The organism is Saccharicrinis aurantiacus (genome assembly GCF_947489045.1).
GTDB classification, from domain to species: Bacteria; Bacteroidota; Bacteroidia; order Bacteroidales; family Marinilabiliaceae; genus Saccharicrinis; species Saccharicrinis aurantiacus.
This window is the reverse complement of the sequence record NZ_CANLCN010000001.1, coordinates 1-230,686: the sequence shown is the minus strand read 5'-3', so window position 1 is coordinate 230,686 and position 230,686 is coordinate 1. Positions and strand designations below refer to the sequence as shown.

Here is a 230,686-nt window from a genome sequence, read left to right as displayed (position 1 = left end):
AATTCGTTAAAGCTAATGGTGGTATCGTTGGCACTAGATAGGGTGTTTGGTCCTGTTTTATGGTTTATGCTCCACGATATACTATCAGGTCTGTCAAATGTAGTTAAGTCAACAAAACGAAGTTTTTGTCCCATCTCAAGAGCTACGGTATTAAAACTAGCAGTATCATCAATGGTATACAATTCGCCTTCAAGCACCTCTGCAACAAGCTCCTCTCCGGTAGGATTTCCTTCGGCATCTTCTAAAATTCGATACACTTCAAGAGCTGGTTTTATTCCACCATACACATCTACAACAAATGTTGTATCAATAACCCAAGCATCAATTGCACTATCGTAATATGAGGCTAATGTATCTCCCGGAACAAATACTTTATCAATGGTTTCACCTGTTGTTGTAAACGAAACTGAATCAGGAAAAGTATTATATAAACGCACATTTCTAATTCCTGCCTCGCCAAAATACACATGTATTTTAGGATCTTCGCTTACGTTACCAGCATTAGGAATTACAAATTTAGAGTAATCCTCTTCCTCTTTTCCGAAGCCAGTTGTCATAAACTGAGCACTATCACTAATAGTCCAAGTGTGACTAAGCACTCCTTGCGATAAATCGGCAAATGAGATCCAGTGGCCTTGATCAATTGTATAAATACCCTCGCTTATTCGAACACTGTTAGACTCACTAATCAACCACGAAGCGTCACTAAGGTACATTGGGGCTTCATACTCATCTTTACAGCCAAACAATATGCTGATAAAGAGTAAAGAAATGATATATATTTTATTCTTCATATCGTATAATATTAAGCAATTATAATGCTTGGTTATTTTGTATTTCACTTAATGGAATAGGCAAATAAGCCTTACTATCATTGTAGAACTGAGCTGCATTTACAAACTCTTGAGGTAATGGCACTGCAGTATCATCAGATGTATCGAATACTGATCCCTTTTTAATAAGACACTCTTTACGAGACTTGGCTGTTGCTGCAGGATTATTCGTAGTTGGCGAATCAATCTCTTCAGGGAAAAAGTAGGTTACTACGTGATAATTTTCCTTAGTAAGATCTTGAAAGCGCTTTTTGGTTGAGTAATTAAGCTCAGGAACCTCTTCCCACCTTCTCATATCAATTGCTCTAATACTTTGCCCTTCTGCCGAAAGCTCTAAAGGACGCTCCTTAAACATAAGGTGATACATTAACGAAATTTTATCGTAAGCAACATTATCAAAAGTGTGTGTTGTTTCAGAATAATCAGGGTTATCAGCAGCAGTTCCTAATAAAAGCAACCCCCATCGATCTCTAATTGCATTAATTAATTTTAGTGCCTCAGTTACATTATTATTACCTAATAACTCACACTCAGCTTTCATTAAATACACATCCGAAAGACGGTTCATTACCACATTACAAGGCGATTTCCAGTTTACTCCCATTATTGTATTTTCACTATCAGTAACATCATGATTGGTATATTTTTTCCAAAAACATGGTGTTAGATTCTTAAATACATTTTGCTTAACCGGATTTAAATCCAAATAGTACGGTGTTTCAAAATCAGTGGCTAATACGGTAAGTGCACTAGCACGCAATGACGATTCGCGGTAAACCGGAGCTACAGCAACAGGCTCAATAGTTGAGTAGTCTTTCTCGTATTTATTTCGAGGATCTAAAATATTTATTGAATCCACAGTATACTCATAAGCCAACCATGCAGCAGGCACACAATCCGTAGTACCACCAACTGTTCCCCATGGTGCAAAACCACGAGCCCATCTATTATGCATACTTTCCTCATCCCATTGATTGGCTTCTGGTAAAATCTCAGAAGAATAGGCAATCTCAAAAATAGACTCAGAATTAAACTCACCAGCATCGGTAAACATTTTAGACATATCTGTTTCTAATGCATAACCATACTCGTTAATCACCCTATCAAAATATACACTTGCAGAATCGTATTCTTGCTCGTAAAGAAAAGAAGTACCTAATATGGTAGCTGCTGTTCCTTTGGTAACTCTTCCACTTTCTGAAATTTCTGAAGGCAAAGGCAAGTTATCGTATGCAAACATTAAATCTTTTCTGAAAAATTCTATTACATCTGCAGACTTTGATAATGGGGTATCAAAATCGGTGATTCTTACAGGAACAGTATCTCTAATAATAATATCCCCATTATTAAATAATGAATGTGCATAAAAGTGGAACAAACCTCTAAAGAACTTTGCTTCTCCCATTTGCTTATTCCAACGTGCTAAAATCGTTTCATCAGTTGTTGACTCCTCGAATTTCATTTTATTTAAACCCTCAATAACTTGGTTGGCTCGAAAGATACCTTGGTAGTATGCTGCCCACTTCTTATCTAGGTCGTTTGAAATATTCAAAAAGGTTTGATTATAATTTACATCAGATACAACGATGTTTCCAGAACGGCGTCCTGGCCAGGCTAAGTCAGATCTTAACGATTCTGCCCTAGCGCTCACTACCCAGTGATTACGCATGGTTGAATAAAGAGAATTTATAGCACTCTCACTTTCATCTAGATTCGTAAAGAAATCATCCTTATTAATCCCGTTAGGATTGTCTTGATTGAGCAGACTATCTACACACGAGCTTGTAACAAACACTCCTAGTAGTAGCGCTATTAATGATAAATATGTATATCGTTTCATTGTAATAACTTTTAATTGATTAGAAGTCAAGTTTTAACCCTATTAAATAAAGTGCACTAACTGGATAATTTCCTCTATCGATTCCTCTATTATTAAGATTACTACTACCTATTTCAGGATCATAGCCCTCGTAATTTGTAAATGTAAGTGGGTTTTGCGCTGTAATATAAACTCGCATATTACTCATCCCTAAATTATTGGTAATATGATTTGAGAAATTATACCCTAAACTCACCATTTTAAGTCGAAGATAAGATGCATCCTCTACCCAAAGATCAGTTGAACCTGCGTAGTTTGGATGTGCTTTAGATTGATCAACATACAGTGGAATATCTGAATCGGTATTATTCGGAGTCCACATGTAAGTTAAGTCTTTATGACGCCCCCAGGTAAAAGCAGTTGCTTTACTACCATTAATAATTTCGGCACCAACACTAGCATACCATTGCATTGACAAGTCAAATCCTTTATATTCTACTTTAATATTTAAGCCCGTTTCGAAATCAGGAAATGCAGAACCTGAATAAGCTTTATCTTTATCATCGATAACACCATCGCCGTTCATATCTTTATAGATTAGATCACCTAAGCGTGCTGTAGGAACTAATTTTTGATATTCGGCCAATTGCGCATCTGATTTAACAACTCCATCGGTTTGATATAAGAAGAATGCTCCAGCCTCATAGCCTTCGGCAATTGTAGTTGCTACTGCAGCAGCATCTCCACTAATAACCTGACCGGTAGTATAAATGATATCAGTTTCACCATACATATCAGTAATTTCATTCTTGTTCTGAGTAAACGTTCCACTTAAATCCCAATTAAAACCACCTGTTTTAAAACGGTAACGTGCAGCTAACTCATAACCCATATTCTGCATATTACCAACATTTACTGTGTAGGTTCCTTTAGTACCAACACCTGCTGAACTTGGCAAACGAACTGGGAAAAGCATATCGTTCTTTTGAGTATTATAAAAATCAGCATTAAAAGTTATTTTATTAGATAGGAATCCCATATCAATACCAATATTTTGCTGAATAGAAGTTTCCCATTGTACATCAGGATTACCATATGAATCTTGGATTACTCCAATATTATGAACATCTGATGCTCCTTGTTGAAAAACTTGATCGTAACCAAAAACCATTAAGTTATTATATAAGTAGTCTCCAATTTTATCATTACCCGTTTGTCCGTAACTGGCTCTTAATTTTAATGAGTTTATCGAATTTTTCATGCTACTCCAAAAGTTCTCATCTGAAATATTCCAACCAGCAGAGAACGAAGGGAAAGTTCCCCAACGGTTATCTTCACCAAAACGAGAAGAACCATCTCTACGTACTAAAGCACTTAACATGTACTTACTTTTAAAATCGTATTGCACACGTGCCAAAGTTCCAACTGTAACCGTTTTTCTATAACCTTGAGACTCTAATGTTGGGAAAATTGTTGCTCCATTAATAACTTCTACATTATTATTGTATACACCCTGCTTCTGTCCAAGTATTTTACCAGAATTATACTCTTCATAAGAAACGTTGACTAAACCGGTTATTTTATGATGCTTATTTATTTTTGTAGTATAATTTAATCCGGCTTCAAAATTATAATTATCAGCTCTAGTTGATTCAAAGCCACTTAAACTTTTAGTTGGATCCTGCTCACGTCCTTGGTCAAAGTTAAGGTCTAATGCATATTGTGGAGAAAATAAACTTCTGTTCGTATTCACTACACTCACACCTCCCTGAGTTCTTATCTTAAGACCTTTTAAAATCTCATAATTCAAAAGGACATTTGCATTAATACGGTCTGTATTTGTATTATCCTTTTTATTCATCGCAGTTAATACTGCATTCATATTATTCTGATCAGTACCTGAACCTGCTTCAGCAACATCTGTATCTGGCGTAACTTGTGGCTGATAAGGCTTATACTTCAGTATAGTATTTAAGAAGTTAGTACCTGGCTTTTGCTTATCTTCTAGAATAACAGCAATACTACCATTTATCGATAATTTATTATTCTTTGAACGATAAACAGTATTTGCTCTGGTATTAAAGCGTTTAAAGTTTGAGTTTAAAAACACCCCTTCTTCTTCGTAATATCCTGCTACTAAACTGTAAGACATTTGTTTGGTACCTCCCGATATCGTTAATCCATAATTCTGAGTAAAGGAATTATCGTTTAAGAACATATCATCTAAGTTACTTTCATTACCCAGCCAATGTGGATTTTGATTGGTGATAAGGTTATTAGCACCACTCTGTTCGTCTACATAGTTAATTCTATTTAGCTCAAAATATAACTGCTCGGTAGAATTCATAACGGGAGTACCCGACATGATATTTCTAATACCATATGACCCGGTAACGGAAATCTTGGCTGTACCCTCGGTACCACCCTTTGTGGTAACTAAGATAACCCCACTTGCTCCACGTGTACCGTATACAGCACATGAGGCGGCATCCTTAAGGATATCTAAACTTTCTATTTCATTCATACTCAAACGAGGATCAGAGGGTTGAGGTATACCATCAACAACCCAAAGAGGATCGTTACCTCCGGTAATAGATGAAAGTCCACGAATCAAGATACTAGACCCTTCTCCTGGCTCACCAGATAATGCATTAACTGTAACCCCAGCAACCTGCCCTTGAAGTGCAGATCCTAAATCAGGTGTTACAAAATTATCTATCTGATCACTTTTTACTTGGGTTACTGCTCCGGTTACTTCTTTTCTTTTCTGAACACCATAACCAATGGCCACAACTTCATCAATATCAAAACTCTCAGGCGACATTAGCACATCTATCTTTGCCTTGTCAACTGTTTTTTCTTGAATTTGCATACCTATAAAGCTAAATACAAGTACATCTCCTTTTTTGGCTGCTAAATTGTAGACACCATCCATATTAGTAATGGTTCCATTTGTTGTTCCTTTTACAACAACACTTACCCCTGGGATAGGTAAATTATCTTCTGAACTTACGATAACACCCGTTACCTTTAAGTTACCATTTTGTGCACTCACGCTTAAAAACAAAGTGCAAAATAGCATAAGAAGGAGACTCTTATGCCGATTTTTAATCATCATTAATTTCATCATCATAGAATATTAATTGGATTTTTGCTTAGAGATTCATCATGACAGAATCACATCGTTATAATTTCCGTAACAAATCTCTAATTTTTGTTAATTATACTGGTGTGCCCTAATAATCTTATTGTTCTTCAAGGTAATTTAGCAAACACAACTTACCCCAAAAACAACACAAAACACTGCAGGGCAGCTAATTAAACACAAACCACCCACACTACTCAAAAAACAACTCAAAACATGCTTTTGCAACTATTAACGTAGCCCTGATTGAATAAGTTATGCTTTTACAACACATTCTTTAAGCAGATTCGCTCAAATAGGAGCAAAAAAAAGCTGAAACCATAGTAATAGTTTCAGCTTTTGTAATCAATAATCTTAATTCTTATTCTTTAATTCTCTTTAGCGCCTCGCTGGCATATTTACCTGGGGTCACATCATATTTCTCTTTAAATAATTTTGTAAAGTGCGATCTACTTTTAAAACCAGTCATCATAAAGACTTCATTTACGGAGTAGGTTCCTTGAGCAAAAAACTCAGCAGCTTTCTTGATACGATACATGCGTATCAACTCAAAAGGTGTTTGGTTTGTAACGGCTTTTACCTTTTGATAGAAATGCGTACGATTTAAGTATAATTTACGAGCAATGTCATTAAAATCAACATTCTGGTTATCTAAATTCTCTTCCATTATATTATACAGCTTTTCTAGAAAAACCGTATCGTTTATATTGTCTGTTTCTTTATTTAGCTTTAATGGTATTTCTACCTTAAACCTTTCACGTAAAGCTGCTCTATTGGTAAGTAAAGCCTCAATACTTGTAAGTAGGTGCTGTGCATTAAAGGGTTTTTGTATATAAGCATCGGCACCTTCTTGTATTCCTTTTATTTGATCATCAATAGTAGTACAAGCCGTAAGTAAAATTACCGGAATATGACTAGTTTTGATATCACCCTTAATATTTTTACACAATTCTAATCCGTTTAATTCAGGCATGAGCACATCACTCAATACTAAATCGGGCCATTCTTCGTGCATTGCATCAATACACTCTTGACCATTCTTGAATGTTTTAACCTCAAAAAAATCGGACAAAATACCGGATACATAACTTCTCATCTCTGTATTATCTTCAGCAAAGAATATCCTTGAATTTTTAAGGTCATCAGAAACAGATAAACCTTTTAAATCTTCAACACTACTTGATATTTCATTTGCTTTTACCTCTAATTTCTCCTCTTGCTCAAGCAGCTGCTTTTCTTCGCTAATTGAAGCTGTATCTGTTTGTTTTAAAATTGGTAATTGCACAGTAATAGTAGTACCAACATGCACTTCACTCTCAGCTGTAATATTGCCATAGTGCATTTCTACAAGTCTTTTTGAGAATGCCAAACCTATTCCCGAGCCACCAATATATGCTCCATGCTTAATTTTTGATTGATAAAACCGCTCAAAGATGTGAGGCAAATCACTTTCGTCAATTCCTCTACCAGTATCTTTTACCTTAATAAACAACTCATTATTTTCAAAACCATAATCAACTGTAATTGTATCTTCTGCTGTTGTGTATTTAAATGCGTTACTTAATAAGTTGTTTATTATTTTTTCAAGCTTATCACGATCTGCCCACACAAACAATCCACTCTGGTTATTATTAATTACGAGGTTTTTATTATCGCGCTCAGCCAAAAAGTTAAAGTCCGTAGTTATGTCGTCGATAAACATATCCACACTAAATTGAGTGTGGTGCATTTCAAGTAAATCAGCATCTGATCGTTGAAAGTCGTGAACCTGATCAATTAATTGAGATATCTTGCGTGACTGACGCTGCACTCTATTTAGGTTTTCAAAAATATCAGGGTATGACTTATACTTTTCTGACAACAAATTAATTGGTCCGGAAATTAAGGTTAATGGTGTTTTAATTTCGTGAGAGATATTAGAAAAGAATCGAAGCTTGGCAGAGTTAACCTCTGATGCATTCTTCTTTTCAATTTGCTCAAGCTCTACACTATGCTTTAAAAATGAAACGCGCTGAACATACCTTAGTATTATCAGCAATATAATTACAAGTCCAATCATATATAAAAACATGGCTGTTCCGGTTTTCCAAAACGGTGGTAATATCTCAATTTCGAGATCACGAGGCTCTGTCCATTTATTAAACGAATTGGATGCAACAATTCTTAAGGTATAGGTACCTGCTGGCAAACCATTACTATATATATTACGCTGATCGGAGGACACTTCAATCCACTCATCATTTATAGGTAATATTTTATACTTTACGTAATGTGTTTTGGGGTTTGAGAAATGGAGTGATCTAACTTCAATTGAGAAAACATTCTCATCATGTTGAAGTGTAATTTTATTCAGATTATTGATTCGTTCACTTAACAAAACCCTACCATTTATAGTATCGCCAGGCATAACACTTTTATTAAACAACTTTAAATCGCCAAGCTCTACATTTGGTAATGGCTCTTGATAGGCCAACTCTTTAGGATTAAAACATACGAATCCTTGAAGTCCTCCAAAAACAAGCGTACCATTAGCCATATTAAACCCAGGGTACCAGAAATCTTCAAACGGCAAGCCTTCCTCTGCTCCGTAAACTCTAAATCGTTTATCTTTTGTATTAAATTTATTTAAGCCAATATTAGTGGACACCCACAAATTATGCTCATTATCTGCTAAAACATTTTTGACAACATTATTTGACAATCCTGATTTTTCAGTGAATGGAAGAAATTTAGGATCGTCAGTACTATTGAGTACCTTACATATACCGCCGCCTTCGGTTCCAATCCAGAATTCATCATTCTCTAAACGAATAAAAGAAGTAACCGAATTACTCGATAGTGAATTTGGTTTCTTAACATCTCGCTTATATATATCCAGCCTAACATCCTGAAGCGTTCGCGCACCCTTGGTATTTATGCGATATATACCTTCTGTTTTAGTACCTGCCCAAATTAAATGGTTCTTTTTATCCGAATATAACCTATGAACCTCTGGTGCACCTCTATCTTTAAAGAATAAGTGTTTATCTAATCGCTCTAAAGATTTAACGGTATTACTTTGGTTTAATCGAATACGTATAATTCCACTTGTTCCACCTATCCAAATATTACTATCTGCATCCTCAACTATAGAACGCATTGAAAAATCACGGGCAAAAGTTGAATTATCAGCAGCTATTTGTAACCAAGGTTTATCTGGTCTTATTCTTCCAATTTCATTAGAACCTCTAAAAGCTAACCAAACATTTCCGCGCGAATCTTTATAAGCTGCCTTAACTATACTTGCCTTTTCTGCATTAATATTAAATGGTAACTTCTCAAACTTCTTTTTTAAGATATTATATATATACAGGCCTTTCGTTCTTGATACAACCAAAAATCTTTCATCATCGTAAATGCTCAGAAATGTAAACTCATCATCAAGAGGTATTCTTTTATCTTTTCTGTTTTTTGTAAAAGTAAAGAATGGATTTGTGATAGATTCAAACTCAAACATACCTTTATTAAAAGTACCCACCCAACAACCTTTATTTTTTGTTATTCCGAAACAACTAACCTTTAGTCGCTCAACATAACTATCAATAGGCGCATGTATTGTTATTTTACTTTCATCTATTGAGTTTACATTAGGTACTTGAATAATACCTCCTTTTTTGGAAGAGCCTAGCCAAAGACTATTGTTATTATCAATGGCAGAAACATTAAATTGATAATCGGTTAAAACCTTTTCTTTAAACTCAAATTGAGGACCCTTAGGTGAATGTTTATAATTAATAACACCCACACCTCGAGATAAAGTAACTATTATGCTAGATGAATCAATTTTACTAAGTGAGTATGCGATACGAGCAACCTGATTCTTAAATATCTTAATAAATTCTTTAGTTTTAGTATTAAATAAGATAATTCCTCGGCTACTGGCGAAAAGATAATTTGATTGACCAAGGAAAATAGCATCGTAAAAATCAATATCACCATTTCCGGTTGCAATACTTCGAGGTGCATTGTAACTCGCAATAAAATTATAGTTATCATCAAATACCCATATTCCACTATTTTCTGTAGCAACTACAAATGTTTTATCATCTATATTCTCAACTATCTTACGAACCATTGGTCTGTTATATACACTCGCCAAATCGTTAGGAATATCGAGTATATTAAATTGTTGCATTTGGTAGTCGTAGATTGAGATACCTTCATCAGTACCAACCCACACATTGCCTTTTGAATCTTCTAAAAGGGTACGTATTCTATTACTCTTAAATAAATCTTTATCGATAGTATTCCGGTACGATTCGAAAGCATAACCATCATACTTATTTAAACCATCGAATGTTGCTACCCAAATATACCCTCTTGAATCTTCTAATATTGAAGTTACCCCATTATGAGCTAAACCATTATTAATAGTATATTTATTTGAGTAATTAAGTATGCGTTCCTCTGCAGTTATTGAAACTAAGAATCCTAAAATTAAAAGGCTTGTAATAAATATCTTTTGCAACATACTTTAGTTTATATTTTACGGTATTTAGCGATATGGGTAAGAGGAATTACAAACATAGATATTTTTTTTACGATTCTAAAAAAGAATAACCCCGATACATTCGATGAATATATCGGGGTTATGTAATTATTTCAACAGGATTATTCCTATAAATCGAGCACTAATTTCTCTAATTCATCGCCGCCCGTAAGCATCAATTCAGGGTTCTCTAACATCTTTTTAAGAGTTACTAAAAAGCCTACTGAATCTTTACCATCAATTATCCTATGGTCGTAAGATAAAGCAGTATACATAATTGGTCTAATCTCAACCTTTCCGTTAACAGCCATTGGGCGCTCAACAATATTATGCATACCCAAAATAGCTGATTGAGGAGGGTTAATAAGAGGAGTTGACAACATAGAACCAAATACACCTCCATTAGTTACCGTAAATGAACCGCCTGTCATTTCATCTAAGCTTATTTTTCCAGCTCTTGCTTTTACAGCCAACTGCTTTAGTGTGTCTTCAATTTGAGCTAAGCTCATAGATTCTGTATTTCTAATAACAGGAACCATTAAGCCTTTAGGCGTTTGAACTGCCACAGAAACATCTACGTAATTTGGGGTAACTATTTCATCACCATCAATCATTGAGTTTACCATTGGATGTTTTGCCATCGCTAATGCAGATGCCTTTATAAAAAAGCTCATAAAACCGAGTTTAACACCGTGCTTTTCAACAAACAAGCTTTGATACTTTTTACGCAGTGCCATAATATTAGTCATGTCCACTTCATTGAAAGTAGTAAGCATTGCAGTTTCTTGCTTTACAGCAACCAAACGCTGAGCTAACTTCTTGCGTAAAGAGCTCATTTTATTTCTATCCAATGCTCTTTCTTTTGGTTCATTTTCTAAACCTGAAGAAACAACACTATTGACATTATTCTTTACTGCTTCTAACTCTTTTTTAGAAATTCGGTGCAGACCTTTAACAACATCTTCAACAGTCCAACCCTCTTCTTCCATTATATTTTGAGCAACCGGACTCACCTTAACTTTTGATAACTCATCAGGCACAGAAGCCTTTTCTTTAGCATCAGGTTTCGACTCTTCTGTTGTTTTTACTTTTTCTTCTGCTTTCGGAGTAACAGGCTCGGCCCCTTCCTCAGGAACAATTGATGTATCAATTGTACATGCTATAGCACCTACTTCAACTAAAACTTCGGGCTCTAATAAAATTTTTATTTTACCGGCTTGTTCAGCAGCAATAGTAAGGGTTGCCTTATCTGATTCTATTTCTGCTAATTCTTGATCTTTTGTTACTAAATCACCATCACGAACTAACCATGAAGCTATTTCTACTTCTGTTATTGACTCTCCTGGCGATGGTACTTTTATTTCAATAATCATAACTTGCAATTTTATTCCAGTACACTTAAGTACACGTTCGTTATTGTGTATTTATTAAATTGAAAAACGAGATTTTTGTGGGAAATACATATGCTGTTTCAGTGCTTCTTGTCTGTCTTTACCTTCTGCACATTGTAATCCACAATACTTATTCTTCAACTCACAATTACATGGTCTGAATATTTTATCCACAATCTCTTTCTGTCCTATTACATGCAATCCATTCAGTCCGGTTGCAGGGCTTCCGCTTGCTAATCGAGCTACAGGAATCATTTTTATTGCCTTAAACATAGCCCGCATATATTTCCACGCACCCATATTTTCAGGCTCCTCTTGAACCCACAAGTTGACTAAGGCATTTTTATATTTAGCAACAATCTCATCTAATCGCTCCTTTGGAAACGGATGTAACTGTTCTATTCTTATCAAAGCAATATCCTTTGCATCAAGTTCTTCTTTACGTGCTAAAAGATCGTAATACACTTTTCCACTACAAAACACCAATCGCTTTACTGAATCAACATCTACATTATCATCATCAATAACCTCCTGGAAGTTACCTGATAAATCTTGAAGAGTAGAAGTACATTTCGGATGACGCAATAAACTTTTAGGGGTAAAAACAATCAGCGGCAACCTAATTTCTCTCTTCATCTGTCTTCTAAGAATGTGAAAGAAATTTGCTGGAGTTGTACAGTTCGCAACCTGCATATTATTATTAGCAGCTAATGATAAAAACCGCTCAATACGAGCACTGGAATGTTCGGGCCCTTGCCCTTCAAAACCATGTGGCAACAGAAGGACTAAACCATTCATTAAACCCCATTTTTCTTCTGCTGAAGATATATATTGATCGATAATTACCTGAGCAACATTATAAAAATCTCCGAACTGAGCTTCCCAAATAGTTAATCCTTTTGGAGTTGCTAATGAATATCCATATTCATAACCCATCACTCCATATTCAGATAGAAGTGAGTTATATACTTTTACCTGAGCTTGATTTTCGGAAATATGATTTAACGGGAAATACTGTTCATCGGTATCTTCAATAGTTAATCCTGCATGGCGATGGGCAAAGGTTCCTCTGATACAATCCTGGCCACTAAGGCGAATTGGATGCCCATCCTCAGCCAAAGAAGCATAGGCTAACAATTCGCCCATAGCCCAATCAAGCTTATCGTTAGCCACCATTTTTTTTCTATCCTCCATTATCTTATTTACCTTTCTAAAAAAAGGCAAATCACTAGGAAGAGCAGTCAATTTATCAGTCAATTGTTTCGCATTCTCTTCACTTATACCTGAGTCTATTGACTTAACAAAATCTTCTTTTCGCGAATATCTATAATCAACCCAATCATCATGTAAAAAGCGTTGGATGGCAACCTTATCGATTAATTTAGATGCAGCCAATTCCTTTTCAAGATATTCATTAAAGTTGTTCTGCAGCCCTTGTACTTCAGTATTCGTATATACTCCCTCTTCTATCAACTTTTTGCCATACACATCTCTTGGGTTTGGATGTTTGGCAATGGCCGAATATAAAGTAGGCTGCGTAAATCTAGGCTCATCACCTTCATTATGACCATATTTACGATAACTTAATACATCAATAAATACATCAGCATTAAACTTTTGTCTAAACTCAACAGCCAATTCCATGGCATAAACCATAGCCTCGGCATCGTCGCCATTAACATGAAAAACAGGGCTTCGTGTTACTTTGGCAACATCGGTACAATAAGTACTCGAGCGTGCATCTAAATAATTAGTTGTGAAACCTACCTGATTATTAATTACAACATGAATTGTTCCCCCGGTTTTATAACCTGGCAACTGACTCATTTGAACCACCTCATAAACAACACCCTGACCTGCAATTGCAGCATCACCATGTATTATTACAGGAATAGCTTTATTATAATTGTTATCGTATTTATGTTCAATCTTAGCTCTTGTAATTCCTTCAATTATTGGACCTACAGTTTCTAAGTGAGATGGATTTGGTGCTAGGTTAACTCTCAACTTTTTACCATTAGAGGCTGAAATATCATTTTGATATCCTAAGTGGTATTTTACATCTCCTAAAGAAATCCCTTCTTCATATTCATCCGCAACAAACTCCTTAAAAATGTTCTGATAAGGTTTATCTAAAATATTGGCAAGTACATTTAATCTTCCCCTATGAGCCATTCCTATAAATAGCTCTTCAACATCAAGTTCGGCACCTTTATTAATGATAGCTTGCAATGCCGGAATCATCCCCTCACAACCCTCGAGAGAAAAGCGTTTTTGACCAACAAATTTCTTATGTATAAAATTTTCGAAACCAGATGCAACATTCAACTGGTCGTATATATATTTCTTCTTCTCAACAGAAAAATTAGGCGTATTCTTTACTGCCTCCATCTTTTGTTGAAGCCACCTTACTACTTCTGGATGCCTTATATATAAATATTCAACTGCAACCGAACTACAATAAGTACGTTTACAATGACTTATTATATCCTTAAGTTTGGCTTTTCCTAAACCAAGTTCTTTCCCTGCTTCAAATGCAGTATCTAAATCCTTTGTTTCTAGTCCGAAAGTCTCCAAATCTAAGGTTGGAAAATACTGACGACGATTACGCACTGGATTTGTTTTGGTAAATAAGTGTCCCCGCTGACGATAGCCATGAATTAAGTTGAGAACATTAAACTCTTTACCAACAACCCCATGTGTTGGCGCTTCGTAATTTTTACGCGCAAACTCGTAACCTTTAAAAAACTGTTGAAAACTTGGATCCACGGATTCCGGATCTGCCAAGTAATTCTGATATAGCTGTTCTATCGAATCAATATCGCTATTACCAATAAATGAAAATTCTCCCATAGAAGTACAATAATTATTTTGCGCTGTAGATCATTACTAATATTTAATTGCAATATATGTAATTTCTATCCTGTTAAGATATCGTTAACTTACAAAAAATCATTTTTTGCCCAATATTTATTCATTCTAAAAAAAGTAAATAAAATATAAGAGTGCCCTTAAGCATTCTTATTTTATTTTTGCATCGCACCTTAAAGAAACATTTTATAAAATGGATACTTTTTTAAAAGAACTAGCTACATATTATTACAATACATACCAAACCAAAATAACTGACTTTTGTTTTGTTTTTCCAGGTAGAAGAGCTTGCCTTTTTTTTAAAGAGCATCTAAAGAAGATGGTTTCAGAACCAATATGGGCTCCCAAAACACTAACAATTAATGAGTTTATACAGGATTTTAGCACAATACCCGTAGCTGATAAACTCACGTTGGTTTTTGAACTATATCAGGTTTACGAAGATATTTACAAAACAGGTGTGTCTTTCGACGATTTTCTTCCGTGGGGTGAAATTATACTTAACGACTTTGATGATATAGATAAGTATAGAGCCGATGCAAAACAAGTATATACCAACCTATTGGCCATTAAGGAAATTGAAGATGATTATAGCTTTCTATCAGAGGATCAAATCAAAGTAATAAAAAGTTTCTGGGCTAGTTTTAATCCCAATAAGCTGTCTGAACATCAAACCGATTTTGTGAAAATTTGGGAAAAGTTAGATGATGTTTATGAGGAGTTTAACAAACGTCTGCGTTTAAAAAATATTTGTTATGAGGGGCAAATTTATAAAACCATTGCCAACAACATTGATAATAAAGAACCCCTTAATATCAAACATCCTAAAATTATTTTTGTGGCATTCAACGCACTAAATAGATGCGAAGAAAAACTGTTTCATCACCTAAGAATTACTGATAAGGCGGATTTTATTTGGGATTATACACCATGGCTTTTAAACGCTAATCAGATAAAAAAATCAATGCACGAAACACCAACTAGAGCGGAAGCCGTGCATTTTATGGAAGATAATTTAATTAACTTTCCAGCTCCCAGCAATTGGAAGTTTCCAGAAAATAAAACACTCCCTAACATCGAAATTACCTCAGTAGCTTCGAGCACAACGCAAACTCAGGTAATTAATCAATTCCTTAAAAATATTGATTCCGATTCTTTCGACTCCAAAAATAACATTAAAGCCACTGAAACAGCAGTTATTTTAACAGATGAGAATATGCTTTTGCCGGTTCTTCATGGTATTCCCAAAGAGGAAAAATCAATCAATATAACAATGGGGTATCCGATGAAAAACACCCCTGCATATGGTTTAATTGAGTTAATATTTGAATTACAAAAGAACTGCAGAAAAACAAAGCAAGGCAAAACCTGGTTCTATTTTAGAAATGTACTTCCAATACTCACCCACCAATATTTAGAACCATTAGATAGCAAAACACATCAGAAACTAGCAAAAGATATTGTATCAAAAAACAAAACATATATTGAAGCAAGTGAGTTGCAATGCACCCATCTGTTAACTTCGATTTTTAAATACATAGATAGTTCCGAAAATTTATCCGAATATTTAAACCATATCCTTTTCACGGTTTATCAATCTTTCAAAACCTTAACTGCTGTAGATACCAGCATTGAGAAAGAATTTATTTACCAATCCTATTTATTGGTCAATCACATAAGTGATTTATTAAAAAACCTTTCTATTTCAATTAAAAACGATACTTGGATTAAACTATACAAGAGGTCTGCAGAAATGCAAAGCATCCCATTTAGCGGAGAGCCTCTTAAAGGTCTGCAAGTAATGGGTATCCTAGAAACCAGAGCACTCGATTTTGAGAACCTAGTTGTACTCAATATGAATGAGGGTGTATTTCCACAAACTGGTGCTACAAACTCACTTATTCCATATGTATTACGAAATGCCTTTAACTTACCTACCATTGAACATCAAGATGCCATATTTGCTTACTACTTTTACAGGTTAATACATAGAGCAAAAAATGTAAGGCTTCTTTATAATTCAGCTGCGCAAGGAATGCAATCTGGTGAAATGAGTCGTTTCCTATTTCAATTAAAATATGAATATCCTAGAGATAAGCTGAAATTTTCTACAGTATCTGAGGACTTAAACATTAGCAATACGCCAACATTTTTTGTAGAAAAAGATGAAAAGGTTATGAATACCTTAAGTGCTTATTTATTACCAAATACCAAAAAACTATCGCCAAGTGCCTTAAGTACGTACTTTGAATGTCCAATGCGATTTTACTACAAGTATGTTACAAAGGCACATGAACCTGATGAAGTTACTGAAGATATTGACCCTAGAATATTTGGAACACTATTTCACGAAGCCATCGAAAAGCTTTATCTCAACCTACTTAATCAAGAAATTAAATCAGAACACATTGATTTAATACTAAAAGATAAAAAGAAGATTGACGCCATTTTACATGAGTCGTTTGAGGAGTATTTCACCCACACAATTGATAATTCCGATTTTAAAGACATCCAAGGTCAGAATGTGCTCATCTTTGACATTATTAAAAAGTACATTATTCAATTTCTTAAAGCAGAAAAAGAAAATGCACCATTTACAATACTTGGATTAGAAAAAGTAGTAAATGCCGAATTTAAAATCAACAGCTCTACTATTGTAAACCTAGGTGGAACTATTGATAGATTAGACGGTAAGGATGGTTCAATAAGAGTTATCGATTATAAAACTGGTGCAGGCGACGATAAGTTCTCAAACATTGAAGATTTATTTAAACAAGAGAAGCATAAAAAACTAAAGGCCATATTTCAGACCTTATTATATAGTTCTATACTGCAAGAGAACGAAAAGTCACCACAAACATATATACCTGGTGTTGTTTGGGTTAAAAAGATATTTACTAGCAATGATTATTCATTAAAAAAAGGACCTGCTAGAGGTAAAGCAGAAACACTTACTCTTAATATGGTACAAGATGAATTTAAGGATACATTATATACACACCTTGAAGATTTATTTAACGCCAATGTAGCATTTCAGCAAACCACACACATTGATAATTGCAAAAACTGCAGTTATGCAAACATATGTGGTAAATAATTATTGAAGCAAGTCTGGTCTGCGTTCTTTTGTGCGTTGATAGGCTTGCTCCTCTTTCCAAGCTTCAATTTTCTTCTCATCACCTGAAAGTAAAATATCTGGGACTTTCCATCCATTATATTCAGCCGGACGAGTATAAACCGGAGGTGCTAATAAACCATCCTGAAAAGAATCTGTTAATGCCGAAGTTTCATCAGAAATTACACCCGGAATCAAACGAATCACAGAATCAACAATAACTGCGGCAGCTAACTCGCCCCCTGTTAAAACAAAATCTCCGATAGAAATTTCTTTGGTAATATAATGGTCACGTATGCGTTGATCCACACCTTTATAATGTCCACATAAAATCATTAAATTACCTTTTAAGGATAATCTATTTGCGATCCCCTGATTCAAAGTTTCACCATCAGGAGTTACATAAATAATTTCATCATATTCTCTTTCAGCTTTCAGCTTCTCAATTAAATCAGCAATAGGTTGAATGGTCATAACCATCCCAGCACCACCACTAAATGCATAATCATCAACCTTTTTATGCTTATTTTTAGTATAGTCTCTTATATCATGACATTGTATATCAATCAACCCTTTTTCTCGCCCACGCTTAACAATTGATTCTGTTAATGGTCCAACAAACATTTCGGGGAATAGGGTTAAAATATCAATTCTCATACTTCTAAAATTTATTCGCAAATATAATTTATCAGAATCACAATTAAGAGCCATTACAATTTTATTTAAGGTTATTGAATTTTTATCGCTCCATAGCAACTATTATAAGCATAAAAAATTTGCGCTTTTAAGGATATATAATATATTCGTACTGAATTATTAATGCCAATTAAACTCTATCATAGATAGAGCTTTTAACGCTAACGAACTTATACGCTGATGGAAGCTAATGATCTAAGCAAATCTGGAAACGAAGAACAAGATTTGAATTCAGTTGAAAACACTGAAAATAAGACACCTGAGAATGTATCTTCTGATACTAATTCTGAAACTTCAGTTGAAGAAACGAGTAAGCCTATCGAGTCTGTAGAAGAAACTACAGAAGAGACTGCAAAGGTTGAAGAAGAAAAACCAGAACTTGATAAAGTTGATTTATCAGTTTTATCAAGAGAAAAATTGGTAGATCGTTTAAGATATATCACACGCAATTTTGAAGTACTTCAGATTAAAGATGAAGTTGAAGATATAAAATCTATCTTTTATAAAATATATCATGCAGAATTAGCCGTTCTAAAAGAAAAATTTCTTGAATCAGGCGAACCTGAAGAAAACTTTGCTCCACCTATTGATCATTTCGAATCAGAGGCAAAGGCATTGATAAAAGATTTCAAGGCTAAGAAATCAGAAGTTGCTCATAAAATAGAAGCTGAAAAAGAAGCCAATTTAGTAGCTAAATACGAAATTATTGAGGCGATTAAAAACCTTCTTAACAGACAAGAATCGTTGAACGAGACCTTCCATGATTTTAGAGAGTTACAACAGCAATTTCATAAAATAGGCCAGATACCACAAGCTAAAGTTAGAGATGTTTGGGATACGTACAACTTACATGTTGAAAACTTCTACGACTATGTAAAAATCAATAAAGAACTAAGAGATTTAGATCTGAAAAAGAACCTTGTTCTAAAAACAGAACTCTGCGAAAAGGCAGAACTTTTAATTGATGAAACAGCCGTTGTTAATAGTTTTAAAACCTTACAAAAATACCACGACAGATGGCGTGAAATAGGTCCGGTACCTAAAGAACTTAAGGATGAGCTTTGGGAGCGTTTTAAAGCCGCAACCACTAAAATAAATCAAAAACATCAAGAATATTTTGAAGGTTTAAAGGTACAACTTGCCGCTAACCTTGAAGCTAAAACTAAACTCTGCGAGGAAGTTGAAGAAATTGTTGCTGGCAAAATAGAATCGCCAAAACAGTGGGAAGAAAAAAGCAAGCAATTAATTGCCATTCAACAAAAATGGAAAACGATTGGTTTTGCTCCTAAAAAAGATAATAATACAATTTACGAACGCTTTAGAGGAGTTTGTGACAAATTCTTTGAAAACAAAAGAACATTTTTCAAAGATTATAAAAATGAGCAATCAGACAACTACAATAAAAAGGTTGAACTTTGCGAACTTGCAGAGCAATTAAAAGACAGTACTGAGTGGCGTAAAACGAGTGAAGCTCTGATAAAAATCCAGAAAGATTGGAAACAAATTGGACCGGTACCTCGCAGACAATCAGATGCAATTTGGCACAGATTTAGAGCTGCTTGCGATTTCTTTTTTGACAACAAAAGTAAAAACGCAAATAAAGCAGATGCATCTCAAGTTGCTAACCTAGACAAAAAGGTTGCTTTAATTGCTGAGGTAAAAGCTTTCGTAAACAAAGAAGATAACGAAGAAACGTTTAAGGCTCTTCAGGCTTTTCAAAAACAATTTTCAGAGATTGGTCACGTTCCTTACAAGGAAAAAGACAATGTTAACCAAGAATTTAGAAATGAAATAAACAAGCATTTCGATTCGCTCAACATGGATGAGTATCATAAGAATGTTCAGAAATTCAGAAATAGAATTGAGAACCTTAAGAACTCTGGCAACTCTGATGATAAAGTATACCAAGAGCGTCATAAGCTTCAGCTTAAATTAAAACAACTTGAAGCCGATATAACCACATGGGAAAACAACATTGGTTTCTTCTCAAAAAGTAAAAATGCTGATTCTATGCTAAAAGATTTCCAACGTAAAATAGAAAATGGAAAACGTAGTATTGAATTACTCAAAGAGAAAATTAAAATGCTAAATAGAATTGACTAGTACTTAGTTAATTTAAAATACTAAAGCTACCTTATGAACTAAGAGGTAGCTTTTTTGTTTTTTAGCTATTCAAATAGTATTTTTGCCAACACATTTAAAACATCAACATGTTCTTTTTCGGAGTTCTGACTTCACATATAACATACATTATCTTAGTTGCGGTATATATCTGCGGCTATGGAAGTATGGTGTTAAATTCCGATGAAGGCAATGCTCTAAGCTTAACTGACATCGAAATTAATGTTGACGCTCATTCTTTTGAAGACTCAAAAGCTTACACTTCTCAAAGCTTTAATTGTACTCAAAATAAAATCGTTGAAAACAAACTGCTAATTAAGGCAAAAAACACTCTTTTTAATAAGAAACAAATCCCTTTAATTTCTTTTACCTGTAGTTTTTTTCAAGTACAACATGCTGAAGAAATTACCTCTCGCCCTCCCCCATTTTTGGTTTAATAAATTGCAATATCGGCCTATAATCACAGTGAATTAAGCCGACTATTTATTTAACTGAAAGCATTATTAATGATAGGGATACTTGGATTAAATCATAAAACAGCATCAATTGACGTAAGAGATAAATTCTCCATCGCACCAGACAAAATAATTCCTACTGCGGAATATTTGATGCAACATTCTGAAATTACAGGAATTGTAATTATTGCAACATGTAATCGTACTGAGATATACTATTCAAGACATACGGATTGTACTTCGCGTTCGCGAGCTCATATGCTAAAGAAAGTGCATGAAGTACTTGACATATCTGAGGACTATAGCGATTACTTTTATCATTACTCCAAAGCCGATGCAATCAAGCATCTATTTACAGTAATTTCGGGTGTTGACTCGATGGTTATTGGTGAAAACCAGATTGTAAACCAAATAAAAAATGCCTACCTAACTGCGACAGAGGCTAACCTGACAGATGCCGTTTTAATGCGTATGTTTCAAAAGGCCTTTGAGTGCAGCAAAAGGGTTCGTAGCGAAACCGAAATTCAAAAAGGGGCAACCTCTATTGGTTACGTTGCCAATGATCTTTGTGAGAAAGAAGCCACTGATTTTAAAAACAGTAAAGTACTGATAATCGGAGCTGGCGAAACAGGTGTTCTCTCATTGCAAAATTTAAAACACAGAGGTGTAAAACATATTTCGATCACAAACAGAACAAATGAGAAAGCTCTAGAAGTTGCTAACAACCTTGAAGCCAACCCTATTTTGTTTGCTAATTTTCACGAGCACTTATCATCAGTCGATATTATTATCACAGCAACAAATGCTGGTAAATATCTAATTTCAAAAGAAGATGTTGAAAAAGCATTGCATGATCGTGACAATAAAAAGCAATGGTATATCGATTTATCGGTTCCTAGAAACATAGATAAAAACATCAACTCCTTAGGTGCAGTAAAACTTTTCAGTGTAGATGACTTACAAAAGATTGTTGATTCACACAGCGAAAAACGTGCATTGAGTGTAGATGGCGCTACAATTATTATTGATGAATTGGTTAGTGATTCAATAGCATGGTTAAATAGTCGTTCATTACGTCCAGTAATTAATTCTATCACCAATAACCTTCAAGAACTGAGTGCTAAAGAATTAAACGAATACAAAAATAACTTAACGCCAGAGTTAGCTAAGGAAATAGAAAAATACACCAACCTACTTACCCAAAAATGCATCAGGAGCTTTATAAGGAATTTAAAAGACGTTACTAAAAACGGAGAATCCACAAAGTCTTTGGATTCCATAGAGCAACTTTTTAAGTTTGATTCTTAATCAGATAAAATGACAGACAATAAAATAATTATAGGTACTCGTGGTAGTCAACTAGCACTTTACCAAGCCCACAAAGTGCAAGATATACTTAACGAGGCATTTCCTAATTTCAGCACCGAAGTAATAATCATCAAAACCAAAGGTGATAAGATACTTGATGTAGCCTTATCGAAAATTGGAGATAAAGGTTTATTTACAAAAGAACTTGAAGTTGAATTACTCAATGGAGGTATTGATTTAGCAGTGCATAGCCTCAAAGATTTGCCTACACAATTACCAAGCGAATTTAAGGTAGCTGCAGTATTAGAACGTGCCAATTTTAGAGATGCATTCGTAAGTAAAAATGGTCTTAAAATTAGCGAACTAACTGCCGAACATACAGTGGCAACATCAAGCTTGAGACGCATAGCTAACCTCAGAAGAGTAAACAAGGAGGTTAAAATTGTTGACATCAGAGGAAATGTAAATACTCGCTTACAAAAAATGGAAGGTGGCCTGTGCGATGGTATGATTATGGCTACTGCAGGTCTTCAAAGATTAGAATTAGACCAACATATTACTGAGATTTTAGATCCAACAGAATTTATTCCTGCTGTTGCTCAAGGTGCAATTGCCATTGAAACAGCTAGCAGCAATACACAAGTAAACGATCTATTAAAACAAATAAATCATGCTAAAACCGAGATAGAAGTTGATGCCGAACGTGCATTTATGAGAACTCTTGAAGGTGGGTGCCAGGTTCCTGTAGGAGCATATAGTTCAGTAAAGGGAGACCAAATTACCTTAACAGGTTTTGTTGCTTCTTTAGATGGCAAAAGTTACCTAAAAGAGAGTGCAACAGCATCTATTGAAAATTCAAAAGAGCTTGGAGAAAACCTTGCCAATAAATTGGTTGATTTGGGTGCAACAACTATTCTTAATCAAATAAGAGAAAACTTATAATGATTAAAGAAAGATTATTAGAAGGTAAAACCATTATTTCAACCAGGCCTGCAAATAGAAGCAAGGATTTGATTGAACTCATAGAAAATGAAGGTGGCACTCTGATTCAACTTCCATTAATTGAACTTAGTGCAGCACAAAATAACAGTATTGATTCTGCGCTAAATAATTTTGAGTCATTTTCGCACATTGCCTTTACTAGTGTTTTTGGGTTTAATTTCTTTCTTGATTGTTTTAAGAAACTTGACAACTACAAATCACTTCTAAATAAAATTAAAATTACTTCCATAGGATACCGTACATCCGAGGAAATAAAAAAAGCAGGCTTTAATATCGCTTTTGATGCTAATGCTAAAACCGGTTATGATTTTGCAGTAAGGTTCAACAAGTATATTAATGGGGAATCTATTAAAGTGCTATGGCCAACGGGCAACCTTTCTCCCAACCAGATTTTAGAAAATACCGATCCTAATATTGAGTTGACTCGAATAAATATTTACCATAACACAATGCCATCGAGCATTGATAATTCTATAATTAATAGGATTGAGAAAGATGAATATGATTTAATCATCACAGCAAGCCCCTCGGCAGTTAACAACCTAAACAAGGTAACAAAAGCCAACAACTTAAAATTAGTATGCATTGGCAAAACAACCACAGAGGCAGCTATAAATAAGGGGTATCAACCTTTGGCAATGGCAGACACACCAACAAACAAAGGTTTGTGTGATGCCATATTAAACTATTACAAAAACAATTCAACCATTAAAATATAACAACTATGTCGTTTCCCACAACTCGATTACGCCGCTTACGGAGCACTGAGGTAACTCGCAATATGATACGCGAAACTAAGTTAACTCGCGACGATTTAATTATGCCTTTATTTGTACGCTACGGACAAAATGTGAAAAATCCGATAAGTAGTATGCCTGGCAACTATCAATTATCTGTTGATTTATTGGTTGAAGAATGTAAACGACTATATAATAAAGGGGTTCAATCAATCTTATTATTTGGTATTCCTGAACATAAAGACGAGCATGGTTTGGTTGCTTGCCAAGAAAATGGTATAGTACAACAAGCTGCACGTGCTATTAAAAAAGCAGTGCCCCAGTTATTTATTGTTGCTGATGTTTGTAACTGCGAGTATACCACACACGGACATTGCGGTACTATTATCGATGGTGATGTTGATAACGACTCTACATTAATCACACTTTCTAAACAATCCGTTTCTTTAGCTGAATCAGGTGTTGATATGATTGCACCTAGCGACATGATGGACGGAAGAGTAGCCGCTATTAGAGCCGCTCTAGATGAAAATAGCTTTAAAAACATGCCAATTATGGCATACTCCGCCAAATACGCTTCAGCTTTTTATGGACCATTTAGAGATGCTGCAGAAAGTGCTCCTCAATTCGGAAATAGGGCAACCTACCAAATGGACCCTGCCAATTCAAACGAAGCTATCCGTGAAGTAGAGCTTGATATTTTTGAAGGGGCCGATATTGTGATGGTAAAACCAGCCTTGAGTTACCTAGATATAATAAGACGCGTAAAAGACGAATTTAACATACCAATTGCTGCCTACAACGTAAGTGGCGAATTCTCAATGATCAAAGCAGCTGCAGAAAAAGGTTGGATTGATGAAGAACGCATCACGCTTGAAGTTTTAACTTCGATTAAAAGAGCAGGCTCTGATGTTATTATTTCATACCACACTCAAGATGTAGTGGACAAATTATAGGTTTAATCACAAGATTTTAAATGAGAGCAAATGATTAAACATTATTCTCATCTAAAAATTTAAAAATCGCAAAAAATGAATACTCAAAATAGCAAAGCGGCTTTTGCCGAAGCAATAAAACATATCCCAGGAGGAGTAAATTCTCCAGTACGTGCTTTTAATTCTGTTGGAGGAAACCCATTATTTATAAAAAGTGCGTCAGGCTCTAAGATAACTGACATTGACGATAACGAATATATTGATTACGTAGGTTCTTGGGGACCTATGATTCTAGGACACACACATCCTGCTGTGGTAGAAGCCTTAAACCAAACGGTATTAAACGGCACTAGCTTTGGGGCCCCTACCCTTATGGAAACCGAAATGGCCAATTTAATTTGCGAAATGGTTCCCTCTATTGAAAGCGTTCGTATGGTAAACTCAGGTACTGAAGCAACAATGAGTGCTTTACGCTTGGCGCGAGGCTACACAAAACGCGATCTAGTAATTAAATTTGAAGGCTGTTACCATGGTCATGGCGATAGTTTTTTAATTAAAGCAGGTTCGGGTGCCTTAACGCTAGGTACTCCAAATTCACCTGGTGTAACTAAAGGAACTGCAAGCGATACTTTAATGGCTAGTTACAATGATTTGGATTCTGTTTTAGATCTATTCACAAAGTATCCAAACCAAATTGCGGCACTAATCTTAGAACCCGTAACAGGTAATATGGGGGTTATCCGCCCAAGCGATGAATTTATTAAGGGTATACGCAAAGCATGTACTGACAACGGTACTGTTTTAATTTTTGATGAAGTAATGACTGGTTTTAGAGTCGCCAAAGGTGGCGCTCAAGAACTTTTTGGTATCACTCCTGATTTAACAACCTTAGGAAAAATTATAGGTGGTGGTTTACCCGTTGGAGCTTACGGTGGTAAAAAAGAAATAATGGACTGCTTAGCTCCCAATGGCCCAGTTTACCAAGCCGGTACCTTATCCGGAAATCCAATGGCTATGGCAGCTGGTTTAACAACGCTACGCATCCTAAACGAAACGCCTGATTTTTATGCTAAGCTAGAGGAAAAAGCTAATTTTTATGTACAAGGCTTACAAAGTAATCTTGATAAATTAGGCTTCCCTGCTGTAATAAATCAAGTTGGTGCAATGTTCACACTTTTCTTTACAAAAGAAAAAGAAGTTAAAAACTTTAGTGATGTGATGACTTGTGATACAAAACTGTATGCAAAATATTTTAAATTGGGATTAGAAGCAGGTATTTATGCTGCCCCATCGCAATTTGAAGCAGGATTTGTATCTATAGCCCATAGCGAGGCCGATTTACAAAAAACAATTGAAGCTAGCTTCGATGCACTAAAACAATTACAATAAAACATTTGAAGCTTACATAGGTTAACCTATAACGGTAGGCTTATACATACTAAATGAAAGGCGGAAATATTTATAACCACCTTTCTAAAATTGAAGAAAATTTAAATAGATGAGTAACTCTATATTATTACAAACATTAGCTGGAGAAAAAACTGAACGTCCGCCATTTTGGTTTATGCGACAAGCAGGACGTGTGCTTCCTTCATACATGAAACTAAAGGAAAAACATAGTTTCTGGGAAATGATGCAAAAGCCTGAGCTTGGAGCTGATGTTACTTTACTTCCTATAAATGATTTGGGTGTTGATGCAGCTATTTTATTTTCGGATATTTTAGTTATACCCTATGCCATGGGAATGGGATTGGAATTTACAGATAGAGGGCCCGAGTTTGATGTGCCTTTATCTGAAAGAGCTAACCCACTTGAGGTTTTAAATCCCCAACCCGACAAGCTACAATACATTTACGAGGTAATTAAACAGATTATGGCAAAAAAGCCTGCACATATTCCATTAATCGGATTTTGTGGAGCGCCATTAACTGTTCTATCTTATATGCTCGAAGGGATCGGAAGAAGTAAAGATTTTCCGGTTACTACTACATACCTATACCAAAATAAGGGAATGGTTAAAAAAATAGTTGAAGCTATTACTGAGCTTTCAATTATTTATGCCAAAGAGCAAGTTAAAAATGGCATTAAGGTATTTCAGCTATTCGAAACGCACGGAGGTCTAATTCCTTGGGATCTATACCAAGAATTATTTATTCCTGCTGTTAAAAAAATTGCTCAAGCTGTACGCGAAACAGGTACGCCATTTATTTATTTCCCAAAAGGAATTGGTGCGGGTATTCAGGATATTACCCCTGACATGTGTGACTTTTTAAGTATTGATTGGCAAACTCCAATGGAAACCGCTCGTAAGTGGGTTGATTCGTCTATTGGCTTACAAGGAAATATTGATCCTCGCTTACTTTATGCCGATCAAAAAACAATTCAAAACAAACTGAATCAATACATAGACTTTGGTAGTAAAAATCACGACTGGATAATCAATCTTGGTCATGGATTTTTACCGGATATCCCATACGAAAATGCCAAGTTTTTAGCCGATTGGATTAAAGTTGCCGATTGGAAACGATAAATACTAATTATACTCAATGTTAAAGTCATTAAAAACACGATGGGGAATCAACTCTAATTTTCAGTTAGTAGTTATTCTCTTTGTATTTTCCGCAGCTGGTTCAGCCTCGCTATATGTGCGAACTTTTATTTTCAATCTTTTAGGAATTGAAACTGAATTATCGCTTTGGATCAAGATTCCGCTGTTTATTATAAACTACCAAATACTATTAATTGTTATAGGTACATTATGCGGTCAGTTCAGATTTTTCTATAATTTTCAAAAGAAAAGCTTCTCTCGCTTTAAGCGAAAAAAGAAAGAGTTGAACCAATCAGAAAAAGATACAAATCATCAAACGGTTTAATATAGGTATTGATTAATATTTCATACTTATTTAATAACACTTTGACACAACACTAAAGAAGATGAAGGTTAGTAACGAACTATTAGAAAAATATAATGTGCAGGTACCTCGTTATACGAGTTACCCACCTGCAAATCATTTCAACGATACTTTTTCAGGTGATGATTACACCTCATTAATTACAGCTTCAAATCTGAGCGATCCGAATCACATTGGATTCTATATTCACATTCCGTTTTGTAAACAAATCTGTTTTTATTGTGGCTGTAACTTCATTGTAATGGTAAACGACGATGCTGTTAAAAAGTATATTGATGCCGTTAAAGAAGAGATCAGACTAACCATTAAAGACATTGATAAAAGCAGAAAAGTTACTCAAATTCATTATGGTGGAGGAACGCCAAATGCAATTAACTCGGTTTTCTTAAAAGAATTGAATCAATTATTATTTGATAATTTTGAATTCATTGATAACCCAGAGATTGCTATAGAATGTAACCCGGCACTATTAACATGGGAATATATGGACCAGCTATTTGATGCTGGTTTTAATCGTTTTAGCTTCGGAATTCAGGATTTTGATCCTGACATTCTTCGAAACGTAAACCGTTTACCATCTGCACTTCCTGTTGATGAATTGATTCAATACGTGAAAAAGCACGATCCAAAAATGTCGGTTAACCTCGACTTTATATATGGATTACCTCAGCAAGATGCCGAAAGCTTTGGTGAAACTATAAAAAAGGCAATTGCCATGCGTCCCGATAGAATTGTAACATTCTCATATGCGCATGTACCTTGGATGAAAACGCACCAACGTATTCTTGAGAAAAAGGGATTACCAAATGCTGAAGAAAAAATGGAAATGTTTTTAACCGCCTATAAATTAATGAAAGATGGTGGTTACATTCCAATTGGCCTTGATCATTATGCTCTTCCTGAAGATGAGTTGGCCGTTGCCTTAAACGATCATAAACTACATCGTAATTTTCAAGGATATTGTACCAAACGTACTACCGGACAAGTTTATGGTTTTGGAGTATCAAGTATTGGTCAATTAACCGAAGGTTATGCACAAAACACAAAAGATCAATTTAAATATATAAGCCAAATTAACAAAGGAATTCTTCCCGTTGAAAAAGGCTACAAGGTAAAAGCTCACGAGATTATAATACGTGAAGTAATTAATGAATTGATGTGTAATAAATATATCAATTGGGATAAACTTGGCGAATCATTAAATATATCAGCTGATAAAATAAAACAAACGGTTGGTTATAATGCAGAAGTATTAGAAAGCTTCAAAGCGGATGATTTATTAAACTACGATGAAAACGAAATTCATATTACTGAATTAGGTACCGTTTTTATACGAAACATTGTAGCTGCATTTGATCCAGCCTTGAAACAAAGCGAAAAACAATATTCAAAATCATTATAAGCCCAGCATATGAATACCCGTAAAGATATTGTAATTATTGGATCAGGATTAACTGGCTTAACGTTGGCTTATTATCTTACCAAAGCTGGTAAGTCAGTTTTAGTGATTGATAAAAACAAGCATATTGGTGGTGTAATTCAAACCATTAAAAAGGATGGTTTTACTTTTGAAATCGGTCCTAATACGGGTACTTTAAGCAATGCTGAAACAGTTCAATTATTTGAGGATTTAAAAAATGACGTAACGCTTGAAATTGCAAATCCTCAAGCAAATAACCGTTGGATTTGGAAAGACAACAAATGGAATTCGCTTCCATCAAACCCGATAGCTTTTTTTAAAACCCCTTTATTTTCAAGAAAAGATAAACTTGGTATTTTAAGCGAACCATTCAAACCCAAAGGAACTAACCCAAATGAAACATTAGCGGATATGGTTAGGCGACGCTTGGGTAGTAGCTTTTTAAACTATGCCGTGAATCCATTTATATCCGGAATTTATGCAGGTAATCCAGAAACCTTAATTCCAAAATATGCATTGCCAAAGTTGTATAACTTAGAACAAAAGTATGGCAGTTTTATAAAAGGTGGCTTCAAAAAGAAGAAGGAACCTAAAACCGACCTTCAAAAAAAGGCTACGGGTAAAGTTTTTTCGGCAGAGGGTGGCTTATCTAATTTGGTGAAAGCCCTAGTTAAAGCAATTGGTGAAGAGAACATCATTAGTGAAGCTAATGTTAATATTGATTATCAGAAGCCTGAGTATGTCAGCACAATTGTAACACCAAACGGTTCTCAAACAATTTCGTCTCAAAGAGTTATTAGTACAATTGGTGGCTATGCTTTAAGTAAGGTTTTCTCTTTTATTTCTGATAAAAATCTGAAACCAATAAACGACACAAAATACGCTCAGGTATGCCAAGTAATTGTCGGCTATAAAAAATGGCAAGGAATTCCTTTAAATGCTTTTGGAGGATTAAACCCAACCATAGAAAAACGTGATGCTTTAGGTATTTTATTTACGGGTTCGCTTTTTAAAGGCAGAAAATCAGAAGAAGGTGCACTTCTTTCAGTATTCATGGGAGGTGTTAGGCGTCCTGATATTTTTGAAATGACTGATGATGAGTTGACATCTATTGTTAAGAAAGAAATTAGGGAAACTCTAAAATCCAGTGAAAACCCAGATTTAATACATATAAATAGGTACAAACACGCTATTCCACAATACGAAATAACTTCAAAACATCGTTTCGAAACAATTAAAGAATTAGAAAAGCTATATCCGGGATTAATAATTGCCGGTAATATCAGAGATGGTATAGGTATGGCAGATCGTATTAAACAAGCCAAAGACATTGCTATCCAAATTATTGAAAACTCTTAGTTAATATGAGAAAAGCATTATTATTAGTAAATGTTGGTACGCCAGATAGACCAGACAAACCTTCAGTAAAACGTTTTTTAAAGCCCTTTTTAAACGATAAATACGTAATTGATATTCCTTGGTTAGCTCGTAAATTATTGGTTAACGGAATAATAATCCCTTTCAGACTAAATAATTCTACAGAATTATACAAACGATTATGGACTAGTAAAGGTTCTCCACTTTTATACCATCAAAATAGCTTACGCGATAAACTTAATCACCATTTAAAGGGTGAGTATACAGTATACTCTGCAATGCGTTATGGTAATCCAAGTGTTGAAAAGGCTTTACTTGAAATTAAAAAAAATAAGCATACTGAAATTAAGGTACTTCCCATGTATCCGCAATATGCAACATCAACAACATTATCAACAATAAAAAATATTGAAAGCCTATCTAAAAAGCTAAAAATTGAAGCTAATATATCTTTTGTCGATGAATTTTATAATCATCCTAAATTTATTGAGGCTTTCACAACTAATATTTTAGCAAAGCAACCGGATAGTTATGACCATGTAATATTTAGCTATCATGGCCTACCTATTCGCCAAGTTGAAAAATTACACCCGCAACACAGCGGAGTTCAATGCATATGCGAGAAACAGATGCCTGATTATGGCAGTAAATGCTATAAAGCTACATGTTACCAAACTACACGTTTATTAGCCGCTGCTTCTAACATCGATTCAAAAAATTACTCAGTATCATTTCAATCGCGTTTATCAAAAAACTGGTTAACTCCATTTACTGATGAATTACTGATGAAGCTACTTGCGGATGGAAAAAAGAAGATTCTTGTAGTTGCTCCAGCATTTGTAACCGATTGTTTAGAAACCATAGTTGAAATATCGTATGAATACGAACAAGATTTCCTAAAGGCTGGTGGCGAAAAACTCACGCTAGTAGAAAGTCTTAACGATTCAGATCATTGGGTAAAAGCCATTACCAATATTATTAACTAAGAATAAAAGTTTCGTTAACAAACTTTTAAACTAATATCCCCACAAACACTATATTTTTTATACCTTTGCGCTTTGATTTTTTTGGTTTAATATAAAATAAAAAGTACATGCCGAATACTAGGTATATATTTGTTACAGGAGGTGTTGCCTCATCATTGGGAAAAGGAATTATTTCAGCTTCATTGGCAAAATTATTGCAGTCGAGAGGTTATAAAGTAACTATTCAAAAACTTGACCCATATTTGAATATTGACCCAGGTACCTTAAACCCCTACGAGCACGGAGAATGTTATGTAACTGAAGATGGTGCTGAGACTGATCTAGATCTAGGTCACTATGAGCGTTTCTTAAATACTCCTACATCGCAAGCAAATAATGTTACTACAGGTAGAATATATCAAAATGTAATTAATAAAGAACGAAAAGGTGACTTCTTAGGAAAAACCGTTCAAATTATACCACATATCACCGACGAAATTAAACGTAACATCAAATTATTAGGCACAAAGCACAAGTTTGATGTTGTAATAACTGAGATTGGTGGTACTGTAGGTGATATAGAATCACTTCCATATGTTGAGGCTGTGCGTCAGTTAAAATGGGAATTAGGAAATAGAGCAATGGTTATACACTTAACATTGGTTCCTTTCTTAAATGCTTCTGGCGAATTAAAAACGAAACCTACTCAACACTCTGTAAAAACATTATTAGAAGCTGGAGTTCAGCCTGATGTATTAGTTTTACGAACGGAGAAAGAATTAGGTAGCGATATCAGACGTAAAGTTGCATTATTCTGTAATGTAAACCCACGTGCTGTAATTCAATCAATTGATGTTTCAACCATATACGAGGTACCTGTAAAAATGCAGGAAGAAGGTTTAGATGAAATTGTTCTTGAGAAATTGGACTTACCAATTAGCAAGAAGCCTGATTTAAAACTTTGGAAAAACTACCTTGACAAGATGAAAAATGCCACCGAAATAATTAACGTTGGTATTGTTGGTAAATATGTTGAGTTAGCTGATGCTTATAAGTCAATTATTGAAGCATTAATTCACGCGAGCACCTATAACGATAGAAAAGCTAAAATTCATTTAATACACTCTGAAGAAATAACTAACGAAAATGCTGCTAGCAAGCTTGAAGCTATGGATGCTGTTTTAGTAGCTCCAGGGTTTGGAAGCAGAGGTATTGAAGGAAAGTTATCTGCGGTTAAATATGCACGTGAGAACAATAAGATTTTCTTAGGTATTTGCTTAGGTATGCAATGTGCAGTTATTGAATTTGCACGTAATGTTGCCAACCTTAACAAGGCAAATTCTACCGAGATGGATCACTCAACACAATTTCCGGTTATTGATTTAATGGAAGATCAGAAAAATGTATCTGATATGGGTGGTACAATGCGTTTAGGAGCCTATGCTTGTAAGCTTAAAGATGATACCAATGCCTATAAAGCATACGAAGGGAATGAAACTTCAGAGCGTCATCGCCATCGTTACGAATTCAATAATGATTATATAGAGCAATTCGAATCAAATGGTATGATTGCATCAGGAACTAACCCGGATACTGATTTAGTGGAAATTGTAGAAATTCCAGAACTAGATTGGTTCACCGGTGTACAGTTTCATCCAGAATACAGCAGTACCGTATTAAAGCCACATCCAATTTTTATGGCATTTATCGAGGCTGCAATCAAACAACAAAAGAAATAAGCTAATTCTTAATAAAATTTCACTAAGAAATGGATAAAAATTCCGTTACAGGACTAGTACTTATAACCTTAATACTCGGAGTATTTTGGTGGATGAATAAGCCTAGTGAAGAAGAACTTGCCAAACAGCGAGAACTTAACAGACAAAATCAAATTGCCGCTTTACAAGAAAAAGAAGCTGCAAAAGACGCATTGCCAATTGCTGATAAAATTACAGAATCAATTGCTGACACAACGAGTGATGAAGAATTAAAAGCGAAATTTGGTTCTTTTTCAAATGCGATAAAAGGAGAAACTGAGTTTTCTACTTTAGAAAATAATTTGGTTAAAATTACTTTCTCTAATAAAGGTGGTAAAGTTTATTCTGTTGAATTAAAAGATTTTAAAACCTATGATGAAAAACCATTAATTTTATTTGATGGTGAAAACAATACATTTGGTTTTAACTTTTACCACAACAATAAACCATTCAACACAAATAACTTATTTTTTAATAAGTTAAACTCAAATTCTAAAACATCTATTGCTTACGCCTTGCAAACAGCAGATGATCAAGAATTGACCTTTACATATTCATTGCCTGAGGATTCATATATGATTGATATGACCATGTCTCAGAAGAATATGGATGGTATTATTCAAACCAATAGAGGTAGTTTAGACTTTGATTGGAAAGTTGATGTTTTCGCTCAAGAAAAGGGTAGAAAAAATGAACTTCAAAACTCAGGTATTTTCTTTAAATATGATCAAGATGATCTTGATAAAATACAAGGAAAATCAGGAGAAGAAGAAATTCGTACACCTTTAAAGTGGGTAGCCTACAAAGATCAGTTTTTTGCTTCTGTATTTATTGCAAAAGATAAGTTTACAAGTGGGTCTGTTGCTGCAGTGGTAAATGATATAGAAGGATCTCAAGTTATTTCTACTAACAAATCATCATTAGTAATACCTTATGAAGGTGGCATTGAAAGTTCTCAAGATTTTCAGTTTTATTATGGTCCAAACCATTATTTAACGCTTAGAAAGTACAAGGACATTGAGCTACACAAAATTATTGATCTTGGTTGGGGTATCTTTGGATGGATCAACCGTTTTGTTGTTATCCCTGTATTTAATTGGCTAGAAGGCTCAATTGCAAGTTATGGATTAATCATCTTAATTTTAACTTTATTAATTAAGGTAGCCCTATTCCCTCTTACATATAAATCTTATATGTCATCAGCTAAGATGAGAGTTTTAAAACCTCAAATAGATGCCATTAACGAGAAAATACCTGCTGATAAAGCTATGGAGCGTCAACAAGCCACAATGGGACTATATCGTAAAGCTGGTGTTAGTCCACTTGGCGGATGTTTACCAATGTTATTACAAATGCCTATTTTGTTTGCCATGTTCCGCTTCTTCCCTGCTTCAATTGAATTAAGAGGAGAAAGCTTTTTATGGGCAACCGACTTATCTACTTACGATTCTATTTTTGAGTGGACAACAAACATCCCATTAATTAGTAGCTTCTATGGTAACCATATTAGTTTGTTTACATTATTAATGGCAGTAACTAATATTGTTTACACTAAGATGAATCAAGAGATGACAGCATCTACAAGTCAGATGCCTGGAATGAAAAGCATGATGTATATGATGCCTATTATGTTCTTATTCATCTTTAATAACTACGCTGCTGGTTTAAGTTATTACTATTTCATCTCAACGTTAATTACTATACTTCAAACCGTATTAATTAGACGTTTTGTTGATGAAGAAGCTATTTTAGCAAAACTAAATGCGAATCAAAAGAAACCTCAGAAAAAGAAATCGGGTTTTCAAGCCAGACTAGAAGAGATGGCTAAGCAACAACAAAAAGCTAAAGCTGCTCAAAAGAAAAAGTAATATTATTTACTCTATACAAAAAAAGGAAGACTATTGGTCTTCCTTTTTTTTGTTTAATATATACTCGTTTACAAAATCTTCAATATTCGGAATAAATTCTACAAATGGATCTGTCCATCTATCCACTAAGTGCTTAGGTGGAACCACCACATTTAATGATAACGGAACTACTTTAACAATAGCCTTTTTTCCTAGCATTACCGGTTCTCCATCTATATGTCCCTTTATCTCATCATCACTTTCAATTTCAATATGCTTGGCTTTAGTTATCTCCTCAAAATCGTTTTGCTCCATTGTTTTACCAAACAAGGTTAACAATATAGCTCCTGCAATTATTTTAGGAAAACGATTTATAACACATACATCAACTAAGCCATCATCAATTTTAGCATTAGGGGCAATATAAACGTTATTTCCATATTGCGATGAATTAGCAAAGCTTATTAGAAATACATCTTTAAAGCTCTTTTCGTTATCTATAGTAACTTTAAAAAAGTTGGTTTTGTACTTTGCAAATTCAGCAGAAACTAGCTGTGCATAACTCAATGGCCCCCGTAACTTTCGTCCTTCAAAACTATGACTTATATGAGCATCAAAACCAACACCTGCAACATTTACTGAGCAAAACTGATTCACTTTTAGGGTATCTATCTTCCGAAGATTTATATAATTTAAAGCCTGAACCGCCTTTTGTGCACGTAAAGGTATTTGGAGGTAACGAGCTAAACCATTACCTGAACCGGCCGGAATAATAGCTAAGGCGGTATCTGTCCCTACTAAACGAGATGCAACCTCGTTTACAGTTCCATCTCCTCCAACGGCAACAACTACATCATAATCATCAACAGCTCCGGCAGCAAGTTCTCTGGCATGCCCTTTGTATTGAGTGTAGGCCACATCTGCTTGTACCTTATTTTTGTCTAATTCTGATTCAATTAATTTCTCAATTGTACGCTGCTTCCCAATTCCTGAAACAGGATTTATAAGAAATAGTAACCTATTCACCATATAACACGTAAGTTTTGTATCATTGTCGGTAACAAATGTAGTGAGAAATTTAACACTGATGATTTTTCAATAATAGATTTATATTAAATACTTTAAATATTAGAGAATGCAAGCATTACTTGATTTAGACAGTCAATTATTATTATTCTTAAATTACTTCCACACGGATTTTTGGGACAATTTTATGTGGATTATATCTAGCACAACTGTTTGGATACCTTTATACGTAATGATATTATATACCATTATAAAAAACCAAAAATATCAAAGTTGGATTTCTGTTATTGCCATAATCATTTTAATTGTGCTGTGTGATAGAGTATCCTCTGGATTTTTAAAACCAACAATAGCTCGCTTCCGCCCAACTCATGACCCGTTATTACAAGATTTTGTAAAAATCGTAAATGGATACAGAGGCGGTACTTATGGCTTTGTATCTTCACATGCAGCTAACACAATGGGAATAGCAGTTTTTACATCCTTGGTATTCAGAAACAAAGTTTTCTCAGCATTTATATTTATTTGGGCTTTAATAATATCGTATTCACGTATATATTTAGGTGTTCATTTCCCAGGCGATGTATTAGGAGGTTTACTATTAGGAAGCATTATCGCATTAATTGTATACAGAATATACATTACCTTAACGCCTCGATTCATAAGACTTACTTTTTTCAATGGTAAAGGTTTAAAACGTGGGGTAGCTGAACAGTTTCAATGTAAAGATATTTTGCAGATTGTATTTGCGGGTATCATTAGTTTCGCAATAATTTTACTTTCCTCTAAAGTTTTAATCTAACCTAGAAATTACTTAAATGTTAAATCTGTTTTAATTGCGATTTGTTTTTCTTAAATTGATAAGGACTTCAAATTTTAAAATCAGATGGCTTATGAGTACTACAACAATCACTTTTAACCAGTTAAGAAAGCTAAAAGACAGTCTACCTATTGGCAGCATGCGAACTATCGCTAATGATTTGGAATTAAACGTAGAAACAGTGCGGAACTATTTTGGAGGGTATAATTATCGCCAAGGCAGAAGTGTAGGGTTTCACATTGAACCCGGACCTGATGGTGGTATTGTTGAACTAGACGACACAACAATTTTACAACTTGCCAAAGATATTTTAGAGGGTAAGAAAAAAGTTTATGAGTACAACTAAGAACCAATAAAAAAAGGGCTGAAATTCAGCCCTTTTTTAGTATAAATAAATTTAATATTATTCTTGATACATTTTTTCTCGCTTCGCCTTTAAAGCTTCATCCGAAATATAATCATCGTAATCCATTTGCTTATCGATAATTCCATTAGGAGTTAACTCGATAATACGATTAGATACTGTTTGAATAAACTCGTGGTCATGACTAGAAAATAAAACAATGCCTTTAAACTGCGTTAATTTCTCATTAAATGCCTGAATCGATTCTAAGTCTAAGTGGTTAGTTGGAGTATCTAAAATCATTGTATTAGCATTCCTAAGCATCATACGAGATATCATACAACGCATTTTCTCTCCCCCTGATAAAACACTACTCTTTTTGAAGATTTCTTCTCCTGAAAATAACATTTTACCTAAATAACCTCTTAAGAACATTTCTGTGGTATCGCTAGAAAATTGAGCTAACCAATCTGTAAGATTTAAATCGTTATTAAAAAACTCTGAGTTATCTACTGGTAAATATGCTGTAGTAATTGTTTGTCCCCAACGATACTCACCTGTCTCTGGTTTTTCATGATCATTAATGATCTCAAAAAAGGCAGTCATCGCTCTAGGATCTTTTGATAAGAAAACGATTTTATCATCTTTCTCAACATTAAAAGATACATCTTTAAATAAAGTTTTCCCCTCAACGGTTTTACTTAAATTACGGACCTCTAATATTGTATTACCTGGATCTCTTTCTGGAGTAAAAATCAATGCTGGATACTTACGTGTAGAAGGTTCAATATCATCTACATTAAGTTTCTCAAGCATCTTTTTACGACTAGTTGTTTGCTTACTCTTAGCAACATTCGCGCTAAAACGAGAAATAAACTCTTGGAGTTCTTTCTTCTTTTCTTCTGCTTTTTTGTTCTGTTGTTGTTGCTGACGCAATGCTAATTGACTTGACTCATACCAGAAACTGTAGTTACCTGAGAACAATTTAACTTTACCAAAATCAATATCTACAGTATGCGTACAAATGGCATCTAAGAAGTGACGGTCATGGGATACTACCAATACAGTGTTTTCGAAATTAGAAAGGTAGTTCTCTAACCATTGTACCGATTCTAAATCTAAATCATTAGTTGGCTCATCCAACAACAAGTTTTCTGGCTTACCAAATAAGGCACGCGCCAAAAGAACCTTTACTTTTACTTTACCAGGTAAAGTTTCCATTTGCGAATAATGTAGGTCTTCTTTAATACCTAAACCGCTCAATAAGTTGGCTGCATCACTTTCTGCATTCCAACCATCCATTTCTGCAAATTTCTCTTCTAATTCAGAAGCTTTTATACCATCTGCATCCGAAAAATCTTCTTTGGCATACAATGCATTTTTCTCATGCATTACATCCCACAAAGGTTGATGGCCCATTAATACCGTATCTAAAACGGTTTGCTCATCAAACTCATGGTGGTCTTGCTTCAGTACCGATAAGCGCTCACTTGGTCCGTACACTACTGTTCCTCCTGTTGAATCAAGAGTACCACTTAGAATACGTAATAAAGTTGACTTACCAGCACCATTAGCCCCAATAATACCATAACAGTTACCCTGAAGAAATTTTAGGTTAACATCCTGGAAAAGTATTCTTTTACCAAACTGAATTCTTAAATTCGATACTGTAATCATTTGTATATGTTTTGCTTTATATCTAAAAAGGAGCGCAAAATTAATTATTTAAATTCACCAAACCTTACATTACCTCTTCTTATTTGTTAACTAATGTTTAATAATGATGATTTTTTAATGTTTATTGAAAATATCCCTAATTATTAACAGGCTTAATGGCAAATAAATATTTACTTAACTATGTTTGCCAAACAAATTTTATTCTTAGCAATATGAAATTACAGAAATTTAAAGATGTAGTATTAAATTATAAAGTTGTGTTTTTTGACGCCTATGGTGTGCTTAAAAAACATAACGGTGCAATTGAAGGTGTTAAGGAAATGTTGGATTTTCTTTTAGAAGAGAACATTCAGTTTTACATTATTACAAACGATGCCTCACGCTCTCCTGAATTACTAACTGAAGCATATCACAAAGAAGGTATTGATACAATTAAAGCTGAGAATATAGTTTCTTCTGCTATGATGGCTGAATCGTTCTTAAAAGAAAACATTAGCCCAGGGAAGAAAGTAGCATACTTAGGTAGAAAAAGCTCAGAATTCTATATGAAAAATGCTGAGTTAATTCCTGTAAAAATAGAGGAAGACTCTGAATATAATTATGCCGAGTTAGGAGCTATCATGTTATTTGATGATAGTGGATATGATTTTAAACAAGGTATTAATTGTACCTTAAATGCTATTAGATCAACTAACATTCCTGTTATTGTGGCTAACCCCGATTTAATTTATCCGGTTAACGATAAAGATACTGCTATTGCAATTGGTAGTTTGGCAAACATGTTTGAAGCTGTTTCTGATCGCAAGTTTTTTAAATTTGGAAAACCCTATGAAAGCATCTTTCAATTTGGCTTTAATATGGTTAACGCAAAGCAAAAGATTGAAAAACGAGATATTGTAATGGTTGGGGATACTTTAGATACTGATATTATTGGAGCCAATAATTTTGGCATTGATACTGTACTTGTTCTATCGGGTAGTACCCTAGCCAATCAAGCAGAAAAGTTGATTAAAGATAAAAATATACATCCGAATTATATTTGCAACTCGGTATTAGACTAAAAAATTAAGCTCAGGTTTATAGCCTGAGCTTTTTATTGATCTTATTCTTTCTTTTTAAATCTAGCCTTAGCTAAAAGGTAACCTGCAAAAAATGGAATTCCAAACATTACGCCCGCTAATACAAGCACCAAAATGATTAATACCCACGATACTGATCGAATCATTTTACCAACATTTTCTGTGGTCTCCTTTATAAGATTAGCACCGGTAGCATTCATATCCTCAACAAGGATAGCTCTTTGTTCATGAATAAACTTTTGAAGAGAATCACGCTCTTGAGAAAGTTGCATTATCGACGTTTCCATACCATTATTCATCTGATAAATAAGAGGTGTTAATTCCTCGCGCATACGCTCTGCAACTATACCTAACATTTCAGGTGATTCTTGTGCAATAATTGCCAACCTATTTATTGTTGCAGATAAAGAATCTGCTTTCTCAAGATATTTCTCGCTTAAGCTGTCATTCTCCCATTTTAGGGTAAATAAATCTTTTTGCCAATTTAGCTGATTGCCTATTTGTGTATTATATCCGCTTAAGCGATCGGTAAAATCATTCATCACTTCAGCAGCAGAACCTACTGTTTCAACATAGCTGGTATCTGGAATTTCAAGATACTCTGCTAAACTAGGCATGATATTCTCTCTAGGAAAAAACATTTCGTGCACCGCATGTTCTTTCGCATATTGATTTACAAAAGACTCTAGATCTTTAAATTCTTTGCCATAAAGCGATTTTGCAACTGAGCTAATTTCCTTACTCAGTTCTGCAGAAACCTCACTCGCCAAATGTGTATTTGTATGAAAAATAGTATCACCATAACTACTATTAAAATAATCTTCCATTTGTAAACAAAGCAACCAAGTATCAACCAACGAAACTTGTGGTACCGTTTGATAGGCTGCACTTGCTGCTGCCCCTGTTGCACTCATCTTCCATTTTAAAGCACGTCCTTTTATTTCAACATCTTCTGATACTTGATAGATAGAATCGGCAGCCAATATTACTTTCCCAGAAAAGTCATGATAAAAAGATCGGACAGCCATACGAGTATTAAGTTCTCTTTTTGGCAGGGGAACAACATCTGATTCAATAGCAATATTTAATAAAGAACACGAGGATACTGAGAATAGAATGATTAGGGATAAAATAAGTTTTAAATGATGCATCGTTTTTATGTTATTTAGTTTAGTATAGAAATTTACAAAATTCCGGTAACAATAACAGTGCCGTTATGATAACAAAGTAAATTTACTCAATGTTTTGTATATCTTTGCAGCAAATAAATATATAGAGTACGATGGTAGAAGTAGGTAATTATAATGTTTTAAAGGTTGTAAAGGATTTAGATTTTGGGTTATACCTTGATGGAGGGGAAGAACTAGGCGAAATTTTACTTCCAAGAAGATATGTACCTATTAATTGTACAGTAGATGAAGAATTAGAGGTTTTTCTATACTTAGATTCTGAAGATAGGTTAATTGCTACTACTGAAATGCCACATGCGATTGTTGGAGAATTTGCCTATTTAAAAGCCATCTCTGTTGGTAAAGTTGGTGCCTTTTTAGACTGGGGCTTGCCTAAAGATTTATTAGTACCATTTAGAGAGCAAAAATTAGATATTGAGGAAGGGAAATACTATCCTGTTTATATTTATTTAGATGATGAAAGTGGCCGTATTGCAGCGTCGTCTAAAGTTGAAAAGTATTTAAATAATTTACCGCCTGAATATGAAGAAGGCCAAGAGGTAGATATCATGATATTTCAGGAAACAGACCTTGGTTATAAAGCTATTATTAATGGTACACACTCAGGTATGCTTTATCATAATGAAGTATTTAGAGATATACACAAAGGCGAAAAGGTAAAAGCCTATATTAAAAAAGTTAGAGAAGACGACAAAATTGACTTAAGCCTTGAGAAACCAGGCTATCAAAAAGTTGATGGAATTTCTCAGGATATTTTAAACAAACTAAAATCAGAAGATGGTTTTATGCTTGTAACAGATAAAAGTCCTGCCGATGAGATTTCAAGAATGTTTGGTATCAGCAAAAAGAGTTTTAAGAAAGCGATTGGAGCACTTTACAAACAACGAATTATTACAATTGAAGATGGAGGAATAAGGTTAGTAAAATAAGCTATATTTTATTTATAAAATACATTATGCCAAGGTTTAACAATCTTGGCATTTTTTATTCAAAATAGAAGGTAAGCTGAAAAATATTTGAAGTAAGTTTATCAATTGCTTGTGTATATGGTAAGTCTACCATATCGCCTGTACCCTCATGGTTTAATACATCAAACATACCGATTGATATCTTGAACTCAGTAGTTAGTTTAAAGTAATTTAAGTACGAATCGATACCAAACCCTATTTCGTAATATAAATCCATTTTATTAAGAGCCAAACCGTCCTGCTTACTTTTTGCCAAATCGTATCGTGGATTTATACCTGCTACTAAATATGGCTTGTAGTTTTTTATACGTGATGAGCTATACTTAATCAAAATAGGCATCTCAATAAAGGTAGATTTAATTTGAAGATCGTCTTCTTTCTCTACCTTATTTTCATCTATATAAGAAAGGTTCCTCTGTCCAAAGCTTATACCTGGAAGAACCCTTAGGTTAAAATTCTGATTTAATCGTAAACTACTTACAATACCCAGATTTATACCCGGAGTTAAACTTTCAACTGAGGCATATAGCGGATTATTGCCATTTTCGGGAGTTGAAGCACCAGAATGATGAATGGTAAAATCCATAGTATTCACACCTATTAAAAAACCAAAGTGCAGTCTTTTTTGATCGAATGTGACAAGGTTTGGCACAACCTTTTTCTTTGATGATTGGGCATATGTACCTAAACCCAAAGACACTAAAAAGAATACTATAATTAAATGCTTCAATTCAAATATTTTTTATCAATCAATACTAAATATAAAACTCTGAATATTATGTTTTATTGTACTTTCTTCTCAGAAAAATAAATAGTAGCCACTCCAAAAGTTTGTTTCCATACTTTTAACGATGTAAAACCACTAGCTTCAAGTTCTTTTACGAAAGCTTGTCCTTCAGGAAATGCTGCAACAGATTCTGGCAAATATTCGTACGCTGCTTTATCTTTAGAAAACAAGCCGCCCCACCATGGTAATATTTTACTAGAATAGAATTGATAGATTTGCTTAAAAGGAAATGAGGATGGATTAGAAAACTCAAGTACCACAAACTTAGCTCCTGGCTTTAAAACTCTGCAGATTTCAGTTAAGCCTTTATTTAAATTCTCGAAGTTACGAACACCAAAGGCAACTGTAGCAGCATCAAACTGATTATCACTTAAAGGTAAATTTTCAGAATCGCCATGCACCAAGGATATGGTATCTGTAAGGTTCAGCTTTTCAATTTTCTCCTGACCTACCTTTAGCATTTCTGCAGATAAATCTAAACCTACAATTTTACTTGGTTTTAGTTTCATTGCGGCAATAGCTAAATCTCCGGTACCTGTAGCAATATCAAGCAATACAGGAGAAGGAATATTTTTTAACAGGCCAATAGCTCTCCTCCTCCATATTTTATCAATACCAAATGATAATAAATGATTTAGAAAATCGTATTTAGGAGCAATGTTATCAAACATTGATTCTATTTGCTTTTTCTTTCCCTCTTCAGACGTTTTATATGGAGTTACCGACATTGTAGCATTTTAATAATTTACAGGGGCAAAAATACAATAGAATTTTACAATTGCGAATAAAATACTACACATATCAGTACGAATAGGATTAATTGAATTTAGATTGTTTCATCGTTCAAACAGATTTTGCTTCTGCTTCATAAAATACATTAGACTTTTCATTAATTATCAATATCCCTTACAGGACAAACGGAATACACTTGATTATAATTTCATTCTGGGTACGAAAACCTTAAACGGAAATTAGTACCACAGACTTGATTTACATGAGGTACTAATTTGAAGGGTAATAACAATAAATTATTGTGGATTATTTTCGGTTACATAACCTGAAATATGATACATTGTTGCACCATCTATAATGCTACCATCATCATTAACATCCATTAATGAATAACAGTTTAAATCAAATTCCATCCTTTTTTTACTTACTAGAGTAGCCGTTCCTGATTTTGCCACATAAGTAATAAACTCTTCACTATCGGTATCTGCATTTAGTATCAATACCCCAGCTGCAACAGCTCTAAAGTTCAGTTCTTCTTCAAGCCCGACTTCTAAAACTTCACCGGCCTTATAATTCTTAACTTCAAAAGCAATTGTAATTGTAGGTGATACACCCGCTACCATGGCTTCTTCGTGAGTAACATCTTGACTAATTCCACACAGTAAGCTCTCGCCTTCTTCGTAAACCTCGCCATTCAATTTAATCATATACTCATTGTTATTACCTAATAAATCATCTACTGCTTTTTCTTTATCACAAGATGAAAACGACAATAAAACTGTTAAAATTGCTAATAATTGGATTGATAAATTTTTCATGATTTCTATTATTTAGGATTAATATTTATTTCGTTTGCTTTACCATATGCTGCATCATATCGTATATTGAACGTAACTCCTCTTCGCTCATTGAACGTGCTTCCTCATCACTATTAATTACAAGTGTCCGCCATTTAGAATAGCTCATCTTAGCCATTTCTTGCATTTTTTTAATATCGCTATTAAGCTCATCCTGATCTTCGTCATTCATCTCGTCTAGCAAAGCATCAGTTTGGTAAGGTGTTTGCGATTCTTGTATTGGATAATTCGGGAGTACGAAATGCGATTCGGGAACAGATATATCAAATTCAGCAACATTGGCAACTGTACTAGTTGTAATGCCCATTATTTTCATTTCAAGTTTTAAAGGAATGCCTTTGTATAGCCATTGTTTACCTCCGGCAAACTCCCATATATCGCAGGAATAAGCAAGTACTTGTCCTTTACCTACCTTCTTGCCTCCCATATTAATAAACATTTGCTCTCCTATATCACTCGCATTGCTCTCCGGGTTTTGGCTTGCTATCATGCCCATTGCCATATCCGTATTCGAATAGATAACCTGATTTTCAAAATCCACTGCATAACTTTGGCCATTCTCATACTTATTGACACTTTGCTTTTTCAATGTTTCTTCATTCGTTTTTCCAAACATTTTAATAACAGTCGTCTCAGTGTATTCGGCTGTCTTAATTTCCGTTCTGCCCCAATCTTTGAAATATAAACTTTCTGTGCCTTTGGTTCTTATACTGGTACCCATAACACTTCCATTTCCTGTTGTTGAGTATAAAACCTTACCCGATTTTATTGTGTACCGCTTAACCTGACTTTCTGTTAAAGTGCACATCAAAAAAAGTACAAATGCTAGTATTAACTTATTGTAAGTTTTCATTGTAGTTTGTTTTTTTTGAGGGTTTGATATTCTTAAAAATCACTAATTAATTGCCTGCAATTCGTACAAGGCATTGTAGCCCCAGTCACCCGATTTATAAACAATAATTTTTGCATATACTCCAGGTTTATCGGTTATCATCCACAACTTTCTTATTTCATCAAACTCGCCAATTACCTCCAATACAGTGCAATCAAACTCTCCTGCAGGAGTAGTTATAATTTCACTACCTGCGATTCTAAAGGAGTATTCTTTTTCTGGAAACAAAAGGTGGTCATAAGACATGTTAGGCGGCAGTTGAGTATCCTTTGGTAAGTTATAGGCATCATATCCATGGAAAATAAAGTCAACACTTAAACTAGGCTCTTCTAAATTTGTTATCACTTTAGATTTTAGAGTTTTATTATCTGTAATTATTCCATCACTATCTATTTTTAAATAATGATAAACTAACTCATTCACCTTACTTAGATACTGTAATAACTCGAAAGTATTGTTCCAAGGGAGCTTCTCTTCATCATCATAATATTTAAACTCTTCGTCCTCATCAAAAAAATCATCTATTGTAAAATCAAGATGTTCTATAGTTGTATGATGTCCCTCCTTAACTGGCTCTAAATTTGGCAACTCTACCTTAGTAAAATATAAAATCGCTTCATCTTTTTCGTAAACTAAATCCTCTGTAGTTAAGTCGATAATAGTTGCCGACCCATTAAAATCATTATCCAAAGAACTGCTACGCAGGAGTAACTCGTTTTTGTTTTTTTCCCACTCTCCAACCGTATAAGTTTCTTCATTAAGTGACCGCGAAGCCACTAGCTTTCCATCTTCTACAAAGCCATAAATAGCACTTAAATCACTGTATATCCTTTCGCCAACTTCTACTTTTGACAACTGCCAGTACCCATTAATAGTGGATTGTTGAGCTAGCAATGCTATACTACAAAATAGTATGCAAATTATGGAGGTTACAGATTTCATAATCGTATATTTTAGAGTTATTATTTCACGTTTAGGGTATGCGTAAGCCAAGTGATTGTTCCAGACTATTGATAAGTTCTGTTTTTAGCTCCTCACTAACTGGTATAGTAGCTCCACCTTTTAATTGAATATCGGTATGTTTCTTTCGGGATATACTTTGTATAAAAGCCTGATTTACTAGGTACAGATTATGTGGTTTTATAAAACCTTTCACCCGTAACTTTTCACTTACGGTTTGTATATCAACTGATACATTTATAAAACCGTAATCTTGCACACAGAAAGCAGTATTAGAACCTTTACTTTTACAGTATAAAATATCAGCAATGGTTACATAATGATAAAAATCCTTACCTGATATTAAAGCCTTATTTATTGAACCGAGCATAACAAATGGTTTTTGTTATTACAAAGTAACGAAGGTAAAAGCTGAGTTTGTAAGTAAATTTGAATACGGTAAACGTACTATTGAATGCGGTATAATTTTATCCGAAATGACATCAATACCATAAATAAGGAATTTGAGACTATATTAAAATGACCCTATTCTTTTAAGAAAATAAATTATCTAGTTCACAAAGCACCATCTGTTTTCTTCTTTTAGAAACCGGAATTTCAGTGTTATCGCTCATAATAATGAAACCTCCATCTGTTTTATCAATTTTAGAAATTGCATTAATATTTACTAAAAAAGACTGGTGCGGTCTGATAAAGCCATGTTCCGAAAGTAAAGCTTCGTATTCCTTAATACTTTTTGATACCACTATCGGTTTCTGGTCATTGATATAGAAGGTTGTATAGCTATTATCACTTTTACAATAATTGAGATCTTGAATCTTGCAAATAAATAGAGTTTCTGCTGTTCGAAGCACAATTTTATCAGGAACTTGAGAACTTTTAAACTGCTTTTCGAAATGGTTAGTCTGCTCTTGGAGTTCCTCTGATTTTGAGCGAACGATTACTTCATTTATGGCATTACAGAATTCAAACTCATTTACTGGTTTTAGAATATAATCAATCGCACTAAACTTAATAGCTTTAATAGCGTACTGATTATAAGCAGTAATAAAAATAATTTTAAAAACATAAGGTTTACATGCTTGTAATACCTGAAAACAATTGCCATCAGCGAGTTCAATATCCATTAAAACTAAATCAGGTTTGCACGTTTTCAATAATTCAATGGATGAGGCAACATCTGCTGCCTCCCCAACAATTTCCATTTGCGGGAAATTATTTATAATGAGATTTCTATTTGTCTCTCTTAATGGTTTCTCATCTTCAATTATTACTACTCTCATATGCTACTCAATAATAGGGATATTTATAGTTATGGTAGTTCCAGAACCTCTAGTACTTTTAATTTGTATACTAGCCTTTTTACCTAATGCCTTATTTAATAGTTGTATTCTTTTATTAAAAATAGACATAGCCATTGATTTATGATTATTACTTTTTACGGAATTCTCATCAAAACCAGTTCCATTATCAATAATATTTACCTCTAAAGTCTCTGTTTTATCAGTAAACCTAATAGTTAACTTTCCCCTTACCTGTAGATTTCGTAAACCATGCTTTATCGCATTTTCTACAAATGGTTGAACCAACATAGGTGGTATCTTAATAAATTCTGTTTCAAGATCTGTATCATAGTCAATACTATAATCGAAACTATTATTAAGTCGCATTTGCTCAAGCTTAATATAATTATGCAATGCAGTAATTTCTTCATCAAGCATTATTGTTTCGGCCTCTGAATGTTGAAGTATCGCCCTTGTTAACCCCGCAAAGTTATTTAAATAACCAGCTGCCTTTTTAGTATCATTATTGATCATATAATTTTGAATACTTCCCAAGGCATTAAACAAAAAGTGTGGATTCATCTGCGACCGCAGTAATTGTTGCCTCAACGTTTCCTGTTTTTGATGGTTCTCTCTTCTATATCGGAAGTAAATTAACACACCAAGTAATAGAGTTAGCAATAGGGAAACTGAAAGCGCTATAAATAAAATACTGCGCTGTGTTTTTATTTGATTTTCAGCCGACAATAATTCTATTTGTTGCTCCTTTTTCTCCGTTTGGTATTTCGTTTCTAATTCCTCAATATTCTGTTTATTTTGCTCCTCTAAAATTTTAGTTTCATAATTTCTGAGCGAATCATTCCAGGTATAAGCCTTTGCGTAATCTTTTAGGGCATAATTAATCTCATACAAAAGTGCAAAACAATCTTGCTTAAGGACAGGGTATAAATAGATATGTTCGTTATTTATATTTTCTCTAGCTAAACTAAGGGCTTCCTCATATCGGCTCAGGGATATTAGCTGCTCTATTTTCACATTATTAATTGCCATTACAAAATAAGGAACATCACCTAAATAACTTTCCGATTCCGAGGCTAAATCCAATGCTTTGCTAGGTTTTTCAAGAGTTTGATATATTAAAGCACTATTCAATAATGATATCCCAATACCCTGATTATAAGCAACAGGCTTACTCACTTGAACTATCGTATCGTAATAAGCCAAGGCCTTTTTATATTCCTTTTTCGCTTCTGCAATTTGGCCCATATTATTGTAAACCATAACTAAATCACTTACAGAAGCGCATGACTCAACATTCCTTAATTGGTAAGCTTTGGTTATGTACATTTCCCATTTATCGATATTATCAATTCGTTGAAATATCTCTCCTACCATTACATAATCATAACAAATACCTTCTATTTTATTTACGCTTTCTTTATAGGATAAGGCTTCAAGCGCATATTGAATGGCTTTTTCGTTTTCTCCTGCAGAATTCAAATTCCCACTTAAATTCATTTTTATTATAGATATCATATCCAGCAAATTATCTCGCTCTGCAGCTGATAAAGCCTGATTATAATACGCCGTTGACTTATTACAATCACCTTCAACCCAATAAATACTACCTAAATAATTCGCTGTTTTTGATATTATAGTATCATCGGGTATGGAACTGGCTATTTTTAAGGCTATTTTGAGGTGATAAATTGCTGTATCAACAAGGTTATTATCATCTAAATAAACACCATAATCGTAATGAGCTTTTGCCATCGATAGTTCTAAACCATCCGACTCTATAATCCTACTTTGAAAAGATAGATAGGCTGAATCAGGTGTATTTTCTTTGGCCAATAGGTTTATAAATCCTATTGAAAAGATTAAAGATAGAATAAGGTGTTTTTGCATACTTTGTTCTGATGTAAAGCTTTCGCTATACCAAAGGTAGTAAAATAATAATTTTCAATATGTTATATCAGAACAATTAATAAAGAATTAGAATTACTTACCGACATTTTAAAGTTAAATACAATAATATGAAACCTCACTTCTCTTGGTATAGGATAGTCCCACTAACAATGTGCAAATAAAAAACGTCACAAGAATAAACTTGCGACGTTAACTAATATATTATCTTAATTCAGTAATGTTATTCCAAGGTAGAAAGTAACTAAACTAGTTCTCTTCATTATTCATCCAATCTTTAAAGGAATTTGAATATTCTGATTTTATATCATCAATGAAACCAAACGATTCATCATCAATTCTTACCTCACCTTTAGTTACATGACCAAGCACTGAAAACTTTGTTTCGGTTTCAAGCATAAAATCAACAAAATCATCTTGTAAACTTGGTGCTACAGAAACCACTACCCTACCTTGAGATTCTCCAAATAGGAATGAATCTTTTCTGATTTCAGCATCGCTTGTAATATCAAATCCAAAGCCAAGTGGCACTGCCGATTCTAAAAGATTAAAAAATAATCCACCTGCTGAAACATCATGAACCGAACGAACTAACCTTTTACGAATTACTTGTTTCACAATTTCGTGTAATTCTAATTCTTCTTCCATATTAAAATATGGTGCAGCATGACTTTTTTGCTTATGATAGTAAGTTAAATATTCTGAGGCATTAATATCATCTTTAGATTCCCCGATTAAACATATCACATCACCTTTATGCTTAAATGGTAAAACTGAATGATGATCTTTTGACTCAACTAAACCAAGCATTCCAACTATTGGTGATGGTGTAATTGCGGTTATTCTGCCTTCAACAGATTTTTGATTGTAGAAACTTACATTTCCACTTACAATAGGTGTATTAAACTTCTCACATGCGTCTGATAACCCTTCTACTGATTTTGTAAATTGCCAAAATACTTCAGGATCATATGGATTTCCAAAATTTAAACAATCAGTTACAGCTAATGGAACACCTCCTCCACAAATAATATTACGTGCAGCTTCTGCTACTGCAATCTGCGCTCCCACAAAAGGGTCTGCCTCAAGATAATTAGAATTACTATCGATTGAGATAGCTAATGTTTTATTAATTTCTTCAATATGAACAAAAGCTGCATCTGAAGGAAAACTATTATTAAAGGATTCATGCTGCAATGATGGATCAAATAAATCCATCAAACTTTCTTTTGATGATAAATTAATATTCTTCAGCATCACTGCAATAACTTTTTGATAATCTTCTGGCTCAGGAATATCCTCAATATTAAGAGCTTTTATAATATTAGATTCTGGCTCTTTTACCTCTCGTTCATAAATCGGTGATTTGCCTCCCAAACCAACATAGCTAGTTGGAATATCTGCAACAACATCATTATTATTTAAACAAATAAGGTTTTCACCTTTAACAACCTCTCCTACTACAGCAAATGACAACTGTTTTGGAGACAATAACCCTTGAATATGTGCCAGATTATCTTTATCGATACAAACTAAAATTCGTCCCCATGTTTCTGAAAACAGGACATCTCTGCATCCCATATTTTCGTTACGAGTTGGAACTTTATCACAATTTATAGTAATACCGACATTACCACGAGAAGCCATTTCTGTTGCTGCTCCGGCAATACCCGCAGCACCTATGGTTTGAATCCCAATTACTTTACCTTCTTCTTTTAGTTCTTTAATCGCATTAATCAGGTTTCCTTCTACTGTTGAATCGAGCATTTGTTCAATTCCAAATGAGTCTTGCTCTGTATTAGAAATATAATCTGCTGAAAAAGTGTCGCCATCAATACCTTCATTTCCGGTTAATGCACCTACTATTAAAATAAGGTTACCCAAGCCGCTTGCAGTACCCGAAATTAACTCATCCTTTTTTGCAATTCCAATTGCCATATTATTAACAATGGGACTTGAGTTAAATGCTTTATTAAAAACAACCTCGCCTCCAACGACTGGCAAACGCATTGTTTTCTCAAATTCACTAATTCCACCTATAACTTCATTAAATAACCAACGCGCAGTATCTCTGTTTGACTCTCCAAAACGCAATGAATCGAGCAATGCAACAGGTTTTGCTCCCATGGCAAACACGTCTCGTGTTACAACACGCATACCCGTTAAAGCTCCCAATCGAGGTTGAAAAGAACAGGGGTGGTTATGGGATTCCATTTTAAAAACACAAGCATATCCGTCACCAATATCAATAGCTCCAGCTTTTTCATCACCAGCCTTAACAACAACCTTATCCCCCGATGTAGGCATCATTTGTAGCCATTTCATTGAGTTTTTATAGGATGCATGCTCACTCCACAAACGGGAAAACATCTCTAATTCGAGAGAATTGGGTTCTCTTTTTAAGATTTCAAATATAAGATCTTGTTCAGTGGCTGTTAGGTTAATTTCGCTTGCTATATTTTCCTGTCCCATGGTATTGAATATTAAGTAACGATAGATTGCTCAATCGCCAAATAGAAATCACTCCCATAAAGTAAATAAAAATTTACGAAGAATACGTAGTCAACTTTACTTATCTGATTGTAAATTTGTAACAGAATTAATTACACAATAAAATTTAGTAAATGAACAAAATAGCACTTATAACTGGCGCAACTTCGGGCATTGGCATGGCAACTGCTAAGGTATTAGCTAAACTAAAGTATAATCTGATAATAACCGGACGCAGAAAGGAAAGATTAGATCAATTCTCCAACTTGCTACAAAGTGAATTTGGTATCCATACAAAAGCTCTTGCCTTTGATATTAGAAATGAAGAAGAAACTACAGCAGCATTAAATACACTAGGCGAAAAATGGAGCAAAATAGATATTCTAATCAATAATGCTGGCTTAGCATCGGGTACCGAAACTGTTGATCAGGCAGATTGGACTAAGTGGAAACAAATGATTGATACCAATATAACTGGACTATTATTTCTATCTAAAGAAATTATTAAAGGAATGGTGAGTCGTAAACAAGGTCATATTGTAAATATATCATCCATTGCAGGAATACAAACCTATCCTGGAGGCAGCGTTTATAGTGCGACTAAGCATGCTGTAAATGCAATTACTAAAGGAATGAGAATTGATTTACTACCACATAATATAAAAGTTTCATCAGTATCTCCTGGTATGGTTGATACCGAATTTTCATTAGTTAGATTTGGTGGCAATCAAGAAAAAGCAAACAATGTTTACAATGGAGTTGATGCACTTTTAGCTGAAGATATTGCAGATGCGATAGAATATATAGTAACTCGTCCGGCCCATGTAAATATCAACGACATGCTAATAATGCCAACGCAGCAAGCCGATGCAACAAATATATATCGTAAATAAAACATCGTTATAATACAAAATATTAGGTACAGCATATTATTTGTTAGTGCCTAATATTTAATCACTAACAAGATTAAACTTTAGTTTTGGATCATTAATCTACAAAATACTACTCTTCAAATAAAACTTCAATAATTATGTAACTATCAAAGCAATAATTCGTCTTATGACAATTAAATAGGCAAAAATACATTTTAATAACCCACTTATTCTGATAAAACATGTTTGGTTACATCAACTATAAAATAGATACTGAAAGTAAAATATTATATATTGTTTATAAAGGAACAATTACCATTGATAACATTGTACAATCTATTGAAGAAATAATAAGCCATCCTAACTACTCAGTAGATTATGATACATTAGTTGATATGCAGACTTGTCACCTGAATATCAATTTAAAAGAACTTAATCGCATCTCAAATTTTCTTGATATAGATCCTAAACTAAATGCAAATCGTAATTCAATTTATTTAACCAACAAACCCAACGAAGTTGTTATAACTACGCTATATAGCAAACTCATTAAAAACTCAAAAGTAACTCCACATATCATTTCTACAATTGAGGCTGCTCAATCACACTTATCAAGCCACATTGAAATTGATCAACTTAAAAGTAATTTAGATTCCCTACGATAAATTATTGATGAATAATTACCACTCATCCCAATAAAACAACAACTCAGTAAAGCTATTTTTCTTGTTACGTTTTGTTAAGCCAATTTTGAATTGTTCTTAAACACTAAACGTAATGAAAACAACAATTATTATTATCTACCTTTTTAGCTTTTATTTTGTAATATCGTCTCAAACAAAAGTAATTGGAACTGTAGTTGATAAAAAAGGTAAGCCTTTAACTGGAGTAAACATATATTTCAAAGACACTTATGATGGATCAGCAAGTGATTTGGAAGGTAATTTTCACATTGAAACCAATTCTGAAAATACAATAATAATAGCCCGTTTTTTAGGTTATACTAAATTTGAACAAGAAATTGAACCTGATAAAATAAGCAAATTACTTATTGTACTCAAGGAGAATATAAATAGTATTGATGCAGTAACCATTACTGCAGGGAATTTTGCCGCTGGCGATGAGAGCAAAGCTTCTGTTCTTAAACCATTAGATATTTATACTACTGCAGGTGCTGTTGGAAATGCTATTGGTGCCCTAACCACATTACCAGGAACTCAACCAGCAAACGATGATGGAAGATTGTTAGTAAGAGGAGGCGAAGCATACGAAACCCGCACTGTAATTGATGGTTTGTTAGCAGGTAGTCCCTATTTTACAAAAGTACCCGATGTTCCTACCCGAGGTCGATTTTCACCCTCTTTATTTTCAGGTACAATGTTTAATACTGGCGGGTATAGTGCAGAATATGGACAAGCACTATCCTCTATTTTATCTTTAAAAAGTAATGATTTAGCAACAAAGGATATGTTATCACTCTCACTAATGAGTATAGGTGGTGGTGCTGAATATACGAACGCTTGGGATAACAACTCATTATCGATTATATTAAACTATATTAACATGGCGCCATATTATGGTTTAATTGATACAAAACAGGATTGGGAGAAACCTGTAGAATCAGGGAATAGTGCATTGGTGTACAGACACAAAACAAAAAACAATGGCATACTAAAAGCATACTTATCAAGCGATGCAAGTAAGTTAAAATACAATAGCTATTCTGGTGTTGATGATATTTGGTATACCACTCAGGTTAAAAACCTAAATCATTATGGAAATATAACTTACAAACAAGCTATTGGTGAAAAAACATGTATCAAAACTGGAATATCTGCAACAAGTGATAATCCTGATATTATTTATGATACTCAGTATATTAAAACCCATGATGTAAATATAGAAACACGGCTGACTTTGGTTCATGATTTATCACAATCCGTCAATTTACGTTATGGAGTTAGCCATACTTATACAAACTATAAACAAAGCTATCAGGCAAATATAAATGCCCCAACCTTCTTGCCTAAATATACCGATCATTTGAGTGCAGCTTTCATTGAAAGTGAAATTAAATTTAATAAAAACATTGCCTTAAGAACCGGTTTGAGATATGAGTATGCTTCAGTTCTAAATAAAAGCAACTTTGCGCCACGTATAGCTATGGCATTCAACACTGGAGACAAAAGTCAGGTATCTGTATCTTATGGACATTTTTATCAAAATCCGGAAGATGATGTTTTAAAATTTGCTAAACAATTAAACTATGAAAACGCACATCATTATATTCTTGGGTATCAAAAAGGAAGTGTAAAATCTCGGTTATTCCGATTAGAAAGTTATTACAAACAGTACAATAATTTAGTCAGTTATCGTGGTGAGGACTATTATTTAGGAACAAACTACAACAATAGCGGATATGGCCATGCGCACGGTATTGATCTGTTTTGGCGTGATACAAAAACAGTAAAGCAATTAGATTATTGGATATCTTATTCTTTCATTAATTCGGAGAGACAATACAAAAGCTTTAAGACTGCGGTTCAGCCCGACTTTATTTCAAACCATGTTCTTTCAATAGTTGGTAAATATTATATTCCTGCAATTAATTGTCAGTTTGGTGCCACATATTGGTTGGCATCTGACCGTAATTGGTATGAGTATACAAAGCAAAACTACACAACACACAAAGGAGCCTCTACCAATGAGCTAAATTTAAACATCAGCTATTTAACCCATTTATTCAACTATTCAACCATCATACATTTTGAAGTTTCAAATATATTGGGCGCAAACAGCAACTTTGGATATCGTCGGGGTCCTATTAATGATTCAGATAATAACCCAGTGTATATTCCAATAACTAATGACATTAAGCAATTCGCATTTCTAGGTATTTTCATCACCCTTCAATAAACAAATAATTATTTTAGTAACATAAATTTAATAATCATGAAAAACACAGTATTTTCACTCAGCATTTTTTTATTTAGCATCTTATTCACAAACCAAATAACTGCTAATTCATATGAAGATGCAATGACCGCAAATATTAATAAAATGTATATGTCCCAAACTCCTGAAGATCTTTTATCAATTTCCGGTTACTTTTATCGAGTAGCAGAGACAGAAAAAGACAAATGGATTCCGCTATATTACGCTTCTTACAGTTTAGTTAGAATAACATATTTAATTAAAGATGCTGATGTTATTGATACTTACTTAGATGAAGCTCAAACTTACGTTGATAAATTACTAAAATCTAATCCAGAGGAATCCGAAATACATATTCTACAAGCTATTATATATTCTATGCGTATTACGAGTATGGCACGAGGTATGAAATATTCTGGATTATCGAATGCCTCCATAGATAGGGCCGAAAAATTAAATCCTAATAACCCAAGGGCATACTACTGCAGAGGTAATAATATATTGCATACACCTACAGCTTTTGGTGGCGGCAAAAAAAATGCGCTCCCATTGTATCAGAAAGCTGAGAAGCTATACGCTACATGGAGATCTCCTGAAAAGTTCTGGCCTGACTGGGACATCAAACACAACAAAAAAATGATACAAAAATGTATTTCAAAAAATTAATCTCATGGCCGAAATAAAATTAGAAAAACGCTTTTCACTCAAAGGGCTCTTGAAAATTAGCTTGATGTCAATACTAATTGGCACCTCTATAATGTTTATTTTATCAGGCTCCTTAAATATTGCATTGCGAGAAATACTAATAAATGTTGCTTACTCCTTAATGATAGGAGTTGGTTTATTTGCTAATGGATATATTTTCAACTCAATTGAAAACCATTGGTTATCGTGGACCAAACATCCTGTCAGATCACTAATTATTGCATTCTCTATCACAACCATTTATTCGAGCATAATAATTTGGGGAGTTAACTATTTATGGTTCATCGTAATTATGAAACTTTCTTTGAGTGCTTTTAAGGCCTTTGTAATTAATATTATTATATCAGAATACTTCGTACTCTATGTCATTACACTATTCATGTTTGCCCGTGCATTTTTCAACGAGTGGAGAACACTAATAATTAGCGAGCAGCAATTAAAGCAGCATGCACTTGAGCTACAATATAAGGTTTTGAGCAATCAGGTTAATCCGCATTTTTTATTCAATAGCCTCAATACCTTAAGCTCATTAATTAATATCGATACAGAAAGAGCCCAATCGTACGTTAATAAATTATCTTCATTTTATAGAGATTTACTATCCTATAGAGGAAAAGATATAATCTCGCTAAAGGATGAAATATTATTTGTAAATCAATACATAGCGCTACAAAAAGAACGATTCGGAAATAATATCGAGGTTAAGATAAATATTGATAATTCGGAATTATACCAAGTAATACCTATGACCATTCAAATGTTAGTTGAGAATGCCATAAAACACAACCAAATCAGTAAGGATAACCCGTTAACAATAAACATACAAACAATAGATAAGCACATAAAAATCACAAATAATATTAAGCCGTACAACAAACCTATTGATGGAGAAAAATTAGGTTTAAGTAATCTAAAGGAACGCTATAAATATTTAAGCAACTCTCCGTTTGAGCTTATAAAAACTGAGGAGCAATTTATAGTAAATGTTCCCCTATTAACTTTTGATTAGAATTATAAAAAATGAATATACTCATTATAGAAGACGAACCATTAGCAGCAGAGCATTTATGCAAAATGCTTGATAAAGTTAATCCTGACACTAAGATACTAGCCATCTTGGATTCTGTAGAATCTTCAATTAAATGGTTTAACCAAAATGAACATCCCCCTTTAGTATTTATGGATATTCATTTAGGTGATGGTATTTCTTTTGAAATTTTCAGTTCTGTTAAAATAGAGTCCTTCATCATTTTTACAACTGCATACGATAAATATGCATTACAAGCTTTTAGTGTAAATAGTATCGATTATTTATTAAAACCATTAAGCATCGATAAACTTAATGAAGCAATCTTAAAGTTCAGAAACTACCACAAACTAGAAAATCCCACGCCATCACAATTAAATATAGACTCACTAATTAATGCAATACAAAACAAACAAGAGAGTTATAAAGAGAGGTTTGTTGTAAAAGTTGGTACCCGAATAAAAATGGTTACCACAAGTGAAGTTACCTGTTTTTATAGTTTTGAGAAAGGTACGTATATCCTCACCCAAAATAAATCTAATTATCTAATTGATTACACATTAGATAAACTATCAGCGCTCCTTAACCCCAAAGAATTTTACCGTATTAACCGGAAGCAAATTATTAGAATATCGGCAATCTCAGAAGTGCAAACCCTTGGACCTTCAAGGATAAAAGTAAAATTAAAAGGCTGTATTGATGATGAGTATATAGTTTCACGCGAAAGAATAAAAGGGTTTAAAATATGGCTAGAAGGTTAACTAATAAATATTTGGACTCTTAATTAACTAATTGAAAATTGAATTGAAAGGTTAAACCCATTATTGAATAATTTCTTTATTTTTGGGCTTTCAGAAAAACCCACACAATGGGTGCAATTTACTTAGTCAATCTAAAAATATGAGTATTCAAATAGTAGAGGTAAGCTCAAAAAAACAAATTAAGCAATTTGTAGAATTTCCATATCAACTATATAAAAACAACAAATTTTGGCTTCCAGCTCTAAAAGGCGATGAGTATAGCGCTCTTGATGTTGAGAAAAACCCAGCTTTCGATTTCTGTGAGGCCAAATTTTGGATTGCCATGAAAGGCTCTGAAGTTGTGGGCCGAATTGGTGCAATTGTTAATGATCTTTGGATTGAAAAGATTGGAGAAAAGATCGGACGTATCACTCGTATTGAAGCCATTGACGATGCCGAAGTCTTTAAATTATTAATTCAAACTGCTGAAGATTATTTAAAATCTAAAGGCATGGTTGGAGTTATGGGACCTTTAGGATTCTCTAACCTTGACCACTCTGGTATACTAATAGAAGGACAAGACCACATGCCTGTTATGGCATCTGATTACCACTTTGCTTATTATAAAAAGCATATTGAAGATAATGGCTACACCAAAGAGCGTGACTGGTTAGAGTTTAGGATTACTTTCCCTGATGCTTTGCCAGAAAAATCGGTTAAAGTGGCCAATATGATTAAAAAACGATATGGACTTACTCCGGTTAACTTTACCTCAAAAAAAGAACTTGAGCCATATAAAGAAAAAATATTCAAGGTTTTTAACGATGCATTTTCTGGTTTATTCGGGACCTTCAGGTTACCTGATAGAATGGTAAAATATTATATCGATAAATTCTTCCCTGCTTTAAACCCAAGATATGTTAAAGTAATATTGGACAAAGAAAATGAGCTAGCAGGTTTCATTATCGCGCTTCCATCTTTATCAAAAGCATTACAAAAAGCAAAAGGGAAACTATTACCATTTGGATGGTACCACTTGAAAAAAGCTATTGACAATCCATCTGAAATGGATCTTATGTTGACTGGAGTTCGTCCTGAATTTCAGAAATTAGGACTTGCTGCGTTACTTACCAATGAGCTATGGAATACCGCAAATAATGATGGTGTTAAATTTGTTGAAACAACAGGCATGTTAGAAGACAACAATGTAGCCATACAAATGTGGAAATCATTTGACCACATTCAGCATAAGCGTAAGAGGTGTTTTAAAAAGATGTTTTAATCAAAATCACATATAAAAAGAGCTTTTCTACAACTAGAAAAGCTCTTTTTATATCTATATCACATTAACTATTTAACTCGATAACTGTAATCTCAGGAGACATACCTATACGTGCTGGCATGCCCAAATAACCCAAACCACGATTTACATACAAATATTGATCTTTGTTTTTGTATAAACCATCCCAATGCTTGAACTTGTATTTTGCGGGAGACCACTTAAAACCCTTCCAATTAATACCAAACTGCATTCCATGGGTATGACCTGCTAAGGTTAAATCATAAGCGGTTTGCCCAACAACCTCAGCTTCCCAATGATCAGGGTCATGAGAAAGTAAGATTTTAAAATCGAAATGCTCAGTCCCTTTTTTAGCTTGTTGTAAATCTCCGTATTGCGGAAATGGTGCTTGTCCCCAGTTCTCAACTCCAGTGATAGCAATTTCCTGATCTCCGATACTTAGAGCTACAGATTCATCTTTCAACAATCTAAATCCAAACTTCTTATGGGCATCCAATATACCTTGAAAATTTTCTTGTTTAGCTGCTTCTGATGGCCAATTGCTGTAATCACCATAATCGTGATTTCCTAATACAGAAAACTTACCGGATTTGGCTTTTAATTGTTGAAACATACTTTCCCAACCATGGGTTTCTTCTGCAAAATTATTTACCAAATCGCCCGTAAAAAATATCACGTCGGCATTCTCTTTATTAATTATATCTACAATACCTTCTAGCTTGTGGTAATTTGAAGCAAAACTACCCAAGTGAATATCTGAAATATGAATGATCTTAAAACCACTGAAATTGTTAGGCAAATTGGGGTACTTAATTTTCTGGTGCTGGGTAAAAAAAGAAAACCTCCCTTTTACCATACCGAATAGTACAGATATAAAAGGTGCAGTGGCAAATATAATCCCCACCTGACTCACGAATTTCTTTCTACTAATTCGTGGATATCGAATGGTGGTTTGTTCCAACGAGGCCTTCTTTACTTTATAATGTGAGAATGCCCAATCTATTAACATAAATAGACCATAATAAAGCAAATAAAAGAATTTGGGCATGTATAAAAGAAGAAAGGCTCCATTTATTACCATAAAATAATGGTAAAAATCAGGCGACGATATTTCTCTAATTTGTATCGTTAGATAAAAGTAAGCAATCCCGAAAACCAAAGGGACAATCCCAAAGAACAGACGGGCTAAGTTTTTAGTTATAGAAGTTTGTTTAACTTCTTTTTTAAAGATTAAAAAACTCAATAAATCAACACAAACAAGTATGATGAGGATGGCTAAAAACGCAACAATTTTAAATTTCATACACCAATAATTGAATTATTTCTTAGAAGTTATTTAATGTTGTTTGGAAATTTCGAGAGTGACATATTGGTTTTCAGTGACAAAGCTTAATTTTTCTTGCATAGCCGTAGCTACGGAATAAAAATTAGCTGAAGGCAATGAAATCAAGATGTTACACGCAGTTTTTCAGTACGACTTTAAACAACTTCTTAACCTTAAACGCAATTATCAGTCCATAGTTGTATAAAAAAGCTTAAAATAAGATGATTACGTCATTCCTCCCTTAATCATTATCCAATATATCGTCTCTTTTACATTCCGTTAACGAAAACATAAATCACACACATTCATTATTTATATTTAATATAAATAATGAAAAGTTTATTTTTCCAACAACTGAGCACTATCCTTACTAATAAAAGCTTTGAAAGCAATTAATAGTTTACAATTCCCTTCCTACAAAATCATTACATTTTGGAAATTGTGCATTTTCGTGTATTTTCGTGTTCGTTAACGGAAATAAAAGAACTGAAAATATGTCAACATTCATAAATCCCAATTTTGTATTACAGTCAAAAGTAGCACAAGAGATTTACCATAAGTACGCAAGTAATAAACCAATTATAGACTATCACTGTCACCTTGATGCGAAAGTAATTGCAGACAATTACAATTACGACAACCTAGGTGATATGTGGTTAGGAGGCGATCATTATAAATGGAGAGCCATGCGTATTAACGGCATTGACGAAAAATACTGTACCGGAAATGTTTCTGATAAAGAAAAATTCATGAAATGGGCCGAGACAGTTCCCTATACTGCAGCAAACCCTCTATACCATTGGACACATTTAGAATTGGCTCGTTATTTCGATAGTTACGAGTTACTTTCTCCCGCTAATGCGGATAAAATATATAACTCAACAAAAGAAATGTTGAGTACACCTGAGTTTAGTGCACAAAGCCTCATCAAAAAAATGAATGTTGAGATGATTGGCACCACTGACGATCCTGCTGATAGCTTGGAACACCATATCAGATTAAAAGAAGAAGGTTTCGAAACTAAGGTACTACCATCGTTTAGAGCTGATAAAGTGTTTAACATCGATAAGGTAAGTGTTTTTAAAGCTTATTTAGAAAAGCTTGGCGAAAGTGCAAATATCAACATCAACTCGTTCGACACTTTAGTAGAAGCTTTGGATAAGAGACATCAATTCTTCCACGATTTAGGCTGTAGAATTTCGGATAGCGGACCTGATCGCTTTTTCTTTGCTGCCTATAATATGGATGAAGTAAAAAGCATCTTCGATAAAGCTATTGATGGCAAAACCATTACTACAGAAGAGAAAGAAAAATATATGACAGCTGTAATGGCAGCCTTAAGTCATATGAACCATAAACGTGGTTGGACGCAACAGTTCCATGTTGGAGCCATTAGAAATAACAACACACGTATGTTTAACCATTTGGGTGCTGATACTGGTTTTGATTCCATCGGCGATTCTCAACCGAGTTTAAAAGCTTCTCAATTTTTAAACTATCTAGATAGTACCGATCAATTGGCAAAAACCATTCTGTACAATTTAAATCCAGCAGATAATGAGATGTTCCTAACAATGTGTGGCAATTTTGCCGATGGAACAACTGCTGGCAAAGTATCTTATGGTGCTGCTTGGTGGTTTTTAGATCAGAAAACAGGAATGGAACGCCACCTAGAAGATTTATCTGCTTTAAGTTTACTAAGCCGATTTATAGGAATGGTAACCGATTCAAGAAGCTTTTTATCCTATCCTCGCCACGAGTATTTCAGAAGAATTGCTTGTAATTACATTGGCGATCAGGTTGAAAAAGGCTTAATACCAAACGACGAAAATATTCTTCAACTATTGGTTGAAGGTTTATCATATAATAATGCAAAAGCATTTTTAGGATTCTAATTTAATCACAGTAAAATTTTTAAGGGCATATCAATTATGGCAAAAAAAGTAGTCACTTTCGGGGAAATTATGTTACGCTTTGTAACTCCACAGTACCAACGTTTTTCACAAGCAACTTCGTATAACGCATCATATGGCGGTGGCGAGGCCAACGTTGCTGTTTCATTAGCTAATTATGGCGTTGATGTATCATTTGTTACTCGTTTACCAGAAAACGAAATTGCAGATGCATGTATTATGGAATTACGCAAGCATAATGTAGACACAAAAAAAATAGTTAAAGGTGGTGATAGAATAGGTACCTATTACCTTGAAACAGGTTCTGTAGCCAGAGCTAGTAAAGTTGTGTATGACAGAGCATACTCGGCTTTTTCTGAAATTAAACCAGGTATGGTAAATTGGGAAGAAGTATTAGAAGGTGCGGATGCATTTCACTGGACAGGTATTACTCCTGCCGTTTCTCAAGGTGCTGCCGATGCCTGTTTAGAGGCTATTAAAGTAGCCAACAAATTAGGGGTTACGGTTACTACCGATCTTAACTACCGCAAAAACCTTTGGAAATACGGAAAAACAGGTGCTGAAATAATGCCTGAGTTAGTAGCAGGTTGCGATATTGTTTTAGGTAACGAAGAAGATGCAGCTATGATGCTCGACATTCACCCTGATGGTGTTGATGTTACTGGAGGACACGTTGAGGCAGAAGCATACAGAGGTGTATCTCAAAAAATTATGGCAAAATTCCCAAGAGTTAAAAAGGTAATTACAACTTTAAGAGGATCGATAAACGCAAACCATAACTCATGGTCTGGTGTATTATACGATGGAAAAACATTATACGAAGCTCCAACATATCAAATCACGCATATCGTAGACAGAGTTGGTGGTGGCGACTCATTTATGGGTGGTTTGATATACGGACTTTTAGCCTACGAAGGAGACGATCAAAAAGCTTTAAACTTTGCTACTGCAGCATCTTGTTTAAAGCATACAATCCATGGTGACTACAACTTAGCAAGCATTGCTGAAGTTGAAAAACTAATGGGTGGTGATGCTTCGGGTAGAGTATCAAGATAAAAATATTTATATCAATTTTGACAAAGTTTAAAAGGTGTCTTTTTAATGCGCTGAACGATATTGGTTAACGAACCAGTATTTTGAAGTATGCTTGCTGTTCAAACGTATTAAAGAGCATCTTTTAACAGAGACAAAAATGATATAAACAATACTCTTTTGTGAAAATTACGCACCACATCATAGAGAGGCTCGTGATGACGCAATATTACATTCGCAAAAGAAAATAAAGTATCAAATAGTAAAAATCAAATCGGTTTTCACCGATACAGAAAAAATAAAATGGCAAAATATTCACGTATAGAAGTATTTAATGCAATGAAGGAAACAGGAGTTGTTCCTGTTTTTTATCACGAAGATATTGAGGTTTGTAAAGCGGTATTAAAATCGTGTTACGATGGCGGCATTCGTGTTTTCGAGTTTGTAAATAGAGGCGACTTTGCTCATCAGTTATTTGATGAATTAAACAAATACGCTTTGGCCGAACTACCTGGAATGATTTTAGGAGCAGGTTCGTTAGTAGAGGAAGCAACAACAGCTTTATATATGCAATTGGGTGCCAACTTTATTGTATCGCCACTATTGAACGAAAACATGGCTAAAATCTGTAACCGCCGCAAGGTAATGTGGTCACCTGGCTGCGGAACTATTTCTGAAATTAACAAAGCACAAGAATTAGGTGCTGAGGTGGTAAAGGTATTCCCTGCTTCAGAAGTGGGTGGTCCTTCATTTGTAAAAGCGGTAAAAGCACCAATGCCTTGGACAGATATTATGCCAACAGGCGGTGTAGATACAAGTAAAGAAAACTTAAAAATGTGGTTTGATGCCGGTGTTACTTGCGTTGGAATGGGATCTAAATTATTCCCTAAAGAAGTAATGGCACAAGGCGATTGGGCTAAAATGACTGAAATGGTAAAAGACTTAATGACAAATATTGAGTCGGTTAAAAAATAGTAATATGCTTCAACTGAATTTAAAAGATAAAGTTGCTGTTATAACTGGGGGTGGTGGAGTTTTGTGCTCCACCATTGCACGTAACATGGCAGCTGAGGGAATAGTAACAGCAATATTAGACCTTAACTTAGAGGCTGCCGAAAAGGTGGCTCAAGAGATTACTGCTGAATATGGGGTTAAATCCATTGGCTTATCGGCTAATGTGTTAGATAAGGCCTCTTTAGAAACGGCAAAAACTGCTATTAACAAGGAATTGGGTAGCATTGATTATTTGGTAAATGGTGCAGGTGGTAATGCTGCTTCAGCAACTACAAAGGCCGAAGAAATTACCGAAAACGAAATGGATAGCCTAGAGGATACTTTCTACGGTTTAGAAATGGATGGTTTTGATAAGGTTTTTGCCCTTAACTTCCAAGGTACTTTATTGCCTTCAATGGTATTTTCTAAGGATATGTTAGGCAAAAAGGATGGTTCTATCATTAACGTTTCTTCAATGAACGCTTTCCGTCCCCTAACTAAAATACCAGCCTACTCGGCTGCAAAATCAGCTATTAACAACTTTACACAATGGTTGGCTGTGCACATGGCTAAAACTGGTATTAGAGTAAATGCCATTGCTCCCGGATTTTTATTAACCAATCAGAATCGTTTTTTATTGGTAGATGAAAAGACTGGTGAAGCTACACCACGCGGACAAAAAATTATTAATGGTACGCCAATGGAACGTTACGGTGAGCCAGAAGAATTGAGCGGAACTGTGATGTATTTATTATCGGACTGGGCCAAATTTGTTACCGGAGTTGTTATTCCGATTGACGGCGGCTTTAGTGCTTATAGTGGTGTGTAAAACACTCTGAAATTTTGTTTTGAGTTCCTGAATTAACAAATGCCCTTGTTATTGGAAAACAAATACATTCTAAAAAAACTAAAATGGCTATAGAACAAACATGGCGATGGTACGGACCTAGCGACCGTATTACGCTTAACGATATTAAACAAACCGGAGCTACCGGTATTGTTACGGCCTTACACCACATCCCAAATGGTGAAATATGGACCGTGGAAGAAATTACCAAACGTAAAACAATGATTGAGGAAGCAGGCCTTTCTTGGTCGGTTGTGGAAAGCGTTCCGGTACACGAAGACATTAAAAAGCAAAGCGGTAATTGGAAAACCTATACCGAAAACTACAAAACATCCATTGCCAACCTTGGCAAATGCGGTATAGAAACCATTTGTTACAACTTTATGCCTGTTTTAGATTGGTCGAGAACCAATTTAAACTTTGAGTTTAACGATGGCTCACTTGCTTTAATATACCAACAAAAGGTATTTGCTGCCTTTGATATGTTTGTATTAAAACGTAAAGGCGCAGAAAACGACTACTCTGAAAAAATTAAAACAGAAGCAGAAGCTTACTTCAACAGTTTAGATGCTGATGGGATAGAAACCTTAACCAATACCGTTATTAAGGGCCTTCCGGGTGCTGAAGAAAGCTATACTCTAGAGCAATTTCAAGCAGTACTAGATGAATATGCTGGTATAGACGATGAAAAGTTAAGAGACCACCTACAGGAATTCTTAAGAGCTATTATCCCTGTTGCTATTGAAGCAGGCGTTCGTATGGCAATTCACCCTGATGATCCACCATGGGGATTACTTGGTTTACCTAGAGTAGTAAGTACTTTGGAGGATGCCAAAGCAATAATTGCAACAGTTGATTCCATTTCTAATGGGGTTACACTATGCACAGGATCGTGGGGTGCTGGGCACTTTAACGACTTGGCAATTATGGCCGAAGAACTTGCGCCACGCATTAACTTTGCTCACCTAAGAAATGTGCAGCGCGATACGGATTATAACTTCCGCGAGGATTACCTTTTTGAAGGTGATGTGGATATTTACTCGGTACTAAAATCGATTATTACCGAAGAAGAGAAACGCAAAGCGCAAGGAAGAACAGATATTTCAATACCAGTGCGTCCCGATCATGGAAACCAAATGCTTGGTGATATTGGTCAGGATAACAACCCTGGTTATTCATTATATGGTAGAATGAAAGGCTTAGCCGAAATTAGAGGCTTAGAATTAGGCATACGCCGAAGTTTGAATATATAAACATAAATAGTATAACGTATAAAGACATAAGTATCAAGATTACTAGGCGTTTAAGCATTAAATGCAAATTGGACTTATATATTATTATGCACTGATAAGGTAATTCGCATAGATTTCTCTAGATCTTCAAAGATGTAATTTTGATCAACTAGTTAAATCTTATGTCTTTATACTTTTGACTTTATACTAACTAATTCCAAATAATCTAATAAACAATGAAACTATCTACCTATACAAAATTAACACTACTTGTTTTTACCATCCTCCTTGCAGGATGTAAGCAAAAAAAAGATACTACCACCTTAAAACTAGCCCACGGACTCGATCCATCGCACCCAGTGCATAAAGCCATGGTTTATATGGCCGAGGAACTTGAAAAGGAATCGGTTGGTAAAATGAGTATTGAAATTTACCCTAGCGGTCAGTTAGGTGGCGAACAGCAATGTGTGGAGTTACTTCAAATTGGTAGTTTAGCCATTACCAAAGTATCGGCAGCTGTGCTTGAGAGCTTTACGCCCAACTACCAAGTATTGGGTTTACCGTATGTATTCCGATCAAGAGAACATCATTTTAATGTGATGGATGGCCCTATTGGGGAGGAATTCCTAAACTCAACAGAACAATTTAATCTTAAGGGCTTATGTTTTTACGATGCCGGATTTAGAAGCTACTATTCTGTTAACAAACCCATCAACACTAAAGATGATTTAAAGGGCTTAAAAATACGCGTAATGAAAAGCCAAACTGCCATGAATATGGTGAAAGCCATGGGTGGATCCCCTACTCCAATTTCGTGGGGCGAGTTATACACAGCCTTACAAAGTGGCGTGGTAGATGGTGCAGAAAACAATCCACCAAGTTTACATACATCTCGCCACTACGAGGTATGTAAATACTACACCCTAAATGAACACACCTGCGTACCCGATGTGATTATTATAAGCACTGTTGTTTGGAACAAGTTGAGTGAACAGGAACAAAAATGGTTAAAGGCTGCGGCCGAAAAATCAGTGAGCAAAGAGCGTGAGTTATGGCACCAAGCCGAAGAACATGCCTTAGAAATTGTGAAAGATGCCGGCATGGAGATTATTATACCAGATAAAGAACCGTTTATGAAAATGGTAGAGCCAATATACGAGGCTTATAAATCTCAGCCTGAGATATACGACCTTATTCAACGCATTAGAAACACTAAATAGCCTTGTTATGATCTTAAAAAAACGAATAGACAAAATATTAGAATACGTACTCGTTTCCTTAATGGGTGTATTAATTCTAGATGTACTTTGGCAGGTTTTTAGTCGTTACATCTTTGCATCGCCAAGCTCATTTACCGATGAGCTCGCAGGCTTTTTATTAATGTGGGTAGGTATACTCGGAGCTGCTTATGTAGTAGGCCAGCGCCAGCACTTGGCCATTGATTTGCTATTGCAAAAAGTAAAGCCATCAACGCAAGTTAAAATGTCAATCTTCATCAATATCTGCGTTGTATTTTTTGCCATAACCGTAATGGTTATTGGAGGTACATGGTTGTGCTATACACGATTTCTTTTTAATGTAAATTCCGCAGCACTCCACATACCCTTAGGATATGTATACCTACTGATGCCAATAAGCGGATTACTAACCATTTACTACTCTATTTATTACATTATTAACCCTTCAGAATCTCTATCGTAATGGATTATACAGGAATTTTAGTATTAATATTTTCATTCTTATTTCTGCTAGTAATTGGTGTACCCATTGCTTTTAGTATAGGAATATCGGGTATACTTACCATGTTAGTGAGTATCGACTCTTTACCTGCATTTACAACTTTTGCACAACGTATGGCCACTGGCTTAGATAGCTTTGCTCTATTAGCCATTCCGTTTTTTATATTGGCTGGTAACATTATGAACCGAGGTGGTATTGCCATACGGCTAATTAACCTAGCCAAATTATTAGTGGGGCGATGGCCCGCTGGATTGGCCTTTGTGAATGTTTTTGCCAATATGTTATTTGGTGCCATTTCCGGATCGGCAGCGGCATCGGCTTCAGCCATTGGTTCAATTATGGGACCCGAAATGAAAAAAGACGGTTATGATGAGAATTTTAGTGCTGCCGTTAATATTGCATCGGCCACAACAGGACTTTCTATTCCGCCAAGTAACATCTTAATCGTATATTCTTTAGCTAGCGGTGGGGTTTCCATTACCGCCTTATTCTTAGCAGGATATTTACCTGGTTTGTTAACAGGACTATCGATTATGCTCACTTCAATGGCCTTGATTATCTACTATAAAAAAGGCTTTTCCGCATCGGCTATAGCTATAACTAAAGTAATACTCGGTTTAACCGCTATTGGATCTGCCATTTATGGTCTTTCCGTAATTAAAGGAAGTTCGCCTATTACGCATCAAGTAATTTGTGGTATTTTATTGGCTAGCCTATTGTTCTTTATCGTTCGATTTATAGTCAGAAGACCTGCTTCGGTAAAGCGAGGACTTAATGTTTTATGGCAAGCCGTACCTAGTTTGTTTTTACTGATAGTAGTTATAGGTGGTATTGTTGGCGGTTTCTTTACAGCAACAGAAGCATCAGCCATAGCTGTTTTATATGCATTTATTTTATCACTTGCGTATCGCGAAATAAAAGTAAGCGACTTACCCTCTATCCTATTACATTCGGTTAAAACCACGGCTATTGTTTTATTATTAATAGCTACATGTATCGGACTTTCGTGGATTATGGCCTATGAAAACATTCCGCAAAATGTAAGCGATGGATTATTAGGGATCAGCGATAACCCAATTATCATTTTACTCATCATCAATCTAATATTATTAGTGGTAGGAGTGTTTATGGATATGACGCCTGCTGTACTCATCTTTACGCCAATATTTTTGCCTATTGTAACAAGTATGGGTGTTGATGCTACGCATTTTGGTATTATTATGGTACTTAATCTTAGTGTTGGCTTATGTACGCCTCCGGTGGGATCGGTACTATTTATTGGCTGTAGTGTGGCCAATGTAAAAATTGATAAGGTAATTAAACCACTACTGCCTATGTTTTTAGCCATGGTAGTAGTACTATTGATGGTTACGTACATACCTAAAATAAGCTTATTGCTACCCGAAGTGTTTGGATTTTAATTGATACAAAAGATAATAGACAGAAGTATAAAGATTGTAAGCTAAGAATCTAATAGATTACAGTTTTATACTTTTGTCTTTATAACTAACAAAACAAAAAAGCCACTTATATTTGCAAACCGCATGAGCAAAGTAAGAATTAAAGACATAGCCAAAGAAGCCGGTGTATCCATCGGAACGGTTGATAGAGTGCTGCACAAAAGAGGTGAAGTAAAGGAAGCTACTAAAAAAAAGGTGCTAAAAATTGCCGAAAAGCTGAATTACAAACCCAATATTGCTGCACGTGTTTTAAAATCATCGACCTCATATAAAATTGCTATTATGCTGCCCAAAGCCTTGGGTAACAATCAATATTGGAGTAAGCACCCCATTGGTTTTAACAATAGCTTAGAGTCTATTTATCCCTTTACGGTTGATATGCAATTCTTTTTATACGAAATGCACAACGAGGATGATTTTAATAGGAATGCGGCACTAATTTTAAGCTGGCAGCCCAATGGTGTTATCCTTGCTCCTATTCTGAAAAAGGAATCGCAAACCTTGTGTATGCAGTTTGATTCGCTTAAAATACCCTATGCCTTTATCGATTCGTTTATTGATGATACCAATAGTATTTCGTTTGTAGGTGAGGATGCCTACAAGGGAGGCAGAGTTGCAGCCAGCGTAGTTGATTTAGGCATTGAAAAGGAGGCGGATATTTTGTTGGTTAACATTGCTCGTAACGTTCAGAATGTAGGGCATCTAAATAGTCGCCAAAAAGGCTTTCTGAGTTATTTTGAGGATGAGAATACCAATACCGGACAAAAGATAAACGTAGAAATACCCAGCGATGCCATTGACGATATAAAAAATGTATTGGACCCGATATTTGCCACGCACACAAACATTAAGGGTATTGTGGTAACCAGTTCGCGTACCTACGCAGTGGCCCAGTACCTAAAAGAAAGTAAGCGATCGGAATTGTTTTTGGTGGGTTACGAAGTGTTTGATAATAATATTAAGTACTTAAAGGATGGTGTGATTAATTACCTTATTGGTCAACGCCCCATTGAGCAAGCCGAAAAAACCTTTAAGAAGCTTTTTGATTTCTTGGCCTTTAATACCGCGCCTGATAAAAAAGATTATCAGCCAATTTCTATTTATAATGTGGAGAATGTGAGTTATTTGTAAGCATTGTTTCGCTGCTTACAATCTATTTTGTAATATTATTAATACCAAAAGAACAGTTTACTACATGGTAATTCCCGTGTTCTTTTGGCATATTTTACTATATAAAACTTCAAAAAATAAACCTACGTTTTTTTATACATTAAGCGGCATTTAAAACCACAATGACTATAGTATAATTTGGGCATCAATATAGGTTCCGATAGCAAACTCTTTGCTTTGGTTTATTGGTTTGGCCAATACTTGTAGGGTATTGCTTTCTTGCTCCACCGATTTATCGATATAGCTTATGGTAGCCTTAAATGTTTCATCATCGTTTAATGAATAAAGTACTTCTTGGCCTGTTTCTAACAAACCACTGTACTGTGCAAAAACATTCAGTCGAACTATATTTTTACGCACATTAATAATATCAAACATATCGTTTTCGGAAGTAATCATTTTACCTGGTACAATATCAATATGATCGACATAACCACTTATTGGAGCCAGTATTTTTATTGTTGAATTTATGTTGCTAGCTGTGATGTTAGCCGGATTAATTCCCAACATCTCTAGCTTGGCAGAAAGTCCCGCTTTTTGCGCTTTTACTGTATTGAAATTTGATTTTGTTAGCTGATAGGTCTTTTCTGATATGGCCTTCTCTTTATGCAAAGTTTCTTGACGCATATACTCAGTTTTTAGATATTCAAACTCACTCGATAAACTCAAGTATTCCATTTGCATATCTATATAATCAGGATGCTTTAATGTACTTAAAAGTGTTCCTTTTTCTACCCATTGCCCCATGTTCACGTTAATGGTTTCAACAAAGCCTCCCACTGTAGCGGTTACTGTAGCAGTATGTTGTGGCAGTATATCTATAATTCCAGTACAATGGATGGGCTTAAGTTCTGAAATAACAGGTATTGGTTCTTCTCTTGGGCTTTCTTTCTTGATTATTTCAGTTGTGTTATTATTTACTTGTGTTTCGATTTGCGTGTTATTACATCCTACCCATAAAACTGCAAGAAGTAATGTGATTATATTAATTGTCTTCATTGTTATCTTTTTTAATGATCAATTCTATTATTTATAGCATTTAATTTAACAGAAATACTATTGTACTCTCAATATCTTTAAGTTGGTTTACAGCGCTTAAATACTCAAACTTCACTGCTATGGCCTGTTCAATAGCTTGTATAAACTCAATGTAAGCTATTTCACCATTTTGATACAGTAAATTGGCATTGCGTTGCATCTCATTGGCATTGGGCAATGCCGAATCGTTATAAAACTTCACATTAATAAGTAAATTATTATACTGATTCATCAAATTCTGAAGCTGTGTGTTTAACTCATCTTTTTGCAATTGATATTCAATCTCAGCTTGCTCGTAAGATAGTTTTGCCACTTTAGTTTTTTGCCTAGCGGGTCTAAACCACAAAGGAATGGCTATTCCACCTTGTATGCCCTCGAAGCCTTTTACACCATCAATTTGTTGGTTAAAATAACCTAGATATAACTCCGGTAAAAAGCCACTTCGCTGCATTCTGATGTTTTGCTTTGCCAATGCGGTTTCTTGTTTTTGAAGACGCAAATTTGTGCTATTTTCCACATTAGTTGTATCGAATAAACGTTGATTAACCTGATCGTTCTCGATATCTGCAACTTGAGGTAAATAAGCCTCACCCCCATTTAATAAGAAGTTAAACTGATTGGCCAAGTTCTCGGCCTCATACTTTTCTCTATCCAATTGAACTTTAGCCGCATTCGCACTATTCTTTAGCGTCATCGACTCCAACAAATTGGTTTCTCCGGTTTGTTGTCGGAGTGCTGCAATCTTTGCAAGTTCAGTATAGCCATCATTTATTTGTTCCATCAACATGGCCCTACTATTCTGGTGTTGCCACGAAAAGTAAATGTGCGACACCTGAAGTCTTAATTCTTTCATGCGTAACTCCTGATTTACCTTTTGCTGATCGACCTGTATACCTGCATATTTGACATTCGAGGCCATCTGAAAAAGGTTTCCGAAGTCTTGTTTTACCTCGACAGCGTAATCTTTATACGTTGAATTAATTTGACCATACTGCGACTCAATTTCTGTTAAACCCAAGTTAAACTCTGCCTTTTTATTATGTATGGCTTGTTGTACTTGTAATGCCCCACTTTTAATATTCAGGTTATTGTTTTCGGCAATAGTAAAAGCTTCGGTTAAGGAAATGTTCTGCTGTGCCAATGATTCTGCGCTGCATAAAAACACAAATCCAATTATTAAAATAGTGGCAATAGAACTTTTAGGCATCTTCACTTTACTTCCATTTTCGCTATAACTATATAATATTGGGATAATTGCCATGGTTAAAATAGCTGCTACAATTAATCCGCCAATCACAACAGTTGCCAACGGACGTTGCACTTCGGCTCCTGCCTGAGATGATATGGCCATGGGTATAAATCCTAATGATGCCACCAAAGTGGTTAAACTTACAGGACGTACAACTATTTTTACCGCTTTGCGGATACGTTCATCCACATCGGTAATACCGTTTGATTTTAATAAATTAAGCTGGTTGATTAGTACAATTCCATTAAGCACTGCCACACCAAATAAAGCGATAAAACCAATACCTGCTGAAATACTAAAAGGCATGCCTCGCAGCCATAATCCGGCTATACCGCCAATAATAGATAAAGGGATAGTACCATAAATAATGAATGCTTGTTTTAACGATCCGAAAGTGAAAAACAAAAGAATAAATATTAAACCCAAGGCAATGGGTAAAACAATTAACAATCGTTGTGATGCCGTTTGTAGGTTTTCGAATTCTCCACCGTAGGTGATATTGTATCCTGGAGGCAATTTAAGAGAGGCCGTTAAAGTAGACTCTATTTCTGAAACCAAGCTTTTTACATCTCTATTTCTAACATTAATACCAATGGTAATACGTCTACGAGTATCGTCTCTGGATATCTGCATTGGCCCTTCTTTATAGTTAATATGCACCAATTCTGACAAAGGAACACGTGTGCCCATTGGCGTATCAATAAACAGTCGCTTTATATTGTCGATGTTATCACGATATTGCTCTTCTAAGCGCACAACAAGGTCGAAACGACGCTCGCCTTCAAAAATAACGCCTGCCATTTCCCCTGCAAAAGCAGTTCTGATCACCGTATTTATATCCTTGGCATTTAAACCATAACGAGCCAACTTGGTACGATTAAAGGTAAATGTAGCCTGAGGCAATCCTTCTATTTGCTCCACACGAATATCGGCAGCCCCTTGTATGTCTTTAATCAAATGCTCTACCTTATTGGCATTATCGAATAATACATCCAAATCTTCGCCAAATATTTTAATAACAACATCAGATTTAGCCCCTGTAATCAACTCATTAAATCGCAGCTGAATAGGCTGTGTAAAATCAAATTCGGCACCCGATATCGATTCTACTTCCTTTTTCATCAAACCAATCAGCTCTTCTCTATCTTTGGTAGTTGTCCATTCGTTTCTATCCTTCATTACAATCATCACATCCGCCTCTTCAATTGCCATTGGATCGGTAGGGACTTCAGCCGTTCCAATCTTAGACACTACACTCTTCACTTCAGGGAACTTATCCAATAACTTTTTCTCTGCTGCTGTGGCTAGTTTTATGCTTTGGTTTAACGAACTTCCGGGAGGGAGAACCATTTGCATGGCTAAATCGCCTTCCTCTAAATTAGGAATAAAAACCGCTCCCAACTGACCAAATAATAGCAAGCTTGATAGAAACAAGCCTATGGAAACACCCAATACTAAAAGCTTATTCTTAAGAGAATAATTTACCAAAGGGTTAAAAAATGAAGTGATTGCAGCTACTATTTTATCAGAAAAATTAGTTTCGTGTACATTATCCTTTTTAAGGATGAGAGAGGCCATAACGGGCACGTATGTTAACGATAATATAAGCGCTCCAATTAAGGCAAATGCAATGGTGATGGCCATTGGTTTAAACATTTTACCTTCAATACCAGTGAGGGATAAAATAGGGAAATACACAATCAGAATAATAGCAATTCCAAAGGCTGCCGATTTACCAACACTACCTGCCGATTTTGCTATAATAGTATCAAACTCTCGCTGGTTCAGTTTTTTGCCCATTGTTTTGCTGTGCAGATAAAATAGAATCCCTTCAATAATGATGATTGTTCCATCTACAATTAATCCAAAATCAATAGCGCCAAGTGACATGATAGAAGCTGTTACGCCAAACATATTCATCAGCGAAAAGGCAAATAATAAGGATAATGGAATAACTGAGGCTGTTAGTATACCCGCTCTTAGGTTACCCAGTAATAATACCAAGACTATTAATACAATTATGGCGGCTTCGGTTAAATTAGTGGCAATGGTTTTTATAACTCTACCCACTAAATCTGATCTATCTAAGTAGGGTTTTATAACCACTCCCTCGGGTAAGGAATTGTTTACTTTTTCGATACGTTGTTTTACGTTATCGATAACCTTATTGGCATTGGCTCCTTTTAACATTAGGGTGATCCCTCCCACTGTTTCTCCATTACCATCCTTTGTCATTGCTCCATAACGCACTGGGCTTCCGAAGTTAACTTTGGCTACATCGCGCATTAAAATCGGAATATTATTAGGGGTACTTACCACAATACCTTCAATATCTTCAAGGCTTCTTAACAAACCTTCTGCTCTAATGTAGGAAGCACGATCCCCCTTTTCGACATAACCACTACCTGTGTTTTGGTTGTTATTTTCGAGAGCCGTTATAATATCCTCAATGGTAATATTAAATTGGTTTAATCGCGATGGATCTATGGCCACCTGATACTGTTTTAAATAGCCTCCAAAACCGCTTATTTCAACAATTCCTTTAATACCCGATAATTGTCGTTTCACTATCCAATCGTGAATAGTACGTAATTCTGTGATAGTATATTGGTCTTTAAATTCTTCCTCTACCTCAAGTGTATACTGATAGATTTCGCCCAAGCCTGTTGTGATTGGCATTAGCTCGGGTGTTCCATATTCGGCAGGTATCTCGTCCGAAGCTGTTATAAGCATTTCGCTAACCAACTGACGGGCATCCAAAAGAGGAAAAGTCTCATCAAAAACGATGGTTACCACCGATAATCCATAACGAGATATGGATCTAATATTATCAACTCCCTGAATGTTGGCCATGGCCATTTCCACCGGAAAAGTAATAAATTGCTCTACCTCTTCGGGAGCTAATGATGGTGAAACGGTTACTACTTGTACTTGGTTATTGGTGATATCTGGTACTGCATCAATCGAAAGATTTTTCATGGCAAATATACCCCATATGCAAAGAGCCATAGTAAAAAGCAGCACAATAAATTTATTCTCAATGGAGAATGCTATTATTCTGTTGATCATTATAAGATTGTTTAGTGCGCAAAGCGCAATATGTATGATACGATAGGCACCTTTATGGTAAAAAAGGTGTTACTAGAAGTAATTTCAACGCAACAAGACATAACCCGACTTATTAATACTATAATAAGCGATATATGCTAAATGTTGAAATTGTATAAGTTATGATTGAAAGTATGGGGAGCCTCGGAAATGATTACTCGTTTTTAAATACTTACCGACCTTAGTAAAAGATCTACAATATTTATAAGTATCACCTACCGGTAAGGTATTGATTTCTTCTAAAACAAACTGGCAGTTTATAAAAGGTAAGATGTTAGTGCATACAGCCACATTGCTATATTCATCTTGCTGATGTTTTGTAATGTTTTCGATGGTTTCATCACCACCTGCAAAAGCAAAAACATCCTTCAGAAATTCTAAAATACCCTCTTCGTGTGCTGGCTTCTCATGAAAATGGCCTTCGTGATCATTATGACCCACAAAATTGTGCATCATTATAATTAGTACAGCTGCTATGAGTCCGATTTTTTGTATTGCCTTCACAATCGCAAAAATAGATTTTTTCTTAAATATATCCTATGTAATTAATGTTTATGGGCTTGTTAATGGAGCATCAATCAGTTTCGAGTAAGTAATTAAAACTTCTTATAAGAGCGAACGAACATATTTACAGAACGGTAAATTGCCAATTAATTATTCATTTGCATTAGTAACCTTTATCCATAGAAGCCTTGTTCCTGCAAGTTCCTCTTCAATAGGTTGAAGTATTAGGGTATCACCTGAGAAAGAATATTTCCGCAATACAGTCTCGCTCCACATGTGTGGGTTTGAATGTGAGATTCTTTTATGTGCTATTATTTTCTTTTCCGTATCGATTGTATAATTAGCAAAATAGCTATAGGAAGTTGCGCGATGTTTAAGGGCCTCAATGGATAGAGAGTCAATAATAATTGGAAATTTTAGATCCGTTTTTTCATAAGCTTTCGGCACCAAATGTACCGACATGTGATTGGCATTGTCGTAAAGTATGCTTCCTTTCAGGCCATCAGGGAAACCAATTTCAGCATTTTTAAATTCGCTCCATTCTTTGGTTTGAGGGTTATAAAATTGCATTTGATATAAGGACCATAACCCAGCGAATTGGTTTATATTTTCGCTATTTGACTTGTTATTACAACTGAAAAATAAGCTTGTTAAGATGATGAGGATTAAAGGCTGTATTGTTTTCATAAGTATATAATTTGTGGGTTTAAAATTAAAGAGTGACAGTTAGTATATGAGGCTTAATTTAACAGTATTATGTGTTGTTTTTTCTAAAATTTCAGTTTTATTTTAATTTTCATCATTCGTGTTATGGTGCTGAAAACTACTTTATGGTATTTGCTAGGCATTACAGACTGTTCATATCCTATTTATTATAGCTAGTTTTTTCTTTTCTACACTTTCCCCAAGCTATTACTTTTACTCCATTTGAATATTGAATTTTATTAGGCTCGCTTTTAATTAGTTTGTCAAATCTTGCATAGTTAAATTCTAAATTTTTTACTTCAATTTCTTTAATTGGCCATTCTAAATGATGAATCTCAAATTCGTTAATTGATTTTTCTGTGTCTTGGAAAAGAACATATCTTTCAGTGAGCCATTTGTCCAATTCCGTTTTCTCCGTAATTTTCTTTCCAACCGTGAACTGAACATTTAGTTGGTCTTTAAATTCCGAATTGTTGGATTTGTATTGATTTTCACCTCGTTCTATTTTTGAGAATCTATATGGAAGTTCTGATATTCCTTTTGCAACTTTGCAAGACAATTTTTTTCCACCTTCAATACTCAAAAAGTAAACACCCGTTTTATTATTTGATTTCACATATGTTCTAATATTTACTTCATCAAAATCTGAAATTGGTGCAAAAGAAGGTAGATTTTTCGGCCTTATCTTTTCCATTGTAAAAGCTACAACAGAAACCCAAGGTTTTCCGCCCAAAAGGTCAATTTCAAGTTCTTTTGGAACAAACTTTTTCAATTCAGATAACTCCACTTGCCAATGAAGAAATATTACGTTATTCCATTCTTGATAAAATTTCCATTTTTCAGTCGGCATTTTCCAAGGCCTGTGTTCAGTCGTATTTAATATTTCTCGGATTGTCATTTTCTCAAATTGGCTAAGGCTCTATCAAAGGATGTAGGCTGATTTTGAAAAGCAAAACAACCAAAATCCAACAGTGCCGAACTTTTCTTTAGGGTATGAATTTATTCTTTTAACTAGCCGAAACAAATGTTTCGGTGATTTTATTAAACGAGTTAAACTCCCAAAACTACACTCAGGCCTATGAACTTTGTTTATTGGTGTGTGTGTGTGTGTGTGTGTGTGGCATAACTTATTCAATTTGAACTAGTAGTCGAAGCCACAGCCGATGCAACCACAGCACCAATTATTGCTGCTTGCATTTCTTTAATAACTTTATCAACTCCTTGTGCAATTAAATCAGATTTCAATATTTCACCCAACTTTCTTTTGCAAACCTTAATCTCTTTTTTATCCCTGCAAATTATTTTATACATTTTACAAGCTTCTATTAATCCAAGAATTATCGAATTTTCAGCATTCATTACTGCTTCATTAAAAATAATATTACGAAGCTCACTAATTACATTATCCCTAACTGTTGGGTTGGTCAACTGAGTATTGTAATACTTGATTCCTAAAAACCGTTTATGATTAATCCTTATAATTCCTTTTTTTTCAAGTCCCAAAAATATATCCTTTTGATACTTTCTCGATTTTATTGAAAATATGTTTAACCATGATTTAATTTTCCGGATTCTTCTAGATTTTGCAATTTGTTCTATAACTATTAGATGGCTTGTTGATAAATCAACATCGACAGATTTAACAATTATTCTCCCACTTTCTATGTCTAAATTTTTCGAATTCGATAAGTCTAGAAAAATTGCCCCCAAGAATCCGACATTCTTTATCTGCTCTGACACAATAAATCGGCATTTCTCTGGATGCTGAATCAGTATTAGAAATCTTTCTGCTGTATTTTCTATCATAGCTATCTTTGGTTATGCCACTAACGGTGATTGTATGTATAGTAGCCGATTTTCACCAGCGTCATTGTCCACCGCTAACTTAGCCGAAGCTGTTGTTTTCGCAGCTAACTTAATATTTTTTTGCTAGTCGAAACAAGAGTTTCGGCGGTGTTCCAAAGCGAACCAAGCCCCCGAACCCAGTCTGATTCGGCTATTATATATACAAAGTGTTACCTTTTGTTGTTATTTTTTCAATAAAGTTATTCTATTCAACAGTCTCATTAACCTTATTTCCCAAGTCCACAAATATATTGTACATTCAAATTATCTTTAAATGATAATGGTACTGGATTCTAAATTCAAAAATAAATTGCACTACGCTTTGCTAAAAAGGTTTTCAATAATTCAACAAACTGCGCTCACCTAATATTTAAGACCTTACTGAATTGTAATAAAAATCTTAACCTCATTACGAGAAAGGATATTAAATATATCAATACACTTACGACAAAACCAGTTATAATAAAATATTCCCAATATGAAATAAAGTTCACAGATAGAGCTATGCAGGCAATAAGTGGAGCTATAACATATATTGTTCTTAATCGATTGTTTTCGTTAACACTTATTTTCAAGTAATTTTCATATTTAAAGCATGAACACTTAATTTCTCCACTACTAAGACTTAATCCTCTAGTTCCACCAGAACAATCTTTAAACCTTAGAACGTTCTCACTGTCAACCTTTGCTACTAGCCCCTTCTTAATGAAGTCACCTTTTAATTTCTCCATAAAATTCTGGTGACTTAGCTTGTTACGATTATTGAGTACTATATTAATTTTCATTGTTATAATAAATATTGAACTTCAGCTTTAATATAACCTTATGGCTCTTAATGATTATTAAACCTTACCATTTGCGATATTTCCTTAATAATTATACAAGTAAAGTTGTCTATGTGATATGATAAATCCTTCTTAATTGACTACTTGCCCAATAAAAGGTAACTTGAATATATCGTCACCCTATGCATATATTATCATAGAGTATATCTGTATACTCACCTTAAATGGCAATATATACGCAAGTGGGATTACACAATTTGGCTATGAAAATAGCAAAACTTTAATTATGTACATCTACATATGTTAATTTAGAACTAAAATAAATAGGCCTTTATCACATATTAGGGTCTCCTAAAGCTGAAAAGGTAAGGTATGGGGCTGCAAAGTTGGGGTATGGTAGCAAAAAGCGACTCTTTGTCAGTAAAAGGCGAGGTATGATCATAAAAAGGCAAGGTATGGTGGTGCAAAGTTTAGGTATGGTGGTAAAAAGTGACTCTTTGTCAGAAAAAGCTTTGTAGAAATAAAATATTATGCTTAGCTTCATACTACAATTAAAAAACTAAGTCCCAAACCCTTAAAATGATCTTCTACAGCAAAAAATTTCCTTAAAAGCATACAGCTTACTATCTATTTTTAACAAGTCTACCCATATTTCTATGTGTAGATAAATCTATTAATTAATTTATGACAGAATCAAATGAAAAAGAGCTTGAGAAAGCTCGCAGACTTATACAAGGGGTAAAAAACAACCCTTCGGTAGCCACCCGCATTGCTCCCGTTTATGGCGAAACAGATATTGATGCCGGTATTTCTTTGCTTGAGTTAACAACAGAATCGTTTGCAAAGCAAAAGAAGGAACAGCACGAAAGTGAAGCCAAAAGCCAAGAGCTTGATAATGCATTGGACGAAATTGATACCTTTCACAAGCGCTTGCGCAAAATGGGTCGATATATGAGCGAAGCCAACTCGCCCGAATCGAAGGCTTGCAACTTTAGGGGTGAAATACCTACTAATTTTGCCGAGTGGAAACCCTATGTAGCTCAAACTTTTAATGGTTTAAAAGCCAATACTGACTTATTAACTAAAGTGAGTGCCTTTGGTACTTCGGCAGAAGAGATTGATACTTATATTGATAAGTTAAATGAGGTTGATACCATGCAGATAGACAGCAACCGTGAGAGCGCAGAGGCACAAATGGCTACTGTAAACAAAGGGGAGTTAATGAGAGACCTTAAAAAGCATGCCTCCAAATTAAGGGCTTGCTTGGATATATTTTACGAGGGTAACGAGAAGCAGGAATTGGAGAAGTTGGGCATTACAGTTAAATAGAAACTTTTTAATAATCTTTTTTTTACTGATAGTAAGTTTAAGAGCTTGCCGCAAGGGCAAGCTCTTTTTATAGGTAAAGATCTTTCACACTTCAGCCTTCTATCATCATCTCACAGGCTATACAAAACCCGCTTTTAAAATATTACCAATACATAAATCAAGCTAAAATTAAAGCTATCTCGATCGAATTTCTCGGCGCATAAATAATGTGTAAGCAATGGCAAAAAATAGCAATGTGCCCGAAATTAGAGCAAACACTTGTGGCCAAACCAACAAAAGACTCTGACCTAAGGGCAAAGGATTTGGGATGGCTCCGATAGTTTGTTCTGTTGTTAAGGGGCCCAAACTGCGCACAGAAGGTTGCAATAAAGTGGTGGTAACATCGTTGAATAATTGCCCGGGATTAAAGCGCATTAAGTTTTGTACAAAACGTTCGAAATTTACCATCTGATATTCGCTAATAAATCGCGCAGGAGCAATACCTTGAGCAATAATATTTACTATCATACCATAAAACACCGTAAAGAATAACCATACCGATATTCCGGCCAATGCAGATGTTGCCGACTGGCGAAATTTTACCGAAAACAGTATGGATAAATTGAGCCAAAAACCTACATATATGATATTTATAATGGAGTAGACAAAAATTCTTAATAACTCATCCGCAGTTGGCGGAATTCCGATAAAAATAAGTCCAAAACCAAGTACTAATAAACTCAGGCCAATAAATAAGGCGCTAAGAATAGATAAAGAGGCTATAAACTTGGCATTTAAAATATAATCTCTATAAATGGGCTGCGCCAATAGTCGACTCAAGGTACCTTTATTTTGTTCTGTATTTATACTGTCAAAACCCATGCTAATGCCTAACAATGGCCCTAAAAAACTCACAAAAACCAAAAACGAAGGCACGGTTCCATTCGAATGTGTATATAGTTTTAGAAAGAAGAAATTATCATCACCCCTTCCTCCTTTTATAGCTGCCGAAAAGTCGCTTAAAGCAGCGTATAACGAGCCCAAACAGGTTAGTAAAACTAGTGCCACTAAAATGATAAACTTCCAACTTTTAACGGTGTCGGATATTTCTTTACTTACAATAACCCCAAACGGATTAATTTGCTTATTACTTATACTAAACATCATTTAATCCTCCTTCAAAATAACGGTTATAAATAGCATCGAGTCCATACTCCTTTTTGCTTAGGAAATTGAGATTGTAATTGGCCTGTATAATAGTTTTAGCAATGGACGAAGAAATATCTGAAGAACATTCTATCTGAAAGCGTTTATCAGTAAACGATACGTTTTGAATGCCACTGAGTGGTTCCAATAGCTTTGTAATATTTTTTAAATCTACAGACCCCTTATTGGGTGCATCTATCTCAAGTTCTATAAGGTACATACCATGCGTAAATAGTTTTTGCGATAACTCGTTTATATTTCCTTCGGCCAATAGTTTACCTTTTACAAAAATACCAACACGGTCGCATACCTGCTGCACCTGATGCAGGTTATGAGACGAGAACAATACGGTAATATTTTGCTCAACGCTGAGTTTTTTTATTAAACTAAGTAACTCCTGAACGCCTTTGGGGTCGATGCCTGTAGTTGGCTCATCTAAAATAATTACTTGCGGATCTTTAATCAGTACATCTGCTAAACCTAAACGCTGCCGCATTCCTTTTGAATACTTGCTTGTTTTTTTTGTTTTCTGTTTACCTAATCCAACCCTATCGAGTAATTCGCTGGCTTTTTGTTTAGCCGAGTCGTAATTAAAACCATTGAGCCGAGCTGTATATATCAGATTCTCTAAACCCGATAAGTCATCATAAAACCCGATATCTTCAGGCAAATAGCCCACTTTCTTTTTTACAGCAATGGGTTTTGATGTAGAATTTATTCCGCATACGTTAACACTTCCTGCACTGGGCTCTGTTAAGCCCATTAACATCAGAATGGTTGTTGACTTACCTGCTCCATTGGGGCCTAATAATCCAAATATTTCTCCTTCATTAATGGATAGATCGAGCGTATTTACCGCTGTGAAGTCGCCATATTTTTTTGAAATCCCATTTAATTGAATAACTGGATTACTCATGCTTATCTCCTCCCAAATTTGGTCATTAAAAATGCGATGCCACCAACTGATATCAATATAATTAATACGCCTAACCAACCCATTAACAGGGGTGTTTTCACCATAATTCTGAAAGATAAGTTTTGATTTGTTTCAGATGTTTTTGCAGTAACTTTCGTAACGTAGTCGCCAGGAATGGCCTTTTTATCGGCCTTAATGGTTGCATAAATACGTGCTGTTTTTCCTGGTTCAAGATGTTCTATTTTTTTTGTATCGAAGGATACTTCCCAATTTTTAGGCTTCGAAGCCGATAGATCTATATTCTCAAGCTTTGTTGAGCCTGTGTTTTTTACCACTAACTCAATCTTTTTTTCATCGCCTGCGGTTACTTTTGCGCTTAATAAACCCGTTGGAGTTGAGAAAGACATTTCGTAAGTTCCTGTAATAACAACCTCTAATTCCATATCTGCCGAAGTAGAACCTGAAACGGCTTTTACAGGTATTTTATAAGTTCCGGCCTTTACATTATACGGCGCCTTTATGGTATAATTAATATTTTTAGTGCCGTTGGCATCAATCTCGGTTGATGTAGCTTGTTTATAGTTTGGTTTTATAATTACATTCCAACCTTTGGGTGGTGAAGCCATTAAAGCATATTGCTGTTTATTGGCCGTTTTATTTTTTAGCACTGCATTAAAGGCAAAATCAGACTTTGATGTGCCTTCCATGTTTTTTTGATCACACGATAGTTCTGTTTCGTTAGAGCCAGCAGTGGTCACATTAATAATTAGAGGCAGCGAAGCCATACTACCCAGTTTTGCATAAAAAGTATAGTATCCTTTTTTCACATGGTAAGGGACTTCTATTTTAAGTTTTAGCGTTTCTTTCTTGCTCTCTAAAACAGCCACTTTATTAACATTCATCCCACTGGCCGTTAGTGTATAATTCCACGAACGGGGAATATTCACTATGCTAACGCTTTCGTTTATGGTGTATGGATTATTATTGATTATATCCATAGAATAATTCACTGTACTTCCGGGCGATACAGATACTTTGGTGTAGGGCGTATAAATTTCGGTTTTACCATCAGCAGCAAAAAGGTTATGCTGAACATTAATAAGCAGAATGGATACGATTAAAATTTTACAGTAAGAATACAGACTTTTCATGAGTTCTTTCTTAAATAGTTAGTATTAAAATGATACATTAAAAGTGGCTCCATGCTCAATATTGAACACAGGTTTATATAGAGGTTGCTTAAAGTTGTAAGGAAATTTCTGAAGAGATATATCGCTTATCAGCGCAACTTAATCTATCGCAGGTAACATTCTACTATGCAAATAAAACTGAACTAAAAGCAATAAATATTCGTCGTCGTATTTCAATACAACTCTAAACAACTCCAAAAAAAAGCATACACAGCATTAGCCAATGTATGCTTCAAATAAATTATTTAGGATGCAAATTGGTACTTTGTGTTTAATATCTCATCAATGACATCAGCATGCTCATTTTTGAAATGCTCGCGTACCCACGTAATAAATTTTTCTTGGTCATCATTATTCAACCAAGAGATAGATTTAATCAATTCCTTTCTAAAAAGGTATCTGTCTTCATGAACTCCATCTAATACTGTCATACATAAATCTAACATAGAACGATACTTTAATAAAGATTCAACAAAATATAATCTATTATGAATGTTTTTAGTGATAGCAAATTTATAATCTGAAATAAATAGAATGGGTTAAAGAGCGGTTAAACTCCGTTAACAAAAAGTTAAAACATATTACGATATTTAGAAAATAGGATTACTACTATGTTTAATAAAACCAACTTAATTAGCATGAATAGCCACATTTAATTATACCATTATGTAGCAATTCATCTATTGTTTTCATAACAAGATATTTTAAAGAATTAGAAAATAAGGGCAGTAAAACTGCCCCATAATAAACTACTTAATTTCAATTTGTTTTGCTGGCTTTGGCTTAATCTCTTCACGCTTTGGAAGCCTTAGGTGTAGAATGCCATTTTCGTAATTAGCTGCAATTTTATCAATTTCTATAACATTCTCAGAAACTGTAAAAGAGCGTTGAAAAGACTGATAACTGAATTCACGACGGGTAATATTATCGTCGGTTTCTTCCTTCTCGTTATTCTTTTCAGATGAAATGGTTAAACGACCATTTTCGTAGTTCACCTTAAAGTCGTCTTTAGTTAATCCAGGGGCAGCAACTTCAATTAAAAAATCATTCTTATTTTCTTTAACATTTACCGCAGGTAGCGTAGTAGCAGTGCTCGAATAGTTATTTCTATTCCAATCTATCAATTCGCCATCAAAAAATCTATCGAAGAATGAAGGTACTGATGGAATCCAGTTGTTTGATAATTTAGCAAGTGTCATAGCTTTATCCTCCAAAATTTAAGTTCAACAAATTTAATTATTTACACCTAAGCTATCTCAAACCAAATGCCATTTCATGGAAGGATAATTTACCCTTTTTTATTTTTTATTGATTTCCAAACAATTAGTTTTTTTGTGGATAAATAATGAAAATACTCACAAGTCAACATGACAGCTTTACTGCAATCAACTCTGTCATAATAACCACCTTAGGTGTCATTTTTTCAGAAAATAATCGTACCAAATTACATACTCTAACAGCTTTAACATACTACTACCATCTGACTGAATAAAGCAAGATGTATATCACTTATGCCTTCTGGCTATATACCTCCTGACTAAAACACTATCCCATCAACTCCAAAAAAGTACCCAATACCGGATTTGGGTTATTCTCGTTCCATATAATTTTTAGCGAAGTACGCTGTGGTATTTTATCCAACTCAATTACCTTAATGGCCATATCATAGCCTTGCACTAAGGAAGTGGGCACAATAGACACCCCCAACTTATTTTCTACCAAGCGAAATATAGAACTGGCATTTACCGTAGAGTGCGAAATAATGGGTGTAAACCCACTGTCGTCGAATATTTGCATTACTGTTTCGTAATACGATTCGCTGTACTGCGAGTCGAACAGAATAAAATGCTCGTCCTTAAATTGCGAAAGCCCCGTAAAAGTATCCTGATTGATGGGATGCGATTTAGGCAATACCACCGCAAAGGTTTCTTCCTTGGTTTCCTTTACGCCAATGTGCTTGGGCAACCAACTCTGTCGCACAAAACCAACATCAATGCCATTGTTCAGTATGGCTTCAACTTGGGTACCATTGTCCATTTCCTTAAGGGTAATTAGCACCTTATTATTTACTTCTTGAAACTTTAATAACAAATCCGGAATCTCGCGCTGCATGGCCGAACCCACATAACCAATGGTAAGCTTTCCGGCCATGCCATCATTCAGTAATTTGGTGTGCTCAATCACCTCATCAAGCATTTTAAAATGTTTCTCTAGGGCAGATGCAAAATAAGTACCTGCTGGCGTTAACTCCACCTTTCTATTGTGACGTTCAAATAGCTTCACGCCCATATCATCTTCCAATTGCTTAATCTGTCTGCTTAAACCAGGCTGCGATATGTACAATTTCTCTGCCGCCTTGCGAAAATGCAATTCCTGAGCAACAGATAAGAAATATTTGAAGTGACGGTACTCTATTTGATAACTCATAGTTATTAATTGGTGATTAATATAGTCTTGTTGGGCATCAAAATTAGAGATAATTTTGCAATATATCTAGTTGAGTTGATTAGATATTAGATGAGTGACAATAGGCTTGTGGCTAGAATCATAAGCTTAACTCAAACCCTACCATCTATTTAATTATAGAATAATACAAAAAATAAATACGATGTTTAAATACGGAATAGATTCCCTTACCACCGAAAAAGTAATGGCCTTAGCCACTGGCGAACTTAAAGGCGCAGTTACTGACAAAGCCATAGAAAAAGTAAACGCCTGTAGAGCCAAAGTAGAAATTATGGCCAACTCAGACCAAGCTGTTTATGGTATCAATACTGGTTTTGGCCCCTTATGCGATGTGCAAATTACAGCCGAAGAAACCAGTCAATTACAAGAGAACTTACTGATTTCGCATGCTGTAGGTGTGGGTAATCCCATCGATAAAAAGCTATCTAAAATCATGATGATTTGTAAGGTACACGCTTTATGTCAGGGTTTCTCGGGCATCCGTTTAGAGGTAGTGGAACGCATCATCTATTTTATAGAAAATAATATACTACCTGTTGTTCCTGAGCAAGGTTCAGTAGGTGCATCGGGCGATTTAGCACCACTTTCGCACTTGTTTTTGCCACTTTTAGGCGAAGGCGAATTTTGGGTTAAGGATGAAATTATACCTGCTGCTGAAGTTTTAAAACAACACAATTTAGAGCCTATTACACTGCAAGCCAAAGAAGGTTTGGCCCTAATTAATGGTACCCAATTTATATTGGCGCACACCATTATGGGCATCGAAAAAATGGCCTACCTATTGGAGCTTGCCGATGTGGCTGGTGCATTTACCTTAGAAGGTTACAAAGGCAGTGAATCGCCATTTATGGAGGAACTGCATACCATCCGTCCTTTCAAAGGAAGCTTAGAGGTGGCTCGCCATATGCGCCGTTTATTCGAGAAATCACAGAACATTGCCTCGCACAAAGATTGTGAACGCGTGCAAGACCCCTACTCTATGCGCTGTATTCCACAAGTACACGGAGCCTCGCGTAACGCCTGGTATCACCTTAAGGAATTGGCCGAGGTAGAGATGAACTCGGTAACCGATAACCCAATTGTATTGAGCGAAACAGTAGCCATTTCGGGCGGTAATTTCCACGGACAGCCTTTGGCAATGGCCTTGGATTACGCTTCTATTGCTGCTGCCGAGTTGGGTAATATTTCCGACAGAAGATGTTTCTTAATTATAGAAGGTAAATATGGTTTACCACGTTTATTAACCGAAAAGGGCGGCTTAAACTCTGGTTTTATGATTCCGCAATACACAACGGCCGCATTGGTTACCGAGAACAAATCATTATGTTTCCCGCCTTCGGCTGATAGTGTTCCAACCTCGTTGGGTCAGGAAGATCATGTTTCTATGGGAAGTATTTCTGGTAGAAAGTTTAATCAAATTCTAGGTAACTTAGATAAGATATTGGCCATTGAATTAATGTATGGTGCGCAAGCAGTAGAGTTCAGAAGACCCAATACTTTCTCTGATATTATTGAAGAGGCTTACGCATTAATCCGCAGCAAGGTGGATAAATTAATGGACGACCGCATTTTAAAGGACGACATTAACAACATGATTGAATTGGTAAAAACAAAATCGTTTAGGGTAAATTAATTATGGATTTTAAACAACAGATATTACAAGGAATCCCTTCTCAACTTCCTGAAAAAAGGGAATATCCTAAAGGTGCCAACCGCGCTCCAAAAAGAAAAGATATATTATCGGCCAACGAGAAAAAGTTGGCCATCAGAAATGCCTTGCGCTATTTCCCTGCCGAATGGCACGCTGAATTGGCACAAGAATTTGCCACCGAATTAATGGAATACGGTCGTATTTATATGTATCGCTTTAAGCCTGAATATAAAATGCATGCCCGGGCCATATCGGAGTATCCGGCACAAACGGAACAAGCAGCAGCCATTATGTTGATGATTCAAAACAACTTGGATCCGGCAGTGGCACAACATCCCGAGGAGTTGATTACCTACGGAGGTAACGGTGCTGTTTTTCAAAACTGGGCGCAATACTTGCTTACCATGCAGTATTTGGCCAACATGACCAATGCACAAACCTTACACATGTACTCGGGTCACCCAATGGGATTGTTCCCCTCATCGGCCGATGCTCCACGTGTAATTGTGAGTAATGGTATGATGATTCCGAATCATTCTAAACCCGATGATTGGGAAAAATACAATGCCCTTGGCGTTACCCAATACGGACAAATGACAGCGGGATCATATATGTACATTGGCCCACAAGGTATTGTACACGGTACTACCATCACGCTAATGAATGCCTTCCGTAAAATTCTGAAAGCAAACGAAACACCACAAGGTAAAGTGTTTGTTACTGCAGGTTTGGGTGGTATGAGTGGTGCGCAACCCAAAGCAGGTAACATCACCGGATGTATTTCTGTGGCTGCCGAGGTAAACGAAAAAGCAGCGCGCAAAAGACACGAGCAAGGTTGGGTTGATGAGCTAATTGAAACCATGGATGCCTTGGTGGAAAGAGTAAAACAAGCCCAAGAAAATGGCGAAACCGTTTCTATTGCATTTATTGGTAATGTGGTGGATATTTGGGAGCAGTTCTATAACAAAGGTATTTTCATCCATGTGGGTTCCGATCAAACATCGTTACATATTCCATGGACAGGCGGTTACTACCCTGCAGGAGTTTCTTACGAAGAGGCCAACTCCATGATTAAAGAAAATCCTGCTTTGTTTAAAGAGAAGGTTCAGGAATCACTGCGCAGACATGTGGCAGCTATTAACCAACACACAGCCAAGGGTACTTACTTTTTCGATTATGGGAATGCCTTCCTACTTGAATCATCAAGAGCTGGCGCCGATGTAATGGCCGAAAACAATATCGATTTCCGCTATCCATCATATGTGCAAGATATTTTAGGCCCAATGTGTTTCGATTATGGCTTTGGTCCTTTCCGCTGGGTTTGTGCCAGTGGTAAAGCCGAAGACTTGGCCAAAACAGATGCCATTGCAGCGCAGGTTTTAGAAGAAATTATGAAGCAATCTCCACCAGAAATTGCATTGCAGATGCAGGATAATATTACTTGGATTCAGCAAGCTGGTGCCAATAAAATGGTGGTAGGTTCGCAGGCCCGAATTTTATATGCCGATGCCGAAGGACGTGCAAAAATAGCTTGTGCCTTTAATGAAGCCATTGAAAAAGGTATTATTGGTCCTGTGGTATTGGGTCGCGACCACCACGATGTAAGTGGAACTGATTCGCCATATCGCGAGACTTCGAATATATACGATGGTAGTAAATTTACTGCCGACATGGCCATACATAACGTAATTGGCGATAGCTTTAGAGGCGCCACATGGGTTTCTATCCACAACGGTGGCGGCGTAGGCTGGGGCGAAGTAATGAATGGCGGTTTTGGCCTCCTACTTGATGGCAGCGAACAGGCACAAGAGAAAGTGAAGCGCATGTTGTTTTTTGATGTAAACAACGGTATTGCCCGCCGAAGTTGGGCCCGCAATAAGGAAGCCATGTTTGCCATAAAACGCGAAATGGAACGTTCGGAAACACTGCGCGTAACGCTTCCTAATATAGTTGATGATAACTTACTTGAAACCTTATTTTAATGGAAAAGCTATTTATCAATATTAAAGAGTTGGTACAAGTTCGTTCAGAGGCACCGCAGTTTGTTGCGGGTGCCCAAATGAACGAACTTCCGATTATTGCAAATGCCTTTTTATGGATTAAGGATGGTCTTATAAAAGAGTACGGCAGCATGGATGCTTGTCCTGCGCTAACTGATATGGAAACCATTGATGCCACCGGAAGATTAGTACTTCCGGCTTGGTGCGACTCGCATACGCATATTGTATATGCCGGCAACCGCGAAGGTGAGTTTGTGGATAAAATAAAAGGTTTGTCCTACGAGGATATTGCCCAAAAAGGTGGTGGTATTCTGAACTCAACCAAAGTATTGGCCAACACATCAGAAGATGAGCTATACGAACAAAGCAAAGAACGCTTGCTTGGTGTTATGCACGAAGGTACTGGTGCCATCGAAATTAAATCGGGCTATGGATTAACGGTAGATTCGGAGTTAAAAATGCTTCGTGTTATTCAACGCTTAAAAGCGGAGTTTAATCTCCCTATAAAAGCTACATTTTTAGGAGCACACACCATTCCAGAAGCCTACAAAAACAATAAGGAAGGCTACCTTTTGTTATTAACAGATGTACTTTTACCTGAGATAAAAAAAGAAAACCTTGCTGACTACATTGATGTGTTTTGCGAAAAAGGTTATTTCTCAGTTGAGGATACAGAACGATTGATGCAAGCAGGAGCCGCTTTGAGCATAAAAGCAAAAATCCATGTGAATCAGTTTAACGCCATTGGTGGTGTAGCAGCAGGTGTAAAAAACAATGCCTTGTCGCTCGATCATTTAGAGCTAATCAACGACGAGGATATTACAGCCATTAAGGATTCTAAAACCATGCCTGTGGCTTTGCCCGGATGTTCTTTCTTTTTAAATATCCCTTACACACCAGCTCGTAAAATGATTGATGCAGATTTACCAATAGCTTTGGCTAGCGATTACAATCCGGGTTCAGCGCCATCGGGTAATATGAATTTTGCTGTGGCAGCGGCTTGCATTAAAATGAAGATGACGCCGGAAGAAGCCATCAACGCAGCAACCATAAACGGAGCGTACGCCATGGGCGTAGAAGCTGAGGTGGGTTCAATCACTGTAGGTAAAAAAGCCAATTTATTACTGACTGATAAGGTAAATTCGTACCACAGTTTACCATATAACTTTGGCAGCAATTTAATTGATAAGGTTTTTATTAGCGGTGAAGAGTTTTGTAAATAAATAGAGACAAAAGGTGCTTAACACAGAGTCACAAAGGCGCAGAGTAAAAATCATAAAAAATCTGTGTCTTAGTGCCTCTGTGTTCATCATTCTGTATTGCGATGAAAGAAGCGATCTAAAGGCGAGCTTTGAAACACTGCTAGCTTCTGACTTCAGTCTACTGACTAATAACTAAAAAGAAATGACAACAAAAAACCACATACCAGCATCCAAAGAGCTTTGGCAAGGACGAGCGACTAGCGTTGATAACGAATATTGGTATCAAATTATTGATTGTTTGCAACCAACGGATTCTCTTAGTAACTACAATTATGCTATTGTGGGTTATGCCTGCCACGAGGGTGTAAAAAGAAACCAAGGACGTTTAGGAGCAGCCGAAGGTCCTGATGCCATCCGTAATAAATTGGCAAAAGTTCCCGTTCATTTCAGTGATATTAAAATTGCAGATGCTGGTAATATTCCTTGTGTTGATAATAACATGGAAGCTTGTCAGGATGCCTATGCAAAGGTGATTACCCAAGCCTTGAAGGCTCAATGTTTTCCCGTTGGTATTGGCGGCGGACACGATATTGCCTATGCTACATTTAAAGGTATCTGGAATAGCTTTGAGGCGGACAACAAACCAAAAATTGGCATTATAAACTTTGATGCGCACTTCGATTTTAGAGTAAAGATAGAAGTCGGAAACTCGGGAACACCCTTTTATCAGATTATAGAAGAACATCCGAAAAATGTAGAATATTTAGCCATAGGCATACAGCAACAAGGCAACACTCGCGCATTGTTTAACTATGCCGAAAGCAAAAAACTAAGCTTTATCCCTTGGGAAAACTGCGAAGAATATGGTGATGGATTTGAGAAAATCAAGGCAGAATTAAATCAATTTGCAAGTAAGGTAGATCATCTTTATATCACCATCGATTTAGATGCTTTCTCATCGGCGTTTGCACCCGGAGTGAGTGCGCCATCTGCTTTGGGCATTACGCCAAAGTTTGCCTTAAAAGTGCTCACTGAGTTATTAAGCAGCCAAAAGGTAATCGCCTTGGATATCGCGGAGTTAAATCCATCCTTAGACCAAGATAATGTGACTGCAGGATTGGCCGCACGTATGATTGATTATGTGGTAAACCAATAACTATTTTTTTTGGGCGTGCCCCTAAAGGGTCGGGCTTTTCGTTTCAACTCCTCGCTGCCTTCCGCAGCTGTGGGGTTTCCACTTCAATCCCTCACGCAGCCGGGTACTTACCAAGTGATGCTTATTTGGTTCCAATAGTTAATTTAATCCTCAGTTTACCTGAAGCTTTATCCAAGCTAACATTTCCTCTAAAGCAATGGGCGATATGGTTTGCTCAATAATTCCATATTCAGCAATAGCGCCAGTTTCACATTCCTGAAACAGATGATTCAAGCCATCCAATTCTTTAACGATCATTTTAGTGTTTCCTGATTGCGTGGCAGCTTTTTCAATTAAACTTAGGTTCTCTTCTGCAGGAACTTGTAAATCTTTACTGCCATTAATGGCCAATAATGGGCATCTAATCTGACTTAAGTAATCCATCGGATCCAAACGAATAAACTCTACCATCCAAGTACTTGTTAATTGATTTACCATACCCATTTTTTGTTGCGGCGTTAAAACAGCATCATACTTAAGCGTATAATAATTCATCAAACTATCTTTAAGTTTATGATTACTTAATTCCTCGTTTAAAATAATCTGATGAGCTCCTGATGCCATTTCCTGATTTTGTTTTATCACGGTAGTATCCATTCCCATTTGTGCTGAAATTTTCTCCGCTTGCAACAACAATAACTGATCTCCGCGTAAGGCTGTGCCCGCCATTAAAACAGCATAATTCACATCGTTATTTTGCGCTGCAATAATGGAAGCGATAATACCTCCTTCACTATGCCCTATTAGTCCTAACTTATCTTTATTTATTTCTGGTCGCGACTTTAAGTATTCAATGGCACTTTCTACATCCTTAGCAAAATCATAAGTACTCGATCCAACAAAGTTACCCTCTGACTCTGCCGTTCCTCTATCGTCAAAACGAAGCACGGCAATACCATTTTTAGTAAGATAGTCTGATAAAACTAAAAAGGGTTTATGCCCAAATAAGGCTTCATCTCTATTTTGAGGTCCACTCCCTGAAATAAGCACTACTGCAGGAAAGTGACCCGTTTTAGCTGGCATAGTTAAAGTCCCGGCCAATTGAATGTTATCCTTTGAATTTCTAAAGGTAATATCCTCGCTATAGTATGTATAAGGTTTGCTAGGTTCTTGTGGACGAAGGACAGCCTTGGTTTCAGTACTCTTTTGTGTCAACTCCAAGGGCAAAGAAAATGTCCCTTGTTTAAAAGTACCTTCAAAAATACCTTCAGCATTTAAGTGTGCGTTATAATGGATACCTAAGTTCTGTACTTTTATATTCAACTCTGAATCAGTATATGTAATTGTACTTACAGGAATTCCCATAGCGCCCTGAGCTGGGCTATCCAATGTTGCGGCGTAAGCAGCATCAGTTTGTGAAATATTAAATACCAAAGGTAAATCTACACCTTGTATCTTCAAGGTTCCATGCCAACTCCCAACAATTTCCTGAGCATTAAGGGCAGTGCATAAAGATAAGATAGTGATTAGCGTAAATAGGTTTTTCATGCTTGTATTTCTAGGGATTAGAACTCATATTACAATTTGTCATACCAAAAATACCATTTAATTCAAGTTGACCTTCTAATAAAACCTTTTAATTAAGATAAAGGGAGTTCGGGGAAAAAGAAAACCCACATAATCTAAACGAGTTATGTGGGTGAGTATAATATTTCAATATCTATTTAAAAATAAATCAACGCTGATTTAATTATTATTCATAATTCGGTCAGACTCCTTCTGGAATCTTTCTAATAGATCCTTTGAAAATGAATTGATTATTTTTGATTCATTGGCATCAACTCCATCAGAAGACTCTGCAATTACTTTCATTCCTTCAATAAACTCTACATAAATCGGAGATGGTCCGTAACCATGACAAAAGTTAATTACCTTATTGTACAGCTCATCTATTGATGTTTCTTTACTTTCCTCATATTCAAACGACCATATTATTTCAGTACCAGAAGGGTGATTCTCGAATAATTTCTTCAAAGCATCCTTTTCTTCACTTTGAATTACCCCGTCTGCCTTTGCTACTGCATATAAAAGTTCACCCAACACATCGTACAATCTTTCTTCGTTCTTCATAATAATAGGTTAATTTGTCAATAATGGTTATTTCTAATTATGTTATTTTGGAGCCATGAAAATATAAAAATTAATGTCTTTTATAACCAATTACTGATTTTAAAATTAAAAACTCTATATCAAAGTAATAATTAGGGTCTATTTAGAGGTAATTATATTCTTTAAATAAAGCTGCTTGCCCTATTCTATTGTTTTCAGAATCATAAACATTCCAAAGCATAACATCTTTAATTTCAAACCTTCTTCCAGTTTTTGAAATTCTAATACCTGAGTAATCCTTCGAATATCCTTTTTCGGCAACTTCAGCCAGAAACTTTTCTCTTTTACTTCGCTCGTCACTTTCTGCAGAATATCTCGAATGCAGGTTAGTCATTTCTTCCCAAGTCATCTCAAAAAGGTTGAGAGCCGTTTGATTTGCATAGTTAAATATAGGATCATCAGTTGCATTATGAGCTAAAAACACATAATCAGAATTAAAAGCTTGCTTTGCCTGTTCTTCCAAATTTAAAGAAAAATCAACAATCTCAATATCCGCGAGTTTCTTCAAGCTACTTGTAATATGACTAACATACTCTTTCAGATAACTATTCTCACTATTGGGCAAATGGGTCTTCTTCATGGCTCAATTAAATTAAACTGATAGCCTCTTTAACACTCATCTTTACTTTGATGTTTTTAGAGCTTGCGACCTGATTACAAACCGTGATAATTCCATTAGCAAGTACATCGGCACCATTAAAAATCTCTGCACTCATACAATCCACGGTACAAGCTAAAATTCCAGCCTCACTTAGTAAATCTAGACTTTTTACACCTGCATTATTTTTCCCAATTCCGGCATCGTTAAAAAACACGGCTCTAACACCACGCTTTTTTGCGTAATCGCCAGCACTCAAACCACCGTGCGATCCGCACACAACAATATCGCCTGAATTATTCTCGTTTAAAAAAGTAATACTATCTGTTACGGTAACATCAACGCCTGCAATTTGTGTTTGCGTTTGTTTTTTTAACTCGCCCTTGCTACTGCCCTCCTCTTTATTATCAATATGAGATATTGAATCTTCACTAACCTGAACAGAAGAGGTTTGAATTATATTATCACTTATTTTAGCTACAGCCGCTTTTACCGAATCACCAATTTGAATCCCTGCTGCTTCTGCTTGTGGGCTAATGTGACTAACAACGCCACTCTCCCAAGTATCTTGAGCAATACCAATTTCAGCACTAAAATTATCCACAGCACAAGCTAGAACATGCTCAGATTCATAGTGCTGAAGACCTCTTATTCCAGCCTGGTTTTTCCCTACACCTGCGCTATTAAGAAAAACAGCCTTTACACCACATTTATTTATATGAGCGGCAAGGTCTCTATTTCCACCACAGTGAGATCCACAAACAAGAATTGGATAGCTATTACCGACTTGCAAATCGCCTAAACTATCCAAAAGCACTATACCCTTAGGTAAATCCATATTATTAAGTTAAATGTAACTATACAGTATAAAGTATTAAGACATAAGTATAAAGATTTCTAATCATTTAATATTATGTAAAGTTATGGTTAATTAATTATTTTACAATGATAACGCAATTCGTATAGATTTCTATAGATATTAAGAAATTTACATTTACTTAAATTATTAGGTCTTATATCTTTATACTTTTGTCTTACTACTAAATAGTTACGATTAAATATTACGATTACTATGAAACTACCAATTCAGCTCGAGCAATAGCGGAACCTTTTTCGTAAGCTTTTATATTTCCCTCAACAAACTTAGCCGGAACACTTTCCTTAACAATTTGAATCATTTCATCATGAGAGTAACCTCTAAACTCGGCATAATAGCCAAGCATGAAAATATTCATCATTTTGTTGATATTAAACTCTGAACTTTTATTCTCTTCAGGATCAATAATAAATGTTTTATTTTCTGATCGCTTGATGATATCTGTTTTCGATTCAGGTAAATCTTTTTGTAATCGGGTATTTACGCTACTCGAAGTTAATTCGTAGGTACTAGAAAAAACTACGCCTTCTTTTTTAAGACAATGTAAATGACGCAGTGTTTCTGTTTGTTCAAATGAAATCACATAATCCACATCGCCTGCTTTGATAAAAGGCGAAAGTACGGGTTTGGTTGAATAACGAAAATGACTTTCAACTCCGCCACCGCGCTGACCAAGACCAATTACGTCAGAAGTTTTTAACTCGTACCCAAGTTTCATATAAAACTTACCCAGAAGATTACTAAAAAGGAGTATCCCTTGTCCTCCTACACCCGCTATTATTATATTTTTTCCTGTGTCTTGCATTATTATGATTTTATGGCTTCAAACTTACATGTGGTAGAACACAATCCGCAACCTGTGCAAATATCTTGGTTAATAACAATATCAACCGATCCATCGTTTGTTTTACTCTCAATGGCTAAACATCCGATACCTACACATTTTCTACACTTCGTACACTTATCCTGATCGATATAACTAGGAGTTGCTTTAGGTAGTTTGAATTTGGTAACACACGGCTTTTTAACAATTACAACTGAATTTGTTTTTGCATTTACCGCTTTAAGTATTGATTCTTCAAGATTATCAAATTCGTAGGCATCTACACTAACAATATCGCTAACCCCAATAGCTTCGCATACTTTGGCAATATCTAACTTGTTTTCTGGCTTGTAATTAAAACCAAACTCACTAGAAGCCACATGCTGTCCTCCTGTCATGGCAAGACAACTATTATCAACAATAATCACTGTTGATTGACCATTATTGAATATCAAATTCATTAAGCCATTAATACCGGTAGCCCAAAAACCTCCATCGCCAATCATAGCTACAAAGTTTTCATCTTGTCCTTTGGCCTTATTATAACCGTGTGCCAATGCAATACTTGAACCCATACATTTTTGTAAAGAATAGGATTCCATATGCGGGAAGCAACCAATAAGACCGCAGGTAACATCTGCAGCTGCTTTTATTTTATGTTTCTTTAATATGCGCGATACAAAAAGGTGAGAACAACCGGCACAGCTTACTGGCAACCTAAAAGGAACATCTTTCATTGGAGTTCTTTTAACAGCGCCAGGAACCAATTTTTCCTCAATGATATCAGGAGTAAAACGCATCATATCTGGAAATCTTGGAAATAATTCTTTCCCTATTACAGATACTCCTAAATCCTTAATATTCTTTTCTATAATATCATGTCCATCTTCAATCACATAGAGTTTATCTACGTGTTCAGCCAGCTCTCTGATTTGTTTTTCGGGCAAGGGCATAACCAAGCCTAGTTTTAAAACTGAAGCCTCTGGTAATACCTCTTTCACATAATAATAGGGAGTACCTGCTGTGATAATTCCAATCTTTGTACCATTCAACTCCAGCTTATTAATAGAAAAATTGTTGCTATCGTCAGCTAAACGCTTCATGTGTGCTGTAAAATTATTAAAGCATTTGGTCAATTTAGGATGCTCAGAACCTTTTGCCTTAGTCATAATGGTTGTCATTATAACTTTACTGAAACTTACTGGATATTTTTCTCTATGTCTAACCTGGAAATTGTATTCCTCATCAATAACAACTCTACTGGTAGTTTTACATGTTACTGATGTTATTTTAAGAATAACGGGTGTGCTATATTCTTCACTAATCTCAAAAGCCTTAACCATAAGATCCTTGGCTTCCTGACTATCACTTGGCTCTAATACAGGGATATTAAACATGTTTCCGTAATGACGACAATCGTTATAATCATCACCAGCAATACGACCAACATCATCGCCAACTACCAATACCAGTCCGCCATTGATTTGACTTCCGGCAGCTCCACCTAAAGCATCAGCTGCCACATGTAAACCTACGGTTTTCATTATAGCCATGCTGCGGTAACCTGCAAATGAGGCGCCAATAGCTACTTCTAAAGCTACCTTCTCATTAGTAGACCATTCACAATAAATATCTGGATATTTAAGATTAGTATAATCCATTACTTCTGTGGATGGTGTTCCGGGAAATCCGGAAGCAATTTTGACACCTGCCTCGAAGGCTCCTCTGGCAACCGCTTCATTACCATTCATCATTTTCATAGCGGCAAACTCATTTCCTGTCTTCATAAAAGTGACCTCTCTCCCTGTTGCTTGTTTTTTCTCTGATTTAGTAATGCGGCAAAAATAGATTATTTATGATTAGCTCCAAAATTGAGTGATGTTTTATTTAAAAAAAACAGGATTTTTATCATATTCGAAGGTGATAAAGGAGGAGTTACTTCTTTGGCTGATACGCATGTTAACACCATCAAGATCGCTTTAAAATAAATATCTATAATAATTGATTGAGTCTAAAGCATCATCCTATAAATGAATCAAAAGAGATAGTAATTAAAGCCTGTAAGCTTCTCTCTTAATTTCAAGCTAGCACATCAAATATGATGTAACTATTAATAGAATTAGATAATGAATTCTTGTGTATTTTATCGTAAATTAGAGGAACTACAAACCAATCATATCATTATGAGATTATACTTGTATTAGACTAACCTACAGCACTAATTTTAAGCAATGCCCAGAATGAATTTAAAACTATAAAAGATGAACTACTATTTTAACACTGTATTGAGTAAAGTTAGCTTTGATGAAGCCATTGAAAAAGTAACTGCAGAACTTAAAAAAGAGGGTTTTGGCGTTTTAACTGAAATTGATATTCAGAAAACTTTTAAAGCAAAATTAGATATCGATTTTAAAAAGTATAGAATACTTGGAGCCTGTAATCCACAATTTGCACATAAAGCGATTGAGGTCGAAGATAAAATTGGGGCCTTTTTACCTTGCAATATTATTGTACAACAAGATGTAGAAAATGCTGTGGAGGTTTCTGCCGTAAACCCTATTGCCATGATGAGCAGAGTGGATAATAAAGAATTGACTGGTTTAGCTATAGAAATTGAGGCGAAACTTAAGCGAGTGATTAAAAATTTAGGTTAACAACCTAATATAATATTTGCTTGTCACTAGAAATGATTCAAAGTACAAAGTCAATATATTGACTTTGTACTTTGAATCATTTTTTTATTCTCTCACTCTCTTATATCTAATTTGAGGTACTTTACCCAAAAATACTTTTGTTGAAACATACTCAAAATTTAAAGGCGCTTTTAAATCACCAAATAAAGAAGAGCCTCCACCTAACAACACGGGTATAGTAGTAATAATTAAATCATCAATTAAATCCTCCTTTAAGAAGCCCTGAATAGTGCTTCCACCATCAATATACAAATGATGATACCCTTTTGCATGCACTTGCTGCAATACCTCTGTTAAGGAACCTTTCATAAAAAAAGCCTTTCCCTTATGTGATTCGGGAATTTCGGTAAGTTGTGTACTCAATACAAATACCGGTTTAGTATATGGCCATTCACAATCAAAACCGAGTACTGTTTCAAAGGTTGTTCGCCCCATGATGAGTGCATCTACTTCATCCATAAATGGCAAATACCCCATATCTTCCTGATCAGGATTTGGGATGCTATGCAACCAATCTAAACCTCCGTTTTTATCAGCAATATAACCATCAAGGCTAGTGGCAATAAATACTTTATTTCTTTTTTCCATAACATAAGCTTTTATACAAATATATTAAGAATATAAGAATTTCAGTTTCTATTTTAGAGTTCAAATATGTAGCCGATAGAAAATGAAAAAAAGCTGGTATTTTCATATTCGTAAATAGGATCTAATGAACGAGGCACATTATAAGTATAGGCAAGCTCAAAATCGAAGTTATTTATGTTAAGCATAATAGGGAAAGTTAGTTCTGTATTCATCCAACCAAACTCTGAATTATAGGTGAGTTCATCAGAATCAGTAATATACACCACGTCTTCTGAATCGTAAAAAAAGGATACTTCGGGCACAAACTTAAGGTTGTTAAATGAACCAAAATCTACTATGGTTATAGAGATATAGGCATCCCAATTAAAGGTGGCCTTTGATGCGCTACCAAATAAATAGTTCAAGCTTGCTCGCGTGCCAAACCAATTAAATCTTGCAGTGATACCAGTTTGTAGGTTATTACTGTAAGTAGAAGAAAAATCAAATCCATCATTAATACCAAAATAACGGCTATAGGAAACATTATACCTGAACCATTTCTGCTTCTTTAATGCTTTACCATACCCTAACATTAGGGCATTGTTATAATTAGCTTCTCCGTTAGTACTAAACCAAGTTCCTGAACTTGTACCTAGACCTGCAAAAAATCCCTTAGAGTTAAAATAAGAGATTTGCCCGGCTAAAAAATATTGCGGATCACCAATTTCGCGGCCAGCATAAAAGGTTTTATTACTATAGCTAGTATTTACATATAAAAAGTGATAGGCCTTATCAAGTTTTAAATCCATATTGATTACCTCATCCTCATCGTAGTACATCACTTCATTCAGTACCGAGTCAACATAAGTTTCTTGAGACGGCAGGGTTGATAAACTGCAAAAGCAAAACAGCACTAGCAATAGGCTTTTCATAGAATATATTTAAGAGTAAAAAAAAGTACAGGCGCGGACCTGTACTTCTATGAACTATGGGGAGTGTATAAGGATTATCCGTTTTTACGGTTTCCTTTTTTTCTTGAACGTTCTTTAGCTTGTTTTTTAACCGCTTCTTTTTGTTCATCCGTTAATGTTTCCTTTACTGCTTGGCGATTTTCTTTTACAACTTGTGCATTGGCTTGTCTAAGCTGTTGTTGCTCTTCAGTTAAAGATGCTCTTAATGCTGCTTGCTTTTCTTTTTTACCTAATTCTTTATCTTGCATAATAGCTAACTGCTCCTCTGATAAAGTAGCCTTGAATGCTTCATGATTGGCCTCTTTCTCTGATTTTGATGAAGCAATTAACTCTTTTTGCTCATCGCTTAAGGATTCTTTAAAGTCTTTGCGTTCTTCTTTTTTATGTGCTTTAATAGCCTCTTTTTGTTCGTCGCTTAAAGTAGCTTGTAAAGCCTCACGATTTGCCTCCATACTTTCTTTGTTGGCCTTTCGCATGGTTTGCTGTTCTTCACTTAACGACTCAGCAAAAGCTTTCATTTTTTCATGCTTAGTCATTTCTTTATTTTCTAAAATAGCCAACTGATCTTCTGTTAACGTAGCTTTAAAGGCTTCTCTATTCGTTTTGCTCTCTTCTTTATTCGAAGAAACCATTTCTTTTTGTTCGTCAGTTAAAATTGGAGCTTTAACTTCTTCTTGTGCATTTGCAACAAATGCAGCTGAAAATAACATAACTGCAACACCGAGTACTTTAAGATAATTTTTCATGTAATATTCTTTTAATGATTTAAATTATGAGCGTTTACATGAATACCGCAATAAGGTACTTATACCCTACTTTTTTTTGAAACAAATATTTAAAATACAGAGCGAAAAAAACACTAACCCTTACTTATCAATCACTTACTTCCATTATGAGATAAAAGATTAAAAGTCACTAGTATGATTAGTATAGCAGTTGATGTTAGAAAACGAAACAATATAACATGACAAACCCAACACAAATAATATAGTTAATTATAAGTGTTGGGTTTAAATATTTATAGATGTAATATTACTTCATCTTATTATCAGTACAACTATAAACTGTTTCAACTATTGTTACTTCATTATTAAAATCCTCTAAGTCATCAGGTCCGCTGTAGGTTTTTAATACCTCCCCTTCTAGATTCATCAAAGATACGGAGAAAACCATATCACATAAAGCACCTACATATATTGAGTAATAGACTGTATCTTCCTGATACAAGGCTTTATTAATCCTCATCATACAGATAGAATTCTCATCACATGGAACCTGTAATTCTTTGAACCATTCTTGATCTTGCAAAATAATAGAATTCTCTTTCGACGCATCTTTCTGACATGAGAATATTGACACTACTGCAAATAAGATAATTATTGTTTTTTTCATCGCTTATAGTATTTAGGATAATTAAATATACCATATAGATGCTTACAATTATATAAAGTTGCGTCCACCCCTAAATATGTATCAGTTAACTATATATTTTTACTATAAATAACAGGCATCTTGCCAATCCATTTATTCCATATTGAATTATTTATTATTAGTGATGCCATAAAATGGGCAACATTTATACGGCTTACTTTACCGGCATCAAATATAGCACTACGTATAGGTGAAGGGTACAGCTCGTATCCTGTAACCTTATCATCATTTATTAGGTTATCTGGCCGAACGGCTACCCAATTCACATATGGGTTATTTTGCCCTATTTCTACTCTTAAATAATCTGCGGCTTGTTCATTATCAACATGTGGTGGTAACAACAATCTGAGCAATGCTATTACTATTTTCTGAACAAATGAAATAGGCTCATTTAAATCTCTATTTCTATTACCTGTAGTATTCATCAACACAAATTTCACAGGACTAATTGGAGTATTTATTGCGATGGCCTTGCAGGTCAACTTTACGGCATCTAATACGAGCTTTCGTGGTTTGCCATATATTCCTTTCCAAGATAGATTATGCCCCAAGCACAAAGCTACCGCTTCACATTCCTTACACAATTCAGCCATTTGAGAGGGGCTTAACTCGTTCACCTCTGCATTCTCAATGCGAATATTTTCATTCTGCTTCCAATGCTGTGGAATGTTACTTATAGTTCGAACAACTATCACAAGCTTGTGCCCATTAATTAACAATTGTTCTACTAAATGCTTACCAGTGGCTCCGCTTGCACCTAATACTAATACCTTCATATTGGATTCATGTTAAAATACTATACAATAACACATGAAGCAGGTATGTGTTTATTTTATGAATCATACTTTAATGACCTCTACTGACCTGCACCGCAGACAGGAACGACAGCCCTTTGGTATTGGGTATTAGTGGCGCTTGGTAAGTGGATGCGACAGGGGAGCACACGCATTGCCTAGCAACACTTATACAAAATAATAAAGGCTATAGTGGATGGCGGCTTAAGGTGCCCTAGTTATACCAATACTACATTAAAATGAGCCTTATTCTTTCGTTCTTTTTAACTTATCCATCGTTAAAAGATATCGCCGTAGCTAGGGCTATACCTCATTTTTTTGCCTTGCCTAACCAAAAATATACAAAACAATTTAAGCCTCGCTTTAAAATAGAATTGGTATTATAATTAGAAATATGTATTTACATTGCTAGATTCACAAATTACTAAAGTGATATTATGGCCTATAAAAAAAGCCAAACAGCATCAACTAAAATGGTTGACGTGCCTGGCTTAATGGTATTTTATTTATTCGTTTATTGTACGTTTAGCACAATTGCACTTGCATTTAATGCTTCTTTTCTTGTGGATTTTAAGGGACGAATGTGGGCAATTAAAGTGTAGGACTTCCCGGGCTCTAATTTGGTAATGGTGTTGAAATTAAACTCGAGATTTGCGTATCCGGCATGTGCTTCATAAGTTGCATCAGCAACCTTCTTACCATCGGCATCTTTCAATAAAAAGTGAATATTTCGTTTTTCATTGGCCTTATAGCTCAGTGGGATACTAATATTTTTACTACTTTTCACATTGAGCTCTACTGACTTAAACATTATGTCTTCGTAATAGAGGTTTATTTCTTGCTCTAATGTAACTTCGGTTTCATTGGCCGCAATAGCATCAACTAATTTATAGGCGCGAACCCAATCGTAATAAACGACATTTTTATTTGGATCAGCTAGCTCTTCATCGTTGGGTAATTCAATCCATGGAAAGGGGTAAGTTTCAGAAACCAAACGCATATACATTGGCTTATCGAAGGGTTTATCGCTTACTTTGTTATAGAACTTTTGATATTTTGGTTCGCCATTATCATAATACAGGCTTGCCATGGTTTCATTGTGGCACCATCCGCCATAGGTGTGAAAGTTGGCTGATGCTAATTCTTTATCTTCGAATTTTACTTGCTCTGCTCTGTAATCGTGCTTCTCTTTATCGCTATCGGTTATAAATCAGATAAAAATCCTCTTTTTGTGAGTGAATTAACTAGACATTTTAACACAATAAAAAAAGGCAGGCTCAAAAACTGAACCTGCCTTTCAATATTATAATTAATGCTTTACTCTATAATTTCAGCATCCTCTTCTTTAGTTTCAAGATCTTTCCCTTTTAAATAATCAGGTAATTGCATACCTGCCATATTAAACATCTCTTGCATTGGAGGAATAGATCCCATCATACCAGATAAAAAGTTAGCTGTTGATGTTTTTTCACCATCTTTTCCACCATTACCAGAATCCCAAACCGTAACTTTATCAATCTTAATGTTTTTGATAGCCTCAACCTGAGTAGCAACAAGTTCAGGTAATTTATCAGCAATCATAAGCATTACAGCTTTATCAGCCTCAGAACCGGCAGCATCAACAAGCTTTTTAAAACCTTCTGCTTGTTTAGATAATAACTCAAAGTTACCTTTTGCTTCTGCTTCCATTTTTGCATAAATCGCATCGGCTTGACCTTTTGCATGACGACGGATTTTCTCAGCCTCAGCTTCAGCCTCAATTTCTACACGCTCTTTATCAATTTGTGCAGGAATAATAATATCTGCTTTCTGCGTAGCCGACTCACGCTCGGCACGGTTAATCTCTGCTTGTCGCTCTGCTAAATAAGCTTCTTCAAGGGCTTTTGCAATAGAAACTTTCTCTGCTGCCGATGCTTTTCTTTCAGCTTCTGCTTCGTTCTCTCTTCTGCTTGCATCAGAATTTGCAACTGCTACTTTAGAAAGGTTTTCCCCTTCAACAGCTGTTGCTTCAGCTTTGGCCACTTGCACACGTTGATCTTGCATTGCATTAGCCTCACCAATGGCACCCTCACGGTTTTTCTCAGCTACTGTTTTTTTAGCATCATTAATTGCCTTAGCTGCAGCCTCTTTACCTAACGACTCAATATAACCTGATTCGTCGTTAATATCGGTAACATTAACGTTAATCAACTTTAAACCAACTTTCTTAAGTTCAGCTTCAACATTGGTTGATACTGCTGCAAGGAATTTATCGCGGTTATTGTTAATTTCTTCAATATCCATGGTAGCCACAACCAAACGCAGCTGACCAAAAATGATATCCTTTGCTAAGTTACTAATGGCTTCTTGGCCTAAGCCCAATAACCTTTCGGCAGCGTTATTCATTACGCCCGATTCCGTTGAAACTGCGATAGTAAAAATAGACGGTACATCTACACGAATATTCTGCTTACTTAAAGCATTGGTTAAGTTAATTTCAATTGAAATTGGTGTAAGATCTAAAAAAGAATAATCTTGAATAATTGGCCAAATAAAAGAGGCTCCACCATGAATACACTTGGCTGTTCTTGACTCGTGTCCGCCACCTTTACCTACTTTACCATAAACAACAAGCACCTTATCTGAAGGGCATCGTTTATAACGTTTTAAAAAACTATAAATTAGTGCAAAAACACTAATACCAACTACTGCGGCCAAAATACCTAAGTATTGTCCCATTTCTTCCATAATAAAAAACTATAATTTGGTTACTAATAAAATATCATCGTCAATAACATCAACAATTTTTACGATACTGCCTGTTGATAATTCGCTTGCATCATCGGTTAGCGCATCTAAGGTTTGATACCCTTGCGCTTTAACCTGTATTTTACCCAATGCGCTTCTATTGCTTGGTATGCTTAAATAAACTGTTGCTGTTTTATTTATGGTGCTTGATATGTTGAAATTTCCTTTTTCAGCTAGTTTACTCATACTATAAGCGATATAGGCCATAACAAACATTATAGATAACCCAGCAGCTAGAGCTACCAATATGGTAACGGTGGTAGACCAACCTGAATTTAAGCCCATAATTCCAGTCCACCCAAACATGGTGAAAAATGAGATGAGATTTTTAATGGTTAAGAATTGAAACTCTATATCACTATCTAAATCACCATCGTCAGCATCTCCTCCAAAAAATGTAAGAATGCTTTGAAATAAAAATAATACTGAAAATGGGATTGTAATTACCCAAAGGGTTTTGCCTAATGTAGTGAGATCGAGCCACCAGCTTGAAACATCTAATAAAATCATGATTTAGTATTTAGGGAATTTGATGATTGGTAAATATACTACAGTGCGAATATATGCATAATTATGTAACGCATTTAATATTTACACCTACTTTTGGGCACAAAAAAAGCAGCTTTTATGTAAAGCTGCTCCTAAAAATATAATCCAATAAGTTCTTATGCTGCTATTGGCGCAGGAGCACCCGCAGGACCTTGGTATTCTGAATTTCCGAATCCTAAGATTAACCAAAATATTGGCCCCAAAAATATTAGGCCTAGTGTAAAACCAATTCCTTTACCAAAGCTTTTCGATAATAGGTTAATCATCCAAATGGCAATAATAGGTGATGTTAAAGGAAATATTAGTAACAGAATCCACCATGCTGGTTTACCAACTATCTCAAGTAAAATAATAATCTGGTATATAGGTACAATACATGCCCAACCTGGTTTTTCAGCTTTTGTAAAAGTCTTCCATTGTGCAGCAATAAGTATAAGACTTACTAAAAGCGAAATAATTATAACTCCCACTCCTAAACCAGCGAATAAACCAGCTGAATCTCCGTAATCCATTGTTTCCATAAAATATAAATTAGTTTGTTCTCCTACTCTTAAGGTTTTTCGGTTCCACCCCGCAATAAAACGGATTCTATATTTTGTATCTACGCAAGAAATAAAATATTGTTATGTATAACAATTATTTTTTCATGATAAATTCTATCGGGATATTAAAACGCTTGGCCCAATCGGTTTCCTTATGTGCTTCGCCCTCAAACTTCTTTGTTACCCAATTCTCTGAGCTGTACCCCTTTTTAATTAAAACACTATCAATCATTAACTGATAAGGTTCATATAAACTATCAAGCGTTTCTGTACCATAATCAAAATAAAACTTATGCGTTTCTGCACTTGGCAAGTTATTGCTCATATATGCAGCAAATGCCTTAGGTATTTCTTCGTTTGCAAAGTAAGTACCTGGCCAATGGGTTGATAAACATGCTGCGGCATCAAATACATCTGGATACTCGCAGAGTGCATACATTGATATTAAACCACCCATGCTACTGCCTGCGATAAAAGTGCTCTCCTTGCCCGAATTTGTGCTGTATGTTTTATCAATATATGGCTTTAACTCTTCAATAATAAACTTTAGGTAATTATCCGATAATGGGGCTTGTGCTAAACGTTCTTCGCTTAGCACATTTTTTACTGAATCGCTTAATAAATCGTATGCTTTGCGAGGGAAGTACTCTATGGTTCTAAGTTCACTTATATTCCAAATGCCTACAACAATGGTTGGTTTGATAATTTCATCGCTTATTAGCTGCTGCATGGTTTTATCTACCTCCCACTCTTGTCCATTCCACGTTTTGGTACTATCAAAAAGCATTTGTCCATCGTGCATGTACAAAACGTCATATTGTTTATTGCTAGTATAACCTTCAGGTAACCAAACAGAGATATTTCTATCTTGCACATACTCTGAACTAAAATCTTGAATACTATCTATACGAGAACTTGTGGCAGGTGGTGTACACTTATAAAATGTAAGTGCCATTAAAACAAAAAATAAATATTTCATATCAATTCATATTAAATTAGTGAGTACTATTAAACTCAACATTGTGTACTGTTTTCAGGCCGAATAAACCATCGGCTAAGGTAAAATTAATTTGAGAACCATCTTTTAGCTCCTCATCAATTAAGAAAAAACGCATGCCAATATACTGATCAAATTTGTTATTATCTATAACGATTTCTTTAAAAACTGGCGACCCCATCTTGTAGGTATACCAATGCTGTTGTTCGTGCTGATTGAAAGAAACCCAATAATTAATACAAAAAAACAAATTGACGATTCCAGGAGCTAATAAAAATTTATAATAAACTCTGGTAAAATGACTTTTATATCTTTTACTTAAAAATAAAGCAATGGTAAACGTAAATAAATAGAGCCCTAAAATCACATATATATTTACTAAGGTATTCAGTACTACATTAAAAAACAGAACCCCATTAAGTATAAACAATACCACAAATGTTATTGTCTTTGATTTTAGAGTAGCCTCTTTCTTTATATAAAAACTTCGTAACTTACCCGTACTTAAAGTCCTAACAATAAAACGAAACCACAAAGGAGAAGTAGGTAGTAAAACAATACCTGATATTATTAAAGCTATATTGCCATGTTCAATATATGTAAACACCGGCAGACCTATTATAAGGAATAGTATAAAAATTAAACCAATAAAATCGACCACCACATTTATAGCTTCTGTAGTTTTATAAACATCTGATTTAATATAGGCTTCGTATTTCATTCGCGCATACTCTTGCGCTTTGGCACGTGCTTTTTCCCTCTCTTTTTGTTCCCACTCTTTTTTATAGGCCGCTCGGCGTTGGGCTTGTTGTTGTTTTTGCTTAGCTGTATTTGTATAAGTCCCTGCAGTATTTATCAGAAACTCATAAGCCTCGGTTAATAATACAAACGCTTCGTGCGCATTCTCAGCCTTATTAACATCAGGATGCAATAATTTTGCTTTAGCTCTGAATGCTTTTTTTATTTGAGCTGAAGTTGCATTAGATGTGACTCCTAATATTTGATAATAATTATTCATGTAAGGTTCTTAAGTCGCGCCTAAACTACACAAATAATTTTAATCGTACTTACATCAATCCCTCAACTAAAAACTAGACAAGCTAATTTCATAAAATTCTTTGTTAAGCAAAATCCAATTAAATATATTACACCATTTCAGCGTCTATCTTCCTATTTTTAAGGCAATCTTCAACTTTTTATTGGCTATTGTGAAAACACCAACCAAACTCCCATTTTTGACATGGAGTTTATTGGTCAATTTTTAATTAAAACAAAACTGAGGATACATTACCTCATTTTAGCAACAAGTGTCAAAATAGCCCACTAAACGGGCTTAATATGATTTTAATAAAACTCCAAATTCACCGCATTTTTAAGGCTTTGGTCGGGTCTGCATCGGTACATCGTTGGTACAGGTTTGGTACTTCATTGGTCCCATAGAACCAATAAAATACCAATAAACACCCAACAAAGCACCGAAGAAGGTACTTTGCAGATACAACCTAAGCCCAACCAGAAACCACATTAGCTTCATCATTCATTACCATTGGATATAAAAACAGAAAAACTAGACAAACTGATTATTATCTAATCTGTAAGAAAAAATATGGTTTTAAATATTGAAGAAGAGCTACAATAAAGTTTTTTACCTATCTTTGCGCCATTAAACAAAAGACAGTTCATTTACACCATCCTGTCTATAAACAAAACTAGGGTATGATAAGAAGAATTTCTTTGCGCATTTCTGCGCCATACTTTCGTGTGTTTATAACATTGGTGGCAATTGAGCTTATTCATACTTGAAAAATTAAGTTATGCAAAAGGCTGTTGTATTATTATCGGGCGGTTTAGATTCCGCAGTAGCTTTATATTTGGCTAAAAGTCAAGGATACGAGGTGCATGCTGTATCGTTTGATTATGGTCAGAGACACGAAACAGAACTAAATTACGCTAAAAAAAATGCTGAAAAAGCAGGTGTTGCGGCTCATAAAATAGTAACCCTTAATTTAGGCGATTTTGGTGGATCTTCGTTAACCGATAAAAACATTGAGGTTGAAGATGGTGATGTAAGCCGTACTGATATACCGGTTACCTATGTACCTGCACGTAATATGGTGTTTTTATCCATTGCAGCATCTTATGCTGAAAGTATTGAAGCCCAAAATATATTTATCGGCGTAAGCGAGGTTGATTACTCAGGTTACGTTGATTGCCGTCAGGATTTTATAGATGCCATGGAAGCAGCTATTAATAAAGGTACGGTAATGGGTGCCGAGGACAATAAACCCATTAAAATACATGCTCCTTTTGTTAACAAAACCAAAGCTGAAGAAATTAAACTCGGCATGGAATTAGGTGTAGATTTTAGCTTAACATGGAGTTGCTACCGTGGTGGAGAAAAACCTTGTGGTACTTGTGATAGCTGCCTACTAAGAGCAAAAGCATTTGCTGAAGCTGGGTTTGAAGATGGATTATTGAAATAATAGTGGCTGCAAGAATAGAAGAAATGGAAAAAGTAGTGTTGGTTGGTGAAGGTGTATTTCCTATTGTTAAGGATGCTGATGGGAAGTTGATTGGTGATACTTTGCAAACAGGTTTAGCTGTTGCGGGTACCATACAAGGAGAAGGGAAATTAGCTGGCACGCCCTCTTTATTTATTCGGCTAGCAAGTTGCAATTTGCGCTGCATATGGCAAATGAATGATGGTAGCTTTTGCAAGTGTGATACCTCATACGCCTCATTTAATCCTGATGTAAAAAAGACTTACAACATCAACGAAATTGTTGCCATCGTTAAAAACAATATAGGCAACATGCATCATGTTGTAATTACAGGAGGAGAGCCATTATTACAAAAAAATGGAGTTCTAGCACTCAGTAAAGCTTTAAAAGAAGAGCTTGATGTACATATTACCATTGAATCGAATGGTACCTTGTTTGATGAAGACTTAACAAAGTATGTTGATTTGTTTAGCATCTCACCTAAATTAAGTAACTCAAACCCTACTGCTGAAAAATTGAAATTCTATAATCAAAAAGAGTCCGGTGCCTCTAAATTCCATCACGAGGTTAGACGAAACATTAAGGCGCTTCAGGCCTATGTAAATCATTCGCAAAAAGAAGATATTGATTTACAGCTTAAATTTGTGGTTGGAAAACAGCAAGCCGCTGATGAAATTATTAGCGATTACTTAAATATATTAGACGGTTACAAAAAAGACGACATTCTACTAATGCCGCTGGGTGCTACGCATGAAGAACTTGAGCAATCTATCCCATTGGTATTAAATATGTGCATACAAAATGGTTGGAAATATACACCGCGTATTCACATTGATATTTTTGGTTCTAAACAAGGTGTATAAATATTATATAGCAACTTTATTATTATTCCATGTCAACTCAAGAGCAAATAGAAGGTAAGGTATTAGGCAAACAAATCAATCACCCAAAGCAATATGCCCCTGAAATACTAGTGGCAGTGCCCCGACACCTCAATAGAGAAAGCTATAATATTAAAGATGATAACCTACCTTTTATTGGGTACGACGCTTGGCATGCCTACGAATTATCATTCTTAACTGAGAATGGACTACCTGTTACAGGAATCTTAAAATTAGTTTATCCGTGCGATAGTGAAGCTTTAGTAGAAAGCAAATCATTAAAACTTTACTTGAACTCATTTAACATGGGTAAATATGGTAATAATGCTAAAAACGGAATAAAGCTAATATTAGAAACCGTTACCAAGGACCTTAGTGATTTATTGAATACAATTATCAAAGTTTCATTTCATCAGAACTACAGCACTGAATATGACTTTGACGATTACAAATTACTTGAAGGACAGCTTGAAGCAGATAACATCCTATTTACAGACTATACAGAAACACCATCTTTACTAGGTGGAGAGGTATCTGAAAGCGAACATACTTATAAGATAGCGTCAAACCTTCTTAGAAGCAATTGTAAAATAACGCATCAACCAGATTGGGGAAGTGTATTTATACACATCAAATCTAAGTACACAATAGATTTAGATGGTGTACTCCAATATATTGTATCAATAAGAGATGAAAATCATTTTCATGAAGAAATTTGTGAAATGATATACAAACGATTATTGGATAAATTTGAGCCCAACAATTTAATGGTAGCCTGTTTGTACACCAGACGTGGCGGCATTGATATTTGTCCTGTACGTAGTAATTCCGTAAATCTACTGCCTAAAAACATCATTCAATCACAAACTCTTACAAAACCTGCTTTCCGACAATAATCTTTTTGTACATTTACATTATCCAATATGTAAATGTATATCAATATGCGAATAGCAATAATTGGTGCTGGTGGAGTTGGAGGATATTTTGGAGGTAGATTAGCACAAGGAGGAAATAGCGTTACCATAGTTGCCCGTGGAGCGCATGGTGAACAAATTAAAAAAAGCGGATTACATATAAAAAGTCCAAAAGGGGATACTATTATTACCAACATTCATGTGGTAAAAACAATAGCAGAACTTAAGGACTGTGAGTTAATAATACTCGGCGTAAAAGCTTGGCAAGTTAAAGGTGTTGCAACAGAGCTTTGTAACGTAGTAAATAGTAACACCATCGTAATTCCCTTACAAAATGGAGTACTCGCTGCTAAAGAACTATGCGAATTCCTTCCTACAGAAAATGTAATGGGCGGCTTGTGCAGTATATTTTCTAAAATAGAATCTCCAGGGGTAATTAGTCATATGAGCGCCGAGCCTACCATTGTTTTTGGCGAACTTGATAATTCTATTTCTGAAAGATCCGTACAAATCAAAAAAACTTTCGACGCTGCCCATATCACAAACAAAAACTCAAATTATATCCAAGGTGATACTTGGAAAAAGTTTGTTCTCATTTGCCTTGGCGGATTAGGTGCACTAACACGCTCAAACTATGGAGAATTATTACAAACACCAGAACTCAGAAGCATGCTCATCGAGATGCTAAATGAGATGTATACTGTTGCCATCAGTGAAGGAATAAAATTAAAAGAATCTATTATAGATAACACCATGTCCATAATGGACAATTTTTCACCAGATGCCAATTCTTCAATGGCGAGAGACATATGGAACGGAAAACCATCTGAATTAGAATACCAGAATGGTACGGTTGTAATGCTAGCAGAAAAACAAAAGATTGAAGTACCTGTGAATTACTTTATTTACCAGGCATTATTACCCAGCGAAAAACGATCGAGAAATACAGTTTTAAATTAACAATGTTTAATATAATAGAGCGAGAAAAAAGTACTTATTTAGAACGCTAATGATGCTCCTATGAGGATTTCTCCTTAATTTCTGAAATTGACTAAGATAAGAGATAAACAATTTTCTAATTTCTTATGTTTTATTTTTACTAATGAATCCAAAATAAAATAAATAACACTATCTACAATGAATATCAATAACTCAATGAAATTCACAAGTATCCCATTATTAGTATTTACGCTGATATTATTTGGATGCTCAGGTAAAAAAAGTAATCAACGACCTCCGTTAGAAATCCCCGTTGTTGAGGTTATACAAAAGAAAATCCCTATCACTGATGAGTTTGTTGGACAAACCTATGGTTACTTTGATATTAGCATCAGAGCTCGTGTGGAAGGTTTCCTTGAAGGACTTCATTTTAAAGAAGGAGGTAGAGTTAAGAAAGGTCAGCTATTATATACTATTGATTCTGCACCATTTGATGCAAAACTAGCCGAAGCAAAAAGTAAATTAGCGGAAGCGCAAACACGCTTAGTACAAGCACAAGGCGATTATAATCGTATAAAACCCTTAGCGGAAGAAAAAGCGGTTAGTCAGAGTGAATATGATGCCGCCACCGCAACTCTTGGTGCTGCCAAAGCTTCAGTTACTGCAGCAAAGGCACAAATAAACTTTGCACAAATTGAACTAAGCTACTGTAATATAAAATCTCCCATTAGCGGAATTATTGGAATTACTCAAGCTAAAACAAGTGAATTTGTTGGTCGTGAACCCAACCCTGTAGTTCTAAATGCAGTTTCACGTATTGATACAATCCTTGTTCAGTTTACTATTTCAGAGATGAAATATCTTCAGTTCTTGAAATATGCAAAAAAGAATGCAGATTTATATAAAGGAAAAGATAGTGATAAAGCAATTGAATTACTGTTTGCTGATAACTCTAAACACCCCTATGATGGTAAACTAGATTTTGTTGATCGTAATATTGATCCAACAACGGGTACTATCTTGCTTCAAGCTTCGTTTCCAAACCCAGATTTTACCGTACGCCCTGGATTATTTGCTAAAATAAGATTAATCGTAGATGATGAGTCAGAGCGCATTATTATTCCTCAAAGGTGCATACAAGAACTTCAAGGTCAATTTAGTGTATTAATTGTAGATAGCAAAAACACTTTACAATATAGGGAAATAGAAAAAGGTCCAACTTATGGTGACTTGCAAGTTATTGAAAGCGGATTAGAAGTTGGAGATAAAATTATGCTGGAAGGATTTACACAAGTAAAGTCGGGAATGAAAATCGTTCCAAAATTAGAGGTTTTTAATTCGGTAACATTAAACAAGTAGTAAGATGGGAGAGTTTTTTGTACGCCGACCTATAGTAGCTATGGTAATTGCCATTGTTACTGTTATTGTAGGTGTTATTTCAATATTAGATTTACCAATGGAGCAGTATCCTGATATTACTCCTCCAATGGTAGAAGTGAGAGCTAACTACACAGGAGCCAATGCTTTAAATGTAGAACAATCGGTTGCCACACCACTTGAACAACAAATCAATGGTGTTGATAATATGTTATACATGAAATCCATCAATGCAAATGATGGAACTATGGCCATTCAAATATCATTTGATGTAGGTACTGATCCAGATATGAATACAGTACTGGCTCAAAACAGAGTATCGGCAGCAACAGCGAAATTACCCGAAGAGGTAAAACGTTTAGGTGTTACAACTCAAAAAAGTATGAGTAGTATTATTCTTGCTTTAGGTTTATATTCTGATGGTCGATACGACCAAGAATTTTTGGGAAACTACGCTTTAATTAACATACAAGACATTCTGGCTCGTATTAAGGGTGTTGGACGTGTAAATGTTTTGGGTGCCAGTGACTATTCAATGCGTATTTGGGTACGCCCTGATAGATTATCTCAGACAGGGATCACCGTACCTGAAATAATGGGAGCCATAAAAGAGCAGAATGTTATTGTTCCTGGTGGTAAGTTTGGTGCAGAACCAGCTCCAGAAGGAACTGAATTTACTTATACAGTAACTTTACCGGATAGATTACAAACTGAAGAAGAGTTTGAAAACATTGTTATCCGAACAGATAGTAAAGGCCGACAAGTTCTTTTAAAAGACGTTGCACGTATCGAACTCGGTGTTGAGAGTTATAATACAAGTGCTAAGTACGATACTAAGCCCTGTGCCCTTATCACCATCTATCAAGCTCCAGGTACCAATGCTGTTGACCTTCAAAAGAAGATTCTTGAAACCATGGATGAGTTATCAGAATCCTTCCCTGAAGGTGTTGAATATGATATGGCTCTGGATGCAACCCTACCTATTACCGCAGGTATTCAAGAAATCGCCATCACCTTGCTTATTGCCCTTTTACTGGTAATTTTAGTAGTATACTTATTTATACAAGATTGGAGAGCTACTTTAATCCCAACAATTGCAATTCCTGTATCCTTAATTGGAGCTTTTATAGTATTTCCAATGCTCGGATTTACCATAAACGTACTCTCCTTACTAGGACTTGTACTAGCTATTGGTATTGTTGTGGATGATGCCATTGTAGTGGTTGAAGCGGTGCAAGTTAATATCGCAAATGGTATGGACAGCAAAACAGCTACCATACATGCCATGCGGGAAGTAACTGCACCAGTAATTGCAACAACATTAGTTTTGGTGGCAGTATTTATTCCGGTTGCTGCAATGGGAGGAATTACAGGACGTTTATACCAACAATTTGCTATTACCGTAGCTGTATCTGTTTGCTTTTCTTCTGTAAATGCTCTTACCTTGAGTCCTGCCTTATGTGCATTATTATTGCGTAAACCAACAGAACCTAAAGGCTTGTTAGGTAAGTTCTTTAATGGGTTTAATAAAACATTTGATCGATCATCGGTTAGTTATATGAAGGGAGCAAATCTTTTTGCCTCTAAAATTAAACGAAGTATGATTTATCTTGGCCTATCTGTTGTGGCTATTGTTGCAGTAGGGCAGTTTATTCCAGGTGGCTTTGTTCCTGAAGAGGATCAGGGATATTTAATTGTAAACCTTCAACTACCCAATGCAGCTTCTATTCAACGTACTGATGCTGTAATTGCTAAGGCAACAAAACTTATAGAAGATTTACCAGAAATTAGTGCCATAGCAAGTGCTTCTGGTTTTAATATATTATCAGGTAGTAGTAGTTCAAATTCTGGATTAATGTTTATTCCTTTAAAAAACTGGGAAGAACGGAATATCACAGCAAACGAATTAGCCAGAAAGTTAAATGGTCTCTTCTACATGAATATTAAAGAGGCCCAGGTTTTTGCATTTGGTCCTCCAGCTATTCCTGGATTAGGAAGTGGATCAGGGTTCTCCTTAATGCTACAGGATAAATCTGGACAATCGGTGGAGTATTTGGCAAAAAATACGAACAAGTTTATTGCCAAAGCGAGTGAAAGACCTGAGATCGCAAATGTATTTACCACATTCCGTGAGGCCACTCCTCAAAGAAGGCTAGAAGTAAACCGCGACAAAGCTTTAAAATCAGGTGTTCCTTTGGGTGATTTATATACCACAATTAGTGCCTTTTTAGGTGGTGCATATGTAAACGACTTTAATAAGTTCGGACGCTTATACAAAGCTTATATTCAAGCAGAACCTGAGTATAGAATAAATGAATCACACTTAAACATGTTTTATGTTAAAACTACAGATGGTGCAAGTGTTCCTTTATCCTCACTAGTTAATGTTACTCCAAGTTCTGGACCAGAATACACAAATAGGTATAATCTATACCGCTCTGTTGAATTAACGGGTGCTGCTGCTCCTGGTTATACTTCAGCTCAAGCGTTAGATGCTCTCGAAGAGGTGGCACTTGAGATTTTACCTCCAGGTATGGGCTACGAATGGAGTGGCATGAGTTACCAAGAACGTAAGGCATCTGGATCTGGTAACATAGTATTTGTTTTCGCCTTAGTATTCGTATTCCTTATTCTAGCAGCTCAATATGAGAGTTGGTCGCTGCCATTTAGTATATTATTAGGTACTCCTTTTGCTATTTTGGGTGCAATGCTATTTGTATTTATAGCGCGTTTCTTCAGTACCAGTTTTGAAAATAATGTGTTTATGCAAATCTCTCTTGTAATGCTTATTGCAATGGCTGCTAAAAATGCAATCCTAATTGTGGAGTTTGCCAAAATTAAATTTGATGAAGGACTTAGCTTATATGATGCCGCAATGGAATCTGCCAAGTTAAGATTTAGACCAATTTTAATGACAGCTTTCTCTTTTATTTTAGGAGTATTTCCATTGGTATTAGCTTCTGGAGCTGGTGCCGAAGCACGTAAAGTAATGGGAATGGCATTATTAGGAGGTATGACCATAGCTACTTTGCTAGGTGTATTCTTCTACCCTATGTTCTTTGTATTAATTGGGAAACTAGCTAAGTATGAAGAAAAAAGAGCATTGGAAGCCTCAAGTTCAACAGTTCAAAATCCGACAAAACATGAAGACTAGATTAATATATTTTATTTTTGCGGGCTTACTACTAAACTTATCATCATGCATGGTAGGTCCTAAATTTAGTGCCCCTGAAACGGATAACCCAGAAGTGTTTGCTAATGATAATATCGAGGGTGATTCAACAGTCAGTTTAGAATGGTTTGAAGTATTAGGTGATTCAATACTTATAAACCTCATTGATTCAGCTTTAAGTAATAATAAAAACTTACTTATGGCAGCCTCTCGCATCGAACAATCTCGTGCGTATTTAGGCTTTACCAAAGCAGACATGTATCCTTCATTCGGCTACACATTTGAGAGTCAAGGTGCAAACTTTAATCCTAACACAGGAGCCAAAAGTGATTTTAATATGCACATGGGAGGAGCTAGTGTAAACTGGGAAATTGATTTTTGGGGCAAATTTAGAAGATCAAATCAAGCTGCAAGAGCTGATTTAGTAGCTGATGAATTTGCTAAAGAATGGATAAAACTGACTTTAATTTCTGATGTTGTTGAAGCTTACTTTCAATTGTTAGATTATGATAGAAGGGTAGAGATTTCACAACGTACATTAGATTCTAGAACTGAGTCATTAGAAATTATAGGAAAAAAGTTCTATCGAGGCGTATCACCAGAGCTTGACTATAACCAATCGCAAATTCAACAAGCGATGGCAGCACAAGCTGTTCCTCTTTATAAACGTCAGGTTGCTATTACAGAAAATCGCTTATCAATTCTTTTGGGCCAAAATCCAGGACCAATAATTAGAGAACGAAATACTAATCTTACAATTGATAGTGTCAACATACCCGTTGGTTTGCCGTCAGAATTATTACTACGTCGTGCCGATGTACAAGAAGCCATGCAGCAACTTAAAGCTCAGAATGCTCGTATTGGAGTTGCACAGGCAATGCGTTTTCCTTCAATCAGCTTAACTGGTGTTCTTGGAGTTGTTAGTAACGATTTAAGTACCTTGTTTGATAACGGAGGTATTTATCAAGTGAGTGGTGGTTTATTAGGACCAATATTTCAGTTCGGAAAAAATAAACGAAGAGTTGAAATGGAGCGTGAAAAAACAAACCAACTTAGATTACAATACGAACAAACAGTACTGGTAGCCTTCCAAGAGGTTGAAAATGCTTTAATAAGTGTAAATACCTTAAAAGAAGAATATAAAGCCATTACAGATCAGGTGGAAGCCGCAAAAAGTGCAGCAAACCTTTCTAACAAACGTTATGATGGTGGTGTTACTAGCTTTCTTGAGGTGTTAGATTCTGAAAGATCCTATTTTAATTCTGAAATTACAGCCTCTGAAGTTAGCATGCAGCGATTAAGTGCATATGTACTTCTTTATAAATCATTAGGTGGAGGGTGGAAAATACCCGAAGAGTTAATAGAAGAATAATTAATAGGCCCCAAAAATATTTGCTATTTTTGGGGCTTATTCTCTAAAAATAAAGAACTATTAATCTGATTAATGGTTATAAATTCTAAACATTTATTAAACTAATTATGAAAAAACTTTTAATACTGTCAATTATACTTGTGTCTTTTACACAAATAAATGCTCAAGATAGAATTGCTATCGGACTGAAAGCTGGAATAAATAGCACACAACTAAAACTATCAGAGATTCCTAGTACAGAGCAAATTAAAAACGAAGCAAAAACCGGTGGCTTATTCGGCGCCTATGCTAAACTTCGTTTAATTGGAGCTTTATCTGTACAACCCGAATTATATTATGCTAAAAAGAACACTACTCTATATGATGGAGATATTTCTAGCGAAGGTTCTTTTCAAACTTGGGATATACCTTTATTAGTAAATCTACAATTAATAGATTTAAGTGTTATTAAGATATACGGGATAGCAGGTCCGGTAGCCTCTTTCATCTCAAATGCTAAATTTGAAGAATTTGACTTAACTGAAAATGATTATTCAAGTTCAAATTGGACATTTCAGGCTGGTGCTGGAGTAGAGTTTTGGCGCTTGACAGCAGATTTTAGATATGAATGGGGATTAAAAGATATTTCTGATATTCCAGATTTTGATATCGGCCAAAAAACAGATGTATTTACTTTCACTGTTGGGTTTAAAATCCTCGGAATATAAGCTGAATCAATCCTTCAAAACAAATCAATATGAGAATTAAACATTTATATATCATTACGCTTCTTATTTTTGCAGGTATCTCTTTAAATGCCCAAATAAAAGAGGATAGCACTTATGTAAAACCTACAAAAACCTATATAAAGTATTTAGATCTTAGGTTTGAAAATGGTGCCATGATGGGTAATGGAAATACAATTGGCGACCAATTAATTGAGAGTTCATACTACAATGGTATGGATGTAAGGTTAGGTTTTAGAAAGTCGGATAAAGATGATGTTTATAGCAATGTATACCGTCGCCCCTATTTAGGTGTAGGTTGGTATGCTTCCACCTTCCATAACGAAAGTATCGGAAATCCGAATGCACTATACTTCTTTTTAACGATACCATTTGCTTTTGAGTTTGACGAGCGTCTTACCTTTTCATATACGGCTGCATTTGGTTTATCATATAACTTTAATGCCTTCGATGAAGAAACAAATCCTGAGAATATTTTCCTTGGATCGCGAAACAATTGCTACGTGCATCTAGGATTTTTAGCTAACTATAATTTCAACGAAAGATGGTCGGCTAATGCAACAATTGGATTTAAGCACTTTAGTAATGGTTCTTCAAAACTACCTAACTTAGGTTTAAACTTACTTCCTTTTACTTTAGGTGTTAGCTATAAAATGAATAAAGAACCTGAAATGCAATTATCGCCTGGTACTATAGCAAAATATATGCAACACGATTTAATAAATGTTGCATGGTATAACGGAAGTAAGAACTATACGCAAGGCGAAGAACAAAACTATTACAAAACGGGTATTGGTATTAACTATTTACGCCAAATTAATTACAAATATCGTATTGGTTTAGGGGTTGATGTTTTCTATTCTCCTTACATGGAAGAAAGAGGAGCAGAAGGTAATTCTGTATCCACAGCAATTGTAGGTTCATGGGAATGGGCACTTACCCGTCGTTTATACGTTCCTATTGGCTTAGCGGTTTACCTAAACAGAAACGAAGCTAATGGAGAGAAAGCACCTTATTATGAACGTGTAGGTTTAAGGTACCGAATTACGGATCATTTAAATGCCGGAGTCACTATTAAAGCACACGGTGGGGCTGCGGATTTCTTTGAGTGGACTATTGGATATTCCTTTTATAAAGACCCGAACAAGTATTAATTATAATACATACAAAATAAGAAATGGGCACTTGAAAAATCAAGTGCCCATTTTATTTTGATACTATCGAAAATGATTATTCTTTAAACTACAAAGTTTAACCAATTTGAGTTTTCTCTATAATCTTCTATTACATTCGTTTTATTAGAACCGTTAAAAGAAGCCATTAATTGATCAATCTCTTGTCGTAAACATGCAGTTGCTCCATCAATTAATTTAGGTGCAAAACCTTCGTTACTTAAATCAAGAACTTGATTAATTGAAATTACTCTGGCTATAACCTGACCTAAATCAACCAACTTACGTTGTGGCATTCCTAAATCAATATTAAAGTTAAACTGTTCTTTTAACATTGAACTAGCCTTACTTGTAAGATCAAAGTTTTTAATAAAATCAAATAAGTTCGTTTCCTTTTGCTTACGCATTAACTTAACAACACTCTCTGATATTTGAGAATAAAGCATATCATTCGATCCTTCAAAAATCTGAAATGGTCTACTATCTGTTGTTGATCTACCCGCAATATGATTTAATCGATATCCTTTTGCTCCTACCAATTGTAACAAAGTTTGCGAAGCTGACTGCATCATATCAGTAGCGATACTTTTTACCGCATTAGCTTCAATGCCAATTCCCGATAAATCATATTTCAAACCTGCTTTTTTACTACTATTCACACAAAATGCAGATACTGTTGTATAGTACGCTTGTAATTGTGCCAATCGCTGTTGAACTTGATCGTAACCCAATAAGCTCTTTCCACCAACAAAACGTTGCTGACAATGCGTTATGGCTTCGTCAAGCATACGCTGTATAAAACCCATTGCCATTCCAGGGAAAGACATTCGGCTTCTGTGTAGTAAATCGAGCATTAATTTAACACCTGACTTTTCAGGTACTAATTTATGAACTGACGGGATTTGAACATCAATTTTATTTCTACCATAAGGAATTTGATATAAACCTAAGTTCTCAAAAAACTCCTCCACTTCAATTCCTTGATTGGGTTTAGTAACATCACAAACAAAGAAATCTAAATCTCTCGCTAAACGACCTTCACCAGTATCTTTACGAGCTGTTAGCAACCAAAAATCAGCCCAACCTGTTAAACCAGCCCAATGCTTTGTTCCTTTTAAATGATTATATGAACCATGATCAGAATATGAGGTTTGCATATTTAATGCATCACTACCAAAATCGGGCTCTGTAATCATTAATCCGCCCATATTTTGTTGTGTGATAAAACGATTTGTTACCTCACGCTTAGTATCTTCTTGTCCTGCTTTTAAAACGGGCTGAAGAAATAAGGCCATATTTATTCCAAAAGTTAAGGATAGCGCTAAAGATTCATATGAAGCAGTACTCATTAAAGCAATACTCTGAGTTACATCGCCACCTAATCCGCCATATTCTTTAGGAATTACTGCGGAAAAAGGATTTACTGACATGATCTCACGCATTACAAATGGAGGCATACCTCGGGTAATTGCAAGTTTATTAATATCGCCGCGTTCGTGATATACGCTTTTAAGTTTCTGCTTTAGTCCAGATAAAAGTTCTGAAAAACGGGTATTCAAAGGAGTCAGGGTGTCCTCTTGTATCAATTCGTCTGTAAGCATTAATTTGTTTATTTTGTGATACTTGGATTAAAAAATACTTAACAATCTGTTAATCCTAAACATCTGATTGAATTTTATAAACAACAGATGTGGAGTAATGTTCTGTGAATATTCAATTTAACCTTCGTTTAACCTAATACAGAACCCTTATTCCTAATAGTATTTGCAATATAGATCACTCTATTTCAACATTAAGTACGATAATTAAACCAGCTAGTATCCCCCCGTAATTTATCACAAAATGAAAATTTATTGGCAGCCTTATCTTATAACTTTAACTAGTTAACTTAAAATTTAATTTATTATGAAAAAAAGAAACCTACTCGCTCTGTTCCTATTGGCGATCTGCTTAGGCGCTGTAGCACAACCCACTGCCCCTACTGGAAAGAAGTGGCTAAAAGTAAATCTCCTATCAGATGAATTCGATTCGTTTGATAATAGCAAATGGCAAAAAGGACATCCTTATTGGACAGGAAGAAGTCCCAGTCAATTCAACAACGACAACATTAGTGTAGGATCGGGAAATATGCGTATTACTGCCACACTTAAAAATCCTGATAGAACAGGCGACTGGGTATGGACAGGGTGTTTAACCTCTCAAACCAAAGCTTTTAAAAAGGGCATGTATGCCGAAGTTAGAATGAAAGCCGCAGATTTAGCAATTGTATCTTCATTTTGGATGCAAGGTAGCTATAGCGAAATTGATGTAATTGAGAACTGGGGAGAAGTTAAAAACTCTAACTGGTATTTAGATTACACAATGATGAGTAATACGCATTATTTTAAAGATGGTTGGGCTAACGACAAAATTACCCCGAAGCACTTTACAAACCCTGGTAATTCAAAAAATTCAGAAAACTACCATGTGTTTGGAGTTTGGTGGAAAGATGCTTGGACCATTAATTTTTACAGAGATGGTAGTTATGTTGGAACAGCGACTCCAGGAGGTGCATTTGAAGAAGATATGTACATGTTCTTTGATATGGAAACCTTTACATGGGGACCTGGCGTACCATCAAATGCCGACCTTGGAAATTGGACTAAAAGTACTGCTTTCTATGATTATGTGCGTACTTACGAACTGGTTGATGATGCAGCAAGTACAACGCAAAAAGTTTCTCTAAAAAACCAAAGCAACAATTCATATGTAAGTTCTGAAAATGGTTTACAAGCAATCACATGCAACAGAAGTTCTGTTGGTGATTGGGAAAAATTTGAATTTATTGATTTGGGAAACAGTGTATTTGCACTTAAAGGCAGCAATGGATTATATGTAAGCTCTGAAAATGGGGCTAAAGCCATGACCTGTACAAGATCAGCCATTGGGGCATGGGAACAATTTACGCTCGAACATAAGGGAAATCAGATTTACGAACTTAAGGGTAATAACGGAAAATATATATCATCAAATATGTGGTGTAATGGCAATGGCGGTTCCAATACCGATCGCTTTTTATTCACATGGGGGCTTAAATCTGCATCTATCGCAACTTCTGCCATAAATGAAGATAAACAAGCTGAAATCAAGATTTACCCAAATCCGGCTAATAATTATTTTACCATTGAAACCAATGGTATTGAAGAAGATGAATTACCCTTATCAATTTACTCAATAAGCGGAAAGCTATGTAAAAAACAAGTATTCAAAACAAACAGTAATTTCCAAATTAACATTAGCGATCTGAGCCCTGGCATGTATTACGTAAAATGTGGTTCTCTTTTTAATAAAAAACTAGTTGTAAAATAATCCCTTCGTTATTTTAATATCAAGCCACCATTGTATCAATATAATGGTGGCTTTTTGGTTTCAGATAAACAATCACTATTGGGTAAAATAGTCTTATTATAAGGTAAAATTGATGAATACAAATCCTTAGATAATTCTGAAATTAGCATTTTTAATCATCAATATTACACAACACTATGCGTTCAATAAAACTTATACTATTCTGCTTATTACTTTCTGTATCAAGCTATGCAAAAAAGAAACCCAACATTGTTTTAATCATATGTGACGATGCGGGTTATGCTGATTTTGGTTTCCAGGGCAGCACTGAAATGAAAACACCTCATTTAGATAAGGTAGCACGTGAAGGTGCACGTTTTACCGAAGGCTATGTAACCTCATCAGTCTGTGCTCCATCAAGAGCTGGAATAATGACCGGAAGATACCAACAGCGATTTGGCTACGAACACATTAACGTGGTTGGATTTATGTCTGAAAACTCTGCCTTAGATGGCGATGCCATGGGCTTACCTATTGAAGAGGTTACTGTTGCTGATCACCTTAAAAAACAAGGCTATGCAACGGGGTATTTTGGGAAATGGCATTTGGGCGATGGTGATCAATTCCACCCCATGAAAAGAGGTTTTGATGAGTTTATTGGTTTCAGAGATGGATCAAGAAGCTATTTTGCTTACCCCGAAAAAGCATTGAAAAACAATCCTAGTTTACACAGAAAGAAATTAGAATGGGGCTTCGATAATTATAAAGAACCTGATTATTATTTAACCGATTTGTTAGGTGATGAAGCGGCTAAATTTATTGAGAAACATCAAAAAGAACCTTTCTTTCAGGTGGTAGGCTTTAATGCGGTGCATACTCCTTTAGAATTTCTTCCACAGGATACTGCTCAATTCCCTGATTTAATAGGAAAACGAAAAGTCTTAGCTGGAATGACATTGGCACTCGACAGAGCTTGCGGAACCATTTTCAATAAGTTGGAAGAACTCGGATTATCTGACAATACTATTATTGCATTTGTAAGTGATAACGGTGGCCCTACAGATAAAAACGCTTCAAGCAATCTACCCTTAAGCGGTACCAAATCAAACCAACTTGAAGGAGGTATTCGCATTCCGTTTATCATGCGTTGGCCAGCTTCAATTCCGGCCAATACTACCTATACTTCAGCGGTATCCACAATGGATTTTGCCTCAACCTTTATGAAGGCAGCTGGTATCGATATAAAAAAGCATCCTGAACTTGAGGGCGTTGATCTAATTCCTTATTTAAACACTAATCATTCAATGCCTTCACATGATCCGCACGATGAACTATATTGGAAAAAATCGTGTAGAGCTACTTTTAGAGAGGGTGATTGGAAATTACTACGCTTCCCAGATAGACCCGCACAACTTTATAATATTAAAGATGATATATCAGAAACTAATGATTTAGCAAGCCAACATCCTGATAAGGTAAAACGCATGTATAAGAAGATTTGGGAATGGGAACAACAAATGCCTCAACCCAAATGGTTATTACGACGAGAGTTTGAGGTTAATGATATAAACCGGATGGATAAATACCATTTAAAATAAACCAATTTAAAACGCAAGTCTACTTTCCATAAAGACTTGCGTTTTTTAGTTCTGCAATTGTGTAAACTATTTCTTATATTTAAGTGTTTGGCACACAAAGCCATCATACATAATCTAAAGATTAACTTAAATATTCATCAATTATGGAAAATGCTAGCAATCCAAATCAAGGACAAATTAGAACCCTCAAAGTTGCAACTGACTCACTCGACTTTGAGTATATAAGCAACGGAATGTTGCAGGACACAAAATCTATTAAAGGTGGTAAAGAGTATATTTTAAGCACCTATTTTATGGATGAATACCCTACCGAAAAAGATATTACCCAAGCGTTAAACTACATAGAATACGAGCTAACAGCCGACAAAACTTTAATGAATAGCAACGAAACATTAAAATGTGAAAACCCTATTTTAAAAGAATTATTAAAAGAAGCGGGCAAAACAACAGTTGATCGTAACTATGTTGAAGAAGTTTTTAATAAATATGTTGATTGCTCAACCGGTGAGCCTGCTCATTTATTAGGCATTGAATTCACCAAAGAAAAGCTAGCAGTTATAGTGGTTGTGAGAGTTGTAATGTATTACCTAGGTTTTAACGAAATAAGTATTGAATAATTTAAGAATCTTTTATATGAAAACAGCGAAGTATATTTGATACTTCGCTGTTTTTATTTGATATCGACTAGTTTGGTTAAGAACGGTCGTCAACTCCTGTCAATTCATAATGCAAAAACGCCTTACCATTGGGCGCTAAGCCGGCATCTACCCTCTTCATGCTACATTTTTCGGCTAGTTTTACTGAAGCCACATTATCGGCATACATTCGTGCAGCGAGGCTTTCAATATTTAGCTTACTGAAAGAATAGTGAATGAGTGCTTCGCAAATCTCATATGCATAACCCCTTCGCCAATAGGCTTCATCCACTATATAACCTAGCTCAAGCTTTTTATAGGTATCAAAAGAATTGAATAAACCCGCCTCGCCAATAATCTCATCTGTATCTAATAAAACAACAAGCCACAAACCGATACCTAAAGATCTATCGACATTAAAACGATGGTACTTTTGCATTAATTCATCAAGAGTCCAATTATATTTTCCATCAGAAACATAACGCATGTTTGTATGCTTATTGTAAATCTGTAGTAATTGCGGATAGTCGACATCACAAGCTTCTCTGATACACAAACGTTGGGTTAATATAGGCTCCATAACTTAGTTATCTTCTGGTAATATTCTTTTCGACCATCTATTGGCTAATAACAGACCCGATAAGATATGCCATATCCCCCACCAACCGGCAATAATAGCCATACCACCAGTGCCTAATTCGGGCGAAAATATCTTCGGGTTAAAAATCAATACCAAGGCCAATCCACTATTTTGTATACCCGTTTCAATGGTAATGGTTCTTCTGTTTTTTCGGCCTACTTTAAATAATGAAGCCATATAATACCCTATAGATAAGGCAATAATATTGTGAATTAAAACCAAAATAAAGACATATTTAATGGCCTTAATGAAATGCTCAAAATTGGCCGAAAAGGCAATAATCACATAAAATGCAAATATTACAATGGAGATGATCTTTATGGGTTTCTTGATTTTTTCAGTAATATTTTTGAATCTGTGATTGAACAGTATGCCTAAAATAATGGGTAATCCCGATAGTAGTAATAAGGTTTTAAACATATCGAAAGAATCAATCTCGATGGGCACAAGTAATGGGTTGGCATTGCTATACATGCTTCCCCAAATCTCAAAATTTAGGGGCGTTAAAAAGGTAGCTAATATGGTAGCAATGGCAGTAAGACTAACCGATAAGGCAGCATTTCCTTTGGCTAGGCTAGATACAAAATTAGAAATATTTCCGCCAGGGCAGGCCGAAACCAATATCATGCCCAGCGCAATCCCTGTTGATAAATAAGCATTGAATAACCATACCAATAAAAAAGTAATTGCTGGCAACACTAAAAACTGAGCTGTTAATCCTACTAAGGTTGCTTTGGGCTTGGTAAAAACTAACTTTAACTGCGCTGGTTTTATATCGAGCGCCACACCAAACATCACAAAAAATAAGGTGAAGTTTAAGGCGTGTAAACCACCCTGGTTAAAATTTAGTTTTAATGCATCTAATCCCTCTAAGCCTTCTAACATCTATAATTCTCCATTTATTAATTAACAAACGTCAGATAAACTAACGAAGCTGCAAAATTAATATAATAAGATGAGGTATATTGAAGGAACGAAAAATAATTAGGGCTTACATTTTAATAGTTTCTTACATAAATAAATCCACCTACAATTGCAGTAATAGGAGCTACTAATACCAATCCGAAACTCCCTACAAGTGTTCTTAATATTTCAGCAGCAACATAGTTTGTATTTACAATAATATTGAGCGGTGTACCCTTGGCCATAAAAACCATAAAAACAAACATAAAACTACCTGAATATGCGAACAGTAAGGTTGTTGTCATGGTACCAATAACAGGATAAGCTACATTAAATCCAGAACGAATTAATGCTTTTGTAGTTATGCTTGGATTATGATCTATTATTTCATTTTGGGCTGCTGATATATCCATTGCCACATCCATAACAGCTCCTGCTGCTGCGATAAAGATGCAGGCAATAAAGATTGATGGTAAGTCTAAATGCGTGTAACCAACATATAAAAGGGTTTCTGAAAAATCTTGAACAGTACCCGGAATCCTAAAAAAGTGCGCAAATAATAAAGCCAAACAACAAGTAATACCAACACCAGAAATAGAACCCACCAATGCAACTAGTCCCTTTTTTGAAAAACCATTAATCAATATTATAATCACTGTAGTACAAAGCACAATTATTGCAAAGGCAGATACAATGGGTGAAAATCCTTTTAATATTAAGGGTAATAATATTTTCCAAAGTGTGAGTGCTGTAAATATAAAGGATAGCAAGGCTTTAAATCCGGTTATGCCAGCAAATCCAATTAAGAACAAAGCAAAGACAGCTAGTAATATCCACTCAATACTTATTCTATAATAATCCTCAGCTCTCGCTGTTAAAATCTTTTGATTATCCGTTTTTACAATTGCCAAAACCTTATCTCCTATGGCAAATATTTTATCAATTCGTTTTTGGCCCATCAATACATTTGTTGCAGAAATGGTATCACCTTTATGCATTCCTGCCAATATATTAATCTTTAGATTTTGGGTTCCAGTAGTTACAATACCATGATTTTGCAAATCACTATTATTTACAGCCGTAATTACAGCCTTTACTCTTTCTGTATTCTTGTGTAACGAAGGATTCTCGAACCCTGTAGGTATAAAAATTAAAACAACAGTAAATAATAAGACTACGAGTAAGAATATGATATTTTGCTTTTTTTTGGTCATCAAAAAGGGTGTGTTAATTACCATATCCTTATTGAATTACAATAAAGCTATGGAGATATGATATAAAAATATTGCTACTAAAATTGTACTGGTATAATTCTTTTAAGCTAAATGTAGTGTCAGAAAAATAATAAGGCTTTGAAGTGCAAAAAACATGTAGTTAACAACTACATGGAAAAGTGTCGCTAAGTACTTCAACTTAGCGACACTGTTCAATAAGTAATACAATTTGCTCTTGCTTATTTATAAGCTGCTATCTCCATAATTTTTTGGGCAACATCAGTATTATCGTAATAGCCCGAAAAATTATATTGACCTTGTCCCATGGCAAACACAGGAACGGGAACTCCTGTATGAGAATACGTTCCCCAATTAATACCCGCTTTTTGATTTAACAGATGCGTAATTGTAACTGTAAATGGATCATAATACCCATAAATTACAGATAACTCTTCTGGCTCGTGAGTCGATTCTCCAGTCATTGTTCTGTTAAAAGCATCCTCTAGCAAACCTAATTCAAAATCACTTAAAGCAAGGCCTTTATCTTCATTCCCTAATCCAAAGTAGGTTTCAGCATCGGTAAGAGCCTCGGCAAATGTTTTACTATCATCCCATCCGTAAACAATTTCAGTAAAAGCTTCGTAAGAAACTTTTTGATTTATTAATAAATCAAAGGCAGTATTATATCCTGTTGAAGCAAAACCTAAGGTTAGCCCACCCGTTTCGTGATCTCCAGTTACAATAATTAAAGTCTCCTCAGGGTGATTCTTATAAAAATCTAAAGCATGGCCAATGGCTTTATCAAACTCAATGGTATTTTGTGCCGAAGAAACAACATCGTTAGCATGGCAAGCCCAATCTATTTTACCCGCTTCAACCATCATAAAAAAGCCCTCTTCGTTATCTAAAATATCTATTCCTTTTTTTGTAAAATCAGATAGGGTAATTTTATTATTCTCATTTGATTCAGCCTCTAAGTCTAATGTATACGGAAGTGCTGCCGAATTTGAAGAAACACTCGTTTTAAATTTCTCTAAGGTAGCAATCACTTTACCACTTTCTTGCGTTAATCTCTCAAAGGCTGTTTTTGTATTTACGTATGTGTATCCTGCCTCTGTTGCTTTATCAAGAAATAAGTTTATATCTTCGCTTAAACCAGAAACTTCTCCATCCGAGTCATATTTATTCCAACGAACACCTCCGCCTGCAAAATAATCAAACCCACTAGCTACAAGATCTTGCCCTATCGAGTAGTAATTGTTACGATGAGAGGTGTGCGCATAAAAACAAGCCGGTGTAGCATGATCAATACTTACACTTGAAATAATACCTACTTTTTTACCTTGTTCTTTTGCCATTTCAGCCATGGTCTTTAAATCCTCTGTTTTATCACCATTCATTGAAACCGTGTTAATTGTTGTTTTATAACCCGTTGCCAATGCTGTTGCTGAAGCAGCAGACCCTGTAATATATCTATCTTCGGCATGTGTTGTTTGCATACCAGTAACAGGGAACTTTTGAATATTTAATGACCCTATACCTACATCTGAAGCAGTTTTTAACGCAAATTCTTCATTATTTAAAGCAGCCTCAGTAATATTTATTTGTGAAGATGACATTCCATCGCCAATAAAGAAAAATACGTACTTAGGTGTTTTATAATCCGTTAATGGGTTAACTTCTACCTCAACCTCCTTTTCTACCTCTGTTTCAACTACTTTTTCGATTTCTTTAATAATTTCTTTTTCTTCTTCGCAAGAAACAGTAATAAGGGATATTGTTAGTAATGAGATAAATGCTCGCAGACATAAGTTTAATCTAATTCGTTTCATTTGTTTGAGTTTAAAATGTAAATTATGTTCTAGGTGTTTAAAATTATGGCTCAAAATTCAATGAAAACGACGAGAGAAATATTACATAAAATTTGCGATAATGTAAAAATACACTGCTCGAACACTTAAAGCATAATACATAATTTATATTCAAATTATATTGTGTTCATTTTACTTGGTTATCCTTTACTGTAAACTTTAAGATACTCTTACAAAACAAGCCTTTTAGCCCTTGGATGTATTTAAGTATTTAATTACGTAGTAATAAAACTAAGTTAACACTAGTGTTTACACATTCTTACACTTAACCCACAATGTGTATTAGTAAGCCCATTGCTATATTCTATGTTTTATGCTAGTAGAAGCTATTTTTGATGTAGGAGCTGTTTAAATTGTATTGAACTCGACGAGAATAATAAAATTAAATCAGATCTTTATTATTGTCTCATTAGTAATCAATATCACTCTCTAAAATTCCTTTCATCCCTAAATAACTGCATAAAAAAACCCCTTTGTAAGAAACAAAGAGGTTAATTTTATTTTCATTATTAATAATTTACCCTGCCAACTGCAAACCTTTTATCTGATCTTCGAAGGCCGATAATGCCGCCTTTGAACCCTCGCCCATGGCAATTACAATTTGCTTGTAAGGCACCACCGAAACATCGCCAGCAGCATAAACCCCTGCAACATTAGTTCTACAAGTGGCATCAATCAAAATTTCGCCCATTCTGTTGGTCTCCACCACATCGGCAAAGGCCCCACTATTGGCTTTTAAACCTATTTGCACAAAAATACCATCGGTAATTATTTCGTGCTCTTGCTCGCTCACTCTATCTTTATATTTAATACCCGTTACCTTAGCGCCATCGCCATCAACGGCAAGTGTTTGGGCATTGGTAATAATTTTTACATTCGGCAGGGTGCTTAATTTATCTTGTAGTACCTGATCGCCCTTTAGGGTATCCATAAATTCGAGCACGGTAACTTCTTTGGCTATGGCCGATAAATCAATGGCGGCCTCCAATCCTGAGTTTCCACCACCCACAACCACTACTTTTTTATCCTTATAAAAAGGACCATCGCAATGGGTACAAAAAGCTACTCCTGAACCAATGTATTCCGATTCGCCCGGAACGCCTAACTTTCTCCAGCTCGCACCAGTGGCAATAATTAATGCCGGCGTTTCAATTTTTTCGCCCAACGAAGTGCTTAATTTCTTAATGCCATTCTCTAGCTTTACCGATTCTACCATGCGGTTTTCTAATACATCGATGGGATAATCCTGTAAATGCTTCATTAAATTGGCAGATAACTCTGCTCCCGTTGTTTTGGGTACCGAAATCATATTTTCAATAGAAACCGTTTCAGTTACTTGTCCGCCCACTTTCTCAGCAACAATAGCCACTTTAAAGCCCTTACGCGCCGAGTAAACCGCCGATGAAACTCCTGCAGGACCTCCGCCAACCACCACTACATCGTAGTTTTTGGTAGCACCCTGAGCTGTTACATTACCACTTACGCCCAACTGTTTTTCAAGTTTTGATAACAATTCGCCCAAAGAAGCACGCCCCACATGAAGCGCCTCGCCATTGGCATAAACACTAGGTACCGCCTGAATATTTAAGGCATCAACCTCATCTTTATTAATGGCGCCATCAATAATTTGATGTTGTACATTGGGGTTAAAGAGCGTAATTAAATTTAAGGCTTGCACTACCTCAGGACAATTGGTACAGGTAAGCGAGATATAACTTTTAAGCTGAACGGGAACATTAATCTGCTTTATTTTATCAATTATAGCGGTATCCGGAATATTTTTTCCCTTGCCATCTAAATTTAAAATAGCCAGCAATAATGTGGTAAACTCATGACCTGTTGGAACGGCTCTAAAAGCAATGTTTGTGTCCTCGTTATTTTTAAGAATGGTAAATTCTAAGGCAGAACCGGCTTCTACTTCAAGTGTAATTTTATCAGAACACGATGCTACATCTTCTAATAACTGCAGCAATTCAGTTTTATTTTTATGCGATTCTGATACTTCTACCTTAAGCGTATAGTTTTGTTCTAAATTAGAGAATACGCTTATAACTTGGTCTTTCATTGCTTGTTCCAACATGATCTTTTATTTTTTTATTATTAGATGTTAGATAATAGATCTTAGACTGATTAGCATAGTCACTATCTCGTATATTTTCACGCTATATTTCTTAGAATATTGCGTCATCGCGAGGCACGTGGCGATCTCAAGGCGCCTTTGTTGGCCTATTATCTGGATTCTTTATTCGCTTTGTATTGGGCTGTCTGCACAAACCTGCCTACCGGCAGGTAGGCCTGACTTCATTTTTTATCTTGATATAAAAAACGGAAGCAAAAAACATCAAGGCTGCTTTGCATGGCGCTTAGCTGATTAGATTTTATATAAGAAATATTAGACTGATTAGCACAGTCACTACCTCGTGTATTTTCACGCTATCGTTTTTATAATATTGCCTCCCTCTGAATGATGGAAACCGTTTCTGCTAATACACGCTCCGAACTTCTAAATACGGCTTCGGCCTCTTTTTAAATGGATGCTGAATTTAATACGCCTTTTAGTAAGACTGGGAAGCTGAGGGCTTGACCCGAAGATCACCCAGCCGCACTTAAAGCGTGTTAAATTAAGCAGACTTTTTAAAAAGCAGCCGACGGGCTTTTTGTCTACTTTTTGGACTGTAGCAAAAAGTAGAAGCCCTGCGGCTTGAGCAATTTATAATTATCAATTGATAATGTGCTTTACAGCTCTACTTGAGATTCCTTCGTTCCTACCAATGACAGAAAATTATATTTACCTGTTTAATAGTGCTTTATGAAATTATCATTAACATCTATTAACAAGTGGCTTGATCCCTGTCATCAACTCATTATGGCTAATTTTTATTGGTTGGCGGCTCGGAATGACGTGGCGCTTACGGCATTGCGTCATCGCGATGAACGCGGCGATCTCAAGGCGCTTAGCTAAAATCTTCTCTCTAATTGATTAAATCACACCAACTAAATCAATACTTGGCTTTAAAGTTTCGTTTCCTTCTTTCCATTTAGCAGGACAAACCTCAGCTGGGTTAGCCGCTACAAATTGTAAAGCTTTTAGCTTACGTAATAACTCATCGGCATTACGACCCACGTTACCAGCTACTACTTCGTACGATACTATTTCGCCCTCAGGGTTCACAATAAAAGTACCACGCTCAGCTAAACCAGCTTCTTCAATCATCACATCAAATCCTCGTGATAAAACGCCTGTTGGATCGGCAAGCATTGGGTAATTAATTTTTTTGATAGTCTCCGAAGTATCGTGCCATGCCTTGTGTACAAAATGTGTATCGGTTGATACTGAATAGATCTCAGCTCCTGTTGCTTTAAACTCATCGTATGAGTTTGCTAAATCTTCTAACTCAGTTGGACAAACAAAAGTAAAATCGGCTGGGTAAAAGAAAAACACTGACCATTTTCCTAATACGTCTTCTTTTTTTACTGTTTCGAATTGATTGTTTACGAATGCTTGTACTTCAAAATCTACTACTTGATTACCAATTTGTGACATAACTTTATTTTTTAATTGTTGTTTTTGTTTCTGTTTAAATTTCTGATACAAACATATTGCTCTTTCAAGTATCAATCAAACAGATATTATCTATATTTGCATAGATATAATTTATAACTCCACATTATCATGACTATACAGCAATTAGAATACATTGTAGCCGTAAATAAATTTCGTCATTTTGTAACTGCCTCTAAAGAATGTGGCGTTACGCAGCCTACTTTAAGCATGATGATAAAGAAATTGGAGGAAGAATTGGATGTGGCCATCTTCGACCGATCGAAACATCCGGTGGAGCCCACTAAAATGGGCGAACGCATTATTCTGCAGGCCGAAAACACTTTGCGTGAGATGCGAAAAGTGAAAAATATTGTGAGCGACGAAACACAATTATTATCGGGTCCCTTGCATATTGGCGTAATACCAACCCTTGCGCCTTACCTTGTGCCACACCTTATTGGCGAGTTTAATACCAAATATAAGGATGTGCAGTTATCCATATCAGAACTTACCACGGCCAGTTCTATTGCTGCGCTAAAGCGCGATGAGATTGATTTTTTTATTGCCGCTACCCCGTTAGATGAAGCCGATTTTTTTGAGATACCCTTATATTACGAGCCATTTGTAGCTTATTTTGCCAAGGATCATCCATTGCGAAATCAAACTTTAACGGCAGATAATATGCCCCAAGAAAACCTTTGGGTATTGGGCGAAGGGCATTGCTTGCGCGATCAAATTTTTAATTTCTGCCTAAAAACCATGCCCTATAACCAAACCTTTGAGGCCGGAAGCATAGATACGCTCATCCGCATTGTAGATAATAATGGCGGATATACGGTAATACCCGAGCTACACCTCGATTCGTTAAACGAAAAACAATGGGAAAACGTGCGCGAAATATCAAACCCTCCGGCCATACGCGAAGTTTCCATCGTAATTAAAAAAGACTTTATTAAAGAACGATTAATTAATGCTGTGGCCGATAGCGTTAAAGATATTATACCGCACCACATGTTAGATGAACGCTTGAAGAAGTTTTCGATTAAATTGTAGGTGTGCCACAGCCCTTATGGGCTGGCGATCTCGCATCAGGGATACCCAATCTCGCACTAAGGGAAGTGGATCTCGCATAGGGGGAAGCCAATCTCGCATGGGTACTTCATGAATCTCGCATGCAGGTAAGGCGATCTCGCACCTCCGAAGGTGAATCTCGCATCAAGGATACCCAATCTCGCTAGCGAGATTCATAATAAGATTAATAAGCGATAAGTACGTTTTTAAATTTCATAATGAATATATTTGAGATCTCTAGGTTGTTAATAAATCCACACTTAACTATTTATGAATAAAAAAACTAAAAAAATAATAGCGCGAGAATTTCTATTCATTTTAGGAACTGCGATTCTTTTTTTATTAGTTGTTTTCGCATCTTATTTAAATACTGAAAAGCAAACCAAATTAGAAACAGAGATTAAAAACTTAACACAATCAGAAAAACTACCATATAGATTGTATATTTATTATTACATAAATGATAATATTCTTAAAGGTACTGGAAAGAAGATATCAAATCCCGAGAGATTTATAAGTATCCTCAATAAGGATAGTTTGAGGTCTTCTCTTATATACGACGATATTAAGAGTAAAGGATCAATCGACATTTCAAAAGAGAACTTTCTAAAAAGAATATCAGATGATAATGAATCGGAAAAATATTATTTATCTGTATTGCATCCTTTAGAAAACAAATTGAGCAGAATTAAAAACTCATTTCTTAATGAAGTAGATAATATAATTGTTTATGGTTATTCCCTACTTCTAATATTCTTTGCTATTCGCTATTTAATATATATGTTATTTTGGAGCATAAAGCAGCTAAAAGAATAATAAATTCTACCGAATAAAAATCACAAAAAAGGGTTCCGCTAGTGCGAAACCCTTTATGCCTTTATAAAAACAAGTACTCATTTATTCCTGTTTTTCTTTTTTTGAACGTTGATAAGCAGCAGCTCTATCTCTTTTGTATTTACTGCCATAGGCTTTCACATGGTCAGCATCGTTTCTGAAAACAAATCGACCATATTCATAAACCTCATCAACCACTTCTTTAAGTAAGGTAAATGCCTTATCACGCATTTCTTTTCGGTGCTCTTCAACATAAGCATGCCCGTTAATTATACTCAATGTTTCCGATAGGCTTTTTGATAAAGTAACCGCCTTATCAAGCTTGGTTAAATCAAAATTCATAGCCATTAAAGGCTCAGGATTATCCTTACCAAGTTTTGCTAATTTAGATAAATCGAGCACTGCATCGGCTTGATTATCGCCTTCCTTAATAGCATCAATAAGGCTTAACAATTGATCATCTTTACGATAAGCAAATTCCATACTATCTATCAACTCAGAATTTAAGCTGTACATTTCTGGAGAATTTTTCTTCCAGTCGTTAGCTGCAATTTTGCTCTCCGATGATTCTTCTTGCCAATTTACCTCGCTAACCACAAGTATTGTAGTCAGTTCTGATAGTTTTGTTAATAACTCGGCATTAAAACCAACCGCTGTTAACTTGGCTAAATCGAGCGTGGCACGCTTGTGTAAATTTTTACTTTCCTGAATGTAAATGGGGATGGGTATCCCGCATTGTTTGATATCCTCTTTTTTTACAGCCTCCAATAAGGCTGTGTAACTTTCTACGATCTCTTGATCACTCATTACTGTTGGGTTTTTAATTAAAAAATTATCCTTCCCCACTAATACCAGAATACTTAGGTTAGTCTGATATAATCTCTCATTTTTTTAAAAGTTGGTTCCTGTTTTTAAAAAGGCAAATGAAGATAATAAAATTTTATGATAGACAAAGACACTGAATAACAAGTTGTAGCATTTTAAAATTATGAGTACTTATATAATGCAACCTGCACAAGCTATTGATTTTGCAATAAGTTCCGATAATCCTCAGGGGTATCAATATCTAAATACCCCTTACCTAAACATACCAGCGTAACAGTATCCTTGTTGGAGTTAATAATGCTTTTTGCCCCTTTATTATCTTGTAAATCCATTAAGGCTGAAAAATACCTTTTACCAAACACAGCAGGTACACCAATGCTTTCTTCGGCTTTGGTGGCTATTATTGATTTTGCACTACTCTGGAATTGCATTAATAGCTTTCGATAATGTTCCAGGGGAATAAGGGGTTGATCGGCCAAGCTAATGAGCACAGCATCATAGGTACCCAATTCTGAAATTACCTGCACTGCCTTAGCTATTGAGGCACCAATTCCCTTCTCCCAATTCTCGTTATAAATCATATGAACCGATGGTTCTGTCAGGGCATTTTCAATACGCTCTTTATGCGCACCCACAACAAGGTACACGTCCTTAGCCCCTAGCTCAAGGGCTTTATCCACCTGATGGTTAATGAGTGCTTTGTTTTTATAGCGCATCAATTGCTTGGCTTCGCCCATCCGCTGGCCTTTTCCTGCTGCTAATATTACCAATGCTATATTTTGTGTGGGCTTTATCATCGCTAAACTGAATGTATATTACCCATCAATTCTTTTAAGGGATGGGCATTTTTATTTCGTTGTACAGCTACTATTTCTGAACAGATGGATAAGGCAATTTCTTCGGGAGTTTCTGCACCAATATTTAATCCGGCAGGGCCATGTAATAAATCTAAAAATGCTTCATCCAAGGAATTGGTCTGAATCAGAAAATCGTTGACGAGTTTTTCTCTTCGCCCTACAGAGCCCAATAATCCAATATAACAGGCTTTGGTGTGCTGAATAGCCATCAGGTAACTTAAATCTTTTGCGTAGTTATGCGTCATCAGAATAAGCGCGGTATTGGCATCTATTATTTCGGCATTAAATTGCTCGCCCGTTGCCTGAATCACATCCGTAGCTTCGGGAAAATTATTGCGGGAGTAGGCATCAAATGGCGTGCTCACTATCAGCACATCCCAACCTAACTTACTGGCCATCTCTGATAATACCACAGCATCATATTCTGAACCAAAAATAATGAGCTGAAACTTGGCACTTTTAACTTGCTCTAACACCAAACTACTGGCATATTCATCAAGCTCAAAATTGTAGTTCGTATCAAAACAATGCAGGCTATCTTCTATTTGAATAAAAGATCTCAATCCATTTACTGAAGCCAGCTCGCGCTGATAAAAGTGTTTTATAACAAAGGGTTTTCGATTTACGATAAGAGCTTCAATGGAAAGCAACACCTCATCCTGAATAGTAAAAGGCTCAATCAATAGATATAAAGTTCCTTCGCAGCCCAAGCGGTAACGACCATCGTAGGTCATCATTTTAGGTTCTGAAGTTTTGAACACCTCTTGTGCTTCTCTTAAAACCTCTTTCTCAACACAACCTCCGCTTACTGCACCAACCATGCAATCATTTTGTGCAATAAGCATACTCACCCCTGGTTTGCGGTACGATGAGCCGTCGAGGGCAACCACGGTGGCTAAAACACATTTTATGTTTTGAGATTTAAACAGCTGATAGGCTTTTAGTATTTTTTGAAACTCGTGAGTCATTTATTTTTCCTGTTGTAGATTTCTTTATTCTTGATGATAAATATTGTCTTGGGATTTTTTAAGGCCATTTTATATTTATACATCTTAAAGATTAATAATTCATCCCAAACCCTGACTTCTTGCTGAAATTAATAAGAATAATCAATTCTTAATAATTCCGATGTCTTGACACAAGAAAACAGAACCTGCCTGCCGGCAAAGGCAGGGCAAAGAAATTTTTTCAAGATTATTGCTACGCTCAGTATTATTCAAGTGAACTTGATACTGCTTTCGCTTACAGCAATAATTCAAGGCTGCTTTACAAATCACTTTCTTATTTATCTAAATCTTAAGTGCGGCCAAGTGATTTTCGAGCAAAGCTCTCAACTTCTTGGTCTTACTAAAGCTTTAGCTAAAACAAAAGCATTATGTAAAGAGGCCTTTCTCCGTGGCGCTTATATCAAATAAGCCTATTAAAAAATGATTTACCCAAACACTTCTTTATTTTTAATAAATGGTTGCTTGGTAATTCTCACTCCAGTGGCGGCAAATATGGCATTGGCAACTGCTGCTCCAGCAGGAGGAAGAGATGGTTCTCCCAAACCACTCGGTGCCAAATCGCTTTGTACAAAGTGGCATTCAACCTGCGGGGTTTCATTCATCCGTATCAGTCTATACCTATCAAAGTTTGTAACTGTTGGTCGGCCATCCTTTATGGAAAAATCGCTATACATGGCATGTCCAATACCATCTATAATTCCACCTACCACTTGGTTTTTAGCACCCAAGGGATTCACCACTAAGCCACAATCAATGGCACAAATAACACGGGTAATCACAGGTATACCATTTCTTAGTTCCACTTCAGCCACTTCGGCCGCATAGGTTTCGTGACTAAAATATTGAGAAAAGCCTTGATACACACCTTCGGACTGATTGCCCCAATTGGCTTTTTTAGCCAACAGTTTTATTACGCCTTCCATTCTTTCCGGTTCATATACCAAGTGCTCATTATCGGATTTCTTTGCCTTTTTAATCAATTCTAAATGAAAGGCAATGGGATCTTTTTTAAGCTTAAAAGCCACCTCATCCAAGAAGCATTGTTCTGCAAAAGCATAAACATTAGAAATGGGTGCGCGCCAAGCTCCTGTTGTGATTGAAGATTTATTTCTAATACTCTCCAACCTCACATTCTGTATTGCCCCACTTGGAAAGCGATTGGCAAACCTTCCTTTTAAAGAAGTACTTCCAACTTGCCTTAACTTATAAGCACTGACCTGGTTACTTTTAATGGCTCCACTAACTTTGTAAGAAATAGCAGGACGATAAATCCCACCCATCATATCCTCCTCACGCGAGTATACCAAGTGAATGGGATACTTAGATTTGTGAGAAATAATAGCAGCCTCCGGTGCATAATTACCAAATAATCGACGCCCGAAACCTCCCCCAATTCGTGTGAGCTCTAGCGTAATATCTTTTTTATCGCGCTTTAGCGCATTGGCTACTCTGTTTAAAGCATTCTGTGGGGTTTGAATGGGACCTGCTAACTTAATCCAATCGTCGGTAACATGGGCAAAAAAGTTCATTGGCTCCATACAGCTGTGCGGCAAATAAGGCGTTTCGTATACCTGCTCTATTGTGGCCTCAGCGTTAGCAAATGCTTTATCTACATTACCAGTACTCTGAATTAAATCGTATTTAGAATCCTGTAACAAGCTTTTTATTTTCTCATTTTCCTTTGCTGAATCGGCCGCTCTTTTAGTGGCTTCCCATACGGGCTTTACCAATTTTATGGCTTTCATTGCGGTGTATGTGTCTTCTGCCACAACAGCAATACTATTTTGCATAAAACTAAATGCGTCCACAACACCTTTCAGAGCAAGCGCCTCTGTAGCATCAAACGATTTAAGTTTATACCCAAAGGGAGCACGTACCATGCAAGCAATCTTTTTGCCATCGTACTCATAATCTAAACCAAACAGCGGCTTGCCTGTGACAATATTATTAGCATCAACATTCTTAATATTTCGTCCGATAATTGTAAAATCCTTAGCATCCTTAAGCTTTACGTCAGTAGGTATTTCTAGCTTAACCGCTTCTTCTACCACTTCGCCTATGCCAATGCTTATATTACCATCGCAGGTAATTATCCCTTCTTTTATAGTGCATTTACTAGGCGCAACACCTGCCTGCTGGGCTGCGGCATTCACTAACATTTGACGGGCAGTAGCACCCACCTCGCGCAAAGGCAACCATCCCATTAATATGGAGGTACTCCCCACCGACATTTGACGATAGTATGCCTCATCTAAATTGGCTTGCTTCACTAAAACCGAATCCCAAGAAACACAAAGTTCTTCGACAATTAGCATGGGTAAGGATGTTTTTACACCTTGCCCTATTTCCGGATTGGGCGCGTAAATGGTCACAGCTCCACTTGGTGCAATCTGTATATAAGCATTAAAGTCTTTATAATTGAGTTTTGAAATATCATCGGGCAACTTGGCTGAATTCTTGCAACTTGAGAAAAGGTTAAATCCAATGAGCATTCCTCCAGCTGATAAGGCTGATACCTTTAAAAAGCCTCTTCTATCTATCTTCTTTTTCATGATTATTTAGTTTTGAGAGGAGTACTTATTGTTGTTTTAATTTTTGAGCTGCCAAAACAACTGCCTTTTCAATTCTATTATAAGAAGCACAACGACAGATGTTACCACTCATGGCCATTCTTATTTCGTCTACCGATGGCATGGGATTAGTTTTAAGAAACGATGCCGCACTCATAATCTGTCCGCCCTGACAATAACCGCATTGCGCCACATCTTCTTCAACCCAAGCCTGCTGAACGGGATGATCTCCATCGGGCGAAAGCCCTTCTATTGTTGTTATTCGCTTTCGCGCCAAACTAGAAACAGGCAAACTACAGCTGCGAGCTGCTTCACCATCAATATGAACCGTACACGCACCGCACATGGCAATGCCACAACCATATTTGGTGCCTTTTAATTTAATATGATCGCGCAAAACCCATAACAGAGGTGTATCGGGTTCAACATCTACTTCATAATGGTTATTATTAACCAATAAGGTATACTTGGACATATCTTCTTTATTAGGATTTATTACAATAGGGTAATTCGATACTCCAATATCTTAACTTAATTACATTATTCCTATCTATACACCTGTTAATTAGTTGTTAATATGCAATCATTAAAAAAACTAATTACTCAATTTAAATCGAATTTTGCTTACTAAATTGCTAGTATCACCATAAAACAATTTAGCATTTTTTAACACTTTAGATAACTCACTCACTTCTAATATAATAAATAAGATTGAAATGAACGTTCATTCATTATGAGCATAACGCAAATGAATGAACGTTCATTTCTTACATAAAAGCAGTATATTTGCCCAAGTTAAACGACAAGTTTAGGAGATAGAAATGATTGATAATAAAAAGATTGACAAAAAAGAAGCCATACTTGATGCTGCACTTACGCTAATTACCAAATTTGGTTTACATGCAGTAAGCATGAAAATGATAGCTACCGAGGCCAAGGTTGCCGCTGGTACTATTTACGTGCATTTTAAGAATAAAGAAGAAATGTTGGCTTCACTCAACAATATTTTAACGCAAAAGATCAATGATATTGTTGAAAACAACTTTAACGAGGCACTTTCTTTTAAGGAGAACTTTAAAACCTTATGGTCCATTATTCTGGATGCGTATATCACAGACCAACGCATTCCTGATTTTGTAACGCAGTACTCCTTCTCGGCCAATAATGCAGAATCAGACACCATACAACTTCTGGCTCCTATTTATAAGTTACTAGAGCGTGCACAAAACGAGGGTGTTGTAAAAGAAATTCCAATACCTGCTTTATTGGCATTGGCACATGGCCCTATTACTTCACTCATAAGAATGGTGCGCAGAACCAATCTTAAGATTAAAGATATAGACATTGAAACCTATGCAGAAGCCTGCTGGGATGGCATTAAAAAATAAGTAAATACGTATATTTTAAACGAATAATATAATGAAGAAAAAAACTCTATTGCTGGTATGCCTTTACGGCTTCTTTACTTTTGGGAGTAAGGCGCAAACTGAGGTTCCAGACAGTGTATTAAACCTGCAATATTTTATTCAGGCGGCATTAGATCACAATAAGCAGCTTAAAAATCAACGCCTCAACGTTGAGAAGTCTGACATTATTAGAAAGCAAATAAGACATACTTACATCCCAACTATTGAAGCAAGCGGAACGTATGCCTATTCGAGCGGCGAAGTGAATATGGATACCGATCCTATTCCGTTTAGCATCCCTAGCATGACTATACCTGTGCCCCTACCTCCTCCAATTGGAACATTACCGGTAACTACTCCGCCCATTAATTCAGCCATTCCGGGCATTAACGAGTCGTTAGATTACAACGGAAGTCTATGGATGGGTGGTTTAACTGCCAAGTGGACTTTATTTACGGGCCTAAAAGTGCCGTATTTAAGCAAGGCCATGAAACATAAAATTGCTGCGGAAGAAGCGATGCTTGCGCAAAGCGAAGCCGAAATTATTGCTGAAGTATCAAGCTACTACGATAAGATTGCCCTTTTAACACAGGCCAATACTATTTTATCGGAAAGTGAGAAAAGATTGGTTCGCGAAGAGGAAGTTGCCAAAAGAGCTTTACAAGAAGGCCTAATTACGCAACACGATTTTCAGAAAATTGCCATTGCCAAACTTGAACTGGCTTCAAAGCAAATTGAATACGCTGGTAGCAAAAGCCTCTTACATTTAAAACTACAGCAATTAACCGGTTTATCCCTATCAATTGTAGAAGCTTTGGATGTGAACTTAGATCCGTTTAACCCAAAAGTAGGCAACGGTAGCTACCTTAACCGAGCTGAGCTAATAGCCTTAGACGAAGCCATAATTGCATCGGAATACAAGCTAAAGAGTGAAACTAGTGGTTACTTACCTAAGGTGCAAGCTTTTGCAACACACTCGTATGCTGGCGTAAAAAATGGTGCACTAGGTCCACTAGGGTTTAATGAAATTAGTGCCTACCCTATTAATGCCGTTGGTGTTGGTTTTAAATGGGAATTGTTTGATGGTTTACATACGCACGAGCAACGTCAGAAGGCAAAGATAGAATTGCTACAAACACAAAATAAGAAAGAGGAAGCAGCGGAGTTATTAATGTTGAATTATAACAATAGCTTAAATCAGTTGCAGGTTAACAATGCCAAACTAAACTTGCAAAAGTTACAGCAAGAGTCTGCTAAAAAGAGTTTAGAGATTTCGTACAAAGAATACCAAAACGGTTTAATTAAGATTAGTGAGTTCTTAGAGGCTCAGGCCGATTACGAAAAAATGGTACTAAATTATTACCAAACCATTTATGATCAACGCCAAAGCACTATTCAGTTATTAAATGCAACGGGCGAATTAAACAGTACTTCATTACAAAACTAGAACAGATTTTATCAATACAATATAGCTATGAAAACAATAATAAAAATTCAAATATTAAGTGTACTAGTCCTATTAAGCTCTTGTGCACCAAAAACCATCGAAGGCGAACAAGGAAAAATTAAACGCGATGCCTTAATGGTAGTTTCTAAATACCCAGGTCGCATTATTGAGATATATGCCAACGAGGGTGACAAAGTAAACAAAGGGGATACTTTATTTTTATTAGATATGCCTGAGGTTGAAGCCAAAATGAACCAAGCACAAGGTGCAGTTAACGCTGCCGAGGGTCAGTATAAAATGGCACTAAAAGGCGCTACTAACGAGCAGTTAGAGCAAATTATGGCCAAGTTAGATGCGGTTACTGAGCAATATAAGTTTGCCGAGAAATCGTACAACCGTATCAACAATATGTTTAAAGATAGCATGGTATCTGTGCAAAAGCACGACGAGGTTTACATGAAATACCAAGGTGCAAAAGCACAATATGTAGGTGTAAAAGCGAAATACGAAGAAGTGAAAAATGGCGTGCGCGATGAGAAAATACAAATGGCATTAGGAACTCTTGAACGTGCCAAAGGTGCTTTAGAAGAAGCTAACGTGGCGTATAGCGAGCGTTTTTTAGTTGCTCCACAAGCCATGACTATCGAAACCATTGCCTTACACCCAGGCGAGTTGGTATTACCTGGTTATGGTGTGGCCAATGGTTACGAACTGTCAAAAGCATACTTCCGTTTTACAGTTACAGAACACAATATTGCTAAATATAAAGTTGGGGATAAGGTAGCTATAGAATCGCCGTTCACCAACGAAAGCTATAAAGCAAAAATTGTATCTGTGAAGCAATTAACACGCTATGCCAATATTACTTCAGCCTTCCCTGAGTACGAGTTAGGCGAGTCTATTTACGAAGTGAAAGCTGTACCTGCTGCAGGCACAAACGTAAATAACATGATTACCAACATTACTGTTTTACTGAAATAATAAAGCCTTAGCATGAATAATTTCTTTTCGTTAATTAAAAGAGAGTGGAAGCTCTTTACCAGCAACTCCGTTGTGGTAGCCATATTTTTGGGTGCGCCGCTCTTGTATGGTTTATTACTGGGTGCAGTATACAGTAAAGGTAAAGTAGATAATTTGCCGGTTCTTGTGGTTGATATGGACGATACACCCATGAGCCACAAAGCCATTGAGATGCTTGATGATACTGAAGTACTTACTGTAGATGTGGCCTTTAATACGGCTGATGTTAAAAATTTGGTGATCAGCAATGGATACGATGCTATTATTACTATCCCAAATCGTTTCGAGGCAGATATCATTCAAAAGCGTCATCCTGAAATACAAGTGGAAGTAAATACCGCCAATATACTACCTGCCAACTATGCCGCCAAAGGTATTCAAGTGGCTTTGGGTACCTTAAATGCGGGTATCGAAATTTCTAGTCTTACTAAAAAAGGAGTGCCTGCTGTAACTGCCAAAGAGCAATACGAAGCCTTTGGTGTAAACTACGCACGCTTCTTTAATAAATCGGCCAATTACATGATGTTCCTTTGGCCGGGGGTTTTGGGTGTAATTATTCAACAGGTGTTTATGTTGGCTTTGGCCTTGAGTTTTGCTCGTGAGTTTGAAGAAAAAACATTCTTCAGCGAATTCTATAGCAAGGTACAAAACCCATGGATGGCTATGTTCATCAAATCCATACTGTTCTGGATTATGGGGGCTGTCATCATGCTATTACTATGGAGCATGTTCCCACTATTTAAAGTACCACTACATGCTAGTCCATTAGCACTAGTTAGTCTATTGTTGGCTTTAATAGTATCAGTGAGTTTTATGGGAATAGCAGTTAGTTTGGCCATTCCAAGTCAGCTAAAAGCTACGGAAATACTTATGGTAGTAGCCACACCTAGCTTTATATTAAGTGGATTTACTTGGCCTCTATCGCAAATGCCAGAAAGCATTGTGATGCTAGCCAAAACCATTCCGCTTACGCACTTTCTTGAAGGATTAAGAAAGGTAATGCTTTACGATGCCAACTTTAACGATGTGTTGCCCGAACTAAAAGGCTTGCTATATATAGCATTGTTTTTTGCCATAGTTTGCTACATCATATTTAAAATAAAAGCCCGCAAACAAAAAGCCTAATTCATTCCGATTTAAATAACAATAATTGTAGAGCTTGTCTGTTAAAGGCAAGCTCTTCTTTTTAGAAGCTATCTTGTTTAGAAGCCTACTTTTACAGAACCTCCTGTGATATTTTTAGCCCCTGGATTATCAAAAACATGCCTACTATTCACACCTACTTTAACCTTGGGGCTCACTTTATACATTAACGAAGCTCCTACATTTGATTGTTCAAAAAGATGATTACCCACAAATGGATTACCCTTAGGTCCTGCCAAATACTGACCTTCGGCTTTAAATGTTAATCGCTCTGTGATAGAATAATCGAAACCAGCATGCCCCCCAAAACGATAATAAACTTTACCATCCAAAGCATCAATCTCCGTAATAAATAAACCATTTGCAAAAAAGGTTAGTTTATCGTTAGAAATCCATCTAATTCCTAGCGTCAAAAAGTAATACTCTCCTATTCCTAAAACCTGATCTTTTTTATTTCGGTTATAAACATAAAGGTCATTGTGTAGCTTGTAAGTTCCGTCGATATCATAAAAATCGCCTCGTACTCCACTAATTGTATTCGCAATATTAGGATCTACCTCAGCATCCACTTCAACTGTGTTTAATTCTATTTCTTCAGAATTAACACTGTTCAATATTATATTTTGATGATTTCTACTAGCTCCTGTGTTTTCTGTTTCTATTTCTAAATCTGTATTTAACGAATCGGTTTTAGTACCACTATTTTCTTGCGCTACAAGCGTACCTGCAATTGTTATAAGAAGGAGCAGAAGAGCATTCTGTTTATTAATCATGAGTTAAGGTTTAATGAATAAGAATTTCAATTTACAACTTTATATTTAATATAATTTAAATGTCTGACTTTTAGATTGGTTATTTCATATTTTGCCAATAAACATTCTCTGGTTTCCATTTATCTTTTGGCTGATCTTCTCCTGTTGGATACCCAATTGGAATAACATTAAGCGGTACCATATGCTCAGGAAGTCCTAAGACTGTTTTTACAGTTTCAATACGTTCCTGACGAGGAAAAACCCCAGTCCATACTGCACCTAAACCAATAGACTCAGCCGCTAATAGTATGTTTTGGGTTGCTGCAGAACAATCCTGAATCCAATAGTCATCCACCTTAATGGCCTTGTTTAAATCGCCACACACCACAATAGCTGCTGAAGCTTGAGATAACATTTTAGCATAAGGTAAATCTTGCTCAAGCTCATTTAAAACAGCTTTATCGGTGATTGCAACAAATGCCCAAGGTTGTTTATTAACCGCAGTTGGTGCCGCCATTCCTGCCTTAAGTAATACTTCCAGTTGACTGTTAGTTACTTTCTGATTGGTAAAGTGGCGCACGCTTTTTCGCTCATGAATGGTTGCAATAGTAGCATTTGTATATTGCTTGGGTTTAAAGCTTGGGTTCTCCCCTTCTACAAATAATTTATACGCATCCCAAGGTTTAGCAACTGGTATTCCGTATGAGTAATAATACTCATCTTCGTAAAAAACAGGCTGCAAGGCTTCAATATCAACAGCTCCATTTTCTTTAATAAGATGTGCATCTACCTTTGTATCTATAACCTTACCTATAAATTGAGTGTGCGAACCTAGGTTTATTACCTGAGTAACTTCACACTCTATGGCAATAGGAAACTCTTTAATATATGGTGCATTTACATACTCTCCCTTCATCGGCGTTAAGCCTAATTCTTTAAACTTATCAACATCGTGTCCCGAGATATTTCCTACGTAATCCATTTCTGCAACCAGAGCTGTTGATGGCACATTTACAGTTAATGATTTAGTTGCCATAATATTTTCATAACTCAAGCGAGATTCGCGAATAGACACTGCTATGCTCAATGGATTTGAATTGCAAATACCTGCCCAAGCTGCAGTCATAATATTCGGATTTCCATCAGCACCGTACGTACCAATAACCAAAGCTGGCTTAGGCATAATGTGTCCTTTAACGCCCACCGATATTTTAGTTTGTTCACCTAAATTAGAAGCAATTGATTGATTAACCGGGCTTTCTTCTTGCTTGACTGATGGCTGTTCTTCATCGCTTTGTTTTGTTAATTGATAAACAAGCACAACTATTATAATTGTGAATAATACGTTTAATATATTGGGTTTATTCTGCATGATGTATTTCTATTTTTTTTGTTTAAAAGATGGGATCGAATCTAAGGCACATCCTGTTGGACAAAGCGCACACCAAGGACGGTTAAAAAATAAGGATACTATTACAATTAGTAAACCTGCCCCAATCATAAGCCATCCGGAAACGGAATAGGCAAAGGCTAAAAATGGTTCCATTGATGATAAGGGCAAGCTTATTCCCATTAAAATGGAAGCCCATATAAAACATAAATAAATGAGACGCAGATCAATATTGAATACCTTCTTCACAAACTTTCGTTTCCTAAAAGGAGATAGTTTAGAAGCGATCATTTGTAATGCTCCCATTGGACATAGGTAGTTACAATAATATTTATGCTTCCCTATAAAAGTCATTATAATTGAGGCTACAAGAATAAGTATTAACTCAACATTGGTGTACCAAGGTAGTCCGTTTTGCAGCCATGTTTCAAAGATGCTTAGGGATAACATTTTGTTTGTAAAAAAACCAAATACCAGCACAACTGCCAGTAAATAGTAGAAATAATATTTCTTAAAACGCTTGGTAAAAACCATTACCAATGAGCTCAGTATTAATAAAAATACAAGCACCAATTGTGTTATTCTAAGCCAATTTAATTGATGACTTTGTTCAATGGATAAATAAGTTGATAAAGTAGCATTTACGCCCTTTATAATGGCTTCACTACTATAGGTTGCCCCACTTATCGCATCTACTTTGTGTTGAATTAATGTAGTATCAACCTGCTTCCCATCCCATTTTGATAGTAAATTGCTATCATATACGTGCGACATAAATTCTCCGGTCTCACTATTATCCAAAACCGCAATGGCTTTTACTCTGTGATCAAGATCAAGCCCAATTAAAATAGGCAATACATCATTGTACCCAAGTTGGGAAGTTTCATAAATTACAGATGAAAGTATTGTACCTATCCGGTCTGATTTATCGGAGCGAACCTCAATACTTTTATCCGATTTTAATCGACAACTAGATGCATTTGGAAATACATTTTGAATATCTGTAATTTCGAGCTGCCGCTCTTTGCTAGGAGCAAACCATTCACGCGCTCCTCCTAAGCGCAAAGCAATAGCCAATAGTATCAATACAATTGTTATGCTTTGAAGTATCTTTTTAGATAAAGTTGTTTTACGCATTATATCACTTACTTATTTTGTCGGATTACAAAAGTAAGTTATCGAAAATGCATAATGAGTTATAAAACTGTTAAAATATAACCTTTCTTTAATTTACATTGATGATTTAAGAGAACGGAACGGCTCAATTCTTCATACCTATTAATGGGGAAGCAGTAGTTTTTTAGTCGTAAATGAATTGTATAAATTTACCTTCATGGTAATAGTATGACCAAGTTAAGCTTTCTTCTATTAAAACTATGCTTATACCATTATTACAAACTGTAATCTTCTCTGTTATTGATTCCCATACACCTTTTAATTCTGACCTGATGACTATTTGAAACTTTTTGCTGTTATAGTTTTGGATTTTATCAATTAGAACAATTTCATATCCATTAGCCTGTTGAAGAAACACATACAAAAATAATTCATCGCTAGAGTCTTTTAACAACACAGCGAAATCCAATAAATTGTCCCCATTATAATCGCTCGTGCAGAAAAAAGGCAATTGAGTATCATCGTCTTGAAAACTTTCCCACCCTTTCATGTAATCAAGGCATGATGGAATTTTGTATTTAGGTAATTCTTTGTTTATGTAATGCACCAACGAATCTGGTATATTCTTAGCTTCCAAACTACTTGAAAATACAAGTCCAACCGTTAAGAATATTAAAATATATTTTATCATATGACTATTTCTATAACTACCAATTCATTATTAAACCAAGCACACCAATTATATATTTGTATCATTGAGTTTTTGTATTTGATCGGCTGCATATTTACTTGGTGTAACCTGATAACGCTCTTTAAATACCTTATTAAAATGGGTTCGGCTTTTAAAGCCTGTCATTATAATTACATCGCCAACAGAAGCTTTATTCTGAACTAGCATTTCAGCTGCTTTGGTTAATCTATATTCCTTTAAAAATTCAAATGGCGTACAGTTTGTGATGGCTTTAACTTTCTGATAAAAATTGGTTCTATTAAAATATAAAGCTCGGGCCAATTGATCCACATCTAAATCTTGGTTATCCAAATTCTCGTTTATCACTTCATAAAGCTTTTCTAAGAAAATATGATCACTTTGACTTTGTTCTTGTTCGCGCTCTAACCTAAGTGGCATACTCATCTGAAAGCGCTCACGAAGCTGCTGTCTGCTTTGTAATAAGGACTCGATACTACTTACCAAATGCTGCATATTAAATGGTTTTTTGATATACGCATCGGCTCCTTCGTTAATCCCTTGTATTTGTTCATCAATTGAAGTACACGCGGTTAATAATACTACCGGAATATGGCTTGTTTTAATATCCGTTTTTACCCTTCGGCACAATTCAAAGCCATTTACCTCGGGCATTAACACATCACTAACAATAAGGTCGGGCCATGCTTCTTGCATTTCATCAATGCACTCTTGTCCGTTGGCAAAGGTTTTAACATTAAAGAATTCCGATAAGGCTTTTGAAACAAACATGCGCATATCATTATTATCTTCCACTAGATAAACTATGGTTTTAGAATAATCGTGATTCAGCTTTAATTCTACTTTTTGCTCTGTTTTAATCTCCGCTAATTCAAGTTTACCGGCTTCTAAAACTTCCTTTTCTTTTTTAAGGATTAATTCACTTGGCTGCTCCACTACAATTGGTAAATCAACCGTAAGAATGGTTCCCTCACCAAAAGTACTTTGCGCAACTATTTTACCTAAATGTAATTCGGCCAAACGTTTTGAAAATGCTAAGCCAATCCCAGAGCCCCCGGTATAAGCACTATGCGCCTTTTTAGATTGATAAAAACGCTCAAAAATAAATGGTAAATCTTCGCTATCAATTCCCTTTCCTGTATCCTCAACCCACAGTTTTAAGGAACGCGCATCTTGTTTATACCCTACGGTAATTGTGTCATTCTCTTTGGTATATTTAAAGGCATTATTCAGAAGGTTGTTATATATCTTTTCCAACTTATCCTTATCAGCCAAAACATATATTTCCTCATCGGGCTTATTTACCTGAAATACCTTATTGGTACTTTGTGCCAAGTGCTCAAAATCGGCACACAAGTCATCAATAAAATTATTAAATGAAAAAGTACTGTTATTCATTTTTAGCTGATTGGCATCGGAACGTTGAAAATCATGAACCTGATCAATCAGCTGCGTAATCTTTTTAGATTGGCGTTGCACAATGGCTAACTTCTCACTTATTTCACCATGTTTTTTATACTTCTCAACCAAGGTTTCTACTGGTCCGGCAATTAAGGTTAATGGTGTTTTAATTTCGTGAGAGATATTTGAAAAGAAGCGCAGTTTGGCTGCATTCACTTCTTTTACGTTATCAATCTCGAGTTGCTCAATTTCTAGACTATGATTCAGACCTTGAATGCGCAAGCGAAATGCTATAATGATATACACAATAATGCTCAGCAAGGCTAAGTATAGTATAAAAGCTGCTGGCGTTCGCCAGAAAGGCGGTTTCACATTAATTTTAAGCTCTTTTACTGGAGTCCAATTATTTATTGAGTTTGATGCACGCACCTTAAAGGTATAATTACCTGAACGCAAACCACTATATTGAACCACATTTTGATTAGATGGAACCTTGATCCACTCGGTATTAACGGGTAACATTTTATATTCGATAAAATGATTACGTGGATTAGAATAGTGAATGGATTTCAGCTCAATGGCAATAGAGTTCTCGAAATGCTCCAAGGTAACCTCTTCGGTGTTGTTGATATTTTGAGATAATATTACCCTATTGTTTACGGTATCTAAGGGAAGAACTTCTTTATTATAAATGCGTAAACTCCCAAACTCTAGATTGGGTAATTTCTCTGTATCTCTAATGTGTTTGGGCTTGAAATAACAAATTCCTTCGTAGCCATAAAAAACAATGGTCCCGTTTTTTAGCTGAGCTGATCCGTACTTATAGGTTTCAAAGGGCACTCCATCATCCTTACTGAAAATTCGGAATCGTCTTTCGGCAGAAACAAATTTATTGATACCGTGATTGGTACTCAACCACAGGTTACTCTCAGAATCGAAAGACAAACCGGTAACCACGTGATTGGATAAGCCATCCTTCTCTGAATAGGTAATAAACTCAGCATCGGTATTGGCATTAATAAGCTGACAAACACCACCATGGTTGGTACTTAACCACAACTCCTTATTAGGCAGGCGTGTGATACCTGAGATAAAATTACTTGAAATAGATTTTGGATTGGTATCATCTTTTAAATACTGCGTAACATCAAATTGGTCAACACGCGTATTGTTATAAATTCGAACTCTGTACAAGCCACGAGTTTCTGAGGCTATCCATAGCAAAGAGTGGTATGGATCGGCATAAACACTGCGAATATCAACCAATGATTTATCCTTAAAAAATGGATTATCACTTAAATCTTGCATTTTAATTAGGGTAGCATTGTCGCTCATCGTTAATCTGAAAACCCCTAGCTTACCACCTATCCAAAGGTTCCCTTCATTATCTTCAGAATAAGAACGAACTATATAATCTAAGAACTTATAGGTACCATTTGACAGTACTTTCTCAAGCCTTTTTTTACCGTGTTTTACTATGAACAAACCCTGAAATCCAACCTGAAGCCATATGTTTTTATCTCTATCAACATAAACAGACTTCACTTTTTCTTTGTCTCTGCGCCCAAACTCAATTGGTATTGGTTCAAACGCTTTGGTTTTGGTGTTGAATAAAGATATTCCTTTATTGAGCGTGCATATAAACACTCTATTACTATCGAGTTCTGCAACACTCATTATATTATCAGACCCCATATCGTAGGGCAAATTTTGCTTGATACTATAATGGTTAAAATGTACTTCTTGCTCCTTAAACTGATACAATCCATTATTAAATATAGTACCTAACCAAAACCCACTACGAACAGTGGATGCCATGCAGTTGATATTTAAATTACCTCCTGTTTTATTAAAACTTTTAATAGTATAATTACCTCCTGATAAGAACTGATTGGCACTACTTATTTTTTGTACACCGTTATTTCTAGTAGCTACCCAAAGACTTCCCTTTGTACCTAAAATAGCATTGGTAACTCTATAATCAGTTAACTTATTAAGCCCTTTTGAGTAAGTTATAGAATCTGCACTTTGATGGTAATCAAAAACCAAAATCCCCTCATCGGTGTCGGTTAATATTGAATTTCCTACTACAGTAACGTAGCCACTATATTTACGAGACGTTTCTTTAATTATGCTAAAATGGGTATTCTTTAAATTGAAGTTTAAAATTCCGAAAGAAGTAGAAAGAATATAGTTTGATTTGGGTAATACCTTAATATCGTAAATACTAATCTTGGTTGTATTACGCGGAATTATAGCATTAGGGTAGAACTTATTTAGCAACTCAAAATTGTAATTGAACTGTAATAAACCCGATTGCTCTGATGCACAAATAATGGTATTACTTTCCTTATCCTCTGTGATGCTAAATACCCTCGGTCCGGTTGCGCCTCTTAATATTTTTGAGTGAGAATACACCTCAATAAAGCGTTGGGTTTTATAATCATAAATAGATATTCCTCCTTCGGTACTTATCCATATATTTCCGTTTGAATCTTCGAATAATGCATATATTCTGTTACTGATAAATAAATGTTTATCACGCGTGTTTTTATAGGCAACAAATTCGTAGCCATCGTAACGATTTAAGCCATCAAAAGTACCTACCCAAACATAACCATGTGAATCTTCAAGAATACATGAGATACCGGTATGCGACAATCCATCATCAATGGTAAAGTGATTTGAATATCTAAGCGATTGATTTTGTGAAAGTATCTGACCGGATATCAGAATAGCTATAATTAAAAAGTAATTTCTGATTGGCATAATTTTAATAGCTAATAATTAAAAAAACTTACGAAAGTTTAAATCTACTAAATAAGACCTAAACGCTTGTTATAAGAACTCATGAATTTCATTAAACCCACTAAGGATTAAACGCAGAAAGGGGTACTCAATAAAGCACCCCTTTTAACCTTATTTTATTGCCCAATTAATTAGGCAAATTACCTTTCCAACCTTTTTTAAACTGTGCATATAATGCTTTCACTTTTTCAGGATTATCATCAGCAACATTTACGGTTTCATATGGGTCATTAGTATGATCGTACAACTCATAGAATATAGGTTCGGCGCTTGGTATGGTGTAATCTTTCCAAACCACAAAACGATATTGCTCGGTGCGCATACCGTAACCCATCAATCGGTTTTCAAATAGGTCTCTATCCCATTTATCGCCCATTTGTTCTTTTATTTTCTCTTCCACCTCTTCAATGAGAGGGCCAAAATATGTTTCGCGCATTCCCTTTGACAGGGGATTTGCTGCCCACTCTCTTAATGCAGGATTGGGAAACTGACTAAAAACTGCCTTCTTCCATTCTTGATTAGGATTATCAATTAATGCCGAAAAACTATGCCCTTCAAGGTGAGAAGGTGCTTCGAGACCAGCCAAATCAGCCAAGGTTGGATACATATCTACCAACTCAACTAATGCCTTGCTATGCGAACCCCTTAAGTCTGCTTTCATATCGGGAGTCCAGATCATTAGTGGCACACGCGTTGATATTTCGTAATTGGTTGCTTTACCCCAAATGCCCATATCACCAAGATGCCACCCATGATCGCCCCAAACAATTATTATGGTATTATCTCTTACACCGGCCTCTTCTAATGCATCAACCATTTTGCCCAACTGCGCATCAACATAGCTCACGCAAGCTAAGTAACCGTGTAATAAATATCTTGCCAAGTCATCATCAAAATCGCCTTGCTTTGGAACACCTGCTCTAGCACGCATCTCAAAGGATGGATGTAAACCCATTGCTGCTCCATTTACTGGTGCATCCTTAAACTTTGCCAAAGGAATTTCAGCTTCGTTATACAAATCCCAGTATTTTTTAGGCGCAATAAAATTCAGATGCGGCTTTTTAAAACCTAAACCCAAAAAGAAGGGCTTATCTGGGTTTGTGCTTACCATCTCTTTTAAAGTTGCTATGGCACATTCTGTGTTATAGCCATCTTCGTAAGTATAATCAGGCACATCAGCCGATTCGCAAACAGGACCTTGAGCCAATCCGTTTCTCAATGCATTTTTACCATATTTGGCTTCCATCTTAGCACGATCTTCTTCCCAGAACTCTTGATTTTCTTTGAGTGCAAATCCTCCTTTGGTTTGTATGCGATCTAGCTTAGGATGCACCGCCTTACGCGACCACGATAAGTCAGGGTCGTTATACTTACCATGATAAATTTTACCGGCGTAAGTGGTTTCATAACCATTTTGTTTAAAGAACTGCGGAAGGGTTATGATATCTGGATTTTTATCGCGGAAATATGTATAGTTTTCAACTACGCCAATGGTTTCGGGGCGAGCACCCGTCATTAAACTTGCTCTTGATGGACTACAAATGGCCTGCTGACAATAGGCATTGTCAAATATTAAACCATCGTTTCCGATAGCATCAAGATTAGGACTTTGCACCTCATTAACGCCATAGCATCCGAGTTCAGGACGTAAGTCATCAAATGCAATAAAAAGAATGTTTGGTTTCTTCTTTGATTCTTCTTTGGTAGCACAACTCACAAAAGTAACTAATGCTATTGCCAAAATAATTAGTCTGTTATTCATATTTTTTAGATTAATCTTTTAATTCCCCTTGGTAATTTTAATCACCTTATTAACATTTGAAGTCGCCACCTTTAACAAGTAAACCCCATCATTTAATGAGCCAATAGATAAAGTTTTACTCTCCTCTCCGACCGTAGTTTTTGTTAATACACATCCTCCAAAAATATTATAAAGCGATAATTCTGTTTCTTGATTAGGCAATCCTTTTACTGTTATCCTATTGGAAGCTGGATTGGGAAATACAGATAGTTCAGATAAAACATCCTCTTTAATACCCACATATTCTTCAACCAACTTAATCCCCTTAAGGGGCTTGTCTAAAACAATATCAGTTCCTTCATTTATCGATGATGTAAACTTAGGTATGATCTCATAATAATTACCTTCGGGCAAATCCTCAGTAAGATCGTAAGAACTAATATCAAAGCTAAAAGTAACATTGCCACCCTGTTGACCAATAACCGCTGGGTTCTCTATTTTATCTTCACTTATAATATCTCCTTGGGCATTCTTCTCAAGCAATATGGCCTCTATACCATTATAGCTATCGGCAATTACTTCATGTCCACTTCCGGCATCAAAATAACACTGAAATACCAATGGTAAATTAATAGGGAATTCATCATTTTCGTATTTTTCGTAATCCACTATTATCTGTGGTTGCGCTTCCCAAACCCTAACATAATCGCAATACATTTCTGTTGGAAAACCCGGTTCTGGTGTTTCCTCAGGATAAGGCATTATGGTTCTTACGCCATCAATATACTTTTCGTAAGGCGTTCGCAAGCCCATTGAAACGGTAATACGCATTGGTAAATGCCAATAATGATTCTTCTTAGCGCCGCGTTGCACTCCATCAACATACCAAAAGATAGAATCTACCCTATTCATTACTCCATAGGTGTGGTATTCATCGCTAGGGTGCCAAGGTGCATCCCAACTATTGTGACACAATTCGGTATTACCCTGACCGGGGCGTTTCCAAACAAAGGCACCATCCTCGTATATGCGAGTATGCAAATTCATTTCAAGAGTCTGCTCTTTATTCGGAATCTGAAATATTTCAATCACATCAATCTCTGAATATTGAACGTAGCCCTCTTCCTCAACTTCAGGGATGCTACGACTATACAACCAAAAAGCTGGGCAGGTACCTTGCCCCTTTGATGAGCCTTTCATTCGCGCCTCAAAATATCCATAGGTAATGGTTTCATCAATTTGCGCAATGCCCGAAGTAAAGTAAACATCTTTACCAATATCGCTTCTCTTTTCTTTTTGACGCATGCGTATGGCCAAAGATCCATTATTCACATACGTATTTTCACTTTCCCAAGCCCAAGTACCCCAATCTCTCACATCGGTAGTCCACTTTTGATCCAAAGTAGCGCCATCAAACTCATCTGAAAAATGAGATAAAAACTCCCATTTCATATCAGGATGCGAAAGTGGTAATTCCTGAGCGAATAAGCTACCTGAAAAACATAGTGTACATAGTAATACTACCAAATATCTTCCCATTATTTTTGCTTTAAAAGTTAAATCCTAATTAAAATTAAATGTCTCATCCCAATGCGGCATCTTTTCTTGGTGCCATGCAATACCGGTTGCTTCATCGTGCCACCACTGCGGTTGCTGATGTGTTTGGCTCCATCTTTGCGCTTCTAATACCATCTGCTTTAAAACTTCAGGATGTTCGTTTCTTAGATTCTTAGTTTCCCCTAAATCTTCGCTCACATTATATAAAGCCCAAGGTTGATTATAAACTTTTAACGCCTTCCAGTTATCGCGTCTAAGGCCCACATCACTCCAATGCTCTCTGTGCCTTAAGGCATAAATATATTCGCCTTTGCGTGCATCTTTACCTGCAAGCACATCATCCCAAACATCTTTACCATCTAACTTTTTGTTTTCGGGGATATCGGCCCCAGCTAAACGGGCAAAGGTTGGATAAAAATCAAGTGCTGAGATATTGAAATCGTATTTCTGACCACCCTTAATTCGGTTTGGCCAATACCAAAACATAGGCACTCTATAGCCCCCCTCGCAGGTGCTTCCTTTTCCTTCTCTTAGCGGAAAATTAGTGGCTCCTTTACTTGTTTTACCGCCATTGTCGCTTAAAAAAACAATTAAAGTATTATCTAACTGATTGGTTTCTTTTAAGGCATTCACTATTTTTTGAACGCCTCTATCTACAGCATAAACCATTGCTGCGTATGTTTTACGAGATTTATCTTCTATGTTCGGGAACATGGCTAAATCTTCATCTTTCGCCTCTAAGGGCGTATGCGGTGCATTGTATGCCAAATACAAAAAGAATGGATCTTCCTTTTTAGATGCATCGTTTACAAAACGAACGGCTTCGCGCGACAGCGCATCGGTAATGTATTCTGTTTCTTTTACTTCTTCACCATTGTGTTCGAGCGGAAGTAAATACTCGAAAATGACTTCTTTACCAGCGGCCTTTTGTTTATGATAAGCTTTTTGATATTGCTCAGGAAAGTAGTTATGTCCTCCTCCTAGAAAACCATAAAAATCATCGTATCCGCGTACGTTAGGATGATATTGAGCCACTGAGCCTAAATGCCATTTGCCAATTGCTCCGGTATAATACCCAGCATCTTGAAGCACCTTACTTATGAAAGTTTCGGAGGTAGGAATGCCTTTACCAATGGTTTCGCTATTGGGTGGTAAATTAAATTGTGCTCCTAACTTGTGCGGGTAACGCCCTGTCATTAAACCAGCTCTACTTGGGCCGCAAAAAGGATGCACCACATAGGCTGATGAAAATACGGTTCCTTCATTCGCAAGTGCATCTAAGGCAGGAGTTGTAATATCTTTTGAGCCATTAAAACCCACATCAGAATAGCCTAAATCGTCGCATAACACAACAAGAATATTAGGTTTGGGTGCTTGCTCTGTTGTGTTTTTATCATTTGATTTGGTATTGCTGCACGACATTAATGCTAATGTGAAGGCAGTAAATAAACTGATTTGGAAAATGGATGAAAGTCTCATAATATTACAATAATAATTTAACGATGCTTTAGATTATAGTTCGTTAGTTTGAAAGCTTATTTAAGTAGTTAATTTAATAACTAAACGCTTACACTTTTTATAAAAAGAGACTACCTATTATAAGGAATAGCTAGCCTCTTTAGCTTACAAACTATATTTACTTTAAACCTGGATTACTTTACTAATAATTTTGTGGTTTGTGCTTTACCATCTGTTGTAACTTTAAGCACATACATTCCTTTTGCTAAATCAACTACTGAAATATTTTGTTTACTTGATGTAGTAGTTAAAGACTTAACAACAGAACCTGCTACATTGCATATTTCAACCATACTGCCTTCTTCTGCCTCAACAAAAACGTGGCTTGATGCAGGATTTGGATATACTTTGAATGCAGATGTTTCTGTTCTGCCTATTGAAGTTGGGGTAGTTGAGAATGTAGTTTGAATCTGAACTTTTGTATCTATTAAAATAGCATCATCACCACCATTTCCATCGTTAACAAAAAGTACAAAACTTATATTACCTACACCATCAACACAATTAACTCCACTATTATTTTGCGTAACAACATTATAAGTTCCTGAATATGGGCTTGCTTCTCCTGTTAATACAACTTTATTGGTTTGAACCCACTTGGCACTTGCTTCACCTTCTAGCCAATTAGTTTGCAGTATACCTAGTTTATATTCGTTCCCATCATCTGGATAAGAAAATTCAACAGTATAACTAAGTGGTGTACCAAACTGCACATAGGGTTGCCCAACATAAGATCCTGAGGTGATAGTTGGACCATCTGGAGCTGGTGCAGCCTCAGTAAAGGTAACAGGCTTTTGTCCTCCTGTTCCAATATTATCATTATTTACATCTTTAAAAACCACTTTAAAAAAACTAGCTCCTACCTCGGCTTTCCCATCTGCTTTAACATCAAAATCAAAGGCTGTTAGCTGACTGTTTCCTTGAGGTATAGTAGGCTCACTATTCTGAGAGTACGTTTTTACCCATGTAATCGGTCCTGCCAATTGCATAAATATAATTTTACCTTCCACAGCAGAACTTGTGGTCAACTCAACTTTTATTGTAGACCCTAACTGAACATCACCATCATCTGCTATTTCAGCACCTTTTGAGCCATCGCTGTTTTTGTAGAATAATTTAATTTCGTCGCACGTTTGTGCATTGGCAATACCACCAACTAAACACATTAATAATAAGCTAATTTTAAGTAACTGTTTTTTCATAATATGATTTCTTTGATTTAACGTTACTGTAAAACTATACACACTTCGGCCTATGCATATACACATAAGTCCAAACCGTATTAACATTTATACATACAAATACAAACAGACACAAACCCTTGAATAACTACACCTTGCAATTATAAATATTTTTATTTTCAACTAATATATTAGGGTATTCTATCATCAAAATGAACGAAATAATTACATATTATTATACTTTTAACGCTTGCTTTGCACCTACTTTGTGCTAGATATAATACGGGGTATTTGCTTTATTATAAATAGGATTGCGTGAACGATGAAAAGTCGGTTAGTATTTTATAGTTTTAAGAGTAATATCACTTAGCAAATGCCTCTTTTTGAGAAAGAGTGACTTCGCAAAAAACAAGCCCGCAAGATAACTCATTAACAATCAACCAACTCCTAAATGCGCGAGAGACTTTTAAATTTTGAGGCTTATCCCATATAGATTTTAGCAACCGGCGAAGCAAACAGCCTTCGCCCATATGGGATATTGCCTACCGACAAGAATTTTAGCATTATCGTATATACGCAAAGCACTTCCGGAAAGAATTTAGGCAATAATCTATATACGCAAAGCGCTTCCGGCGGGTTTTTGGCCAATAATCTATTTAGATTATGCCTTCCGGCAACAATTTGGGCTTTCGCCCATTTGGGATAAGGTAAAATTCAATGATCAGTTAGCGATAAAGTAGTATGACATGTGGATAATACTATGAACCGAATTCAGTTTAGACTTTAATTTATTGTTTGGCGAGTTTATTTTAGGAGTTAAACTAAGAAGTTTGTACCAACAGCCAATATCCTTTAGTTTTGTGTGCTCTATTTATTCCCCATCAAAGAAATCTAAATCTAGTTCTTTTACTTCATATGTTGATTTAACTTGAATACCTACATTAAATTCGTGCAATAGGCTGACTAATTTTGTGCATAAAAAAGGCCAACTAATTAAATTAGCTGGCCCATGATATTGTTTAATATAGTATGCTATTTTACCAATAACTTACTTGTAAATGACGAATCATCCCCCTTAACCTTAATTATATACATTCCTCTATCTAAATCAGAAATTGAGATATATTGTAGCTCCGAGCTTGAAATTTGAGTTTTTATTATTGCACCTGTTACATTACAAATTTCAATTAAAGCTCCGCTTTCTGCTTGCACAAACAAATCGGTGGTTGCAGGGTTAGGATAAATCTTGAATTCATCACTTAAACCTATAGCAATATTAGTTGCTGTTTTAGTAAATTCGGTTTGTATTTGTTGGCGTGTGCTTTCCATTATAACATCATCTTCGAACAGAACGAAACTAATATTTCCCACTCCTGCTATACATGAAACTCCCCCATTATTTGCCATTACAACATTAAATAGTCCGTTAAAAGAACTACCCGAAGCATCAATAGGGTATTTAGTTGTATTCACCCAAACGGCTTCGCTTCCTCCCTCTAGCCAACATGTTTGCATTACTCCTAATTGATACACTTTTCCATTATCGGGCACTGAAAAATCTACATCAAAAGTAAAGGAAGAACCAAGTGCCAAAGTTCCTTGATTTGTGTAGGATGCTGATGAAATAACTGGAGTATCCGGATTGGGTTCTCCTTTTGTAAATTCAACTGACAATTGCCAAAAATCCTTAGTCGTACCAGAAACCAGTGCAAATTTTATAATCCCAGACTCTGAAGCTATCATATTTGAAGCATCATTTAATTCAAAGGTTCCTGTAATACTATTAGTTCCTACTACAGTAGCAATAGAACTAGGAGACACTAAAGGCCATTTCGGATTTTCAGTGCCATCACCATAGTATGCTCGCTGCATCATGTTTATTACACCTTCTGTTTCAACAGTGTAATTTATATCGTAATAAATAGTACTCCCCAATACTATTGGAGAATTGAGGAGTATCTCTTCTCCTCCGGCATCATCATATCGTAATACTACAGAGTTGATAGTGTGCTGTGCTAAAGCGGATGAACTTATTGTAACTAACAATAATAGCAGAGCGCAAATTTTTAGTAATTGTTTTTTCATAGTAGACTCTATTAAATTTAAAAAATAGTGATTTTCGTTTTTAAACTTAATGAGAGCTTAATAAAGCGATGTACAAATAAATTCATTAGATAAGCAGATAAATAAAAACACCCAGAGATAAACAAATCCCTGGGTGTAGTAACTAAATTATTATGCCAATTTTAAATCATTTCCCTTCTGCTTAAAAGAAAATAGCGTACATGGTAAAACAAGCAATAACCAAGGCTAAAGCTAAAACTCTAAAGTTTTTATACCAAACTACACCTTCTAGTTCTTTGCTTTCTTCGTGCCATATTTTTCTAGTCCATGTGTTTTGCGCCACTTGTACCGGATTTGGCGCAGGAGTTAATAAACTAACTACCACATTAACTACCACACTAAATATTAACACTATTGGTGCTAACAATAAAAAGTGAAGTGTTATTTCTACGCCTAACACATATTTTGCAATCATTATGGCTGCGGCAACAAATAAACCTGATAACAAACCAGACATGGCGCCTTTTGCATTTGATCGTTGCCAAAATAAACCTAAAAAGAAGGTTCCTACAATTGGTGGTGCTAAATACGACATTACCTCTTGATAATATGATACCAACGAATCGAACTGCTGTATTACAGGCGCCCAAAAAATAGCAAATACCAATACTACTATTGATGTGATACGACCTACACGAACCAACTTTTTACTATCGGCATTTTTATCAAATCGTTGATAAAAATCCATTGTAAATAGGGTAGATACCGAACTTAAGGTAGCACTTAAGGTAGAAGTTAAGGCAGAAATCATAGCTGCCAAAATAATCCCGATAAGCCCTACTGGTAACAACTTCACAATCATACGAGGGTATACTTGATCGGTATTGATACCGAATGCCGATTTTAAAGTACTTCCATCAACCATATGCTGTGGTAAGCCCTCAACATCGAATAAGTTGATGCCTCTTCCGATTAATCCTGGAAGGATAAAAATAAACAATGTGAATAAGTAAAGGAAGCCTACAAATAAAACACCTTTACGACCGTGATCTATCGATTTTGCCGATAAAACACGCTGCACCATTACTTGGTTATTGGCCCAAAAGTAAAAGCCTAAGATTGGAATACCCAACCACATGCCTAACCATGGCACAGTAGGATCATCGAGCGGACGTGTTAACTTAAGCCAAACGCCATCGTTAAAACGCATTGCCAATTCTTCCCAACCGCCAATCTCATGAATGGCAAAAAAGTATAAAATACCTGATCCTATAATGAGGATGGTAGCTTGAATAACATCGGCATTAATGGCCGATGATAATCCACCAACAATGGTGTAACTACCTGCAATAATTGCCATTATTACAATTATCAGGAATAAATCAACCTCAGGAAAAATTAGTTTAATAATTAATGAACCCGTGTATAAGGTAGCTGCAGCATCTAAGAATACATTACCAAAAATGGTGATGAATGAAAAGTAGTATCTCGACTTTTTATCGAATCTGCGCTCTAAAAACTCAGGCATTGTGAAAATACCCGATTTAATATAGAATGGTAAAAAGAAAAGTGCGAAAAACACCATTACCAATACCGAAATCCAATTGTAATTAAAAACAGCTATACCAGAAATAAACCCTTCGCCTGAGTGCCCCATAAGGGTGGAACTGGATACACTAGCGGCAAATAAAGAAAGACCAATTATTGGCCATTTCATACTTCGCCCTGCTAAAAAATATGAATCAGAATCTTCGCTTTGTCCATTGCGGAGTGCCCACCAAATGATGCCCACCAAGAACACTACTAAGATTGTGATATCAATTGTACTAATACTCATTTATATTATTTTACAGATTAAAATAGAACTAAAAACTATAGGTTGTTAATAACCTAAAACTATTAGCGGCAACCGAAATATCTAATTGATTTTGCTTAAAACTAAGCTTGTTTTGCTCAGCAACAGGGAATCCTTCAGCATCAACTTTATAAGCATTTTCTTCGTAAACAAATTCCTGAAATAAAGCATTTGATGCAACATCAGCATTTAAAGTCAGGTTATGATCAGCCTCTGTTGTATTTACAATACCAATTGTTACTTGCTTACCATTAACTGCTGTTACAACACGTAAACCTTCGCAATTAAGCACCTCGGTTTTAACAATTGAACTACCCGGCTGTATATATCTACAAGTTAAAGACCATGTATAGAACCACGGACGAATTGCTTCATCGGCAGGGTTGTTACATAGCTCCGTTCCTAATGAATTCCAAAAGCCCCATCGTTTAATCTCATTTTTATTACCAAGGTCGTTTAAGGTATGCATGGCATCATCAGCAGCCCAGGCAGCAGAACCATGAAAACCTGTGTTCATAACCTGAATAGTAGCATTTGCCATGTCAATTCCGTAAGAAAAATCGTAAACATCCATTTGCGAATCTTCACAAGCATATGGATCTTGCGCTACACGAGCTTGATTTTCGGCACTATTTCTATCTGTACCTAACTCACCAAAAAGGATAGGTAAATTTACTTCACGTGCTTTCTCAGCTAAATTCGCATAGTCAATCTCAATTCTTCCTTCTCTAATAATATGAGCCTCGAGATACGCATGAATTTCGAGTGCGCCCATATCGTCTTTTAAATCATCAGCGGCTTGGTGAATCCACTCCATACCGGTATAATCTGATTTATGGTTATCGCAATGCGCAACAGCATCTGGTCCGGCAATGGTAACGGTTTTATCTAAACCTTTATCGCGTAAAGCTTGGGCCAACATGCTCGCTCCTTCTCTCCATTGATCGTAATCGCCATCAACGGTAGACCAATCGCCATTAGGCTCGTTTACCAGGTTGAAGTAACGGATGCAAGTATACCCTTTAATATTAATTAAATAATCTAAATGATCCACAATCATCGAAATCCATACAGGATCGTTCGCTCCCTTTAATATTCCTGAAAAGCCAGCATCCACATCATGCACCTCATATGGTACTCCCCACTCGCCAAGAAGAACGGTAATATTATTTTTTTCACAGTAATCTAATAATTGCTCTAACACTTTTTCCTCATCAGTATCAAAATCAATTATTGGATTATTGTTTTTATCAAACCCTTTTAGATATCGCCAGTTTGCCTGATCAACAATACGCATAAAATGCGGCTGCATATAATCTAAACGGTGATACACACGGGCCCATTTTTCAGGTGTCATTAACAAACCCCAATCTGCATCTTTAGTGTCTGCATGCGGATAAGGATCGAGCTGCACACCGTTTCCAATGAAATTTTCTGTTACTATATCTGTAGTATTTATATTTACAGTAACCTGATTTTTAGGCGTACAAGACATGATGGTTAATGCAATTAATATTGCCGAAAATAATTTCATGTGACAAATTTTAATTATAAAACAAAAAGCCACCCTTATACCAATAAATAAATCGAGTATAAGTGGTGGCTAAAAAAATTATTTTTTAGAATTCGACTTAACGAATGCTAAAATTTCTTTTACGCTACATGTTGCTAAACCAATATATTTATCAGCACCACCATAGTACACGTAAAGTGTATCGTCGATAATTACATTTCCTGTTGGGAAAACACATCCTTTATAGAAACCTTCTTTTTCGTAATCGTGCTCCGGCTCCATAATCCAGTCCTCTGCACGCGCAATTACTTTTGTAGGATCTTCAAGATCTAATAAAGCAACTCCAACACGGTAATAACCTTCTCCGCCGTTTTCAACACCGTGATAGATTACTAACCATCCTTCTTCAGTTCTTAATGGAGGAGTTGATCCACCCACTTTTTCTTCCCAAGTACCATTGATGCCACCAATAAGCATTGTAGAAGGCTCGTTCCACACCATTAAGTCATCAGAGAAACGAATCCAAATAGCTGGCTTCTCCACGCCATAACCTTCGCCAATCCATTGTTTAGGGCGGTGAAGCATGGCGTATTTGCCGTTAATTTTCTCTGGGAAAAGAATTACATCACGATCATCTAAGTTAGTATCGGTTACACGACCCAAACGACGCCAGTTTTTAAAATCTTTAGTTACTGCTAAAGCTGAGTTAGCAATATTGTCTTTCATCACTGCAGGTGAGTGCTCGTTAGTTTCTGGTAAAAGAATAACATCGTGAGCAAATTTCCAATACTGACCTGGGTGATGTGGACGGTATGCATAAGTTACATAAAAGTCATCGCCAAATTTAACAATACGAGGATCTTCAACACCACCTTGATCAGGACCGTCAACAGAAGGACCAAAAGTAGGCTCATCAGAAACTCTTTCGAAGTTTACACCATCAGTACTTACAGCAGTACCCATGCGAATATAATGTTCTTCATCGTCACCTGCGGCGCGATAAAGCATAGTAAATTTTCCGTTTTCGTACCACACACCTGGGTTACATACCACAAGGTTTTCCCATGGATTTGTTGCGTGAGGTTTTAAGATTGGGTTGTTTTGATGTTTCGTTAATTTCATCTTTTCGTATTATTAATTTTAATATTTCTTAGTTTGATATTTAAGAGCTCCTTTATTTTTTAATGTAAAAACTAAGGAGCAATTGTATTTTATATGCTACTGCATATTTGTTAAGATTATAACTGATTGTGCTGCTACGTTGATATTGTAGTTGCTGAAATCGATATTTATATTCTCTTCACAAGGAATTGGAAATCCTTCAGCATCAGTATCGCCTTCGAATGAGCCATCACTTTTAGATATATATTCGAATTTGCTTACGCCTGAGAAATCGAAACTTACTTCAGCTTCAATATTAATATCTGGATAAGATACCACGTGTGAATTAACAATGGCCATGGTATATTCGCCACCTTTTTCGGCAACTACAGCACGTACCCCTTTACGGTTTGGTAATTCAACTTCGTAGATATTTGATTCAGCAGGGAAATAACGACACAATAAAGAAACTGGGAAATAGAAAGGACGTAACTCTTCGTCTTCAGCACTTTCAAAAGCCTCTTCGCCAAGAATATTCCAGAATCCCCATCTTTTTAATTTCTTTGAATTATTTCCTTCTGGCTGATTGTACATGGCATCATCCATATCCCACACCAATGCGCCTGAAAAACCAGCCATCATGGTTTGAATAATTGCATCCGATACATCTACTCCATAAAAACCATCGTAGATAAACATATTACTATCATCTGAAGCGTATTTATCTGCATCAATTCTGCTTTGATTCTCATCTTGTAAATCTGCATCAGCATCGTAATACTTTAGGCCAATTTCGCCCATTACAATTTGCTTTTCGGCTGGTGCTGCTTTACGGTAAGCCTCAAGAACACTCATATACCCACTTCCATTAACCACACTTTTGGTCGGATAGGTATGAATTTCGTACATGCCCATATCATCGCCAAAATCAGCTGCTGTTCTGGTAATCCAATTAGTTGCATTGGCATCGCTAAACACAGCAATATCAGGCCCTGCTAACTGCACTTTATTTATCAGTCCGCTTTCTACTAGCTTTGCATGATATTTCTGCGCTACCGTTTTCCACAAGTTATAATCAGAATTGGTTGATGACCAATCTCCGTTTGGCTCATTAACCATATTGTAGTGCTTGATGCAAGTATAACCGCGCTCATTAATAAGCATGTCTAAAAACTGAATAGAACGATCTAACCATTGCTCATTAATGTTATTTCTATCTCCATCGATAAACTGGTGGCCCCACTCGCCAAACATCACTGTTATGTTATTATCAGTACAATATTGCAGCATATTATGGAAGGCTGCAGTCGACTTTTCTGGTGTATACTCTCCATTGGTAGTATAATTCCAATTGGCATCAATCATGATTCGGATAAAAGGAGGACGCATAAAATCAATGCGCTTCTTCATTTTTGCCCAATCTGCATCGTTAAAGTCATTTGAGCCGGTCCAATCTTCAATAATATCGTATCCGCCCCATTGTGCACCATTACCAATAAAATTGGTAGAAACTGGAGTGGTATTTTTGATAACGAAAGCCGCAGCATTATTATCGGGCATACCGCTTGAAGCGTCATCTTTACATGCCCACAGGGTGCCTACAGCAATGCAAATGCTAACTAATATTAATAACTTCCTCATATTACTCTCGTTTTTTTATTCGTGATTTAAAACCATTTGCAATACGTATTGCAAATGGTTTATCTGGATATTTATTAGTTTGCTTTTACTATGCTATAGTTTATGTATTTACTTAAGTGTGCAATTATTTGGTAATTCTGACGAATTTCATCCCATGAGTTCCACTCATCCCAACTGAAACCATCAAACTCATCTTCCAACGCAGCTTTTATAGTAACTCCACTATTGCTATAATCTAAATCCATAGTAACAGACTCTCCACCAACTGTAAGAATTAACTGATTGGTTTCTCTATCTTGTTTCCAAGTACCAGAACCTGTTGGGAATTGGCGCATACGCTCGTTAAAATCCCAACCTTGTGCAGTATTTGTAAACTCGCCAAAAGCGCCATCATTACCTGCCTGATGTTCAAAAGTACCTTCGGCAAAACCATTGTTGTTTTTGTTAGTTACTTCAAATACAAACTGGTTATCCATCTCAGTTTGTAAACCAGGTAAGGCATTTTCACCTAATAAATTAAGCGAACCCCAATATCCCCAATCGTCCCATGAGAAGAAATCGTATGAAGTTTCAATTCCTGAGATATTCCAAGTTCCCTCTAATGAAATATACGATGGTGTTATTTCAATAGTCCATTCAGCAGTTTCACCACTTTCAGAAGTAACATTTACTTTAGCCTTAAAATCATTAGAAAAATCAAGTTTTGAACCTATCTCAATATTTGAAGTAGCTGCGTAAGAAATTCTATAATCTAATACCTCAACACTTGATAAATCACTAATTTCATTCATATCAACTGTAAGACTTACATATTTTTCCTCTTCGTTGATATACTGATCTCCCTCCTGCTCTTCTAACAAAATGTAACTAATGCTATTACCCGTTTGAGGCTCATAGTTTTTAGTTAAAACATACCACATTGGGTTTGACATGTGTGCCAACTCTTCGTAAGTATAATCTGTGTTATCCCAATCAAAATATTCAGGTGTATAAGGGATGGCAGCATTAAATTTAAGCTCTTCCGTCTCTTCTAAAATTTCAAGATCGATTGTATACTCTGCTCCATCTTCACTTGTAATGATGATTTGATTGCGAGTAAAATCGCGTAACCAAGTACCTTCACCTGCCGGAATTTTTCTGAAACGTTCGTTGAAATCCCATCCTTTTGAAGCATCAGCAAAATCACCAAACTCACCATTCGGACCAGCATCGTGAATATAAGTACCTAAGGTATTTCCATCTTCGTCAGAACCCATTAAAACAAAGGTTATGGTGTTATCAAATTCAGGCGATACAGCTGGTAAATAATCAGCAATTGGTACTGTTTTATCCCATCCCCAGTCTTCCCAGGTAAATAGATCACAGTACATTCCTATTTCTCCAATATACCAAGTACCTTCAATATCAGATGAAAAATCGTGCATTTCAACAATCCACTCTAGGTCTTTTCCTTCATCAGATACCACTGTTATTGTAGTAGAACCTGTTGTAAAATCGAGCCCACTTCCGATTGTTGCGGACGAAGTTGCTTTATAGGCTAACTGGATATTTTTAATTTCAACATTTGATATATCTTCAATATCCTCTTTTATAGTGTACACCTTAATTTTAGCGTCGTCAAAATCGCGTGTTATCACTGCTGTACCTAATTGACCTTCTAATTGTAGTACTTCAATGTTACACTCTTTACTCCAACCTCCATCATTGATATCTTTAAGGAGATCTTGTTTACAAGCTCCTAGCACTACAAGTAGTGCTAGAGCTAATATGCTAAGTATTTTATTCATATCTGTTTTAATAAGAAGATTGATTAATTAGGAATATTTGGATTTAGATCCTTCTCTTTTTGTGGAATCTCAAAAAAGGCAGCATCATCTTCGCTTAGCGTAGCATTTGGAACATTGGCTGTAACCGATGCCGTACGACGAAGATCATATAAACGTTGCGCTTCAAATGCGAATTCGTACTTACGCTCTTCAATAACCGCTTGTCTGAATTGCTCTAAACTCATTCCCGAAAGTGGGTTAAGTCCAGCTCTACCCCTTACTCTGTTTAACCACGATAAACCTTCACCTGGCCCCACAGCCTCTGCATATACCAATGCGATATCTGTGAAACGGATCATAAAAGGTGTTACACTTGTTTTTTGATTATCAGAAGTGTGATCAACATACTTCACTGAGAAGCGGCTTAAAATAGTAGTGATTGTATCACTCTCTGGAGTTACACTCCCTGTAATAACACCATTCTCATCGTATATATCGCCTTGAATAAATGATTTTCTCAAATCACCCTCTTCAAAAGAATTGTAAAACGATTCCTCTATCTCAAAAGAACCAAAACCATTTGCCGTTTTTATAAACTCCTCTGAATTAGGAACTTTTAAATGATACGCACTACCAGCTCCATTGGGTAAAAATAACATTGGTATTTTAGAGTACTCACCCTCATCAACACCCGATTTATCCATGCTTAATAGCCAAATATGCTCCTGACCATTTTTCTTATTCACATCGTAAATAGTTCCTAAATCCTCTTCAAAACCATAAGCGCCTGATGACATTACTTTACCTGCCCACGTAGCTGCCTGAGCATACATATCGTTAGCATCCTTAGCCATTGTGCGGTATCCTGCAGCATTATTTGCTTTACCTGATGCTATGGTTATGTAAACCTTTGCTAGTATAGCTTGAGTACCAACTAAATCAAAACGACCTTCAATTTTATTTTCCTTAAGAACCTCCGTGGCAGCCGTTAAATCCTCGATAATAAAATCGTATAACTCATCAAAATCCTCAGGCATTGGTAGTATAGCCTGGTCAATTGACTCAACTATTGACTTAGATAGAGGAGTTAAACCAAAAACTCGCACTAAGCTAAAATAACTCCATGCTCTAATTACCTTTGCTTCGGCAATAAAAGCTTCCTTATATTCATCAGAAAAATCACTATTAGGCACCTTTGAGATGATTGCATTGGCTCTGTTTATACCGATGTAGCAATATTTATAAAAGTTTTCGAGGTCAAGGTTAATACCATGCGACTCTGTATTCCAATTATTTAAATTATGCCAATCTACTGACTCGTCATTTTTAAGATCTACAAGATCAGCTGGTAATTCTCCAATACTGAAAATACCACGGTGATACTCAATAAAATTGAAGGTATTGTAAGCATAATAAATAGCTGCTTCAGCATCTGATACCGATTTGTAAAAATTATCGTCGTGATAAATTCCCCTTGGGTTCTCGTCAAGATTACATGACGAAAACAATACCGTTAGGGCTAGTACTATTTGTATATATAATTTATTCATGATAACTGTTTATTAGAATGATACATTTAGTCCGAAAGTGAATCCTCTTAAGAGTGGATAGCCACCATTGTAGATACCATTTAAGCCTACTTCAGGGTCGTAACCTTCGAACTTACTCCATGTAAATAAATTGGATGCATTTACATACACTCTTGCCGATGAAATAAAATCAACCTTATTAACATCAAAAGTATATCCTAACACGATGTTTTGCAGACGTACAAACGAACCATCTTGGATAAATGCATCACTAAATAAGTACTGACGTGTTGCATTTAAACTAGGGTATAAATTGGTTTGATTATCAGGAGTCCAACGTAGTGGTTTAGCATCTGGCTGATTGAAACGATCAACATATATTACATCGTTACCAAACACACCATTAAAGAACATAGATAAATCCCAATTCTTATAATTTAAATCAAGTGTTAAACTTGCCATGAAATCAGGATTAGGATCTCCGATGATAGTTCTGTCATCAGGACTAAGCATTCCGTCTCCGTTTAAATCTACATATTTAAACTCACCAGGTTGCGCTTGCTGACCAGTAAGACCTGCTGCATGTCCCTCTTCAACAGATTGTATAATACCATCCGTTTTATAACCATAAAAAACATTTAGTGGCTGACCAATAGCTAACAATGTTGCACCTTGACGAAATTGATCGATATAACCATCTCCTCTAAATCTGAATAACATTCCGGTATTCGGATCGGTTTGTAAACCTGACTCTTCAGCTGATCCGAAATCAAGAACCTCAGTTCGGTTACGCGAGAAAACAAAATTAGCGTTTAACGTGAAATCTTTAGTATTTACTACGTTAGCATCTAAACCTAACTCGATACCTTGATTTTGAATAACACCATTATTCATCAACACTTTATCGTAACCTGATGAAAGTGGAAGGTTTACTAGATCTAATAAATCCTCTGTTTTTTTATGATAGTAATCGAAGTGACCACGTAAACGTCTGTTGAAAAAGGCAAAATCAAGACCAATATCTAATTGCTTTGTAGTTTCCCACTTTAAGTCAGGATTTGACAAACCATGCCACTCCACATACTGCCAATAATCACCGTAACGTCCACCTTCATATCCAGGACCAATTCCTGTGTTCCACGATCCGTTTGAATAATATCTTTCACTTCCGTATCTACCAATTCCACTATATGGATTAATATCCTGGTTACCAGAAACACCATAACTCACGCGAGGCTTTAATTCATCAAAAACATTTAAGTCTTGAATCCACTCTTCATTATGCATTTTCCAACTTGCAGCTCCCGATGGGAAATAACCGGTTCTATTATTGGCACCAAATTTAGATGATGCATCTGAACGAATTGTACCGGTTACTAAGAATCGATCGTCATAAATATAATTTACTCTACCATAGAAAGATAACATTCTTTCATTCTCGTAATAATTACCAATCCTATTCATTGAAGGATTACCTGTTCCCATATTTCCGTTTCCTAATGATTCATTTACAAAATCAAAAGCACTTAAATCGGAAGTATTGCGTGTAACATCGCGATAAGAATGACCCGCCATTACAGTAAAATGGTTTTTATCATCGAACCATTTATCGTAGGTAATATAGGTTTCTGAAAGTAACTCGTGGCGCTCACTATTATTTACATAACCTGCACCATTATTAAAGAATCCATCTTCGGTATGCTGACTGTGATTATATGCATTATTGATTGAAGATTGATATCTGTAATTTAACTGGCTACTTATAGTAATATCAGAAGTAATATTATAATTTAAACCGTAATTAGAGATATAATCAACGCCTTCTGTTTTATTATCTACTAAGTTTAAACGAGCCAATGGATGCTCAAAATCCTGCTCGAAACTTTTAAAATAATCGCCATCAGGTCCATAGACTGGCCAAAGTGGATTTCTCCAATAGGCCAAACCTTCATTTCTGTCTCTGGCATCCTTTGAAAATATTTGAGAGGTAGAAACCGTTAACCTGTCGCTAAACTTATGCTGTATGTTTGCCGCTATATTTACTTTTTCGTAATCGTCGCCAACTTGCATACCTGTTTCTTTCACATAGTTTGTTGATAAACTAAACGATGTAGTTTCGTTAGCACTACGTAAAGAAACCGATGTATTATTTGACACAGGTGCATTTCTAAATACTAAATCAGCCCAATCCGTATTATGATTCCATGCCCCTGACTCAATTTCAGAAATAGACGGGTAATATACACCATTTGCATTTGGCGCTCCTATATATAAAGGTGCCAAGCCTGCATTTGTCATTTCTTCATTACTTAAGCGTGCCATTAAAGCTGGATCTTCCCAAGTTAAAAGAGTAGAGCTAAACTGGTTAATGGTTGTTTGTTGGTGCACTTCAACCTTCATAACACCCTCTTTTGCTTTTTTAGTAGTAATCATGATTACCCCATTAGCTCCACGAGAACCGTAAATAGCAGATGCCGATGCATCTTTTAATACCTCCATCGACTCAATGTCGTTAGGGTTAATTTGCGATAAATTACCAGCCTCGCCCAATGGAAAACCATCAACAACAACCAAAGGAGCATTACTACCATTAATTGAGCTACCTCCACGAATACGTACATCAGATCCACCACCAGGCTCTTGTGATGAATTAATTACCTGCAAACCAGTTACACGTCCTTGTAAAGTACCCTCAACCGAATTGGCAGGTATAGAAGACAATTGTTCTGTTTTTACTGAAGTTACAGATCCTGTAACATCACTTTTTTTCATAGAACCATAACCAACAACCACAACCTCATCAATATCTAACACTTCATCCTTTAAGATAACATCAATGGTTGTTTGCCCTCCTACTAGAACTTCCGAATCAAGAAGTCCAATTGAAGAAAACATCAAAACAGCTTCCTGAGAAGAAACCTCTATCGAATAATTACCATCAAAATCGGTAATAGTACCTCCAAAAGTACCTTTCTCCACAATATTAACTCCAGGTAGTAATTCCCCAGAAAAATCCCTCACGGTTCCTGTTACTCGCACACTCTGCGCCACCCCTACGGAAGAGAAGCCGCAAAATAACATTGCGAGAAAAGCAACATTCAATACCCAATTTTTTTTATTCATATTATTATAAAAATTATGAAATGCCTTCACAGACATTAACATCTATTTAAGAAAAAATTAACTCCAACTTTTTAAAATAACAAACACTACAAATAAGACTAATTTATAATGATATAATGAATTTTTCACTTAGGTATTTAGGAATACAAACATACTCAATGCTTGATATACTTGGATTTGCAATTACTATGCCAAGTTATACTATAAAGAACAATTAACCTCAACTATTTTAACACACAGCAATACTTACAAGACTAAATTGAGATATTAACAACAACTACAATGGGTATAATTGATTATCGCTTAACAACTTTATGAACATTTATTAACATAAATAACAAATAATCATAAAAAGGTTTTTTTTCATTTAAGGAGTAATTTAACTCACAAAACAAACCTTCATAAAGAAGTTATTACTGGTATAAACAAAAAAAAAGGCTGCCTCAATTGAGGCAGCCCTACACAACAATATATAAATTGTTAGTTTTTTAAAAGAAGATAGCGTACATCACAAAACAAGCTATTACAAGCCCTAATGAAATAATACGGAAATTTTTATACCAAACTACACCTTCTAGTTCTTTGGTTTCGTCAATCCAGACTTGTTTGGTCCATGTATTTTCGGCTACTTGTACTGGGTTTGGAGGAGGCGTCATCAAACTTACTACCACATTTACAAGCACACTAATAACCAATACAATTGGAGCTAACAATAAAAAGTGTAGCCCAATTGGCATATCAAATACATATTTGGCAATCATTATTGATGCTGCTATAAATAAACCTGATATTAAACCCCAAAGTGCACCTTTGGCATTTGAACGCTGCCAAAATAAACCCAAGAAAAAGGTTCCTACAATTGGCGGCGCTAAATACGAAACTACCTCTTGATAATAAGACACCAAAGAATCGAAACGCTGAATAAACGGCGCCCAGAATATAGCAATCACCAATACTACCATTGAAGTGATACGCCCAACTTTAACCAACTTTTTGCTATCTGCATTTTTATCAAAACGTTGATAAAAGTCCATTGTAAATAAGGTTGAAACCGAACTTAAAGTAGCACTTAAAGTGGATGTTAAAGCTGAAATCATAGCTGCTAAAATAACACCTATCAACCCAACAGGTAATAACTTCACAATCATACGAGGATAAACCTGATCGGTATTAATTCCGAATTGCGATTTTAGTTCACCTCCAGGAATAATATCCATTGGTAAATTCTCAACTCCAAACAAATTAATCCCTCTACTGATTAATCCCGGTAGGATGAAAATAAATAATGTAAATAAGTAAAGAAAACCTACAAACAAAACCCCTTTTCTACCGTGATCAATATTTTTTGCTGAAAGCACACGCTGTACCATAACTTGGTTATTGGCCCAGAAATAGAATCCTAAAATAGGAATACCTACCCACATACCTAGCCAAGGAACTGTTGGATCATCGAGCGGACGCGTAAGTTTTAACCAAACACCGTCGCCAAATCGATTATACAATTCTTCCCATCCACCAATTTCGTGTAAGGCAAAGAAATAAAGGATACCTGAACCTATAATTAAAATAATAGCCTGAATCATATCTGCATTAATAGCCGATGACAAACCTCCAACAATTGTATAACTACCCGCAACAATTGCCATAATTACAATTATCACAAATAAATCTACTTCGGGGAAAATTAGTTTAATTATTAACGCCCCTGTATATAAAGTAGCTGCAGCATCTAAAAATACATTACCAAAAATTGTAATAAATGAAAAATAGTATCTTGATGTTTTATCAAATCGTTTCTCAAGAAACTCAGGCATCGTAAAAATCCCTGACTTTATATAGAACGGTAAAAAGAACAATGCAAAGAACACCATTACCAAAACCGAAATCCAGTTATAATTAAAAACAGCAATACCCGTAATAAAACCCTCACCGGAGTGCCCCATTAGAGTAGAACTAGAGACACTGGCTGCAAAAAGCGAAAGACCGATAACAGGCCATTTCATATTACGCCCTGCTAGGAAGTACGAATCCGAATCGTCGCTTTTACCATTGCGCAATGCCCACCATATTATACCTATTAAAAAGGCCACAATGATGGCTATATCTATTGAACTTATATTTATCATTATTAATATTTTAAAGAGGTAAAAAGAACAAAACTCTTGGCAGGAAGAATAACTTCGAAATTATTACTTGCTTTAATATTTGACGCCACAGCCATGGGAAAACCATTGTCATCCACCTTTGAATTACCCTCTTGGTAAACAAACTTTTGAAGGTGAGTAGCCATTGATAAATCAAGAGCAAGAGTATCTTGAACACTTGAATTATTAACCAAAGCAACTGTGATATCTTCATTTAAAACTCCGGCTGTGATACGAACACCATCTTTACCAGAAGCATCCGTATTTACAATTGTACTCCCCGTTGGGAAGTAACGACACATTAAAGACCAAGAATAGAACCAAGGGCGGATATTTTCGTCCTCTGGGTTATTGGCCAACTCTGTACCTAAGCTATTCCACATGCCCCAACGCTTAATTTGGTGCTTATGCCCTAAATCATCTAAGGTATGCATCGCATCATCTAGCGCCCAAGCTGCAGCCCCTGAATAACCAGCATTCATACTTTGAATTAAAGCATCGGCCATATCCACTCCATAACTATAATCATACACTTCCATTTGGCTATCTTCACACGCAAAGGGGTCTGCTTTAGCGCGCGCTTGATTTTCTTCACTATTGCGACTAAAACCTAATTCGCCAAATATAATTTGCTTACCGGCGTCTTTTGCATACTTGGCAATATCGCCATGGTATTTTTTAAACCCACCTGATCGAACCAATTCATGGTCGGTATAATCATGCACTTCGAAAATACCAATTTCGTTACCTAATTGCTTGGCAGATTCTTCAACCCAACCAGCACCTGTGTATGTCGATCGTGGATTATCGTAACGAGTTACAGCATCGGGTCCAGCTACTGATATTTGTTTATCTAAACCTTTTTCTTTTAAAGCTGACGCTAACATTTTAACACCCTCGCTCCACTCAACAAAATCGCCTTTTACACTAGCCCAATCGCCGTTTGGTTCGTTAACCAAATTGTAGTACTTAATACAGGTATATCCTTTGGTATTGATTAAATAATCGAGATAAGCCACAATGCTATTGATCCATTTAGGATCGTTGGCACCAAAAAACTTATCAGAATGACCTGCATCTTTATCGTGCATTTTATAGGGCGTTCCCCATTCGCCTATTAAAACCGTAATATTGTTTTCTTGGGCGTAATCAAATATTTTTTCAACTGCTTTTACCTCCGGAGTATCGAAATCGAGAATTGGATTGCCTTGCTTATCAAACCCAACCATATAACGCCAGTTGGCCTGATCGCAAACTCTAAAAAGCTTCGGTTTCATGTAGTTTAGTCTAGTGAAATTCATATCCCACTTTTCGTCAGTCATTAACTTCCCCCAAACAGCATTCTCAGTATCTGCATGTGGATAAGCCGACCACTGAACTCCATTACCAATAAAATTGGTACTAATTACTTCACTGGTTTTTATTTTAATCACATCTGCATTTTCATGACCACAAGCGGTAAACAACATTACCACAAGTAGCATTGAAATAAAATATCTCATCTTAAATTCTTTTCTATTACAATTGATTATTAATATCCTAAGATTGAAAGCATCTCAGTAGCATATCTTCTACCTAACTTTCGTACACCCGCAGAGTCAAAATGCACATTATCTTCACTAACGCTACATTTACTTGAAGAAATAACATGGGCCGTAGGAATAGTATATGGTAATGTATTGATGATAGTATTCATACTTGAACACTGTCCTCCCATATCAGCATGCACAACTTCGCCAGCTAACAAAGGAACATCTTCTGCATTAAGCGACAAATCACGCAACATATTATCGTATACTACCTTTACATACTTAGGCCAGTTCTGATCTCTTTCGTTGGTTTCGCCCTGATGCAATAATATTCCCTTAATTACACCATTCTTTTGAGCTTGCTTTGCTAAGCTTATTAATCGTTCATAAGGATTACCTCCATAGGCATTCACCTGATCAACAAACCATTGTGCCGGATAAGAATTTGTATAATCTTGATAAATTGCTTTGTCGAATAAGCGAATATCAGAACCACCAACAGCAACACTGATTACACCCACCTCAATACCATCTGGTGTACAAGCAGCCATGGTTCGTCCGAAATAATCAGAAGGCGACAACCTTGCCCAACACTGACTCAAAGGAGGTACAGCATCGTACCAATTACCTATTTCTCGTCCGTTTTTATCACAATCAGTAGAAGCCATTACTTTAAACCCTTCGACCGGAAGCTTATCCTGCTCCTCAATATCGGCAGAGCCCTCCATATTAGATTGCCCGAAACATAAATAAATATGGAAATTAGGATTTTGAGATTGCATATTTACCGCAATTATAAGAAATAAAACAAATGTGATTAATCTTGATTTCATAATAAACTGATACTTTAATTAAAACAAAGCTTACCTCATGCAAGGTAAATGCAAATGAGGTAAACTTTGTGTTTATTTTTTTACAATATTAAGCTAATTAAATAATAGAGCCCTAAATAACAATATCGTATTGGTATTTCATCCCAAACCCGACTTCATTTTTTATCTTGATACAAAAAACAGAAGCAAAAAAGATCAAGGCTGCTTTTCAAATAGATTTCTTATTTAACTCAAGCTTAAGTGCGAACGGGTGATTTTCGAGCACAACTCTCAACTTCCAGTTCTTTCTAAAGCTTTCATCAAAACGAAACCCATTCGAAAAAGAGGCCGTTCAACGAGGCGCATAAAACAACCTCTTTTAGTGCTAATCACGCATACACTATTTGATAAAAATAAATATTGTGCAAATTCAATTAGAATACTCTCACTAAATAACCTCAATATTTCAACTATCCTTTTTTAACAAAGTCTAATATTTCAGAAACCTTACAAGTAGCTAATCCTACATATTTATCAGCTCCACCATAATACACATATAAAGTATCATCAACAATTACATTACCTGTTGGAAAAACACATCCTTTATAGAATCCTTCTTTTTCGTAATCGTGCTCCGGCTCCATAATCCAATCCGAGGCACGTGCAATTACTTTGGTAGGATCTTCTAAATCCAATAAAGCAACCCCAACTCTGTAATAACCCTGTCCACCATTTTCTACACCATGATAGATTACTAACCAACCATCGTCGGTTTTTAACGGAGGGGTTGAACCACCAACTTTTTCTTCCCAAGTACCATCAATGCCACCAATTAGCATTGTACTAGGCTCATTCCAAACCATTAAATCTTCTGAAAAACGAATCCAGATCGCTGGTTTATCAACACCATACCCTTCACCTACCCATTGTTTTGGGCGGTGTAACATAGCAAACTTTCCGTTTATTTTTTCTGGGAAGATAATTACATCTCTATCATCTAAGTTACTATCTGTAACTCTACCCAAACGACGCCAGTTTTTAAAATCTTTAGTTACCGCCAAGGCTGAGTTGGCAATATTATCTTTCATTACCGCAGGAGAATACTCATTGGTTTCTGGCAATAAAATTACATCGTGAGCAAATTTCCAATATTGCCCAGGGTGATGCGGACGATATGCATAGGTTACGTAAAAATCGTCGCCAAACTTAACGATGCGAGGATCTTCAACTCCACCTTGATCAGGACCATCAACTGAAGGTCCAAAAGTAGGCTCATCAGAAACTCTTTCGAAGTTTACGCCATCAGTACTTACGGCAGTACCCATGCGAATATAATGTTCTTCATCATCGCCTGCGGCACGATAAAGCATAGTAAATTTTCCGTTTTCGTACCACACACCAGGGTTACATACCACAAGGTTTTCCCATGGATTTGTTGCGTGAGGTTTTAGAATTGGGTTGTTTTGATGTTTTGTTAGTTTCATAATTACTCTGATTAGGAGATAATTGAAACCACTACAGGTGATTTCAATTATCCTATTATTTTGTCTTACTCGTATTATTTATTTTACCTAAAGGAATTACAATTATTCCTACTCCATATTTGTGTACAAGATGAATGACTCACCCTCAAGTGTCATCTGAACACCACTTTTAAAATCAACACTCATCGCCTTTTCTGCTGGTGCAGCAAAGCCATTTTCATCAACCACACCCACAAAAGTGCCGTCAGCATTAGATTTATAAGTGTATTTATCCATAGTCAGAGACGAAAGAAAATCTGATTTTAAATTGATGGGATAAGTTACATAATGAGAGTTCACTATGGCAACAGTATATTTACCATCCTTCTCACCCATAATAGCACGAACGCCTTTTTTATTAGGCAATTCAATATCGTAAATAGTTGATCCTGCAGGGAAATATCTACACAATAAAGATGAAGTATAAAAGTACGGACGAATCTCTTCATCTTCAGGAGTACCACAAAGCTCCTCACCTAAGATATTCCAAAACCCCCAGCGTTTTAACTTTTTGGTATTCCAATCCGGATTATCTCCATCAGGGCTATTATACATCGCATCATCCATACCCCATATCAACGCCCCAGAAAAACCAGCGCGCATAGATTGAATAATCGCATCAGCCATATCAATACCGTAAAATGCTTTATAAATCATCATATTAGAATCATCACCAGCATATGGATCTGCCGCAATAGCATCAATATTTTCGTTATTTAAAACATCATCAACAACAGCTCCATCTTCCTTTGTAGCATCGTACTTAAAACCAATCTCTCCTAAAAAGATTCTTTTACCCTCAGGAACCTCTGCCTTATAACCCAGTAACATATCCGTAAACCCTCCATTACGAACATTGCTCTGACTTGGATAAACATGAATATCATACATCACTATATCATCATTTAAGTCAGCTGCCGCATCTGTAATCCAATCCTTAAGTGTTGCATCATTAAAGGCTGCTATATCAGGACCTGATAATTTCATATCCGCCAAGTTATATTCCGGTTTAGCCATCTCTACTAAATAAGCTTCTTGCACAGCTTTCCAAACTTCATAATTTCCGTTTGTACTTGACCAATTACCATTAGGCTCATTAACTATATTGACACTTTTAATACAACTATAACCTTTATCGTTAACCAAATGATTAAGAAAAATTACTGATCGCTGCATCCAATCCATATCAATACTTGCAATATCATCGCCTACATACTCATGCCCCCATTCGCCATAAACAATCTCGATATTCTTTTCTTGAGCATAATCAAGCATTTTATATAGAGACGTTACTTTCTCATCTTTATAATCAGCAGGGTTATCATTTTGCTCATAGGCCCAACCCGAACTTACACAAACCCTAATAAACGGAGGGCGCATATAATCGATACGATGAAACAACTTCTGCCAATCAGCTTCAGATAAAGTTGTTTGTCCATCAAACCAAGTTGGTACAACATCATAACCTCCCCACTGGGCGCCATTTCCTACAAATTCAGTGGAAACTACTTTATTTGTAATTGTTAAATCTCTGTTTTTAATGATACTATCGGGCGTACCCTCATCATCGTTGCACGCAGAAAATGCCAAAACACTTGCTGCTAATATTGTTAAAAAACTCATTTTCTTCATCTTCAATAGTGTATTAAGTGCCCCTGCCAGAAGCAGAGGCTTATATTATTTGCTATTGTTTAGTTAAGTTGTACCACATTTTATTTGACATAAATGCAATCTCATTATATGCATAGTCAGTCAAATCTTGCTCTTGATCAGTACCTTCATTAATCTTATTCCAAACAAAACTTCCTTTTAAGTGCTCTACTTCAGCAGTCAATGCTATTTCAGTTTCAGAAGTAGTCTCAACTAGTAACTCAAAAACAACTCCTTCACCAACTGTTATCAGTACTTTATCTCCATCTTTAACCCAGCTTCCTGTACCTGTTGGCACTTTTCTATATCTATTATTGAAGTCTGTTATTGCCCAAGCTGAATTATCTGAAACATAATTGCCAAACTGACCATCTGTTCCGCTATTGTTTTCATAACTACCATAAGCCTTACCATCACCATTAACTCCTTCATAAACAAAAGTTATCGTATTGTCTAATTCAGGGTTAGCAGCAGGTAAGTAGTCGGTTATTGGTACATTTTTATCCCAACCCCAACCATCTGATAAGAAAATATCACAATACATTCCTACTTCGCTAATATTCCAGGTTCCAACAAATACAGGTTCTTCTCCCTCAGGTACCTCTACTTTCAATGTCAGTTTAATAGTCCAAACCCTAGCTTCACCAGATTCAGAAGTTACAGTGATTGTTGCAGTATTCTCTAATGAGAAATCTAATGACTCTTCAACATCCTTATCTACTACCGAACCATATGAAATGCCTAAATCTGTGATTTTAACTGAAGATACATTAGCTCCTTCTTCTGAAATTATTACTGATACAGTTGAATTATCTTCATCAATAACAGCACCCTCAACTTGGCCTTCCACAGCAAATGAGACAATGCTATTATTGGTTTGAGGTTCGTACTCTTTAGTTAATTCGTACCACATTAATTTTGACATATTTGCAATTTCCTCATAAAGGTAATCTTGCGTATCCCAATCAAAATTCTCTGGTGTATAAGGTAATTCTGCAGTGAGCGCTACTCCACCTTCAGCAACATACTTAGGATCAAACTTTCCAGGATCAAAAGCAGATTCAACAATCAAATTTCCTTCAAGAGAAAGTCCGAATTCAAACTCATTCCCACGAGAATCCGCAAGCACTACTAAATTACGCTCAAAATCACGCAACCATGTTCCTTCTCCTATAATCACTTTCCGAAATCTGCTATTATAATCACCATAGGTATCATGGGTGAAATCGCCATACTCTTGATCATTACCAGCCTCATGAATAAATTTACCAAATGGATTACCATTTTCATCTGCTCCTTCAACAGTAAAGGTTAGTTTATTATCTAATTCAGATGCTGAATTTGGCAAATGATCGGTAATTAAAACCGTTTTATCCCATCCCCAGCTTTCCCATGAAAACAGATCGCAATACATCGCCACTTCCTTGATGTACCACGTACCTTCTAGGTCTGATTTAAAGGGATGAAGCGATATTGTCCAATCTAATTTCTCTCCTGCTCCAGACTCAACTGATAAAACAGAGGTGGTATCAGCATTATCAAAATTAAGAGTTGAACCTATACCGTTAGATGTAGATGCTCCGTATGACAACAGTATATTTTTAACCTCTACCTTTGAGAAATCTTCAATATTCTCGTATTTAGCAAAAACTTTTATCGTGGCATCATCAGCATTACGCTCAATTACCGAAGTTCCAATTTGACCATCGAGCAACAAAGACAGTACATTTCTATCTTTTTGCCAATCTGACCCTTTTAAATCCTCAAAAGGATCATCAGTACAAGCTGTAAATAAAACAGCAAGTACTAATACGAATATATTTAGTGCTTTTTTCATATCTATTAAAATTTTAGAGATTTGGGTTTAAATCAACCTCACGCTGAGGCAAAGGATAAAACGCAAGTTCTTCAGGAGTTAAACCTGCTGCCTGAGATACTTCTTTACTCACGGTGTTAGTACGACGCAAGTCCCACAAACGATCAGCCTCAAAAGCCAACTCCCTTTGTCTTTCTTCAATTACTTTTGCTCTAAAAGCAGCCTTATCCGATAACTCTGAAGCCTCAAACTCCTCTAGACCAGCTCTGACTCTTATTTGATTAAGCAAATTTAATCCATCTTGATTTGCTGCTGCTTCAGCATACATCATCATCACATCTGAATAACGAATTAAATAAGGACGGGTGCTGGTTTTTTCTCCTGAGAATTCTGGGTCAATATATTTGCGAGTAAATTCGTAAGCCACAACATCATCATCCGTAGAACCGGCCAACACATATTCTGCATTATCTTCATCATATGAATAAATTTCTGTCGCCATCAATTCATCTCTACGAATATCCCCAATTGGGTAAAGATTTAATAATTTATCCTCGGTTGTAAAAACACCAAAACCATCTAAAGTTAAGGTATATGAATCATCCGTATTTTTCAGATATACATTTACACCACCAAGTGCAGGCAAAAAGTAACGTGCAATTTTAGAATAATCCCCCTCTTCAGTTCCTGAGCGATCCATAGACATAATAAAGATATGCTCTGGTCCATCAGGTGAGTTCACATCATATATATTGTGTAAATCAGAATCGAAAGAATATGTACCCTGCTCTACCAAAACACTATTGGCAAATTTTGCAGCATTTGCATATAACTCATCCACACTTGCTGTTAACAAGTCGTATTTAGGTACGCGACTTTCTTTAGACGTTGCTGCATACAGATACACCTTAGCCAAAAGCGCTTGAGCTGCTACTTTATCAGCTAAACCCGTCACTCTTTTTTCTTTTAAAAGATCAACAGCTTTTGTTAAATCTTCTATCAAAAAGGTGTATACCTCTTGCATATCTGCTGGTAAACTAGCATTAGTATCTTCTAGCTTATCAATCAACTTTTTTTGCAAAGGCACTAAACCAAAAGCCCTCACTAAGTTAAAATGATTATACGCTCGTAAGAAATAAGATTCTCCAAGCAAACGATCTTCATCTTCTTGATTAAACCCTTTACCCTCTGTATTTGCAATTACAGCATTGGCACGATTTATTGAGATATATGCTCCTCTGTAATAATCTAATAATAAAGTATTTTGCGAATTCACTTCCCATCTATCAAACTGCTGCGCATCAGCACCTTCATCAGGCTTAACACCAACATTATCTGAAGCCAACTCACCTAAGTAATAACTTACAGGAGCATAACTTACTAAGGTTAAAGCATCGTAAGCATAAAGCAATCCTGCATTAGCATCTTCAACCGTTTTGTAAAAATTTTCATCTGAATAAAATCCCTTCGGTTTCACATCAAGACTTTCGCACGATACCAAGCCCATGATTACCATCAACCCAAGTCCTATTTTAAATATATTTCTCTTCATCATTTTCTGTTTTAATAGTTACAACAAGTTGATTAAAAAGTAAACTCAAGACCTAATGTCCATCTTCTAATCCTTGGATAACCTCCCCAATAAATTCCATCACTGCCAACTTCAGGATCATAACCTGTAAAATTTGTAATAGTGAACAAGTTTGTAGCATTTAATGAAGCACGAGCATTTTGAATAAACCCTGTTCCGAGAGACTTAAGATCATACCCTACAGAAAGGTTTTGCAAGCGAACAAAGCTAGCATCCTCAATAAACCAGTCAGACATCTGCACAGCTCTACCATCTCGCAAACTTGGAAAATCATTTGTAGGATTATCAACTGTCCAACGCAATGGCATATTATTTGGCTCAGTAAACGATTTGGTATTCAATACATCTTGACCAAAACTTCCGTTAAAGAACATTGCCATATCCCAACGCTTATAACTCACATGTAGATTTAAACTTGCCGTGAAATCAGGATTCGGATCGCCAATAATTGTTCTATCATTAATATCAACTACACCATCCTCATTTAAATCAACATACTTAAACTCACCAGCCTGTGCTTCTGCTCCGGTTAAACCTGCTGCTAAACCTTCTGCTTCACTTTGTATAATTCCATCAACTTTATAGCCATAAAACACACCTACAGGCTGCCCAACCCCAAGAATTGATGGAATTGCTCTGTAATACTCAATATTATTTCCATAAAACTCATAGTCCATACCTGTGTTTGGATCTTTACTCAAACCAAAGGCATTTGTATCTCCTAGACTAACCACTTCATTACGATTCCTTGAAAATATAAGTGAAGCCGTAACATTCCAGTCGCTATTGTTTACAATATCAGCTTCTGTAGTAAACTCGAAACCATGATTACGAATTTCACCTCCATTTACCCACATCCTGTCATAAGAAGATGATGGCGAAACCCAACGCTCGCGAAGAAGATCAGTAGTATACTTATTGTAATAATCTACAGTAAAACGTAAACGACGACTATAAAATGCTAAATCCGCACCCACATTAACCTGTGATGTCGTTTCCCACTTTAGATCTGGATTTGGAATACCTCCCCAAATACGCTTACCTGTATGTCCATCCCAACCAACTGTATAACCGGGCCCTATTGCTGTATTCCAGCCACCATTAACATAGTATTGATCTTGTCCGTATCGGCTATTTATTAGGTATGGCGATACACCTTGGTTACCCGAAATACCCATACTCCCACGAAGTTTTAACTCATCAAAAACTCCTAAATTCTTGATAAAATCTTCATGATGCATTTTCCAGGCTACTGCACCAGATGGGAAATATGCCCAACGGTTATTCTTCCCAAACTTAGACGATCCATCCGCACGCATTGTAAATGTAAACAGATACTTATTATCGTAGGCATAATTAAAACGCGTAAAACCAGAGTACATTACAGTCTCTTGAAAATCATTCTCTACCCTTTGCTGTTCTGGACTACCAGAAGCAAGGTTTCCATTACCTAAAGACTCATTTAAGAAATCGTAAGCCTTTAAGTTTGATGAACGCATTTGGTAATATTGGTAAGAAAATCCACCAAGGGCTGTTACCGCATGTTTCTGCGCAAAAGTTTTATTAAACGTTAAGGTAGTTTCCGAAATTAAATCCTGATTTTCCCAATTATTAATTCCTCCAGAACCATTATTAAACTGACCATCCTGCGTATATATTTTAGGATTATAATAATCAGTAATTGAACGGCCATACTTATAATTTACCTGATACTTAAATTTTAAAACAGGAAGTATATCTGCATCCAAAAAGGCCGAAGATATTACATCTAAGAAATCAGTCGTATTAACTCGATTTTCAGTTAGTGCAACCGGATGTTCATAATCCTGTGCACCAATCATAAAATAACCATCTGCTGGATTATCGTTATTATACACCGGGAAAATAGGGTTTCGCCAATAAGCTAATCCGCCATTATTATTTCTATCACCTTTAGATAAAATTACATTAGCTCCAACTGTTATATTTTCATATAACTTTTGGTTCACATTTAAATTAAAGTTTAATTTATCAAAATCATCCTCTTTATAAACACCTCTATCAGTATAGTAGGTAGTACTAAAACTAAATTGTGTTTTCTCCGTTTGGCTACGAATTGCAACATTTGTATTATTAGACACCGGATTTCTGAATACCTCTTCATCCCACTTAGTAGCATATGGCCACGAGCCATCCTGAAGCTCTTGAATAGATGGATAATACACTCCGTTCGGATCATTTGCACCTATATACAAAGGCACAAAACCACCATTACTTCTACTCTCATTACTTAAATGAGCCATAAGCACAGGGTCTCTCCATAGATTTAACTTAGAGGTAAACTCACCAATTGTATTTTGCTGACTTACACTAACTGTGGTTTTTCCTTTTGTACCTTTTTTGGTAGTAATCATGATCACACCATTTGCTCCGCGTGAACCATAAATAGCTGAAGCTGATGCATCTTTAAGAACCTCCATAGATTCAATATCTTGCGGAGAGATTTGCTTTAAATCGCCTGCTCCTCCAATTGGGAAACCATCAACAACCACAAGCGGATCGTTACCTGCATTTAATGAACTACCTCCACGAATACGAATTGTTGCTCCCGCACCTGGATCATCAGAAGCTGCAACCACCTGTACACCTGCCGTTTGTCCTTGCAGCAATCCATCAATTGAATTGGATGGTCGCGCAGGAATTTTATCCATCTTAACCGATGCTACAGAACCTGTAATATCTGATTTCTTTACAGCTCCATACCCAACAACTACAACTTCATCCAAGCCTAACATCTCATCTTGCAACACTACATCTATAGTAGTTTGATTTCCAACAAGCATTTCTTTCTGCTCCATTCCGATTAACGAAAAAACAACAATCGACGCTTCAGAACTAACATTTAATGAGTAATTACCATCAATGTCAGTAATAGTTCCATTGGTTGAACCTTTCTCGTAAACATTTGCACCAGGAAGTGCAAAACCACTTGCATCACTCACTACTCCTTTTATTGTTCGTTGCTGGGCTGAAGCCAACAAGGAGAACGAACAAAGAGCAAGTGACAATACAATCACCTTAACTTTTTTAAACATTCTTTTCATAAATACCGCTTTTAATAGCTGAGCTTTAGTTTTTTTAATCTTTTTTAAGACATTACAAATGTATCCAAGCTAATGAGGCTTTTATACACAAATTAAGCTATTTTATGGTATTTTGATGAATAGTAAGTCGTATAAAATTAAAAACACCAACACTAACAAGTCGTAATAAGCTACTAATCAGCAACGAGTACACTTTTTAACAACGATGGTTTTATGAATAATTTTATTACATTTGTAGCATAACTAATACTTAATGCTGATGTACCAACGTATAATTAGAGAAATTGCACCTTTATCAACAGATGATTTTTTTGTAATAATGAATCATCCAACTGCAAAATTTGATTTTCCAGTTCACTTTCATCCCGAGTATGAACTAAACTTAGTGCTTAATGCTAATGGTAAAAGAATTATTGGAGATTCCATAATGGACTTTTCATCGGCCGACCTGGTTCTTATTGGTCCTAATACTCCACATGCTTGGACAAGTGAGGATAAGAATGCACAAGTTATTACGATACAATTTAATGCCGAATTCCCGAGCGAACATTTTTTATCAAGAAAGTTAGCGCTACCCATAAAGGAGTTATTAGAAAATTCGAAGATGGGTGTTTTGTTCTCGGAACAAACTACAAAGGAGGCTACAGAAAGGATATTAAAACTATCGAACCAACAAGGTTTTGACTCTGTATTAGAAATGCTTTCATTGTTATATGACTTAGCCATATCTCGTAATAAAACGAATTTATCAAGTCCTTCTTATATAAGACAATTTGATACTTCAAAAAGTAGAAGAATAAAATTAGTTACTAAGTACTTGCACGAAAACATTCACAACTCTATAAAAATAGGCGATGTTGCAGATCTAGTAAACATGTCTCCTTCAGCCTTTAGTCACTTCTTTAAAAAGCGAACGCAACGTTCTTTTACCGACTTTTTAACTGAAATGAGAATTGGAATGGCTGCGCGTTTATTAATAGATTCGGAGAAAAATATTTCGGAGATTTGCTATGATTGCGGATTTAGTAATGTTTCGAACTTTAACCGCGCTTTTAAAACTCAAAAAGGTTGTACACCGAGTGAATTTAGAGCTCAACAGAAATTAGTTTCTATTTATTAAGAGATAGAAAACCTATAAAATAAGAAAGGGAAAAATTACAATATGAGTAATTTCTCCCTTTCCTATTTTTAGATGAGTATTATAATTTACTCATCTGATCTTTTATTAACTGGAGTGTGGATAAATCGGTATTATAAACACCATACCAACCCTGTAGCTCATGAGGAGGATCAGCTACAAAAGCATCCCCTTCGTTCCAGTACTCACCTGGTCTTGGCGGACGTGCCTCACCTGAATATCCCCAAAAGTTTATCCCTTTTATCGAACCTTTTTTATTGATATTTGAAACCATATTATTAAAAACATAGCTATAATACTTATCTCTATCAGTAACTGGGGCATCTATATCATAAGAAAACTCATCTCGAGCTAAACCATACTCTTCTAGCACAATAGGCTTATTTAACTTTGCCGAAACTGCGACATGATCATTCCAATAAGCATCAAATTGAGTAATCATTTTAGCATAAGCATCTTCCCCTTCACCAGGCGTAAACCAATTCCAGTTCTGAACCCAAATGTGCATAGTTATATAATCAATATCAGCGTAAGCATTATCACGCTCCGCTATCAAACCTTCTTTTACCGATGGCGTATTACCCTCTGAACCTAATGATACTAAATGATTAGGAGCTAAAAACTTTAACTTTGCAGCTGTAGATTTAATCCAACGCTGAAATGGCTCCTCATTATCGTATCCTCGCGGCTCATTAGCTAACTGCCAAGCCATAATAGTAGCATCTTCATTGTAAGATTTACCATTAATCGTATTAGTTCTGCCTAGCACTTTGTCGACGTGATTATTATACCATTTAAGCGAATTCTCAGAATTAAAGAACTCCTTAGTATATTCTCCATAATCCCACCAACCAAACTCATCCATTTGTGGATAAGGAATTTCACCTGCACCATCCCACTTCAGATATTGAGAGAAACCCCCACTCCAAGTCCAGAAATTACTTAAAACCATAACAGCCTTCATATCTCGCTTGGCCATTTCGCTTAGTAAGAAATCCAAGCCTTCGAACAAAGCCTCATCATAAATCCCAGGACTAATCTGTAAAGCCGGCTGCATACAAAATTTAGAAGTCGCATCGGCTTCACAACCTGCCATTACACGTAAATTGGTAATACCATAACTTTTAAGTTGATCTAATTCTCGCTTTAACTGCTCACGATTCCCATACTTCTCTGAACCTAGATGCATTCCCTGCCAGTAGTTGGCTCCTGCATAAACATAGGGCTTACCATTTAAATAAAACTGATCACCTTTTACGGTAACAAAATGTGTATTTTCAATATTTTGAGTACACGAACTCAATATAATTTGTACTGAAACAAGCAGCAAAACAATATAACGCATATTTATTTATTTCTAGTTAATTGCAATTTTAGCATTGAGTACAAATATTATAAATAAAGTTTTTTGTTGTTAATAGAATAAAACTAATAAATGATAACATCTTGAATTCATAGGATCTTACCAGATAAAGGCAAAAACGGAGTAACTAAATATTCTTTGAATATTTATAAATAGTACATTAAAAGTGGGGCAGATTTTATTTGAATTTAGAGATAGCTATTACAAAACAAGCCTCGGGGAATTAATCCCCGAGTGATGAAAAAATTTAAACGTCAGCTTCTTTCATTGATAATTGAATTCGCTTGCGCGATTTATCTACTTCTGTCACTTTAACCTTCACATGCTGATGCAGATGAACTACATCATTAGGATCACTGATAAAACGATCAGCCATTTGCGAAATATGAACCAGTCCATCCTGTTTTACACCGATATCAACAAAAGCACCAAACTTTGTAATATTGGTGACAATACCAGGCAAGGTCATCCCTTCATATAAATCGTCAATTGAGAAAATACCTTTTTCAAACTCAAACACTTTAATAATCTGACGCGGATCACGCCCTGGTTTTTCTAGCTCATCAATAATATCTTTCAGGGTTGGCAAGCCTATTGTATCACTTATATAATCATTTAATTTAATGCTCTTACGCTTTTCTGCATCACTTATTAATTCAGCCACAGCACAATTGTTATCCTTGGCCATTTGTTGTACTGTTGCATAAGATTCTGGGTGAACAGCCGAATTATCCAATGGATTTTTAGCATCTGTAATTCTCAAAAAACCTGCAGCCTGCTCAAAGGCTTTTGCACCCAAACGTGGCACTTTTTTAAGCTGGGCACGAGATGTAAAAGCTCCATTTTCTTTTCTGAATTCCACAATATTTTTGGCTAATTGAGGACCTAAGCCCGAAACATAGGTAAGCAAATGCATACTTGATGTATTTAAATCTACCCCAACTTTATTCACGCACGATTCAACCACACCATCTAATGATGATTTTAAAGCATTCTGATCTACATCGTGTTGATACTGGCCTACACCAATCGATTTTGGATCTATCTTCACCAACTCAGCCAATGGATCCATCAACCTGCGTCCTATTGATACAGCACCGCGTACTGTTACATCGTACTGCGGAAACTCATCTCTAGCCACTTTACTTGCAGAATAGACTGATGCACCATCTTCACTTACCACAAATACTTGTATATCCCTATTGTATTTCAAATTACGAATAAAACTTTCCGTTTCGCGCGAAGCGGTTCCATTTCCAATGGCTACTGCCTCTATTTTATAAGCATCCACCATTGAAGATATTTTTTTGGCTGCTACTTTCGTTTCGCGCTGTGGCGGATGTGGATAAATATTTTCGTTATGCTGTAAATTTCCTTGCGCATCAAGACAAACCACCTTACAGCCCGATTTAAAACCTGGGTCGATAGCCAACACTCGTTTTTGTCCTAAAGGTGACGACAATAATAATTGACGCAAGTTTTTTGCAAACACATCAATGGCCTCTTCATCTGCTTTTTGCTTTGACAAATTAGAAAACTCTGTTTCTATTGAAGGAAATAACAATCGCTTACAAGCGTCAGTTATTGCTAATTGAACTTGATTAGAAGCTTCTGTGTTTCCTTTCACATAAAAACGATCCAAACGCTCTTGAATTCTTTCTACATCTGGGGTGATACTAACTTTTAATATACCCTCCTTCTCTCCGCGTCTAATAGCCAATAAGCGATGCGACGGACACTTTTTTAAGGCTTCACTAAATTCAAAGTAATCACTATACTTTGCACCTTCAACATCTTTTCCCTTAACCAATTTTGAACTTACAACCGCATCTCGTCCATAACCCGATCGAACTATATCACGAACCGTTCCATTTTCACTTATCCATTCAGCAATAATATCACGTGCACCTTGTAATGCTTCATCAATATCAGAAACATCACCTTTTACAAATTGCGCGGCCTTAGAATCCACATCGCGCTCATATTGTTTCATCAATATTTTAGCCAAGGGTTCTAAACCTTTTTCTTTGGCTTTTACAGCACGTGTTTTTCGCTTCGGTTTATAGGGTAGATAAATATCTTCAAGCTCTGTAGATGAGAATGTATTTTCTATTTGAGCTTTTAAATCTGCACTTAAATTCCCTTGCTCTTCAATGGTTTTTAAAATGGTTTCTTTACGTTTCTGTAGTTCTTGTAACTTCTCAAATCTCTCCTTTACATCTGCCACCTTCATTTCATCCATACTACCTGTCATCTCCTTACGATAACGACTAATAAACGGAACTGTGGCACCTTCTCCTAAAAGATTAACAACCTGTGTAACATGCTTCGCTTGTAGCTTTAATTCGTTTGTTATTATGGCAACAATTTGTGTAATCATATATTTTATTGATTGTACTGAATTTACTTATGAAACGCAATTATACCAATAATACATTTAATATTGCAGAGGAAGATTTATAAATAGTTTATGAAAATAAAATATGAATAATGATACTGTAAAACTGTAATGTTACTTATACCAATATCACACAGCTTTATAAAAAAGCAAAGGCTAATGCCCACCGACACTAGCCTTTATACTATCAACTAACACACACATTATTTATAAAGACACAACACTTTATAAACAAATAGAATTCTAAATTTGATAAACAAATATATGCATCACTTTTGATATTCCTTATGTTAATTGACTAACAACACTTATTCATTGAGAAAACCACTTATTTCTGTGATTCACCTTAAAAATGAACCGACAAAACATCACTTATTGATTCATGAAACCTTGTTTCTCAAGTACTGATAACAAAACTTTACTAAAGGCCTCATTATCTGATTTTTTATACCTTATATCTGTAAATACCTGAGCCAAGTGTTCTTTACTATTTTCTAATACAAATTGCTTATTCTCGGGCAACTCCTCTTTTTCTTTATAATAGGCAGCAATCTGTTCATCAGTATAATCCTTATATTTTTCATAATGAACAAGCGATTCAAGTGGCAGACGATCCGTTAACTTCGGATCCTCATCCGGGTAACCGAGAGTAATTGTGGTGATAGGAACAACTCCTTTAGGTAAATCTAAAGTATCAATAATCTTATCAGCTGTATATATTGTTGTACCAAAGTAACATATTCCCAGCCCTTTATTTTCTGCTGCAATACAAACATTCTGTGCAACCAACAAAGCGTCAATTGCACCAGTTACAAATGATAGAAAATTATCGTAACCCGGTACTGCATTATTTAATTTGCACCATTTATTGAATCGATTATAGTCGGCACAAAAAGTTAATAAAACAGGAGCATTCTTTACTGCTGGCTGATTAAAATGCAATGGAGCAATTGCCTTGCGCATTTCAGTATCTTGACTTACAATGATACTATATACTTGCATATTTCCGGTTGTTGATGCTCTTATTCCTGCATTTAAAATCTCATCAAGAACCTTAGACTCAACTGCCTTATCCTGATATTTTCGAATACTTTTATGATTTAATATTGTTTCTAACATAATCCTTTGTTTTAAAACAAATATAAGAACAAAAAAGGCCTTTCTAAATAAATAGAAAGACCTTCTTCAATCATCATCAACAAAATATAAATTCTTATAACAAACCTACTTTTTTCATTTCCGCTACTAATAATTCTTTATTATTAGCATCCATTTCACAAAGTGGTTGTCTGTACGTTTCTTTCAATAATCCCATTTCTGCGAGTGCTGCTTTTACAGGAATTGGATTCGACTCGATAAACAATAAATCCATTAAGTTTTGATATTTATAGAATATCTTATTGGCTTCTTTTACATTTCCTTCCATTGATAATTGCATCAATTGTGCAAACTCATTTGGAATAATATTAGCAACTACAGAAATACAACCATCTGCACCAGCATAATTAGCTGAGGTTGATAAAAAATCATCACCGCTATAAACAATAAAATCTTCAGCTGTATTTGCAATTATCTGAGTAAAGTAACTTAAGTCGCCAGCAGCCTCTTTAATTCCTACAATGTTATCAAAATCGTTCGCTAATTTAGCCACTGTATCGGGCGATAAGCCAGCTCCAGTTCTTGACGGCACATTATAAAGTACAATAGGTAGATCAACATTAGTTGCAACCGCTTGGAAGTGATTATAAATTCCTTTTTGAGTTGGCTTATTATAATAAGGCACTACAACTAAAGCAGCATCAGCACCTAAATCTTTAGCTTTTTGCGTTTTTTCAACAGCTGTATCTGTTGAGTTACTACCTGTACCCGCTATAATAGGAATACGACCATTTATTAATTCAACAGCTCGCTTTATTAATGCTTCATCTTCTGCATCTGTTAAGGTAGGAGTTTCACTAGTTGTTCCACACACCACAATACCGTCGGTTCCATTTTTTAAATGAAACTCAACTAATTTATCATATGCATCCCAATCAATACTTCCATCCGCTAAAAACGGGGTTACAATCGCAACAATTGAGCCTTTTAAACTAAAATTCATATTCTCGAAACTTTATATAATCTGCAGTTATTCAAATCTTGTTTACAAATATAGTATTTCCTCGATCAATACTAAAAATATGTAGTTAAATAAAACTAGTTTATAACACTTTGTTAAATTTTAAACAATTCGTAAATTTGAAGTCTTTAGAAGTATAACTAAAAACAAAAACAAGTTAGATGATTACTATATCGCAAGCTGTTGAATCAATCATAAAAGTAAAGCCTTTTATTGCTGAAGCATTATCCGAAGGTTTAATAAATGTATCAGCTCTTGCCCGAAAAATAAAACCTGATATCGAAAAAGTTATCCACAAAGAATGCAATCAAGGTGCTATAGTGATGGCATTAAACAGACTATCTCCCAATCTGGCAAATTCATTTTCATCTGACTTAAAAAAAATGATAAATATGTTGGGCGACATTATTGTTCGTTCCGACCTTACCGATTACACTTATACCAACTCAAATACACTTGTTAAAGGACATATGAAAGTATTTGAAACTGTAGCTTCACATTCTGATATATTCTATACAATGGTTCGGGGAGTGCATGAATCAAACTTAGTAATCAGTAGTTTATACTCCAATTTAGTTGAAGAACATTTTAAAGGGGAAGAACTTAAAGAAAAGAAGGTAAATCTATCTGCAATAACATTAAAGTTACACGAGAGTAACAGTCAGGTTCCTGGATTCTATTATAATATATTAAAAGCAGTTGCCTGGGAAGGCATCAATATTATTGAGGTAATTTCTACTTCAAACGAATTTACTATTTTAGTAAATGATGAAGATGTAGATAGAGCATTCTCTGAGCTAAAACAATTAAGACGAAAGCTTTAACTCACAACAACCAAATACAATTAACAATGGATAAAACAAAAATATTATTTGTATGCCTAGGCAATATCTGCCGTTCGCCAAGCGCTGAAGCAGTGATGAAAGCTAAACTATCGGAACATAAACTATCAGATAAGTATTATATTGATTCAGCAGGAATTACAGGGTATCACGAAGGTGATTCTGCCGATTCACGAATGATGCAGCATGCAAAAAAGAGGGCATTCCAATTAACTAGCATTAGCCGACCAGTAAAAGCAAAAGATGATTTTGCTAATTTCGATTTTATTATTGGAATGGATGATAGTAATATGACTGATTTATTTAATCTCGCGCAAACAGATGCTGATATCTCGAAATTAAGTAAAATGACGGATTACAGTATTAAATTTTCAGAGACAAATGTACCTGATCCATATTATGGAGGTTCGCAAGGATTTGAATTGGTACTTGATTTATTAGAGGATGCGTGTGAAGGCCTTATTTCTCAGCTAGAAGAACATAAAAAAAAGGGTAGTTAAACTACCCTTAATATTATTAAATTATCCCTCTTGTTTCTGCCAGTATTATAATTAGCTCAATAATTTCATCATCCGTCATTTCTTTACAATTAAACGAAGCATCATAAAACTGTACATCTGGCACACCTCTTTCAAAATATTCTCTGAACTTCATGCGGCGCTCATCCATTGCCAAAGCTTCTCTTTCGGCCTCCCCAAGAGATATTCCTAAAGTATGACTCAAAATTTCAGCTCTCCACTGCAGTGGTGCAACCAATTTAATATGTATCGATTGCTTAAAGTTTTTAGTAATGGCTTCGGCTGCTCTTCCTACTATTACAACATTTCCTTCTTCTGCAGCGTTATGAATAAAATTAGCAATTGTATTCTTTATTTTGGTTTCGCCCGGGTAATAATCTTCAGAAAAGAATAGAGCCAAATTGTCGAAGAAACCTTGTTTTTTATAATCAGACAAGTGCTTTGTTAATTCACTCGATAGTTTTAATTCTTTTGCCGATTGTTCTATAATTTCTTTACTAAGCCATTTCCAATTAGCAGTGCGCTTTTCGCGAGTTAATTTATCATTGATAACGCGATAAAGCTGTTCACCAATTCTTTTACCAGGACAGCCATATTCTCTTGAAATAGTAATGACTGGACCTTGTGAAAAATCAACAGATAAAGTAGGTTTAGTTTTCCCTTCTCTTTCTTTCATATATTTTAAAAACACATTATCCATAACTAAATCATTTAAATGGTTAAACTACAAACGTTAGGTCAAATAATCATAATACTTGTCCTAAATAAATAAAATATAATATGTATAAGATAAAAATAAAATTGAAGTAGTCCAAAAAGAAAAAGGAGAAACTACCATTTCTCCTTCATATATATTATTGCTGTTGCATTCGCTCCTGCCGCTCAACAGTATGCACTCCTTTTATCCTCATAATATTGTATATCAAATTATTCAAATCTTCAACATTATGGATGTATAAAAAAATATTCCCTTCAAATATACCATCGTGACTTTCAAAATTAATAGATCGCATATTTACGTTCTGATCATCGGAAATCACCTTTGTAATTTTACTTACAATACCCATCTGATCAATACCTGTTAATTTAATAATGGCGAGAAATGATAGTAGCTTATGGGTTGACCATTCCGCTGAAACCAATTTATTTCCTTGGCTAGACATTAACTTTAAGGCAACCGGACATTTTCTATTATGCAGTATTACTTTTTGGTCCTCATCTACATACCCAACAACATCATCACCCGGAATTGGATTACAGCATGAGGCGATTATATAATCATTCTTATCTGTATCATCAGTTAATATTACAGATTTGCGCTTGTCTATTTTAGGTTTCGGAGTTTCCTTCTTTTTTCCAGCACCAAAAGATAAAGTCCAATATTTTATCCACTTATTCGTGGTTTTTTTACGAAGAACTTTATCTAAATCTTTTAAAGAAATTTTATCTGATGCAATTTTAAAATAAAGCTCGTCTTTTTTCTCAATTTTATAATAGTGCAGAATCTTATCTAATATACGTTTGTGTATGGTAAGTTTCTTTTTTGATAGTTCACTTTGAAGCAACTGCTCTCCTTTACTAACCAGCTCCTTACGTTCTTTCTTAAAAACCGATTTAATACTGGTTTTTGCTTTGGCAGTAGTCACGGTAGATAACCATTCATACTTAGGTGTTTGCTTTTCTGAAGTGATAATCTCAACCTGATCGCCACTTTTCAAAACGTGACTGACAGGTACTAATTTGTAATTAACCTTAGCCCCAATACACTTATGCCCTAAATGCGTATGAATATCAAAAGCAAAATCTAAAACCGTTGCTCCTTTGGGTAATACTTTCACATCACCTTTAGGTGTGAATATTGAAATTTCAGAGGAAAACAGGTTCAACTTAAAATCATCCATAAACTCAAGCGAATCTTGAGACGGATTTTCAAGCAAGTCTCTGATTCTCTGCAACCAATTTTCAAGTTCAGACTCTTTCTCACTTAAACCTTTATATTTATAATGAGCTGCAAAACCACGTTCAGCAATATCGTGCATTCGCTCACTTCTAACCTGAATTTCAACCCACTTTCCGCGTGGCCCCATAACCGTAGCATGCAAAGCTTCGTAGCCATTTGCTTTTGGCGTACTAACCCAATCCCTTAATCGATCAGGTTTTGGTTTATAAATATCCGTTATAAGAGAATATATATTCCAGCATTGTGCCTTTTCTGGCAACAATTCATTACTTCTGAAAACAATCCGTATGGCCAATAAATCGTATATCTCATCAATGGTTACATTCTGCTTCTGCATCTTTGTCCATATGGAAAATACTGATTTTGGTCGAGATTTTATTTCATAATTAATTCCCGCATCATCGAGAATATTTTTAATTGGATCAATAAATTTTTCAAGAATATCTTTATTCTGAAGTTCCTTCGATTCAATTTTGCTAGTTATATCATTATAAATAGAAGGGTGCTCGTACTTGAGACTTAAATCTTCAAGCTCAGTTTTGATGGCATGTAAACCCAAACGATGTGCTAATGGGGCAAACATAAATAATGTTTCACCCGCAATTTTAAGTCGCTTATGCTCGGGCATTGACCCAAGAGTTCGCATATTATGAAGTCTATCTGCGAGTTTAATTAATATAACTCGGATATCTTCAATCATAGTTAGAAGCAACTTTCGAAAATTCTCAGCTTGAGCTGATTTATTTTTATCGAAAACACCATCTAATTTGGTAAGGCCATCAACAATTGAAGCTACTTTTTCACCAAAAATATGGCTTAAGTCCTCATAGGTATAATCTGTATCTTCAATTACATCGTGCAATAAAGCTGCTGAAACTCCAGTTGCTCCAAGACCAATCTCCTCAGAGGCAATTCGAGCAACTTCAATTGGATGAAGAATATACGGCTCACCAGACTTACGTCGAACTCCACCATGAGCTTCATTCGCCAAATCGAAAGCCTTTTTCACCATTTTATACCCATCCTTAGTTTGACACTTAGGACAGTTTTCTATTAAGGATTCAAATTCTTTACGAATTAGCTCTTTTTCATCTTTTTCAGATATACTTTCACTCATCAAATAATATGCTCTTAAAATTTAACAAAAGATAATGAATATCCTTTATAACCTTATTAAATAAAGGCTTGTATTGAATAGCAATTATAAACAAAAATAACTATTTACCTGCTATAACGGTATAAAAGTCTTGTGGATTTAGATATTTTTGAGCCAAAGCTTGTATTTCTTCAGCTGTGATGTTTTTAACCAATTCGGTAAACTTATGATAAAAACTAATATCTGATTTAAATCCCATTAAACCACGATAAGCATCTGAAACTGCAAATGGCCCATCAAGGTTACGTTGTAATTCGCCTAACATATAGTTCTTTACACGAGATAATTCCTCATCAGAAACTAAATTATTCTGCATCTTGCCCATTTCGGCAAATATTTCAGAAACAGCTAAATCACGTTTCTCGGCAACAACTTCTGTAGAAACACCAAAAATACCGGCTTCAATAAATGAAATTGTATAAGAAGAGATCCCGTAAGTTAAACCTTTCTCTTCACGGAGGTTAGTCATTAATCGAGACCCGAAATATCCTCCAAAAACGGTATTTAAAACCTGAAGTGGTAAATAATCTTCATGATCTTTAGTAACAGAGTTTCTCACTATTTTTATGGCACTTTGCTTCGCGTCAGCTTTCTCAACTAAGAAAAAACGCCTTGCTTCTCCCTTTACCTCGGGCAGTTTTGGTTCTTCAGGAGCTGCAACACTCCAATCATCACCCCCAAAATATTGATTTAAGAATGACTCCAATTTGTCGCCACCTCTACCTGATACAATTACTTCGCATAAATTTGAAGCATACTGCTTTTTATAAAAATCCTTTAAATCCTCTACTCCTATTTCATCAAAATGATGAACTTTGGCAACTCTTCCATAAGGGTGGGCATTTGTAAATAAGATCTCTTGAGATTTGCGGTGTGCTAGAGTTTTTACTTTCTCAGAATCAACAAGAAAATCTTGCTTCTTCTTTGCTAAATATATATCAAATTCATGCTGACTAAATACAGGTCGTTTTACAACCTCTTCCAGAACAGGCAATAGTTTATCTAAGTGTTTGGTTAAGGTATATAAAGTTACTTGAGAATGGTGGTAATTTGTTGACTGCGCAAGAAAAGCACCGTAATAATCTACTTTCTCTGCAATTTCAAAGGAAGTCAGATTCTCAGTACCTTCAAGCATTAAGTTACTTGTAAAAGAGGCTAATAATGGTTTATGAGATTGTACAACGCCTGCTGGAAAGATTAAATCAATTTTACAAACTTCCTGAGTTCCTCCTTCGATATACTGGACTGGAATACCATTTTGTAATTTAAATTCTTTTGCTGCCAAAATATTTAGTTTCTCTGGCTGCTTATATGTTGGTGCTTCTGCTCTATTAATCATAAATAAAAAATATTACTTACAGGTTTGATGATAATTACTAACTATTTTTCTTTGATTTTGATAGATAATGTAATTTTGAGCAATTGCTCTCAACCAAAACCTTTTTACAACAATCCTGTATTTGTTGTGCAGTAACTTTTCTGTATTTATCAACCTCAGCATTGGCATCTTCTGCTTCTCCTAATAATTCGAACTGTGCTAAATTCATAGCTTTATTCAAGAAATTAATTTCAGAAAATGTGATGGTAGACTCTACCTTATTTTTAACTTTATCTAACTCATAATCTGAAACCAACTCTTCTTTTATCATTTCTATTTCTTTCCAAATAGCCTTCTCTGCATCATCGATATTAACATCATCTGATACATGACCTGAGAAAGTAAATATGCCGGGTTCAACATCGCCAGAAATATAAGCGTGTACATCGGTAAAAAGCTTCTGTTCCTTTATAAGATGTTGATTTAATCGAGAGCTAGTTCCGTTAGATAATACATCGGATAAAAGATCCATAGCATAATAATCATCATCACGACGTGCGCACATGTGAAATGACATTTGAAGCATATCTGTTGGCACATCTCTTGCAACCTTAATAGATCTCATTTCTGTTTGAATAGGTTCTTCAGGTAAAGAGCGCGTAGCAACATCACGAGAAGGAATATCGCCAAACCACTTTTTTGCTAATTCATATACTTCATCAGGATCTACGTTTCCAGAAATAGATAGAATGGCATTATTAGGTGCATAATGCTTATAAAAGAAACTCTTTACATCTTCTAAAGTTGCCTCTTCAATATGTTTTATATCGGCACCAATAGTCGGCCATTTATAAGGATGCATTTTGTACATCATAGGACGCATCAATAAAGGAACATCGCCGTAAGGCTGATTTAAATAACGCTGTTTGTACTCTTCGATAACAACCTTTTTTTGAACATCAAGAGAATCTTGGGAGAAATCTAACTCTAACATTCTATCAGATTCTAGCCAAAACCCTGTTTCAATATTAGAAGCTGGTAAAGTAAGATAGTAATTCGTCATATCATTACTTGTCCATGCATTATTATCACCCCCTACATTTTGTAATGGTTCATCATACGATGGAATATTCTTACTACCTCCAAACATTAAATGCTCAAACAAATGCGCGAAACCTGTTTTAAGTTCACTCTCATCTTTAGCTCCAACATTGTACAACACATTAACCGCAGCTAAAGGTGTTGTTTTATCAGGATGAACGATTATTCTTAAACCATTATCGAGCGTATATTTCTTAATTTCTATCATTCTACTTATTATATTTATGCGCCGACTTGGCTATAAAGCAATATCTGTTAATAGGTTCCCTTATTACTTAAACTAGTAACTACCTCATTGTATTCTTCAATCACATCAGTGATAATTTCAGATACTGATGGAATATCATTAATTAGCGAAGATACCTGTCCGATTTCTAATTCTCCTTCGTCAAGATCTCCCTCAAACATACCTTTTTTAGCACGCCCTCTTCCTAACATTTCTTTTAATTCTTCAGGAGTAGCTCCACGTTTTTGAGCAGCATCTACCTCATCTGAAAATTTATTATGAATTAATCGGACTGGTGCCAATTGCTTCAAGGTTAATACAGTTCCTCCTTCGTTAGCTTCAAGAACTTTGTTTAAAAAGTTTGGATGCGCTGAAGACTCTTTACTAACCGCAAAGCGAGAACCAATTTGAATTCCATCTGCCCCCAAGGCTATAGCTGCTGCCATTCCTCTTCCGGTTCCAATACCTCCGGCAGCTATCAATGGCAAATTTGTTACTTTCCTAATTTGAGGAATTAGAACCATTGTGGTTGTTTCTTCTCTACTGTTATGACCTCCTGCTTCAAATCCTTCAGCAACGATAGCATCAACTCCGCTATCTTCACACTTTTTTGCAAAACGGCTATTGGCAATAACATGAACAACTGTAATACCGGCTACTTTTAGTTTTGATGTAAACTTTGCAGGATTTCCGGCACTAGTAAATACAATTTTAACCCCTTCTTCAATAATAATATCAATAAGCTCTTCAACATTTGGATATAAAAGAGGAACATTAACACCCCAAGGCTTATCAGTTGCAGTTTTCATTTTAGAAATATGCTCTTTCAACACTTCTGGATACATTGATCCAGCACCTAACAAACCTAATCCACCATTATTACTAACAGCAGATGCTAATTTCCAGCCACTAACCCAAACCATTCCACCTTGAATAATTGGATACTTAATATTAAATAGTTCTGTTATTTTATTACTCATGATTTATTCTTTTATCCAAATTTGAAAGCTAGCAAAGATACCCTTATTAATTTATAATTAATACAAATAAGAAAAGGAATCCACTATATATTAAACCAAAAAAAAGCCACCCTTGGGTAGCTTTTCATTATATCTTTGATGTAATATTATTTCATCTTAGTTACTTGAACGGCATTAAGACCTTTTAAACCTTGCTCTAGTTCAAAAGTTACTTTATCGTTCTCTCTAACTTCATCAATAAGACCATTAACATGAAAGAAGTACTTTTCCTGAGTTCCACTTTCGCGAATAAAACCAAATCCTTTTGCATCGTTATAGAAATCAACTTTACCATTTCTAACCGAAGGCATAACTTCTTTACCACCTTTAGGTATAGAAATTTCGATTGTTGATGCATCAATTTTTGTTTTTGCTGCTGGATCCGGAGGAGTATCTGTAAGGTTTCCGTTTTCATCAACGTAAGCAATCATATCATCTAAAGTAGCACCTTTAGTTGCATTTTCTTTACGTTCTTCTTTTCTTTTAAGCTTATCTTGCTTCTTTTTTAACCTCTTTTTTTCGCGCTCTTTTTTGTTAAATGTCTCTTGTGATTTACTCATCTACTATTTATAGTTAATATTTAATACAATTCTGTTGTCTGTTGGCATCTATATTTGCTATGGTAAAGAATAGAACTACAAAAGCAAATACATCATGTCAGGAGAAAAAAACACAATTGACACAACTCGCTCTATTGCGTTTCTTTTGATCGGCACAAAGGTAATACAATTATTTGACTTTAGTTAATGATTTTGTTTACTAACATTGTACAAGTTATAAGTCCTCACAAAAAGTGGATAAATATTCCATTAAAACTCAGCAATAATACCGATAGTAGGCAATACTGTGCCTGATTCTGTATTTAACGGAACCAAACTATATTGTTGTTCATTAGCAGGTGCCTCAGGATTTACGATAATTGGATTACCACCACCATCTAATTCTCTGATATATTTAGTAGGTTCCTTTGCCTTAAAATTATAGAGATTTTGAATATCAAGATAAAAACCTAGAGACCATTTTGAAAACGTGTAGGTTTTATCAATTCGCAAATCTAATTGATGAAAAGCTTCCAAACGCTCTTCGTTAAATTGACCATAATCGAGATATTCTCTTCCCTGAACATCCCACGCCTCTTTAAGCGAAGACTTCTCAACATCAACAGGCGTATAAGGCAAACCACCAAGGTAACGCCACTTTAATCCTATATCCCAATTACGTTTTAATGATTTATTAACTGTTGCCGTAAATAAATGCTTGCTATCCCAAGAACTTGGCACAAACTCACCATTTATATTTGTGAACTCACTACGCACAAAAGTATATGCTGCAATAAAGCTATAGCCCTTAGCAGATGTTTGACGCGCCATTATCTCAAAACCATAAGCACGGCCATCGCTAGTTGGTGTAACTTCTTCATCACCTATAACTCCAAAATCTCCACCTTTACTAGCAATAGAAACCGAATCGTTAACGCTAAACGGATAGTTACCATAATCTTTATAAAAACCTTCAAGAGTGATTTTTGTGAAATTATTAGGTTGATAAGCGAAACCTGCTACAATATGATCGGCATTAATATATTTTAAGCCATTTTGTTTATTCAGCAAGTCACCCTGCTCATTTCTGTAACCCATTGTTGTATATGCTGGCAATTGGTAATAACGCCCTACATTAAAGTTAAAGTATAAAGGTTGTGAAAGTTTAACAGATGCACTAAAACGAGGACTAATTTGGTCAAGCAAATTATTCATATCTGATGAATAATTATTAGCATCCATACGTAAACCTAATGATAACTTAACTCTATCATTCCAAACTGGCAAACCAACCGAACCAAACATCGCGTATTTAAAAAAAGATAATTCTGAAGAATAGTAATCTTGAACAGGTGCTTCATTTTCGTAAAGTAAACGATAAGTGTCATTAGTATAGTTAGCCGATTCTAAGCCAACACCTGCATTTATGGTTAATTTATTTATGGCTGTATTAATTTCTGTTCTGAATTTATTTTCAATTTCAGAAGATGCATAATCGTAAGTTAAGTTCTCAGGCACTTCAATATTATCCTGATATTTATAGGATGAATTATCTAAATGATTTCGACTTGCCACCACAGTTAAATAACTCTTACCAAAATAGTGCTTATAGTTCACTCCGAAAGTATAATTCCACTGCTCATTAACTGGCAAATAAGCTAAGGTATATTGATTTTCAGGAGTATCACCTGCATTTTTATTTAACCTAAACTGATCAATTGCTCCAAAGCCCAAAAACGTAATTTCATTTTTCTGATTGATCTTTGTTTTTGTTTTAAACTGAAAATCAGTAAACGTTGGTAAAAATGGTAAATCTAATGCAGAAAATAAGAATTGTAAATAGGAGCGACGCGCAGATACAAACATTGAAGTTTTTTCAGAAACTGGTGCCGATGCTGATAAAGCAACTTCACTAGCACCTAACACTGCCTTAAAGTCAGTCCCTTCTTTACTACCATCCATTTGCTTAAATTCCATCACAGAACTTAATGCATTACCTCTGGCCGATGGGAAAGCACTAGAATAAAAATCTACTTCTCGGATAAAATCAACATTCAAGATTCCAACCGGTCCACCAGATGCACCTTGAGTAGAAAAGTGATTTATAGTAGGAATTTCAATCCCGTCGATGAAAAATTTATTTTCTGAAGGTCCACCACCACGTACAATTATATCATTACGAAAAGAAGCTGAACTTGCTACACCTGGGAAACTTTGTATTACTTTAGAGATATCTCTATTTGCACCTGCACTTTTTTCTATCTGATCAATTCCGATACGACGCAAACTAACCGGACTTTCAATTTTATCGGCAAAAGGGGATGCTCGTACAGTTACTTCTTCTAAGGATTCTGAACTTGGTTCAAGATCTATTTCAACAAAATTTGAACGCACCTTGGATATCCTAAAACTCTCTGTTATTTTTGGTTTATATCCTAAAGATGAGATCTGAATTTGAATAAATTCATCCTCTATGCCTTCTAAGGTAAACCTTCCTAAAGAGTCTGTTGAAGTACCTATTGTAGTATTTCTTATAATCATATTTGCAAACTCAACTGGTTTATTCGAGTATGCATCTTTAATAATACCACTTATTTTTCCTGATTGCGAAAAGCCAAGAGTGCTTATAGCAAATAAAAGTATTATACTAATAGTTAATTTAGCTTGTTTAATGTTTAGTTTCATTTGTTTAATGTTTAGTTTCGATTAATAAACAAACATACGACAAAAAGGTTTTAGGAAACTCAATTTTCTATAAATCTATTTTACACATTATCCCCTTGTAAGAATAAAGGAAAACTCACTTCCTTTGTTTATCTCACTAGTTATACCCAATGCCGTATTATGCTGTTTTAAGAAATCGTGACAGATTAAAAGACCTGTACCGGAACCTATTTCACCATTTGTTCCTTTTTGAGTACTACCATAAATAGAATATTGCAAATCTTTAATCTGGCTCAGTTCTATACCAACACCTGAATCACAAACCTTAATAACTACTTTATCATTCAATATTACTGCATCTAAAGTAACTACTCCTCCTTTATGGCTGTATTTAATGGCATTACTTATTAGATTACGCAATACAGCAATAATGAGCTCTTTATTGCAAGAAACTAATAAATCCTTATCAATATTAGATTCTAATGTAATTGACTTTTGTGCGGCTTGAGTTTTAAATAAATCGATACTTTTTTCATAAATATCAATCAACAATTCTGGAGATTTACTTATTTCAGTGTTGTTCATTTGGGTTTTGCTCCACTGCAATAAGTTATCCAAGAAATCGTAGGTATTCCTAGTTTCTTGATAAAAAAGCTGCAAAACATTTGAATCTATCTCAATCTTTTTTTCCTCAGCTTCTCGTAACTTCACCTCAAAATAACCTAACATACTATTAAACGGTGTTCTTAAATCGTGAGATATAATAGCAAAGAAACGGTCTTTAACAGAATTAACAGCTCTTAATCTATCGTTTTGAAGATCAACTTTCCCTTTCTCATTTTCGAGTTCTTGCAGAGCTAGAAACAACTTTACAGATCTATTCTCTAATACATGTGCCGTTATACAAAAGAATAAAACGGCAGTTGCCAAATAAAAAACTGTTTTGGCAAATAAATTAGCATCCGTTATGTGCAGATCGTGCACCCAAAACGCAACCATACAAAAAGCAACACTATTTACAATTAATGAAACTGTAATAAAACGCTTGTCGCCTAATGAAACGCCCATTGATACTAATGTAATTAAAAATCCACCATAATAAGTTGCAGCATCTGGGCTATCTGAAGGTAAAAAAGAATACATTAACGGAATAGATATATTCATCACAAACAGAGCTATTCCGCTTATTATTTTATTATAAGCGTTAAAACTGCTATAGAAGGTTGAAATGAATGCAAATACCAATAAAGGAAACCCAAATAACAACCTAATTCTTAATACTGTTTCATATGAATTTCCAGTACCAAAGTAATCCATTAAACCAAATAAGGGATACCCAAGCATGAACATTAGGAAATAAAGCCTTATGTAGGGTAAGTTACTTTTGTATTGCCAAAGGTTAAATTGCTTACTCTGCTCTTTAGTGAGGTTTTTATTTGTGTGCATAGTTAGTTTTTAGCTGTACTCACATATGTGTATCAACACATATTATTTCTGCCAAAAATAATAATAAAAACATATTTAGCACCAAGTAAGTTATAATCAAAAAAATGACATAAAAAAAAAGCACCTCTAAAAGGTGCTTTTGTAAATAACTATTTTGTTTTAATTCGATAATTAACATCGGCTTTTCCTTTGCTTATGGATGTTAACTTACCTTTCAATAATCGTTTCTTCAATGGAGATAAATGATCTACAAATAATTTACCCTCAAGATGATCATACTCATGCTGAACTACTCTTGCAGCAAAACCTTCGAGAACCTCTTCCTTTAATTCGAAATTGATATCCTCGTATTCAATTTTTACTTTCGATGGTCGTTTTACTTCTTCCCTAATACCCGGAAGACTCAAGCAACCTTCTGATTCTGAAACAATTTCATCCTCATAAAAGTCCGTTATAATTGGATTAATATAAGTTCTTTTGAAACCAGCCAATTCAGGAAACTCCTCTCCCATTGGGTCTGCATCAATCACCATTAATCGGATAGGCTTACCTATCTGAGGGGCAGCTAAACCTATACCATCCGTATGGTACATTGTTTGCCACATATTATCAATTAAATCACTTAAACCTTCGTAGTCTTCATCTATTTCTTCGGCTACCTTGCGTAACACAGGATGACCATATACATAAATTGGATAAATCATATTCTAAAATTTCCTTTTTGTTCTAAATAAGATTGCAAAATTATTGTGGCACTTATTTTATCTACCATCGCCTTATCTCTACGGGCTTTCTTCTTTAATCCTCCATCAATCATTGCTTGAAATGCCATCTTAGAAGTTCCCCACTCGTCTACCCATTCAACATCTAAAGTCGGAAATTTGTTTTTTAGTCTATTATAAAAAGGCTTAATGTACTTCATAGATTCAGAATCGGTCCCATCATTTTGCCTAGCATACCCTAAAACAATCTTATCAACTTGCTCAGTGGCCATATACTTTTCAAGAAATTCAACTAATGTATGGGATGGAACAGTATCTAACCCATTGGCAATTATTTGCATTGGATCTGTAACTGCTACTCCAGTTTTCTTCTTCCCGTAATCTAAAGCTAATATTCTTCCCACATATATAATTTTAAGAGCGCAAAAGTAATAGTTTTAAAGGTATTCTATGTACTTAGATTCGATAAAATAAGTTTTACTTGTCTTTTAATATAGGAAACCACTTGCCATAAGACGCACAACGCCATAACCACTCTACTGGTCCAAATTTAAAATACTTAAACCAAATTGTACTAAATGCAATTTGAATAACTAAAATAACCCATGCTACATAATATATAGTTTCTAGAGTAAGCTTTCCAAAATACCCAAAGGCAATTACTGGATAAAATACTAATATCCCCATTACAGTATGCCCTACATATGAGGTTAACGACATACGTCCGTAATTTTTCAACCACTCCACCACTTTACTATTTGTAAATCGCTCAACAAATTTGGCTAATATACATATGTATGATAAACTTAAGCCTATCTGACCAAACTCGTGTAATACCCTATAAAGAACATTATTCCAGTCTCTAGAAAAACTAGCTACACTTCCTTTCATATTGATAGTAATAGTTGTAAATACAATACCTATTATTAAAAATGTAAGAAGGTTCTTGGTTTTAAGCGCTCCTTTTGTAAAGAATTCTTTATGATATAAGTATGAACCAAAAAAGAATAATCCTAAAACTTTAAATGGTCGCCCAGATGGAATAAAATCGTACCAACGCCAAAAAACATTATGCCAGTTTGTACTAAACGTTTTGAAGAACTCTCCTGATTGGAAACCTGCTACCACCGCCTCTGGAGACATATCTGAATACGTTTTTAGCGCAGCTTTTTCAATTACAGGAAGATCTTGTGCAAATGAATACATGTAAATAATATCCAATACTATTGGAAAGAAATATAAGCCAGCTCCTACTGCTAAAAACTTTTGAACAGGAATTCTTCTTAAGCCAATTAATATCATTCCCATAAGTGCATAAAGCATTAATATATCACCTGACCAGAAGAATGTATGAATAGAACCAATTAACAAGAGTAGCAGTTGGCGTTTAAAATAAAAGCCTGCAAATGAGGGATTATCTAAATTTCGGCTTAATTGCATATAAAATCCCACCCCAAAAAGAATAGAAAATATGGTGTAAAACTTAGTGTCAACCAAGAATGTAAGTATTTTATATAGAATTGAATCTACTTGGACATTGCCAAGTTCAATTATACTTTCAAATGGTAGAAACTTAATGCCACTCCAACTAAGAATATTGGCAAATAAAATACCCGTTAGGGCAAAGCCCCTTAATACATCTAAAAAGACAACTCTATCTTTGGCCGATGTCGGTTTTGAGGTAGTGCTCATACTAAAATTTATTTTTTTGAATTTATGACTGGATTTACAATTTAGGTAACAAGCCAAATTTACAAAGGTTTACATGAAAAAAGAGGTCATTTAACAAAAATAACCTCTTTTTAAATATTTAAAGCGAATTAATCCTCACTTAAGATATGGGCTTGCGCTGCAGCAACCCTCGCAATTGGCACTCTGTATGGCGAGCATGAAACATAATCCATACCTACAGAATTACAAAAACCTACTGAAGATGGCTCTCCTCCGTGTTCTCCGCAGATACCCACTTTTAAGCCTGGCTTAGCTGATCTTCCTTTTTTTGTACCCATTTCAACCAACTGGCCTACGCCTGTTTGATCGAGTACTTGGAATGGATCGTTTTTAAGAATTCCTTTTTCGATATAAATAGGGAGAAATTTATTGGCATCATCACGAGAATAACCAAAGGTCATTTGAGTTAAATCATTTGTTCCAAATGAGAAAAACTCAGCAAATTCAGCAACTTTATCAGCCGTTAATGCAGCTCTAGGAATCTCAATCATAGTGCCCACCATATACTCAATGGTATCACCAGTTTCTTCAAAAACGGTTTTAGCTGTTTTATTGATAATATCAGATTGCATTTTAAACTCTTCAACCGTTCCGATTAATGGCACCATTATTTCTGGCTTCGTAATTACACCTCGCTTCTTCAGAGCTATTGCTGCTTCTACAATTGCGCGGGCTTGCATTTCTGTAATTTCAGGATAAGTATTGCCCAATCTACAGCCCCTATGCCCTAACATAGGGTTGAATTCTGATAAATCTGACACTTTAGTTTTAACTTCTGCTAAGCTAATCCCCATTTCTTTAGCCATTTCTTGTTGTGCAGCTTCGGTATGAGGTACAAACTCATGTAATGGTGGATCTAGCAGACGAATAGTAACTCCATAACCTTGCATAGCTTCTAATATTCCTTCAAAATCAGATTTTTGATAAGGTAATAACTTAGCCAAAGCGTTTCTACGCCCTTCTTCATCCGACGAAAGAATCATCTCACGAACAGTTTTAATACGTTCTCCTTCAAAAAACATATGTTCCGTTCTACATAAACCAATACCCTCGGCTCCAAAACCTCGAGCCACTTTAGCATCCTTCGGTGTATCTGCGTTAGTTCGTACAGACATACGGGTATATTTAGAGGCAAAATCCATAATTGAAGCAAAATCACCATCTAAATCAGGCATTCGTGTTTTTACTTGTCCGGCATATACTTTCCCTGATGATCCGTTTAGAGAAATCCAGTCTCCTTCCCTGTAAATATCAGAACCAATTCGTAATGTTCGCTCTTTGTAATCAATTTTTAATGCTCCTGCACCAGATACACAACACTTACCCATCCCGCGTGCAACAACTGCGGCATGTGAGGTCATCCCGCCTCGAGCGGTAAGAATTCCTTTGGCAATAAGCATCCCTTCTAAATCCTCCGGAGATGTCTCAATACGCACTAAAATGGTGTTCTCATATTTATTGGCTTCGTCAGCGAAAAATATAATTTGTCCGGATGCTGCACCTGGCGAAGCTGGCAAACCTTTAGCTAGTTCGTTGGCACTACCAATTGCCTTCATATCAAATACCGGATGCAATAGCTCATCCAATTTATTGGCTTCAACGCGCATCAATGCTAACTTATCATCAATAATTCCTTCTCTGTATAAGTCCATGGCTATTTTCACCATTGCAGCACCTGTACGTTTGCCGTTTCTGGTTTGAAGCAACCAAAGCTTTTTATCCTGAACAGTAAATTCTAGATCTTGCATATCTTTATAATGCATTTCTAGCTTTTTCTGAACGGCATTCAATTCTTCAAAAACTTCGGGCATTGCCTCTTCCAAAGATGGATACATCATTACTCTATCCTCTTCTAAAATATCTTGCAACTTAGCCCACCTAATAGAACCTTCTTTAGTAATTTGCTGCGGCGTTCGTATACCCGCAACAACATCTTCGCCTTGAGCATTGATTAAGTACTCTCCATTAAACATATTCTCACCCGTTCCGGCATCCCTTGTAAAAGCAACTCCTGTAGCAGAATCATCGCCCATATTACCATAAACCATGGCTTGCACATTTACAGCAGTACCCCATTCATCAGGTATCCCTTCCATGCGCCTATATAGAATTGCTCTGTCATTATTCCAACTATCAAAAACTGCTAATATTGCTCCCCACAATTGCTCCCATGCACTCTCTGGGAAACCTTGTCCTGTTTGCTCTTTAACGGCTTCCTTAAAAAGAACTACCAATTCTTTTAAATCGCTAACATCTAAATCAGTATCTAAATCTACACCCTTTTCTAATTTAACGTCTTCCATTATTTTTTCAAAAGGATCTATTTCTTCCTTCGAAACTGGTTTCATTCCCAACACCACATCTCCATACATCTGCACAAACCTTCTGTACGAATCCCAAGCAAACCGTTCGTTACCCGATTTCTTTGCAATTCCGGCAACTGAATCTTCATTTAAGCCGAGGTTTAACACAGTATCCATCATCCCTGGCATAGATGCCCTTGCTCCTGAACGTACTGAAACCAATAAGGGATTATTTTTATCGCCAAAATTAGTTTGCGTTAGATTTTCTATTTTTGTAATTGATTCTTCAATCTCAGACTTTAATAACTCTAGGACTTTATCTCTGCCCAAGTCATTGTATTCAGAACAAACATCTGTTGTTATTGTAAACCCAGGAGGAACTGGAACACCTATTAAATTCATTTCAGCAAGATTAGCACCTTTACCTCCCAAGAGGTTTTTCATATCTGCTTTTCCTTCTGCTTCTCCATTTCCGAATGTGTAGACTCTTTTTACTGCCATAATCAAGGGATTTTAAATGTTAGAAAAATGAATATTGGGAATTATTTCTCGCTTACCTAAAGTACCCTATAGGGAATCGTTTTGAATACCTAACAAGAATACTTATGCTAATAAAGTAAGCTATTTTTTAGGAAAAATAAAATAGCTACAACAACTGATTACCATGCAAATATGAGCAATATCATAAAAAACTCAGCATACTGATAATTTATATTTATACTGAATAAAAATAAAAAAAGCCGACTGGAATAATCCAATCGGCATAGTATATAATTTTTATTTGTATATTATAGTGGGAATTGTTTGACTAGCTCTTTTGTCTTCATTAAGTAGTCAACATACTGAGCACGTTTGTAGGCAAAAGGTTCTTTTAATTTCCCTTTAGATAGTTTTCCTTTAAAATCTTCGAGTGACTCATAGCCTTTACTTTTCATCCAAATTTGCAAATCGTCGAGCATAGTTCCAATTTGCACTAATCCGTTTTTATAAACTGTACTTACTACTTGTGCCACATCGGCACCAGCCAAAAGCATTGTTATTAAATCATCAGCACTATGAATACCATTATTGGCGGCCAAAGAACTATTAACTTCGCCCGAGAGTAAACCAATATAACGCAACGCTAACCTATTATCATTAGCTGAACTTAAATTATAAGGCATTTTCAACTCTTCTTTATCGATATCAATATCAGGCTGAAATAAGCGATTAAATAAAACCAATCCATCTATTTTTTCAGCATCTATTTTTTTAATGAAGTTTAATACGTTTGAATAATATGGGCTTAACTTAACACTTACAGGAATCGACAAAGCTGCTTTTACTTTCTTTAAAATAGACAACTTCTCATTTTCAATTTCTTCAGAGGATTTATCCGAATCAGATATTGTATTGTAAAAATTAAGTTCTATTCCATCAACGCCAGTTTGTTCGATGTATTTAGCATATTCAACCCAACTAACATCGTAGGTACAATTTAAACTTGCAAAAACAGGAATACTTACCGCTTCTTTTATACTTTTTAGTTTAGCTAAATGGGCTTTAGGTCCGCTATGCTGAATGTTAGGAAATAAAGAAGTCATTTCGGCATTACGCTCATCATACTCATGCAAATCCTCTTCGAGCTCGGCCGCTTCTAAATGAATTTGCTCTTCGAAAAGCGATTTATATACCAAAGCAGCAGCACCAGCAGCTTCTAATTTCTTAGCCATTTCGGCATCCTTAATTAAATTACTTGCTCCTACAATAATGGGATTTTTGAGTTCAACCCCCATGTACGTTGTTTTTAAATTCATAGTAGACTGCGATTTATAAGTTTATAATGTAACTACCTAATTAACAGTAGGGGTGTGTTTTTGTTTAGTTTTTTGATGGAAAACTATTGCTTAAAAATGGTGATAGATCGTTATTAGATATTGAAAAAGGTTCAAAATAATTGCCGCAGAACAAAACTACACTGAGCGCCCCAGATAGAAGTGGCAGCCCTTATTTTAGAGGCGTAATAATGCTTGGTAAACGGATGCAACAATAGGAGCACACGTATTACTTAGCATTAGCAGCCTATAAATTAAGGACTAGAACGAATAGCTGGAAATTGGCGCCCAAATATTAACAAACAAAAAAAAGGCGCCCAAATTGGACGCCTTTATATTATAAATATGAAGTTTAATTACTTAACTACTTTGTAGCTTACGTCAGATAAACGCTTGTACGTGCTATAACGCCATTTTGCATTTCCTTCGGCAGCTGCAAATAACTCTTCAGCTTCATCAGGATACGCTTTTAATAAGGCTGTATAACGTACTTCACCCTTTAGGAATTCTTGGAATTTATCCCATTGTGGCTCTTTTGAGTCGTATACAAATGGGTTCTTTCCTTCGTCCTCTAACATTGGGTTGTAACGGAATAAGTGCCAGTAACCACACTCAACTGCTTTTTTAGACTCGTTTTGAGTACCACCCATACCACCTTTTAATCCGTGGTTAATACATGGTGAGTAAGCAATAATTAATGACGGTCCTGGATAAGCTTCAGCCTCTTTAAGAGCCTTGAAGTATTGCGCTTGGTTTGCTCCCATTGCTACTTGAGCAACATAAACATAACCATAAGTTGTAGCCATTAAACCAAGATCTTTCTTACGAATTCTCTTACCTGAAGCGGCAAACTTAGCAATTGCACCTAGTGGAGTTGCTTTAGAAGCCTGACCACCTGTGTTAGAATAAACCTCGGTATCCATTACTAGGATGTTCACATCTTGACCAGAAGCCAATACGTGGTCAACACCACCAAAACCGATATCGTAAGCCCATCCGTCACCACCAAAGATCCAAGTAGATTTCTTAACTAAGTAATCTTTAAGTGCGATAATATCTTTAGCAACTGGAGCATTTTCAGACTCAAGTGCAGCCATTACAGCTTTAGAAACAGCAGTAGTTTCGGCACCATTTTCTTTGTTAGCAATCCAGTTTTCGAATGCTACTTTAGTGTCAGCATTAACAGCATCAAGGTTTTCGTTCATTAAGCGCTCAATACGTTCGCGTAATTTGTTAACACCTGTTGCCATACCTAAACCGTACTCTGCATTATCTTCGAATAAAGAGTTAGCCCAAGCCGGACCTTTACCTTCAGAGTTTTTACAGTATGGAGTTGCCGGAGCAGATCCACCATAGATAGAAGAACAACCTGTTGCATTCGCAATCATCATTCTATCACCGTACAATTGAGTAATTAATTTGATATATGGAGTTTCTCCACAACCAGCACAAGCTCCAGAGAACTCGAATAATGGTTGAGCAAACTGAGAAGCTTTCACATTCATGTCTTTTTTCATGATTGAATCCTTCACAGCTACTTTTTCGGCCATATAATCCCAACGAGTAATTTCTTCGCGTTGCGTATCAAGAGGTTTCATCTCTAAAGATTTAACTTTAGATGGACAAACATCAGCACAGTTACCACAACCAGTACAATCTAGTGCAGAAACTTGAATTCTGTATTGTAAACCGTCGAAACCTTTACCGTTTGCTTTTTTAGTAGCAGTACCTTCTGGTGCTCCAGCTAATTCAGACTCGTCTAATAAGAAAGGACGAATAGCAGCGTGAGGACACACATAAGAACATTGGTTACACTGGATACAGTTATCTACTTGCCACTCTGGTACGTTTACTGCGATACCACGTTTCTCGTAAGCTGTTGTACCTGCAGGGAAAGTACCATCTTCAACACCTTTAAATGCCGATACAGGAAGATCGTCACCTTTTTGTGCGTTGATTGGGAATACGATATCTTTAATAAAAGCAGGAACTTCTTTCTCTTCTGCAACAACAGCAGCATCAAGCTTAGCCCACTCAGCAGGAACCTCAACTTGCGTTACGGCACCACCTTGCTCAACAGCTTTAAAGTTCATGTTAACGATATCTTCACCTTTTTTACCAAAAGATTTTACAATCGCTTCTTTCATTTTCTCAACAGCAAAATCGTAAGGAATAACCTCAGCAATTTTAAAGAATGCAGATTGCATAATAGTGTTGGTACGGTTACCTAAACCAATTTGCTCTGCAATGTTTGTTGCGTTGATAATGTAGAATTTAATATCGTTAGCAGCTAAATATTGCTTAACGTTGTTTGGTAAACGGTTTTGTGTTTCCTCAGCACTCCAAGTAGAGTTTAAAAGGAAAGTACCACCCTTTTTAAGACCTTTAAGCATATCGTACTGCGTTAAATAAGCAGGAACGTGACATGCAACAAAGTCAGGAGTGTTTACCAAGTAAGGTGCACGAATTGGAGTTTCACCGAAACGAAGGTGAGAAATAGTAATACCACCTGATTTTTTAGAATCGTATGCAAAGTAAGCTTGTGCATATTGATCGGTATTATCACCAATAATTTTAATTGAGTTTTTGTTAGCACCAACAGTACCATCAGAACCTAAACCATAAAATTTACCTTCGAAAGTTCCTTCTTGAGCGAAAGAAATTTCTTCTTTTAATGGAAGAGATTTGAATGTTACATCATCAACTATACCTAAAGTAAACTGATTTTTTGGCTCAGCTGACATTAAGTTTTCGAATACTGTAATAATATGAGTTGGAGTAGTATCTTTTGAAGATAAACCATAACGACCACCAATAATTTTTGGAGCGTTAGCTTTACCGTTAAATACCTCAACAATATCTAAGTATAATGGATCACCATTAGCTCCTGGCTCTTTAGTTCTATCAAGAACACAAAGGTTTTTGCATGAAGCAGGAAGTGCTTTCATGAAATACTCTGCAGAGAAAGGACGATATAAGTGAACTGAAATTAAACCTACTTTTTTACCTTGAGCATTTAAATAGTCAACAGACTCTTTAATTGTATCGGTAATAGATCCCATTGCGATAACAACATCAGTTGCATCCTCAGCACCATAATAAGTAAATGGAGCATACTTACGACCTGTGATTTTTGAAATCTCATCCATGTACTTAGCTACCATATCAGGAATAGCATCGTAGAATGAGTTAGCAGCCTCACGCGACTGGAAGTAAATATCTGGATTTTGAGCTGTACCTCTAGTTACAGGACGCTCTGGATTTAATGAGTTGTTTCTGAAAGCAGTTAACGCCTCTTGGTTTAATAAACCTTTGATCTCATCTTGCTCCATTAACTCGATTTTCTGAATTTCGTGAGAAGTACGGAATCCATCAAAATAGTGCATAAAAGGAATACGAGACTCAAGAGATGCTAAGTGAGCAATACCCGCTAAATCCATAACCTCTTGTACACTACCTGTTGCTAACATAGCAAAACCAGTTTGACGAGCTGACATTACATCACTGTGATCGCCAAAAATAGATAATGCTTGAGCGGCTAATGAACGTGCACTAACGTGAAATACACCTGGTAAAAGTTCACCAGACATTTTATACATGTTAGGGATCATTAATAAAAGTCCCTGTGAAGCAGTAAATGTAGATGTTAATGCACCAGCCTGAAGCGAACCATGCATTGCACCAGCAGCACCAGCTTCTGATTGCATTTCTTCTACCTTAACAGTTTCTCCGAAAATATTTTTTCTGCCAGCAGCTGCCCACTCATCAATGTACTCTGCCATTGTTGATGAAGGCGTAATAGGATAAACTGCAGCAACTTCGCTGAACATGTAAGCGATGTGTGAAGCGGCGTAATTACCATCACAGGTAATGAACTTCTTTTCTTTAGCCATTTTGTTTAATATTTTAGTTTTACTACTATTAATAATTATTCTAAACAATTGAATATCAGTACTTAAATTTACACATTAATACTGATAATATCTACTCTATTAATATAAAAACCCAAAGAGCCACAAAGGAATAACTCCCCTTGAACCTGTTTCGATCATATCTTTAGCTATAATAAAATTCTTATTCTCACTTAGGTTAGTTTGTTGCTTCTCACAGACAAAAAAGTGTTTCTCATTATTCACTAAAAAATCAGCAAAATCAGAAGAAACAATATCAGTACAACATCCTAACTGATTATAGAAAAATGTTTTATGCAATACATTTTTTTCAATATTCCCACGCATCAAAGCATACATTAGGTTTGGATTATGCAAATATACCTTTGCTGGTTTCTTTTGCATATCCTCCTTACCATCGTATAATAACTTAATCAAACGAGCTTGTCTGAGGTAATACAAGTAATTCATTACAGTAGCTCTCGATGTACCAACATCACTACTTAGTTTACTAACATTAGGTTGGAATGGTGCCGATTGTGCCACCGTAAATAATAACTTACGTAAGCGCGGTAAATACTTCAACTCAATCTGACGGAGAAAACTGATATCAATTTCAAGAATAAAATTGATACTCTTCATCAAGCTTTCACTATAGTTTGAATTATCAAGATAAAAAGGATAATAACCAAACTTTAGGTAATCATTAAAATATGCTAGCGGGCGAACTTTTGCAACAATCTTTTTAGTGATTTCTTCATGGTTTTCTAACAATTCATCCAATGTATACGATTGAAATGACTGCCCTGTTTTAAGTTCTAGAAACTCACGAAATGAGAAACCCTCTAATTTATAAGAATGCACAATACCGCGTAAATGAGGATTCTCCTCTCTTAAACGCATTACGGTTGACCCGGAAAAAATAATTTGAAGATCCTCAAAGTGATCGTAACAATAACGAAGTTCCTCCGACCAACCCGGATATTTATAGACTTGGTCTAAGATTAAAGTTTTGCCTCCAGTTTTTCTGAACTCATCAGCAAACTCAGTTATTGTATGCTCTGTAAAATATAGATTATTAAGATTCACATATAAACATGATTTACTAAATCCATAATGCGATTTAGCAAAATCGAGAATGAAGTTGGTTTTACCAATTCCTCTAGTTCCCTTAATTCCAATAAGTCGATGGGTCCAATCAATTTCATCCATCAACTTTCTCCTCATGGGAACATGAAGATTCTCTAATAAATAATTGTGTGTCTCTATAAATGAATTCACCTAAATAATTCGCTAGTTTACGCAACAAATATAAAACTGAAAATATATAAATTGCAATCTCGACATTACAATTTATCTAAAAACATGTAATTTATACTTAGTAAAAATAAGGATAAGGTGTAACTTGAATTACGCATTTTTTTCTTTAATTAAAAAAAGAGCATAAAAAAAGGCTACTCAAAAAATGAATAGCCTTTCTTATATTATTTATTTAGGTTTATTATCCTAAATATGATTTTAGTAATTTACTTCTAGACGTATGTCTTAAACGGCGGATTGCTTTTTCTTTAATCTGACGAACACGCTCACGTGTTAATCCAAAACGCTCACCAATTTCTTCAAGAGTCATTTCTTGTGTTTGTATTCCAAAGAATAACTTTACAATATCACTCTCTCTTTCAGTCAATGTTGCTAAAGCACGTTCGATTTCTCTTGCTAAAGATTCATTTATTAATGCTTTATCAGCATTTGGAGAATCTCCATTTACCAATACATCTAATAAACTATTATCTTCTCCTTCAACAAACGGTGCATCAACAGAAATATGACGTCCAGAAACCCTTAAAGTATCTGATACCTTATCTACAGGTAATTCAAGCTTATCTGCTAATTCTTCAGGAGATGGCTTACGCTCATTCTCTTGCTCAAATTTAGAGTATGCCTTATTGATCTTATTAAGAGATCCAACCTGATTCAAAGGTAAACGCACAATTCTTGACTGCTCTGCTAAAGCTTGAAGAATTGATTGACGAATCCACCACACAGCATATGAGATAAATTTAAAACCACGAGTTTCATCAAACTTCTCTGCAGCTTTAATCAATCCTAAGTTACCCTCATTAATCAAATCGGGCAGGCTTAATCCTTGATTTTGGTACTGTTTCGCTACTGAAACCACAAAACGTAAGTTAGCACGAGTTAATTTTTCTAAGGCAATTTGATCACCTTTCTTAATTCGTTGCGCTAACTCAACCTCTTCTTCAACTGTGATTAGATCTTCTCTACCAATTTCTTGCAGATATTTATCTAAAGAGGCGCTTTCGCGATTAGTAATTGATTTTGTTATTTTTAACTGTCTCATATTCGTTCTCCAAATTGTGGCGCAAAATTAAACTTTTTATTACAATAAAGCAATAATAAGTACCGCAAACATTAAAGGACTACTCTTCTTCCAAATTAATGGCATAGTAAGCAACCTGACCACTAGGGTAAATACCTGTTATAAACAAACCTTCATCCGTAGTTGCTATTGCACGTTTAATATCTGATATACTTTTTATTGGAATTCGATTGGCTTTTAATATTATAAACCCATCTTCTATTCCACTCATCTTAAGCTTTCCTTCTCCTAGGCTTGCAATCTTCATACCATAATTAACTCCGAGTCGAGCTTTTTCTTTTTCTGTAAGAGCTACAAATTCACCTCCTAGTAGGTCAGAAACACCTTTGTTTTCTTTGACTATTTCTGTGGAACCATAACTATTACGTAAAATTACATCAAAATGTTTTCTTTTTCCATCCCTTTTTACAATTAATTTTATTTTATCTCCAGGACGGTGTTGACTAATCTTCTCAATTAGTTGCGAATTAGTGTTAACAACTACTCCATCAACGCTAATAATAACATCGCCTTTTTTAATGCCAGCTGCGTCAGCACCACCATTTACAGTGACAGCATCTACATAAACACCTTCAACTTCATTTAGCCCAAACTCTTTTGCAATATCAGAAGTAACCCCTACTATTTGAACTCCAATAAATGCACGCTGCACCTCTCCAAATTCTTTTATATCATTAACTACCTTTTGCACAATAACAGATGGCACTGCAAACGAATATCCTGTGAAAGATCCAGTTTGAGAAGCAATCGCTGTATTAATTCCGATTAACTCTCCACTAGTATTTACTAAAGCACCCCCACTATTACCTGGATTAACCGCAGCATCAGTCTGAATAAAAGATTCAATGCCCATCGGTTGGTTTTTATTAGCAAGGATATTAATACTACGCGATTTTGCACTAACAATCCCTGCTGTAACAGTTGATGTTAAATTAAAAGGATTACCTACAGCTAGTACCCACTCTCCAACTTTAATATCATCGGAATTTCCGAAATTTAAATAAGTCAATCCCGTTTGCTCAATTTTTAAAACGGCAATATCTGTAGTAGGATCGGTGCCAACTAATTTTGCGATGAAAGATTTTCTATCATTTAAAATAACTTCAATCTCATCAGCACCATCAATTACGTGGTTATTCGTAACTATGTAACCATCCTCACTTAAAATTACTCCTGAACCAGAACCCATAACAGGTCCCCTATTGGGCATTCCGCCTCTGGGTCCGAAAAAGAAATCATAAAAAGGATTTCCATAGTTAGAATCTGAAGAATTTGAATTCTGCTTTGTCATAACATGAACCACAGCCTCTACTGACTTTTCTGCAGCTAAGGTAAAATCTAAACCTCCACCAGCTTGTGGCCCCGACATATTAATACCTGCAAAACGAGCTGCTGGCATTACTTGTTGCTGTACTTCTACAATATGTTTCTCTGGCTTATAAAATGATACAAATGTATAAACCCCTATTATACCGCCCATTACTGCAGCTAGAAATACGAAAAAAAACTTTTTTACATTCATAACTTATTGTTTTAGTGTGCTATTAGCAAGCTAATTATTAAATATTCTTTTAATGTCAATACTTTTCTCTGACACCAAAATTGGCAAAATATATGCCTTTATAATAAGTATAGAATAACCTTAACTTAATTTTAACTGATTTTTATCTAACTTTGTTCAATAATTCTATGATTAAAACTCCGAAATTAAATAAGTCTTTTCAATAAAATTGATTCAAACTATTTCCCTAATTAACAATATTATATAGTACAAAACAGTAATAACAGAATAGGATAATAAGCACATGAATATATCGTTTTACAAATATCAGGGTACCGGTAACGACTTTGTAATTATAGACAATAGAAATGGTCATTTTGACAGTAAAAATGTTAAACTTGTTAACTTTTTATGCGATCGAAGGTTTGGAATTGGTGCTGACGGCTTAATGCTTCTTGAAAGTAATGCTGATGCCAACATTGACTTTACTATGCGCTATTATAATAGTGATGGAAACGAAGCTTCAATGTGCGGTAATGGAGGTAGATGTATTGCAGCATTTGCTGTTCATCAGGATGCAGTAGGTAACAAAGATAAATTCTACTTTGATGCTGTTGATGGCTTACATGAAGCTAGCTATAATAATGGAATTGTAAGTTTAAAAATGACCAATGTTGATCACATAACAGAGGCTGAGAATCATTACTTTTTAGACACAGGCTCTCCTCACTATATAAGCCATCAAAACAAGGTTGATGAAACTGATATTGTAAATTATGGTAGGGAGATACGATACTCAGAAGCTTTTAAACCAGGTGGCACTAATGTAAACATTGTGCAAGAAGTTGCAGCTGATCACATTAAGGTAAGAACTTACGAAAGGGGTGTTGAAGATGAAACTTTATCCTGTGGTACCGGAGTGGTTGCTTCCGCAATTGCTACATACATGAAAAACAAGGAATGTATGGATTTTAATATTGATGTTAAAGGTGGTAGACTAAACGTAAGTTTTACCACAGAGGATGACAAAAACTTTTCAGAGATTTGGTTAACAGGTGCAGCTACCTTTGTTTTTAAAGGTGAAATTGAAGCCAATATATAATACTAATAAGCCTTACCTGAAAATCAGGTAAGGCTATATTGTTTAAAAAACCTTCTGAAGCAAAGCTGTTTTATTAACTACATCTTCTGTTATAGCATATACTGAGATGGTGGCCCCTGATATGGCATCTATATTTTTATCTACCTTTAGGTCAACTTCTCCATTATATCCTATAAATTGTTTAAGCCATCCCTTCGCAGTCACCTCTTGCCCATGAGTTGCGGCATAATTAAACACCTTTACTTGCTTAACGCTTATATCTTGATCAAACAAAATAAAATAGTCGAAATACTCCGAACTTGCATCGGATAAACTACCAGATGATATTGAACATCCACCAGCTCTACAACTATTTACACGCCCTATATAAATATATTTATAAGGTGAATTTAACTCTTGTGTAATGCTATAAAATTTACCAGAGACAGTATTATCTTTTAATATTGAATCAGCTACACTTAACTCCTTAACATTATCAATATTGTTCACCCCTGATTTTTGAAGTGTTTTAATTAAGCTTTTATGTCGGTAATTTATATCACTCTGACAGTATGCCGAAATTCCTAAATTTAGAATTGCTAATAGAATAAATAGTTTCTTCAGATTCATTTAAATTGTATGGTTAAAACATTACACCTACACCTAAGTTTAAGGTTTTTGAATATTCATCATCTACTCCTGATTTAACAAACTGAACATCAGCTTTAGCTACTGCTCCTTTTGTTAATGTAAGTGTTAAACCAGTTGTGATAGCATTTTTCTCATAAGCTAAATTCTTTTCTATGGTATCATCAACTGAATTTTGTGTATCGAAAAATTCATATCTAATAAAAGGTACTAACTGCTTACTTGTTTTTGCCGATCTTAATACATCGTATCCGATCTCGGCATAATATCCGATCATAGAACTACCTACATCATTCAGTTCGCCATCAATTCCTGTAAAGGCATTATATTCTTTTGTATTTGATAACGATGAATAATACAACTGACCTCTTAACTGCAAACCTCCCAATTTATATCTAGCATCAGCACCTAACATTGAGATACCCACCACAGATGAGTCTGCCATTGCTACAGCATTCTCATCATCTTTTTGAACCCCATCATAAAGCGCACTTTGTGTTTTTCCGAAATAAGCAGATAAACCAACATTAAGTCCACGGATACCGTAATACTCAACTTTACCTGAAAAATTAGGAGAACTAACATAAGCTTCCGCTCCCTTTTGTCTACCTTTTCTTAATCCATTTTTACCGCTAACTTTTGCTTCTCCATCATAACCATTAAAACCATTAACTATATATAGTTGATACTTTAAAGATGCGGGAAGGATATTGCCAGTAATACCTGCACCTATTTCGCGCCAAGTTGTTGGCGCGATATACTTATCAACCAAAGGACGTTCAACTCCATTAAAGGTAGTTGGCTCATGATACTCATTAATAATACCCATCGGTATCAACATTAATCCACCTCTTAAATTAATAAAACTATTTAATTTATGCTGCAAGAAAGCTTGCTCTACATACACTTCTTTTACGTGTTCAAACTCTAGCTCACTAACAAATTGTGTTTTCTTACTAAAATTATATCCTAGTAACATTACTACCCTATGCACATCTAATAATCCATTAGAGTGAACACCCGATTGTAAAGGCTGATTATAGTGGACTTCGCCATATCCACCTACAACTAATTTATTATCTTTTAAAAGTAGATTGTCAGCTGAATTAGTATAGAAGCTTGAAATACTATCGGAAACTTGAGCTTGGATTAAATTGCATGCTATTCCTAATAGGAGAAATAATACTGTTTTTTTCATTACGTGATTTATGTTTATAGTTTGATACAAAATTACGTTTAATGCGCTCTAGCCCCAATCCCCATTATTGGGTAATTATTTAGAGAAATTCCTTATAAAATCCCCACAAATAGGGATTGCGTAATTGATTACTTAAATAGATAGATGTATATTATTTAATCTGCAGAACTAGTTTTATTAAAGTATCTTTGCAGCATGACATCAATATATAAAAACAAAGAAGCCATACTTAATAAGCTAGGAATTGAAGCCTTAAACGATATGCAAAACGATGCAAGTAAGGCAATACAATCGAGTGAAGAAGTTGTTTTATTATCGCCCACAGGAACCGGTAAAACACTTGCATTTTTGCTTCCTATCATTGAACAGCTTGACCCAGAAAATAAGGACATTCAAGTTTTAGTTCTTGTTCATTCAAGAGAGTTAGCCATACAAATTGAACAAGTAACTCGTGAAATTGGAAGTGGATACAAAACAAATGCTGTATATGGAGGTAGAGCTGGAAATAAAGATAGGGCTGAACTAAAACATGCTCCTAGTATATTAATAGGAACTCCAGGTAGAGTTGCAGACCACATCCGAAGCGGTGTAGTAGATGCAGAAACAATCAACTTCCTTGTGTTAGATGAATTTGACAAATGTTTAGAGGTTGGATTCGAAAAAGAAATGAGTGAGATTTTAGGAGCTCTTCCTTCATTAAAAAGAAAAGTTCTGACCTCTGCAACGCAGAAAGTTAAGATCCCTGATTTTGTAGGTCTTACTAAGCCCAAAACACTAAACCTACTTAAAGCAAGCACCAATAAATTAGTTATTAAAGTAGTAACCGCATCCTCTAATGATAAATTAGAATCGTTGGGTCATTTACTATCCACTTTAAATGAAAAAACTGGAATTATATTCTGTAATTTTAAGGATACCATACATGTAGTTCGTGACTTTTTAGAAGTTAAAAACGTTGACCATGCAGTTTTTTACGGAGGACAAGAGCAAGTTGACAGAGAGCGCTCATTGGTTAAATTCAGAAATGGCACAAATAATATATTACTAGCAAGTGATTTAGCTGCTAGAGGTATTGATGTACCTAACCTTGATTTTATAATCCACTTTCAATTGCCAGGAAGACCTGATGAGTTTATTCATAGAAATGGCCGTACGGCAAGGATGAATAGTGACGGAACTGCTTATATATTAAAAACAGCAACAGAAGAATTACCCTCTTTTGTAAAAGATGCTGAAGCTATTAGCATTAAACCACAATTTAAAATAAATGGTAGTTATTGGCGCACCCTATATATTAGTGGTGGCAGAAAAGATAAAATATCAAAGGGAGATATTGCAGGATTATTTTTCAAACAAGGAAATTTGGAGAAAAATGAATTAGGCACAATAGAAGTTAAACAAGATTATTCCTTTGTTGCTGTCCCCCGCAAAAAAACACATCAACTGATTGCTGAATTAAACAACTCGAGAGTTAAAAAGAAAAAGGTAAGAATAAGTTTATTACAATAACGATTAGCTCTGCTAATAAATCAAGAAGCTCATGAGAAGGTTCATGAGCTTTTCTTTTATAATTCAATCCTATTAAAGAAGTAATTTAATCTCATCTAAATCTTATGTTAAAAGTACGATTACAATTAAGACTTGAATATTATTTAAGCATATCTTGCGGATATAAGTAACCATTAAAAATAATATTCAATAGTAAGATTAAAAAAAATGCAGCTAAAATTCTGACTTTATAAGAGATAAGAAATATCCTATATTAAAATACTAATTTTATTGCTTTCAAAGTTTGCAACTTTACAAAAATACACTACTTTTGCATCCGCATTAACGAAAACGAATCGTGATGTATTAAGGAGATTCAGTAGCTCAGCTGGTAGAGCACATCCCTTTTAAGGATGGGGTCCTGGGTTCGAACCCCAGCTGAATCACTTAGATTAAAATTAAAATACAACTCGACAAGTTCGAGTAAGAAGGAGATTCAGTAGCTCAGCTGGTAGAGCACATCCCTTTTAAGGATGGGGTCCTGGGTTCGAACCCCAGCTGAATC

176 protein-coding genes and 2 tRNA genes (1 of these 178 cut by a window edge) are annotated in these 230,686 nt (G+C 35.6%); 68 read left to right on the top strand and 110 right to left on the bottom strand.

Annotated features, from left to right (window positions below):
* The 6 genes from QMO11_RS00890 to QMO11_RS00865 form a co-directional block, all read right to left on the bottom strand.
* Positions 1-794 carry the beginning of a hypothetical protein gene (locus QMO11_RS00890; protein ID WP_282035598.1) on the bottom strand. It extends 979 nt beyond the left edge of the window, so the window shows 794 of its 1,773 coding nt (coding positions 1-794); it begins with the start codon at positions 792-794; its stop codon lies beyond the left edge, outside the window.
* A gap of 19 nt (positions 795-813) precedes the next feature.
* A complete protein-coding gene (locus QMO11_RS00885; RefSeq protein ID WP_282035597.1) occupies positions 814-2,673 on the bottom strand; it encodes a RagB/SusD family nutrient uptake outer membrane protein in 1,860 nt (619 codons plus the stop codon).
* A 19-nt stretch (positions 2,674-2,692) separates the two neighbouring features.
* Positions 2,693-5,785, bottom strand: a complete 3,093-nt coding sequence (locus QMO11_RS00880) for a SusC/RagA family TonB-linked outer membrane protein (RefSeq protein WP_282035596.1) — start codon at positions 5,783-5,785, stop codon at positions 2,693-2,695.
* A 373-nt stretch (positions 5,786-6,158) separates the two neighbouring features.
* Entirely contained in the window at positions 6,159-10,307 is a 4,149-nt protein-coding gene (locus QMO11_RS00875; RefSeq protein WP_282035595.1) for a hybrid sensor histidine kinase/response regulator transcription factor, read from the bottom strand.
* Positions 10,308-10,453: 146 nt separating this feature from the next.
* Entirely contained in the window at positions 10,454-11,698 is a 1,245-nt protein-coding gene (gene odhB, locus QMO11_RS00870; protein ID WP_282035594.1) for a 2-oxoglutarate dehydrogenase complex dihydrolipoyllysine-residue succinyltransferase, read from the bottom strand.
* 54 nt (positions 11,699-11,752) lie between these two features.
* A complete protein-coding gene (locus QMO11_RS00865; RefSeq protein ID WP_282035593.1) occupies positions 11,753-14,569 on the bottom strand; it encodes a 2-oxoglutarate dehydrogenase E1 component in 2,817 nt (938 codons plus the stop codon).
* 211 nt (positions 14,570-14,780) lie between these two features.
* Here QMO11_RS00865 and QMO11_RS00860 point away from each other — a divergent pair, with 211 nt between their 5' ends.
* Positions 14,781-17,684 (top strand): PD-(D/E)XK nuclease family protein, encoded by a 2,904-nt coding sequence (locus QMO11_RS00860; RefSeq protein WP_282035592.1) that lies wholly within the window; start codon positions 14,781-14,783, stop codon positions 17,682-17,684.
* Here QMO11_RS00860 and trmD read toward each other — a convergent pair whose 3' ends face one another.
* Positions 17,685-18,359, bottom strand: coding sequence for a tRNA (guanosine(37)-N1)-methyltransferase TrmD (gene trmD, locus QMO11_RS00855; RefSeq protein ID WP_282035591.1), 675 nt, complete (start codon positions 18,357-18,359; stop codon positions 17,685-17,687).
* Between the two features lie 219 nt (positions 18,360-18,578).
* Here trmD and QMO11_RS00850 point away from each other — a divergent pair, with 219 nt between their 5' ends.
* The 14 genes from QMO11_RS00850 (at position 18,579) to yidC (ending at position 35,255) form a co-directional block, all read left to right on the top strand.
* Positions 18,579-20,501, top strand: a complete 1,923-nt coding sequence (locus QMO11_RS00850; protein ID WP_282035590.1) for a DUF349 domain-containing protein — start codon at positions 18,579-18,581, stop codon at positions 20,499-20,501.
* Positions 20,502-20,608: 107 nt separating this feature from the next.
* On the top strand, positions 20,609-20,956 hold the full coding sequence (locus QMO11_RS00845) for a hypothetical protein (RefSeq protein WP_282035589.1): 348 nt from the start codon (positions 20,609-20,611) through the stop codon (positions 20,954-20,956).
* Positions 20,957-21,025: 69 nt separating this feature from the next.
* On the top strand, positions 21,026-22,282 hold the full coding sequence (gene hemA / locus QMO11_RS00840; protein WP_282035588.1) for a glutamyl-tRNA reductase: 1,257 nt from the start codon (positions 21,026-21,028) through the stop codon (positions 22,280-22,282).
* 9 nt (positions 22,283-22,291) lie between these two features.
* Positions 22,292-23,224: a hydroxymethylbilane synthase gene (gene hemC, locus QMO11_RS00835; protein WP_282035587.1), complete on the top strand. Its 933-nt coding sequence runs from the start codon at positions 22,292-22,294 to the stop codon at positions 23,222-23,224.
* Entirely contained in the window at positions 23,224-24,003 is a 780-nt protein-coding gene (locus QMO11_RS00830) for a uroporphyrinogen-III synthase (RefSeq protein WP_282035586.1), read from the top strand. The genes hemC and QMO11_RS00830 overlap by 1 nt, the downstream gene beginning before the upstream one ends.
* A gap of 5 nt (positions 24,004-24,008) precedes the next feature.
* On the top strand, positions 24,009-24,977 hold the full coding sequence (hemB, locus tag QMO11_RS00825) for a porphobilinogen synthase (protein WP_068472609.1): 969 nt from the start codon (positions 24,009-24,011) through the stop codon (positions 24,975-24,977).
* A gap of 75 nt (positions 24,978-25,052) precedes the next feature.
* Positions 25,053-26,345 (top strand): glutamate-1-semialdehyde 2,1-aminomutase, encoded by a 1,293-nt coding sequence (hemL, locus tag QMO11_RS00820; RefSeq protein ID WP_282035585.1) that lies wholly within the window; start codon positions 25,053-25,055, stop codon positions 26,343-26,345.
* 109 nt (positions 26,346-26,454) lie between these two features.
* On the top strand, positions 26,455-27,486 hold the full coding sequence (gene hemE, locus QMO11_RS00815; protein ID WP_282035584.1) for a uroporphyrinogen decarboxylase: 1,032 nt from the start codon (positions 26,455-26,457) through the stop codon (positions 27,484-27,486).
* 16 nt (positions 27,487-27,502) lie between these two features.
* Complete coding sequence (locus QMO11_RS00810; RefSeq protein ID WP_068472604.1) at positions 27,503-27,829, top strand: DUF6787 family protein; 327 nt, start codon at positions 27,503-27,505, stop codon at positions 27,827-27,829.
* A gap of 61 nt (positions 27,830-27,890) precedes the next feature.
* Positions 27,891-29,270, top strand: a complete 1,380-nt coding sequence (gene hemN, locus QMO11_RS00805; RefSeq protein WP_282035583.1) for an oxygen-independent coproporphyrinogen III oxidase — start codon at positions 27,891-27,893, stop codon at positions 29,268-29,270.
* A 9-nt stretch (positions 29,271-29,279) separates the two neighbouring features.
* Complete coding sequence (hemG, locus tag QMO11_RS00800) at positions 29,280-30,647, top strand: protoporphyrinogen oxidase (RefSeq protein WP_282035582.1); 1,368 nt, start codon at positions 29,280-29,282, stop codon at positions 30,645-30,647.
* Between the two features lie 5 nt (positions 30,648-30,652).
* Positions 30,653-31,651 (top strand): ferrochelatase, encoded by a 999-nt coding sequence (gene hemH / locus QMO11_RS00795; RefSeq protein ID WP_282035581.1) that lies wholly within the window; start codon positions 30,653-30,655, stop codon positions 31,649-31,651.
* A gap of 107 nt (positions 31,652-31,758) precedes the next feature.
* Positions 31,759-33,369: a CTP synthase gene (gene pyrG / locus QMO11_RS00790; protein ID WP_068472596.1), complete on the top strand. Its 1,611-nt coding sequence runs from the start codon at positions 31,759-31,761 to the stop codon at positions 33,367-33,369.
* Between the two features lie 29 nt (positions 33,370-33,398).
* Entirely contained in the window at positions 33,399-35,255 is a 1,857-nt protein-coding gene (yidC, locus tag QMO11_RS00785) for a membrane protein insertase YidC (RefSeq protein WP_282035580.1), read from the top strand.
* A gap of 30 nt (positions 35,256-35,285) precedes the next feature.
* Here yidC and QMO11_RS00780 read toward each other — a convergent pair whose 3' ends face one another.
* Positions 35,286-36,263 carry a diacylglycerol/lipid kinase family protein gene (locus QMO11_RS00780; protein WP_282035579.1) on the bottom strand — a complete coding sequence of 326 codons (978 nt, stop codon included), beginning with the start codon at positions 36,261-36,263 and terminating at the stop codon, positions 35,286-35,288.
* 106 nt (positions 36,264-36,369) lie between these two features.
* On the opposite strand from QMO11_RS00780, the gene QMO11_RS00775 reads away from it, so the two are divergent.
* Together QMO11_RS00775 and QMO11_RS00770 are read left to right on the top strand one after the other, a co-directional pair.
* Positions 36,370-37,062, top strand: a complete 693-nt coding sequence (locus tag QMO11_RS00775) for a phosphatase PAP2 family protein (protein ID WP_282035578.1) — start codon at positions 36,370-36,372, stop codon at positions 37,060-37,062.
* 91 nt (positions 37,063-37,153) lie between these two features.
* Positions 37,154-37,426: a DNA-binding protein gene (locus QMO11_RS00770; protein WP_068472590.1), complete on the top strand. Its 273-nt coding sequence runs from the start codon at positions 37,154-37,156 to the stop codon at positions 37,424-37,426.
* Positions 37,427-37,483: 57 nt separating this feature from the next.
* Here QMO11_RS00770 and QMO11_RS00765 read toward each other — a convergent pair whose 3' ends face one another.
* Positions 37,484-39,100 (bottom strand): ABC-F family ATP-binding cassette domain-containing protein, encoded by a 1,617-nt coding sequence (locus QMO11_RS00765; protein WP_068472589.1) that lies wholly within the window; start codon positions 39,098-39,100, stop codon positions 37,484-37,486.
* Positions 39,101-39,312: 212 nt separating this feature from the next.
* On the opposite strand from QMO11_RS00765, the gene QMO11_RS00760 reads away from it, so the two are divergent.
* On the top strand, positions 39,313-40,161 hold the full coding sequence (locus QMO11_RS00760) for an HAD-IIA family hydrolase (RefSeq protein WP_282035577.1): 849 nt from the start codon (positions 39,313-39,315) through the stop codon (positions 40,159-40,161).
* A gap of 41 nt (positions 40,162-40,202) precedes the next feature.
* Here QMO11_RS00760 and QMO11_RS00755 read toward each other — a convergent pair whose 3' ends face one another.
* Entirely contained in the window at positions 40,203-41,330 is a 1,128-nt protein-coding gene (locus QMO11_RS00755; protein ID WP_282035576.1) for a hypothetical protein, read from the bottom strand.
* A gap of 131 nt (positions 41,331-41,461) precedes the next feature.
* Here QMO11_RS00755 and QMO11_RS00750 point away from each other — a divergent pair, with 131 nt between their 5' ends.
* Positions 41,462-42,298, top strand: coding sequence for a CvfB family protein (locus QMO11_RS00750; RefSeq protein WP_282035575.1), 837 nt, complete (start codon positions 41,462-41,464; stop codon positions 42,296-42,298).
* A 55-nt stretch (positions 42,299-42,353) separates the two neighbouring features.
* On the opposite strand, the gene porT is transcribed toward QMO11_RS00750, so the two are convergent.
* From porT to purL, 9 genes are all read right to left on the bottom strand, one after another.
* Positions 42,354-43,067 carry a type IX secretion/gliding motility protein PorT/SprT gene (gene porT / locus QMO11_RS00745; RefSeq protein WP_282035574.1) on the bottom strand — a complete coding sequence of 238 codons (714 nt, stop codon included), beginning with the start codon at positions 43,065-43,067 and terminating at the stop codon, positions 42,354-42,356.
* 53 nt (positions 43,068-43,120) lie between these two features.
* Positions 43,121-43,852, bottom strand: coding sequence for a bifunctional demethylmenaquinone methyltransferase/2-methoxy-6-polyprenyl-1,4-benzoquinol methylase UbiE (gene ubiE, locus QMO11_RS00740; RefSeq protein ID WP_282035573.1), 732 nt, complete (start codon positions 43,850-43,852; stop codon positions 43,121-43,123).
* 300 nt (positions 43,853-44,152) lie between these two features.
* Positions 44,153-44,674 carry a hypothetical protein gene (locus QMO11_RS00735; RefSeq protein ID WP_282035572.1) on the bottom strand — a complete coding sequence of 174 codons (522 nt, stop codon included), beginning with the start codon at positions 44,672-44,674 and terminating at the stop codon, positions 44,153-44,155.
* A gap of 25 nt (positions 44,675-44,699) precedes the next feature.
* A complete protein-coding gene (locus QMO11_RS00730) occupies positions 44,700-45,566 on the bottom strand; it encodes a hypothetical protein (protein WP_282035571.1) in 867 nt (288 codons plus the stop codon).
* Positions 45,567-45,608: 42 nt separating this feature from the next.
* Positions 45,609-46,547 carry a hypothetical protein gene (locus QMO11_RS00725; protein ID WP_282035570.1) on the bottom strand — a complete coding sequence of 313 codons (939 nt, stop codon included), beginning with the start codon at positions 46,545-46,547 and terminating at the stop codon, positions 45,609-45,611.
* A 31-nt stretch (positions 46,548-46,578) separates the two neighbouring features.
* A complete protein-coding gene (locus QMO11_RS00720) occupies positions 46,579-46,935 on the bottom strand; it encodes a LytTR family transcriptional regulator DNA-binding domain-containing protein (protein WP_282035569.1) in 357 nt (118 codons plus the stop codon).
* A gap of 163 nt (positions 46,936-47,098) precedes the next feature.
* Positions 47,099-47,848 (bottom strand): LytR/AlgR family response regulator transcription factor, encoded by a 750-nt coding sequence (locus tag QMO11_RS00715; protein WP_282035568.1) that lies wholly within the window; start codon positions 47,846-47,848, stop codon positions 47,099-47,101.
* Positions 47,849-47,851: 3 nt separating this feature from the next.
* Positions 47,852-49,756, bottom strand: coding sequence for a histidine kinase (locus tag QMO11_RS00710; RefSeq protein ID WP_282035567.1), 1,905 nt, complete (start codon positions 49,754-49,756; stop codon positions 47,852-47,854).
* A gap of 267 nt (positions 49,757-50,023) precedes the next feature.
* The gene (gene purL / locus QMO11_RS00705; protein ID WP_282035566.1) at positions 50,024-52,246 is read right to left on the bottom strand and encodes a phosphoribosylformylglycinamidine synthase subunit PurL; all 2,223 of its coding nucleotides are present in this window, start codon (positions 52,244-52,246) and stop codon (positions 50,024-50,026) included.
* Positions 52,247-52,398: 152 nt separating this feature from the next.
* Between purL and QMO11_RS00700 the strand changes: the two genes are divergently transcribed.
* From QMO11_RS00700 to QMO11_RS00670, 7 genes are all read left to right on the top strand, one after another.
* Positions 52,399-53,157, top strand: a complete 759-nt coding sequence (locus QMO11_RS00700; RefSeq protein WP_282035565.1) for an SDR family NAD(P)-dependent oxidoreductase — start codon at positions 52,399-52,401, stop codon at positions 53,155-53,157.
* A gap of 221 nt (positions 53,158-53,378) precedes the next feature.
* Positions 53,379-53,801, top strand: coding sequence for a hypothetical protein (locus QMO11_RS00695; protein WP_282035564.1), 423 nt, complete (start codon positions 53,379-53,381; stop codon positions 53,799-53,801).
* A 112-nt stretch (positions 53,802-53,913) separates the two neighbouring features.
* A complete protein-coding gene (locus tag QMO11_RS00690; RefSeq protein WP_282035563.1) occupies positions 53,914-56,052 on the top strand; it encodes a TonB-dependent receptor in 2,139 nt (712 codons plus the stop codon).
* Between the two features lie 36 nt (positions 56,053-56,088).
* Positions 56,089-56,736, top strand: a complete 648-nt coding sequence (locus QMO11_RS00685) for a tetratricopeptide repeat protein (protein WP_282035562.1) — start codon at positions 56,089-56,091, stop codon at positions 56,734-56,736.
* 64 nt (positions 56,737-56,800) lie between these two features.
* Entirely contained in the window at positions 56,801-57,784 is a 984-nt protein-coding gene (locus tag QMO11_RS00680) for a sensor histidine kinase (RefSeq protein ID WP_282035561.1), read from the top strand.
* A gap of 11 nt (positions 57,785-57,795) precedes the next feature.
* Positions 57,796-58,563 carry a LytR/AlgR family response regulator transcription factor gene (locus QMO11_RS00675; RefSeq protein ID WP_282035560.1) on the top strand — a complete coding sequence of 256 codons (768 nt, stop codon included), beginning with the start codon at positions 57,796-57,798 and terminating at the stop codon, positions 58,561-58,563.
* A 139-nt stretch (positions 58,564-58,702) separates the two neighbouring features.
* Entirely contained in the window at positions 58,703-59,824 is a 1,122-nt protein-coding gene (locus QMO11_RS00670) for a hypothetical protein (protein WP_282035559.1), read from the top strand.
* Between the two features lie 64 nt (positions 59,825-59,888).
* Here the strand turns inward: QMO11_RS00670 and QMO11_RS00665 are convergent, their stop codons facing one another.
* Positions 59,889-61,145, bottom strand: a complete 1,257-nt coding sequence (locus tag QMO11_RS00665; protein WP_282035558.1) for a metallophosphoesterase — start codon at positions 61,143-61,145, stop codon at positions 59,889-59,891.
* Positions 61,146-61,660: 515 nt separating this feature from the next.
* On the opposite strand from QMO11_RS00665, the gene uxaC reads away from it, so the two are divergent.
* The 9 genes from uxaC to QMO11_RS00620 all read left to right on the top strand — a co-directional run bounded on the left by uxaC (position 61,661) and on the right by QMO11_RS00620 (position 71,514).
* Positions 61,661-63,061, top strand: coding sequence for a glucuronate isomerase (uxaC, locus tag QMO11_RS00660; protein ID WP_282035557.1), 1,401 nt, complete (start codon positions 61,661-61,663; stop codon positions 63,059-63,061).
* A gap of 36 nt (positions 63,062-63,097) precedes the next feature.
* Complete coding sequence (locus tag QMO11_RS00655) at positions 63,098-64,135, top strand: sugar kinase (RefSeq protein ID WP_282035556.1); 1,038 nt, start codon at positions 63,098-63,100, stop codon at positions 64,133-64,135.
* 279 nt (positions 64,136-64,414) lie between these two features.
* Positions 64,415-65,086 (top strand): bifunctional 4-hydroxy-2-oxoglutarate aldolase/2-dehydro-3-deoxy-phosphogluconate aldolase, encoded by a 672-nt coding sequence (locus QMO11_RS00650; protein WP_282035555.1) that lies wholly within the window; start codon positions 64,415-64,417, stop codon positions 65,084-65,086.
* A gap of 4 nt (positions 65,087-65,090) precedes the next feature.
* A complete protein-coding gene (locus QMO11_RS00645; protein WP_282035554.1) occupies positions 65,091-65,933 on the top strand; it encodes an SDR family oxidoreductase in 843 nt (280 codons plus the stop codon).
* Between the two features lie 83 nt (positions 65,934-66,016).
* Positions 66,017-67,204, top strand: a complete 1,188-nt coding sequence (gene uxuA, locus QMO11_RS00640; RefSeq protein ID WP_282035553.1) for a mannonate dehydratase — start codon at positions 66,017-66,019, stop codon at positions 67,202-67,204.
* Between the two features lie 215 nt (positions 67,205-67,419).
* Entirely contained in the window at positions 67,420-68,403 is a 984-nt protein-coding gene (locus QMO11_RS00635; RefSeq protein ID WP_282035552.1) for a TRAP transporter substrate-binding protein, read from the top strand.
* Between the two features lie 7 nt (positions 68,404-68,410).
* Entirely contained in the window at positions 68,411-68,884 is a 474-nt protein-coding gene (locus QMO11_RS00630; protein WP_282035551.1) for a TRAP transporter small permease, read from the top strand.
* Positions 68,884-70,344: a TRAP transporter large permease gene (locus tag QMO11_RS00625; protein ID WP_075604120.1), complete on the top strand. Its 1,461-nt coding sequence runs from the start codon at positions 68,884-68,886 to the stop codon at positions 70,342-70,344. Before QMO11_RS00630 ends, QMO11_RS00625 begins: the two co-directional genes overlap by 1 nt.
* A 123-nt stretch (positions 70,345-70,467) precedes the next feature.
* Positions 70,468-71,514 (top strand): substrate-binding domain-containing protein, encoded by a 1,047-nt coding sequence (locus QMO11_RS00620; RefSeq protein WP_282035550.1) that lies wholly within the window; start codon positions 70,468-70,470, stop codon positions 71,512-71,514.
* Positions 71,515-71,679: 165 nt separating this feature from the next.
* Here QMO11_RS00620 and QMO11_RS00615 read toward each other — a convergent pair whose 3' ends face one another.
* From QMO11_RS00615 to QMO11_RS00590, 6 genes are all read right to left on the bottom strand, one after another.
* The gene (locus QMO11_RS00615) at positions 71,680-72,552 is read right to left on the bottom strand and encodes an efflux RND transporter periplasmic adaptor subunit (RefSeq protein ID WP_282035549.1); all 873 of its coding nucleotides are present in this window, start codon (positions 72,550-72,552) and stop codon (positions 71,680-71,682) included.
* Between the two features lie 40 nt (positions 72,553-72,592).
* On the bottom strand, positions 72,593-76,909 hold the full coding sequence (locus QMO11_RS00610) for a CusA/CzcA family heavy metal efflux RND transporter (protein WP_282035548.1): 4,317 nt from the start codon (positions 76,907-76,909) through the stop codon (positions 72,593-72,595).
* Between the two features lie 159 nt (positions 76,910-77,068).
* Entirely contained in the window at positions 77,069-77,452 is a 384-nt protein-coding gene (locus tag QMO11_RS00605; RefSeq protein ID WP_282035547.1) for a hypothetical protein, read from the bottom strand.
* Positions 77,453-77,602: 150 nt separating this feature from the next.
* Entirely contained in the window at positions 77,603-78,139 is a 537-nt protein-coding gene (locus QMO11_RS00600) for a lipocalin-like domain-containing protein (RefSeq protein WP_282035546.1), read from the bottom strand.
* Between the two features lie 178 nt (positions 78,140-78,317).
* Positions 78,318-79,055, bottom strand: coding sequence for a YqjF family protein (locus QMO11_RS00595; protein ID WP_282035545.1), 738 nt, complete (start codon positions 79,053-79,055; stop codon positions 78,318-78,320).
* A 233-nt stretch (positions 79,056-79,288) separates the two neighbouring features.
* The gene (locus QMO11_RS00590) at positions 79,289-79,963 is read right to left on the bottom strand and encodes a GOLPH3/VPS74 family protein (protein ID WP_282035544.1); all 675 of its coding nucleotides are present in this window, start codon (positions 79,961-79,963) and stop codon (positions 79,289-79,291) included.
* Between the two features lie 1,508 nt (positions 79,964-81,471).
* Between QMO11_RS00590 and QMO11_RS00585 the strand changes: the two genes are divergently transcribed.
* Entirely contained in the window at positions 81,472-82,116 is a 645-nt protein-coding gene (locus QMO11_RS00585; RefSeq protein ID WP_282035543.1) for a PQLLE family protein, read from the top strand.
* A gap of 174 nt (positions 82,117-82,290) precedes the next feature.
* Here QMO11_RS00585 and QMO11_RS00580 read toward each other — a convergent pair whose 3' ends face one another.
* From QMO11_RS00580 to QMO11_RS00555, 6 genes are all read right to left on the bottom strand, one after another.
* The gene (locus tag QMO11_RS00580) at positions 82,291-83,262 is read right to left on the bottom strand and encodes an ABC transporter permease (protein ID WP_282035542.1); all 972 of its coding nucleotides are present in this window, start codon (positions 83,260-83,262) and stop codon (positions 82,291-82,293) included.
* Positions 83,252-84,217, bottom strand: a complete 966-nt coding sequence (locus QMO11_RS00575; RefSeq protein ID WP_282035541.1) for an ABC transporter ATP-binding protein — start codon at positions 84,215-84,217, stop codon at positions 83,252-83,254. Before QMO11_RS00575 ends, QMO11_RS00580 begins: the two co-directional genes overlap by 11 nt.
* Before the next feature lie 2 nt (positions 84,218-84,219).
* Complete coding sequence (locus tag QMO11_RS00570) at positions 84,220-85,368, bottom strand: COG1470 family protein (protein ID WP_282035540.1); 1,149 nt, start codon at positions 85,366-85,368, stop codon at positions 84,220-84,222.
* A gap of 284 nt (positions 85,369-85,652) precedes the next feature.
* Positions 85,653-85,853 carry a hypothetical protein gene (locus QMO11_RS00565; RefSeq protein ID WP_282035539.1) on the bottom strand — a complete coding sequence of 67 codons (201 nt, stop codon included), beginning with the start codon at positions 85,851-85,853 and terminating at the stop codon, positions 85,653-85,655.
* A gap of 303 nt (positions 85,854-86,156) precedes the next feature.
* Positions 86,157-86,606 (bottom strand): Hsp20/alpha crystallin family protein, encoded by a 450-nt coding sequence (locus QMO11_RS00560; RefSeq protein ID WP_282035538.1) that lies wholly within the window; start codon positions 86,604-86,606, stop codon positions 86,157-86,159.
* Between the two features lie 346 nt (positions 86,607-86,952).
* Positions 86,953-87,834: a LysR family transcriptional regulator gene (locus QMO11_RS00555; protein WP_282035537.1), complete on the bottom strand. Its 882-nt coding sequence runs from the start codon at positions 87,832-87,834 to the stop codon at positions 86,953-86,955.
* Positions 87,835-88,015: 181 nt separating this feature from the next.
* On the opposite strand from QMO11_RS00555, the gene hutH reads away from it, so the two are divergent.
* From hutH to hutG, 4 genes are all read left to right on the top strand, one after another.
* Positions 88,016-89,506, top strand: a complete 1,491-nt coding sequence (hutH, locus tag QMO11_RS00550; RefSeq protein ID WP_282035536.1) for a histidine ammonia-lyase — start codon at positions 88,016-88,018, stop codon at positions 89,504-89,506.
* Positions 89,507-89,508: 2 nt separating this feature from the next.
* Entirely contained in the window at positions 89,509-91,506 is a 1,998-nt protein-coding gene (gene hutU, locus QMO11_RS00545) for a urocanate hydratase (protein ID WP_282035535.1), read from the top strand.
* A complete protein-coding gene (gene hutI / locus QMO11_RS00540; RefSeq protein WP_282035534.1) occupies positions 91,506-92,747 on the top strand; it encodes an imidazolonepropionase in 1,242 nt (413 codons plus the stop codon). The genes hutU and hutI overlap by 1 nt, the downstream gene beginning before the upstream one ends.
* 181 nt (positions 92,748-92,928) lie before the next feature.
* On the top strand, positions 92,929-93,882 hold the full coding sequence (hutG, locus tag QMO11_RS00535; RefSeq protein WP_282035533.1) for a formimidoylglutamase: 954 nt from the start codon (positions 92,929-92,931) through the stop codon (positions 93,880-93,882).
* Positions 93,883-94,032: 150 nt separating this feature from the next.
* Here the strand turns inward: hutG and QMO11_RS00530 are convergent, their stop codons facing one another.
* The 6 genes from QMO11_RS00530 to QMO11_RS00505 form a co-directional block, all read right to left on the bottom strand.
* Entirely contained in the window at positions 94,033-95,409 is a 1,377-nt protein-coding gene (locus QMO11_RS00530; RefSeq protein WP_282035532.1) for an alpha/beta hydrolase family protein, read from the bottom strand.
* Between the two features lie 198 nt (positions 95,410-95,607).
* Positions 95,608-95,991 carry a tellurite resistance TerB family protein gene (locus QMO11_RS00525; protein ID WP_282035531.1) on the bottom strand — a complete coding sequence of 128 codons (384 nt, stop codon included), beginning with the start codon at positions 95,989-95,991 and terminating at the stop codon, positions 95,608-95,610.
* 142 nt (positions 95,992-96,133) lie between these two features.
* Entirely contained in the window at positions 96,134-96,610 is a 477-nt protein-coding gene (locus QMO11_RS00520; protein WP_282035530.1) for an MEKHLA domain-containing protein, read from the bottom strand.
* A gap of 7 nt (positions 96,611-96,617) precedes the next feature.
* Positions 96,618-97,466: a hypothetical protein gene (locus QMO11_RS00515; protein ID WP_282035529.1), complete on the bottom strand. Its 849-nt coding sequence runs from the start codon at positions 97,464-97,466 to the stop codon at positions 96,618-96,620.
* A 232-nt stretch (positions 97,467-97,698) separates the two neighbouring features.
* Positions 97,699-98,310: an indolepyruvate oxidoreductase subunit beta gene (locus tag QMO11_RS00510; protein ID WP_282035528.1), complete on the bottom strand. Its 612-nt coding sequence runs from the start codon at positions 98,308-98,310 to the stop codon at positions 97,699-97,701.
* A 2-nt stretch (positions 98,311-98,312) separates the two neighbouring features.
* Entirely contained in the window at positions 98,313-100,115 is a 1,803-nt protein-coding gene (locus QMO11_RS00505; protein WP_282035527.1) for a ferredoxin family protein, read from the bottom strand.
* 474 nt (positions 100,116-100,589) lie between these two features.
* Here QMO11_RS00505 and QMO11_RS00500 point away from each other — a divergent pair, with 474 nt between their 5' ends.
* Complete coding sequence (locus tag QMO11_RS00500) at positions 100,590-100,982, top strand: DUF302 domain-containing protein (RefSeq protein ID WP_282035526.1); 393 nt, start codon at positions 100,590-100,592, stop codon at positions 100,980-100,982.
* 84 nt (positions 100,983-101,066) lie between these two features.
* Here QMO11_RS00500 and QMO11_RS00495 read toward each other — a convergent pair whose 3' ends face one another.
* From QMO11_RS00495 to QMO11_RS00440, 12 genes are all read right to left on the bottom strand, one after another.
* Positions 101,067-101,609, bottom strand: coding sequence for a dihydrofolate reductase family protein (locus QMO11_RS00495; protein ID WP_282035525.1), 543 nt, complete (start codon positions 101,607-101,609; stop codon positions 101,067-101,069).
* Between the two features lie 53 nt (positions 101,610-101,662).
* On the bottom strand, positions 101,663-102,520 hold the full coding sequence (locus QMO11_RS00490; protein ID WP_282035524.1) for a hypothetical protein: 858 nt from the start codon (positions 102,518-102,520) through the stop codon (positions 101,663-101,665).
* A gap of 74 nt (positions 102,521-102,594) precedes the next feature.
* Complete coding sequence (locus QMO11_RS00485) at positions 102,595-103,305, bottom strand: hypothetical protein (protein ID WP_282035523.1); 711 nt, start codon at positions 103,303-103,305, stop codon at positions 102,595-102,597.
* A gap of 286 nt (positions 103,306-103,591) precedes the next feature.
* Positions 103,592-103,951, bottom strand: a complete 360-nt coding sequence (locus QMO11_RS00480; RefSeq protein WP_282035522.1) for a hypothetical protein — start codon at positions 103,949-103,951, stop codon at positions 103,592-103,594.
* Between the two features lie 89 nt (positions 103,952-104,040).
* Complete coding sequence (locus tag QMO11_RS00475; protein WP_282035521.1) at positions 104,041-104,766, bottom strand: NAD(P)-dependent oxidoreductase; 726 nt, start codon at positions 104,764-104,766, stop codon at positions 104,041-104,043.
* A gap of 532 nt (positions 104,767-105,298) precedes the next feature.
* Positions 105,299-105,874 (bottom strand): LamG domain-containing protein, encoded by a 576-nt coding sequence (locus tag QMO11_RS00470; RefSeq protein ID WP_282035520.1) that lies wholly within the window; start codon positions 105,872-105,874, stop codon positions 105,299-105,301.
* A 227-nt stretch (positions 105,875-106,101) separates the two neighbouring features.
* Complete coding sequence (locus QMO11_RS00465; RefSeq protein ID WP_139314945.1) at positions 106,102-107,502, bottom strand: flotillin family protein; 1,401 nt, start codon at positions 107,500-107,502, stop codon at positions 106,102-106,104.
* An 18-nt stretch (positions 107,503-107,520) separates the two neighbouring features.
* Complete coding sequence (locus QMO11_RS00460; RefSeq protein ID WP_282035519.1) at positions 107,521-108,081, bottom strand: hypothetical protein; 561 nt, start codon at positions 108,079-108,081, stop codon at positions 107,521-107,523.
* 155 nt (positions 108,082-108,236) lie between these two features.
* Entirely contained in the window at positions 108,237-108,641 is a 405-nt protein-coding gene (locus tag QMO11_RS00455) for a DUF5684 domain-containing protein (RefSeq protein WP_282035518.1), read from the bottom strand.
* A gap of 115 nt (positions 108,642-108,756) precedes the next feature.
* Positions 108,757-109,641 carry an alpha/beta hydrolase gene (locus QMO11_RS00450; protein ID WP_282035517.1) on the bottom strand — a complete coding sequence of 295 codons (885 nt, stop codon included), beginning with the start codon at positions 109,639-109,641 and terminating at the stop codon, positions 108,757-108,759.
* Between the two features lie 16 nt (positions 109,642-109,657).
* Positions 109,658-110,677: a J domain-containing protein gene (locus QMO11_RS00445; RefSeq protein ID WP_282035516.1), complete on the bottom strand. Its 1,020-nt coding sequence runs from the start codon at positions 110,675-110,677 to the stop codon at positions 109,658-109,660.
* 354 nt (positions 110,678-111,031) lie between these two features.
* Positions 111,032-111,196, bottom strand: coding sequence for a hypothetical protein (locus QMO11_RS00440; protein ID WP_282035515.1), 165 nt, complete (start codon positions 111,194-111,196; stop codon positions 111,032-111,034).
* A gap of 277 nt (positions 111,197-111,473) precedes the next feature.
* Here QMO11_RS00440 and queC point away from each other — a divergent pair, with 277 nt between their 5' ends.
* The 9 genes from queC (at position 111,474) to QMO11_RS00395 (ending at position 122,694) form a co-directional block, all read left to right on the top strand.
* Positions 111,474-112,142, top strand: a complete 669-nt coding sequence (queC, locus tag QMO11_RS00435; RefSeq protein WP_282035514.1) for a 7-cyano-7-deazaguanine synthase QueC — start codon at positions 111,474-111,476, stop codon at positions 112,140-112,142.
* Between the two features lie 2 nt (positions 112,143-112,144).
* On the top strand, positions 112,145-113,023 hold the full coding sequence (locus tag QMO11_RS00430; RefSeq protein WP_282035513.1) for a 7-carboxy-7-deazaguanine synthase QueE: 879 nt from the start codon (positions 112,145-112,147) through the stop codon (positions 113,021-113,023).
* A gap of 29 nt (positions 113,024-113,052) precedes the next feature.
* Positions 113,053-113,937, top strand: coding sequence for an NADPH-dependent 7-cyano-7-deazaguanine reductase QueF (locus QMO11_RS00425; protein WP_282035512.1), 885 nt, complete (start codon positions 113,053-113,055; stop codon positions 113,935-113,937).
* Between the two features lie 45 nt (positions 113,938-113,982).
* Complete coding sequence (locus QMO11_RS00420; protein WP_282035511.1) at positions 113,983-114,915, top strand: ketopantoate reductase family protein; 933 nt, start codon at positions 113,983-113,985, stop codon at positions 114,913-114,915.
* A 177-nt stretch (positions 114,916-115,092) separates the two neighbouring features.
* The gene (locus tag QMO11_RS00415; protein ID WP_282035510.1) at positions 115,093-116,253 is read left to right on the top strand and encodes an efflux RND transporter periplasmic adaptor subunit; all 1,161 of its coding nucleotides are present in this window, start codon (positions 115,093-115,095) and stop codon (positions 116,251-116,253) included.
* Between the two features lie 4 nt (positions 116,254-116,257).
* On the top strand, positions 116,258-119,425 hold the full coding sequence (locus QMO11_RS00410) for an efflux RND transporter permease subunit (protein ID WP_282035509.1): 3,168 nt from the start codon (positions 116,258-116,260) through the stop codon (positions 119,423-119,425).
* The gene (locus QMO11_RS00405) at positions 119,415-120,815 is read left to right on the top strand and encodes an efflux transporter outer membrane subunit (RefSeq protein ID WP_282035508.1); all 1,401 of its coding nucleotides are present in this window, start codon (positions 119,415-119,417) and stop codon (positions 120,813-120,815) included. Before QMO11_RS00410 ends, QMO11_RS00405 begins: the two co-directional genes overlap by 11 nt.
* A gap of 107 nt (positions 120,816-120,922) precedes the next feature.
* The gene (locus QMO11_RS00400) at positions 120,923-121,522 is read left to right on the top strand and encodes a porin family protein (protein WP_282035507.1); all 600 of its coding nucleotides are present in this window, start codon (positions 120,923-120,925) and stop codon (positions 121,520-121,522) included.
* A gap of 29 nt (positions 121,523-121,551) precedes the next feature.
* A complete protein-coding gene (locus QMO11_RS00395) occupies positions 121,552-122,694 on the top strand; it encodes an acyloxyacyl hydrolase (protein WP_282035506.1) in 1,143 nt (380 codons plus the stop codon).
* An 83-nt stretch (positions 122,695-122,777) separates the two neighbouring features.
* Here the strand turns inward: QMO11_RS00395 and QMO11_RS00390 are convergent, their stop codons facing one another.
* Complete coding sequence (locus QMO11_RS00390) at positions 122,778-124,313, bottom strand: acyl-CoA dehydrogenase family protein (RefSeq protein ID WP_282035505.1); 1,536 nt, start codon at positions 124,311-124,313, stop codon at positions 122,778-122,780.
* Between the two features lie 304 nt (positions 124,314-124,617).
* Between QMO11_RS00390 and QMO11_RS00385 the strand changes: the two genes are divergently transcribed.
* From QMO11_RS00385 to QMO11_RS00375, 3 genes are all read left to right on the top strand, one after another.
* Positions 124,618-126,060: a T9SS type A sorting domain-containing protein gene (locus tag QMO11_RS00385; protein WP_282035504.1), complete on the top strand. Its 1,443-nt coding sequence runs from the start codon at positions 124,618-124,620 to the stop codon at positions 126,058-126,060.
* A 176-nt stretch (positions 126,061-126,236) separates the two neighbouring features.
* A complete protein-coding gene (locus QMO11_RS00380; protein WP_282035503.1) occupies positions 126,237-127,637 on the top strand; it encodes a sulfatase-like hydrolase/transferase in 1,401 nt (466 codons plus the stop codon).
* A gap of 143 nt (positions 127,638-127,780) precedes the next feature.
* Positions 127,781-128,254: a hypothetical protein gene (locus QMO11_RS00375; protein WP_282035502.1), complete on the top strand. Its 474-nt coding sequence runs from the start codon at positions 127,781-127,783 to the stop codon at positions 128,252-128,254.
* Between the two features lie 76 nt (positions 128,255-128,330).
* On the opposite strand, the gene QMO11_RS00370 is transcribed toward QMO11_RS00375, so the two are convergent.
* The 5 genes from QMO11_RS00370 to ahpF all read right to left on the bottom strand — a co-directional run bounded on the left by QMO11_RS00370 (position 128,331) and on the right by ahpF (position 134,980).
* A complete protein-coding gene (locus QMO11_RS00370) occupies positions 128,331-128,852 on the bottom strand; it encodes a GNAT family N-acetyltransferase (protein WP_282035501.1) in 522 nt (173 codons plus the stop codon).
* A gap of 3 nt (positions 128,853-128,855) precedes the next feature.
* Entirely contained in the window at positions 128,856-129,797 is a 942-nt protein-coding gene (locus tag QMO11_RS00365) for a bile acid:sodium symporter family protein (RefSeq protein WP_068475123.1), read from the bottom strand.
* A gap of 113 nt (positions 129,798-129,910) precedes the next feature.
* Entirely contained in the window at positions 129,911-131,029 is a 1,119-nt protein-coding gene (locus QMO11_RS00360; protein WP_282035500.1) for a YibE/F family protein, read from the bottom strand.
* A 239-nt stretch (positions 131,030-131,268) separates the two neighbouring features.
* Positions 131,269-132,861: an alkaline phosphatase gene (locus QMO11_RS00355; protein WP_282035499.1), complete on the bottom strand. Its 1,593-nt coding sequence runs from the start codon at positions 132,859-132,861 to the stop codon at positions 131,269-131,271.
* Between the two features lie 556 nt (positions 132,862-133,417).
* Positions 133,418-134,980 (bottom strand): alkyl hydroperoxide reductase subunit F, encoded by a 1,563-nt coding sequence (ahpF, locus tag QMO11_RS00350; RefSeq protein WP_282035498.1) that lies wholly within the window; start codon positions 134,978-134,980, stop codon positions 133,418-133,420.
* Between the two features lie 729 nt (positions 134,981-135,709).
* Between ahpF and QMO11_RS00345 the strand changes: the two genes are divergently transcribed.
* Positions 135,710-135,862 (top strand): hypothetical protein, encoded by a 153-nt coding sequence (locus QMO11_RS00345; protein WP_282035497.1) that lies wholly within the window; start codon positions 135,710-135,712, stop codon positions 135,860-135,862.
* Between the two features lie 18 nt (positions 135,863-135,880).
* Here the strand turns inward: QMO11_RS00345 and ahpC are convergent, their stop codons facing one another.
* The gene (gene ahpC, locus QMO11_RS00340) at positions 135,881-136,444 is read right to left on the bottom strand and encodes an alkyl hydroperoxide reductase subunit C (protein ID WP_068475117.1); all 564 of its coding nucleotides are present in this window, start codon (positions 136,442-136,444) and stop codon (positions 135,881-135,883) included.
* A gap of 129 nt (positions 136,445-136,573) precedes the next feature.
* Between ahpC and QMO11_RS00335 the strand changes: the two genes are divergently transcribed.
* On the top strand, positions 136,574-137,497 hold the full coding sequence (locus QMO11_RS00335) for a hydrogen peroxide-inducible genes activator (protein ID WP_282035496.1): 924 nt from the start codon (positions 136,574-136,576) through the stop codon (positions 137,495-137,497).
* A 288-nt stretch (positions 137,498-137,785) separates the two neighbouring features.
* A complete protein-coding gene (locus QMO11_RS00330) occupies positions 137,786-138,331 on the top strand; it encodes a hypothetical protein (protein WP_282035495.1) in 546 nt (181 codons plus the stop codon).
* A gap of 81 nt (positions 138,332-138,412) precedes the next feature.
* Here QMO11_RS00330 and QMO11_RS00325 read toward each other — a convergent pair whose 3' ends face one another.
* The 3 genes from QMO11_RS00325 to QMO11_RS00315 all read right to left on the bottom strand — a co-directional run bounded on the left by QMO11_RS00325 (position 138,413) and on the right by QMO11_RS00315 (position 140,999).
* The gene (locus tag QMO11_RS00325; RefSeq protein ID WP_282035494.1) at positions 138,413-139,156 is read right to left on the bottom strand and encodes a hypothetical protein; all 744 of its coding nucleotides are present in this window, start codon (positions 139,154-139,156) and stop codon (positions 138,413-138,415) included.
* A 212-nt stretch (positions 139,157-139,368) separates the two neighbouring features.
* Entirely contained in the window at positions 139,369-139,971 is a 603-nt protein-coding gene (locus tag QMO11_RS00320) for a nucleotidyltransferase family protein (protein ID WP_282035493.1), read from the bottom strand.
* A gap of 2 nt (positions 139,972-139,973) precedes the next feature.
* Positions 139,974-140,999: an XdhC family protein gene (locus tag QMO11_RS00315; protein ID WP_282035492.1), complete on the bottom strand. Its 1,026-nt coding sequence runs from the start codon at positions 140,997-140,999 to the stop codon at positions 139,974-139,976.
* Positions 141,000-141,164: 165 nt separating this feature from the next.
* On the opposite strand from QMO11_RS00315, the gene QMO11_RS00310 reads away from it, so the two are divergent.
* Entirely contained in the window at positions 141,165-141,446 is a 282-nt protein-coding gene (locus QMO11_RS00310) for a hypothetical protein (protein WP_282035491.1), read from the top strand.
* A 17-nt stretch (positions 141,447-141,463) separates the two neighbouring features.
* On the opposite strand, the gene QMO11_RS00305 is transcribed toward QMO11_RS00310, so the two are convergent.
* Both QMO11_RS00305 and QMO11_RS00300 read right to left on the bottom strand, forming a co-directional pair.
* Positions 141,464-143,590 (bottom strand): xanthine dehydrogenase family protein molybdopterin-binding subunit, encoded by a 2,127-nt coding sequence (locus QMO11_RS00305; RefSeq protein WP_282035490.1) that lies wholly within the window; start codon positions 143,588-143,590, stop codon positions 141,464-141,466.
* A 25-nt stretch (positions 143,591-143,615) separates the two neighbouring features.
* The gene (locus QMO11_RS00300; RefSeq protein WP_282035489.1) at positions 143,616-144,083 is read right to left on the bottom strand and encodes a (2Fe-2S)-binding protein; all 468 of its coding nucleotides are present in this window, start codon (positions 144,081-144,083) and stop codon (positions 143,616-143,618) included.
* Positions 144,084-144,429: 346 nt separating this feature from the next.
* Between QMO11_RS00300 and QMO11_RS00295 the strand changes: the two genes are divergently transcribed.
* From QMO11_RS00295 to QMO11_RS00280, 4 genes are read left to right on the top strand one after another with little or no spacing between them, the layout of a single operon-like run.
* Positions 144,430-144,996 carry a TetR/AcrR family transcriptional regulator gene (locus QMO11_RS00295; RefSeq protein WP_282035488.1) on the top strand — a complete coding sequence of 189 codons (567 nt, stop codon included), beginning with the start codon at positions 144,430-144,432 and terminating at the stop codon, positions 144,994-144,996.
* A gap of 31 nt (positions 144,997-145,027) precedes the next feature.
* Positions 145,028-146,461, top strand: a complete 1,434-nt coding sequence (locus QMO11_RS00290; protein ID WP_282035487.1) for a TolC family protein — start codon at positions 145,028-145,030, stop codon at positions 146,459-146,461.
* Positions 146,462-146,488: 27 nt separating this feature from the next.
* A complete protein-coding gene (locus QMO11_RS00285; protein WP_282035486.1) occupies positions 146,489-147,442 on the top strand; it encodes an HlyD family secretion protein in 954 nt (317 codons plus the stop codon).
* Positions 147,443-147,454: 12 nt separating this feature from the next.
* A complete protein-coding gene (locus QMO11_RS00280; RefSeq protein ID WP_282035485.1) occupies positions 147,455-148,606 on the top strand; it encodes an ABC transporter permease in 1,152 nt (383 codons plus the stop codon).
* Positions 148,607-148,683: 77 nt separating this feature from the next.
* On the opposite strand, the gene QMO11_RS00275 is transcribed toward QMO11_RS00280, so the two are convergent.
* The 25 genes from QMO11_RS00275 to QMO11_RS00155 form a co-directional block, all read right to left on the bottom strand.
* The gene (locus tag QMO11_RS00275) at positions 148,684-149,397 is read right to left on the bottom strand and encodes a hypothetical protein (protein WP_282035484.1); all 714 of its coding nucleotides are present in this window, start codon (positions 149,395-149,397) and stop codon (positions 148,684-148,686) included.
* A 79-nt stretch (positions 149,398-149,476) separates the two neighbouring features.
* Entirely contained in the window at positions 149,477-150,748 is a 1,272-nt protein-coding gene (locus tag QMO11_RS00270; protein WP_282035483.1) for a flavin reductase, read from the bottom strand.
* 9 nt (positions 150,749-150,757) lie between these two features.
* On the bottom strand, positions 150,758-151,903 hold the full coding sequence (locus tag QMO11_RS00265; RefSeq protein ID WP_282035482.1) for an FMN-binding protein: 1,146 nt from the start codon (positions 151,901-151,903) through the stop codon (positions 150,758-150,760).
* A 163-nt stretch (positions 151,904-152,066) separates the two neighbouring features.
* The gene (locus QMO11_RS00260) at positions 152,067-152,573 is read right to left on the bottom strand and encodes a hypothetical protein (RefSeq protein ID WP_282035481.1); all 507 of its coding nucleotides are present in this window, start codon (positions 152,571-152,573) and stop codon (positions 152,067-152,069) included.
* 48 nt (positions 152,574-152,621) lie between these two features.
* Entirely contained in the window at positions 152,622-156,761 is a 4,140-nt protein-coding gene (locus QMO11_RS00255; RefSeq protein ID WP_282035480.1) for a hybrid sensor histidine kinase/response regulator transcription factor, read from the bottom strand.
* Between the two features lie 166 nt (positions 156,762-156,927).
* Complete coding sequence (locus tag QMO11_RS00250; RefSeq protein WP_282035479.1) at positions 156,928-158,562, bottom strand: sulfatase; 1,635 nt, start codon at positions 158,560-158,562, stop codon at positions 156,928-156,930.
* An 18-nt stretch (positions 158,563-158,580) separates the two neighbouring features.
* Positions 158,581-160,080, bottom strand: a complete 1,500-nt coding sequence (locus QMO11_RS00245) for a T9SS type A sorting domain-containing protein (RefSeq protein ID WP_282035478.1) — start codon at positions 160,078-160,080, stop codon at positions 158,581-158,583.
* Positions 160,081-160,104: 24 nt separating this feature from the next.
* Positions 160,105-161,577, bottom strand: coding sequence for a sulfatase family protein (locus QMO11_RS00240; protein ID WP_282035477.1), 1,473 nt, complete (start codon positions 161,575-161,577; stop codon positions 160,105-160,107).
* Between the two features lie 173 nt (positions 161,578-161,750).
* The gene (locus QMO11_RS00235; protein ID WP_282035476.1) at positions 161,751-162,818 is read right to left on the bottom strand and encodes a T9SS type A sorting domain-containing protein; all 1,068 of its coding nucleotides are present in this window, start codon (positions 162,816-162,818) and stop codon (positions 161,751-161,753) included.
* Positions 162,819-163,829: 1,011 nt separating this feature from the next.
* Complete coding sequence (locus QMO11_RS00230) at positions 163,830-164,882, bottom strand: T9SS type A sorting domain-containing protein (protein WP_282035475.1); 1,053 nt, start codon at positions 164,880-164,882, stop codon at positions 163,830-163,832.
* A gap of 181 nt (positions 164,883-165,063) precedes the next feature.
* Positions 165,064-166,698, bottom strand: a complete 1,635-nt coding sequence (locus QMO11_RS00225; RefSeq protein ID WP_282035474.1) for a sodium:solute symporter — start codon at positions 166,696-166,698, stop codon at positions 165,064-165,066.
* A 28-nt stretch (positions 166,699-166,726) separates the two neighbouring features.
* Positions 166,727-168,250, bottom strand: coding sequence for a cellulase family glycosylhydrolase (locus tag QMO11_RS00220; RefSeq protein WP_282035473.1), 1,524 nt, complete (start codon positions 168,248-168,250; stop codon positions 166,727-166,729).
* Between the two features lie 78 nt (positions 168,251-168,328).
* A complete protein-coding gene (locus QMO11_RS00215) occupies positions 168,329-169,351 on the bottom strand; it encodes a glycoside hydrolase family 130 protein (protein ID WP_068475025.1) in 1,023 nt (340 codons plus the stop codon).
* A 96-nt stretch (positions 169,352-169,447) separates the two neighbouring features.
* A complete protein-coding gene (locus QMO11_RS00210) occupies positions 169,448-170,971 on the bottom strand; it encodes a cellulase family glycosylhydrolase (RefSeq protein ID WP_282035472.1) in 1,524 nt (507 codons plus the stop codon).
* Between the two features lie 74 nt (positions 170,972-171,045).
* A complete protein-coding gene (locus QMO11_RS00205; RefSeq protein ID WP_282035471.1) occupies positions 171,046-172,758 on the bottom strand; it encodes a hypothetical protein in 1,713 nt (570 codons plus the stop codon).
* A gap of 23 nt (positions 172,759-172,781) precedes the next feature.
* Positions 172,782-174,287, bottom strand: coding sequence for a RagB/SusD family nutrient uptake outer membrane protein (locus tag QMO11_RS00200; RefSeq protein WP_282035470.1), 1,506 nt, complete (start codon positions 174,285-174,287; stop codon positions 172,782-172,784).
* A 12-nt stretch (positions 174,288-174,299) separates the two neighbouring features.
* Entirely contained in the window at positions 174,300-177,389 is a 3,090-nt protein-coding gene (locus QMO11_RS00195; RefSeq protein WP_282035469.1) for a SusC/RagA family TonB-linked outer membrane protein, read from the bottom strand.
* Between the two features lie 488 nt (positions 177,390-177,877).
* Positions 177,878-179,515, bottom strand: coding sequence for a sodium:solute symporter (locus QMO11_RS00190; protein ID WP_282035468.1), 1,638 nt, complete (start codon positions 179,513-179,515; stop codon positions 177,878-177,880).
* Between the two features lie 2 nt (positions 179,516-179,517).
* Positions 179,518-181,035, bottom strand: a complete 1,518-nt coding sequence (locus QMO11_RS00185; RefSeq protein WP_282035467.1) for a cellulase family glycosylhydrolase — start codon at positions 181,033-181,035, stop codon at positions 179,518-179,520.
* Between the two features lie 29 nt (positions 181,036-181,064).
* A complete protein-coding gene (locus tag QMO11_RS00180; protein WP_282035466.1) occupies positions 181,065-181,895 on the bottom strand; it encodes a sialate O-acetylesterase in 831 nt (276 codons plus the stop codon).
* Between the two features lie 449 nt (positions 181,896-182,344).
* Positions 182,345-183,358, bottom strand: a complete 1,014-nt coding sequence (locus QMO11_RS00175; protein WP_282035465.1) for a glycoside hydrolase family 130 protein — start codon at positions 183,356-183,358, stop codon at positions 182,345-182,347.
* Positions 183,359-183,466: 108 nt separating this feature from the next.
* On the bottom strand, positions 183,467-185,029 hold the full coding sequence (locus QMO11_RS00170) for a hypothetical protein (protein WP_282035464.1): 1,563 nt from the start codon (positions 185,027-185,029) through the stop codon (positions 183,467-183,469).
* A gap of 52 nt (positions 185,030-185,081) precedes the next feature.
* Positions 185,082-186,884, bottom strand: a complete 1,803-nt coding sequence (locus QMO11_RS00165; protein ID WP_282035463.1) for a DUF5018 domain-containing protein — start codon at positions 186,882-186,884, stop codon at positions 185,082-185,084.
* Positions 186,885-186,897: 13 nt separating this feature from the next.
* Complete coding sequence (locus QMO11_RS00160) at positions 186,898-188,415, bottom strand: RagB/SusD family nutrient uptake outer membrane protein (RefSeq protein ID WP_282035462.1); 1,518 nt, start codon at positions 188,413-188,415, stop codon at positions 186,898-186,900.
* 32 nt (positions 188,416-188,447) lie between these two features.
* On the bottom strand, positions 188,448-191,537 hold the full coding sequence (locus tag QMO11_RS00155; protein WP_282035461.1) for a SusC/RagA family TonB-linked outer membrane protein: 3,090 nt from the start codon (positions 191,535-191,537) through the stop codon (positions 188,448-188,450).
* A gap of 259 nt (positions 191,538-191,796) precedes the next feature.
* Here QMO11_RS00155 and QMO11_RS00150 point away from each other — a divergent pair, with 259 nt between their 5' ends.
* Positions 191,797-192,657, top strand: a complete 861-nt coding sequence (locus QMO11_RS00150) for an AraC family transcriptional regulator (protein WP_222844187.1) — start codon at positions 191,797-191,799, stop codon at positions 192,655-192,657.
* Between the two features lie 79 nt (positions 192,658-192,736).
* Here QMO11_RS00150 and QMO11_RS00145 read toward each other — a convergent pair whose 3' ends face one another.
* From QMO11_RS00145 to dapA, 4 genes are all read right to left on the bottom strand, one after another.
* Positions 192,737-194,020 (bottom strand): glycoside hydrolase 5 family protein, encoded by a 1,284-nt coding sequence (locus QMO11_RS00145; RefSeq protein ID WP_282035460.1) that lies wholly within the window; start codon positions 194,018-194,020, stop codon positions 192,737-192,739.
* Positions 194,021-194,285: 265 nt separating this feature from the next.
* Complete coding sequence (locus tag QMO11_RS00140; RefSeq protein WP_282035459.1) at positions 194,286-196,418, bottom strand: Tex family protein; 2,133 nt, start codon at positions 196,416-196,418, stop codon at positions 194,286-194,288.
* A gap of 390 nt (positions 196,419-196,808) precedes the next feature.
* Positions 196,809-197,555, bottom strand: a complete 747-nt coding sequence (locus QMO11_RS00135; protein ID WP_282035458.1) for an NADPH-dependent oxidoreductase — start codon at positions 197,553-197,555, stop codon at positions 196,809-196,811.
* Between the two features lie 94 nt (positions 197,556-197,649).
* Positions 197,650-198,537 carry a 4-hydroxy-tetrahydrodipicolinate synthase gene (gene dapA, locus QMO11_RS00130; RefSeq protein WP_068474979.1) on the bottom strand — a complete coding sequence of 296 codons (888 nt, stop codon included), beginning with the start codon at positions 198,535-198,537 and terminating at the stop codon, positions 197,650-197,652.
* 179 nt (positions 198,538-198,716) lie between these two features.
* On the opposite strand from dapA, the gene QMO11_RS00125 reads away from it, so the two are divergent.
* Both QMO11_RS00125 and QMO11_RS00120 read left to right on the top strand, forming a co-directional pair.
* Entirely contained in the window at positions 198,717-199,379 is a 663-nt protein-coding gene (locus QMO11_RS00125; RefSeq protein WP_068474976.1) for an aspartate kinase, read from the top strand.
* A gap of 26 nt (positions 199,380-199,405) precedes the next feature.
* Positions 199,406-199,897 (top strand): low molecular weight protein-tyrosine-phosphatase, encoded by a 492-nt coding sequence (locus QMO11_RS00120; protein WP_282035457.1) that lies wholly within the window; start codon positions 199,406-199,408, stop codon positions 199,895-199,897.
* Between the two features lie 16 nt (positions 199,898-199,913).
* Here the strand turns inward: QMO11_RS00120 and QMO11_RS00115 are convergent, their stop codons facing one another.
* From QMO11_RS00115 to QMO11_RS00035, 17 genes are all read right to left on the bottom strand, one after another.
* Positions 199,914-200,591: a cytidylate kinase-like family protein gene (locus QMO11_RS00115; RefSeq protein ID WP_282035456.1), complete on the bottom strand. Its 678-nt coding sequence runs from the start codon at positions 200,589-200,591 to the stop codon at positions 199,914-199,916.
* Between the two features lie 178 nt (positions 200,592-200,769).
* Positions 200,770-202,992, bottom strand: coding sequence for a RelA/SpoT family protein (locus QMO11_RS00110; protein ID WP_282035455.1), 2,223 nt, complete (start codon positions 202,990-202,992; stop codon positions 200,770-200,772).
* 100 nt (positions 202,993-203,092) lie between these two features.
* The gene (locus tag QMO11_RS00105; RefSeq protein ID WP_282035454.1) at positions 203,093-204,370 is read right to left on the bottom strand and encodes a M16 family metallopeptidase; all 1,278 of its coding nucleotides are present in this window, start codon (positions 204,368-204,370) and stop codon (positions 203,093-203,095) included.
* Between the two features lie 37 nt (positions 204,371-204,407).
* Positions 204,408-205,658 (bottom strand): M16 family metallopeptidase, encoded by a 1,251-nt coding sequence (locus QMO11_RS00100; protein ID WP_282035453.1) that lies wholly within the window; start codon positions 205,656-205,658, stop codon positions 204,408-204,410.
* A gap of 47 nt (positions 205,659-205,705) precedes the next feature.
* Positions 205,706-206,656, bottom strand: a complete 951-nt coding sequence (locus tag QMO11_RS00095) for an NAD(P)H-dependent flavin oxidoreductase (RefSeq protein ID WP_282035452.1) — start codon at positions 206,654-206,656, stop codon at positions 205,706-205,708.
* A gap of 146 nt (positions 206,657-206,802) precedes the next feature.
* A complete protein-coding gene (locus tag QMO11_RS00090; RefSeq protein WP_068474956.1) occupies positions 206,803-207,255 on the bottom strand; it encodes a cold-shock protein in 453 nt (150 codons plus the stop codon).
* Between the two features lie 249 nt (positions 207,256-207,504).
* Complete coding sequence (locus QMO11_RS00085; RefSeq protein ID WP_068474953.1) at positions 207,505-209,919, bottom strand: TonB-dependent receptor; 2,415 nt, start codon at positions 209,917-209,919, stop codon at positions 207,505-207,507.
* Between the two features lie 87 nt (positions 209,920-210,006).
* Positions 210,007-211,344: a sensor histidine kinase gene (locus tag QMO11_RS00080; RefSeq protein ID WP_075603776.1), complete on the bottom strand. Its 1,338-nt coding sequence runs from the start codon at positions 211,342-211,344 to the stop codon at positions 210,007-210,009.
* Between the two features lie 149 nt (positions 211,345-211,493).
* The gene (def, locus tag QMO11_RS00075; protein WP_068474947.1) at positions 211,494-212,048 is read right to left on the bottom strand and encodes a peptide deformylase; all 555 of its coding nucleotides are present in this window, start codon (positions 212,046-212,048) and stop codon (positions 211,494-211,496) included.
* Complete coding sequence (gene ruvX, locus QMO11_RS00070; RefSeq protein ID WP_068474944.1) at positions 212,045-212,470, bottom strand: Holliday junction resolvase RuvX; 426 nt, start codon at positions 212,468-212,470, stop codon at positions 212,045-212,047. The genes def and ruvX overlap by 4 nt, the downstream gene beginning before the upstream one ends.
* 73 nt (positions 212,471-212,543) lie before the next feature.
* Positions 212,544-213,758 (bottom strand): DUF418 domain-containing protein, encoded by a 1,215-nt coding sequence (locus QMO11_RS00065; RefSeq protein ID WP_282035451.1) that lies wholly within the window; start codon positions 213,756-213,758, stop codon positions 212,544-212,546.
* Between the two features lie 128 nt (positions 213,759-213,886).
* Positions 213,887-216,601: a pyruvate, phosphate dikinase gene (ppdK, locus tag QMO11_RS00060; RefSeq protein ID WP_282035450.1), complete on the bottom strand. Its 2,715-nt coding sequence runs from the start codon at positions 216,599-216,601 to the stop codon at positions 213,887-213,889.
* Positions 216,602-216,888: 287 nt separating this feature from the next.
* On the bottom strand, positions 216,889-217,896 hold the full coding sequence (locus QMO11_RS00055; protein ID WP_282035449.1) for a dihydroorotate dehydrogenase-like protein: 1,008 nt from the start codon (positions 217,894-217,896) through the stop codon (positions 216,889-216,891).
* 374 nt (positions 217,897-218,270) lie between these two features.
* Complete coding sequence (gene nifJ / locus QMO11_RS00050) at positions 218,271-221,807, bottom strand: pyruvate:ferredoxin (flavodoxin) oxidoreductase (RefSeq protein ID WP_282035448.1); 3,537 nt, start codon at positions 221,805-221,807, stop codon at positions 218,271-218,273.
* A 99-nt stretch (positions 221,808-221,906) separates the two neighbouring features.
* Positions 221,907-223,031 (bottom strand): ATP-binding protein, encoded by a 1,125-nt coding sequence (locus tag QMO11_RS00045; RefSeq protein WP_282035447.1) that lies wholly within the window; start codon positions 223,029-223,031, stop codon positions 221,907-221,909.
* A 274-nt stretch (positions 223,032-223,305) separates the two neighbouring features.
* Positions 223,306-224,166, bottom strand: a complete 861-nt coding sequence (locus tag QMO11_RS00040; protein WP_068474927.1) for a sigma-70 family RNA polymerase sigma factor — start codon at positions 224,164-224,166, stop codon at positions 223,306-223,308.
* A 79-nt stretch (positions 224,167-224,245) separates the two neighbouring features.
* Positions 224,246-225,727 (bottom strand): Do family serine endopeptidase, encoded by a 1,482-nt coding sequence (locus tag QMO11_RS00035; RefSeq protein WP_282035446.1) that lies wholly within the window; start codon positions 225,725-225,727, stop codon positions 224,246-224,248.
* 283 nt (positions 225,728-226,010) lie between these two features.
* On the opposite strand from QMO11_RS00035, the gene dapF reads away from it, so the two are divergent.
* Complete coding sequence (dapF, locus tag QMO11_RS00030) at positions 226,011-226,808, top strand: diaminopimelate epimerase (RefSeq protein ID WP_282035445.1); 798 nt, start codon at positions 226,011-226,013, stop codon at positions 226,806-226,808.
* A 42-nt stretch (positions 226,809-226,850) separates the two neighbouring features.
* Here dapF and QMO11_RS00025 read toward each other — a convergent pair whose 3' ends face one another.
* Both QMO11_RS00025 and QMO11_RS00020 read right to left on the bottom strand, forming a co-directional pair.
* Positions 226,851-227,417 carry an FMN-binding protein gene (locus QMO11_RS00025; RefSeq protein WP_282035444.1) on the bottom strand — a complete coding sequence of 189 codons (567 nt, stop codon included), beginning with the start codon at positions 227,415-227,417 and terminating at the stop codon, positions 226,851-226,853.
* Between the two features lie 13 nt (positions 227,418-227,430).
* Complete coding sequence (locus tag QMO11_RS00020) at positions 227,431-228,633, bottom strand: hypothetical protein (RefSeq protein WP_282035443.1); 1,203 nt, start codon at positions 228,631-228,633, stop codon at positions 227,431-227,433.
* Between the two features lie 195 nt (positions 228,634-228,828).
* On the opposite strand from QMO11_RS00020, the gene QMO11_RS00015 reads away from it, so the two are divergent.
* The 3 genes from QMO11_RS00015 (at position 228,829) to QMO11_RS00005 (ending at position 230,686) form a co-directional block, all read left to right on the top strand.
* A complete protein-coding gene (locus QMO11_RS00015) occupies positions 228,829-230,142 on the top strand; it encodes a DEAD/DEAH box helicase (protein ID WP_282035442.1) in 1,314 nt (437 codons plus the stop codon).
* Between the two features lie 352 nt (positions 230,143-230,494).
* Positions 230,495-230,567: transfer RNA gene (locus QMO11_RS00010), tRNA-Lys, on the top strand.
* Between the two features lie 47 nt (positions 230,568-230,614).
* Positions 230,615-230,686: transfer RNA gene (locus tag QMO11_RS00005), tRNA-Lys, on the top strand.

Bases quoted from the DNA above. Each gene is read 5' to 3' on its own strand.
- QMO11_RS00885 (WP_282035597.1), bottom strand. From the start codon at position 2,673: ATGAAACGATATACATATTTATCATTAATAGCGCTACTACTAGGAGTG.
- QMO11_RS00880 (WP_282035596.1), bottom strand. From the start codon at position 5,785: ATGATGATGAAATTAATGATGATTAAAAATCGGCATAAGAGTCTCCTT.
- QMO11_RS00875 (WP_282035595.1), bottom strand. From the start codon at position 10,307: ATGTTGCAAAAGATATTTATTACAAGCCTTTTAATTTTAGGATTCTTA.
- odhB (WP_282035594.1), bottom strand. From the start codon at position 11,698: ATGATTATTGAAATAAAAGTACCATCGCCAGGAGAGTCAATAACAGAA.
- QMO11_RS00865 (WP_282035593.1), bottom strand. From the start codon at position 14,569: ATGGGAGAATTTTCATTTATTGGTAATAGCGATATTGATTCGATAGAA.
- QMO11_RS00860 (WP_282035592.1), top strand. From the start codon at position 14,781: ATGGATACTTTTTTAAAAGAACTAGCTACATATTATTACAATACATAC.
- trmD (WP_282035591.1), bottom strand. From the start codon at position 18,359: ATGAGAATTGATATTTTAACCCTATTCCCCGAAATGTTTGTTGGACCA.
- QMO11_RS00850 (WP_282035590.1), top strand. From the start codon at position 18,579: ATGGAAGCTAATGATCTAAGCAAATCTGGAAACGAAGAACAAGATTTG.
- QMO11_RS00845 (WP_282035589.1), top strand. From the start codon at position 20,609: ATGTTCTTTTTCGGAGTTCTGACTTCACATATAACATACATTATCTTA.
- hemA (WP_282035588.1), top strand. From the start codon at position 21,026: ATGATAGGGATACTTGGATTAAATCATAAAACAGCATCAATTGACGTA.
- hemC (WP_282035587.1), top strand. From the start codon at position 22,292: ATGACAGACAATAAAATAATTATAGGTACTCGTGGTAGTCAACTAGCA.
- QMO11_RS00830 (WP_282035586.1), top strand. From the start codon at position 23,224: ATGATTAAAGAAAGATTATTAGAAGGTAAAACCATTATTTCAACCAGG.
- hemB (WP_068472609.1), top strand. From the start codon at position 24,009: ATGTCGTTTCCCACAACTCGATTACGCCGCTTACGGAGCACTGAGGTA.
- hemL (WP_282035585.1), top strand. From the start codon at position 25,053: ATGAATACTCAAAATAGCAAAGCGGCTTTTGCCGAAGCAATAAAACAT.
- hemE (WP_282035584.1), top strand. From the start codon at position 26,455: ATGAGTAACTCTATATTATTACAAACATTAGCTGGAGAAAAAACTGAA.
- QMO11_RS00810 (WP_068472604.1), top strand. From the start codon at position 27,503: ATGTTAAAGTCATTAAAAACACGATGGGGAATCAACTCTAATTTTCAG.
- hemN (WP_282035583.1), top strand. From the start codon at position 27,891: ATGAAGGTTAGTAACGAACTATTAGAAAAATATAATGTGCAGGTACCT.
- hemG (WP_282035582.1), top strand. From the start codon at position 29,280: ATGAATACCCGTAAAGATATTGTAATTATTGGATCAGGATTAACTGGC.
- hemH (WP_282035581.1), top strand. From the start codon at position 30,653: ATGAGAAAAGCATTATTATTAGTAAATGTTGGTACGCCAGATAGACCA.
- pyrG (WP_068472596.1), top strand. From the start codon at position 31,759: ATGCCGAATACTAGGTATATATTTGTTACAGGAGGTGTTGCCTCATCA.
- yidC (WP_282035580.1), top strand. From the start codon at position 33,399: ATGGATAAAAATTCCGTTACAGGACTAGTACTTATAACCTTAATACTC.
- QMO11_RS00780 (WP_282035579.1), bottom strand. From the start codon at position 36,263: ATGGTGAATAGGTTACTATTTCTTATAAATCCTGTTTCAGGAATTGGG.
- QMO11_RS00775 (WP_282035578.1), top strand. From the start codon at position 36,370: ATGCAAGCATTACTTGATTTAGACAGTCAATTATTATTATTCTTAAAT.
- QMO11_RS00770 (WP_068472590.1), top strand. From the start codon at position 37,154: ATGAGTACTACAACAATCACTTTTAACCAGTTAAGAAAGCTAAAAGAC.
- QMO11_RS00765 (WP_068472589.1), bottom strand. From the start codon at position 39,100: ATGATTACAGTATCGAATTTAAGAATTCAGTTTGGTAAAAGAATACTT.
- QMO11_RS00760 (WP_282035577.1), top strand. From the start codon at position 39,313: ATGAAATTACAGAAATTTAAAGATGTAGTATTAAATTATAAAGTTGTG.
- QMO11_RS00755 (WP_282035576.1), bottom strand. From the start codon at position 41,330: ATGCATCATTTAAAACTTATTTTATCCCTAATCATTCTATTCTCAGTA.
- QMO11_RS00750 (WP_282035575.1), top strand. From the start codon at position 41,462: ATGGTAGAAGTAGGTAATTATAATGTTTTAAAGGTTGTAAAGGATTTA.
- ubiE (WP_282035573.1), bottom strand. From the start codon at position 43,852: ATGTCGGTAACTCCATATAAAACGTCTGAAGAGGGAAAGAAAAAGCAA.
- QMO11_RS00735 (WP_282035572.1), bottom strand. From the start codon at position 44,674: ATGAAAAATTTATCAATCCAATTATTAGCAATTTTAACAGTTTTATTG.
- QMO11_RS00730 (WP_282035571.1), bottom strand. From the start codon at position 45,566: ATGAAAACTTACAATAAGTTAATACTAGCATTTGTACTTTTTTTGATG.
- QMO11_RS00725 (WP_282035570.1), bottom strand. From the start codon at position 46,547: ATGAAATCTGTAACCTCCATAATTTGCATACTATTTTGTAGTATAGCA.
- QMO11_RS00720 (WP_282035569.1), bottom strand. From the start codon at position 46,935: ATGCTCGGTTCAATAAATAAGGCTTTAATATCAGGTAAGGATTTTTAT.
- QMO11_RS00715 (WP_282035568.1), bottom strand. From the start codon at position 47,848: ATGAGAGTAGTAATAATTGAAGATGAGAAACCATTAAGAGAGACAAAT.
- QMO11_RS00710 (WP_282035567.1), bottom strand. From the start codon at position 49,756: ATGCAAAAACACCTTATTCTATCTTTAATCTTTTCAATAGGATTTATA.
- purL (WP_282035566.1), bottom strand. From the start codon at position 52,246: ATGGGACAGGAAAATATAGCAAGCGAAATTAACCTAACAGCCACTGAA.
- QMO11_RS00700 (WP_282035565.1), top strand. From the start codon at position 52,399: ATGAACAAAATAGCACTTATAACTGGCGCAACTTCGGGCATTGGCATG.
- QMO11_RS00695 (WP_282035564.1), top strand. From the start codon at position 53,379: ATGTTTGGTTACATCAACTATAAAATAGATACTGAAAGTAAAATATTA.
- QMO11_RS00690 (WP_282035563.1), top strand. From the start codon at position 53,914: ATGAAAACAACAATTATTATTATCTACCTTTTTAGCTTTTATTTTGTA.
- QMO11_RS00685 (WP_282035562.1), top strand. From the start codon at position 56,089: ATGAAAAACACAGTATTTTCACTCAGCATTTTTTTATTTAGCATCTTA.
- QMO11_RS00680 (WP_282035561.1), top strand. From the start codon at position 56,801: ATGTCAATACTAATTGGCACCTCTATAATGTTTATTTTATCAGGCTCC.
- QMO11_RS00675 (WP_282035560.1), top strand. From the start codon at position 57,796: ATGAATATACTCATTATAGAAGACGAACCATTAGCAGCAGAGCATTTA.
- QMO11_RS00670 (WP_282035559.1), top strand. From the start codon at position 58,703: ATGAGTATTCAAATAGTAGAGGTAAGCTCAAAAAAACAAATTAAGCAA.
- QMO11_RS00665 (WP_282035558.1), bottom strand. From the start codon at position 61,145: ATGAAATTTAAAATTGTTGCGTTTTTAGCCATCCTCATCATACTTGTT.
- uxaC (WP_282035557.1), top strand. From the start codon at position 61,661: ATGTCAACATTCATAAATCCCAATTTTGTATTACAGTCAAAAGTAGCA.
- QMO11_RS00655 (WP_282035556.1), top strand. From the start codon at position 63,098: ATGGCAAAAAAAGTAGTCACTTTCGGGGAAATTATGTTACGCTTTGTA.
- QMO11_RS00650 (WP_282035555.1), top strand. From the start codon at position 64,415: ATGGCAAAATATTCACGTATAGAAGTATTTAATGCAATGAAGGAAACA.
- QMO11_RS00645 (WP_282035554.1), top strand. From the start codon at position 65,091: ATGCTTCAACTGAATTTAAAAGATAAAGTTGCTGTTATAACTGGGGGT.
- uxuA (WP_282035553.1), top strand. From the start codon at position 66,017: ATGGCTATAGAACAAACATGGCGATGGTACGGACCTAGCGACCGTATT.
- QMO11_RS00635 (WP_282035552.1), top strand. From the start codon at position 67,420: ATGAAACTATCTACCTATACAAAATTAACACTACTTGTTTTTACCATC.
- QMO11_RS00630 (WP_282035551.1), top strand. From the start codon at position 68,411: ATGATCTTAAAAAAACGAATAGACAAAATATTAGAATACGTACTCGTT.
- QMO11_RS00625 (WP_075604120.1), top strand. From the start codon at position 68,884: ATGGATTATACAGGAATTTTAGTATTAATATTTTCATTCTTATTTCTG.
- QMO11_RS00620 (WP_282035550.1), top strand. From the start codon at position 70,468: ATGAGCAAAGTAAGAATTAAAGACATAGCCAAAGAAGCCGGTGTATCC.
- QMO11_RS00615 (WP_282035549.1), bottom strand. From the start codon at position 72,552: ATGAAGACAATTAATATAATCACATTACTTCTTGCAGTTTTATGGGTA.
- QMO11_RS00610 (WP_282035548.1), bottom strand. From the start codon at position 76,909: ATGATCAACAGAATAATAGCATTCTCCATTGAGAATAAATTTATTGTG.
- QMO11_RS00600 (WP_282035546.1), bottom strand. From the start codon at position 78,139: ATGAAAACAATACAGCCTTTAATCCTCATCATCTTAACAAGCTTATTT.
- QMO11_RS00595 (WP_282035545.1), bottom strand. From the start codon at position 79,055: ATGACAATCCGAGAAATATTAAATACGACTGAACACAGGCCTTGGAAA.
- QMO11_RS00590 (WP_282035544.1), bottom strand. From the start codon at position 79,963: ATGATAGAAAATACAGCAGAAAGATTTCTAATACTGATTCAGCATCCA.
- QMO11_RS00585 (WP_282035543.1), top strand. From the start codon at position 81,472: ATGACAGAATCAAATGAAAAAGAGCTTGAGAAAGCTCGCAGACTTATA.
- QMO11_RS00580 (WP_282035542.1), bottom strand. From the start codon at position 83,262: ATGATGTTTAGTATAAGTAATAAGCAAATTAATCCGTTTGGGGTTATT.
- QMO11_RS00575 (WP_282035541.1), bottom strand. From the start codon at position 84,217: ATGAGTAATCCAGTTATTCAATTAAATGGGATTTCAAAAAAATATGGC.
- QMO11_RS00570 (WP_282035540.1), bottom strand. From the start codon at position 85,368: ATGAAAAGTCTGTATTCTTACTGTAAAATTTTAATCGTATCCATTCTG.
- QMO11_RS00565 (WP_282035539.1), bottom strand. From the start codon at position 85,853: ATGTTAGATTTATGTATGACAGTATTAGATGGAGTTCATGAAGACAGA.
- QMO11_RS00560 (WP_282035538.1), bottom strand. From the start codon at position 86,606: ATGACACTTGCTAAATTATCAAACAACTGGATTCCATCAGTACCTTCA.
- QMO11_RS00555 (WP_282035537.1), bottom strand. From the start codon at position 87,834: ATGAGTTATCAAATAGAGTACCGTCACTTCAAATATTTCTTATCTGTT.
- hutH (WP_282035536.1), top strand. From the start codon at position 88,016: ATGTTTAAATACGGAATAGATTCCCTTACCACCGAAAAAGTAATGGCC.
- hutU (WP_282035535.1), top strand. From the start codon at position 89,509: ATGGATTTTAAACAACAGATATTACAAGGAATCCCTTCTCAACTTCCT.
- hutI (WP_282035534.1), top strand. From the start codon at position 91,506: ATGGAAAAGCTATTTATCAATATTAAAGAGTTGGTACAAGTTCGTTCA.
- hutG (WP_282035533.1), top strand. From the start codon at position 92,929: ATGACAACAAAAAACCACATACCAGCATCCAAAGAGCTTTGGCAAGGA.
- QMO11_RS00530 (WP_282035532.1), bottom strand. From the start codon at position 95,409: ATGAAAAACCTATTTACGCTAATCACTATCTTATCTTTATGCACTGCC.
- QMO11_RS00525 (WP_282035531.1), bottom strand. From the start codon at position 95,991: ATGAAGAACGAAGAAAGATTGTACGATGTGTTGGGTGAACTTTTATAT.
- QMO11_RS00520 (WP_282035530.1), bottom strand. From the start codon at position 96,610: ATGAAGAAGACCCATTTGCCCAATAGTGAGAATAGTTATCTGAAAGAG.
- QMO11_RS00515 (WP_282035529.1), bottom strand. From the start codon at position 97,466: ATGGATTTACCTAAGGGTATAGTGCTTTTGGATAGTTTAGGCGATTTG.
- QMO11_RS00510 (WP_282035528.1), bottom strand. From the start codon at position 98,310: ATGCAAGACACAGGAAAAAATATAATAATAGCGGGTGTAGGAGGACAA.
- QMO11_RS00505 (WP_282035527.1), bottom strand. From the start codon at position 100,115: ATGAAGACAGGAAATGAGTTTGCCGCTATGAAAATGATGAATGGTAAT.
- QMO11_RS00500 (WP_282035526.1), top strand. From the start codon at position 100,590: ATGAACTACTATTTTAACACTGTATTGAGTAAAGTTAGCTTTGATGAA.
- QMO11_RS00495 (WP_282035525.1), bottom strand. From the start codon at position 101,609: ATGGAAAAAAGAAATAAAGTATTTATTGCCACTAGCCTTGATGGTTAT.
- QMO11_RS00490 (WP_282035524.1), bottom strand. From the start codon at position 102,520: ATGAAAAGCCTATTGCTAGTGCTGTTTTGCTTTTGCAGTTTATCAACC.
- QMO11_RS00485 (WP_282035523.1), bottom strand. From the start codon at position 103,305: ATGAAAAATTATCTTAAAGTACTCGGTGTTGCAGTTATGTTATTTTCA.
- QMO11_RS00480 (WP_282035522.1), bottom strand. From the start codon at position 103,951: ATGAAAAAAACAATAATTATCTTATTTGCAGTAGTGTCAATATTCTCA.
- QMO11_RS00475 (WP_282035521.1), bottom strand. From the start codon at position 104,766: ATGAAGGTATTAGTATTAGGTGCAAGCGGAGCCACTGGTAAGCATTTA.
- QMO11_RS00470 (WP_282035520.1), bottom strand. From the start codon at position 105,874: ATGGCAAGCCTGTATTATGATAATGGCGAACCAAAATATCAAAAGTTC.
- QMO11_RS00465 (WP_139314945.1), bottom strand. From the start codon at position 107,502: ATGGGACAATACTTAGGTATTTTGGCCGCAGTAGTTGGTATTAGTGTT.
- QMO11_RS00460 (WP_282035519.1), bottom strand. From the start codon at position 108,081: ATGATTTTATTAGATGTTTCAAGCTGGTGGCTCGATCTCACTACATTA.
- QMO11_RS00455 (WP_282035518.1), bottom strand. From the start codon at position 108,641: ATGGAAACAATGGATTACGGAGATTCAGCTGGTTTATTCGCTGGTTTA.
- QMO11_RS00450 (WP_282035517.1), bottom strand. From the start codon at position 109,641: ATGAAATATTTATTTTTTGTTTTAATGGCACTTACATTTTATAAGTGT.
- QMO11_RS00445 (WP_282035516.1), bottom strand. From the start codon at position 110,677: ATGAATAATTATTATCAAATATTAGGAGTCACATCTAATGCAACTTCA.
- QMO11_RS00440 (WP_282035515.1), bottom strand. From the start codon at position 111,196: ATGATGAAGCTAATGTGGTTTCTGGTTGGGCTTAGGTTGTATCTGCAA.
- queC (WP_282035514.1), top strand. From the start codon at position 111,474: ATGCAAAAGGCTGTTGTATTATTATCGGGCGGTTTAGATTCCGCAGTA.
- QMO11_RS00425 (WP_282035512.1), top strand. From the start codon at position 113,053: ATGTCAACTCAAGAGCAAATAGAAGGTAAGGTATTAGGCAAACAAATC.
- QMO11_RS00420 (WP_282035511.1), top strand. From the start codon at position 113,983: ATGCGAATAGCAATAATTGGTGCTGGTGGAGTTGGAGGATATTTTGGA.
- QMO11_RS00415 (WP_282035510.1), top strand. From the start codon at position 115,093: ATGAATATCAATAACTCAATGAAATTCACAAGTATCCCATTATTAGTA.
- QMO11_RS00410 (WP_282035509.1), top strand. From the start codon at position 116,258: ATGGGAGAGTTTTTTGTACGCCGACCTATAGTAGCTATGGTAATTGCC.
- QMO11_RS00405 (WP_282035508.1), top strand. From the start codon at position 119,415: ATGAAGACTAGATTAATATATTTTATTTTTGCGGGCTTACTACTAAAC.
- QMO11_RS00400 (WP_282035507.1), top strand. From the start codon at position 120,923: ATGAAAAAACTTTTAATACTGTCAATTATACTTGTGTCTTTTACACAA.
- QMO11_RS00395 (WP_282035506.1), top strand. From the start codon at position 121,552: ATGAGAATTAAACATTTATATATCATTACGCTTCTTATTTTTGCAGGT.
- QMO11_RS00390 (WP_282035505.1), bottom strand. From the start codon at position 124,313: ATGCTTACAGACGAATTGATACAAGAGGACACCCTGACTCCTTTGAAT.
- QMO11_RS00385 (WP_282035504.1), top strand. From the start codon at position 124,618: ATGAAAAAAAGAAACCTACTCGCTCTGTTCCTATTGGCGATCTGCTTA.
- QMO11_RS00380 (WP_282035503.1), top strand. From the start codon at position 126,237: ATGCGTTCAATAAAACTTATACTATTCTGCTTATTACTTTCTGTATCA.
- QMO11_RS00375 (WP_282035502.1), top strand. From the start codon at position 127,781: ATGGAAAATGCTAGCAATCCAAATCAAGGACAAATTAGAACCCTCAAA.
- QMO11_RS00370 (WP_282035501.1), bottom strand. From the start codon at position 128,852: ATGGAGCCTATATTAACCCAACGTTTGTGTATCAGAGAAGCTTGTGAT.
- QMO11_RS00365 (WP_068475123.1), bottom strand. From the start codon at position 129,797: ATGTTAGAAGGCTTAGAGGGATTAGATGCATTAAAACTAAATTTTAAC.
- QMO11_RS00360 (WP_282035500.1), bottom strand. From the start codon at position 131,029: ATGACCAAAAAAAAGCAAAATATCATATTCTTACTCGTAGTCTTATTA.
- QMO11_RS00355 (WP_282035499.1), bottom strand. From the start codon at position 132,861: ATGAAACGAATTAGATTAAACTTATGTCTGCGAGCATTTATCTCATTA.
- ahpF (WP_282035498.1), bottom strand. From the start codon at position 134,980: ATGTTGGAACAAGCAATGAAAGACCAAGTTATAAGCGTATTCTCTAAT.
- QMO11_RS00345 (WP_282035497.1), top strand. From the start codon at position 135,710: ATGAAATTATCATTAACATCTATTAACAAGTGGCTTGATCCCTGTCAT.
- ahpC (WP_068475117.1), bottom strand. From the start codon at position 136,444: ATGTCACAAATTGGTAATCAAGTAGTAGATTTTGAAGTACAAGCATTC.
- QMO11_RS00335 (WP_282035496.1), top strand. From the start codon at position 136,574: ATGACTATACAGCAATTAGAATACATTGTAGCCGTAAATAAATTTCGT.
- QMO11_RS00330 (WP_282035495.1), top strand. From the start codon at position 137,786: ATGAATAAAAAAACTAAAAAAATAATAGCGCGAGAATTTCTATTCATT.
- QMO11_RS00325 (WP_282035494.1), bottom strand. From the start codon at position 139,156: ATGAGTGATCAAGAGATCGTAGAAAGTTACACAGCCTTATTGGAGGCT.
- QMO11_RS00320 (WP_282035493.1), bottom strand. From the start codon at position 139,971: ATGATAAAGCCCACACAAAATATAGCATTGGTAATATTAGCAGCAGGA.
- QMO11_RS00315 (WP_282035492.1), bottom strand. From the start codon at position 140,999: ATGACTCACGAGTTTCAAAAAATACTAAAAGCCTATCAGCTGTTTAAA.
- QMO11_RS00305 (WP_282035490.1), bottom strand. From the start codon at position 143,590: ATGAAAAAGAAGATAGATAGAAGAGGCTTTTTAAAGGTATCAGCCTTA.
- QMO11_RS00300 (WP_282035489.1), bottom strand. From the start codon at position 144,083: ATGTCCAAGTATACCTTATTGGTTAATAATAACCATTATGAAGTAGAT.
- QMO11_RS00295 (WP_282035488.1), top strand. From the start codon at position 144,430: ATGATTGATAATAAAAAGATTGACAAAAAAGAAGCCATACTTGATGCT.
- QMO11_RS00290 (WP_282035487.1), top strand. From the start codon at position 145,028: ATGAAGAAAAAAACTCTATTGCTGGTATGCCTTTACGGCTTCTTTACT.
- QMO11_RS00285 (WP_282035486.1), top strand. From the start codon at position 146,489: ATGAAAACAATAATAAAAATTCAAATATTAAGTGTACTAGTCCTATTA.
- QMO11_RS00280 (WP_282035485.1), top strand. From the start codon at position 147,455: ATGAATAATTTCTTTTCGTTAATTAAAAGAGAGTGGAAGCTCTTTACC.
- QMO11_RS00275 (WP_282035484.1), bottom strand. From the start codon at position 149,397: ATGATTAATAAACAGAATGCTCTTCTGCTCCTTCTTATAACAATTGCA.
- QMO11_RS00270 (WP_282035483.1), bottom strand. From the start codon at position 150,748: ATGCAGAATAAACCCAATATATTAAACGTATTATTCACAATTATAATA.
- QMO11_RS00265 (WP_282035482.1), bottom strand. From the start codon at position 151,903: ATGCGTAAAACAACTTTATCTAAAAAGATACTTCAAAGCATAACAATT.
- QMO11_RS00260 (WP_282035481.1), bottom strand. From the start codon at position 152,573: ATGATAAAATATATTTTAATATTCTTAACGGTTGGACTTGTATTTTCA.
- QMO11_RS00255 (WP_282035480.1), bottom strand. From the start codon at position 156,761: ATGCCAATCAGAAATTACTTTTTAATTATAGCTATTCTGATATCCGGT.
- QMO11_RS00250 (WP_282035479.1), bottom strand. From the start codon at position 158,562: ATGAATAACAGACTAATTATTTTGGCAATAGCATTAGTTACTTTTGTG.
- QMO11_RS00245 (WP_282035478.1), bottom strand. From the start codon at position 160,080: ATGGGAAGATATTTGGTAGTATTACTATGTACACTATGTTTTTCAGGT.
- QMO11_RS00240 (WP_282035477.1), bottom strand. From the start codon at position 161,577: ATGAGACTTTCATCCATTTTCCAAATCAGTTTATTTACTGCCTTCACA.
- QMO11_RS00235 (WP_282035476.1), bottom strand. From the start codon at position 162,818: ATGAAAAAACAGTTACTTAAAATTAGCTTATTATTAATGTGTTTAGTT.
- QMO11_RS00230 (WP_282035475.1), bottom strand. From the start codon at position 164,882: ATGAAAAAACAATTACTAAAAATTTGCGCTCTGCTATTATTGTTAGTT.
- QMO11_RS00225 (WP_282035474.1), bottom strand. From the start codon at position 166,698: ATGAGTATTAGTACAATTGATATCACAATCTTAGTAGTGTTCTTGGTG.
- QMO11_RS00220 (WP_282035473.1), bottom strand. From the start codon at position 168,250: ATGAAATTATTTTCGGCAATATTAATTGCATTAACCATCATGTCTTGT.
- QMO11_RS00215 (WP_068475025.1), bottom strand. From the start codon at position 169,351: ATGAAATTAACGAAACATCAAAACAACCCAATCTTAAAACCTCACGCA.
- QMO11_RS00210 (WP_282035472.1), bottom strand. From the start codon at position 170,971: ATGAGGAAGTTATTAATATTAGTTAGCATTTGCATTGCTGTAGGCACC.
- QMO11_RS00205 (WP_282035471.1), bottom strand. From the start codon at position 172,758: ATGAATAAAATACTTAGCATATTAGCTCTAGCACTACTTGTAGTGCTA.
- QMO11_RS00200 (WP_282035470.1), bottom strand. From the start codon at position 174,287: ATGAATAAATTATATATACAAATAGTACTAGCCCTAACGGTATTGTTT.
- QMO11_RS00195 (WP_282035469.1), bottom strand. From the start codon at position 177,389: ATGAATAAAAAAAATTGGGTATTGAATGTTGCTTTTCTCGCAATGTTA.
- QMO11_RS00190 (WP_282035468.1), bottom strand. From the start codon at position 179,515: ATGATAAATATAAGTTCAATAGATATAGCCATCATTGTGGCCTTTTTA.
- QMO11_RS00185 (WP_282035467.1), bottom strand. From the start codon at position 181,035: ATGAGATATTTTATTTCAATGCTACTTGTGGTAATGTTGTTTACCGCT.
- QMO11_RS00180 (WP_282035466.1), bottom strand. From the start codon at position 181,895: ATGAAATCAAGATTAATCACATTTGTTTTATTTCTTATAATTGCGGTA.
- QMO11_RS00175 (WP_282035465.1), bottom strand. From the start codon at position 183,358: ATGAAACTAACAAAACATCAAAACAACCCAATTCTAAAACCTCACGCA.
- QMO11_RS00170 (WP_282035464.1), bottom strand. From the start codon at position 185,029: ATGAAGAAAATGAGTTTTTTAACAATATTAGCAGCAAGTGTTTTGGCA.
- QMO11_RS00165 (WP_282035463.1), bottom strand. From the start codon at position 186,884: ATGAAAAAAGCACTAAATATATTCGTATTAGTACTTGCTGTTTTATTT.
- QMO11_RS00160 (WP_282035462.1), bottom strand. From the start codon at position 188,415: ATGAAGAGAAATATATTTAAAATAGGACTTGGGTTGATGGTAATCATG.
- QMO11_RS00155 (WP_282035461.1), bottom strand. From the start codon at position 191,537: ATGAAAAGAATGTTTAAAAAAGTTAAGGTGATTGTATTGTCACTTGCT.
- QMO11_RS00150 (WP_222844187.1), top strand. From the start codon at position 191,797: ATGTACCAACGTATAATTAGAGAAATTGCACCTTTATCAACAGATGAT.
- QMO11_RS00145 (WP_282035460.1), bottom strand. From the start codon at position 194,020: ATGCGTTATATTGTTTTGCTGCTTGTTTCAGTACAAATTATATTGAGT.
- QMO11_RS00140 (WP_282035459.1), bottom strand. From the start codon at position 196,418: ATGATTACACAAATTGTTGCCATAATAACAAACGAATTAAAGCTACAA.
- QMO11_RS00135 (WP_282035458.1), bottom strand. From the start codon at position 197,555: ATGTTAGAAACAATATTAAATCATAAAAGTATTCGAAAATATCAGGAT.
- dapA (WP_068474979.1), bottom strand. From the start codon at position 198,537: ATGAATTTTAGTTTAAAAGGCTCAATTGTTGCGATTGTAACCCCGTTT.
- QMO11_RS00125 (WP_068474976.1), top strand. From the start codon at position 198,717: ATGATTACTATATCGCAAGCTGTTGAATCAATCATAAAAGTAAAGCCT.
- QMO11_RS00120 (WP_282035457.1), top strand. From the start codon at position 199,406: ATGGATAAAACAAAAATATTATTTGTATGCCTAGGCAATATCTGCCGT.
- QMO11_RS00115 (WP_282035456.1), bottom strand. From the start codon at position 200,591: ATGAAAGAAAGAGAAGGGAAAACTAAACCTACTTTATCTGTTGATTTT.
- QMO11_RS00110 (WP_282035455.1), bottom strand. From the start codon at position 202,992: ATGAGTGAAAGTATATCTGAAAAAGATGAAAAAGAGCTAATTCGTAAA.
- QMO11_RS00105 (WP_282035454.1), bottom strand. From the start codon at position 204,370: ATGATTAATAGAGCAGAAGCACCAACATATAAGCAGCCAGAGAAACTA.
- QMO11_RS00100 (WP_282035453.1), bottom strand. From the start codon at position 205,658: ATGATAGAAATTAAGAAATATACGCTCGATAATGGTTTAAGAATAATC.
- QMO11_RS00095 (WP_282035452.1), bottom strand. From the start codon at position 206,656: ATGAGTAATAAAATAACAGAACTATTTAATATTAAGTATCCAATTATT.
- QMO11_RS00090 (WP_068474956.1), bottom strand. From the start codon at position 207,255: ATGAGTAAATCACAAGAGACATTTAACAAAAAAGAGCGCGAAAAAAAG.
- QMO11_RS00085 (WP_068474953.1), bottom strand. From the start codon at position 209,919: ATGAAACTAAACATTAAACAAGCTAAATTAACTATTAGTATAATACTT.
- QMO11_RS00080 (WP_075603776.1), bottom strand. From the start codon at position 211,344: ATGCACACAAATAAAAACCTCACTAAAGAGCAGAGTAAGCAATTTAAC.
- def (WP_068474947.1), bottom strand. From the start codon at position 212,048: ATGATTTATCCAATTTATGTATATGGTCATCCTGTGTTACGCAAGGTA.
- QMO11_RS00065 (WP_282035451.1), bottom strand. From the start codon at position 213,758: ATGAGCACTACCTCAAAACCGACATCGGCCAAAGATAGAGTTGTCTTT.
- ppdK (WP_282035450.1), bottom strand. From the start codon at position 216,601: ATGGCAGTAAAAAGAGTCTACACATTCGGAAATGGAGAAGCAGAAGGA.
- QMO11_RS00055 (WP_282035449.1), bottom strand. From the start codon at position 217,896: ATGAATTTAAAAACAACGTACATGGGGGTTGAACTCAAAAATCCCATT.
- nifJ (WP_282035448.1), bottom strand. From the start codon at position 221,807: ATGGCTAAAGAAAAGAAGTTCATTACCTGTGATGGTAATTACGCCGCT.
- QMO11_RS00045 (WP_282035447.1), bottom strand. From the start codon at position 223,031: ATGAGGAGAAAGTTGATGGATGAAATTGATTGGACCCATCGACTTATT.
- QMO11_RS00040 (WP_068474927.1), bottom strand. From the start codon at position 224,166: ATGAGACAGTTAAAAATAACAAAATCAATTACTAATCGCGAAAGCGCC.
- QMO11_RS00035 (WP_282035446.1), bottom strand. From the start codon at position 225,727: ATGAATGTAAAAAAGTTTTTTTTCGTATTTCTAGCTGCAGTAATGGGC.
- dapF (WP_282035445.1), top strand. From the start codon at position 226,011: ATGAATATATCGTTTTACAAATATCAGGGTACCGGTAACGACTTTGTA.
- QMO11_RS00025 (WP_282035444.1), bottom strand. From the start codon at position 227,417: ATGAATCTGAAGAAACTATTTATTCTATTAGCAATTCTAAATTTAGGA.
- QMO11_RS00020 (WP_282035443.1), bottom strand. From the start codon at position 228,633: ATGAAAAAAACAGTATTATTTCTCCTATTAGGAATAGCATGCAATTTA.
- QMO11_RS00015 (WP_282035442.1), top strand. From the start codon at position 228,829: ATGACATCAATATATAAAAACAAAGAAGCCATACTTAATAAGCTAGGA.